Source organism: Hyphococcus sp., assembly GCF_965228385.1.
Taxonomy (GTDB): Bacteria; Pseudomonadota; Alphaproteobacteria; order Caulobacterales; family Parvularculaceae; genus Hyphococcus.
Genome location: NZ_OZ245810.1, coordinates 400,234 through 630,919 on the forward strand (window position 1 = coordinate 400,234; position 230,686 = coordinate 630,919).

At 55.6% G+C, this 230,686-nt stretch carries 194 protein-coding genes, 2 tRNA genes and 4 pseudogenes (2 of these 200 running past the window's edge); 146 read left to right on the forward strand and 54 right to left on the reverse strand.

All coding sequences use genetic code 11. The features are described from left to right. Positions 1 to 103, forward strand: the 3' end of a protein-coding gene (locus ACQK2Q_RS01820) for an amidase (protein WP_425408051.1). The gene continues 1,553 nt to the left of window position 1, outside the view; 103 of the gene's 1,656 nt are visible here — the last part of the coding sequence; the start codon falls outside the window, past its left edge; its stop codon occupies positions 101 to 103. Positions 104 to 114: 11 nt separating this feature from the next. Here the strand turns inward: ACQK2Q_RS01820 and secA are convergent, their stop codons facing one another. Continuing rightward, on the reverse strand, positions 115 to 2,973 hold the full coding sequence (gene secA, locus ACQK2Q_RS01825; protein ID WP_425408052.1) for a preprotein translocase subunit SecA: 2,859 nt from the start codon (positions 2,971 to 2,973) through the stop codon (positions 115 to 117). Between the two features lie 172 nt (positions 2,974 to 3,145). On the opposite strand from secA, the gene ACQK2Q_RS01830 reads away from it, so the two are divergent. From ACQK2Q_RS01830 to ACQK2Q_RS01840, 3 genes are all read left to right on the forward strand, one after another. Beyond that, complete coding sequence (locus ACQK2Q_RS01830) at positions 3,146 to 4,441, forward strand: peptidylprolyl isomerase (protein ID WP_425408053.1); 1,296 nt, start codon at positions 3,146 to 3,148, stop codon at positions 4,439 to 4,441. Between the two features lie 107 nt (positions 4,442 to 4,548). Continuing rightward, the gene (locus ACQK2Q_RS01835) at positions 4,549 to 4,950 is read left to right on the forward strand and encodes a (deoxy)nucleoside triphosphate pyrophosphohydrolase (protein WP_425408054.1); all 402 of its coding nucleotides are present in this window, start codon (positions 4,549 to 4,551) and stop codon (positions 4,948 to 4,950) included. Continuing rightward, positions 4,950 to 5,159: a Flp family type IVb pilin gene (locus ACQK2Q_RS01840; RefSeq protein WP_425408055.1), complete on the forward strand. Its 210-nt coding sequence runs from the start codon at positions 4,950 to 4,952 to the stop codon at positions 5,157 to 5,159. Before ACQK2Q_RS01835 ends, ACQK2Q_RS01840 begins: the two co-directional genes overlap by 1 nt. Here ACQK2Q_RS01840 and ACQK2Q_RS01845 read toward each other — a convergent pair. Then, a complete protein-coding gene (locus ACQK2Q_RS01845; RefSeq protein ID WP_425408056.1) occupies positions 5,156 to 6,013 on the reverse strand; it encodes a class I SAM-dependent methyltransferase in 858 nt (285 codons plus the stop codon). The genes ACQK2Q_RS01840 and ACQK2Q_RS01845 overlap by 4 nt on opposite strands. A 106-nt stretch (positions 6,014 to 6,119) precedes the next feature. Here ACQK2Q_RS01845 and ACQK2Q_RS01850 point away from each other — a divergent pair, with 106 nt between their 5' ends. From ACQK2Q_RS01850 to ACQK2Q_RS01875, 6 genes are all read left to right on the forward strand, one after another. Beyond that, on the forward strand, positions 6,120 to 6,872 hold the full coding sequence (locus ACQK2Q_RS01850; protein WP_425408057.1) for a ComF family protein: 753 nt from the start codon (positions 6,120 to 6,122) through the stop codon (positions 6,870 to 6,872). A gap of 33 nt (positions 6,873 to 6,905) precedes the next feature. Next, the gene (gene grxC / locus ACQK2Q_RS01855; RefSeq protein ID WP_425411105.1) at positions 6,906 to 7,163 is read left to right on the forward strand and encodes a glutaredoxin 3; all 258 of its coding nucleotides are present in this window, start codon (positions 6,906 to 6,908) and stop codon (positions 7,161 to 7,163) included. Continuing rightward, positions 7,156 to 8,010: a carbon-nitrogen hydrolase family protein gene (locus tag ACQK2Q_RS01860; protein WP_425408058.1), complete on the forward strand. Its 855-nt coding sequence runs from the start codon at positions 7,156 to 7,158 to the stop codon at positions 8,008 to 8,010. Before grxC ends, ACQK2Q_RS01860 begins: the two co-directional genes overlap by 8 nt. Continuing rightward, positions 8,010 to 8,477, forward strand: a complete 468-nt coding sequence (locus tag ACQK2Q_RS01865) for a DUF1178 family protein (RefSeq protein WP_425408059.1) — start codon at positions 8,010 to 8,012, stop codon at positions 8,475 to 8,477. Before ACQK2Q_RS01860 ends, ACQK2Q_RS01865 begins: the two co-directional genes overlap by 1 nt. A gap of 59 nt (positions 8,478 to 8,536) precedes the next feature. Further along, positions 8,537 to 10,282, forward strand: coding sequence for a patatin-like phospholipase family protein (locus ACQK2Q_RS01870; RefSeq protein WP_425408060.1), 1,746 nt, complete (start codon positions 8,537 to 8,539; stop codon positions 10,280 to 10,282). 136 nt (positions 10,283 to 10,418) lie between these two features. Next, positions 10,419 to 11,312, forward strand: coding sequence for a tetratricopeptide repeat protein (locus ACQK2Q_RS01875; RefSeq protein ID WP_425408061.1), 894 nt, complete (start codon positions 10,419 to 10,421; stop codon positions 11,310 to 11,312). Between the two features lie 61 nt (positions 11,313 to 11,373). On the opposite strand, the gene ubiG is transcribed toward ACQK2Q_RS01875, so the two are convergent. Continuing rightward, entirely contained in the window at positions 11,374 to 12,159 is a 786-nt protein-coding gene (gene ubiG, locus ACQK2Q_RS01880; protein ID WP_425408062.1) for a bifunctional 2-polyprenyl-6-hydroxyphenol methylase/3-demethylubiquinol 3-O-methyltransferase UbiG, read from the reverse strand. A gap of 112 nt (positions 12,160 to 12,271) precedes the next feature. Here ubiG and ACQK2Q_RS01885 point away from each other — a divergent pair, with 112 nt between their 5' ends. The 8 genes from ACQK2Q_RS01885 to ACQK2Q_RS01920 all read left to right on the forward strand — a co-directional run bounded on the left by ACQK2Q_RS01885 (position 12,272) and on the right by ACQK2Q_RS01920 (position 21,857). Next, positions 12,272 to 13,537 carry an aspartate kinase gene (locus ACQK2Q_RS01885; protein WP_425408063.1) on the forward strand — a complete coding sequence of 422 codons (1,266 nt, stop codon included), beginning with the start codon at positions 12,272 to 12,274 and terminating at the stop codon, positions 13,535 to 13,537. A gap of 9 nt (positions 13,538 to 13,546) precedes the next feature. After that, positions 13,547 to 15,838, forward strand: a complete 2,292-nt coding sequence (ptsP, locus tag ACQK2Q_RS01890) for a phosphoenolpyruvate--protein phosphotransferase (RefSeq protein ID WP_425408064.1) — start codon at positions 13,547 to 13,549, stop codon at positions 15,836 to 15,838. Between the two features lie 158 nt (positions 15,839 to 15,996). After that, on the forward strand, positions 15,997 to 16,782 hold the full coding sequence (locus tag ACQK2Q_RS01895) for a TonB family protein (RefSeq protein ID WP_425408065.1): 786 nt from the start codon (positions 15,997 to 15,999) through the stop codon (positions 16,780 to 16,782). Between the two features lie 145 nt (positions 16,783 to 16,927). Further along, positions 16,928 to 18,058 carry a flavodoxin-dependent (E)-4-hydroxy-3-methylbut-2-enyl-diphosphate synthase gene (gene ispG, locus ACQK2Q_RS01900; RefSeq protein WP_425408066.1) on the forward strand — a complete coding sequence of 377 codons (1,131 nt, stop codon included), beginning with the start codon at positions 16,928 to 16,930 and terminating at the stop codon, positions 18,056 to 18,058. Positions 18,059 to 18,138: 80 nt separating this feature from the next. Further along, positions 18,139 to 19,212, forward strand: a complete 1,074-nt coding sequence (prfA, locus tag ACQK2Q_RS01905; protein WP_425408067.1) for a peptide chain release factor 1 — start codon at positions 18,139 to 18,141, stop codon at positions 19,210 to 19,212. Continuing rightward, positions 19,205 to 20,110, forward strand: coding sequence for a peptide chain release factor N(5)-glutamine methyltransferase (gene prmC, locus ACQK2Q_RS01910; protein WP_425408068.1), 906 nt, complete (start codon positions 19,205 to 19,207; stop codon positions 20,108 to 20,110). The genes prfA and prmC overlap by 8 nt, the downstream gene beginning before the upstream one ends. Before the next feature lie 280 nt (positions 20,111 to 20,390). Further along, on the forward strand, positions 20,391 to 20,963 hold the full coding sequence (locus tag ACQK2Q_RS01915) for a DUF4167 domain-containing protein (RefSeq protein WP_425408069.1): 573 nt from the start codon (positions 20,391 to 20,393) through the stop codon (positions 20,961 to 20,963). 99 nt (positions 20,964 to 21,062) lie between these two features. After that, positions 21,063 to 21,857 carry an SDR family oxidoreductase gene (locus ACQK2Q_RS01920; RefSeq protein WP_425408070.1) on the forward strand — a complete coding sequence of 265 codons (795 nt, stop codon included), beginning with the start codon at positions 21,063 to 21,065 and terminating at the stop codon, positions 21,855 to 21,857. Here ACQK2Q_RS01920 and ACQK2Q_RS01925 read toward each other — a convergent pair. From ACQK2Q_RS01925 to ACQK2Q_RS01935, 3 genes are all read right to left on the reverse strand, one after another. Next, positions 21,854 to 23,671, reverse strand: a complete 1,818-nt coding sequence (locus tag ACQK2Q_RS01925; RefSeq protein WP_425408071.1) for an aminopeptidase P family protein — start codon at positions 23,669 to 23,671, stop codon at positions 21,854 to 21,856. The two genes, ACQK2Q_RS01920 and ACQK2Q_RS01925, sit on opposite strands and share 4 nt — an antisense overlap. An 80-nt stretch (positions 23,672 to 23,751) precedes the next feature. Further along, the gene (locus ACQK2Q_RS01930; RefSeq protein WP_425408072.1) at positions 23,752 to 24,633 is read right to left on the reverse strand and encodes a 50S ribosomal protein L11 methyltransferase; all 882 of its coding nucleotides are present in this window, start codon (positions 24,631 to 24,633) and stop codon (positions 23,752 to 23,754) included. A 56-nt stretch (positions 24,634 to 24,689) separates the two neighbouring features. Then, the gene (locus ACQK2Q_RS01935) at positions 24,690 to 27,029 is read right to left on the reverse strand and encodes a UvrD-helicase domain-containing protein (protein ID WP_425408073.1); all 2,340 of its coding nucleotides are present in this window, start codon (positions 27,027 to 27,029) and stop codon (positions 24,690 to 24,692) included. 125 nt (positions 27,030 to 27,154) lie between these two features. Here ACQK2Q_RS01935 and ACQK2Q_RS01940 point away from each other — a divergent pair, with 125 nt between their 5' ends. Continuing rightward, positions 27,155 to 27,490 (forward strand): YegP family protein, encoded by a 336-nt coding sequence (locus ACQK2Q_RS01940; protein ID WP_425408074.1) that lies wholly within the window; start codon positions 27,155 to 27,157, stop codon positions 27,488 to 27,490. A gap of 70 nt (positions 27,491 to 27,560) precedes the next feature. Here ACQK2Q_RS01940 and ACQK2Q_RS01945 read toward each other — a convergent pair whose 3' ends face one another. Further along, complete coding sequence (locus ACQK2Q_RS01945) at positions 27,561 to 28,460, reverse strand: hypothetical protein (protein ID WP_425408075.1); 900 nt, start codon at positions 28,458 to 28,460, stop codon at positions 27,561 to 27,563. 187 nt (positions 28,461 to 28,647) lie between these two features. Between ACQK2Q_RS01945 and ACQK2Q_RS01950 the strand changes: the two genes are divergently transcribed. Continuing rightward, on the forward strand, positions 28,648 to 30,324 hold the full coding sequence (locus tag ACQK2Q_RS01950; RefSeq protein ID WP_425408076.1) for a M28 family metallopeptidase: 1,677 nt from the start codon (positions 28,648 to 28,650) through the stop codon (positions 30,322 to 30,324). An 83-nt stretch (positions 30,325 to 30,407) separates the two neighbouring features. Here ACQK2Q_RS01950 and ACQK2Q_RS01955 read toward each other — a convergent pair whose 3' ends face one another. Beyond that, a complete protein-coding gene (locus ACQK2Q_RS01955; RefSeq protein WP_425408077.1) occupies positions 30,408 to 31,124 on the reverse strand; it encodes an SIMPL domain-containing protein in 717 nt (238 codons plus the stop codon). A gap of 202 nt (positions 31,125 to 31,326) precedes the next feature. On the opposite strand from ACQK2Q_RS01955, the gene ACQK2Q_RS01960 reads away from it, so the two are divergent. Next, on the forward strand, positions 31,327 to 31,818 hold the full coding sequence (locus tag ACQK2Q_RS01960) for a DUF2165 domain-containing protein (RefSeq protein WP_425408078.1): 492 nt from the start codon (positions 31,327 to 31,329) through the stop codon (positions 31,816 to 31,818). Positions 31,819 to 31,887: 69 nt separating this feature from the next. On the opposite strand, the gene ACQK2Q_RS01965 is transcribed toward ACQK2Q_RS01960, so the two are convergent. After that, positions 31,888 to 31,964 (reverse strand) — tRNA-Ile (locus ACQK2Q_RS01965). A gap of 432 nt (positions 31,965 to 32,396) precedes the next feature. Between ACQK2Q_RS01965 and ACQK2Q_RS01970 the strand changes: the two genes are divergently transcribed. The 18 genes from ACQK2Q_RS01970 to ACQK2Q_RS02055 all read left to right on the forward strand — a co-directional run bounded on the left by ACQK2Q_RS01970 (position 32,397) and on the right by ACQK2Q_RS02055 (position 46,594). Then, positions 32,397 to 34,580, forward strand: coding sequence for a hypothetical protein (locus ACQK2Q_RS01970; protein WP_425408079.1), 2,184 nt, complete (start codon positions 32,397 to 32,399; stop codon positions 34,578 to 34,580). 303 nt (positions 34,581 to 34,883) lie between these two features. Beyond that, a complete protein-coding gene (locus tag ACQK2Q_RS01975; RefSeq protein ID WP_425408080.1) occupies positions 34,884 to 35,615 on the forward strand; it encodes an RHS repeat-associated core domain-containing protein in 732 nt (243 codons plus the stop codon). Positions 35,616 to 35,720: 105 nt separating this feature from the next. Further along, positions 35,721 to 36,308 (forward strand): hypothetical protein, encoded by a 588-nt coding sequence (locus ACQK2Q_RS01980; RefSeq protein ID WP_425408081.1) that lies wholly within the window; start codon positions 35,721 to 35,723, stop codon positions 36,306 to 36,308. A gap of 60 nt (positions 36,309 to 36,368) precedes the next feature. After that, entirely contained in the window at positions 36,369 to 37,058 is a 690-nt protein-coding gene (locus ACQK2Q_RS01985; protein ID WP_425408082.1) for an RHS repeat-associated core domain-containing protein, read from the forward strand. A gap of 4 nt (positions 37,059 to 37,062) precedes the next feature. Continuing rightward, positions 37,063 to 37,290: a hypothetical protein gene (locus ACQK2Q_RS01990; RefSeq protein ID WP_425408083.1), complete on the forward strand. Its 228-nt coding sequence runs from the start codon at positions 37,063 to 37,065 to the stop codon at positions 37,288 to 37,290. A 16-nt stretch (positions 37,291 to 37,306) separates the two neighbouring features. Further along, on the forward strand, positions 37,307 to 37,543 hold the full coding sequence (locus ACQK2Q_RS01995; protein ID WP_425408084.1) for a hypothetical protein: 237 nt from the start codon (positions 37,307 to 37,309) through the stop codon (positions 37,541 to 37,543). Between the two features lie 310 nt (positions 37,544 to 37,853). Then, positions 37,854 to 38,312, forward strand: coding sequence for a hypothetical protein (locus ACQK2Q_RS02000; RefSeq protein WP_425408085.1), 459 nt, complete (start codon positions 37,854 to 37,856; stop codon positions 38,310 to 38,312). Positions 38,313 to 38,557: 245 nt separating this feature from the next. Next, a complete protein-coding gene (locus ACQK2Q_RS02005) occupies positions 38,558 to 39,748 on the forward strand; it encodes a tyrosine-type recombinase/integrase (protein WP_425408086.1) in 1,191 nt (396 codons plus the stop codon). Next, the gene (locus ACQK2Q_RS02010; protein ID WP_425408087.1) at positions 39,745 to 40,233 is read left to right on the forward strand and encodes a hypothetical protein; all 489 of its coding nucleotides are present in this window, start codon (positions 39,745 to 39,747) and stop codon (positions 40,231 to 40,233) included. The genes ACQK2Q_RS02005 and ACQK2Q_RS02010 overlap by 4 nt, the downstream gene beginning before the upstream one ends. Before the next feature lie 87 nt (positions 40,234 to 40,320). Further along, on the forward strand, positions 40,321 to 40,542 hold the full coding sequence (locus ACQK2Q_RS02015; RefSeq protein WP_425408088.1) for a helix-turn-helix transcriptional regulator: 222 nt from the start codon (positions 40,321 to 40,323) through the stop codon (positions 40,540 to 40,542). 112 nt (positions 40,543 to 40,654) lie between these two features. Further along, complete coding sequence (locus ACQK2Q_RS02020; RefSeq protein WP_425408089.1) at positions 40,655 to 40,888, forward strand: hypothetical protein; 234 nt, start codon at positions 40,655 to 40,657, stop codon at positions 40,886 to 40,888. Then, positions 40,885 to 42,084: a DUF3631 domain-containing protein gene (locus ACQK2Q_RS02025; RefSeq protein ID WP_425408090.1), complete on the forward strand. Its 1,200-nt coding sequence runs from the start codon at positions 40,885 to 40,887 to the stop codon at positions 42,082 to 42,084. Before ACQK2Q_RS02020 ends, ACQK2Q_RS02025 begins: the two co-directional genes overlap by 4 nt. 96 nt (positions 42,085 to 42,180) lie before the next feature. After that, a complete protein-coding gene (locus ACQK2Q_RS02030) occupies positions 42,181 to 42,522 on the forward strand; it encodes a hypothetical protein (protein ID WP_425408091.1) in 342 nt (113 codons plus the stop codon). Between the two features lie 103 nt (positions 42,523 to 42,625). Beyond that, on the forward strand, positions 42,626 to 42,898 hold the full coding sequence (locus ACQK2Q_RS02035; protein WP_425408092.1) for a hypothetical protein: 273 nt from the start codon (positions 42,626 to 42,628) through the stop codon (positions 42,896 to 42,898). Positions 42,899 to 43,053: 155 nt separating this feature from the next. Beyond that, complete coding sequence (locus ACQK2Q_RS02040; RefSeq protein ID WP_425408093.1) at positions 43,054 to 44,082, forward strand: phage major capsid protein; 1,029 nt, start codon at positions 43,054 to 43,056, stop codon at positions 44,080 to 44,082. After that, positions 44,079 to 44,363, forward strand: coding sequence for a hypothetical protein (locus ACQK2Q_RS02045; protein WP_425408094.1), 285 nt, complete (start codon positions 44,079 to 44,081; stop codon positions 44,361 to 44,363). The genes ACQK2Q_RS02040 and ACQK2Q_RS02045 overlap by 4 nt, the downstream gene beginning before the upstream one ends. Then, positions 44,360 to 44,587: a hypothetical protein gene (locus ACQK2Q_RS02050; protein ID WP_425408095.1), complete on the forward strand. Its 228-nt coding sequence runs from the start codon at positions 44,360 to 44,362 to the stop codon at positions 44,585 to 44,587. Before ACQK2Q_RS02045 ends, ACQK2Q_RS02050 begins: the two co-directional genes overlap by 4 nt. Before the next feature lie 96 nt (positions 44,588 to 44,683). Then, positions 44,684 to 46,594: a hypothetical protein gene (locus tag ACQK2Q_RS02055; RefSeq protein ID WP_425408096.1), complete on the forward strand. Its 1,911-nt coding sequence runs from the start codon at positions 44,684 to 44,686 to the stop codon at positions 46,592 to 46,594. A 216-nt stretch (positions 46,595 to 46,810) separates the two neighbouring features. Here ACQK2Q_RS02055 and ACQK2Q_RS02060 read toward each other — a convergent pair whose 3' ends face one another. From ACQK2Q_RS02060 to ACQK2Q_RS02080, 5 genes are all read right to left on the reverse strand, one after another. Next, the gene (locus tag ACQK2Q_RS02060; RefSeq protein WP_425408097.1) at positions 46,811 to 47,032 is read right to left on the reverse strand and encodes a hypothetical protein; all 222 of its coding nucleotides are present in this window, start codon (positions 47,030 to 47,032) and stop codon (positions 46,811 to 46,813) included. Then, complete coding sequence (locus ACQK2Q_RS02065; RefSeq protein ID WP_425408098.1) at positions 47,029 to 47,226, reverse strand: hypothetical protein; 198 nt, start codon at positions 47,224 to 47,226, stop codon at positions 47,029 to 47,031. Before ACQK2Q_RS02065 ends, ACQK2Q_RS02060 begins: the two co-directional genes overlap by 4 nt. Beyond that, positions 47,223 to 47,603, reverse strand: coding sequence for a hypothetical protein (locus tag ACQK2Q_RS02070; protein ID WP_425408099.1), 381 nt, complete (start codon positions 47,601 to 47,603; stop codon positions 47,223 to 47,225). Before ACQK2Q_RS02070 ends, ACQK2Q_RS02065 begins: the two co-directional genes overlap by 4 nt. A gap of 95 nt (positions 47,604 to 47,698) precedes the next feature. After that, positions 47,699 to 47,790: transfer RNA gene (locus tag ACQK2Q_RS02075), tRNA-Ser, on the reverse strand. Between the two features lie 168 nt (positions 47,791 to 47,958). Next, on the reverse strand, positions 47,959 to 50,739 hold the full coding sequence (locus tag ACQK2Q_RS02080) for a transglycosylase SLT domain-containing protein (RefSeq protein ID WP_425408100.1): 2,781 nt from the start codon (positions 50,737 to 50,739) through the stop codon (positions 47,959 to 47,961). 182 nt (positions 50,740 to 50,921) lie between these two features. Here ACQK2Q_RS02080 and dapA point away from each other — a divergent pair, with 182 nt between their 5' ends. From dapA to ACQK2Q_RS02095, 3 genes are all read left to right on the forward strand, one after another. After that, a complete protein-coding gene (gene dapA / locus ACQK2Q_RS02085) occupies positions 50,922 to 51,803 on the forward strand; it encodes a 4-hydroxy-tetrahydrodipicolinate synthase (protein ID WP_425408101.1) in 882 nt (293 codons plus the stop codon). Further along, complete coding sequence (gene smpB, locus ACQK2Q_RS02090; RefSeq protein ID WP_425408102.1) at positions 51,803 to 52,279, forward strand: SsrA-binding protein SmpB; 477 nt, start codon at positions 51,803 to 51,805, stop codon at positions 52,277 to 52,279. Before dapA ends, smpB begins: the two co-directional genes overlap by 1 nt. 92 nt (positions 52,280 to 52,371) lie before the next feature. After that, a complete protein-coding gene (locus tag ACQK2Q_RS02095; protein WP_425408103.1) occupies positions 52,372 to 52,848 on the forward strand; it encodes a GNAT family N-acetyltransferase in 477 nt (158 codons plus the stop codon). Positions 52,849 to 52,864: 16 nt separating this feature from the next. On the opposite strand, the gene ACQK2Q_RS02100 is transcribed toward ACQK2Q_RS02095, so the two are convergent. Genes ACQK2Q_RS02100 through ACQK2Q_RS02110 form a run of 3 tightly spaced genes read right to left on the reverse strand, consistent with a single transcriptional unit; the run spans position 52,865 to position 54,694 of the window. Then, a complete protein-coding gene (locus ACQK2Q_RS02100) occupies positions 52,865 to 53,362 on the reverse strand; it encodes a hypothetical protein (protein ID WP_425408104.1) in 498 nt (165 codons plus the stop codon). A gap of 28 nt (positions 53,363 to 53,390) precedes the next feature. Next, positions 53,391 to 54,047, reverse strand: a complete 657-nt coding sequence (locus ACQK2Q_RS02105; protein ID WP_425408105.1) for a uracil-DNA glycosylase — start codon at positions 54,045 to 54,047, stop codon at positions 53,391 to 53,393. Positions 54,048 to 54,061: 14 nt separating this feature from the next. After that, positions 54,062 to 54,694, reverse strand: coding sequence for an NYN domain-containing protein (locus ACQK2Q_RS02110; protein ID WP_425408106.1), 633 nt, complete (start codon positions 54,692 to 54,694; stop codon positions 54,062 to 54,064). 67 nt (positions 54,695 to 54,761) lie between these two features. Between ACQK2Q_RS02110 and folK the strand changes: the two genes are divergently transcribed. The 11 genes from folK to recO all read left to right on the forward strand — a co-directional run bounded on the left by folK (position 54,762) and on the right by recO (position 64,275). Next, entirely contained in the window at positions 54,762 to 55,259 is a 498-nt protein-coding gene (gene folK / locus ACQK2Q_RS02115; protein WP_425408107.1) for a 2-amino-4-hydroxy-6-hydroxymethyldihydropteridine diphosphokinase, read from the forward strand. A 110-nt stretch (positions 55,260 to 55,369) separates the two neighbouring features. Continuing rightward, positions 55,370 to 55,735, forward strand: coding sequence for a DNA-directed RNA polymerase subunit omega (gene rpoZ, locus ACQK2Q_RS02120; protein ID WP_425408108.1), 366 nt, complete (start codon positions 55,370 to 55,372; stop codon positions 55,733 to 55,735). A gap of 73 nt (positions 55,736 to 55,808) precedes the next feature. Beyond that, entirely contained in the window at positions 55,809 to 58,088 is a 2,280-nt protein-coding gene (locus tag ACQK2Q_RS02125; protein ID WP_425408109.1) for a RelA/SpoT family protein, read from the forward strand. Then, positions 58,075 to 58,659: an orotate phosphoribosyltransferase gene (gene pyrE / locus ACQK2Q_RS02130; protein ID WP_425408110.1), complete on the forward strand. Its 585-nt coding sequence runs from the start codon at positions 58,075 to 58,077 to the stop codon at positions 58,657 to 58,659. Before ACQK2Q_RS02125 ends, pyrE begins: the two co-directional genes overlap by 14 nt. 111 nt (positions 58,660 to 58,770) lie before the next feature. Beyond that, on the forward strand, positions 58,771 to 59,532 hold the full coding sequence (locus tag ACQK2Q_RS02135; RefSeq protein WP_425408111.1) for a pyridoxine 5'-phosphate synthase: 762 nt from the start codon (positions 58,771 to 58,773) through the stop codon (positions 59,530 to 59,532). A gap of 169 nt (positions 59,533 to 59,701) precedes the next feature. Further along, positions 59,702 to 60,100 (forward strand): holo-ACP synthase, encoded by a 399-nt coding sequence (acpS, locus tag ACQK2Q_RS02140; RefSeq protein ID WP_425408112.1) that lies wholly within the window; start codon positions 59,702 to 59,704, stop codon positions 60,098 to 60,100. Positions 60,101 to 60,145: 45 nt separating this feature from the next. Next, positions 60,146 to 60,949, forward strand: a complete 804-nt coding sequence (lepB, locus tag ACQK2Q_RS02145) for a signal peptidase I (RefSeq protein ID WP_425408113.1) — start codon at positions 60,146 to 60,148, stop codon at positions 60,947 to 60,949. Further along, positions 60,946 to 61,644, forward strand: coding sequence for a ribonuclease III (rnc, locus tag ACQK2Q_RS02150; RefSeq protein WP_425408114.1), 699 nt, complete (start codon positions 60,946 to 60,948; stop codon positions 61,642 to 61,644). Before lepB ends, rnc begins: the two co-directional genes overlap by 4 nt. A 339-nt stretch (positions 61,645 to 61,983) precedes the next feature. Beyond that, positions 61,984 to 62,916, forward strand: coding sequence for a GTPase Era (gene era / locus ACQK2Q_RS02155; protein ID WP_425408115.1), 933 nt, complete (start codon positions 61,984 to 61,986; stop codon positions 62,914 to 62,916). A 5-nt stretch (positions 62,917 to 62,921) separates the two neighbouring features. Further along, positions 62,922 to 63,398: a hypothetical protein gene (locus ACQK2Q_RS02160; RefSeq protein WP_425408116.1), complete on the forward strand. Its 477-nt coding sequence runs from the start codon at positions 62,922 to 62,924 to the stop codon at positions 63,396 to 63,398. Between the two features lie 151 nt (positions 63,399 to 63,549). After that, positions 63,550 to 64,275, forward strand: coding sequence for a DNA repair protein RecO (gene recO, locus ACQK2Q_RS02165; protein ID WP_425408117.1), 726 nt, complete (start codon positions 63,550 to 63,552; stop codon positions 64,273 to 64,275). A 357-nt stretch (positions 64,276 to 64,632) separates the two neighbouring features. Here the strand turns inward: recO and ACQK2Q_RS02170 are convergent, their stop codons facing one another. Next, on the reverse strand, positions 64,633 to 65,562 hold the full coding sequence (locus tag ACQK2Q_RS02170; RefSeq protein WP_425408118.1) for a hypothetical protein: 930 nt from the start codon (positions 65,560 to 65,562) through the stop codon (positions 64,633 to 64,635). Next, a complete protein-coding gene (locus ACQK2Q_RS02175) occupies positions 65,559 to 66,236 on the reverse strand; it encodes a hypothetical protein (protein WP_425408119.1) in 678 nt (225 codons plus the stop codon). The genes ACQK2Q_RS02170 and ACQK2Q_RS02175 overlap by 4 nt, the downstream gene beginning before the upstream one ends. Before the next feature lie 83 nt (positions 66,237 to 66,319). Between ACQK2Q_RS02175 and parC the strand changes: the two genes are divergently transcribed. After that, positions 66,320 to 68,608: a DNA topoisomerase IV subunit A gene (gene parC / locus ACQK2Q_RS02180; protein WP_425408120.1), complete on the forward strand. Its 2,289-nt coding sequence runs from the start codon at positions 66,320 to 66,322 to the stop codon at positions 68,606 to 68,608. A gap of 198 nt (positions 68,609 to 68,806) precedes the next feature. Here the strand turns inward: parC and ACQK2Q_RS02185 are convergent, their stop codons facing one another. The 5 genes from ACQK2Q_RS02185 to ACQK2Q_RS02205 all read right to left on the reverse strand — a co-directional run bounded on the left by ACQK2Q_RS02185 (position 68,807) and on the right by ACQK2Q_RS02205 (position 74,450). Next, a complete protein-coding gene (locus ACQK2Q_RS02185) occupies positions 68,807 to 69,496 on the reverse strand; it encodes a GntR family transcriptional regulator (RefSeq protein WP_425408121.1) in 690 nt (229 codons plus the stop codon). 103 nt (positions 69,497 to 69,599) lie between these two features. Then, positions 69,600 to 70,907: a spinster family MFS transporter gene (locus ACQK2Q_RS02190; protein WP_425408122.1), complete on the reverse strand. Its 1,308-nt coding sequence runs from the start codon at positions 70,905 to 70,907 to the stop codon at positions 69,600 to 69,602. Continuing rightward, complete coding sequence (locus tag ACQK2Q_RS02195; protein ID WP_425408123.1) at positions 70,904 to 71,980, reverse strand: hypothetical protein; 1,077 nt, start codon at positions 71,978 to 71,980, stop codon at positions 70,904 to 70,906. The genes ACQK2Q_RS02190 and ACQK2Q_RS02195 overlap by 4 nt, the downstream gene beginning before the upstream one ends. A 227-nt stretch (positions 71,981 to 72,207) precedes the next feature. Continuing rightward, on the reverse strand, positions 72,208 to 73,272 hold the full coding sequence (locus ACQK2Q_RS02200) for a serine hydrolase domain-containing protein (protein ID WP_425408124.1): 1,065 nt from the start codon (positions 73,270 to 73,272) through the stop codon (positions 72,208 to 72,210). 44 nt (positions 73,273 to 73,316) lie between these two features. Continuing rightward, on the reverse strand, positions 73,317 to 74,450 hold the full coding sequence (locus tag ACQK2Q_RS02205; protein WP_425408125.1) for a serine hydrolase domain-containing protein: 1,134 nt from the start codon (positions 74,448 to 74,450) through the stop codon (positions 73,317 to 73,319). Positions 74,451 to 74,614: 164 nt separating this feature from the next. Between ACQK2Q_RS02205 and ACQK2Q_RS02210 the strand changes: the two genes are divergently transcribed. Beyond that, positions 74,615 to 76,873 carry a TonB-dependent receptor gene (locus ACQK2Q_RS02210; protein WP_425408126.1) on the forward strand — a complete coding sequence of 753 codons (2,259 nt, stop codon included), beginning with the start codon at positions 74,615 to 74,617 and terminating at the stop codon, positions 76,871 to 76,873. Positions 76,874 to 77,187: 314 nt separating this feature from the next. On the opposite strand, the gene ACQK2Q_RS02215 is transcribed toward ACQK2Q_RS02210, so the two are convergent. Then, the gene (locus tag ACQK2Q_RS02215; RefSeq protein WP_425408127.1) at positions 77,188 to 78,123 is read right to left on the reverse strand and encodes an AraC family transcriptional regulator; all 936 of its coding nucleotides are present in this window, start codon (positions 78,121 to 78,123) and stop codon (positions 77,188 to 77,190) included. Between the two features lie 106 nt (positions 78,124 to 78,229). Here ACQK2Q_RS02215 and ACQK2Q_RS02220 point away from each other — a divergent pair, with 106 nt between their 5' ends. Genes ACQK2Q_RS02220 through ACQK2Q_RS02230 form a run of 3 tightly spaced genes read left to right on the forward strand, consistent with a single transcriptional unit; the run spans position 78,230 to position 81,082 of the window. After that, entirely contained in the window at positions 78,230 to 78,721 is a 492-nt protein-coding gene (locus ACQK2Q_RS02220; RefSeq protein WP_425408128.1) for a DUF1772 domain-containing protein, read from the forward strand. After that, positions 78,718 to 79,791: an MBL fold metallo-hydrolase gene (locus ACQK2Q_RS02225; RefSeq protein WP_425408129.1), complete on the forward strand. Its 1,074-nt coding sequence runs from the start codon at positions 78,718 to 78,720 to the stop codon at positions 79,789 to 79,791. The genes ACQK2Q_RS02220 and ACQK2Q_RS02225 overlap by 4 nt, the downstream gene beginning before the upstream one ends. A gap of 7 nt (positions 79,792 to 79,798) precedes the next feature. Continuing rightward, positions 79,799 to 81,082 carry a serine hydrolase domain-containing protein gene (locus tag ACQK2Q_RS02230; RefSeq protein WP_425408130.1) on the forward strand — a complete coding sequence of 428 codons (1,284 nt, stop codon included), beginning with the start codon at positions 79,799 to 79,801 and terminating at the stop codon, positions 81,080 to 81,082. Positions 81,083 to 81,793: 711 nt separating this feature from the next. Here the strand turns inward: ACQK2Q_RS02230 and ACQK2Q_RS02235 are convergent. The 3 genes from ACQK2Q_RS02235 to ACQK2Q_RS02245 form a co-directional block, all read right to left on the reverse strand. Beyond that, the gene (locus tag ACQK2Q_RS02235) at positions 81,794 to 82,390 is read right to left on the reverse strand and encodes a hypothetical protein (RefSeq protein ID WP_425408131.1); all 597 of its coding nucleotides are present in this window, start codon (positions 82,388 to 82,390) and stop codon (positions 81,794 to 81,796) included. 23 nt (positions 82,391 to 82,413) lie between these two features. Further along, complete coding sequence (locus ACQK2Q_RS02240) at positions 82,414 to 83,727, reverse strand: hypothetical protein (RefSeq protein ID WP_425408132.1); 1,314 nt, start codon at positions 83,725 to 83,727, stop codon at positions 82,414 to 82,416. A gap of 61 nt (positions 83,728 to 83,788) precedes the next feature. Further along, the gene (locus tag ACQK2Q_RS02245; RefSeq protein ID WP_425408133.1) at positions 83,789 to 85,381 is read right to left on the reverse strand and encodes a WD40 repeat domain-containing protein; all 1,593 of its coding nucleotides are present in this window, start codon (positions 85,379 to 85,381) and stop codon (positions 83,789 to 83,791) included. A 181-nt stretch (positions 85,382 to 85,562) separates the two neighbouring features. Between ACQK2Q_RS02245 and ACQK2Q_RS02250 the strand changes: the two genes are divergently transcribed. Genes ACQK2Q_RS02250 through ACQK2Q_RS02265 form a run of 4 tightly spaced genes read left to right on the forward strand, consistent with a single transcriptional unit; the run spans position 85,563 to position 91,222 of the window. Next, positions 85,563 to 88,400, forward strand: coding sequence for a serine hydrolase (locus ACQK2Q_RS02250; protein ID WP_425408134.1), 2,838 nt, complete (start codon positions 85,563 to 85,565; stop codon positions 88,398 to 88,400). A 23-nt stretch (positions 88,401 to 88,423) separates the two neighbouring features. Then, positions 88,424 to 89,923 (forward strand): LamG-like jellyroll fold domain-containing protein, encoded by a 1,500-nt coding sequence (locus tag ACQK2Q_RS02255; protein WP_425408135.1) that lies wholly within the window; start codon positions 88,424 to 88,426, stop codon positions 89,921 to 89,923. A gap of 2 nt (positions 89,924 to 89,925) precedes the next feature. After that, a complete protein-coding gene (locus tag ACQK2Q_RS02260) occupies positions 89,926 to 90,450 on the forward strand; it encodes a hypothetical protein (RefSeq protein WP_425408136.1) in 525 nt (174 codons plus the stop codon). 22 nt (positions 90,451 to 90,472) lie between these two features. After that, positions 90,473 to 91,222 (forward strand): hypothetical protein, encoded by a 750-nt coding sequence (locus ACQK2Q_RS02265; RefSeq protein ID WP_425408137.1) that lies wholly within the window; start codon positions 90,473 to 90,475, stop codon positions 91,220 to 91,222. Positions 91,223 to 91,232: 10 nt separating this feature from the next. Here the strand turns inward: ACQK2Q_RS02265 and ACQK2Q_RS02270 are convergent, their stop codons facing one another. Further along, positions 91,233 to 93,878, reverse strand: coding sequence for a helix-turn-helix transcriptional regulator (locus tag ACQK2Q_RS02270; protein WP_425408138.1), 2,646 nt, complete (start codon positions 93,876 to 93,878; stop codon positions 91,233 to 91,235). A gap of 352 nt (positions 93,879 to 94,230) precedes the next feature. Between ACQK2Q_RS02270 and ACQK2Q_RS02275 the strand changes: the two genes are divergently transcribed. The 26 genes from ACQK2Q_RS02275 (at position 94,231) to ACQK2Q_RS02400 (ending at position 132,133) form a co-directional block, all read left to right on the forward strand. After that, positions 94,231 to 94,569: a hypothetical protein gene (locus ACQK2Q_RS02275; RefSeq protein WP_425408139.1), complete on the forward strand. Its 339-nt coding sequence runs from the start codon at positions 94,231 to 94,233 to the stop codon at positions 94,567 to 94,569. A gap of 627 nt (positions 94,570 to 95,196) precedes the next feature. Beyond that, positions 95,197 to 95,892, forward strand: coding sequence for a type IV toxin-antitoxin system AbiEi family antitoxin domain-containing protein (locus ACQK2Q_RS02280; RefSeq protein WP_425408140.1), 696 nt, complete (start codon positions 95,197 to 95,199; stop codon positions 95,890 to 95,892). Continuing rightward, positions 95,885 to 96,745, forward strand: a complete 861-nt coding sequence (locus ACQK2Q_RS02285) for a nucleotidyl transferase AbiEii/AbiGii toxin family protein (protein WP_425408141.1) — start codon at positions 95,885 to 95,887, stop codon at positions 96,743 to 96,745. Before ACQK2Q_RS02280 ends, ACQK2Q_RS02285 begins: the two co-directional genes overlap by 8 nt. A 165-nt stretch (positions 96,746 to 96,910) precedes the next feature. After that, on the forward strand, positions 96,911 to 98,761 hold the full coding sequence (locus ACQK2Q_RS02290; RefSeq protein ID WP_425408142.1) for a PLP-dependent aminotransferase family protein: 1,851 nt from the start codon (positions 96,911 to 96,913) through the stop codon (positions 98,759 to 98,761). Between the two features lie 132 nt (positions 98,762 to 98,893). After that, the gene (locus tag ACQK2Q_RS02295; RefSeq protein WP_425408143.1) at positions 98,894 to 99,811 is read left to right on the forward strand and encodes a carbon-nitrogen hydrolase family protein; all 918 of its coding nucleotides are present in this window, start codon (positions 98,894 to 98,896) and stop codon (positions 99,809 to 99,811) included. Positions 99,812 to 99,855: 44 nt separating this feature from the next. After that, positions 99,856 to 102,228: a TonB-dependent receptor gene (locus tag ACQK2Q_RS02300; protein ID WP_425408144.1), complete on the forward strand. Its 2,373-nt coding sequence runs from the start codon at positions 99,856 to 99,858 to the stop codon at positions 102,226 to 102,228. 49 nt (positions 102,229 to 102,277) lie between these two features. Further along, complete coding sequence (locus ACQK2Q_RS02305) at positions 102,278 to 103,831, forward strand: tetratricopeptide repeat-containing sulfotransferase family protein (protein WP_425408145.1); 1,554 nt, start codon at positions 102,278 to 102,280, stop codon at positions 103,829 to 103,831. Positions 103,832 to 103,845: 14 nt separating this feature from the next. Further along, entirely contained in the window at positions 103,846 to 106,044 is a 2,199-nt protein-coding gene (locus ACQK2Q_RS02310; protein ID WP_425408146.1) for a hypothetical protein, read from the forward strand. Positions 106,045 to 106,060: 16 nt separating this feature from the next. Next, positions 106,061 to 108,214, forward strand: a complete 2,154-nt coding sequence (locus tag ACQK2Q_RS02315; RefSeq protein ID WP_425408147.1) for a hypothetical protein — start codon at positions 106,061 to 106,063, stop codon at positions 108,212 to 108,214. Continuing rightward, positions 108,201 to 109,385: an MFS transporter gene (locus ACQK2Q_RS02320; protein ID WP_425408148.1), complete on the forward strand. Its 1,185-nt coding sequence runs from the start codon at positions 108,201 to 108,203 to the stop codon at positions 109,383 to 109,385. The genes ACQK2Q_RS02315 and ACQK2Q_RS02320 overlap by 14 nt, the downstream gene beginning before the upstream one ends. Before the next feature lie 87 nt (positions 109,386 to 109,472). Then, the gene (locus tag ACQK2Q_RS02325) at positions 109,473 to 110,933 is read left to right on the forward strand and encodes an NAD-dependent succinate-semialdehyde dehydrogenase (protein ID WP_425408149.1); all 1,461 of its coding nucleotides are present in this window, start codon (positions 109,473 to 109,475) and stop codon (positions 110,931 to 110,933) included. After that, positions 110,930 to 112,243, forward strand: a complete 1,314-nt coding sequence (gabT, locus tag ACQK2Q_RS02330; RefSeq protein ID WP_425408150.1) for a 4-aminobutyrate--2-oxoglutarate transaminase — start codon at positions 110,930 to 110,932, stop codon at positions 112,241 to 112,243. The genes ACQK2Q_RS02325 and gabT overlap by 4 nt, the downstream gene beginning before the upstream one ends. A 990-nt stretch (positions 112,244 to 113,233) precedes the next feature. Then, the gene (locus ACQK2Q_RS02335) at positions 113,234 to 113,929 is read left to right on the forward strand and encodes a GntR family transcriptional regulator (protein WP_425408151.1); all 696 of its coding nucleotides are present in this window, start codon (positions 113,234 to 113,236) and stop codon (positions 113,927 to 113,929) included. Positions 113,930 to 114,150: 221 nt separating this feature from the next. Beyond that, the gene (locus ACQK2Q_RS02340; RefSeq protein WP_425408152.1) at positions 114,151 to 116,511 is read left to right on the forward strand and encodes a TonB-dependent receptor; all 2,361 of its coding nucleotides are present in this window, start codon (positions 114,151 to 114,153) and stop codon (positions 116,509 to 116,511) included. A 157-nt stretch (positions 116,512 to 116,668) separates the two neighbouring features. Continuing rightward, the gene (locus tag ACQK2Q_RS02345) at positions 116,669 to 117,787 is read left to right on the forward strand and encodes a hypothetical protein (protein WP_425408153.1); all 1,119 of its coding nucleotides are present in this window, start codon (positions 116,669 to 116,671) and stop codon (positions 117,785 to 117,787) included. Then, on the forward strand, positions 117,784 to 119,745 hold the full coding sequence (locus tag ACQK2Q_RS02350) for a serine hydrolase domain-containing protein (protein ID WP_425408154.1): 1,962 nt from the start codon (positions 117,784 to 117,786) through the stop codon (positions 119,743 to 119,745). Before ACQK2Q_RS02345 ends, ACQK2Q_RS02350 begins: the two co-directional genes overlap by 4 nt. Before the next feature lie 48 nt (positions 119,746 to 119,793). After that, positions 119,794 to 120,894 carry a DUF1611 domain-containing protein gene (locus tag ACQK2Q_RS02355; protein WP_425408155.1) on the forward strand — a complete coding sequence of 367 codons (1,101 nt, stop codon included), beginning with the start codon at positions 119,794 to 119,796 and terminating at the stop codon, positions 120,892 to 120,894. A 17-nt stretch (positions 120,895 to 120,911) separates the two neighbouring features. After that, positions 120,912 to 121,883: an N-acetyl-D-Glu racemase DgcA gene (gene dgcA / locus ACQK2Q_RS02360; RefSeq protein ID WP_425408156.1), complete on the forward strand. Its 972-nt coding sequence runs from the start codon at positions 120,912 to 120,914 to the stop codon at positions 121,881 to 121,883. Positions 121,884 to 121,912: 29 nt separating this feature from the next. Beyond that, positions 121,913 to 123,466 carry an amidohydrolase family protein gene (locus ACQK2Q_RS02365; RefSeq protein ID WP_425408157.1) on the forward strand — a complete coding sequence of 518 codons (1,554 nt, stop codon included), beginning with the start codon at positions 121,913 to 121,915 and terminating at the stop codon, positions 123,464 to 123,466. A gap of 840 nt (positions 123,467 to 124,306) precedes the next feature. Beyond that, positions 124,307 to 126,319, forward strand: coding sequence for a TonB-dependent siderophore receptor (locus ACQK2Q_RS02370; protein ID WP_425408158.1), 2,013 nt, complete (start codon positions 124,307 to 124,309; stop codon positions 126,317 to 126,319). A gap of 8 nt (positions 126,320 to 126,327) precedes the next feature. Then, positions 126,328 to 127,791, forward strand: a complete 1,464-nt coding sequence (locus ACQK2Q_RS02375) for a sulfotransferase (RefSeq protein WP_425408159.1) — start codon at positions 126,328 to 126,330, stop codon at positions 127,789 to 127,791. Beyond that, on the forward strand, positions 127,788 to 128,096 hold the full coding sequence (locus ACQK2Q_RS02380) for a hypothetical protein (protein ID WP_425408160.1): 309 nt from the start codon (positions 127,788 to 127,790) through the stop codon (positions 128,094 to 128,096). Before ACQK2Q_RS02375 ends, ACQK2Q_RS02380 begins: the two co-directional genes overlap by 4 nt. After that, positions 128,093 to 129,715: a PepSY-associated TM helix domain-containing protein gene (locus ACQK2Q_RS02385; protein WP_425408161.1), complete on the forward strand. Its 1,623-nt coding sequence runs from the start codon at positions 128,093 to 128,095 to the stop codon at positions 129,713 to 129,715. Before ACQK2Q_RS02380 ends, ACQK2Q_RS02385 begins: the two co-directional genes overlap by 4 nt. A 5-nt stretch (positions 129,716 to 129,720) precedes the next feature. After that, positions 129,721 to 130,044, forward strand: coding sequence for a DUF3325 domain-containing protein (locus tag ACQK2Q_RS02390; protein WP_425408162.1), 324 nt, complete (start codon positions 129,721 to 129,723; stop codon positions 130,042 to 130,044). Positions 130,045 to 130,584: 540 nt separating this feature from the next. Continuing rightward, positions 130,585 to 131,280: a type IV toxin-antitoxin system AbiEi family antitoxin domain-containing protein gene (locus ACQK2Q_RS02395; RefSeq protein ID WP_425408163.1), complete on the forward strand. Its 696-nt coding sequence runs from the start codon at positions 130,585 to 130,587 to the stop codon at positions 131,278 to 131,280. Then, positions 131,273 to 132,133: a nucleotidyl transferase AbiEii/AbiGii toxin family protein gene (locus tag ACQK2Q_RS02400; protein ID WP_425408164.1), complete on the forward strand. Its 861-nt coding sequence runs from the start codon at positions 131,273 to 131,275 to the stop codon at positions 132,131 to 132,133. The genes ACQK2Q_RS02395 and ACQK2Q_RS02400 overlap by 8 nt, the downstream gene beginning before the upstream one ends. A 499-nt stretch (positions 132,134 to 132,632) precedes the next feature. Here ACQK2Q_RS02400 and ACQK2Q_RS02405 read toward each other — a convergent pair whose 3' ends face one another. From ACQK2Q_RS02405 to ACQK2Q_RS02415, 3 genes are read right to left on the reverse strand one after another with little or no spacing between them, the layout of a single operon-like run. Continuing rightward, positions 132,633 to 133,103: a response regulator gene (locus tag ACQK2Q_RS02405; protein WP_425408165.1), complete on the reverse strand. Its 471-nt coding sequence runs from the start codon at positions 133,101 to 133,103 to the stop codon at positions 132,633 to 132,635. 18 nt (positions 133,104 to 133,121) lie between these two features. Then, positions 133,122 to 135,680: a PAS domain-containing protein gene (locus ACQK2Q_RS02410; protein ID WP_425408166.1), complete on the reverse strand. Its 2,559-nt coding sequence runs from the start codon at positions 135,678 to 135,680 to the stop codon at positions 133,122 to 133,124. Positions 135,681 to 135,682: 2 nt separating this feature from the next. Beyond that, positions 135,683 to 136,690, reverse strand: a complete 1,008-nt coding sequence (locus ACQK2Q_RS02415) for a DNA-binding response regulator (protein ID WP_425408167.1) — start codon at positions 136,688 to 136,690, stop codon at positions 135,683 to 135,685. Positions 136,691 to 136,810: 120 nt separating this feature from the next. Here ACQK2Q_RS02415 and ACQK2Q_RS02420 point away from each other — a divergent pair, with 120 nt between their 5' ends. The 5 genes and pseudogenes from ACQK2Q_RS02420 (at position 136,811) to ACQK2Q_RS02440 (ending at position 153,724) form a co-directional block, all read left to right on the forward strand. Next, on the forward strand, positions 136,811 to 137,980 hold the full coding sequence (locus ACQK2Q_RS02420; protein WP_425408168.1) for an ATP-binding protein: 1,170 nt from the start codon (positions 136,811 to 136,813) through the stop codon (positions 137,978 to 137,980). 334 nt (positions 137,981 to 138,314) lie between these two features. After that, complete coding sequence (locus ACQK2Q_RS02425) at positions 138,315 to 147,737, forward strand: Ig-like domain-containing protein (RefSeq protein WP_425411106.1); 9,423 nt, start codon at positions 138,315 to 138,317, stop codon at positions 147,735 to 147,737. After that, positions 147,737 to 151,216 (forward strand): TonB-dependent receptor, encoded by a 3,480-nt coding sequence (locus tag ACQK2Q_RS02430; protein ID WP_425408169.1) that lies wholly within the window; start codon positions 147,737 to 147,739, stop codon positions 151,214 to 151,216. The genes ACQK2Q_RS02425 and ACQK2Q_RS02430 overlap by 1 nt, the downstream gene beginning before the upstream one ends. A 445-nt stretch (positions 151,217 to 151,661) precedes the next feature. Further along, a pseudogene (locus tag ACQK2Q_RS02435) lies at positions 151,662 to 152,632 on the forward strand (IS3 family transposase); the annotation flags it as partial. 129 nt (positions 152,633 to 152,761) lie between these two features. Beyond that, positions 152,762 to 153,724, forward strand: a complete 963-nt coding sequence (locus tag ACQK2Q_RS02440; protein ID WP_425408170.1) for an IS1595 family transposase — start codon at positions 152,762 to 152,764, stop codon at positions 153,722 to 153,724. On the opposite strand, the gene ACQK2Q_RS02445 is transcribed toward ACQK2Q_RS02440, so the two are convergent. Then, on the reverse strand, positions 153,681 to 154,148 hold the full coding sequence (locus ACQK2Q_RS02445; RefSeq protein WP_425408171.1) for a hypothetical protein: 468 nt from the start codon (positions 154,146 to 154,148) through the stop codon (positions 153,681 to 153,683). The genes ACQK2Q_RS02440 and ACQK2Q_RS02445 overlap by 44 nt on opposite strands. Before the next feature lie 68 nt (positions 154,149 to 154,216). On the opposite strand from ACQK2Q_RS02445, the pseudogene ACQK2Q_RS02450 reads away from it, so the two are divergent. Then, positions 154,217 to 154,429 (forward strand): annotated as a pseudogene (locus ACQK2Q_RS02450) (integrase core domain-containing protein); the annotation flags it as partial. Positions 154,430 to 154,766: 337 nt separating this feature from the next. Here the strand turns inward: ACQK2Q_RS02450 and ACQK2Q_RS02455 are convergent. Then, on the reverse strand, positions 154,767 to 155,387 hold the full coding sequence (locus ACQK2Q_RS02455) for a TetR/AcrR family transcriptional regulator (RefSeq protein WP_425408172.1): 621 nt from the start codon (positions 155,385 to 155,387) through the stop codon (positions 154,767 to 154,769). 407 nt (positions 155,388 to 155,794) lie between these two features. Between ACQK2Q_RS02455 and ACQK2Q_RS02460 the strand changes: the two genes are divergently transcribed. From ACQK2Q_RS02460 to ACQK2Q_RS02475, 4 genes are all read left to right on the forward strand, one after another. Continuing rightward, positions 155,795 to 158,143 carry a TonB-dependent receptor gene (locus ACQK2Q_RS02460; protein WP_425408173.1) on the forward strand — a complete coding sequence of 783 codons (2,349 nt, stop codon included), beginning with the start codon at positions 155,795 to 155,797 and terminating at the stop codon, positions 158,141 to 158,143. A 120-nt stretch (positions 158,144 to 158,263) separates the two neighbouring features. Further along, positions 158,264 to 159,181 carry a catechol 2,3-dioxygenase gene (locus ACQK2Q_RS02465; protein WP_425408174.1) on the forward strand — a complete coding sequence of 306 codons (918 nt, stop codon included), beginning with the start codon at positions 158,264 to 158,266 and terminating at the stop codon, positions 159,179 to 159,181. A gap of 85 nt (positions 159,182 to 159,266) precedes the next feature. Then, the gene (locus tag ACQK2Q_RS02470) at positions 159,267 to 159,626 is read left to right on the forward strand and encodes a bifunctional 3-phenylpropionate/cinnamic acid dioxygenase ferredoxin subunit (RefSeq protein WP_425408175.1); all 360 of its coding nucleotides are present in this window, start codon (positions 159,267 to 159,269) and stop codon (positions 159,624 to 159,626) included. Between the two features lie 86 nt (positions 159,627 to 159,712). Further along, complete coding sequence (locus ACQK2Q_RS02475; protein ID WP_425408176.1) at positions 159,713 to 160,024, forward strand: 2Fe-2S iron-sulfur cluster-binding protein; 312 nt, start codon at positions 159,713 to 159,715, stop codon at positions 160,022 to 160,024. 12 nt (positions 160,025 to 160,036) lie between these two features. On the opposite strand, the gene ACQK2Q_RS02480 is transcribed toward ACQK2Q_RS02475, so the two are convergent. Next, complete coding sequence (locus ACQK2Q_RS02480; protein WP_425408177.1) at positions 160,037 to 161,668, reverse strand: AMP-binding protein; 1,632 nt, start codon at positions 161,666 to 161,668, stop codon at positions 160,037 to 160,039. A 178-nt stretch (positions 161,669 to 161,846) separates the two neighbouring features. Here ACQK2Q_RS02480 and ACQK2Q_RS02485 point away from each other — a divergent pair, with 178 nt between their 5' ends. The 14 genes from ACQK2Q_RS02485 (at position 161,847) to ACQK2Q_RS02550 (ending at position 174,923) form a co-directional block, all read left to right on the forward strand. Then, positions 161,847 to 163,142, forward strand: a complete 1,296-nt coding sequence (locus ACQK2Q_RS02485) for an aromatic ring-hydroxylating oxygenase subunit alpha (protein ID WP_425408178.1) — start codon at positions 161,847 to 161,849, stop codon at positions 163,140 to 163,142. Between the two features lie 52 nt (positions 163,143 to 163,194). Further along, a complete protein-coding gene (locus ACQK2Q_RS02490; RefSeq protein WP_425411107.1) occupies positions 163,195 to 163,683 on the forward strand; it encodes an aromatic-ring-hydroxylating dioxygenase subunit beta in 489 nt (162 codons plus the stop codon). 26 nt (positions 163,684 to 163,709) lie between these two features. After that, a complete protein-coding gene (locus tag ACQK2Q_RS02495; RefSeq protein ID WP_425408179.1) occupies positions 163,710 to 164,894 on the forward strand; it encodes a thiolase family protein in 1,185 nt (394 codons plus the stop codon). Positions 164,895 to 164,897: 3 nt separating this feature from the next. Then, a complete protein-coding gene (locus tag ACQK2Q_RS02500; protein WP_425408180.1) occupies positions 164,898 to 165,290 on the forward strand; it encodes a Zn-ribbon domain-containing OB-fold protein in 393 nt (130 codons plus the stop codon). Between the two features lie 36 nt (positions 165,291 to 165,326). Beyond that, positions 165,327 to 166,994: a class I adenylate-forming enzyme family protein gene (locus ACQK2Q_RS02505; RefSeq protein ID WP_425408181.1), complete on the forward strand. Its 1,668-nt coding sequence runs from the start codon at positions 165,327 to 165,329 to the stop codon at positions 166,992 to 166,994. A 63-nt stretch (positions 166,995 to 167,057) separates the two neighbouring features. Then, positions 167,058 to 167,525, forward strand: a complete 468-nt coding sequence (locus tag ACQK2Q_RS02510; RefSeq protein WP_425408182.1) for a GlcG/HbpS family heme-binding protein — start codon at positions 167,058 to 167,060, stop codon at positions 167,523 to 167,525. Beyond that, positions 167,500 to 168,987, forward strand: a complete 1,488-nt coding sequence (locus tag ACQK2Q_RS02515) for a 2-hydroxymuconic semialdehyde dehydrogenase (RefSeq protein ID WP_425408183.1) — start codon at positions 167,500 to 167,502, stop codon at positions 168,985 to 168,987. Before ACQK2Q_RS02510 ends, ACQK2Q_RS02515 begins: the two co-directional genes overlap by 26 nt. Before the next feature lie 13 nt (positions 168,988 to 169,000). Further along, complete coding sequence (locus ACQK2Q_RS02520; RefSeq protein ID WP_425408184.1) at positions 169,001 to 169,783, forward strand: 2-keto-4-pentenoate hydratase; 783 nt, start codon at positions 169,001 to 169,003, stop codon at positions 169,781 to 169,783. A 17-nt stretch (positions 169,784 to 169,800) separates the two neighbouring features. Further along, on the forward strand, positions 169,801 to 170,742 hold the full coding sequence (locus ACQK2Q_RS02525) for an acetaldehyde dehydrogenase (acetylating) (protein WP_425408185.1): 942 nt from the start codon (positions 169,801 to 169,803) through the stop codon (positions 170,740 to 170,742). Between the two features lie 5 nt (positions 170,743 to 170,747). Further along, positions 170,748 to 171,791 (forward strand): 4-hydroxy-2-oxovalerate aldolase, encoded by a 1,044-nt coding sequence (gene dmpG / locus ACQK2Q_RS02530; protein WP_425411108.1) that lies wholly within the window; start codon positions 170,748 to 170,750, stop codon positions 171,789 to 171,791. Next, positions 171,792 to 172,562 (forward strand): 2-keto-4-pentenoate hydratase, encoded by a 771-nt coding sequence (locus ACQK2Q_RS02535; protein ID WP_425408186.1) that lies wholly within the window; start codon positions 171,792 to 171,794, stop codon positions 172,560 to 172,562. It abuts the gene before it with no gap. 5 nt (positions 172,563 to 172,567) lie between these two features. Next, entirely contained in the window at positions 172,568 to 172,786 is a 219-nt protein-coding gene (locus ACQK2Q_RS02540; RefSeq protein ID WP_425408187.1) for a tautomerase family protein, read from the forward strand. Positions 172,787 to 172,790: 4 nt separating this feature from the next. After that, positions 172,791 to 173,615 carry an alpha/beta fold hydrolase gene (locus ACQK2Q_RS02545; RefSeq protein WP_425408188.1) on the forward strand — a complete coding sequence of 275 codons (825 nt, stop codon included), beginning with the start codon at positions 172,791 to 172,793 and terminating at the stop codon, positions 173,613 to 173,615. 57 nt (positions 173,616 to 173,672) lie between these two features. Continuing rightward, positions 173,673 to 174,923 carry an NAD(P)/FAD-dependent oxidoreductase gene (locus ACQK2Q_RS02550; RefSeq protein WP_425408189.1) on the forward strand — a complete coding sequence of 417 codons (1,251 nt, stop codon included), beginning with the start codon at positions 173,673 to 173,675 and terminating at the stop codon, positions 174,921 to 174,923. A 103-nt stretch (positions 174,924 to 175,026) separates the two neighbouring features. Here ACQK2Q_RS02550 and ACQK2Q_RS02555 read toward each other — a convergent pair whose 3' ends face one another. The 3 genes from ACQK2Q_RS02555 to ACQK2Q_RS02565 are packed head-to-tail and all read right to left on the reverse strand — an operon-like array spanning position 175,027 to position 179,087. Continuing rightward, a complete protein-coding gene (locus ACQK2Q_RS02555; RefSeq protein WP_425408190.1) occupies positions 175,027 to 176,196 on the reverse strand; it encodes a CaiB/BaiF CoA transferase family protein in 1,170 nt (389 codons plus the stop codon). Positions 176,197 to 176,234: 38 nt separating this feature from the next. Continuing rightward, positions 176,235 to 177,395 (reverse strand): acyl-CoA dehydrogenase family protein, encoded by a 1,161-nt coding sequence (locus tag ACQK2Q_RS02560; RefSeq protein WP_425408191.1) that lies wholly within the window; start codon positions 177,393 to 177,395, stop codon positions 176,235 to 176,237. 57 nt (positions 177,396 to 177,452) lie between these two features. Then, entirely contained in the window at positions 177,453 to 179,087 is a 1,635-nt protein-coding gene (locus ACQK2Q_RS02565; RefSeq protein ID WP_425408192.1) for a class I adenylate-forming enzyme family protein, read from the reverse strand. A gap of 276 nt (positions 179,088 to 179,363) precedes the next feature. On the opposite strand from ACQK2Q_RS02565, the gene ACQK2Q_RS02570 reads away from it, so the two are divergent. From ACQK2Q_RS02570 to ACQK2Q_RS02595, 6 genes are all read left to right on the forward strand, one after another. Further along, positions 179,364 to 181,622, forward strand: a complete 2,259-nt coding sequence (locus tag ACQK2Q_RS02570) for a TonB-dependent receptor (protein ID WP_425408193.1) — start codon at positions 179,364 to 179,366, stop codon at positions 181,620 to 181,622. A gap of 101 nt (positions 181,623 to 181,723) precedes the next feature. Continuing rightward, positions 181,724 to 182,623: an SDR family oxidoreductase gene (locus tag ACQK2Q_RS02575; RefSeq protein WP_425408194.1), complete on the forward strand. Its 900-nt coding sequence runs from the start codon at positions 181,724 to 181,726 to the stop codon at positions 182,621 to 182,623. Between the two features lie 15 nt (positions 182,624 to 182,638). Beyond that, a complete protein-coding gene (locus ACQK2Q_RS02580; protein WP_425408195.1) occupies positions 182,639 to 183,082 on the forward strand; it encodes a MaoC family dehydratase N-terminal domain-containing protein in 444 nt (147 codons plus the stop codon). A gap of 16 nt (positions 183,083 to 183,098) precedes the next feature. Continuing rightward, entirely contained in the window at positions 183,099 to 183,536 is a 438-nt protein-coding gene (locus tag ACQK2Q_RS02585) for a MaoC/PaaZ C-terminal domain-containing protein (protein WP_425408196.1), read from the forward strand. Positions 183,537 to 183,578: 42 nt separating this feature from the next. Continuing rightward, on the forward strand, positions 183,579 to 185,063 hold the full coding sequence (locus ACQK2Q_RS02590; protein WP_425408197.1) for a zinc ribbon domain-containing protein: 1,485 nt from the start codon (positions 183,579 to 183,581) through the stop codon (positions 185,061 to 185,063). Position 185,064: 1 nt separating this feature from the next. Further along, complete coding sequence (locus tag ACQK2Q_RS02595) at positions 185,065 to 186,270, forward strand: acetyl-CoA acetyltransferase (RefSeq protein WP_425408198.1); 1,206 nt, start codon at positions 185,065 to 185,067, stop codon at positions 186,268 to 186,270. An 11-nt stretch (positions 186,271 to 186,281) separates the two neighbouring features. On the opposite strand, the gene ACQK2Q_RS02600 is transcribed toward ACQK2Q_RS02595, so the two are convergent. The 5 genes from ACQK2Q_RS02600 to ACQK2Q_RS02620 form a co-directional block, all read right to left on the reverse strand. Continuing rightward, complete coding sequence (locus ACQK2Q_RS02600; protein ID WP_425408199.1) at positions 186,282 to 187,196, reverse strand: alpha/beta fold hydrolase; 915 nt, start codon at positions 187,194 to 187,196, stop codon at positions 186,282 to 186,284. Positions 187,197 to 187,334: 138 nt separating this feature from the next. Continuing rightward, on the reverse strand, positions 187,335 to 188,903 hold the full coding sequence (locus tag ACQK2Q_RS02605; protein WP_425408200.1) for a class I adenylate-forming enzyme family protein: 1,569 nt from the start codon (positions 188,901 to 188,903) through the stop codon (positions 187,335 to 187,337). 93 nt (positions 188,904 to 188,996) lie between these two features. Next, positions 188,997 to 191,288: a TonB-dependent receptor gene (locus tag ACQK2Q_RS02610; RefSeq protein ID WP_425408201.1), complete on the reverse strand. Its 2,292-nt coding sequence runs from the start codon at positions 191,286 to 191,288 to the stop codon at positions 188,997 to 188,999. Between the two features lie 255 nt (positions 191,289 to 191,543). After that, positions 191,544 to 192,311: an SDR family NAD(P)-dependent oxidoreductase gene (locus tag ACQK2Q_RS02615; RefSeq protein ID WP_425408202.1), complete on the reverse strand. Its 768-nt coding sequence runs from the start codon at positions 192,309 to 192,311 to the stop codon at positions 191,544 to 191,546. Continuing rightward, entirely contained in the window at positions 192,312 to 193,349 is a 1,038-nt protein-coding gene (locus tag ACQK2Q_RS02620) for a LysR family transcriptional regulator (protein ID WP_425408203.1), read from the reverse strand. A 214-nt stretch (positions 193,350 to 193,563) separates the two neighbouring features. On the opposite strand from ACQK2Q_RS02620, the gene ACQK2Q_RS02625 reads away from it, so the two are divergent. The 9 genes and pseudogenes from ACQK2Q_RS02625 (at position 193,564) to ACQK2Q_RS02665 (ending at position 200,568) form a co-directional block, all read left to right on the forward strand. Then, positions 193,564 to 194,823 (forward strand): aromatic ring-hydroxylating oxygenase subunit alpha, encoded by a 1,260-nt coding sequence (locus ACQK2Q_RS02625; protein WP_425408204.1) that lies wholly within the window; start codon positions 193,564 to 193,566, stop codon positions 194,821 to 194,823. Positions 194,824 to 194,884: 61 nt separating this feature from the next. After that, complete coding sequence (locus tag ACQK2Q_RS02630; RefSeq protein ID WP_425408205.1) at positions 194,885 to 195,373, forward strand: aromatic-ring-hydroxylating dioxygenase subunit beta; 489 nt, start codon at positions 194,885 to 194,887, stop codon at positions 195,371 to 195,373. 70 nt (positions 195,374 to 195,443) lie between these two features. After that, positions 195,444 to 196,616: a thiolase family protein gene (locus tag ACQK2Q_RS02635; RefSeq protein WP_425408206.1), complete on the forward strand. Its 1,173-nt coding sequence runs from the start codon at positions 195,444 to 195,446 to the stop codon at positions 196,614 to 196,616. Further along, positions 196,613 to 197,029 (forward strand): Zn-ribbon domain-containing OB-fold protein, encoded by a 417-nt coding sequence (locus tag ACQK2Q_RS02640; RefSeq protein WP_425408207.1) that lies wholly within the window; start codon positions 196,613 to 196,615, stop codon positions 197,027 to 197,029. The genes ACQK2Q_RS02635 and ACQK2Q_RS02640 overlap by 4 nt, the downstream gene beginning before the upstream one ends. A gap of 1 nt (position 197,030) precedes the next feature. Further along, positions 197,031 to 197,951: a catechol 2,3-dioxygenase gene (locus ACQK2Q_RS02645; protein WP_425408208.1), complete on the forward strand. Its 921-nt coding sequence runs from the start codon at positions 197,031 to 197,033 to the stop codon at positions 197,949 to 197,951. 65 nt (positions 197,952 to 198,016) lie between these two features. Then, a complete protein-coding gene (locus tag ACQK2Q_RS02650) occupies positions 198,017 to 198,346 on the forward strand; it encodes a 2Fe-2S iron-sulfur cluster-binding protein (RefSeq protein WP_425408209.1) in 330 nt (109 codons plus the stop codon). 98 nt (positions 198,347 to 198,444) lie between these two features. Next, complete coding sequence (locus ACQK2Q_RS02655; protein ID WP_425408210.1) at positions 198,445 to 198,768, forward strand: non-heme iron oxygenase ferredoxin subunit; 324 nt, start codon at positions 198,445 to 198,447, stop codon at positions 198,766 to 198,768. A gap of 192 nt (positions 198,769 to 198,960) precedes the next feature. Continuing rightward, positions 198,961 to 200,059: pseudogene (locus ACQK2Q_RS02660) on the forward strand (IS3 family transposase). A gap of 221 nt (positions 200,060 to 200,280) precedes the next feature. Continuing rightward, positions 200,281 to 200,568 (forward strand): helix-turn-helix domain-containing protein, encoded by a 288-nt coding sequence (locus ACQK2Q_RS02665; protein WP_425411109.1) that lies wholly within the window; start codon positions 200,281 to 200,283, stop codon positions 200,566 to 200,568. 166 nt (positions 200,569 to 200,734) lie between these two features. Here the strand turns inward: ACQK2Q_RS02665 and ACQK2Q_RS02670 are convergent, their stop codons facing one another. From ACQK2Q_RS02670 to ACQK2Q_RS02680, 3 genes are read right to left on the reverse strand one after another with little or no spacing between them, the layout of a single operon-like run. After that, a complete protein-coding gene (locus tag ACQK2Q_RS02670; RefSeq protein ID WP_425408211.1) occupies positions 200,735 to 201,121 on the reverse strand; it encodes a PaaI family thioesterase in 387 nt (128 codons plus the stop codon). Continuing rightward, positions 201,118 to 201,621, reverse strand: coding sequence for a PaaI family thioesterase (locus ACQK2Q_RS02675; protein ID WP_425408212.1), 504 nt, complete (start codon positions 201,619 to 201,621; stop codon positions 201,118 to 201,120). Before ACQK2Q_RS02675 ends, ACQK2Q_RS02670 begins: the two co-directional genes overlap by 4 nt. Before the next feature lie 2 nt (positions 201,622 to 201,623). Continuing rightward, positions 201,624 to 202,145 carry a MarR family winged helix-turn-helix transcriptional regulator gene (locus ACQK2Q_RS02680; protein ID WP_425408213.1) on the reverse strand — a complete coding sequence of 174 codons (522 nt, stop codon included), beginning with the start codon at positions 202,143 to 202,145 and terminating at the stop codon, positions 201,624 to 201,626. Positions 202,146 to 202,253: 108 nt separating this feature from the next. Between ACQK2Q_RS02680 and ACQK2Q_RS02685 the strand changes: the two genes are divergently transcribed. From ACQK2Q_RS02685 to ACQK2Q_RS02775, 19 genes and pseudogenes are all read left to right on the forward strand, one after another. Then, positions 202,254 to 203,393, forward strand: coding sequence for an efflux RND transporter periplasmic adaptor subunit (locus tag ACQK2Q_RS02685; protein ID WP_274493782.1), 1,140 nt, complete (start codon positions 202,254 to 202,256; stop codon positions 203,391 to 203,393). Next, entirely contained in the window at positions 203,393 to 206,503 is a 3,111-nt protein-coding gene (locus ACQK2Q_RS02690) for an efflux RND transporter permease subunit (RefSeq protein WP_425408214.1), read from the forward strand. Before ACQK2Q_RS02685 ends, ACQK2Q_RS02690 begins: the two co-directional genes overlap by 1 nt. After that, positions 206,496 to 207,803 carry a hypothetical protein gene (locus ACQK2Q_RS02695; RefSeq protein ID WP_425408215.1) on the forward strand — a complete coding sequence of 436 codons (1,308 nt, stop codon included), beginning with the start codon at positions 206,496 to 206,498 and terminating at the stop codon, positions 207,801 to 207,803. Before ACQK2Q_RS02690 ends, ACQK2Q_RS02695 begins: the two co-directional genes overlap by 8 nt. A gap of 19 nt (positions 207,804 to 207,822) precedes the next feature. Next, the gene (locus ACQK2Q_RS02700; protein WP_425408216.1) at positions 207,823 to 209,109 is read left to right on the forward strand and encodes a TolC family outer membrane protein; all 1,287 of its coding nucleotides are present in this window, start codon (positions 207,823 to 207,825) and stop codon (positions 209,107 to 209,109) included. Positions 209,110 to 209,242: 133 nt separating this feature from the next. Continuing rightward, on the forward strand, positions 209,243 to 209,542 hold the full coding sequence (locus ACQK2Q_RS02705; protein WP_425408217.1) for an RNA polymerase sigma factor: 300 nt from the start codon (positions 209,243 to 209,245) through the stop codon (positions 209,540 to 209,542). A gap of 50 nt (positions 209,543 to 209,592) precedes the next feature. Then, entirely contained in the window at positions 209,593 to 209,880 is a 288-nt protein-coding gene (locus ACQK2Q_RS02710; protein WP_425408218.1) for a transposase, read from the forward strand. 417 nt (positions 209,881 to 210,297) lie between these two features. Continuing rightward, positions 210,298 to 210,450: pseudogene (locus ACQK2Q_RS02715) on the forward strand (integrase core domain-containing protein); the annotation flags it as partial. A 292-nt stretch (positions 210,451 to 210,742) separates the two neighbouring features. Next, positions 210,743 to 211,144 carry a hypothetical protein gene (locus tag ACQK2Q_RS02720; RefSeq protein ID WP_425408219.1) on the forward strand — a complete coding sequence of 134 codons (402 nt, stop codon included), beginning with the start codon at positions 210,743 to 210,745 and terminating at the stop codon, positions 211,142 to 211,144. A gap of 247 nt (positions 211,145 to 211,391) precedes the next feature. After that, positions 211,392 to 212,087, forward strand: coding sequence for a type IV toxin-antitoxin system AbiEi family antitoxin domain-containing protein (locus ACQK2Q_RS02725; RefSeq protein WP_425408140.1), 696 nt, complete (start codon positions 211,392 to 211,394; stop codon positions 212,085 to 212,087). Beyond that, positions 212,080 to 212,940: a nucleotidyl transferase AbiEii/AbiGii toxin family protein gene (locus ACQK2Q_RS02730; RefSeq protein ID WP_425408164.1), complete on the forward strand. Its 861-nt coding sequence runs from the start codon at positions 212,080 to 212,082 to the stop codon at positions 212,938 to 212,940. Before ACQK2Q_RS02725 ends, ACQK2Q_RS02730 begins: the two co-directional genes overlap by 8 nt. A 372-nt stretch (positions 212,941 to 213,312) precedes the next feature. After that, on the forward strand, positions 213,313 to 214,497 hold the full coding sequence (locus tag ACQK2Q_RS02735; RefSeq protein ID WP_425408220.1) for a tyrosine-type recombinase/integrase: 1,185 nt from the start codon (positions 213,313 to 213,315) through the stop codon (positions 214,495 to 214,497). Then, entirely contained in the window at positions 214,494 to 215,303 is an 810-nt protein-coding gene (locus ACQK2Q_RS02740) for a hypothetical protein (protein WP_425408221.1), read from the forward strand. The genes ACQK2Q_RS02735 and ACQK2Q_RS02740 overlap by 4 nt, the downstream gene beginning before the upstream one ends. Before the next feature lie 91 nt (positions 215,304 to 215,394). Next, on the forward strand, positions 215,395 to 215,634 hold the full coding sequence (locus ACQK2Q_RS02745; protein ID WP_425408222.1) for a helix-turn-helix transcriptional regulator: 240 nt from the start codon (positions 215,395 to 215,397) through the stop codon (positions 215,632 to 215,634). Between the two features lie 159 nt (positions 215,635 to 215,793). Continuing rightward, positions 215,794 to 216,144 carry a DUF736 family protein gene (locus ACQK2Q_RS02750; protein WP_425408223.1) on the forward strand — a complete coding sequence of 117 codons (351 nt, stop codon included), beginning with the start codon at positions 215,794 to 215,796 and terminating at the stop codon, positions 216,142 to 216,144. A gap of 97 nt (positions 216,145 to 216,241) precedes the next feature. Then, complete coding sequence (locus ACQK2Q_RS02755; RefSeq protein ID WP_425408224.1) at positions 216,242 to 217,336, forward strand: hypothetical protein; 1,095 nt, start codon at positions 216,242 to 216,244, stop codon at positions 217,334 to 217,336. A gap of 163 nt (positions 217,337 to 217,499) precedes the next feature. Then, positions 217,500 to 217,769 carry a hypothetical protein gene (locus tag ACQK2Q_RS02760; RefSeq protein WP_425408225.1) on the forward strand — a complete coding sequence of 90 codons (270 nt, stop codon included), beginning with the start codon at positions 217,500 to 217,502 and terminating at the stop codon, positions 217,767 to 217,769. A 32-nt stretch (positions 217,770 to 217,801) separates the two neighbouring features. Continuing rightward, a complete protein-coding gene (locus ACQK2Q_RS02765; protein ID WP_425408226.1) occupies positions 217,802 to 218,209 on the forward strand; it encodes a very short patch repair endonuclease in 408 nt (135 codons plus the stop codon). 7 nt (positions 218,210 to 218,216) lie between these two features. Next, positions 218,217 to 219,545 carry a DNA cytosine methyltransferase gene (locus ACQK2Q_RS02770; protein WP_425408227.1) on the forward strand — a complete coding sequence of 443 codons (1,329 nt, stop codon included), beginning with the start codon at positions 218,217 to 218,219 and terminating at the stop codon, positions 219,543 to 219,545. A 77-nt stretch (positions 219,546 to 219,622) separates the two neighbouring features. Further along, positions 219,623 to 220,471, forward strand: a complete 849-nt coding sequence (locus ACQK2Q_RS02775; protein ID WP_425408228.1) for a hypothetical protein — start codon at positions 219,623 to 219,625, stop codon at positions 220,469 to 220,471. 14 nt (positions 220,472 to 220,485) lie between these two features. On the opposite strand, the gene ACQK2Q_RS02780 is transcribed toward ACQK2Q_RS02775, so the two are convergent. The 8 genes from ACQK2Q_RS02780 to ACQK2Q_RS02815 form a co-directional block, all read right to left on the reverse strand. After that, complete coding sequence (locus ACQK2Q_RS02780) at positions 220,486 to 223,413, reverse strand: cold shock domain-containing protein (protein ID WP_425408229.1); 2,928 nt, start codon at positions 223,411 to 223,413, stop codon at positions 220,486 to 220,488. Between the two features lie 433 nt (positions 223,414 to 223,846). Beyond that, on the reverse strand, positions 223,847 to 224,524 hold the full coding sequence (locus ACQK2Q_RS02785) for a class I SAM-dependent methyltransferase (protein ID WP_425408230.1): 678 nt from the start codon (positions 224,522 to 224,524) through the stop codon (positions 223,847 to 223,849). Next, positions 224,521 to 226,731, reverse strand: a complete 2,211-nt coding sequence (locus ACQK2Q_RS02790; protein ID WP_425408231.1) for a copper-transporting P-type ATPase — start codon at positions 226,729 to 226,731, stop codon at positions 224,521 to 224,523. Before ACQK2Q_RS02790 ends, ACQK2Q_RS02785 begins: the two co-directional genes overlap by 4 nt. A 2-nt stretch (positions 226,732 to 226,733) precedes the next feature. Continuing rightward, complete coding sequence (locus ACQK2Q_RS02795) at positions 226,734 to 226,895, reverse strand: hypothetical protein (RefSeq protein WP_425408232.1); 162 nt, start codon at positions 226,893 to 226,895, stop codon at positions 226,734 to 226,736. Positions 226,896 to 227,106: 211 nt separating this feature from the next. Further along, the gene (locus tag ACQK2Q_RS02800; protein ID WP_425408233.1) at positions 227,107 to 228,459 is read right to left on the reverse strand and encodes an APC family permease; all 1,353 of its coding nucleotides are present in this window, start codon (positions 228,457 to 228,459) and stop codon (positions 227,107 to 227,109) included. 24 nt (positions 228,460 to 228,483) lie between these two features. Next, positions 228,484 to 229,230, reverse strand: a complete 747-nt coding sequence (locus ACQK2Q_RS02805; RefSeq protein ID WP_425408234.1) for a MauE/DoxX family redox-associated membrane protein — start codon at positions 229,228 to 229,230, stop codon at positions 228,484 to 228,486. 49 nt (positions 229,231 to 229,279) lie between these two features. After that, a complete protein-coding gene (locus tag ACQK2Q_RS02810) occupies positions 229,280 to 229,867 on the reverse strand; it encodes a DUF305 domain-containing protein (RefSeq protein ID WP_425408235.1) in 588 nt (195 codons plus the stop codon). An 88-nt stretch (positions 229,868 to 229,955) separates the two neighbouring features. Further along, positions 229,956 to 230,686, reverse strand: partial view of a DUF2231 domain-containing protein gene (locus tag ACQK2Q_RS02815; protein WP_425408236.1) — the 3' portion only. 328 nt of this gene lie beyond the right edge of the window; 731 of the gene's 1,059 nt are visible here — the last part of the coding sequence; its start codon lies beyond the right edge, outside the window — the gene reads right to left on this strand; it ends in the stop codon at positions 229,956 to 229,958.

Genomic DNA, 230,686 nt, shown 5'->3' on the forward strand with positions numbered 1-230,686 from the left:
TGCCTATGAACAGCGGACGATGCATCGCGCCGATCCGCAATACTTATCCAGCGCCGAGGCGAGGGATGAAATCGGCCCGGCGATGAAGCGGAGAGCCGATTAAACGGGCCGGTTTTAAATTGAACCGTGGCAATGCTTGAATTTTTTACCCGAGCCGCACGGGCACGGTGCGTTGCGCGGAACACGGCCCCAGGTTTCCGGATTATTGGCGTCTACGCCCGCCGTCCTGGCCTGTCCGCGCAAGGTTCCAACGCCTGCTGAAAGGCGTGAGCGCGGATTTTGCCGATCGCGTTCGTTTTCGCCGGTGGACGGGTTCACGTGTGTTTCCGTCATAGGAATTTCGCGGCGCTGCGGCACGGCTTCTTCCGGCTGCCGTATCTGCACATTCATTAAAAGACGCGTCACGTCCCGGCGCAAACCGTCGAGAAGGCCCTCAAAAAGCGCGAAAGATTCAGTTTTGAATTCGTTTACGGGATCGCGCTGGCCGTGGCCGCGCATCCAGATCACTGACCGCAAATGGTCGAGCGTTTGCAGATGTTCGCGCCAGTTCGTGTCGAGCACATTCAGCAATATGGCCTTTTCGATCCGGCGCATCATGTCCGGCCCGATTTCGGCGGCGCGCGCGCCGGCAAGACTGTTTGTTTCTTCGATCAGCTTTTCGGAAATTTCGTTGTCGGCGACGCCTTCGGCCTCAGCCCATTTGTCCACCGGAATTTCCTTACCGAAAATTTCCGTCAGCTCTTTTTTCAGGCCGTCCACATCCCATTGTTCGGCGTAGGATTTCGCCGGGACATGCGCTGCGACGAGATCGTCAACAAGTTGTTCGCGCATATCGGTGATAATGTCGTCGACTGTATCGGACGACATAAACTCGATGCGCTGCTCGAAGATGGCTTTACGCTGATCGTTAATGACATCGTCGAATTTCAGAACGTTTTTGCGCATGTCGAAGTTGCGCTGTTCGACTTTCTTCTGAGCGGTTTCAACGGCTTTGGTAAACCAGGGATGCTCAATTGATTCATCGGGCTGAATGCCGAAGCGCTTCAGCATTTTTTCCATGCCGGCGCCGAAAATACGCATGAGGTCGTCTTCCAGCGACAGGAAAAATTTTGTCGCCCCCGGATCGCCCTGACGCCCCGATCGCCCGCGAAGCTGGTTGTCGATCCGCCGGCTTTCATGGCGTTCCGTCGCCAGCACGAAAAGGCCGCCGGAATCCAGCGCCTTTTGTTTATCTTCGGCGATTTTCGCTTCGATTTCGGCGCGTTTACGCTTGATCGTTTCTTCTTCGTCATCGTCATCCAGCGCCTTCATGAGCTGCATGTCGACGGAGCCGCCAAGCTGAATATCCGTACCGCGGCCAGCCATGTTGGTGGCGATCGTAACGGCGCCCGGCGCGCCAGCCTGGGCGACAATCTCCGCTTCCTGTTCATGGTAGCGCGCGTTCAGAACATTGTGCGGAACCGGCGTTTTTTTGTCGCCGAGCGATGAAAGATACGCCGCTTTTTCTTCCATGTCTTTTTTCAGATCGGCGTCTTTGTCTTTCAACTCATTGGCGCGTTCGCGCAACGTATTGGCGACATTTTTGAAAAATTTCTTGTCGTTTAAAATGTTTGAAAGAATTTCCGATTTCTCGATGGAAACAGTGCCCACCAGCACCGGCTGGCCGCGTTTTTGACATTCGGCGATCTGAACGGCGATGGCTTTATATTTTTCATCCGCCGTCATGTAGAGTTCATCGTCCATATCTTCACGGGCGATCGGTTTGTTTGTCGGAATTTCAAAAACGTTGAGCTTGTAGATATCGGCGAATTCAGCCTCTTCGGTAAGCGCCGTACCGGTCATGCCGGCGAGCTTTTTATAAAGCCGGAAATAATTCTGGAACGTAATGGATGCGAGCGTCTGGTTTTCAGGCTGAATCGAAACTTTTTCTTTTGCTTCGCAGGCCTGATGCAGACCGTCCGACCATCGGCGCCCCTCCATCATGCGGCCGGTAAATTCGTCAATAATCACGACTTTGTCGTTTCGAACAATGTAATCCTTGTCGCGCTGGAAAATCTTATGCGCTTTCAGCGCCTGATTCACATGGTGGACAACTGAAATATTGACGGAGTCGTAAAGACTGTCGCCTTCGAGCAGGCCGGATTCTTTTAACAGCTGCTCAATTTTTTCATTGCCCTCTTCAGTCAGCGTAACCGAGCGCTGCTTTTCATCGATCTCATAATCGTCTTCTTCAAGCTGCGGAATAAGACCGTCGATGGTCATATAAAGTTCAGACTTGTCGTCTGTCGGACCAGAGATAATCAGCGGTGTTCGCGCTTCGTCGATCAGGATCGAATCAACCTCATCGACAATGGCGTAGTGGTGACCGCGCTGCACCATCTGATCCATGGAAGATTTCATATTGTCGCGCAGATAGTCGAAGCCGAATTCGTTGTTCGTGCCGTAAGTGATATCGCAGGCGTATGCGGCGCGGCGCTCCTCGTCGGAGAGCCCGTGGACAATGCAGCCTGTGGTCAGGCCCAGATGCGAATAGACACGGCCCATCCACTCCGAATCGCGGCTGGCGAGATAATCGTTAACGGTGATGACGTGGACGCCGTTGCCCGTCAGCGCGTTCAGATAGACAGCCAGCGTCGCCACAAGGGTTTTCCCCTCGCCAGTCTTCATTTCGGCGATATTGCCGTCATGCAGCACCATGCCGCCGACCATCTGAACGTCGTAATGGCGCTGCCCCAGCGCCCGTTTGGCGCCTTCGCGCACGGTAGCGAAGGCTTCCTCGAGCAGATCGTCCAGGGATTCTCCGTCCTTATAGCGCTGTTTTAACTTTTCAGTTTGCGCAATCAGGCCATCATCGCTCAGCGTGGCGATCTCGTCTTCAAAGGCGTTGATCGCTTCGACGCGGCGGAATAAAGGCTTAAGGCGGCGATCGTTAGAAGATCCGAAGATTTTTTTTGCGATACCGAGTAACGCCATGAGGAGATTTGCCTTCGTGCTGCGATGAAAAGGCCGGCGGCGCCCTCGTCAAGACCAGCGCGGGGCGCGCCATTCATCGGCCGGGTTGGAATTGTGATGCTCCATAAGGGGCGTCGGAGAGATAGTAAGCGCTTAGGGCCCTGTCAACGAAGGGTATTTAAGGCGGAGGACCATGGAAACGCCGGACGGCCAGGAGTTTGACGATCAGTCCCGATCCAGACCCGTTGGAACGGCGGCCCGCGCCGTGGCGTCAGCGATATTGATGGCGCTGCGCGGGATCGGCAAGCTGATCCTCACGATCTGGCGGCTCGCCGCCGCGCTCGATTCCGCGCTTTGGCGTGCGACAAAATTGTTCGCGCGCAGGGTTTTCGGCGGTATCGGCTACGCCTTGCGTCTGGGCGGCGGCGCTTTCAGGGGTTTTGTCCGTTGGCTGCCGACGCGGATGGGGCGGGCTTACAGCTCTCTTATGTGCGCCGCGCTGATTGTCGTTGGCTTATGGATGATCGATCTGTTGCGCGCCGGTCCCTCGTTCGACGGCGCCGATTCGGCGACGTTTCGTCCTCCGGTGGACGAACAGGATCCGATCCTCGCCCGAATCGAAGGGCGATACGTGCACTTGTCGGAAATAGAAGCATCGGCGCGCGCCGGCGGCTTTTTGCGGCCTGATGAGGTTTTAACGCCGCAGACCGCGTTTGAGCGAAATCTCGTTGAATCATACGTTGAGCAACGCCTACTCGCCCGCGCGGCGCTGGAAGACGGGCTGCAGCGCAATCCGAGCGTCGCTAGGCGCGTGAACGCGGCCCGCGACCGGGTGCTAGCTTCCTCCTACATGGATGTGCGCTTGCGCTCAGAAGTGACCCCCGAAGCGGTCGAGCGACTTTATAACCGTCAATCCGACGTCACCAGACTCGGCGATGAAGTGCGCGCGCGTCACATCGTTGTCGAAACCGGCGAGGACGCTCAGGAAATTATGACGTTGCTGGAAGGGGGAGGTGATTTCGCCGCATTGGCGCGAGAGCGCTCAGTTGACCGGGCGACCGCGCCCCTTGGGGGCGAAGTCGGCTGGTTTACGCGCGCCATGATGACGCCGGTGTTTGCGCGCGCGGCGTTCGATACAGAGCCGGGCGAAATCGCCGCCCCGTTCCAGACCGAGTTTGGCTGGCATGTTTTGGAAGTCCTTGATCGCCGCAATACGGACTCTGTACCGTTTTCACAAGTTAGCGCGGCCATTGAAGATTTCCTTCGTATGCGCACGATAGAAGGCTCGTTACGCTCGTTGGAGGAAAAAAGTCAGGTGGTGTATTTTCGCCCCCGGGCCGAAGTGCAAACGACCAGCGAACCCCCTGACTTGCGCGACCCGAACCTGGAAGTTTCCGACGAGCCTGACGAAAACGAGACGGCGCCGGTGCTCATGGATGAAAGCGGGGCGCCGTCCGACGATGAATCGGATCGTGAAACGACACGATAAGCTTCGCTTGCATTGAAGGTTAAGGCTTCATTACACGGTTGCACAAATCTTTAGCGATCCTGTCGGGCTTCTGTTAACACCTGTGCATTAGCAATTAAGGCGAGAATATGGCGGAGCTGTTGCTTGTAGCTGCCTGTGCGTTGATTGACCGTGACGGAAGAGTTCTGATGGCGCGCAGACCTGAGGGAAAACCCATGGCGGGGCTTTGGGAATTTCCAGGCGGGAAACTCGCGGAAGGCGAGACGCCCGAAGCAGCGCTGGTGCGCGAGTTGAAGGAGGAACTCGCAATTGACACCGAGGCATCGTGTCTTGCGCCGTTTGCTTTCGCCTCGCAGGCTTCAGGGGAATTTCATCTTTTGATGCCCTTATTTGTCTGCAGGAAATGGAATGGCGTCCCGAAGCCGCTGGAAGGCCAGGAACTGAAATGGGTGCGGCGGGACGCATTGACGACGATGGAAACGCCTCCGGCTGACCGGCCGCTGGCGGCGCAGTTGAGGGAGCTGTTGTGATGAATGCAAAATCCAGGCTTCAGAACGCACGGCGCAGCGCCGCGGATCGCGTTGCCGATTTCTGGCGTGACGAGAACGGCGCGACGGCGATCGAATATTCCCTCATTGTAGCGCTGATATTCCTGACCATCGTCGCCGCCGTGCGCAGCTATACTGAGACGACCAGCGATATGTACACCGAGATAGAAACAACCATTCGCGAAAACTAGCCGCCGTCTTTCACAGCTTTTTCCAGTGAAAATTTCGCGGAACCCGGCGCCAGCGGTTTTTGCTGACTTTGGTGCGGCGCCCATCCGGTCAGATAGATGATGTCGAACTGTTCCTCGCCGCCGTTTTCGGAAAAAAGCGACATGGCGCGCATCAAAACATCGCGCCGCAAAGGAGCGGTTCGGGATGCGAGCGCTTGGGTCTCGCCCATGCCTTTCAAATCACGCAACAGTTTTACGGGTTCGTCATAACGTACACGAACTTTATCTATATCGACCACCGGAAGCGCAAAGCCTGCGCGGGAAAGCGCCTGGCCAAAATTCTGGACGCCCGCGAACGGTGCTATCCGCGCGCTGACGCCGCCGGTCATTTCCGATTCAGCCTGGAAAAGCGCCCGCTTGAGATTTCCCAGAGTTTCTTCGCCAAAGGCGGCGGCTATAAAAAGTCCGTCAGGTTTGAGCGCCTTCCTTATTTGCGCGAGGGCGCCGACCACATCATTCGCAGCATGGAGCGTCAGTAAGCTGATGAAAAGGTCGAGGCTCTCGTCCCTGAACGGTAAGCGCTCCTCGTCGCCGCCGACTGACAATCCAGCAGCGGGAAGTCTTTCCGGGGCGAGGTCCATATGCGCGATGTCGCCGACGCCGCATTTTGGCGTCAGCAAAGCAGTGATATCGCCTGCGCCGCTGAATACGGCGCGCGGGAAATCCCGCATTACTGTTTCCAGCCGGTCGGCGATATCTTCCATGGCGCGCCGGTGCAAAAAATCAAAATCTGAAAACTGCTTAGCGGCGCGGGCGCGTCTTGCCGCGTATAACCGGCGATCAAACATCTGGGGCGGCGCATTCATACCCGCCATTTAGCCTCCGGCGCGCTTCGGCGCAACGCGCCAAGCTTGTCACTGATTGCATTTGACGGCAGACTGAGCTCGCAAGATAGACCCATCCGCGCGCGGCGAATTTCGAATGATTCAGTATGTGAACTCTCTGGCGTCGCGAATTCTTGATTTCGCCATGCCGCCGCATTGCCCTGTTACGCAGGATGATGTGGAGAGCCGGAACGCCTTGAGCGCATCCGCTTGGAGCGCGATCCATTTTATCGAGGAACCGTATTGCCGTTGCTGCGGCGCTCCGTTTTCTGCCGAATACGGCGAAGGAGTGGAATGTCTCGCTTGTGTCGCCGAGCCGCCTGACTTCAACACTGCGCGCGCCGCGCTGGTTTATAACGACGCCAGTCATAAAATGATCGTGGGTTTTAAACATGCCGATCGCACCGAGCTGGCGCATATGTTCGGCGTCTGGATGGCGGCCGCCGGCCGCAGCATGCTTTCGCGCGATACGATATTAACGCCAGTGCCGCTTCACCCCCGGCGATTGCTGGCGAGACGTTTTAATCAATCGGCGATGCTCGCGCGCAAGGTCGCCGCCGTTACGGGTGCAACGGTTTCAGTCGGCGAATTTGTCCGCAAACGCGCAACGCCGCCGCAAAAGGAATTGTCCCGGGATGGTCGCAAACGCAATGTGGCCGGCGCGTTTGGATTTCGATCTGAGCGGGCGCGGGAACGATTTCGCGGCGCGCATGTTGTTTTGATTGATGACGTTCTCACGACAGGCGCCACGGTTTCCGCCGCAGCAAGGACGCTGGCCCGCGCCGGCGCAAATCGTATCGACGCGCTGGTGCTGGCGCGGGTTGTAAAAGGCGGCGTCGGCGCCATATAGCTGAGCGCGCTAACCTCATGGAAAGCCTTGATGATGCAGAAAGTCACAGTCTATACAAAACCGCTTTGCCCTTACTGTTTCCGGGCGCTCGCTCTTTTTGAAAAGAAAGAAGCGAACGTGAACGAGATTTCTGCTGCGTATGACAAAGAAAAACGAGAAGAGATGCTGGCGAAGTCCAACGGCAAAACGACGTACCCGCAGATATTCATCGGTGAAACGCATGTGGGCGGCTATGACGAACTCGCGGCGCTTGAGCGCGACGGCAAGCTGGACGCGCTGTTGAATGGCTGAAGCTGAAATTTCCCGAGAGGCGTTTCGCGTCGCTTGCGTCCAAATGTGTTCCGGTCTTGATCGTAAAAAAAATACGGCCGACGCGCTGGCGTTGATTGATGATGCTGCGGCGCGCGGCGCCGTTTTTATCGCGACGCCCGAAATGACGAATGTGGTGGATCGCAAAGCCTCCCGTTTGCTCGCCGATTTACCGGATGAATCGGGCTTGTTTGAAGTTCAAGCCTTCGCGGCATCGGCAAAATCCAACGGGGTCTGGCTGCTTGCCGGCTCTTTTGCGGTCAAGGTTGAGCAGAGCAGGGCGGCGAACCGGAGTTTTCTGTTTTCACCCGACGGCGACGTCGTCGCCCGTTATGACAAGATTCATATGTTCGACGTCGATCTTCCCAACGGCGAAAGCTGGAAAGAATCGAAAGTCTATGCGCCAGGAAATGGCGTCGTGGTTGCGCGCACGCCCGTCGCCAATATTGGACTGAGCATCTGTTACGATGTGCGTTTCCCGCATCTTTACCGCGCCATGGCGCAGGCCGGCGCTGACATTTTATGCGTACCGGCGGCGTTCACACGCCAGACGGGCAAAGCGCACTGGAAAACCCTGTTGACCGCGCGCGCGATTGAAAACGGCGCCTTTGTCATAGCGCCGGGACAGGGGGGCGTTCATGAGGACGGCCGGGAAACCTACGGTCACTCGTTGATAATAGGCCCATGGGGCGAAGTTCTGGCGGAATCGGCGAATGATGCGCCTGGCCTCATTTTTGCTGAAATTGACGTCCAGAGAGCAGCGGAAGCGCGTCGTCGCATACCCAATCTTGCTCTTGAACATTCCTGCGAAGTCTCCATTGTAAGCTGATGATTAAATACAGTCTCAAATGTAACCTCGACCACGAATTCGAGGGCTGGTTCCGCGATAGCGCTGATTACGATGTTCAGTCTGATGAGGGACTGATTGAATGTCCCTCTTGCGGGTCGGAAGATGTGCGCAAGGCGGTGATGGCGCCGGCGATTTCCCGCGGCGGCGCAGCTCGCCGCGATCGGCTGGCCGCCATTCATAAAGATATGGCCCAGGCGGTGGAGCGCGCGCGCAATTATGTTGAGACGAACTTTGACTATGTAGGCGATAAATTTCCGGAAGAGGCGCGCAAGATCCACTATGGCGAAACCAAGGAGCGCGGGATTTATGGCGAGGCTACGGGTAAGGACGTCAAGGCGCTGATCGACGAAGGCGTGCAGGTTTCTCCCGTTCCGGGTCCTGCAAAAAAAACCGACAAGGCCGGCAAGCCAAAACCGGCGCCGGCGGAGTCCAAGAAACTGAATTAGTTTTCGCCGGTTCGCTTTCTGGCGTAATATCCGAAACAGCGCTAGGAATGCGGGTTGTTATGGACGCCATCCGCGCGCATCTTCGCAATCTCCCTTTTTTCGCACAACTGGATGCGACGACGCTTGACGCCATTGCGGACGCCAGTATCTGGCAGTCGGTGCCGGGCGGATGGGAGTTATTCGCGCAAGGTGGCGAATCCGACGCGCTTCATATTAACCTTTTCGGGCGTCTCATCGTCGTGCGCGCGGGTGCAGACGGCGAAGACAATGACGAAATTGTCGGCTATATCAGAGGCGGAGAGCCGGTTGGCGAGATGTCGATCCTGTCGGGAGAGGCGCACTCCGCCAGCGTCTTCGCCTTGCGCGACACGGAAATCCTGTCGATTCCGCGCGCCGACGTTGAACGGCTGATTGCTTCGCACGGAGAATTCGCCGCCGCGCTGGCGCGCGTCATGCTTGATCGCGCGCGCCATCCAAAAGCGAGTTTTCAGCAGGCGGCGCCGCGAATCTTTGCGCTCATCGCCACCTCGCCGTCGATTGATCCCGATATGATCGCCAAAAAGCTTGCGGCTCGGATTGGCGCGCACAGGTTGAACGCCGCGTGGCTGCCAGCCGGCGAGGATGCGCCGGAAAGCCGCGCATTCGATTTGACGGAAAACGCACATGACATCGTTCTCTTGTCGGCAAAGGTCGATGGGTCGGCGTGGTACCGTTTTGTACAGCGCCATGCCGACCGGTTCCTGGTGCTGGCGCGGCGCGACGCCCGCCCGCCAAAACCGTTTCCGTTGACGATGGAGGCGGGTGCGCGGGCGCGCAAGTTCCGGCTGGTGGATCTTGTCATGCTGCATGAAGGCGCGCCAAGCGGGGCAACAGCGGAATGGATGGATGTGATCGGCGCATCGCGTGTCTTTAATTGCCGTGGCGACAAGTGTTTTGACCGGCTGGCGCGCATCGTGGCGGGCAAGTCAATTGCGCTGGTCCTGTCCGGCGGCGGCGCACGCGCATATGCGCATATCGGCGCCGTCAAAGCGATGCGAGAGAAAGGCGTTCCTATCGATTTTATTTGCGGCGCATCCATGGGCGCTGTCGTCGCGGCCTGCGTCGCCATCGGATGGTCGCAGGATGAAATGGAAACCCGTATTCGCGAGGCGTTTGTCGAATCCAATCCGCTTGGCGACCATGTTTTACCCGTCGTCGCGCTCACGAAGGGCGCCCGGGTTGAAACGCGATTGAAAAAACATTTCGGCGATGCGCGCATTGAAGATCTGACCACGCCGTATTTCTGCGTGTCTTCAGATATCGTAAACGGCGCCGCGAACGTTCATAAAACGGGCGTTCTGCGAAAAGCGTTGCGCGCTTCCATCGCTCTGCCCGGCATCTTGCCGCCGGTAGTCGAGGAGGAGGCGTTGCTTGTTGACGGCGCCGTCGTCAATAATTTTCCCACCGATCTCATGACAATTCAGCATCGCGGCATGACGATAGGCGTGGATGTCGCGCGCGAGGGCGTCATCGACATTGAAGCGTTTCGCGATCCGCCGGGATTTTTTTCGTGGGTGGCGCGGCACGGGTTCACCGAAGCCCCGCCGATCGTTTCGCTGCTCATGCGCGCGGCGACAGCGCGACGGGAGCGGTTTGAGACATCGCGTCCCGCCGACATCATGATTGCCCCGCCCGTGCCGGGCGTTGAACTGCGCGACTGGAAAGAATTCGAGGAGGCTATTGCAGACGGTTACGCGACCGCCAAAGCCTCGCTGGAAGACAACTGGGAAGACCTGCAGCCGATCGTCGAAGCGGCGTCCGTCTGAACAGTCGATTTATTGTAGCCAGAATTGCGAATTTTCAACTGCGCGCGTGAGTCGCGTTCGTGACGGTTTTAGTATTGGTCTGGATTAATCACGTCCCACGACAGCACATCTGTCGCAGTCAATAATGGAATATGACATGAAGAAAATGTTCTTGATCGCGCTGGCCGGTATGGCGATTGCGCACGCGCCGGCATGGGCGCAAACGCAGGACGAGGCGAACGCAAAATTCGCCGCGCAGGACTGGACCGGCGCCGCAGCTGACTACAAGGCTTTACTGGATGATGATCCCTCAAATGCGCAGAACTGGTATAACCTCGCGCGCGCATTGCATCAGAGCGAGGACGTTGAGGGGGCGAGAGACGCCTATCTAAAAGCGCTGGAGGCCGGCGTTCAGTCGGCGGCTGGCGCGCATTATCATCTGGCCCGCGCCTATATGGCGCTGGGGGATGAAAAAGCGGCGATGGAACAACTGGAAACGCTGGCCGAAGTCGGCGGCGTTCCCGGCCGGTTTGTCGAAAATACGGCGGAGTTCGCCGAACTTGCCGGCGATGACCGTTTCAAAAAAATCGTTATCGCATTGACGCCGTGTACGGATGAAGAATACCGGCATTTCGACTTCTGGCTCGGCGAATGGGATGTGACATCCGCCGGGGCGGCGCAACCGACAGCCTCCAGCAAGATATCGTCGCAGCAAAATGGCTGCGTCATACTGGAAGAATACACTGCAGGCGGCTTTACCGGCATGAGCATCAATTTTTACGACAGCGTAACGGAACGCTGGCATCAGTCGTGGATGTCGAACGCCGGCGCAGCCGTTTATCTTGAAGGCGGCCTTGATGAAGACGGCGCCATGGTTATGTCAGATGAGGGCATGACGACAAATGAAGTGACAGGCAATATCGGCCGTACTACGTGGACGCCCAATAAAGACGGCAGCGTGCGCCAGCTATGGGAGCAATCCACCGACGGCGGCGCGTCATGGAATGTCGTTTTTGACGGAACGTATACGAGGAAGGAAAGTAAGGAATAGGCTCCTGAACGCGTCTGCTGTTGCGCTGGGCTGCGAAAAAAAGCCTCACGTTAAAAACAGTCTATCCCTTCACTGCGGTCAGCATGTAGTTGACGCTTGTGTCATCGCCAATGCGCCAGATATCCATCAGCGGATTATAGCTGACGCCGGCCTCAGCCGTGACGGTCAAACCGGCGTGGGCGAGGGCGGCTTTGGCCTCTTCCGGCTTGACGAATTTACGTGGATCGTGCGTTCCCGCCGGCAGCCATCGCAGAATATATTCTGCGCCGACTTTCGCAAGCGCAAGGGCCTTCAGCGTACGGTTTATTGTCGCCATCACCATCATGCCGCCCGGTTTCACAAGACCGGCTGACGTTTTCAGAAACAGATCGACATCGGCCACATGTTCGACCACTTCAAGATTGAGAACAATATCGAAGAGGGGCTCGTTTTGCGACGCGAGTTGCTCGGCGGTGGCGGCGCGATAATCAATATCGAGGCCCAACGGCGCGGCGTGCGCCATGGCGGTTTTGATGTTGCGTTCTGAGGCGTCTATGGCGACGACATCGGCCCCGAGCCGGCGCATGGGTTCGGCGACCAGTCCGCCGCCGCAGCCAATATCAAGAAGGCGCAGCCCTTTCAGCGGCGCCGCCGCACGGCGGTCCCGGCCGAAATGCGCACAAGCGCCGTCGCGGATATAGGCGAGGCGTATGGGATTGAATTTGTGAAGCGGCTTGAACTTGCCGAACGGGTCCCACCATTCATCGGCGATTGCGGAAAATTTTTCGATTTCAGCAGCGTCGATCGTAGACCCGCCGCCGTTGGTTTTCCCGGCTTCCGGCGCGCTTGTTAACCCATTCTGCGCCATTATTGATTTTTCCTCGCTTGCCTTGGCGTGCGCCGCTTCCTAGAGATGCGGCGACATTCATGCCTCCGGCGGTCGGAGGCAATAGGGCAAGACTTCGCAGGCGTAATTTTCAATGGCCCGCATTGTGATGAAATTCGGCGGCACGTCGGTCGCCAATCTGGACCGGATCCGCGCGGTGTCCGCATTTGTGCGTCGCGAGGTTGACGCGGGTCATGCCGTCGCCGTTGTGGTTTCCGCCATGGCGGGCGAAACCAACAGGCTGGTTTCATTATGCCATGAAGTCGGCGATCCGGTCCCGGCGCTTGATGCTCGCGATGTTGAATATGACGCCGTCGTCGCGTCCGGCGAGCAGGTGACCGCGGGACTGCTGGCGCTGATGATGCAAAACCTCGGTTATCGGGCGCGCTCATGGCACGGCTGGCAGATTCCACTGAAAACGGATAACGCGCATGGCAAGGCGCGCATTCGCGACATCGACGGCGAGGTTATCGGTACGGCGATGGACAATGGGGAAATCGCCATCGTCGCCGGGTTTCAGGGCGTCGGCGATGACGGACGAATTTCAACGCTGGGACGCGGCGGTTCTGATACGTCTGCTGTAGCGCTCGCCGCCGCCGTCGGCGCCGACCGGTGTGATATTTATACAGATGTGGACGGCGTCTACACCACCGACCCGCGTCTGACGAAGCATGCAAGACGCATTTCAAAAATCTCTTTTGAGGAGATGCTCGAAATGGCGTCGCTCGGCGCCAAAGTATTACAGACACGCTCCGTGGAACTGGCCATGGCGTTTAAAGTGCCTGTGCGTGTATTATCGAGTTTCGATCCTCCGGATGCGCCCGGACCCGGAACGCTTATCTGCGACGAGGAAGATATTGTGGAACAGAACATTGTCACCACCGTCACGCCGGATTTCAACGAAGCAAGCGTGACCATTCTGGCCGTGCCGGACGAACCTGGCCGCGCCGCCGCTATTTTCAATGCGCTCGCTGACGGCAACATCAATATCGACATGATCGTACAAAGCGCCTCGCGCGAAGCGGGGTTTGCAAATATTTCATTCACCACAAAAGAGGCGGATCTGGAGCAGGCTGTGGAAGTGCTCCGGAATGAACAGCCAAAAATCGGCTTCAAGGCGCTGCAATCGGACCGCAATGTGGCGAAAGTCTCCGTTATCGGCACAGGTATGAAAAGCCATGCCGGCGTGGCGGCGACCATGTTCCGCACTCTTGCGGAAAAGGGCATCAACATTCAGAATATATCGACGTCCGAAATCAAAATCAGCGTTTTGATCAATGCTGATGCAGCGGAATACGCCGTGCGCGTGTTGCATGAAGCATACGGGCTTGATGCGCCAAAACCAACCGCGCAGAACTGATCGGCTGGCATGAGTATTGAAAACACAAGGCCGCCTCACGGGGGGCACGGCGGACAGGGCATTACCGTTTTGCTGAAGAGCATGCGGGACGCGGTCGCGCAGGAAGGCAGCGCGCAGGATCGCCTTGATCATCTGACGCGCGTGATCGCTATACATGTGGTCGCCGATGTGTGTTCAATCTATTTGCGCCGTCCGGATAATGATCTTGAGCTGTATTCGACCGAAGGCCTGAATCGCGAAGCCGTACACAAAACCCGGCTCAGATGGGGGGAGGGTCTTGTTGGTCTTGTCGCTGAACGGCACAGTCCGCTGGTCACGTCGCAAGCGCCAAAGCATCCCGCCTTCGCGTACCGGCCGGAAACCGGCGAAGATCCGCTGCTCTCATTTCTTGGCGTACCGCTTATCCGTTCGGGCAAAACGCTTGGCGTTCTCGTGGTGCAGAATAAATCCGCCCGCGAATATACTCATGAAGAGATCGAAGCGGTGCAGGCCGTGGCGACGCTGCTCGCAGAAATTTCCGCATCCGGCGAACTGCTCAGTCAGGAAGAAACCGAAGAAGTCGGGGCCATGCTGCAGGGCCCGGAAAAGATTAAAGGGTTCGGCATTGTCGCCGGCATCGCCTCCGGCCGCGCTGTGTTTTTGCAACCGCCTGCGCCCAAGCATAAAGTTTTCGCCGCCGAACCGGCGTCGGAGGCGGCGCGTCTTGAAGACGGTCTGAGTGATCTACGGCGCGCTGTCGATGAAATGCTTGCGACAAATGCGTCGCTTGGCGGCGTATCGCGCGAGGTGCTCGAAACCTACCGCCTGTTCGCCTATGACCGCGGCTGGAAAGATCGCTTGCGGGCTGCAGTTTTTTCCGGTCTTACGGCGGAGTCTGCGGTTGAACAGGTCAAGGCCGAAAACAGGGCGCGTTTGCTGCAATCGCGCGATCCTTATTTGCGCGAACGCCTGCATGATCTGGACGATCTGTCGAACCGGCTTTTGCGCCTCCTTGCAGGAGAAAAGAACGGCGGCAAGCGCGGCCTTTACGAAGAAACCATCCTTTTCGCCCGCACCATGGGTCCGGCGGAATTGCTGGAATATGACCGCAACCGGTTGAAGGGACTGGTGCTCGGCGAAGTATCGGCGACGTCGCATGTGGCGATCGTCGCGCGGGCTTTGAAAATTCCAATGGTGACAGGCGCGCCCGACGCTATGGAGCGTACGGAAGAGGGCGACCAGGCGGTTATCGACGGCGATATCGGTGAAATTCATATTCGTCCGTCTGCAGATATATTTGAAGCCTATCGCACCAAGAAATCACGCTACCATGAACGACAGGCGATTTACGCCAGCGAAAAAAACCTGCCGTCCACTACCAAAGACGGCGTAGAGATCGCCATACAGATGAATGCAGGGCTCGCGCTTGATCTGCCTTATCTGGAAGAGACGGGCGCCGCCGGCGTCGGGCTTTTCAGAACCGAATTGCAGTTTCTCATCGGCTCGCAATTGCCGAGCGTCGCGTCGCAAGAAGCACTCTACCGAGAAGCGCTTGATCTGGCGGACGGCAAACCTGTGATTTTCCGCACTGCTGACATTGGCGGTGATAAAACCGCAGAATATATGGAGCACGGCAATGAAGTGAATCCGGCCATGGGCTGGCGCGGCGTGCGAATGGCTGTCGACAGGCCTGGCATGGTGCGCCCGCAATTACGCGCGTTGCTGTCGGCAGCGGCAGGCCGCGAATTATGGGTGATGTTTCCTTTCGTTACGGTGCCGGCTGAAGTCGACGACATTCGCGCGCTTCTGGACCGTGAAATCGACCGCGCTGAGCGCCGGGGTAAGGAGTTACCGGCTTCGATTAATGTCGGCGCCATGATCGAGACGCCTTCTTCGGCCTGGCGGGCGGGTCTTATTGCGGAAAAAGTCGATTTCCTTTCTGTCGGCGGTAATGATCTGGCGCAATTTTATTTTGCGGCGGATCGCGATTCCGAACGCGTGCAGCGACGGTATGATCCTATGAATCCGGGATTTTTGAGCTTTCTAAAATCAACGGTCGCGCGGGTGCATGATACGGGAACGCCGCTCTCCTATTGCGGCGAGCAGACGACCGATCCGGTGACGGCGGCGGCGCTGATCGGCATTGGCGTGCGTCAATTCTCTGTGCCTGCAGCGTTCGTCGGTCCGTTTCGCCGGCTGGTGCGCTCGATAGATGCAGAAAAGGCGGCCGATTGGTTGAGCGCAAACGAATCATCCGGACTGGCTAGCCTCAGACCTGATTTTACGGCGTTTCTCAGCAAAAGCGGCGCAGTTTTCGAATAAGCGCCCGCGTCATAAAGCGAAGGTTAACGGATTCCTGCTTTATCTGAATATCAGAGCTTGCCGGTTATAGCCGTTACGGGTTTAAATTAATCTCTCCGGTCGGCGTTTTGGTATCGAGGCGGGATGTGGGCGCAAGAGGATCAGCGGAAATTGTAGACATGGCCGATGCGCGCGCGCGCATGGGCGCCGACATCGGCGAAGTCGAACATGTGGGCGTGCACCTGCAGTTAAAGCGCGAGGCTCGCGGCGTTTCGCTGACTGAGGCCGCCGCGCGCATGCATGTCAAAGAAACACACCTTGCGGCGATCGAAGCGGTCGACGCCAAAGCGCTGCCCCCGCGCGCCTATGCGCTTGGTTTTGTCAAAACCTATGCGGAGTTTCTCGAATTGGACCCGCGCGCGATTGTCGAACAATTCAAATTTGACGCCGGCTATGACGCGCCGCAGCCGATTGAAACCCAGAAGTTCCGGGCGGCTGAAGAGGCTGCCGAAGCGGAACCTGGCGATATGACGTTGCCGGTCTTCATCGCCGTTCTGGTGTTTATCATCTGGAGCGCCTGGCAGATCACCACGACGGGAACAGTTACGCCCATCGGCGATGATGCGGCCCGACAGTCGCAAACGCTGGTTTTTTCCGAAGCCGCGCCGACGCCGCCGGCGCCGGCGGGCGAGGTTATTGAGCCGCAACTCGTGGAACGTATCGACCCGATCTATCCGCATAGCTGCACCGCCAACGCCCGCGCCGAAGAAACGGTGACCGTCGCCTTCACGATCAGCGCCAGCGGCCGGGTCGCCGCGGAGCGGGTGTCGAATTCTACAAACGCGTGTTTTGACGATGCGGCGCTCAACGCGCTTCGCCGCTGGCGGTTTGAGCCCCGCACGGTCAATGGCGCGCCGCGGCCAGCCTATGACCAAAGCCGCGCCTTTACGTTTCAGCGGCCCTGAAACAGGGGCTTTCAGCGTCTGTATTACGCCGTAAATTCGCCGTTTGCACCGGCTCTTGCGATACGATAAACCCTAGATAAACCGGCGGGCGGTACGTCCATCCGCCCGCATGAACGTGAGCAACTAAAACCGAGAGTAAAGTCCCATGTCGTTACGTCCGTGGCGCGATATAGAGCGCCGGCAATGCCGGCAGATCATGGTGGGCAATGTGCCTGTGGGCGGCGGCGCACCCATTGCGGTGCAGTCAATGACGAATACGCTCACCTCGGACGCACAGGCCACCATTCGTCAAATCAACGACATTGCAGAGGCGGGAGCTGACATCGTCCGCGTATCGTGTCCGGATAAGGAATCAACGGCCGCGCTCTCTGAAATTGTAAAGAATTCGCCCGTCCCGATCGTTGCGGATATCCACTTTCATTATAAACGCGGCATTGAAGCCGCCGAGGCGGGGGCGGCCTGTTTGCGGATCAATCCCGGCAATATCGGCTCAGAAGAGCGCGTCAAGGAAGTGATCAAGGCGGCCAAGGATCATGGCTGCTCCATGCGTATCGGCGTGAACGGCGGCAGCCTCGAAAAAGACCTTCTTGAAAAATACGGCGAGCCCTGTCCGGAAGCCATGGTCGAGAGCGCGCTGGATCACGCCAAAATTCTTCAGGACAATGACTTTCATGAATTCAAGATCTCTGTGAAAGCGTCGGATGTGTTTCTCACTGTTGCGGCGTATCACGCGCTGGCTGAAGCCATCGACTGTCCGCTGCATCTGGGCGTAACCGAAGCGGGCGGTTTGCGTATCGGCTCTGTAAAATCCGCGATCGGCATGGGCAATCTTTTATGGGCGGGCATCGGCGATACAATCCGCGTGTCGCTTTCCGCCGATCCGGTCGAGGAAATCAAGGCCGGTTTCGATATTCTGAAATCGCTCAATCTGCGTCATCGCGGCGTCAATGTGATTTCGTGCCCGTCCTGCGCGCGCCAGGGCTTCAATGTTATTGAAACCGTGGAAACGCTCGAGCAGCGGCTCGCCCATATAACAACGCCGATGACGCTGTCTGTGATCGGGTGCGTGGTGAACGGACCGGGCGAAGCGCGCGAAACCGATATCGGGTTCACAGGCGGCGGCGCCGGCAAGGAACACGGCATGATCTATCTCGGCGGCGAGGTCGACCATCGCATCGACAATACCGAGCTTGTCGATCATCTTGTCGATCTGGTTGAAAAGCGCGCGGCGGAAATTCAGGCGGAAGAAGCGAGCCAGTCGGTCGCGGCGGAGTAGCGTTGCAACATGTCGGGAACGCGCGAGGGCATGCGCTCCGCGCGTTTTTTCATACGCCGATTTAGAATTGGAACTACGAAGTGATCCCTCAGGAAAAACTCGACGCCCTGGTCGCAAGGTTTGAAAAAGTTGAAAGCGCGATGGCGACGGCGTCGACGTCCGAAGAAATCGTCAAGCTGTCGAAAGAACATGGCGAGCTGAAGGAAATCGTCGAGAAATCGCGTGAGCTGACGGCCATCCGCACGCAGCTTGTCGAGTTAAAGGAGTTATCCGAAGGCGACGACAAGGAAATGGCCGACATGGCCTATGAGGAATTGCAGGAGCTAAAAGCAAAGGCGCCCGAACTTGAGCATGCGCTGCAACTCATGCTGCTGCCGAAAGACAAGGCCGACGATTCTTCTGTTATTCTCGAAGTGCGCGCCGGTACGGGCGGCGACGAAGCGGCGATTTTCGCTGGCGATCTTTTTCGCATGTATCAGCGCTACGCTCAGTTGCAAGGGTGGAAAGTCGAAGTCCTGTCCGCCTCCGAATCGGAGATGAACGGCTACAAGGAAATTCAGGCTAGCGTCAGCGGCGACAGCGTCTTCGCCAAAATGAAATTTGAAGCCGGCGTTCATCGTGTTCAACGCGTGCCGGCTACGGAAACCCAAGGGCGGGTGCACACCTCGGCGGCGACGGTCGCCGTATTGCCGGAACCGGAAGACGTCGATATTGAACTCAACGACGCGGATTTGCGCGTTGATGTTTTCCGCGCGTCAGGACCGGGCGGTCAGTCGGTGAATACGACGGACTCCGCCGTGCGGATCACGCACATCCCTACGGGCGTTGTCGTCATACAGCAGGATGAAAAATCGCAGCATAAAAACCGCGCCAAGGCGATGAAGGTTTTGCGCGCGCGCCTTTACGAAGCGGAGCGCGCCAGAGCCGATGCGGAACGCGCCGCGGCCCGAAAGGGCATGGTCGGTTCGGGCGACCGTTCGGAACGCATCCGCACCTATAATTTTCCGCAAAGCCGGGTGACGGATCATCGCATCGGATTAACCGTGCATAATCTCGATGAGATCATACGCGGGGATGGGCTGGATCCAGTCGTTGAAGAGCTACGCGCGCAGGACCGCGCCGACCGGCTGGCGGCGTTGCAGGAAGATGCCTGACGAAATCCATGCAATCAGCGCGAACGATTTACGCGGCAAATCCGCCAGCGAAGCCTTGCGAATCGGCGCCGGGTTTTTGCACCGCTCGGAAACGCCGTTACTCGACGCGCGCGTGCTTTTGAAACACGCATTGGAAACGGATGAGGCCGGACTGATTGTCCGTGCGCAGGAAAATTTAAGCGGGGAGGCATGCGCGCGATTCGCTGATTTTCTGATACGGCGCAATTACGGCGAGCCTGTCGCCTACATTACGGGCGTCAAGGAATTCTGGAGCCTGCCGTTCCTCGTCACGCCGGATGTCCTGATTCCCCGCAACGATTCGGAATGCCTTATTGAGACGGCTGCGAGCCGGCGCGATCGACGCGAAAAGCTTCGCCTGCTTGATTTGGGAACAGGCTCGGGCTGTCTTCTTTGCGCTTTGTTATCTGAGTTCGAGAATAGCGCCGGCGTGGGCGTTGATCATTCCACAGCGGCTATTTCAGCGGCGCGCCAGAACGCGGAGCGGCTAGGCCTCGCTGACCGCGCTGAATTTCTAAACGGTGACTGGCTGGCGCCAGTGGGGGGTGCTTTTGACGTCATTATCGCCAATCCACCCTATGTGCCGGAGGGGGACCGGACCGGGCTGGCGAGGGATGTCTCGCATTTCGAGCCGTCGTCAGCGCTATTTGCCGGGGAAGACGGGCTCGACGAATTTCGGCGTATTCTGCCAGATATAGGGGAATATCTGGCCGCGGACGGGCTGATTTTGATGGAATGCGGCTTTGATCAGACTGACCGGCTTTCCGGGCTGGCGCATATAGCGGGCTTTTCCGGTTGCGAGACGTTTACCATGCATGATTTGGCCGGACGCCCGCGCGGCGTGGGAATTGACCGGCGAAAATCGCAAAAAAAGGATTGAAATGCGCGCTAAGGCCCTTATCATAGCAAACAAGACGGGGCGAATGGCCATTGAACGCACTTGTTCGGCATGGTCCTGTTCTTAAAATCCGACAACCGTCAGGTTCCGACATCAGCAACAGTCGGCTTTGTGAATACGCAGTGAAGCTGCGCAGTGAACAAGACACCAGAATGAAGATACTGGCGCCGGATGCGCCGCTTGATCCTAAAAATCATGTTTAAAGCGAACAGGCGGCTATTGTCCGTTTTTATTCGCAGGGGAACTTGTAAAAGGTAAAATTATGAAGCGTGGCCGCAATCAACGCCGCCGTCAGGGCGTCAATCCGAACAGAGCGCTTGATTCCAACGGGCCTGATGTCCGTATTCGGGGAACCGCCAATCAGATCTATGACAAATATCAGGCGCTGGCGCGCGACGCCGCATCTTCCGGCGACCGCGTGAAAGCGGAAAGCTACCTTCAGCACGCAGAGCACTATTTCCGCTTGATCCGGGCGGCGGCCGCGCAGCAGGCCAGCCAGCAACAGCAGCCAAATCAACAAGACAGCGACAGTGAACAACCCTCGGTTGGCGGGGATAACCAGTCTGGCGCAGGCGCCGACGACAGAGACAATAAGGGGCGGGACACACGCCGCAGCCGTCCGCCGCGTAAAAGCAACACGGACGCTGCAACGAGCGCCGACGACGCCAAACCAGACGCCGCAAAAGCCGACGACCAGGCTTCGTCAAGCGCAGATGACGATGAGGACAAAAAGCCCAAGCGTCGCCGCGTGACACGAAAAAAAGCCGTTAAAAAAGCCGATAATGACGACGCCGATTCGGATCAGAAAGAACCAGCGCCGGCGGCGGCTGAATAATTTCCCGACGATAAATACACGGGCTACTGCGCAAATTTGTTTACAGGCAATTTCGCGCATTTAATGTCGCTTTCCTCACTATAAAAAGGAGGCGCGCTCATGGCGGATGCGTCGAAAACGCTGTTCAATCTCTCGGGCAAGGTCGCTATCGTCACCGGCGCGTCCCGCGGGATTGGCGAGGCGATTGCAAAAAGGCTCGCACAGCACGGCGCGAATGTCGTCGTCTCCAGCCGCAAGCCGGAAGCGTGCCAGGCTGTCGTCGATGCAATCAACGAGGCGGAAGGGCGCGAGGCTGCGGTCGCTGTCGGCTGCAATATTTCGCACAAGGAAGAATTGCAGCGCCTCGTCGATGAGACGAAAGCGAAATGGGGCGCGCCGAATATACTGGTGTCGAACGCTGCGGTTAATCCTTATTACGGCCCGTCGGCCGGTATGAGCGATGAACAATTCGATAAAATTCTCTCCTGTAACGTCAAGGCGTCCCACTGGCTCTCCCATATGGTGCTGCCGGATATGCAGGCGAAAAAGGACGGGGCAATCATCATCATTTCATCGATTGGCGGATTTGTCGGCTCACCCGCTATCGGCGCGTATAATATCTCCAAAGCCGCCGACTTACAGCTTGCGCGCAACCTCGCTGTGGAATACGGGCCCGACAATATCCGGATCAACTGCATTTGCCCTGGCGTTGTGAAAACCTATTTCGCGGAAGCGCTCTGGAAAGATCCGAAAGTCGAAAAAATGATGACGGAAAAACTGCCGATGCGCCGTTTCGGCGAGCCGGACGACATCGCGGGCGCCGCGGTGTTTCTGGCTTCACCCGCCGCGGGCTGGATGACAGGACAGTCGATCATCTTAGATGGCGGCACAATGATCGGTTTGGGCGGTATTTAGATCGCCCGCGTTGCATTTTCGAACCAGTCCTTCACTTCGTCTGGCAAGAGCGGCGCCAGCGTCTTGCGCACGCGCGCGTGATAGTCGTTCAGCCAGGCGCGTTCGTCATGAGTGAGAATTTCCGGCTTTACGAGATCGAGATTGATGGGCGCCAGCGTAATCGTTTCAAAACTTAGCATTTCACGCTCGCCGCCCGGTACCGGTTCCGGCTTGTTCACGACAATAAGATTCTCGATGCGAATACCGTATTCTCCCGCTTTGTAATAACCCGGTTCGTTCGACAGGATCATGCCGGGCATCAGCGCCTGCGTGTTCGGCGCGGCGGCGATGCGCTGCGGGCCTTCGTGCACGCCGAGGAACGATCCAACGCCGTGACCGGTGCCGTGATCGTAATCAAGCCCCATATCCCAAAGCGGTTTGCGCGCGATGGCGTCAAGCTGATGACCGGTCGTGCCTTTCGGGAATCTGATCGTGGCGAGCGCGATATGGCCTTTCAATACGCGCGTGAATCGATCGCGCATTTCATCGCTTGCATCTCCGATGGGAACGGTGCGGGTAATGTCCGTCGTGCCGTCAGGGTACTGCCCGCCGGAATCCACAAGATACAAACTATTGCGATCAAGTTTGATATTGGACTCGGTCGAAACGCGATAATGACATATAGCGCCGTTGGATCCCGCGCCGGAAATCGTGTCAAAACTCAAATCGCGCAATTCATCGGAACGCGAGCGGATCTCTTCCAGCTTTTTCGCAGCCGTGATTTCATCAATATCGCCGGATTGCGCTTCAGTGGCGAGCCAGTGAAGGAAAGTCGTTACCGCCGCGCCGTCGCGCACATGGGCGCTGCGCGCGCCCTCGATCTCGGTTTCGTTTTTCGTGGCCCGCGGAAGCGCGCACGGGTCCGTCATGTCGATGATTGCTGCGCCGGCGGCTTTCAGATCATCTGCGTATTTCGACGGCGCAAGCGCCGGATCGACCGCGACCTTCGCACCTTGCGCCCCGAGTTTTTCCATGGCCGCGCCGACATCCGTCTCGGCCCTGATATCAACATCATCACCCAGAAATTCAGGCAGTTCGTTCCCGGTCTTTTCAGGCGCGATAAACAATGTGGCTGTGCCGTCCTTGTTAACAAGAGCGCGGCCAAGCGGGAGCGGCGAGCGCGAAACATCGCCGCCGCGAATATTGAATAGCCAGGCGATGGAAGGCGGGGCGGTGATGAGCGCGGTATCGGCGCCCGTTTTCTTCAGTTGATCCGCAATCGCCTGGCGTTTGTCGGCTGAAGATTTACCCGCGAATTTCAGATCATGCGGTTTTGCAGGGGTCAGCGGCGCGCCGGGCTGATCCTTCCACGCCGCATCTATCGGGTTGTCATGCACGGCGACGAGGTTAAAGCCGGCTTTTTGCGAAGCCGCACGCAGTTTTTCAACACCGGCGCTTGTGTGCAGCATCGGGTCATAGCCGATGGATGCGCCCTCGGATGCGTTTTGCGCCAGCCACGCGTCAATTGGCGTCGTTGTGATGTCGACATAGTCAAAATAGTCGCTGTCGGCCTGTTGGCGCACCTGTAGCGTATATCGCCCGTCGGTCAGCATGACCGCGCGTTCTTTCATGACGATGGCGGCGCCTGCAGAGCCGGAAAACCCCGTCGCCCACATTAACCGCTCAGCATAGGCGGGAATATATTCGTTCTGATATTCATCATCATGCGGAATAATAAATCCATCGAGGCCAAGTTTCTCCATTTCTGCGCGCAATAGCGGCAGGTGTTTACCGGCGAAGGAACGGTCCGAGACGGGCTCAAAAGTCTGAAACATGGATAACCCTTTTCAGTCTGAAACATATATTTGCGTTGAATATCGCGCTTTGGGCGCCCGCGCTCAAGGGGCGTGAAACTTTAAGTTTTGACAAAAAGAAGAACAGGCCATGTTGGTTGATCTAGTCGGTTGATCAGGCGGAAACCGGCTTTTTCATAAGCCGCCGTGACATTTTCTTCCTGTTCGCTCATTAATCCCGCCAGCATAATACGACCGTTTTTGGCCACATGCGCGGCCATGTCCGGCGCGAGTTCGGCCAGCGGCCCGGCGAGGATATTGGCGAAGATGAAATCGAACGGCGCGGCGGCGGCGATATCGGCGTGCGCGAACCCGGCGGCGGCGAGAATTTTCACCTTGCCGTCAACATCGTTGAGAGCAGCGTTCTCCAAGGCAATTTCCACCGATTTTTCATCAATATCACTGGCCAGTATATCGCGGCCCCATAGTTTGGCGGCGGCGATAGCGAGAACAGCGGACCCGCAGCCGAGATCGAGAACTGATTTGGGCGCCCAGCCGGCGAAACGGTCGAGCAGGGTGAGGCAGCCCGCCGTCGTCGGGTGATGGCCTGTCCCGAAGGCCTGATTGGCGTCGATGCGAATGGGAATGTCGCCTTCATCGCCCGGCAATTTATCGGCGTCGTGAACGCCGTAAAGCACGAACCGGCCGCACCGCACGACGCCGAGGCCTTGAAGCGAATGGGCGACCCAGTCGATATCGGGAAGTTCTTCAATCGCGGGTTCGCCAATGCCGTCGCCGCCAATCGCTGCGGTAATTGCGTTCACATCAGGCTGATCTTCGAAATAAGCGTCGAGCCGCCATGCGCTCTCGCTATCCTCGCGCGTTGCGTCGTCTTTCGTCAGACTGACGGCGCCCGCCGGCGGCCATAAGGTTTCGGACAGCGCGTCGCCGGCGGCTTCCAGCAGTTCTCGCGGTCCGGTCCATGTGAGTTTAAATACGTTCATATCAGGCTTTTGATTGTTTTAGCGCTTTACGACGGCTTTTGACAAATCCAGCGCCATCACGCCGCCTCGACAAAGGTATCGATCACTTTTTTCGCGCCGGAATGTTCGAAATCGACAGTTAATTTCTGGCCCTCCACGGCGGATATTATTCCGTACCCGAATTTTTGATGAAACACACGCTGGCCTTTTTTGTATTTCGACGCGCCGGGCGCGCTGACCGATACTGTTGCGCTCCGCCCCTCGATCAGAGGCGCCTCGGCGGCGGGCCGGGATTTGGCCGCGCGGGCGCGCCGCCAGCCGGGATTATCGTAATAGGCGTCATCGCGCAGCTTCATGCCTTCGAAACCGGAATGGCTGGCGAGGCTCGCCGCGGCGTTTCCATAAAGCCCCGGCTCGGAGACGACCTCCACGTGCTCTTCCGGCAATTCATCGATAAAGCGCGAGGGCATCGCCGCCTGCCAGCGCCCGTATATCTGCCGGTTGGCGGCGAAGGAGATGCGGCAGCTTTCTTCGGCGCGGGTAACGCCAACATAGGCGAGGCGGCGTTCCTCTTCGAGCGCCGCGGCGCCGTTTTCATCGAGGGACCGCTTCGAAGGGAAGATTTCCTCCTCCCAACCGGGCAAGAACACGACGGGAAACTCAAGTCCTTTTGCGGCGTGCAACGTCATCAGCCAGACCTGTCCGCCGCCGATGTCTTCGCTAAGTTCTGAGACCAGCGCCACATGATCAAGATAGGCTTCCAGCGTGTCGAATTCTGAAACCGCCTGAATAAGCTCTTTCAAATTGTCGAGCTTGCCGGGCGCCTGCGGATTTTTTGAATTCTTCCACATGTCAATATAGCCGGATTCTTCCAGCACCAGTTCGGCGAGATCGGCGGGGGCCATGTCTTTGGCGTCGCGCGACCAGCGGTCGATTGTATCGACAAAATTGACGAGCGAACGCCGCGCCGCTGCGTGCAAGTCGTCGCTTTCAAGCGCAAGCCGCGCCGCCGTCATCAGGGGAACGCCCTGCGCGCGCGCCAGCTTGTGCAATGTCTGCAACGCCTTGTCGCCGAGGCCGCGTTTCGGTTTGTTGACAATGCGGTCAAATGCGAGATCGTCGTCGGCGGAACGGATCAAACGCAAATAGGAAAGCGCGTCGCGTGATTCTTCGCGTTCGTAAAAGCGCGGGCCGCCTACGACCTTATAGGCGAGTCCTAGCATGTTGAATCGCTCTTCGAAGGCGCGCATCTGAAAGGAGGCGCGCACCAGCACCGCCATATCGGAGAGGGAGCGGCCCTTCGATTGCTCGGATTCAATATCGTCGCCGATCAGCCGCGCTTCTTCCTCGCCGTCCCAGACGCCGCGCACTTTCACCTTTTCGCCTTCATCGGCGTCGGTCCACAAGGTCTTGCCGAGACGCTCGGTATTGGCGGCGATCAGACCGGAAGCCGCGCCGAGAATGGACGGGGTCGAGCGGTAATTGCGCTCGAGCCGGATAACTTTTGCACCCGGAAAATCTTTCTCAAAACGCAGGATGTTTTCAACTTCAGCTCCGCGCCAGCCATAGATCGACTGGTCATCATCGCCGACGCAACAGATGTTTTTGTGTTTTTGCGCCAACAGACGCAGCCATAAATATTGAGCGACATTGGTATCCTGGTATTCGTCAACCAGCATATATCGGAAGCGGCGCTGATATTCGTCCAGAATATCCGGATTATTCTGGAAGATCGTCAGATTATGCACCAGAAGATCGCCGAAATCGGCGGCGTTCAGCGTCGTCAGGCGGGCCTGATAGGCTTTATACAGATCAATCGCCTTGCCGTCGGCGAAATGATAGGCCTCGCCGGCGGGAACTTTGTCAGGCGTGAGGCCGCGGTTCTTCCAGCCGTCTATAACAAAGGCGAGACCGCGTCCGGTCCAGCGTTTCGGGTCGAGATTCGCCGCCTCAATTACCTGTTTGGCGAGTCGCGTCTGGTCGTCTGCGTCAAGAATGGTGAAGCTCGATTTCAGTCCCGCCAGCTCGGCGTGGCGGCGCAGAATCTGCGCGCCGATGGAGTGAAACGTGCCGAGCCATTTCATCCCCTCGACGGATTCGCCAACAAGTTTTTCGATGCGCTCCTTCATCTCGCGCGCAGCCTTGTTGGTGAAGGTCACGGCCAAAAGCTGCCATGGCTGGGCGCGGCCCGTATGAAGAAGGTGGGCGAGACGGGTGGTGAGCGCGCGGGTCTTGCCGGTGCCGGCCCCGGCGAGCATCAGGACCGGCCCTTCGGTCGCCAGCACCGCTTCGCGCTGTTCGTCATTAAGGCCGCCGAGATAGGCGGCGGCTTCATCTTCGGCGGCGGGGCGGGCCTTGGTCGCGGCCATCATCGCGCGCTCGGAAATGGAGAGTTTCTGATTGGATTGAGACGCCATGGGACTAGCTTACTAAAATGAGAACGATTCTGGAACATTTACGCTGCCCCGGCTGATTTGCAATCCGGCGGGGAATCGCGACTATGGGTTGGGGCGGCAAGGGAATTTCCAGAGGAGAAAGACGAATGGCAGGCAAATTTGAACTTTACAAGGACAAGGCGGGCGAATTCCGTTTCCGGTTGAAAGCGGGCAATGGCGAGAATATTCTCTCCGGCGAAGGCTACAAAGACAAATCCGGGCTTGAAAACGGGGTCGCCTCGGTCCGCAAAAATGCGGCTGACAAAGCGCGCTTTGAGGTGAAGGAATCAACAAGCGGAAAGCACTATTTCGTCTTGAAGGCGGCGAATCACCAGGTGATCGGCCAGTCGCAGATGTATGATTCAGCCTCGGGCTGCGATGGCGGCATCCAGTCTGTCATGAATAACGCCCCTGATGCGGCCGTTGACGACCAGACGGGCTGACGTTTATTTTTTTCCGGTGACAAAACGCCGCCTGATGAGGCGGCGTTTTTCATAGGTGCGGCTTTAAGGCTTATGAACCCTGGAGTTCGTAATCTTCATCAAGCCAGGCGTCTTCCGTCCAGTCGGCGTCTTCCCAGATTTCATCGTCCAGCTCTTCATCAACGGCGTCGTCAAAAACCCCGTCGGACATGATCAGCGGAGCGCGCGACTCGTCTTCCACAAAATCGGCGAGAACTTCATCGCATCCGTCCTGCACAAAGGCGAGGTCATCAATGAGATAACGCAACGTATCGCGGCGATCGCGCCAGTGACGGCTTCTCATCGAAACTTCGATACGCTTGGCGCGGCCGCCAAGATAATAGGCGCCGGCCATGTGCCGCCAGCGGACTGTATATTTTGTCCATTCAAAGCCGGCGTCGGCGCGCGGCAGGGGAGCCCCGTTTTCATCCCAGGCGTTTATCTTCACACGGAAATTTTCACCTTCGCGCCCGCCCGTCGGATAGATCGCCATGGTGACGACGCAGACGGGCTCGTCAAAGGTGATGACCAGCGGCGCATTCAGATAATTGACATATCCGGCTGCGAACTGGCCGCTGGGCGCCGCCTCATAGGTGCACATTGAATCATAATAGAACCGGCGCTGACCCTCGCATATCTGTCGCGTGACGCCCCGCCCGAAACGCACGCCATATTCGTCCGCATACGCATTGCGAATGACATCGCCATGTTTACCCGGCGGCGCTTCAAACGTTACGACGCGATAAGGCGCGTCGTTCGATGCGACAGCGGCGTCGCCAACCCGGGAAATCACGCCGGTAATGGTGGCGGGATTACTGTCATTATCCGGATCGGGACCGATGCCGTTTTCATGAACATAGCCGCCATAGGGCGAATCATAAGCGTGAACGCCGGCTGTCGCTGTTAAACCGAGCGCCGCGCAAAGCGATAAAATCGCAACCTTGTGTGTCATAATCCCTATTCCCCTGTAGGGTAATAATACTACGCCGCGTCAAAGGTTCCAGACAATTCGGAGGGGCGGAAAAGCGTTGCAATTTCACATCACTACGCTTGTCGCAGCCGATAATAACTTCGCGATTGCGGTTGACCTTGCCTGAAACCGCCCCCCTAATCCTCGCCAAAATCAATGGAGCGCGTGCATGCAGATTTCACCTTTCCGGTTTATTTTCCTCTTCGTTCTGGCTGGCCTCGGGTCTTGCGCGACGCCGGCCCCGGATGAAGGCGCGATCAGCCAATCCGATGCGGTGGCGATGGCGGCGCGCGCGCCGGACACCGCAAGCCGGCTGCGCATGGACGTGGCTTGGCTGGCGGACGATGCGCGCCAGGGCAGGGAAGCCGGTACGCAAGGATATGTTGATGCGGCTGAATATGTCGCCGCCAGGCTGGAAGCCATGGGCGCTGAGCCGGGAGCGGATGGCGAATGGTTTCAGAACGTTCCGCTGCAATCTTCGACGCCGGTGCTCGATGCTGCGTCAGTCACAATCACTTTGCCGGATGGCAAAATTCGCAGGCTGACCAATCTGGACGATTTTCGAATCTTTCCTTCTGCGCGGTCAGAATCATTCAGCATCGAGAATGCAGAAGCGGTATTCGCCGGATTTGGCGTTCATGCGCCTGCGTTCGGCCATGACGACTATGACGACATCGACGTCAACGGAAAAGTCGTCGTTTATTTTTCCGGCGCGCCGGACAGTTTCGACAATGAAAGCCGCGCGCATTTCAATTCAGGCGGCCTTAAAGCCAAGGAAGCGTCAGAACGCGGCGCAATCGGCGTCATTGCGCTCTTTACCGCCGCGACCGAGGAAAGCCGGCCATGGGACCGGTACGTGGCGAACCCGACCCGAACCTCCATGACCTGGCTCTGGCCTGACGGCCGGCCCGAGACCGCCGGCCAGAATATAAAAGGTTCGGCGACCTTGCATCCAGACAAGGCGGCGTTGCTGTTTGAAGGCGCGGAACAATCCTATAAAAAAGTACGCAACGAAGCCGATGCGGAGGGGACAAGTCCCGAAGGCTTTGATCTTGCGGTTCGCGTATCGATGTCCGGCGCCGTGACGACGCAGACAGTTTCAAGCCCTAATGTCATCGGCCTCATTCCCGGCAGCGATCCGGAGCTGAAAGACGAATACGTTATTCTCTCAGGACATCTGGATCATCTCGGCGTCAATGAACGGCTGATTGCGGAAGGCAAGGACGGGATCAATAACGGCGCAATGGATAACGCCACCGGGATCGCGGTCATGCTGGAGGTGGCGCGACGTCTTGTGAGCGGCGAGCCGCCAAAGCGCAGCGTTATCATCGCCGCTGTGACGGCGGAGGAAAAAGGCCTTCTCGGCGCTGATTATTTTGCGCATTTCCCCACTATCGGCGGCGGCGAAATGGTCGCGAACGTCAATCTCGACATGCCGGTAATGCTGCACGAATTTACCGATGTCGTTGCGTTCGGCGCAGAGCGCTCTTCGCTGGGTCCGGTCATGAACGATGCGCTGGCGCAAACCGGCGTTACGCTCGCCCCGGATCCGATACCGCAACTTGGCATCTTTACACGGTCGGACCACTATCGCTTCGTGGAGCAGGGCGTGCCGTCAATTTTTCTGTGGCCGGGTTTCAGCAATGGCGGCGAGGAAAATTTCTGGGCGTTTTATAAAAATCATTATCACCGCCCGAGTGATGACCTGTCGCAACCTATTCGTTATCAGGATCTCGCACGGTTCGCGGACATAAATTACATCATTGCTCGCGCCATCGCCGATGCGGATGAACGGCCCCAATGGAACGAAGGCGATTTCTTCGGCGATCTGTTTGCGGGAGAATGACGCGCCCGACTCACGAAACGCTTCATTAAAAAACGCCGGCCCACAAAAGGCCGGCGTTATAATCGAACGCGAAAATTCAGCGCTTACTGAATTTCGTAGATGAGAGAAACGCTGGCGGTAATTTCCGACTCGCCCGCTTCCATCGGTACCGAACTGTCCGCCGCCATTTCCGCACGAACGGCGTAAGGCCTCGGTTGCGGTTGCGACACATAACCGTCCTGGATCCTGATCAGCTTGCCGAGCTGCACGCCCGCCGCATCGGTCAGGAGTTCCGCTTTGGCTCTGGCGTCCGCCACGGCGTCACGGCGCGCTTCTTCATGAAGCGGATCTGGATCGGAAAATGAAAATGAAACGCCGCCGAGCGAATTGGCGCCCGACTGCACCGCCTGATCGATGACGCCGCCGGCGTTATCGAGATCGCGCAGCCGCACGGTCACGCTGTTCGATGCGACAAAGCCGGTGATCTCCGGATCAGACCGGTTTTCGCCGTAATTGTAACGCGGGTTGATGGACAGACCCGAGGTCTGGATGTCCCGGTCGGCAACGCCCAGATCTTTCAGTTTCTTGATCGTGGCGTTCATATCCGCCGAGTTCTTACGAAGCGCCTCAACGGCGTTCACCGCCTCGCTGCGCACGCCGATTGTGATGACCGCCATGTCCGGCGCGGCGCTGGCGCGGCCCTCGCCGTTTACTGTAATCGTACGCGCCGCCGCTTCGGCGTTTTCGGCGGCGATGGCTTCGGGGGCCGCGCAGCCGGCGAATAGGATCGCCGCAGCGGCTGGTATAAGCAGATGACGCATGAAAGTTACCTCCATTTTGCGCATAGACTAGGAGAGGGCGCCCGGGCGGCGAAATCAAGGCGTCTTATTGAACTCATTGTGTCGCCGGTAACGATTGCAAGAGGCGGTTCTGACGCTGGCGAACAGTGCGTGCCTGCGCCATTGGGTTTGCGTGTGACGGGGAAATGCGGATAACTTGGCTAAAACGAGAGGGGGCGCTCGCATGCTGCGCATAATGAAAATAGTACTGGTCTTAACTGTCGCCATGTGGGGGCTCGTCGGCGCTTTCGGCAATATCACCGATTGGGAAGGGACCAAAGGCGCCATCGCCGCCACCACGTCAATGTCGACATTCGAGGGCGGCGCGGAAAGCTGGCGGGCGACGTCGAACCCGGCGGTGATCATGGCCGGCGCGATATTCATCCTGACGCTGAAAATAATGACCGGGTTATTGTGCCTAGCCGGCGCCTGGCGGATGGCGGCCGCGCGAAAACACGATGCGGCGATGTTTCAGCACGCCAAGAGTTTGGCCCTTACGGGCTGCGCCGTCGCCGTCTTTTTACTCTTCGCCGGCTGGATTGTTATCGCCGAAAGCTGGTTTGAGCTTTGGCGCTCGGACGTCTTGCGCGATGTCGGCCTCGGCTCAGCTTTCCGCTATGGCGGCATGATCGGCGTGATCGGGATTTTCGTCGGAATGCCCGATGAGGTGCGATGAGCGTGCCACGAGCGAGCCAGTAAAAGTTGCAGAACCGGACGGCGTTGCGGCGCTTGACGCAGCTATTGCTGGTGGGCCCGGAGGGACTCGAACCCCCAACCTAGCGGTTATGAGCCGCCAGCTCTAACCAATTGAGCTACAGGCCCTTATCGCAGCGTCGTCCTGCAAAGGGACCGCCCTATTATCAGCAAATTCTGACAGAGCAAACCCTTTGGCGGGCTGTCGTGTCAGGCTGAACAGGCCGGTCTTTATGATTGCGGCATTGGCGAAAAATCATCGAAAAAACGTCTGCCGAAAAGGCCGGTATGCGCCGGCTGGGCAGGCGGCGACAAAACCGCCGCGCCAGAGCCGCGCGTCATGCTTGCTACGGCTTCACCCAAGGGATATGCTGGGAGCAGGCGTTGGGGAGAGACTGCGCCATGATGGAATGCCGACATTCTGAATGGCTGCACTGTTGATGCGGCGAAGTTGCGTTAGGCGGTCATACCGCCGGCGCGCCTTTTTGCGCGTCTGCCGACATTAGCGGAATAAAACCCGTTTCTTTCTGAACGCGCCCATGCTCAGAAGGGAGCTTCGCCATGAACGGTATTATACATAATCGCATGATTACGGCGCTGGCCGCGGCCGCGACGCTGGGCTTCACCGGGCCCGCAAACAGCGTTGATTTTATCGTGGTCTACGACCAGACCGACCCGCAGGGGATAGATCCGTGCACTGCCAATATGGGGTTTCAGGTCTGCCCGAACGGGCAGCCGCAGACCGATCAGATGGTCGACATTATCGAAGCGGCCGCCAATCACTGGGCGGATATTATCGAAGATGATCATACCATTATTATTCTTGCGTCCTGGTATAATCCGGCGTTTGGCAGCAAACCGGAAGCTTCCATCGAGGCGACGGACGCACAGGGGCGGACCACATTGGCGCGCGTCAGGATCGGCCCGACGCTGAAATATTTCTACGATCCGACGCCGAATGACGACACTGAGTTCAACATGCGTCCCGCGCTCTACAGAACGCTGCACCCCAATGAAAGACAGGATGCGTTTTCCGTTGCGCCGGTCATGTCCCTCTGGGACGGCGTGGAAGTTTCCGACGTGGGCGTGTTCGTCGATAATGACGAAGGCTACGACGCCGACCTTTACACCATCGCGTTGCATGAAGTGGGGCATGTGATCGGCCTTTCGCAGGAGCGCGACCAGTGCAATGCGAACGAGCCGTTTTACGTGACAACGCCGGCGCAAACCGGCGTGCAGTTTATTTTTGACGCCTTCAAATTCATCAATAGCGACGATGAGGACGATACGGACTGCAACCACCTTGCGCTTGGCGGCATACAGGCGTGCAAGACAGCGCCCGACCAGGCGACGCTCAGCGACGAGCCGAGCACCGTGCCCGGCCTCACGGTGCAGCAATGCACTGCGCATCAGGCGCTGATGTGGGCCGCAATTTATCCTCAGTCCCGCGCCCGGCCGAGCGCCATCGATATTCTCGCCGTCGCCGCTGCGGAGACCTGGGAGGAAATCGATTTTCCTCGCAAGTTCAGCCAGAGCTCTGGGGTCTGGCAAAACGCGGCGCAATGGTTCGGGCCGCGCGCGCCCGACGGCAATGACGAAGTGTTTCTCGCCAATGCAACGACTACGATTATCGAAGTGAACACCGACCGTAATGCGCGCGCCGCGACCATTTCCGAAGGCAACATACTGGAAGTCAGCGGCGCCAATCTGATCCTGTCCCGCTCGCTTCGCACCGTCGACCCGGAGTCTGAACTCGGCCCGATCGTGGTGACGCCGCCGCCGGGCGATCCCGGCGATGTCGGCAATCCGGTCATACCCGCGACATTGCGGCTGTCCAACAATGGCGGGCTGCAGGCGTTCGAGGTGATCAATCACGGCCGCATCGAAGGGGCGGGGATTGTCGGCGTGACGTCGCTGTTTTCCAATCTGGCGACCCTGCGCGCCAATGGCGGAACCTTGCGGATTGCTACGCCGGAAGGCGGCGGCGTCGTCATCAATCCGCCGGTGGTCGATCTCGACGGGCCCGATCCGTTCGATTATACGGCGCGCCTGATCGCGCGCGACGGCGATTTACAGATCGACGCAATCCTCAACGGGTCTTATCGCGGCCGCATAGAGATCGGCGCTGGCCGGCGCATGAGTTTTTCTGACGGATTTGCGCAGCTGTTTTCGTCTCAGGCCGCCAAGCGTATTGTCATCGAAAATGGGACAATGGCCGGGTCGCTGACCTTGAGCGGCGTCGTTGAACTGGAAGGCATTGCAACGCTGGAAGGACAGTCGAGCCTTGGCACGTTTTCGCGCGTCCTCTACGAGGCGGCCGGTCAGCAGCCTGGCGCCGCAGCGGATTTTCTTTTTGTAGAGGGCGATATCGATCTGAACGGTACGCTGGATTTGTCGCTGGAAGACGGATTTCAGCCGGGGCTCGGTCTGGTGCTGAGCATGGTGCGCGCGACCGGTGAAATCACCGGCGCATTCGCCAATTACGATCTGCCGGACATTTCCGGCAAAGGCATTGCGTGGAATGTCGTGCAGAATGACCAGAATGTTTTGCTGTCGGTGATTTTCGATCCGTCGGAGGTGATGAGCGACGTCAATGGCGACGGCCAGGTCAATATCTTCGATCTTCTGTCGATCTTCTTTGCCGCGGGGCCTTGCCCGCCGGAACCGGCGGCGTGCCCGGCTGACCTGAACGGCGACGGAACCGTAAACCTTACCGACATCGCGTTCTGGCTCGCGGCGAATTAGGAGCGCGGCGTCGATGCATGGGTGGCGACGTTCGCCATTGTGCGGTGAATACGCATTTTTTGACAAGAAGCCTCATCCTGAGGTGCGAGCCCGTCCCACGCGAGAGCATGGGACGGCGAGCCTCGAAGGATGTGAAACAACTTCAGTATTCGCCGCACACCCTTCGGCGAGGCGCTGGATTACGCCGCCGGCGCCAATGACGACAACACCGGCTTTACCGGCCATGTGGAGGACGCGGGTTGATCGGGGCGCGGGGCCCCGATCAACGGTCTCGTCTGGCTGGGTCCCACCCCAGCCAGACACATGCAGGCCCGCTATTTCGACCCGGTCATCGGAAGGTTCTACTCAACTGATCCCATCGGGTATCAGGATCAGCTGAATTTGTATGCGTATGTCGCAAATGATCCGGTGAATTTTGTTGACCCTAATGGTGAGTGCGCTTGGAGTTTGGCCACCGGCGCTACTGATACCGTTGGTCGCTTCTGCGCTGGGTATTATAAATCAGCAAGGGGCTATGGTGCGATTGCTAGATATTTGGGTGGCAGAGCACCATACCATAGCGCAAATCAGTTTGTACGTAATTCTTTTGAAGCTGGGTTAGACTTGCTTAGCCAGAACCCCGGTCTTGCTGGGACTGGTCTGAAATACTTTCTCGATAAAAAATATGAGAAAGGATTGGCGTACAATCTTGGAAACTTTGCGGCGGGAGCGACGGCCGGCTCTGCGGTTGTGACAAAAACTCTGCGTGGTGCCCTCGCTAAGGGCGCAGCAAACACTGGTTTAGCAATAACTGGTGGTGCACTGGATTCTGCGTTTCAAGCTTACGATACCCTTTCGGGTCAAGGAATTGATCCCAACGGGCTAGCGACAGAAACGTTGAGTAATATTGGCGTTGCTGCGCTCGCCGAGGCAGACTTTAGTTACAACGCAGATTCTAATACTTTAACCGCAACCGTTTCGCGCTCTCAACCTAGAAGCAGAATAGTTCGGAAATATTCTGCAGAGATCGAAATTAAGGAGAAAGATAATGAATGAAAGTAAGATGAACTTTATTCAGCGGTTCCTGTTCAATTTCATGATTATTGCTGCAATTTCGGGCATTATTTATGTTTTGTATTTGATTTTTTTGGCGTAAGACCTATGTTTATAACGACCCAGTCAATAATACCGATCCTACTGGACGATGCGGGCAGTAAGCGGCGTCACCGCGTAGGGCGGGTTGAGCTCTGGCGATACCCGCCGATTGTTTTGTCTTTAATCCTCCGCCCCATGAGGTTCTGGCTTTCTTTTTTCGTTCTCCTGATCGGAACCCCCGCCATGGGGTCTTACGATCATTCCGACCAGCCGGTGTCGATGACCGGTTCCGGCGTCAATGCCGCCTACGCCTATGACGGAAACAAAAAGCGCGTGAAATCCGTTGTGAACGGAAAGACGACCTACTTCGTTTACTCCGCCGTCACCGGCGGGCTGATCTTCAAGGATGAAGCGACGGATTTAAAAACGACGGACTACGCCGGGATCGGGCCGGCGCAGGTGCGCATCGAAAATGGGTCCACAGCCATCTACACTTACGGCGATCATCTGGGCTCGCCTGTCGCGGCGACGGATGCGGGCGGCGCCTTCCTCTGGCGGGAGGCGTATCACCCCTTCGGCGAGGCGCTGGACTACGCGGCCGGCGCCAACGACAATAACACCGGCTTTACTGGCCATGTGGAGGACGCGGGTTGATCGGGGCGCGGGGCCCCGATCAACGGTCTCGTCTGGCTGGGTCCCACCCCAGCCAGACACATGCAGGCCCGCTATTACGACCCGGTCATCGGGAGGTTCTATTCAACCGACCCCATCGGCTATCAGGATCAGTTGAACCTTTATGCGTATGTCAATAATGATCCTATCAATAATACCGATCCGACGGGTGAATGTGCAAATCTTTGCACTGGAGCAATAGGTGCGGGATTTGGTGCGCTTATTGGTGGCGGCATTGAATTGGCAAACCAGCTTAGGGACGACCAACCCGGTGTGAAATTTGGCCGGGTTGGCGTTAGTGCAGGGAAAGGCGCGCTCGCAGGAGGAATCATCGGAGCCACAGGCTGTGTTAAATGCGGTGCGGTCGCGGCGGGGCTAGCGGGCGCAGCCGATGGTGCCGTGACGGCTCGCGCGAATGGCGAAAATGTTATCGCCGGCGCTGCTGGGCAGGCCGCTGTTGACGGCGTTTCCACGTTCGCTGGCGGCAAAGCCGGACAGGCAATTGCAAATAAAGTGCTTGGAGCGGCAGCGGAGGCTACAGCTACAGCGGCGGCTGGTGTTGCCACCCAAGCTGGAATTAACGCCGCGACTGACGCTGCTGGTGCGGCATCTGACGCTTTCCAAGCAGGCATTGACGCAGCTGCCCCAGCCGTATCAGAAACAGTCGATCAATTGCAAAATTTGGGAGATAACTTCATACCGACATGTTTTCAAGAGGAAGGCGGGTGCTAATTCGATGACAAAAGAAACCGGGCCAAAACCGACGATGCTGCGAATGATATTTTTTTCCGTTTTAGTATCGACTTTTGTAGCGCTTCTAATGCTGGGGAGCGGTTACTTAGAGTACGGTTGGGAGAAAGTGCTCAATGACATTTGGATCTATATCGGCCTCTTTGTTTTCCTGATCGTGGTGATTACTAGCGCATTGCTTCTATCGGCTCGGTTTGGAAACCGGAAAAAATAGCAGACTCAACGGGCCGATGCTGAAGAAATATCTGATCAACGTCGCCATCGTTTTTGTGGCCATCGGCCTTGTCGGTCTCTTTCAGTTTTTGGCGACGACCGAGGGCGTCAGCGCCGGCGAAGCGGTCGCGAACATGGCGGATCGCGCCGGTATCCTGGCGGCGTTTTGGATCGGGGCTTCATTGATCGGCGGCGCGGCCTTGTTGGTATTCCACTTCCTGGGAAAAGCGCAGAAAAGATCAGAGTCGGAATAACGGCAAGATTAAAGGGCCGGCGCCTGGGTCGGCTTAGGGCGTTGTCTGCACATCGATTTATGCGGCGCCACCCTGTAACCGAGTGGCGCCATTTTGCGTCAGCCCTGCCGGGCCTTCTTCGCCTACAATCGATCCGCCGGATCAAATGTTTTGCTGCGCAAACCGGCGGCGAAGGGCGCCGCCGTGACGCCTCCAATCCTTCCTGCAAAATCCCCCGTGACGGGTGCGAGAATTTGGGTTTGCGCACCGCCCGAAGGGCGTTGCGGATGCGCTGTCGCGCCATAGGGCCGATGGCGTTATCCTCCGTCCCATGAAGTTCTGGCTTTCTCTTTTCGTTCTGCTGATCGGAACCCCCGCCATGGGAAGCCGTTATCTCTACGCCGCCGCCTATCACCCGAACGAACAGGTCTCCACCCTCGATTACGGCAACGGGCATGAACTGGAACAGACCCTCAATGCGCGCGGTCTGGTGCAGCTTGTGCGCCACGGCGGCGGCGGGGCGGGCGATGTTGTGCGGCTCAATTACGCCTATGACGACCGCTACAAGGTCGATGCGATCACCGACCATGTAAATGCGAACGAGAACCGGACCTTCGCCTACGACGGCGCCGGGCGGCTCCTGACCGCCACGGGGCCGTGGGGCGTCTCGGGGACGCAGGCAACGGCGAGCTACAAATACGACGCCCTCAATAACATCCGCAAGCGGACGGTTGGCCCGCGCGTGGTCGATATCGATTACAACGCCGCGAACCGCGTCACCCGATATTGAACTGCGCAAAGCCAAACCGAAAACAGACCGGCGATTCGCCGGTCAGGCGCTGACCTTCGATGCTGATAAAAAATCCGGTTCTTAGTTTTGCACTTGGATGGCGGAGACGAAGGGATTTTTCTAACGCTCCAGTACACTCCAGAGCGCTCCAAAAACCTAGTGATTTCGGGAAAAAACGCAAGTTTTTATTCTAGAACGTTCCAGAAAACTCCACTACCTTCCAGCGACTAACCGTAGGTAGGGCCGTGGGTAGGCAGGTCAAGAGATTATCAGCTTTAGGGCTCAAAAGTCTCGGGGAAGGAGTTCACCCGGACGGTGGCGGATTATACTTCCAACGCAAGGGTGCGGGAAGCAGTTGGCTCTATCGTTTTCAGATCGATGGGCGCGAGCGGTGGATGGGGCTTGGCCGGTTCCCGAAAATATCGCTGCAGAAGGCTCGAAAGCTTGCCGTGGAAGCTCGCCAGCTTAGCGAGGACGGAGTTGACCCTATCGAACAAAGACGCGCCGAGAAGATCGCTGCGCGCCTCCAAAGGGCGGGCACAATCTCATTCAGAGACGCCGCAGACCGCTACATCAAACAGCACGCCCCGACATGGAAAAACAAGGCGCACCGGGCTCAATGGAAAAGCACCATTGAAACCTACGCCAATCCGGTTCTTGGCGACCTTCCGGTCAGCGAGATTCGAATCACGCACGTCCTAGCCGTGCTTGAGCCCCTCTGGCATACGCGCCCGGAAACAGCGGGCCGGTTGCGAGGGCGCATCGAAAAAATCCTTAGCTGGGCTGCTGTGCGCCACGGCCTGCCGCGCAGTGACAATCCGGCGGCATGGAAGGGCAATCTTGACGCCGCATTGCCGCCTTTGTCCCGGGTGCGAAAGGTCAAGCATCAACCGGCGCTCGACTATGCGGAAATTCCCGCCTTTATCGGGGAGCTTCGCGAGAAGGGCGGCGTCACTCCGCTGGCGCTCGAAATGACGGTCCTATGCGCCACCCGCACGATTGAAACCATCGGCGCCCGCTGGCCGGAAATCGACCTGCAGAGCAAAGTCTGGACCGTTCCGGCGTCAAGAATGAAATCAGGGCGCCTGCATCGCGTTCCCCTCACTTCCCGCGCCCTTCAAGTTCTCAAGGCCCTACCCCGCGAAGATGAAAACGACCACGTTTTCATCGGCGGTAAGGCGGGCTCGCATTTGAGCAACATGGCGATGTTGTCGCTCTTAAAGAGCATGAGGCCCGGCGTCACGGTTCACGGGATGCGGGCATCGTTCAAAACATGGGCGCGGCAGGAAACGAATTTCGCACGCGAGGTTTCGGAGGCGTGTCTGGCGCACGTCATCAGTGATGCCACAGAAGCCGCGTATGTGCGTGACGACCTTTTCCAGAAGCGCCGGAAGCTCATGACGGCGTGGGCGAAATATTGCGAGGGCGTGAAATGACGGATTTTTTTGATCTGAGTCACAAGGCCAATATGGCGTTGGAGGGCTCAATTCCCGGCGACGAAGGGCTCCAACATATCCACATCTATGCGGACGCCATGTATGAGGCAAACGCCGAAAAATGGCGCTCTGAAGGTACGGAGGGTGCGGCGCTTGCCTTTTTTTTCGCCTATCTCCGGCAGGCCGCGGATCCAGACGGCGACTCAAAATTCCGAATAAGAATACAGCGGCGCGACACTTCGAAATCCCGCGAAAGGACGCCCAAAGAGCAGCGCGATTGGGAGAGCAAGAATGTGATGACCGCCCTCACGATCGCTAAACTTGTGGAGCGGGACAAACGCAACGGCAAACCCAAGACACAAGACGGCTGGCTCCACCATTTCATTGGCCTTGAAGGCATTACAAGAAGCGATTTTTTCGATGCAAAGAAAACAGAACTTTATAAGCGAATGTTGCCAAAAGTGCTTGCGAGTTTGGACAACTAGCGACTAGGCCAAACCGTAAACCTTTAGACAACCGGAAATATCTGATTAAATTGCAGAGCCATCCAGAACGCACCAGCGAGGATGGCGATGTCGAAGAAAACTCAAAAGCGAATTATCCGTAGGGCCGCTGTTAAAGCAAAAACCGGCATCACCGCCGATTCCACGCTCTATTATCTCATCAAGAATGGAAAATTTCCGCCTCCGATAAAGATCGGAGCGGGTGGCGATAGCGCCCGTAAAGGGTGGCTGGAAGATGAGATTGACGACTGGATTGAAGCCCGCGTTGCCGCCCGCGATGCCGCCGCATGAAAAAGCCCCCTGCGCCTAGGGGGCTTTTCTGCGTTCCACTTCCCAAACTCACGATCAAACGAATTCCAGAAAGCCCATGAAATATAATCCGAACACCCCTCAAAATCAAGTTATGCGCGCCCTTGGCCACTGGCGCCAGCATTCACAGCCGGGCGACGTTGCGCGAGGCTCGCTTCTCGGACGGCCGGTTGCCAAAGCCTATTATGGAGCGGAAACGCCGCAGTTTATTTGCGATGTGTTCACGTCATTCGTCGGCGAAGCCGATTTCGTGCTGGTCAACTGTTATGGCGAGCAATACGCCGCGATGCGCTGTTCGTTCTTTGAAATGATCGGGGGCGCGGCATGAGCAAGCCTGTAACCGATCCGTTTGACGATGACCGCGATTATTTAGCGCCGGAAATTGATTCGCCCGCGCGGCTTTTAGATGACGTTTCATCCTTCATAAGCCGCTTTTGTGCGTTCCCTGATGAGCATTGTCTTGTCGCTGTCACGCTCTGGGCCGCTCACACGCACATGAGCGAACACTTCCACACTACGCCACGGCTGGCGATGTTGTCCCCGGAACCCGGAAGCGGCAAGACGCGGGTTCTGGAGGTTCTGGATTTAACAGTAAGACGGAGCCTCTTTTGTTTGAACGCTTCGCCTGCCGCGATTTTCAGGACGCTTTCAAAGGAGCCTGTCACGATCCTCGCGGATGAATGTGACGCGATTTTTTCTAAGCGAGGAAAGGAAGACTCAAACGAGGAGTTACGGGCGGTATTCAACGCCGGCTACAAGCGCGGCGCGAAGATTCCGCGCTGCGTTGGACCTAAGCATGATGTTGAATATTTCGACGTTTTCGCGCCGGTAGCGCTCGCCGGTCTCGGCGACCTTCCCGATACAATTATGAGCCGCGCCGTCATTATTCGTATGCGCAGGCGGAACCGCTTCGAGAAAGTAGAACCTTTCCGGAACCGGGAACACGGCCCTGAAGGTGAAACGCTTCGCGACGAACTGGAAACCTGGGGGAAGGAAGTTGGCGAACAAGTTGGCGCGTCGTGGCCTGAGTTACCATCCGGTATTGAGGACCGCCCGGCGGAAATATGGGAACCACTTATTGCGGTTGCGGATGCTGCGGGCGGTGACTGGCCAGAGCTTGCGCGCAACGCCTGTCTAGCACTCTCAAAGGTCGCGCTTGACCGCAAGGTTAGTCTCGGCGTCCGCCTCTTAGGAGACATGAGAACCGTCTTCGGCGACGCCATCGCGCTTCATACTAAGACCATTATCGAGCGCCTTTGCAATCCTGAAAAATACGGACTCGCGGCAGATGCGCCGTGGGCGGAACTTCACGGGAAACCGATAACGACGCGCACGCTTGCCGGTATGCTCAAGAAATATGGCGTTGAGTCTAAAAAAGTGAAAGTGGAAGGCGTTTCGCTTCAAGGATACCGGCGAGAACCCCTGCACGACGCATGGGAGCGTTACCTCTCTCCGTCTCCTATGGAAACAGAACCTATGGAACTAACGGAACCGGGTTCCATGGGTTCTGGAGGTTCCGCATGACCGGGGGGAAGGGAGCGCAATATATAAGCGCGAAAACCAAGACCGGCGGCAAAGCAAATTTTCGCGCATCTGCAAATCAGATAATGAGGTTAAGACATGGCAAGAAAACGAACACCACAACAAATTGCATTTGTAACAGGGCGCACAATCACAAACCCCGGACGGTTCAAGGGCCGGTCAAATATAGTTGGTCCGGCGCTGGGGCCGCCTTACGAAAATATGCCTTCAGTAGAAAAAGAAGTCTGGCACGAATTTCGCGAAAACTTCCCATGGTTGCGTCGGAGCGACCGTCAAATGACAAAAATCGCCTGCAATCTTGTGGCGGGCCAGCGTTCGCCCGAGGGCTTGCCGGTTGCAGGGTTGACGATCTTGCGCCGAATTTTGAACAGCTTCGGCGGCAGTCCGACAAGCGAGGTCCGCCGCCGCTTCATGGAATAGCGCCCCATTTTCTCAATCGCAGTACCGTGCGAATGGGTCCCATCCCCGCCGGTAGACTTTCCTTCCCTGAAATCAACTCGGCGATTGCCCCCCGGGGTGTTGCATGACTAATCCATGCCCGCAATGCGGATTTGTTGACGACCCCCTGCAATCGGAAATCGCCCGCATCTGCGACCGTTTTAACGTGCGTCCCAGCGATAGAGTGCGCGAATCTTTAGCTGCTGAAATTGTCGGCAAAAGCCTTGAGACATTGAGAGGCTATCGAAAAGGTTTGCACCCTGACGAAGCGCAAATTTTCTTCCGACGCGACGCCAAGGGCGGCATCTGGTACCACACCGAAGACCTCGCCGCTTTCAACATCGGACTCAAAAAATAGCAGGTTAAATGGGGTTATAGCCGGTTAAATCGTGTGTGCCATGCGATGCAATCCGTCCAATAATTAGCACGTCCTGTGTTGACAAAAAATCGGGTTGCGGGCGGCGGGCGTTTAAATTCATGGCGTTCGCCGCCGGTCCGGAAAGCAAAGCATAAATGATAAGAAAAAACGATAGTAGAGGTTTGGATTTTGCGCGCGCCGTTATTGCACTCGCCGAGGCGAAGGGCGGCATAGATCACGCCATCATGATCGCTGAAGGCACTTATGGTCGCGACGCGAGGCCGACCGCGTTTCTTCAAAAGGCTGCGATAGCTCCAGCATCAACGCAAGTTGACTCTTGGGCTGGTGTTCTGGCCGATGAGGTCACAACTGAATTTATCGAGCTGGTGAATGAGGCCAGCGTTTTCGGTCGCATTGGCCTTCGCAAGGTTCCGTTGAATATCAATTTAGCTAGCCTTTCGGCAGGAGCGACAGCCTATTGGCGAGGAGAGACGACTCCGGCGCCGCTTTCGAAGGGCACGACCACAAGCGACACGCTGCAGCCATTATGCGTTAGCGCACTAGCTGCAGTCTCCAAAGAAATCTTGCGTTTTGGCGCGACGGGCTCTGAATCGTTCATCAGGGCTGAGCTTGTGCGCGTTTGCGCTGCGGCTATCGACGCGGCATTCCTGGACCCAGCGAATGGCGGCTCGGCAAACGTGAAACCGGCAAGCGTTCTAGACGGTGTTTCTGCAATCGGATTTGGAAGCGATTATGATTTTGCAATCAAGGCTTTGATTGACGATTTCGGCGGAGACTTTGAAACGGCCTACTTTGTGGCGCGTCCAAAAACTTTTGTTTCATTGCACGATAGTCTGGTGAGGCCGCTGATTGGCGCGCGCGGCGGCGAGTTGTGCGGTCTTCCCGCCATTGCCTCGCGCAATGTTCCCGATCCTGCAGGCGGCGAACTGCTTATCCTTATCGACGGACAGGCCATCGCAACAGGCGACCAAGGTATTGAGGTTAGCGTCTCAACTGAAACGAGCATTGAAATGGCGGATGACGCCAGCGGCGCGGCGGCTCAAACCTCGCTTTGGCAAGCAGGCTTGGCGGCTATCAAGGTTGATCGCCACGTTAACTGGGCGGCGATGCGCGACAGCGTTTCTTACATGAGCGGCCTCCAACTCCATGACACAAGCGCATGATGGAAAAGTCACAAAAAATCATAAAAGCACAGATCGCGGATAGCATTCGCACGCCGACAGAAAAACAAATCCTGGCGTTGCTGAAGTGTCTCCGCTCATTCGGGCTACAAGAAAACGAGATAGACGAGGCAAGCGATATTTTCGCAAAAGGCATCGCCGAAACGCTGGCCGAAATCACAGAAAAGATTACATCCGAAGGCGTGGGCGGCGATGTATCGCGCGTTGTCGAAGCATTTTCCAAAGCGCTTGATGAGCCTGAGAAAAGCGAGGATGCGCAATGACCGAACAAGAAACCCGCAACTTTGTTTTCAAAAAAATAGCAGAAGCATCCGAACCAATAATTCAACAGCATATTGCCGACTATCAAATGCGCTTACGTGACCACGGCGAAACAGACGCAAAGATTTCAGAACTGGTTCTCGAATATGCCGATGAAACTTTATGCTGGATGCAGCGAGCGGCGAATGAAGTCGCGCGCGAAGTCATGGAGCGAACGCAACGGTAGCGCGGCGCCCGGTCGATGACCAATCAAGCCGCTCGGACATAGAGCCAGAATAGCAAAAGCTCTCAACCCACACGCTCCGCAGGCTGAAGATGAAAAGTGAGTTTCAAAAGTATTGTAAGCAGTTTTGCCGGGTTTTATCGTGAATTTCTCCCGGCAAAAACCCCCGGTCGGCTAGCTGCGGAGCGTGTCTGGCCGGGGGCCTTTTTTCTTGTCGTCGCACTTGCGGCGGCTACCCCTTCAAACGCGCAACAGATCCTCCGAACGCAAACCGTTTCCTTTGACAGTTATACTGCGCTGAAGGCTGTTCCCTTTGCCCGTTTTCAGAACGGCGCCGCCGTTATTATCTCCGGAGACGGTCAGGCGGGCCTGTTCATAAAAGATACGGGCGACTGGTCAACGCTTGTAACCGCCGACACGGCGGAATGCGTTGTTATTCCAAGCCCGCAGGATACGGACGGATCAAGCGGCGGATGGATTCGCGCCGATTATCTTGAGGGGTCGGACATCAACCCGCGCTGGTGCGGCTTTGGCGCGTCCGGAAACACCGCGACGGAAGAAGCCAATGCGCTCAATAACGCGATCATTGTCGCCAGCCAGATGGTGCTGGAGCTTATTGACAAGAAAGCCGGAACCCCTACGGCGCATGTCAAGCTTTCCAAGGGCGATTATACGCTTCGCCCCGGTATCGTTTTCAACCGTCACGGCGTCATTCTGGACCTTGGCGGGGCAACGCTCCGCGCGGAGTCGGGCCAAACCGGCGCGCTGATTACAAACTCGTATGAGCAAGGAACGGTCTGCCAGTCTATTACATCCGATGAATATTGCGAAACCAACGGCGCCATTGTCCGCAACGGTTATCTTGTAGGCGACGCGTCGGCGAACTTCGCTTATGATGCGACGGCGGGTTCCATCGGCATTCTGACGACCCGCAGCGTGCGCGATTCCGGCTGCGAGAATGTTGTCGCCTACCGGTTTGACACCGGCTACTTCTATGACGGGACTTTCGGTTTCCGTCACGTCAACTGCTCCGCCATTTCTTCGGGCTCAACCGATGCGGACGACATGTCGGCGGGCCTCGTTATTCATAACGGTACAGCCTCCTATGTGCAGGGCGGTCGCTATGACTATTCCAATGGCGACGGCAATATCATTGTTGACGGCGATGAAAACGGCGGCACGGCGGCGCTTCAATTTATCGGCATTGTATCACAGGCCGCAAATAAATCCGGCATGGTTATTCGTGACGTGGATCACGTCATTGTTGATGGCGGTGACTTCGAGGGTAACGACCGGGGCGATAACGACGCGCCGGATATACTTATCGACAGAACGATTTCCGGCCGCAACGGTCAGATTACAATTCGCGGAACCAACTTTATCCGGACCTATGCGCATGACGGTGCGCAGGCGCCCGTCATATCCGCCGATCTTGTGGAAAGCCTGAATGTTATCGGTGTGTTTGCGCGGGACCAGGTTGATGCGGATTATACCTATCTCGTGGATTTTGTCGCGGGCTGCGGTAAATACACCATTACCGGCTATTTCCGGGTGAATGAGGGTTCAAGCGGCGTTTCAGACGGTCATGGCTCTTGCGATTATGGCGGGACGATTGACGTATCCTACTATGACGGAACGCAAGGCTATGTGGTTAATCATGACACGCAGGACGTAAATTCTGATCTCGTTGATCCGGGTTTCTTGCGCACGGCGAACTACGGAACGTTGGAAATTGCTTCTGGCGCAATCACCGTCACCGGCTCAATGCACAAGATCGATCCTGAAAGCGAAGCCTCGACAGACGATCTCGACACAATCAACGGCGGAACCGAGGGCGACTGGCTGATTATTCACTCCGCAACATCTTCGCGTGACCCTACAGTGAAGCATGGAACTGGCAACATAAGGCTTCCCGGCGGAACCGACTTCACGATGAACACGTCTTCCGATTGGTGTCTGTTCTATCGTCAAAACACGAATTACATAGGTTCGTGCTTCGATGTGCCATAATGCGCATGGCGGATGAGATTGATAGGGGACAAAAAGGGCTAAGATTGCGAATCTGCACCATGGCGGTGACCGAAAGTCAGATCAAGAGGCAAATTTGCCTCTTGAACCGGAAGACTTAAAAACGCCAGTCAAAACCCGGGACGCTGTCGAGCTTCAAAAGAAAGGCCCCCGGAGGGGCCTCTCTTCGTAACGCGGGGTTAGATATACCCCGCGTTATCAGTTAAGTGACTTTCGCCATGGCTTCGTTTTGAGCGCTTCCTTCATCGCGGCCCGCATTGCCTCCAAGTCTGCATCCCGTTCCTGCCACTCTTTTGCGAGGGTGGTTGCCAGAACGTCAATAACCGCTTCATTTATATTCTCGTCAGGCTCGGCAAGATCGCGCATGTGGTTGGCGATGTCGAAAATAAGGGCCTTATAGTCGTCTACTGAATGTTTCAATTAAGCGTCTCTTTCTTCGAAGCGGCATAAAATTCTTGCAGGTCTTGCGACTCGCCGGATTTAAGGAACTTTATCAATTCAATGAGTTGCCGATACGCTGACAGGTGTCCGCGTTCAAAATGTTCTTTTGCGCCTTTCGAGAACTCATCAATAAGCGCTTGTCTGACGGGATCCGCTTTACGCTGCATACTCATCGCCGCCGCTCCATTTCTGGGCTGATAAGTTCCAGCGACACAAACCGCCGGACAGCCTGCAAAATTGATGCGTCACGCTGGTCTGCATAATCTGTTTCAAACATTTCAAGAAACATATCGAGCGCCGCTCGCGCGTCTTTGGGCGTCATGATTTCTATTTCATTGGCGCGTTTTTCCAGATCGCTGCGTGCATCCCAAATCCGATTACGCATATGGCCATTTTTGTCTTTGTATTTGTCATCTTCCTGGTCGAGTATGGAGCGGACTTCGGCAAGTTGGCCTAACGAGCGCCAAGTCTCATATAGCTCCACCATGTTGCGAGGTTTGCGAACAGTGATTTCGGCGCTGAATTTCAGGTTTTCGTCTAAAATGGTCATGGTTTTTCCCTCAAAAAATGCCCGTAGGTAGGGCCGTGGGTTGCAAACCCCTTCAAGAGAAAACGCCAGCTATTTCAATTGGTTAACTGCTAATCTGGCGGAGACGAAGGGATTCGAACCCTCGAAGCGGGACAAACCGCTTACTCCCTTAGCAGGGGAGCGCCTTCGACCACTCGGCCACGTCTCCGCCGCCGGTAATGCCCGAAGGCGCCCGGCATTGCAAGGCAGGCGTTTCAAGACGGGCATTGCAGGACGGGTGTGGAGAGAAGACAGCGGCGGCGGATCGCCCGCCCGCAAGTCATCACAGTCAGCCGGCGCGCCGCAGGAAGGGGCGCAACCGGTCAGCACGCTATCGTTAACACTCCTCGCCCGATGCGCCGCCCTGAAGTTCGGCGAGCATCACCGCGTTGAGGCCGGAGGCCGTCGCTGAGTCTTCTTCGGCATTGCGTGCAATATAATCGCGATAGGCGAGGCATGTTTCGGCCGCGTCAGCGCCGGTCAATTGCCTTTCAGACGCCCCGCTCATGTCCGGCGCCGTTTCGGCGGGCGCGTTTTCAATCGCCGCTGGCTGCGCCGCGGGCATGCGCTTCAGGATTTCCGCGACCCGTTCTGCGGAAATCCCTTCGGCTTCGATACGCGTGCGCGATACGGCGGGTTGGGCGGCGATTGTTTGCGGACTTGCATCGGCGACGGGCTGTTCCGCTTTCGGCGCCAGCTGAGGGACAGGTTGCTGCGCGGCGGCGGTTGCAGGCTGAGTCACCGCCGCTTCAGGCGCGTTGAGGGTTTTCGCAGCGTTTCTTTCGCCGGATGCTTTTAGCGCTTGCGCTGGCTCTGGGGCGGGCGTCTTTTCAGTGAAAGTGATAGGCGAGGGGTTGATCGCCCTCTCGGCGCCCGGCGCCTCGCCTGGCGTCTGGTCTGCAGGGGCCGTCTGGTCTGCAGGGGTCGGCGCCGGCGCCGCTTGCGAAAGTTCCCGCGCATACGCGCTCGCGCGTTCTTCTGTTCGCGACGGCAGGGCCGGCAGCGGTTGCGCGCCGAAAGTGGCGGCGGCGTTTGCGAGCACGATGGAGGGCGGTTTCAATGTGGCGACGCGGTCGCGCGGGCCGCCGCGCTCAATGTCAGCGTAAAGCCTGCCGGGAATCGGACGGTCGTTGAGCCGCCCGCGATAGACCTGCATATTTTCCAGAACGCGCTGGACATAGTTGCGGGTTTCGGAAAAGGGAATGAGCTCCACCCAGTCGAGCGGGTCCACCTGGGTGGTTCGCGGATCGCCATATTCGCCAATCCAGCGATTGACCCGCGAGGCGCCGGCGTTATAGGCGGCGAGCGTCATGATCAGCGAGCCGTCGAACCGCTCAAGCAGATGCGATAGATGCGCTGAACCGATTGTCATGTTGTAGACCGGATCATCAAGCAGCGCAGAGCGGTTATACGCCAATCCTTCCTTGCGCGCTGTAATTTGCGCCGTAGACGGAATAAGCTGCATGACGCCGCGCGCGCCCGCGCGTGAATAGGCGCGGGGGTTGAACTCGCTTTCCTGGCGCGAAAGACCCAGAATAATTTCCGGCGATACGAAGCGCGACGCCTCGTCCGGTATGAAGACGAGCGGATAGGCGACCTCCGGCGCAAAGGCGCCGCGTTGAATGCCGACCTTGCCGGCGCGCACCGTCAGATGCGGCGCGCCTTCGCCGTCGGTCAGCTTGGCCAGCTCGATATATTCTCCCGGCCGCTCAAGCTGATCGTCCACATGATAGGCGAACACCATGAATTCATAATCGAGATCGAGATCGGTGAGCATTTTCAGCGCGCTGACCGTCGGGCGCGAACTGAAAAGCGCGCGTTCGGCTGCGGTTGATTGCAATGGAGGCGAAAATTTCGCCGATTCGACGCCGCCCAGTTCTTCGGCCGCCAATTGTCCGTAATAGGAATAATAGTGCCGCGCGGCCATGGCGTAGAACTTGTTCGCTTCTTCGCGCTCGCCCTTCGCGGCGACGGCGCGCCCGATCCAGTATTTCGCCCGCGAGACGGAAATCGGCGAATCGACGCCGGAGGCGAGCGCCAGAAAATGCGTCTCAGCGCGCGCCGGCGCATTCAAAAAGCGCAATGCGATCCAGCCGGCGTAAAATTCCGCCTCGGCGAAATCGCCGCCTTCGGTGAGCCGGTTGCCGGCGGCGAGCGAATAGGCGTCTGCAAAGCGTCCGTTTTTCAGCGCCCAGCGCATCAACAGCTGGCGTTCATCCCACCAGCGCGAGCCGTTGCGAATCTTCGCCGGGTCCTCAGGCGCCCGTGCGGCGAGGGCGACGGCGTATTGTTCGTCGCCGCTGCGCCGGTAATAGCGCACCGCCGCATGCAGCATGCCCGAATCAAGCTGCTGGGGCTGGGAGAGGTTTTCATAAAGTCTCGGCGCTGAAGACGCATTCAACAATAGTGCGGCGCGCGCTTCAGCCATGCGCCGGTCCTCGCCGGACAGCTTTGAAAAGACCCGCCGCGCGTTGGTGACTTCGCGGTCCCACAGCATTCTGTCGACGCGGGCTGCGTGATCTTCTTCCCGCAACACGCCGTCGTAGACGGAAAGGATGCGCCGCTCTTCGGCAATTTTGAAATTGTGATTGATCCACGCGTCGCGCACGTGATGTTCGCCGCCCTGTTTGTCGCCGACAGCGAACAGCGCTCGGGCGAGCTGGATTTTGCCTTCGCCGGTCACGGGCTCGCGGGTGTCGAAGAATGCGAGCACCTGATCGGCTGGCGCGCTGCTGGGAATTTTATCTTCAACAAATGCGCTGATGCGGTACTGCATCGGCCAGTCAATATTTGCATCGAGAAAGGCGTCTGCGTCATTGAAGTCGATCTGTGGGTCCTGCGCCATCAGATACATCCACTGGCCGAGGCTCTTCGCAATGGGGTCCGAAATATTCCCGATCAGGGGCTGAATTGTGGAAAACTGTTTCTTTTTGAGCAAATCCGCGAGCACGTGCAGGCGCTCTTTATCGTTGACGCTGATATAAACGGGACCGGGCGCGGGTGGCTTGATGCGCGGCTCCGGCGCAGCCGCAGCCGGTGCGCTCATGCATAGCGAAACCGTGATAAACGCCGCCAGGACCTGTATATGACAGGTTTTAAAAAACTTGGTCCGCAACATGGTCGATAAGGCCCCCGCCTTTAAGCGCCGATTATAGACGCGCTTCATACCCTCAAACTCCCGTCTTAAACGCACAAGATCGCCACACAATAGCCCATTCTTTCGTGCTTCAAAACAGGCGCCGTCTTGCTGAAACGGCGGTTCGCGGTTATCGAGGCGTTAAATTTGAGAAATCCAAGCCCATGAAACAGTTTACCGGGTCGATTACGGCCCTTGTCACCCCGTTTAAAAATACCGCCGTTGACGAAGAAGCGTTCTGCGCGCTGGTGGAGCGCCAGATCGCGGCGGGCACACACGGCCTTGTGCCGGTAGGCACCACTGGCGAATCCGCCACGCTCAGCGATGAAGAGCATGAGCGGGTGGTAAAGCTTTGCGTTGAAACTGCGGCGGGCCGGGTTCCCGTTATCGGCGGCGCCGGGTCGAATGAAACGGCCTATTCCATCTCCATGGCGCAGCGCCTGCAGGAAGCAGGCGTCGACGCCATCCTGTCGGTTACGGGCTATTACAACAGGCCGAGCCAGGCGGGGCTGATCGCGCATTACACCGCGCTGCATGATGCAACCGATATTCCCATCATCGTTTACAATGTGCCGGCGCGTACAGCGGTGAACATCACTATTGATACGATGGCGGCGCTATCGAAATTACCGCGCATAGTCGGCATCAAGGACGCCACGGCGGATCTGGGGCGCGTCGCCCTGCAGCGCCGTTTGTGCGGAAAGGATTTTCTGCAGATTTCCGGCGAGGACATGACCGCCGTTGGCTACAACGCCATGGGCGGGGTCGGATGCATTTCCGTTTCATCGAATATTGCGCCCGATCTGTGCGCGCAGATGCAACAGGCGACGCTCAATGACGACTTCGTCACCGCGCGCGCGCTGCAGGACCGGCTGGCGCCGCTGCACGAAGCGTTATTCACCGATACAAGCCCAGGCCCCGCGAAATACGCCTTGTCGCTGCTTGGTTTGTGTTCGGAAGAAGTGCGCTTACCGCTTGTCACGCCGGGTGAGTTCTCCAGGGGTAAAGTGAAGGCGGCGCTAAAAGAGCTTGGTCTGACAGACTGATGTCCGCAAAAGACAAAAAAGAAGGCCGCAAGATCGTCGCGGAAAACCGGCGCGCGCGCCATGAATATTTTATCGAGGACGTGGTCGAGGCCGGCCTTGTCCTGACCGGCACGGAAGTAAAAGCCCTGCGCGAGGGAAAGGCGAATATCGCGGAAAGCTACGCCTCGCCTGAGGACGACGCGATCTGGCTGATCAATGCGAACATACCGGAATACTCCGCAGGCAATCGAGAAAATCACGAACCCAAGCGCAAACGCAAATTGCTGTTGCACAAGCGGGAGATAGCGCGGCTCGCTCAGGCTGTGGAGCGTAAAGGCTATACGCTGACGCCGCTGAAGCTTTATTTTAACGCCCGAGGACGGGCTAAACTGGAGCTGGGTCTGGGGCAGGGCAAAAAGCTGCACGACAAGCGCGAAACATCGAAAGACCGAGACTGGAGCCGGCAAAAGCAGCGCCTCCTAAAGGATCTGGGCTAAGGTTGGCAAAGTCTGTCATGTGTCGCAATCCAGTCCGCGGCCATCGAGGTGTGAAACAGAAAAATCCGGCGTCTAACAAATGAGACTGCGCGATGGGCGATATTGAATTCGTTCACCTCCACCAAATCGAAGAAGACCGCATCATCGATCTTATGAATGATGAGATGGTGGGCAAACAATTGCCGCTGCTCGGGGGCGGATTTTCGCGCGATCAATGCCGCGCTTTTTTAAAATCAAAGCAACAGTTTTGGGACGAATACGGGTTCGGCCCCTGGGCGTTTATAATCCACGGCGAGTTTGCGGGATGGGGCGGCCTGCAGCCGGAGCAGGGGGAGGCCGACTTCGGCCTGGTGCTTCACCGGAAATTTTGGGGATGGGGACGCAGAATTTTCGTTCAAGTCAAAGAGCAGGCTTTTAACGAGATGAATCTCGGTTCCATAATCATCCTGTTGCCGCCGAGCCGGACGAAATTAAAGGCGGTTACCCGGCTGGGATTTGTGAAAGATGGCCAGCTTGTCGTCGACGGCGCAGCCTTTAATAAATTTCGCCTGACAAACCCTGAACGTTAGACATATGAAGATACGGCTATCCTTCGCCGGCCCCGCTCGCGTCTTCTTCATAATGCGGTACGAAGGCCAGCACCGTCTGGAACGCCGCCGCCGCGCCGGCGCCGCCGGCCACGCATAAAAACAGCACGCTGAACATTACCGGTGCGAAAATCCCGGATATGGAGGCAAGCAACAAGAGAATGCCGAGACCGAGCGCGGCGCGCGCATAAAACCGGACCAGTTTGGAAAACGCATCGCCGCGTCCTGAAAGCTGCGCTGCAAAACGGGGACGGGCGAGCCACACATAGCCCCAGCAGCCAAAGCCTGCGGAGACAATGACCGCCGCAAGAGTGCCGCCGTGAAACAGTCCGGAAATATCGTCGCGCGCCTCGGCGAAACTGACCGCCGCCACCGCCGCGCCGATGACGCCGAAAACCGCCGTCACCAACAATGTCAGACCCGGCTTGTAGGTTTTCGCATCGCGGATTGCGCGTTGTTCATCCTTGTTCGGTAAACCCCAATTTCGCGTGCTCATCTGGGCTCTCCGGCGCTCTGTTTCGTTTTCAGTCCTGATCGATTTCTTTGCGGACAGCCGCGAAAACCGATTCGAACATCTCAGGCGTCAATCTGCGCGTATTCGTATTGTAACGCGAGCAATGATAGCTGTCGAACAGCTTTAAACCGTTCTGGTTCGTATCGTGGGCGGCGCCGTGGGCGAAGGGCGCCTGCTTTTGTTTCAGGCCCAGGACAGCGATCGTGGAATCATGCGCTATGCGTCCGAGGCACAATATCGCCTTCAACTGTTTAAGCGCGGCAATCTGGTTGACAAGAAAGGGGCGGCAGGTTCGGATTTCCGGACCGGTCGGCTTGTTCTGCGGCGGGACGCAGCGAACGGCGTTCGTGACCATCGCCTGCCTCAGCTTGAGGCCGTCTTCGGGATCGGCGTTGAACCTGTCGTTGGAAAAACCGAACTTCGCCATGGTTGAATATAAGAGATCGCCTGCGAAATCGCCCGTAAACGGCCGGCCCGTACGGTTTGCGCCGTGAACCCCGGGCGCCAGGCCAACGATTAACAGTCGCGCTTTTTGATCGCCAAAAGACGGCGCCGGGGCGTTAAAATAATCAGGATATTCGGATTGATTGTCGCGACGATAGGCGGCCAGCCGCGGGCATAGCGGACAGTCCGGCGGCGGATCGGTTTCGAGCGCAGCTTTCGCCAAAACAAAAATAATTCCTAATCGACGTCTTCAAAATCGTCTTCGAATTCATCTTCAAGATCGTCGTCGTAGTCGTCGGCGGGACGGGGCTTGCGCGCCGGCGCGCCGCTGCGTCCGATCGTGTTCTCAAGATCGGCGAGATCAAAAAACGTATCGGCCTGACGGCGCAATTCGTCGGACGCCATGGGCGGCGAGGATTTGACAGTGGACACGACCGTTATACGAACCCCTTTGGCCTGGATCGCTTCGAGCACGCGTCTGAAATCGCCATTGCCGGAGAACAGCACCAGATGATCGAGACGGTCCGCCATCAGCATCATGTCGACGACAAGCTCAACGTCAGTCGATCCCTTAAACCGCTTGCGGCCCTGACTGTCGGTGAATTCGCGCGTGGTCTTCGTGACCATGGTGTAGCCATTGTAGTCGAGCCAGTCGACCAGCGGGCGCAAAGGCGAGTAGTCCTGATCCCGGTCTTCCTGGATCGCTGTATAATAAGACGCGCGAATAAGCTGACAGCTTTCCTGTGATTTTTTCAGCAGGCTCTTGTAATCAATATCAAAACCAAGATTTCTCGCTGCTTTGTAAAGATTAGCGCCGTCAATAAAAAAGGCTGTTTTTTCCTGCTCGCGCAGGCCCAAAAATTTGTTCATAGTCGCCTCAGATTAGCATGCCTTGGAAGTATTTCCGCATTCTGCGCGATAACTAGTCGGGTTAGTAATGATAATAATCGCTGCAGGTTCCAATTTGCCTTTTTGCGGGCTTGATTCGCAACAGATTGTTGCAAAAGCCTTTTCCGCGTTGGGGCAATTCGTCCAGATAGGTGGGGTTTCGTCCTTTTACGAGAGCCCCGCATGGCCGGACCCCGCCGATCCCGCATTTGTGAACGCCGCCGCCATCGTTGAAACCGCCATGGCGCCGGAGCCGCTTTTGGCGGCGCTGCATGCGGTTGAAGCCGGATTTGGCCGGCGGCGGTCTTTGCGCAATGCGCCGCGAACGCTCGATCTGGACCTTGTCGCTTATGGCGCGCAACGCCGAAACGACCCGCAGATGATGCTGCCGCACCCGCGATTTGCGGAACGGGCCTTTGTGCTGGCGCCCCTGTGCGAGATCGCGCCTGACTGGCGCGATCCCGCGAGCGGAGAGACCGCCGCCGCCTTGCTGGATCGGGTTGGGCGCGGCGATGTGCGGCGAATCGCGGAGAATCTCGAAAAATAGCGCTTTTTTGCGCTGCAGCGCTTGTATAGGAGCCGATCGGGCGATAGATGAAGGGGCTCGCTGCGGCGCACCCGCCCGGCGGAACGATTTCTTGCGATCTGGAGAATTGAATGGCCCGCGTCACCGTTGAAGATTGTGTCGATAAAGTTTCGAACCGCTTTGACCTTGTCCTTCTGGCCGCGCATCGCGCGCGGGTGTTGTCTTCCGGCGCGCCTCTGCTTGTCGATCGAGACAATGACAAGAACCCGGTCGTCGCGCTGCGCGAGATCGCCGATGACGAACTGGTTCCCGATGAGGTCGAGGAAGATCTTGTTCAGTCCCTGCAAAAACAGGTGGAGCTGGACGACAGCGACGAATCTGAAACGGCGCCGGAAAAAGCGGATACGCCGGAATTCGATACGCTCACCGAGGACGAATATCTGAAGGCCATCCAGGCCGCCGGCATGACGTCTCCGCAAACCCTGCCGAAAGGCTAACTTATCGGCCAGCGGTTTATGGCTGCCGCTATGACACCGCCACGGCCGCGCAATCTCGGATGGCCGAAAGGATATGGCGGAAGAAAAGGCGGCGGGCGAAGACGGAAACGCTTCCACAACACCGGAAACGAACAAGCCGACTGCGCGCTCGCGCCAGCCCATCGGGTTTATTCGCCAGGTCGAACTTGTCGATCGCGTCAAGGCCTATGATCCGGACGCTGACGAAGACCAGTTGAACCGCGCTTATGTCTACGCCATGAAAGCGCATGGCGGGCAGACGCGCGCCTCGGGAGATCCGTATTTTTCTCACCCGCTTGCGGTCGCGGCCATCCTGACGCAATTGCGCGCCGATCCGGCGACGGTCGTCACCGCCCTGCTGCATGATGTCGTAGAGGACACGGATGCAACCATCGACGATATTCGGCGGATCTTCGGCGATGAAATTGCGAGGCTGGTGGACGGCGTCACCAAGCTTTCCCAGATTGAGCTGAGAAGCGAAGCCAGCAAACAGGCGGAGAATTTCCGCAAGCTTGTAGTCGCCATGGCGGACGATGTGCGCGTGCTGCTCGTCAAGCTCGCCGACCGTCTGCACAACATGCGCACGCTCCACTACATACCAAAGGCCGAAAAGCGTCAGCGCATCGCCCGCGAGACAATGGAAATTTACGCCCCGCTCGCCGGGCGCATCGGCGTGCACCGGATTCGCGAAGAACTGGAGGATATTTCATTCCGCGAGCTTAGCAACGACGTCCATGCAACGATCAGCGAGCGCCTCGCCGATCTGCAAAAGCATTCCGTCGGCAGCGTAGTAGAACTGGCGAACGTCCTGCGCGAACAGCTTACGCGCCATGGACTGAAAGCGCAGATCACGAGCCGCGAAAAACGGCCCTATTCGATCTGGCGGAAAATGACGCAAAAAAATGTGTCGTTCGATGAACTGGCCGACATCTACGCTTTTCGCGTTCTCGTCGACACAGTCGATGACTGCTATGCGGCGCTCGGCGTCATTCACACCAACTGGCGCATGATACCGACAGAATTCGACGATTACATCTCGGCGCCGAAACCGAATAACTATCGTTCGATCCACACCGCTGTGATCGGTCCGCCGTCATCCTCGGGGCAGCGCCAGCGCATCGAAATCCAGATCCGCACCTTCGAAATGCACGAGACGGCGGAGCGCGGCGTCGCTGCGCACTGGCAGTACAAGGACCCCGGCGACGGCGATGGGCGCATGGTCGAGATTGTGGCGCGCGGCCAGTACGACCCGTACGAAACGCCGCGCCGGCTCGTTGAAATGTTTCAGGCCGGCGAAGACCCGGACGAAGCGTTGCGCTACGCCAAGCTGGAGCTGTTTCAGGATCAGGTTTTCTGTTTCACGCCGAAAAGCCGGGTGATCGCGCTGCCGAAAGGATCGACGCCGCTCGATTTTGCTTACGCCGTGCACACTGATGTCGGCGACCAGTGCATCGGCGCGAAGATCAACGGCGTGCAGCGGCCGTTGCGCACGCCGCTCAACACCGGCGACGTGGTCGAGGTGCTGCGTTCGGAAAATGCGCCTGTGCCGGCGGAATGGGAGAGCCTCGCCTATACCGGCAAGGCGCGCAGCGCCATTCGCCGGCGCATCAAGAAAATGCAGTATAATGAGCATCTAGCTCTTGGCCGCTCCATCGCGGAAAGCGTCTTTACCGGCGCGCATCTTGAGTTTTCCCTGAAGGGCGTGCGCGAAGGGCTGAAGCGCCTTGGGAAAAAAACCGTCGAGGATGTGCTGGTCAGCATCGGGCGCGATGATCTGGCGGTGAACGAACTGGTGGAGGCGGTCTATCCCGGCGCGTCGCTGGAGAGCCGGGGGGAAATTCGCGCAGCGTCCTTGCGCGAATTCCGGCCGCGCGCCGCCATTTCCGGATTGACGCCGGGCGTTACGGTCAAGATAGCCAGGTGCTGCGCGCCCCTGCCGGGCGAGCGCATCGTCGGTATTCGCCAGGATAATGGCGGCGTGAAGGTTCATACGATCTATTGCGAAACGCTGGCGCAGGAAGATCCGCCGCAGGACCGCTGGCTCGATCTGAAATGGCGCGAGCGGGAAGAAGACGCGACAGCCTTCGCAAGAATCACAACCACCGTGCGCAACGGCCTTGGCGTTTTGAGTGAAATTGCCGGCGTAATCGCGCGTTACGGGGTTTCCATCGCCAATATTCGCCTGCAAAATCGGTCAGAGGAATTTGTCGATTTTATTCTGGATGTGGAAGTGAAGGACACGCGGCAATTCTCGCAGATGCTGGCGGGCGTGCGCGCATCGCCCAACGTTATCAATGCGGAGAGGACCGGAGGGGAAGACCATGACGAGCTTTGACGCCTTAAAGGAATTCAAGGAAGCCGGCGCCCTGCAGCACGGTCATTTTATCCTGTCATCCGGCCTGCACAGCGACACCTATCTGAACAAGTCCATCGTCTCCATGTATCCGGAACGCGCCGAACGATTATGCCGCGCGCTGGCGGAAATCCTTACCCGGAATGTCGGCGAGATTGACTACGTGATTTCCCCGGCCATGGGCGCGATCATCTACGGCTATGAAACCGCGCGGCATTTGAAAACGCCGTTCATGTTTCTTGAGCGCGTGGACGGCGAATTTCAGTTGCGCCGCGGTTTTTCCATAGAAAAGGGCGCCCGCGTCGTGGTGGTGGAAGACATCGTCTCGACGGGTCTTTCCGCGCGCGAAGCAATCGCGGCTGTCAGAAAGGCGGGCGGCGAAGTGCTTGCGCTCGGCTGCCTTGTTGACCGTTCCGCCGGGGGCGCGCAAGTCGGCGCGCCGATCATGCCGCTGCTGGAAATGAAAGTGGAAGCCTGGGAGCCGGACAATTTGCCTGATCATTTAAAGGATAAGCCGGCGGTCAAACCCGGCAGCCGGGGGTTGAGCCAGTGAGCTTGTTATCTTCACACTTGGCTACGCAGATGTTCCTCATCCTGAGGCGCGCCTTTTTGGGCGAGCCACGAAGGATGAGGAGTGCAGTAAAGTTATGGTAGGCGTCCAAAGATGTCAGTGAAAAAACCCCTGCGCCTCGGCGTTAATATCGATCATGTGGCCACCATCCGGAACGCGCGCGGCGGGCCGCATCCCGATCCGGTGCGCGCGGCGCATCTGGTCGCCAGCGCCGGCGCCGACGGCGTCACCGCGCATTTGCGTGAGGACCGGCGACATATTCGCGACGACGACATGCGCCGCTTGAAAGAGGAAATCGGCCTGCCGCTCAATTTCGAAATGGCGGCGACGGCGGAGATGCTGCAGCTTTGCACGCAGGTGCAGCCTCATGGCTGCTGCATCGTGCCGGAAAACCGCAATGAACGCACAACGGAAGGCGGGCTCAATGTCGCCGGACAACACAACTTCATCGCGCCTTTCGTTCGTGAGCTGACGGACGCCGGCATACGCGCGTCTTTATTCGTTGATCCGGAGCCTGAGCAGATCGAGGCGGCGAAATCCGCCGGCGCGCCGGTGATCGAAATTCATACCGGCGCTTATTACGAGGCGACGCAGAAAACCGAACCGGCGCTTTACAAGGCGGAACTTGAAAAAATTCGCGCCGCAGCGGAAAAAGCGGACAGGCTGGGCCTTGAGGTTCACGCCGGTCACGGCCTTACTTTTCTGAACGTGCAGCCGGTGGCGGCGATCCCCGAGATCGTCGAACTTAACATCGGTCATTTTCTCGTGGGCGAGGCGGTGTTTATGGGGCTGGCTGAATCGGTCAAGGAAATGAAACGTCTGATGCAGGATGCGCGCACCGGCGGGATGTATTAGCAATGATGCTCTATGCCCCTGCGCTTCATTCTGACACGCATATTTTCCTTCGCCCTTCGAGACGACCAGCCAGTTTTCAACTTGGCTGGCCTCCTCAGGATGAAGGAAAATATGCGTCTCGAAGGACGAAGCGTATTTACGCCGTTTGCTTATCGGGTGAGGAGATTTCATGATCATCGGCATCGGCAATGACATCATCGATATCCGCCGGGTGGAAAAGACCCTCGAAAAGCACGGGGAGCGTTTCACCCATCGCTGCTTTACGGAGATCGAGCGGGCCAAATCCGACAAGCGCCGGTTGCGCGCCGCCTCCTACGCCAAGCGATTCGCGGCGAAAGAGGCCTGCGCCAAGGCGCTGGGGACGGGGCTTTCGCGCGGCGTCTTCTGGCGGGACATGGGCGTTGTGAACCTGCCAGGCGGCAAGCCCACCCTCAATCTGACCGGCGGCGCGGCGGCGCGACTGGCTGAAATCACGCCGGACGGCCATGAGGCCGCCATTCACCTGACCATCACCGATGATTTTCCCATGGCCCAGGCCATTGTCATCATCGACGCAACAGCTAAATAGAACCCTCTGACAATTGGGCGGGGCGGGCAAAAAGGTGCATCTGGTATGAGTGAAGCGGATAAGGCGGGCGAAACGGCGGCGAAAACGAAAAAGCCGGCCGATGAGAAAATGACGCCGGCCGAGGAAGCCTGGGACCTCGCCAAGACCGTGTTTATCGCCGTCGCGATTGCGCTGGTGCTGCGCATCGTCATTTTTCAGCCCTTTAACATTCCGTCCGGGTCCATGAAGCCTAACCTGCTGGTGGGCGATTTCCTTGTCGTCTCGAAACCCACCTTCGGCTATTCGACGGCTTCGCTTGTTTATCCGCTCACGCGTTTGCCCATGGAAGGGCGCATTTTGCAGGGCGCGTCGCCCGCGCGCGGCGATGTTGTTGTTTTCAAGAACATCAAGGACGGCAACAAGGACTACATCAAACGCGTCATCGGCATGCCGGGCGACACGGTGCAGATGAAAGAGGGGCGCCTCTACATCAACAACGCAGCGGTGCAGAAAGATTTCATTGAAATCGCCGAAGGCGTCTGCGGGCGCGGCGACGCCCCCATGTACCGCGAAACCCTGGATAACGGCGTTTCCTATCTAGTGCAGGAATGTTCCGGCGATGAGGGCGGGCTGGACAATGTCGGCCCCTATCAGGTGCCGGCCGGCCACTATTTTATGATGGGCGACAATCGCGACCAGTCGCAGGACAGCCGCGTCACCTCGGCGGTGGGCTATATCCCCGAAGACGCGGTCGTCGGCCGTGCGGAGCGGCTGTTTTTCTCCGTGAACGGAGAAGAAACGAAATTCTGGACGGTCTGGAAGTGGCCGTTCGCAATCCGTTACGGCCGCATTCTCGATTCGGTGGAATGACGGAACCTGATTTCGCTGCGCTGGAAAACCGCATCGGTCATGAATTCGCCGACGCCAGCTTGCTGCGCCGCGCGCTCACCCATTCGAGCCTGTCCGGCGGGACGGCGCCCGTACGCGATCTGCAGCGGCTGGAATTTCTGGGCGACCGCGTGCTCGGCCTGTTGACGGCGGAAGAGCTGTGGCGGCGCTATCCCGATTACGCCGAAGGCGATATGGCGCCGCGCCTCAACGCGCTGGTGCGCAAGGAAACCTGCGCCAAAGCCGCGCTGCATTTCGGCGTCGACAAGTACATTTTGATGTCGGAATGGGAAGACAACGCCGGCGGGCGCAAGAAAAAGGCGATCCTCGGCGATGTGATGGAGGCGCTTCTTGGCGCGCTCTATATTGACGGCGGTCTCAATGCGGCGCGCGGGCTTTACGACCAGTTCTGGACGCCGAATCTGGAAGATCTGTCGAAGCTTCACAAAGATCCGAAAACCGCCCTGCAGGAATGGACCCAGCGGAAAAATCTGGGTACGCCGCATTATGAAGTGATTGAAGCGGAAGGCCCGGCGCATGCGCCCGCTTTCACGATTGAGGTGCGGGTCACCGGCAAAAGCCCCGCACAGGGCGAGGGGCGTTCCAAACGCGCCGCGCAGATGCAGGCGGCGCGGGAGTTTCTTGTCCGGGAAAAAGCGTGGGCCGAAGATGATTGACGTGCAAAACGATGAGAGAGCCGTTTCTTCTACCTCGCGGGGAAAACTCGATCGCGGTGATTCTTTTCTCCCTCTCCCTCTTGGGGGAGAGGGCTGGGGTGAAGGGGAATGTAAAAACAAAATTGCAATCTATTTAATAATAGTTCCCATACAGATTATCTATCATTTTTGTCTTCAGCGCGCCCCCCGACTGCGAAGGCGGTCAAACCTTTACGCGTTGGGAGCGGCTGTAGTGGAAATGGTTGAGAATACGCATTGCGCTGTGATTGCCGTCATCGGCGCGCGCCCCGACTGCGAAGGCGGTCAAACCTTTACGCGTTGGGAGCGGCTGTAGTGGAAATGGTTGAGAATACGCATTGCGCTGTGATTGCCGTCATCGGCGCGCCTAACGCCGGCAAGTCAACGCTGGTCAACGCGCTTGTGGGCGCGAAAATTTCCATCGTAACGCAAAAAGTGCAGACAACGCGCGCGCGCGTGCGCGGCATCCTGACGGAAGATCAAACCCAGCTCATATTCATTGATACGCCGGGGATTTTTTCGCCGAGGCGCAGGCTCGACCGCGCCATGGTCGCCGCCGCGTGGGAGGGGATCGCCGGCGCCGATCAGGTGCTGCTGGTCATTGACGCGCCTGCCTATATGGCGGGCGCGCGTGAAAAAGGCGCGGCTGGAAAATCCCGCGCCGACGCGGACCGCATCATCGAAGGTTTGCAGAAAGCAGGCGCCAAGGCCGCGCTGGCGCTCAACAAGATCGACGACATCGCCCGCCCGAAACTCCTCGCGCTGACGCAAGAGCTAAATGAGGCGAACGTTTTCACTGACATATTCATGATCTCGGCCCAGAATGGCGACGGGCTCGGCGATCTGAAAAAATTTCTCATGGAGAAGGCGCCGGCGGGCCCGTGGCTTTATCCGGAAGATCAGCTCTCTGATATTTCCGACCGCCTGATGGCGGCGGAAGTGACGCGCGAGAAACTTTTTCTGCGCCTGCATCAGGAACTGCCCTATGACTCCACGGTGGAAACGGAAAGCTGGAAGGAAACCAAATCCGGCATCCGCATCGATCAGACGATTTATGTGGCGCGCGACAGCCAGAAACCCATCGTCCTCGGCAAGAACGGCCAGACGCTGAAGATTATCGGTCAGGCGGCGCGCGAGGAGCTGGCCGAACTTCTCGGAACGCCGGTTCATCTGTTTCTCCACGTCAAGGTCCGCGAAGGCTGGGACGAGGAAGCCGCGCGCCTGCGCGGGCTGGGTCTGGATGCGGTGGAGTGATGAATATGAAAAAATATTCGATAATGTTGCTGTTATTGATAATTGGCTGCACACACAATGTAAGTCGTGATTATGTCAACGACAGAGGTTGCGATTACTACGGAAAAAGCTTCTGCATAACGGCGCCGCATCTCGATCATGTTTTCATTACGTCGCCTGTAATAGATTTCTTTATGTATAGCTTGCAATCTGACGGGCGTCTGCTTCTTTCTATATATGAGGGCAATCATTCGCAAAAATACGAAACAAAAAACTTTACCGATTTGAAGATTGATGGAATGTCCATAAAAACTCTAATTTTTGACGATGGTGAGACTATCCATACCTACTATATCAACGATGCAATTGCTTTTCCTTCAGAAATTCATATTCAACGACCAAAAAATTTGCCGCTTAGGGTGCAGGAAGAGATAATTCGGGTCGAAGAGTCAATTCGATTTTGTGCGCCGCAGGACTCTTCGATGATTTGCATAAGCGAATAATTGAACTTCACCGATACCGGTATTGTTCTAGACGCGCGCGCTCATGGCGAAATTCATGTGTGAGTGTGTGAGAGAGTCACCGCTCTCCCGCGTGCGGGAGAGGATAAAGATACCGCTTGATCGCCGACGTTATTCAGCCGAAACAGTCTCCATGAACTTCACAGACACCGGCATTGTTCTTGACGCGCGCGCCCATGGGGAGACCCATGCGGTGGTTGATGTGTTTACGGAGCATCACGGGCGCTGGGCGGGGCTGGTCTATGGCGGGCAGGGGCGCCGCCAGCGTCCGCTATTGCAGCCGGGAAATGAAGTCTCGCTGGAATGGAAAGGGCGCGGCGAGGACTCGCTCGGGCATTTTGCGCTGGAGATGGCGCACGCCCGCGCGGGCGAGGCCATGGGCGACCGGCTCTCGCTTGCGGGGCTGTCCGCCGCCTGCGCCGTGGCGCTCGCCACTCTGCCGGAACGCGAAGCGCACGCCCGCGCCTATCAGGCCATGGCGGTCTTGCTCGCCAATCTGGACGATATGGACGTCTGGCCTGCGCTGATGGCGCGCTGGGAGCTGGGCCTTCTCGCAGAACTCGGTTTCGGCCTGACGCTTGACCGCTGCGCGGCCACGGGCGCGCGCGACAATCTCATATATGTCTCGCCGCGTTCCGCCTGCGCCGTCTCCGCCGGGGCCGGTGCGCCGTATAAGGATAAATTGCTGCCGCTGCCGGCGTTCCTGCGCGGCGCTTCTGTCGAAGCTTCGCTCGCGGAAGCCATTGACGCCCTGACCACCACGGGTCACTTTATCGAAACGCGCATATTGCATTTGTCGGACAGGCAACTGCCCGAAGCGCGTCTGCGCGTTGCGGAATTGTTGTCGGCGCGGGTTTGAACGTCGAACGCGGTGGCGCCTCAGGATGAGGTTTTCTGGTCGTCCAATGGCTCGCCGTTCTTACAACGCACAGGCGAACGCGCCTTCGAAAAATACAACCTATCTGATGAAAATCGCAAAAAATCCCAGTGTTGGTGGATAGATATCCACCCCTGGCGCCGGCGGCCGTATGATGGGTGACAAGGTTGGCGCTGAAGAACGCGCAAGGGCGGTCGTCCATCGCATTACGCTATGCGTGCGCCGCGACCAGTAATGAAAGCAGAGCACGGGAATATGCCGGACAGACTTGTACAACTTTTCTCTCCAGCCCAGCAGCGGCGCGGGTTCAACGCGGCTGTCCTGTTGTGCAACATTTCTTCAGGCCGACAGGATCGCGGCGATCTTTTCAACCGTGCGTTCCGAATTGGAAACGCCGTCAACGGGCAGGCGTCCGAAATAGCCCCTGACGCCCGCATGGATCATGCCGGGCATGACATGTTTTTCAATCCGGCCTTCGCGTTTGGCCGCATTCCAGTCGGAATAGGCGGCGAGCTTCCAGCGGTCGGAAAACATCACCGCGCCGATGCGCTGAATATTGTCGCCGTCGCCGACAATGTGATGAAAGCGCCGCACATATCGAAGGCCCGGATCGGAGGCGACAACGCCGCCAAGCCCGATGACGTCAATCGGCGCGCGAAGACGCGCGCGCAAAAATGCGGCGGCGCCGATCGCCACCTGCGCGCCGCCGGAATAGCCGATAATGGCCACCGGCGCGCCCGAACCGCGCACATAACCGTCTTCGATCAGCGCCGCTTCGATCACCCGCGCGGCGCCCTGATTGAAAATCGGGCCGTAGCGATGGTCGGCGGAGACCATCACCTGATAGATATTGCGAAGATTGGTGAGCAGCGAGAGGATCGTCTGCTTTTCTGCAAGCTTCAGTTTCTGCACGCGCCGCCACAGACGGTCGAACGCCCGCGGGCTTTCAAGCAGCGGCTCGCCCTTCGGCGAATAAGGAAACACATTGCTGACGACGGCCGCATCCGGCAAGCTGGCCTTCAGCCTGCGGATGAAGACTTTTTCGCGCGGCATCAAAAACCGCCCCGAAAGGGAGGCGACGCCGGACAGATAGACGATATAGCGCCGTCCTCCGCTATCAGGCTGCGGCGGCGGCGCGGCAGGCTGCTCGATTTCATCTTCGGCCCATCCCGCCCACCAGCTCAAGGTTTCGATGGGCGACAGCGCGGCGGTGAAAAGCAGCGCCATCGCGCCGATCGCGATAACGGTGAACAGAAGCGACGGGATCACGGCTTTTTCTCTCCCGCAATGCGCCGGGCGAGATCGTCGATAATCTGCTGGGGCGAGCGCTCAAGCGGGGAGCCGATGACGGCGTGGCGAAGCCGGCCCAGCGGAACGGCGAGCGCATGACCGAGCCACGACCTGACGCCGTAAGAAACGCCCCAGCCGGCGGCGCCGCAAAACGCCGCTGCGGCGAGCGGCAGACCGAGCCCCGCATAAAGGCCGAATATGGCGAGCGTCATCGCCCACACATCGAGCACATGGCCGAGCGCCAGGCCGAAATAGGGCGCAATGGAAAAAACGCCGAAGAGCCGCGGCGCAAAAGCGAGGGATACCACGCCAATGACGCCGGCGATTTCTCCCGGAGCGAGCACGCCAAGCCGTGTCAGCGGCGCCACGGCGACAGCGCAGGCGGCCCAGGCCAGCGCCGTAATCACATAGGTCAAGCCGGTAAAGGCGAGGCTCGCCAGAAAACGGTAAAGCGGCACGCGATTGACGACGAGAATGACCGACTGGCCGAGCATTTCGGAAACGCCGGCCAGAAACGCGATGATGAGCGCAGCCGTCTGCGCTTCAGCGGACGTGGCCGCGCGCAGGAACACGTCTGTGGAAAACCTGATCGCGCCCCAGACAAGCTCCATCAGGAACAGCGGGAAGGCGAGGATGTCGGCGAGCAGGGTCATCTTGAGACGTGCAATAAACGAAGCCGCGCCTGGGGCAAAGTGAAGGCTGGCGAGGCCCCGCGATTCTGCTAGAGACAGCTCTTATGAAACGTTCGAAAACCAAAACCGCCAAAAAGAAATCTGTAAAGACCGCAGCGCCCGCCAAGCCCGAGGACATTTTCCTCGAGCCGTTCGACGAGGCGCTGTCCCAGCGTTATCTCGCCTATGCGCTCTCGACGATTACCGCGCGCGCGCTGCCGGATGTGCGCGACGGGCTGAAGCCCGTTCACCGGCGCATTCTTTACGCCATGCGCCAGATGAAGCTGGCGCCCAGCGGCGGTTTTAAAAAATCCGCGAAAGTCGTCGGCGAGGTTATGGGTAATTTTCACCCCCATGGCGACCAGGCGATTTATGACGCCATGGTGCGTCTCGTGCAGGATTTTTCCGTGCGCGCGCCGCTGGTCGACGGGCAGGGGAATTTTGGCAATATCGACGGCGATAACGCCGCCGCCATGCGCTACACCGAAAGCCGCCTGACCGCCGCGGCGCAGTTGCTGCTTGACGGCATCGACGAAGACACGGTGGACTTCCGCGAGACCTATGACGGGGAGGGCAAGGAGCCGGTCGTTCTGCCGGCGGCGTTCCCGAATCTGCTGACCAATGGCGCGAGCGGCATCGCGGTCGGTATGGCGACGTCGATCCCGCCGCATAATCCGGCGGAACTGATCGACGCCTGTCTGCATCTTATCAAGGCGCCGAACGCGCGCACCGAAACGCTGTTAAAATATGTCAAAGGCCCCGACTTCCCCACCGGCGGCGTGTGCATTGAAGACGCGGCCTCCATGGAGGAAGCCTACGCGACGGGTCGCGGCGGTTTTCGCTTGCGCGCGCGGTGGGAAACAGAAGATCTCGGACGCGGCAAATATCAGATTGTCGTTACGGAAATTCCCTACCAGGCGCCGAAGTCGCGATTGATCGAAAAGATCGCCGAATTGATGCAAGGCAAGAAACTGCCCGCGCTCGCCGATATCCGCGATGAAAGCGCGGAGGACATTCGCCTGATCCTGGAGCCGAAGACCGGCAACATTGAACCGGCGGCGCTGATGGAGCAGCTGTTCAAGGTTTCCGATCTGGAAACGCGGTTTTCGCTCAACATGAACGTGCTGGGCGCCGACGGCGCCCCCCGCGTCATGGGGCTGCGCGAAGTCCTGCAATCCTATCTCGATCACCGCAAGGAGGTGCTGGTTCGCCGCACGCGCTTCCGTCTCGACAAGATCGCACGACGCCTAGAGATCCTTGACGGTTTTCTCATCGCCTATCTCAATCTCGATGAAGTGATACGCATCATCCGCTTTGAAGACGATCCGAAAGCGGAACTGATGAAAACATTCAAGCTCACCGAGGTGCAGACCGAAGCGATCCTCAACATGCGCCTCAGGTCATTGCGCAAGCTTGAAGAAATGGAAATCAAGACCGAGCACAAAGACCTGAAGGCGGAACAGAAACAACTGAAGGCGCTGTTGAAATCCGACGATGCGCAATGGAAGAAAATCAGCGAGGAGCTGAAAGACGTCCGCAAGGTTTTCGATCCGAAATCGGAGCTGGGGCGGCGGCGTACGGATATCGCCGATGCGCCGGACATTGAGGACATCGATTTCGATGTGCTTGTCGAAAAAGAACCCGTCACCATTGTCATTTCCGAAAAGGGATGGGTGCGGACCATGAAAGGCCATGTGGAGGATTCAAAGTCGGTAAAGTACAAGGAAGGCGACCGGGAAGGCTTTATCGTTCACGCCCAGACCAACGACAAGCTGATGCTGTTCGCCACCAACGGAAAGTTTTACTCTATGGATGCGGGCGGGCTGCCCGGCGGGCGCGGCCATGGCGAACCTATCCGGCTCATGGTGGATATGGGCAATGACGACGCTGTCGTTGCGGCCTTTGTTTTCCAGGGCGGGCGCAAATTTCTGGTGGCGTCATCGTCAGGACACGGATTTATAGCGCCGGAAGACGAGTGTCTTTCCAATACGCGCAAGGGCAAGCAGGTGCTGAATGTGCCGGCCGGCGCCGAAGCGGCCGTTTGCAGGCCGGCGTCAACGGGCAAGGACGACATGATCGCCGCCGTCGGCGACAACAAAAAGTTTTTGGTCTTCCCGGTCTCTGAACTGCCGGAGATGACGCGCGGCAAGGGCGTTGTGATTCAGAAATTTCAAAATGGCGGACTTTCCGACGCCAAGGTCTTTTCAAAAAAGGAAGGGCTGAACTGGATCGACCGGTCAGGCCGTCTGCAGACTATCGACGACTGGAAATCCTATCTGGGAAAACGCGCGCAAGCGGGCCGGATCGCGCCAAAGGGCTTCCCGACCTCGAAGAAGTTCGGCGCCGATAGCTGATTGATGCTGAATAAAAATCGCAAACCCGCATGAATGCGTATCGAACTATATGTCAGCGGATCAGGTCATTTTGAAAGTATATTTACGCCGCGTCTGGAAGCATTCCAGCATGACTGTATTACAGATCTGAAGAGCTAAGATTGTTCAGTTTCCATCGCCCGTGATCGAGCACGAGGAAAGTAGAGAACAGGTTGAGCCCTAGTTGGTAAGCCTTAATCCAATGTCTTGAGCGCTTTTTGCGGCGTCGTTTGCCTCGTCATAAAGGCGAATAGCGACCTGTTCCGCAAGAACGTGGTCTCCTTTGGTTATGGCCTCGCTGATGAGGCGCCAGTTTTGCGCTGCGCGTTCCCGAACGCTTTGTGTTAAAAAGCCAAAGGGGCCGAACATTGTCGGCGCGCCGGCCCTAATATCGCGAATGAGCGCGCGAAGGCGCGGGCTTTTAGAAGCTTCGGATACTATAGTTCCAAGCTTTATTGTTTCCAAAAAAAATTGCTTAGGCGAGATATCTGTGGAAGCGAGCTCTTCCAGATGTTCTATGCCCTTCCGCAGAGCCTCCTTTTCTTTCTTCGTGGCGTAAAGCGCCGCCCGCCGCGCGCTCAAGCCAAACAGAACACCGCTGATTTCGATAGCCTGCAAGGCCTCGTCGTCACTCATGCTGATGACGGAGGCGCCACGGCCTGGCTCGATTCGCAAAAGGCCGCGCGCATCGAGCAATTTAAGCGCTTCGCGTACTGGTCCTCGACTGACGCCGAACCTGTCGGCGACATCTTGCTCTTTAATACGGTCTCCCGGTCGGTACTTCAGGGAGAGGATTGATTCGCTCAGTTTCTGAGCAATGTCGGAGGCCGATATGCGAGACGCCTTTTCTCGCTTTTCGGTGGTCGTCATGTTTGCGACGCCTTTTTTTGAGCGCGATGCGTTGCTCACGTGGATCATCTCCGGCTGGATGTCCGCATAACAGGGTATCTTATCCTGCTTGCGAAAAATCCTTTCATCCTGTTTCTGAATTAGTGGGATTGCTCGTGCCGCTCAAGACGCATCTTGCGGCCAGATAATAAAGAATGCTTGCGGCCGCAAAGCCAATCGTGCTCCAGGCGAGTGCAAATCGGATTGATTCGGCGGCGAGTTTCGGCTCCGCCAGGTCGCTGATAAGTCCGATAAAGGACGGACCAAGACCAAATCCGATCAAGTTGGTGCTGAAGAAAAGGCAGGCGGCTGTAGTCGCCCGCATTCGCAAGGGTGAGAGGGTTTGGATCATGGCGAGGGTCGGTCCCTGCCACGTTGCAGTAAATATGGACAAAGCGCTGGCGAACAGAAGGCTCGTAAGCGTATCTGGAGCCAAGTATACGACAAGGGCCATCGGTACGCCGATCAATACGCTGATCGATGGCACATAAAACTGCCAGCGAATGTCAAATCTCTGGCTGCAATAGTCAGCAAGATAGCCTCCCAACAATATGCCTATGCCGCTGAATACGCCAACAATCAGGCCAAGCCATACACCGACTTCGGCGATACCGAGCCCATGAACGCGGATATAAAACGCCGCCAACCAGTTGAGTGCGCCGAAACTGGAAAACATCCATGCGGTAGCGCCGGCGATTAACAACAATAGCGCTCTGGTTTTTCGAACATGGCGCAGGACGGCGATGAGTGAAGGCGCGGGCGCGCTGTCGGTAAGATTTTCCGAAATCCCGCGCGCTGGTTCACGGACAAAGATTAAAAAAAGAATGGCGATCAGGACGCCAGGCATACCGATAGCCGCAAAAGCCCACCGCCAGCCAAAGTGCTCAGTAATATAACCACCGAGGATGTTTGCGATGAGGATGCCAACCGATCCGCCCACACCGTAAATCGCCATCACGCGTGCGCGTTTATTCTTTGGAAAGTAATCCGCCATCATTGAATTAAGGGCGGGTGTAAAGCCGGCTTCCCCTGACGCAACGCCGATACGGGCAATTAACAGTTGCCAGTACCCTTGAGCTGCACCGCAAAGAGCCGTGCATGTGCTCCAAACGCCGACAGATAAGGCGACGAGATTTCGGCGATTGCCGCGGTCGGCGAGCATCGCCAGCGGAAATCCTAGAGTTGTATAAAAGATTGAAAAAGCAAGGCCGGATAATAAGCCCAGCGCCGTATCTGAAACCCCCAACTCTGCTTTGAGGGGTTCAAGAACGATGCTGAAAATGAACCGGTCGCCAATGTTCACCACATTTGTTGCAAAAACCAGTACGAGGAAGAGCGTCAGATTTGTGCTGCGCGCAGCGTACGCAGTGCTGTGTGAAACATTGGTGCTCACGCTGATTGCGCCTTACAAATTCCGATGTCGCTTATCCGGCTTGCAAGTGTTTTCTGAACTGCAAGGGCTGCTCGGGCCAGAAGCGCTGGCGTCGTAGCCGCAGGCGTGTCGAGCGCCGTGTGATGAAACCTGTTTGCGCCGAAAATGCCGAGAACGGATGAATATCCTGCCGCCAGAATAATGCGTAATTCACCCGCAGCAGTGTTTACGCAGGCCGGGTACGGCTGTTCGAATCCCGGCTCTCCAGCAAAGTCCAATTTACATTGTTCTAACCAGTCTGCGCTTGCAAGAACGTAGCGTTGCGGATCTGCGGAAGGAAGAGGCAACAGACCTTGTTGCGTTTCGTGGTAATCCCGCGACGCGGCGCTGGCCCCAAGATGCAGCCATGCGGCAGTTTCGTGGGGGCGTGGAGCCATGGATTTGAGTATTTCACGCATACCGGCAAAACCTAACTCGTGTCCTGAAGTAAAAATAAACTGAACAGGCAATTTAACACGCGCTTCAGAAAACCAGGCCGCCAACTTAATTGCAATTGCGACACCCGGGCCGCGCTCTCCCGCGCATGGGCCCCATCCTGTGGTTGGTGTTGAGATAACAACGGCGTTAGCGAGTGGCTTTTGAGTGTCGTAATTCGCTGCGCATATATTGGCGCCCTGAATAAGTTGGGCGCCATGACGAACGGTAACGGTTAATGGGTAATGGCGGCAGGCGGCTCGTCGAATCATCGCCGCTTTAGCCGGGCCGATATAGACGATAGGTATGGGCGATTTCGCCGCTGATTCCGGCGCGTTAATTGCGCAGGTCTCCCCCGTCGGTCCATTGGTGATGCAGATCAGCGCTTTGGCGTTCGCGCGTATTGACTGGCTGACAGCTTTTTCTATAGCTGGATGTTCATATTCCGACCAGCGCAAAAAAGGAAGTTCGCATACGGCGATAGATGCGTTTCCTGCAGGCTCAGTAATTCCCAAGAAAAAGGCGTTTCCACTAATTCCGTTTAATCCTGTTCCGGGCGCTCGTAATTGTGCGTCGCACGGAATTCTATGCCGTTCACAATCGATATGCGCCGCTTGCAAAGGCGCAACGCCGGTGTCGAACGACAAGGTTTGCGTTTGATAGCGGTACTCTTTCAGATAGCGTAGCAACCAAGCGTTGGTTGCGTGTTCTGCGTCAGAACCTGTTCTGTGATCGCCGAAACCAGCATATTCGCTAACCACAGCATAGAGCTCATCAGGATCTGCTCTGAATGCCTGTCTTTCAGGCCGGCCGGCGCCTTCAACGTTTGTTGCGCTTGCGTTCGGGGTCACGGATCAGCCCGTATATTATTCACGCATGCAGTCATAAGGTCCGCCAGCGCGCGTTCTTCCGTGAATACGCGGTCAAACCGGTCGTGCATCATGATGATCCCCCAAACGCCTTGTTTCGTATCGATCCAGGGCATTGTGCCGAAAGCGCCTGTGCTATGTGCAAAAGCGCATTCGGTGGTTTCATCTTCTTCGCACCACACGCCAAGTCCGTAGCCAAACGGTTCTAATATGACGGAAGGCACATCAACGCTTACCGCGCCTCCGCGCATATTTGATAGCATTTGATCCAGGCTTGGTTTTGTGAGAATCGGTTGCCCGTTGTTGATGAGCGAGGTCAAGAAGATGCCGAAATCGTCAAGCGTGATAAAAAGCCCCCCGCCAAGTTGCGGTGTTTCAACAGCAACGCCGTTGAATGGATGCCCCCATTGTGCAGATTCTATGCCTAACGGCTCCACAATGTTGCGAATAAAAAGATCATCCCATGTTTCGCCTGTCGCAATTTCTGCGGCGGCGCCAGCAACCTGAAACGATGATCCGCCATAACGGAACTCCGCGCCGGGTTCTGCTAGTAACGCTTCGCCAAGAATGCGCCGCCCAGATGCTTCGACGCCGTCATCGCCGAGAAGCTTGAAAACAATAAAAGGATCGATGCCGGAGGTGTGCGACAGCAATTGCCGCAACGTTATCTTGCGGGCATATGGCGTTTCCGGAAACCACGTTGAAATTGGATCATCAAGATTCAATACGCCATCATCGACAAGCGAAAGAATTGTCGCGGCGGCGAGCCACTTGCCAGCGGAAGCGACGGGGATGCTGTCATCGATATTCCAATCCCCATAAGTCTTGCGAAGCTTGGGACCCGTCTCGTCGCCGGCAAGTAGTGCGAACCCGGTGAGTTCGTGTTGTTGCAGCATCCCTTCCGCCGCCGCATCCAATGCCGCAGAGGCCTCACATTGGTGTACAGAGGATGCGCCGGCCGCGGAAACAAACACCAACCAGCACACGGCCAGCGCAAGCCCCAATCTGCGGCCGAAATGCATATCGTCATTTGTAATTGCCACTTGGAGGTCCACCTTACTCTCAGTGATGCTATCGATGGATAGGGCTAATTGTTTGCATCGATCTGCGCCTCTATTCCAGGAAGAATGAACTGAACGAGAATTTCACCTTTCAGGTAACCTGGCGGTATGCCGTCTGGAACAGCCAGCGCGGGTTCGTCAAGAAGCAAAAATGCGCTGTATTCGCGGGCGACATCATACCATGGATAGGATCCGCCAGCGCCTGCGTGACTGTAAAAATCAAGATTACGCAGCCCGAGATTTGCGCCAAGTCCGTCGTTACGGAATAATCCATAACCATAGCGGCGCAGGTCGTAATATGGAGAATACATGATTGTTGCGCCATCCATCTGGTCTGTGCGCATGGCCGTGAGCGCGGCTTGAGAAATCACAGTTTGCGGCTGGCCAATGCTGTCTGTGCACTGTCCGGTACGCATAACCTCTGCGATCTCGCCGCCCGCGTCGATGTCCATGATAACGCCGCCCGCGATCCAGGGGTTGTCATTTCCAAAATAGCTGAAGTCCGATGCAGCAATGTCGCAAGGGGTGGAAAGGTAATCATCAACGCTTTGATGCCATGATTGGCCCAGCGCATTCTCAAGCGCTAATCCCATCATTTGCATGGCCGATCCTGTATAGCGGAAGTTCTGGCCGGGATTGCTTTTCAAAGCATCCTGGCTGATCTCGTCAACGCATGCGGATAGCGTTGTGGCGTCATCGATAAGACAGGCCTGCGTGTCAGGCGTGTCCGCTTCCATTCCGGAAATATGCGACAGCGTTTGCCTGACAGTTATGTTCTGATATTCGAAATGGTACTGATCAATCACCGGAATATACTGATCAACATAGTTATAGATATTCCAGGAAACGCTTGAGTCTTCATTGGCGGCGAGGGCGACTAGTACCGAAATTGGTTTTGAAACGGAATAAACGGGAATAGCGTCATCCAATTGACTGGCCGTCCAGTCTCCGAAGGCTTTCCTGTACACAACTTGCCCTTTGTGCGTGATAATAAGCCCGCCGCCAGAAGGCTGAGTAGGCGCGCCGCTTCCGAGCGACAGTAAATTGTCAAGCTGGGTCCAGTTGTAAGTGCTCTGGGCCATGGCGCTGTTGGGTATCGAGATGCTGGCGGCAATCATTGTAACGGTCAGGAAATTCGCGCGTTTGGTCGTCATCATCATTCACACCCGTCTTTTGTTTGCGCTCATGCGAAACGCCCTAGCGCTGTGCCGAGAGGCTGTTCGCGCTAGACTTTGCGGGGTGCAGCGTGTTCCCCCGTTAGTATTATTGTTGACAATATATTTAAAAATTGTCAACAATATAACCCGGCGTTAGGGAGGGTTTCATGAATAAGGCGATTTTGCTGGCATCGGCTTGCGCAAACACTATTGCAATGGGGACGGTTGCGAATGCACAGGAGATGCAACTGGCTAATGGGCCGGACGATCAGATCGTTGTCACTGCGCAAAAGCGTGAACAAAGCATTCTCGATGTCAGCCTTACAGTAACGGCGCTAGATGACAAAACCTTGCGTGAATCGCGCGTTCTCGAAATGCGTGATCTCACAAACTATGTTTCCAACGTCGATATCCGCGAACAGGCGCCTGGCATTCTGCCGATCGTGACTATTCGCGGGGTGGGGCTCAATGATTTCAGCAACACGAACAATCCGAGCGCCGGGATTTATATCGATGAAGTTTACATTTCTTCGCTCGGGTTGATGGCGTTCGATTTTTTCGATCTTGAACGCGTCGAAATTCTCAAAGGTCCGCAAGGAACGCTGTATGGCCGCAACTCGACAGCGGGCGCCATTAACTTCATAACCGCCAAGCCCAATTTCGATTACACGTCGGCGATGCTTTCCGCGACATATGGAAATTTCAATACATATGAAATTGAAGGCATGGCGAATTTACCTGTCAGCGACACGCTGGCGATTCGCTTAAGCGGTAAGACGATACAACAGAAGAAGGGATACTATTTCAACAGGACTACCGGCGACGATATCGGCGAACGCAATGTCGCGCTGGGGCGCGCGCAATTACGCTGGACGCCAACTAACGACGCCGACATCAATCTCAAAGTAGAAGGGTTTTCCGTGAACTCCGGCATCGGGCAGGGCGCTTTCTTCGGCGGTCGGGATTTCACGAATTCGCCTTCCTTCCAATGCGAGGCGATTGCGATGGGCATGGTCGATCCGACCTGTACAAGCCCGTTCGGATACAACGACCAGGATGGCGATCCGTTTACCGGCGATTGGTCATCCCGGAATTTTTATGACGCCCGCCAGATTGCGGCGACTTTGCGCGGCGTCTTCCAACTCGGCGGGATAGAACTGACCAGCGTCACCGGCTTTATCGACGCCGACCGGGCCTATTACAACGATCTTGATGCGTCACCCGCGACCGCGCTCGAATTCATACCAAGTACGGATGTTCGCCAGTATTCTCAAGAATTCCGGCTATCCGGATACGTCGGGGAGCATTTCGACTGGCTGCTGGGAACATTTTATTCCCATGACCGAATTGTCGTCGGATCTGAGGGCTTTCAGGATGACTTCTTCCTGACGCAAACCTCAGGGTTCGGCGACCAGAAAACCGATTCCGTCGCCGGATTTGCACATGCGGAATACGGCCTGACCGATACGCTGACCCTGATCGGGGGGCTGCGCTTAAGCTGGGAACAAAAAACATACATTGCGCAGGTCGCAGACGAAAATCCGTTCGGCACAAGCTGTCTTCTAAGCTCTACCTGCACGCCGGGCATGACAGGGCAGGTGGTGCTGGCGTCAACGGATGACGAGATCAATGACACTACTGTCTCATGGAAGGGAGGGCTTGATTGGAAACCCGCGCCAAACACATTGATTTATGGGAGCGTCTCACGCGGCGTAAAATCTGGCGGTTTCTTCTTTGGTTTCGCTACAAACAGCCGCTCGTTCCTGCCGTTTGAACCGGAAAGTCTTATTTCCTATGAGGTCGGTTTCAAACATCAAACGGTCAACAATGCGCTGAGAGTTTCCGCAAGCGGATTTTATTACGACTATTCGGACATTCAGACATTTATTCTCGATGAAATGTCGGCGATTCCGCAGCAGCGTCTCGGTAATGTCGATGAGGCGACCCTGTACGGCGCCGATCTGGAAGCGACCTTGCTGCCGCCGGGGATAGACGGTTTGTCCATCACTGCGGGATTAGGGTTGCTGCATTCAGAACTTGGCGCGTTCACTGCACTTGGCGGGCCAGTGCCAGAAGGTAATGAGTTTCCGAATGCGCCCGACGTCACGTTCAACACCTTGGTTCGCTATGAGCGGCCGATCGGGAATTCACTGCAAGGCAGTGTGCAGTTCGACGGGCGGTATTCAGGCGCCATGTTCAAGGGCGCCCTTAACAGCCCGCTGGTGGCGTCTGAACCATATTCCCTTTGGAACGCGCGCATCGCGCTTGGCGATTTGAACGGACACTGGGAGGCGGCAATCTGGGCGAAGAACCTGTTCGACAAACAGTATAAGGTTCAGGGCGTTAATCTGACAGCTCTGGGTTTTGGATATGAAAACTATAATCCGCCGCGTACTTTCGGCGGAACGATAACGGTTCGATTCTAATTGATGTGCGCATGGCAAGGCGTGAGAACAGGGACAGAATATATTTAAAATATTCACTGAACAAGCTGGCAGCTAAAGTTACCGCCAAAATTACAAAGCCGCTTAGCGCTCCGTTTGAATCATTTCCACCATTGGCTTCAGCTGAATGAATTCGAAATATGTCCGATAACTTTGAACATCAGGCCGAGCTTTAAAAGTATAGCGCCGTGGCATGCCAAATGTTCGTTTTTGGAGAATTGCCGAAGCTGGTGTTTAATTTTAAGGGCAGGAATGTGCGCAGAAGCGGACATAGAAAGAAGCGCCAGCCCCAGGGTCTATCGTGCTCGAGCGCGATATTCATAAGGACTTTCGCCCTTAATCCGTTTGAACGCAGCGCTGAAAGCGAAAGGACTGCTATAGCCGACTTTCTCCGAGACCGTCCCCACCGTTTCATCCGGGCGGCAGAGTAAATCTTCTGCGAGCGCCATTCGCCAATTTTTTAGAAATGTCATTGGCGGTTCGCCTACGATATCATTGAAGCGGCGCGCCAGAGACGCACGCGATGTATTCGTTTTCGAGGCAAGCTTGTCCAGAGTCCATGCATATGCCGGGTCCTTGTAAATTAGCTGTAGAGCCCGCTCTACAATTGGATCGCCTTGAGACTTCCACCAAACGGGGCGATCTGAATCTCTCGTCGCGACCCATGCCTTCAAAACAGCCGTCAACAGAAGATCAAGCAGTCGATCGAGAACTGCAGCTTGCCCCGGTTCATCCCTAATCACTTCGTCGACCAGGATCGGAACCAGCGGCGAGTTCCAATCGTCTTTATTAAGGACCAAAACTGGCGGCAGCGTCTTAGCAAGTTTGTCGCTCACCGTGCTCAAATGTTCATATGCACCGACAATAAAGACGCATTCGCCTGTAGAATCGTTTCCCCACGTTCGCACGCCGTGCGTCATTTCTTCGAGTACGGAATTTCCTTCTAGATCGCAGCATCGCTGTTCGGGATGGATGATAATTTCCGGCTTTGTATCGAGAGCGCTCACGACATTGTAGTGGTCAGGCGCGCGCGTCACGGCAACACCGCCGGGCGTGACATGCAGCGGGCCTCCTTTGTCCGGCACAACCCATAAATCGCCTTTAACCGCAGCGATAAGTGTCGCTGGGGACTCTGCCAATATGCGCAATCCCCAAGGCGGGCTCATGACGCAGCGAAGCGCAAACGCCCCGCGAGCGCGCGTTCCTTCCAGAAGATTGGCAATTGCGTCCATGGGGCGAATTTAGACGATCTCGTATGATTCTGAATAGGCCGGAGATGGCCGAGCAGAAGCCTAAATCATAGGTTTTGGCGAGAAACAGCACCAAACGGATGGTCCTATGTCTGACACAGCCTTAACAGCAGTTCTCTGGTTTTGCGCGGTTGGCAGCGGACTCATGACCGGCGTCTATTTCACATTTTCGGGCGTTATCATGGCCTCATTTGCACGGATTGAAACATCGGCGGGCATTCTCGCGATGCAATCCATCAATGACACGATCCTCCGTTCGACATTCATGCCGCTTTTCTTCGGCACATCCTTCGCCGCTGCCGGCGTCGCAGCAATTGCGTTGGGAGACCTTTCGAGAGCGGACGCCATTTTGATGTTGGGCGCGGGCGCTCTCTATATCGGCGGCATGTTCCTGACCACCATCTTCTTCAATGTGCCGCTGAATAACAAGCTTAAAGACGCGGACTCACATTCAGCTTACGGCGCACAAATCTGGGATTTGTATTTACGCCAATGGACACGCTGGAACCATGTACGAACCGTTGCGTCCGCCGTTTCGAGCGTTCTCTTTTTCATTACAATCCAAGGAGTAATCTCATGAAAGCCATAAAACTCATTTCGTCCTCTTTGTTCTTGGCCGGTTTAACAGCGCTTGCGCTTCAGTCAGCTTACGCTGCGGATGACGACGAACTGTCGCCGCAATTTAAGTCCGGCGACGACGTCAGCCTGACGCCCGGTCACCCCAATCACTTCGCGGCGTTTGCGCCAGAATCGCCGGAAATGCTGGCGCGCATGCCCGAGATCGATCCTGAAACAGGATTGCATGTATCTGAGGTAAAGCCTGGCCTCTTCTATGTAACGGAAGGGGTCTATCAATCTGCGTTCCTTGTCACCGATGAAGGCGTTATTGTCTTCGATGCGCCGCCGAGTTTCGCCCACAAATTGCCCGACTTGATCGCTGAGCATGCGCCCGGTATGACAATCCGCTACCTGGTCTACAGCCATGGACATACCGACCATATTGGCGGCGCTGGCGTCTTCGCAGGGATAAAAGGGCTGGAAGTTGTCGCTCATGAGAAAGTCGCCGAGAGCATCGCGAAAAGCGGACGCCCGGGCTTGCTCAAGCCGACCAGAAAATATGATGAGCAGTATGATGTCTCGCTTGGCGGCCAAATCGTTGAATTCACGCCAGCGTCGTTTCACGCCGAGGATGCGGACACGATCATCTACCTGCCCGATCGCAAATTCGTAATCGCCGTCGACACCATTACGCCGGGTGAAGTGCCGTTCATGAATTTCGGCGCGACGTCCGACGTCGGCGCCTATATGACATTCTTCGATAGGGTCCTCGACTACGACTTTGACCATATTTTGTCGGGACATGTGTCGGTCTTGGGAAACCGCGATGATGTGGTCATGGCGCGCGACTACGCTTTTGATGTGCGGGAGACTGCCGGCCGGAGCATGGCGACTTTTTTTAATCGTTTCAACTCAGTGTTCAAAGCGTTTGAATACAAGAACGCCAACCTCGCCTACCGCACAGCGATTGAATCGGTTCGGCGCGACTGCGCTAAAGAAATAATCGACAGTTGGAGCGGAAAACTGTCCGTAGTGGATGTGTGGGCGGACAGCCACTGCCAGACGGTGATCTTGTACAATATTATGCACTAGCTTCAGGGTGCGTAAGTCAATCCAATTATGCTCGGTGGGGCCAAATGCGAATGTTAAAATCAGTCTTCTCATTTTTGGTTCACTAGCGGCGATCGCCGTCTGGTTCGCCTTCGCCCTCTTCGTCGGGTTTCACGGCTTGTGGATGAAACCGATCGCGCCGCAGGGAGACCACAGCGCCTTTTACGCGGAAGCCGCGCGCATGATTGACGAGACCAATACCGGCAATACCGCGTTCATGCTCTTGGATGACGGCGAAGTTGTCGGAGAACACTATGCGAAGTCCGAACATTACGTGGACGAGAATACGGTTTTTCCAACGGCCTCGTTCAGCAAGTGGATTACCGCGCTCGGGGTCATGACGCTGGTAGAGGACGGGAGGGTCGGACTTGACGATCCTGTCTCTATGCATTTGACGCGGTGGCGTCTCGCGGACGGCCCCAGTGATGAGGAGGGTGTTACTGTCCGACGTCTCCTCTCTCACACCGCTGGCCTGACTGACGGCCTGGGGTTTGGCGATTATGAAGCCGACGAAGTCCTGCCGACGCTTGAGCAAACATTGGCCAACCCTCGCGCATCATCCGGCCGCGACGTCGACATCGTGGTCGGCGCGGCGCCCGGAAAGGAGTTTGCATACTCCGGGGGCGGTTTTCTCATTCTGCAACTCCTGATTGAAGAGGCGTCGGGCCAAGACTACCAGAGCTATATTCAAGAGAAGGTTTTGGATCCGCTTGAGATGTGGAATTCGTCATTCGACTTTATTGGTGATATCGACGGCGCGACTCAATCATTTGATGTGACCGGCAAACCGGCGCCGCAATATAAATACGCCGCCCCCAGCGCGACGGGGTTTGCAAGTTCCGTCGCCGATTTGAGCCGCCTCGTGAAGGCGATTGCGAACGCTGAACCAGTGCTTGGTCTAAGCGCGCAGACTCTGCAATCCATGCGTGAGCCGGAAGCCTTCGTCTATGGCGCCGGTATATGGGGGCTTGGGACAATGCTCTATGCGCCGACACGATCTGGCGACTCGGTGTTCGGCCATGACGGCGCTAATGAACCGGCGATCAATGTGTCGGTGCGCATCAATCCGGAAACAAATGATGCGTATATAATGCTCGTAAACGGACACCCATCGCTGGCATCCGATATCGGTGCTGAGTGGGTGCTTTGGCAGACGGGTAAGCCTGACTTATTATCGACGGATCGAGTTCTGAAAAGCGCCGTTTTGCCTGCAATCCTGGGAAGCGCTTTCATTCTGTTACTGACGCTTCTTTTGTCGAGGCGACGAAACTGATACGTGGCGCCGAAAAACTGAATCACGTTCTGGCGCGCAGACCTCATTTTGTGTGTTTTTCTATAGAGGCATGAGGCCCGCTTGGCCTTTTCCGCTTTGCGCTGCGGCGGCGCTGCGCCCTTCTTCAACGGCTCCATCCTTTGCAGGCGGACAGGGACGCGGAAACTTCGCGATGAGGTTCAATTCGCCGCCCCAGGCCTCTACGTAACGTCGGCGCGAATGTTCTGTTGACCCACTCACTCGGATAGTTCGAAACAAAATATGGGGTCGCGATTCTTGCGCGATAATCCATTGAATATATTGAAAGAAATTAATGGCTCCCCTTCGTGAACGCATATCGAACTTTGTGTCAGGCGCCCAAGGCGGAATTTCTCGCACTTTTACAGGAGGTTAGTTACCGAAGTGATGATTTCGTAATAGCTCATCAGTCCTAGAAATATTGGTGATTTTCGCAGTTTTAATGCTTAGGATCCTGCGCCCGCCCTGGCGCGATAGAACCCCCTTCGAACGCAAAGGGTGACCTTGAGCGTTGAACATTTGCTCGGTTATTTGGATATTTCTAGGACGGCATGCGCTACAGAACTTTGCGGCCGCAGGCACTCTATTCACAGCGGACGATATTTTTACGGAAACTACTCACAAAAAGCTTTTGCTTGGTTATGTGAGCCCATCGAAAGTCTGATGTTTGCGCGCGACCTAAAACGACCGCAATTACCGCGCGCAGGCGAGGTTTACGTCGAATTTTGCGGAGACCACAGCGCGCTGGCCGGATTTTTCGTTCTCAACTGCGCCTTCCACAGACCCTTTCATCCGCCCGCCCATGCCGCGGCCGGTATGTTCGTCGATTGTCAGCGTGCCGTCGCCAATAAACATGTTGGCGACATGGGCGTTGATCGCCGGATCGAAATTCTGCCCGTTCATCCATTCGACCTTGCCAATGGCGAAGGTTCCCGTATCGCCAGGCGCGGGGCTTGAGCGGTCCCCGAAGGAAAAATGAAAATATTCCGGCTGGGTCGCCTTTGATGTGTCGGAAAAGCCAATACCCATTCCTTCGCCCTTTATGCATCCGCCCGTCAGGATCAGATTGGCGCCATCATAGTCATATTGCTTAACGGGATCGCCGGTGAACGAAAACTCAAAGTTGTTGATGTTGTAACCAAGCTTCCGCGAAGAGGATTCGTCCCGGGACGGCTCGGCGGTCTTGTCGCTCGCGTCAGATCCATTTCCGCATGCAGCCATGAAGAGCGCGCTGCAAATCGCGAGGCCGAGGCGGCGGCCCATATTGACCGTTTTGGTATGGCTTTCCATAAGAAATCTCCCTTCTAATGTCTTCACGCATTCGCAACAGCTGCGATCAGATAATCGCGCAGCCACGCCAGCCCCTCTTCGGGCGCGCCGCCGGCGATCGGTTTTTCGATTTTGTCTGTCGAGATCAGCAGTTTCTTACCCGACAATTTCATCGTGCCCGTGGCGCGCAGAATTTCTGTGTCGCGATCTCTGATGGAAATTGTTTCGATGTCGCCCAACGGCGCGACGAAGCTTCGCGAGTTCACCAGAGGATCTTCGTAGCGCAACTCCTGGCGCGTGACGGTAAGCTGACGTGGTTTCGTGCGCTCAAGATACCGAATGCCGTAAACAGCGCCGCCGAACAGGAGAGCGCCAACAAGGGCGCCGAAATGTAGATTGAAGATGCCCAGAAGTAACCAGGCGACCGAGACGGCCCCGAATATCCACAACAGTGCCCTCGGCGTGTGGCCGGCGCGGATTAGCACGCGTAATTCCTGGGACGCCGGATCAGCCGGATCACCGAGCGTCTGCGCATCAAGGGACGCCGGCGGCGGCGTAAACTGCCAGCCGGCGTTAATCTTGCCCTCTTCGGCGAGCTGCTTGACGGATTTGTCCACATCTTCCGCCGCCCGAACGGTTTCCGCGCCGTCGCGCGCATCAATGGCGGGCAAGCCCAATAACGAAGCGAAGCCTTCCCAATGCGCGCGTGGATCGTCCGCACCCGCCTGTTTGCCAAGGCGTGCGGCTTCCGTCTCGATCTTGGCGCGGTCTTCGGGCGTAGCGTCTTTTGCGCTGAAGGCCTTGCGCGCCAGCGCGAAAGTCGCGCCCAAGTCGGCCTTGCCGGTTTCCTGTGCAAAAAGCGGAATTGATTTTTTTGCGCCGCCGGAATGGACGAGTTCGATCACATGCCGGTAACGCGTTCTGACGCGGTCTGACGCTCTGTCTTCATGTATCGCAAAGCGTTTCCAGCGCACGCCTTCATAGGCGTTCAAGGGTTCCACCCATTCCTTTTCGCCGATCGGTGATTTAGAGCGGAACGAAACGCGGTCGCGATCGATACTGATTTTTGCGCCGCTGCTGAACCATCGAAGAAACGCACGTCCGCCATGGAGAAGCGCGAAGGCGCCAATCCCCAATGGCAGCCATTTTCGCAACGGCGCATCGGCGTCACCGAGCATATAATCCGGAAGCATCGCAGTGACGTTTAACGCGAATATCAAGAGCGCGATGGAAAGGCCGAGATTGATGAAGACAGACTTTTTAGAAGATCGCATTTCAAGCGTGATCGGTAATTTTCCCGCATCGCTGGTCTGCGTTATTTTCAACCCGTCATAATGGCCTTTTGCCACGTTTCGCATCCGCTTTCTTCATAAAACTATCGATCGAGGAAATGCCGGCAACCGGTGTTCCGCCGCACGCCTACTTGCCGGCGATTTCCCAGAGTTTCACGGTTAAGCGTTTCTCGCCTTCGCTGGAATTCGTCGACGCCGTAGCAGCGAGGTAACGCCCATTGGGACTGACGCTTACCGCTCGAATTTGTGACGGATACTTACCGTCGCCCTGGGGAAAGGCGGTCATGGACGAAACGGGCTCGTCTCCGCCGGGCATCAAGACATGGATGACATCGTCGAGTCCGGCCTCCACCGACATGCCGCCGCTTTTGACAGCGAATAAGTGCTCATTATCCGGCGCCCAGGCGCCGAAACGAACGCCGGCGAAATCTCCGGCAATATTTTCCGAACCGATGTCCCAGACCTGGCTGCGCAAACCTTCATTATCGCCGCCGGTAACGAACAGATGTTCTCCGTCAGGACTGAAGTGAAGCGCACCCGGTCCAAACGCCTCGCTTGAAAGAGTCGTGAGCTTTTCATTATCCGGATACGTTCTGATTTCGATTTCCGATCCCAACTGGGTATATCCACGGACAAAGGCGATCTGATCGCCGGCTGGGGACCAAGCGAAGCGCGTCGGCTCCACGTCAATAGGCCATTGCTCAAGCGCCTCCGTATTCGCATCGTCTTTGACGACCCGCTGCACGGGCTGAAAGATGATGGCGTGACCTTCGCTTCCCTGATTTACGACAGCAATCACCGGCTCTGAAGGATGGAATTGAACGCTGCGTACATTCACCCGGCCGGCCGCTTCAGCCACCGCCGCATAGGCCGGCTCAAAAAAGAAATAGTCGTCCGAAGGCGGTGTGTTTTCGAGGCTATACGACAACGGCGTGAAGGCTGGGCTGTTGTTCGGGGTTACCGCCTGCCATTGACTGTCGGCGCTGATTGTCACGGCCGCCCCGCCGCCATTGCGCGCCTTCGAGACCCAAAGCGCTTTCAAATCAGGGATTGACAGATAGGTCGTTCCGTCGCCGTCGCCAACAGCGATGAAGTTTCCTTGTGGGTCCCAGCGTATAAAGTCATCGACGGCGCTATTGTGTTCGGTGATCACCGCCTCGGCCACGAGTTCGAGACCGCCAGCATCGCCGCTAAATTTGGTCTTCCATTTTTTGGCCGCCGGACCAGGCTTTTTGGGCGCATCGGCGTCGCCCATATCGGTCGGCATGCGCCCGGTCACGCGCCAGGACGCCGGGTTCGGGTTTCTAACTTTCCAGCCGTCTTCTTCTTTGATGAGGCGAACGCGCCGCCGCAGGCTTTCGCGAATTCCGTCTTCCTCCGATTTGGCCTTAAGAATGAGCGTTATCTGGTCGCCATCCCGTGTTGAGGAAACGAGTTCAAAGTCGCCTTTCGGCATTCTCAGCTGTTCTGCGTTCGGCGGATTGAGAACGCTTTCGCCCATTGTTTCGAGAGTCTCTTCCGGCAATCCTTGGAGCTGTTCTACCTGACGCGACAGCATATAGGGATAGAGGTCCTGAATGCTCTCGGCATTTTCTCGCGCCTCCAGAAACTCACGATAGGTTTGCACCGCTTCATCCGGATTCGCCGCTGCGATAGACGGCCCAAAGGCGATAGACGAGGCTATCATTGCGATGGCGATGCGCGACGTAAGATTCGTCATGGTGTCCCCTTACTGCAAAACAGATAGTTCAGTGTTGACGCTATTGGCGCTGCGTAGAGACCGCAACCGAACGCCATACTCAATTTTCGTCAGAAAATATTTCATTGAAAATTAGGGGCGCGCATTGCTTGAGCGCATCTGCAAGCGATGGCACCGTTGGTGAAAATAAATGGGTACGCTTATGTTTTTTCGAAGGGCTCTGTTTGCGTTTGGCGTATTTTTCGCGTTCGCATTAGCTGTCGATCGATCGTATGCGGAAGACAATTCTTCTGAGTCAGTTTCATTGCCTGCGCCGCGGGTTCATCTGAAATTTGAAGGCGATCTGACAAATTCCGGTACGCAGCCGAGGCTTGCGCCGCGGATGTTCACGAGCGACGGCCGCATTTCGCGGGAAGCGCCGAACTTTGTCGGCGGCCGCGACGGACAGGCGCTGCGTTTCGCTGGCGGTCGGAGCGTCGATATTCCCCTGGACGTATTTCTTGCCGCGTTTCCTAAAACGACCTTCACGGCGTGGGTCTATGTCGAAGAAGAATTTTCGAACGGCGCCGCGCATTTCGCGTCGAATAATTCGTTCCTCAGACTGTATTATTACGCCGGCCAGTTCTGGATGGAGACGCACCGTTCAAACGGCATTCAATTCACGTCGTCAGACGCCGTCCCGCGGGAAGAGTGGGTTTTCGTCGCCGGCGTCTGGGATGCGACCAACGCCACAGCCACGCTCTATCTGAATGGGGAATCCAAGAGCGCCGACTTCAATCCCGTCAATGATTTATCGCCTGACCGCAGTGTCTGGCTCGGCGCCCAGTATGCGAACAAGTCCAGCATTCGAAACGTGCGCATGGATGACGTGCGCCTCTACGACAAAGCGCTGAGCCTTGATCAGCTCGACGCGCTTTACGTTAGTGCTGACCAGCAAGCGCAAAATATCGAGATAGCTGAACGCGATGCGAATGCAAATGAGCGCGAAACCGAAGACGGCCTTGAAGGGCCGCTGAAAAGAACGGAACCGGATGACGAGGCTGTCCTCGGCGACAATCCGCTCTCAGGCGCGGATCCGGCGACGCGCGACCTCGAGGCGCTGGACGGCCTTCTGCAAGAAGAGCTTGAGGAAGCGGTTGAAGAGGCGCGCAATGCGCGTCCGAATTATGACGACGTAGACAAAATCGAATGCGAACCGGCTTCGAGCGCGAGCAACAGATCAAACGCCGTCATTCGAGGACGGTTTCCAAATGAATTTTCAGCTGCAATCCGCAAGATCGGACAATGCGGTCGCGGCCTCGCGGTCGCTACGATCAATGAAAACAAACAGTGGATCGTTGCGATGAGGCCGTCTGCGGGCGGGCGCAACAAGGGGCAGATCGCCCATAGCAAGAATATTCCAGCCGCACTCGCAAAACGGCTTCGTGCAATAGAGGTCCGGGAGGGCGAACTGACGGCCGCCGACATTGCCGAGAACGGGAACTGGCTTATCGCCTCCGATAAAGGTCTTGAGCACGACGGCGTTGCAACAACGACAATCGCCCGGCTGAACGCCGTTGTTCAAAGTGGAAAAACGATAACCGGCTTCGATTTTGCCCCCGGCGAAGCCGATCGCTGGGTGGCGGTCGATTCATCTGGCGGCGTAGACGGTGCCAGACTGCCTGATTCAATGACTGCGGAGATCGAATTTTTTCCCTTGACCCAACGCCGGTTATTCGACGCACGGTTCGGGACCGGCGATCGCTGGATACTGGCGGGATCGGATTTGTGGTTTGCTAGCGGCGGCATGGATCAGGCGGCCCTGCGCCGATTGCGGGAGATACAGACCGCAGGCCGAACGCCGTGGCGGTTCGTTTTTGGTTCGAATTCCGGCGATCATATATTCAAGCCCGTTGGCGCCGGTCGGCGACCTAACGATCCAATCTGGCGATTTGAAACCGCAGTTTCAACGACCGGCATTCGCAGTCGCATGGCGGCAAACAACATAGCCGCCCTGTCCGTTGCGATGATCCGCGATAACAAGGTCGCCTGGGCGCGCGGCTACGGCCTGAAAAATCCGGACGAACCTGAAAGCTACGTTCGTCCGGACACCACTTTTGAAGCGGCGTCATTATCTAAACCCCTGGCGGCGTTTGGGCTCATGCAAATTGCTGATCGCGACTCGATTGATCTCGACGAGGAGGGCGGTCTGGAGGCGCTGGACGCACTGTTCCCGCCGTTGCGCCGGGTAATTTTCCGCGACGCCATACTGCCTCACGGCGGCACCATTGCGCAGGTCATGCAACACTGCGCATCGATCTGTTACGAATATGCGAGCGATTGCGCCAATGACGGCGGCGGCGGCGGGGCGGCGCGCTACGCCGTCGACGCGCCGATGCCAAGCGTGGACGAAATGATCCTCGGACTTGGAGACGCCAAGGCTTCCCACAAGCTCACGCGCACCGGCAATCCGAACGTGGAATCTGAATACTCGAGCGCCAACTACATGCTGGTTCAGGCGCTGTTTGATGTCTATGGCGAAGGCTTTTTACCGCACATGGATCGATTGATGTCCGACCTCGGCATGACGGACAGCACGTTTGCGACGCCTTATCCGGAGCGAAACGACGGCAACTTTGCGCGCGGATGGGACGGCGCCGCTGTGACGCCGATTTACGCGCGTCCTGAAATGGCGGCGGCCAGCCTGATGTCGACGCCAAAAGATTACGCGCAATTTGTAATTGCGCTCAACAAAAACGGCGATGGCCATGTGCCTGCGCCACGCGCCGACCAACTCCTTGGCAAGTCACCGCCGGCAACCAATTCATGCACAAAGCCGGGCGTGATGGGACTTGGCGTCAATTGGGACGCGTCCACTGATTTTTGGGGAACGGAAGCCTTTTTCCATGGCGGCCTCAATGTTGGGTACCGCGCCCGCATGTTCGGCCTACCGCAAAAACAAAGCGGCCTCGTCGTGTTCATGACAGGTACGCTGAACGACGCCAATGCGCTTTATCAAGAAATAAGGCGCTCCATTCGCAGCGCTTATGACGACCTCTAGTTGAGAGAAAAATCTTGGTTCTTATGCTTAGACAACCAAACGCCTTCCAATGTGTATTCGCCGCCTGTTCAGCCATGCTCGCCGGGCTTTGCGCCCCGGCCATGGCGCTGCTGGGCTTCGCGGCGCCGGCTCTCGCCCAGCAGCCCATCGTCCACCTCAAATTCGACGGCTCGCTCGCCAATAGCGGGTCTAACGGCGTTCAGGCCGAAGCGGTTTCGCCGGGCTCGCGCGGGGAAACACCGGCGGCCATCGATTATTCGGAAGGCTGGTTTGGTGAGGCGGCGGCGTTTGACGGCGACGTTGTGCTTCGTATGCCGATACAATTGAACAAGGAGCAGTACGGACAATTCACCTTCACCGGATGGATTTACACCGACGAAGACTGGAACGCCGAAGCGCCAATGATTTCCAACGGGTCACATCTCTGGGTGAACATCTGGGGCCGCCACGTCCAAATGAAATGTTACCGATGCATCATCACCCATACCGGCAAGGCGGTTCCGCCGGAGCGCTGGGTTTTTGTCGCCGCCGTGTGGAATGCTGCCGAGAACGAGGCGGCGCTTTATCTCGATCAGCGCGTCGTTCGCTATGATGAATTGGACTTAAGCGAAGAGCCGGAAGCGAGCGAATATCTTTGGATCGGCGTGCGCGATGGCGCAACCGGATCTCCCAAGGCGAATATGCGGATTGACGATCTGCGTCTTTATGACCAGGCCCTTTCCGCCTCGCAGATCGCTGCGATTCGGCGCGGCGCCGCGCCGGACAGTCCGCTGACGGGACAGCCGCGCAGCGACGGGCCGGTTGTCGCTGATGGTGGTGAAATTACACCTGACATTGGCGGCGCCAGCGATATTGAAAAGGCCAAGCAGGACGGCGCAGCCAGCGCTAAATCTTCGACGCCGCCCGTGGTCGAAACGACCGAACAGCCAGCCGGCGACGGGCAAAGGCGCGTCATCGGATGGCGGATCAACCATGATAATTCTTACACATCCAAATTGGCGGGCCGGTCAGGCGATTTGTCGCGAATCCTTCAAGTATCGACGCCTGGGGCCGGTATACAGCGTCTGGGCTGGCAAACGGATAAGGGAATGGCATGTCGAATGCTGATCGATGACGACAGCAACAGTACGGATTGGGAAAAAGAAGCAGGCACCTGCAAATATGTCATGGGAAGCCGCGTCGCCAATCTCGATGGCGGGTACATGACGGACCTGTACTTTTCTCCTAAAGCAACCCCTACTGACGGTCTGGATAAGCTGATCCTCACCGCGTACCGCATCAATGAGCAGGGACAGCTTGTCGATGAAATCAAGGAGACGACGAAGGACATAGATACGATTGACCTTCCGCTACCGATTCTGCCACCTCTTATCGACCCGGATTACCAGTTCGAGACGTCGTGCATTCGCGACCACGTAGCGACAGGGCTGGTTGCGCATTACAAGCGGCGCGCGACAAATGCAACGACAATAGTCGGGCTGCAACTTATCTGCTCGGCGGTCGTCAAGCTGTATGGAGAGTGATTATGTTTGATCAACGCACAATCGTGTCCACGTCACTTTTATGCACCTGCCTTCTTTTAGTTGGAGCCTGCGGCGGAGAAAACGCTTCTGCTCCAACCGACACAAAAACGGCGGAGAAGTCTGAAACGTCTTCTGCCGCGACGAATATTGATTTCGATAGAGCGACCTTCGCTTTCTTCGAGGACTTGCCCGATGCGAATGATGTATCCGAGGCTGAAATGGGGGATCTCTACTTCAAGCTCCTGACGCGGATCACAACAAAGGTTCGCGCCGTCAACAATGAAAAGGCGGCTGCCGCGACCCGCGAGCTGATCGACTACGCCCATGCGCAAGCGATGCTTCTTGAGGAACGCTCCGAGGCGCTGCCGGAAGGAGACAAGAGCAAGCTGTTTCAGGACAGCTTGTCTCAAATCATGTGGGCGGAACGGCAATACGGTATAGCGTTGCGCCGAATTAGCGACGACGATCCGAAATATATGCGCGACTTCGCCGCCTATGCTGACAAGGACTGGCCGCGATTGCGTTAGCGAAAATGAAATGGCCCCGATTATGAGAAAACTGAACATATATGTCATTGCTGGATTGTTGACGCTCACCGGGTGCGGCGGCGAGCCGGCGCAAGCCGACGTCGACGCCGCAGAAACAAACGAAGAAGAAACAAGAGACGCAGCGACATCTGCCGAGGGCGGTATGAAACTGTGCACGCACCGTTTGATGGAACTCGACAAGCAACTGGCGGAGTCCAATCTCACGGAAGAACAAAAAGCCGCCTTCGATTTGACGCGAGAGTCCGCGTCGGCGATGTGCGCCAGCGGCCAGGAAAACCTGGCTGTCCAGATGATCGATTCCATGTCCGCATCCGTTGCGAAGGCATCCGGGATCGCAGGCGCTGCTAATGAGGACAGAGCCGAAGAAGCCGAGGCGCTGCCGGCGGAGGAAGACTACGCTCTGGGCGAACCTCGCACCGACCTCGAACGGTTCTATGGTCTTTACGCTTTGCCGGATAATCCTGACCGTCAGTTATTCGTCGCGCCGGCCACGAGCCCTAACCCGGACCGTCCTATCCCGAACGGATATCTGATGGTCGGCGCCATGTGGGGCGATGCTGCGAACTGGTATATGAAGTCAGAAGCCGACACACGCTTTGTTCAGCAATGGGTCAGTCCGGGCGGGTCGCCGATAAAAGTCGAGTTTAAAACCGGCGCCAACGGCGCCGCGGAGTTCATGACCTTCACTTCAGATTATATGAATTATCAAGACATGCCTCGGGTAAGCGATTTGCCCGACGACTGGCAGTGATACCTGATCGTTATTTATTATTGTTATTGTCAGGAAGAAGCCACGGCTCGCTTTGTACCAAAACTATTGCGTCCATCCGGTTATCAACATTCAGCTTCTTTAAAATGGACGACATATGATTTTCGACGGTGCGCTTCGATCGAGACATGATTTCCGCGATTTCAGGATTGGAATTTCCGTCCACCAATAGCGACAGAACGATTTGTTCTTTCTGTGTCAGTCCCAGCGGATGATTGCGTGACGCCTGATAGGGGCCGCGGCGCTTCCTCGGCAGTTCATCAGCGAGGCCGTGCTCGCCGGCTTGCGCAAGTATCTTTTCTTCAAGGCTGCGCGCGTCTATCTTGCGGGCAATTTTCAGCGCAGTCGCAAGCAATTCGGGTTTCTTTGCTCGGATGAGTGCAATAGCCTCATCGACCGGCGCGCCAATTTTACGCCAGAGCGCTGCAGACTTTTTAACCTTGCCCGTAAGCTCCAATTGGTATGGCTCTGCGATGTTTTCACAAAAAGCGCTGGGGGTCTCATAGCCGAAACGGTTCGCCCATGCAGCGATTTCGCCGCGATGCCACATATGCATGGCGTCGGCGCCAATGTCGAAAAGCGCATAAAGACTTTCCTCGGCGATCCTTGGAGCATTGTTGAGCCAGGCGAATAGCAGCCGATTGAGTTGAGCTGGAACGATGTGCTGTGGTTCTTCTGTAGCGCTTGCATGATCAAGAACATCCGCCAGATTGGATGCCGCATCTTTGTCGCCCATCAATGTTTTCACCCGGGACAGCACAAGCCGCGCCGGCAACTTCATGAGCAATGTCAGCCGATCAAGCTCAAGAACGCCTTCGCAGATTGTTTTGGCGTCGTGCAATCTTCCTTGCGCACAGCGCAGTTGCGCCTGACGCCCCACGAGATAGTGTGTCCATGAATCGAGATCGTTCTTTGTGTCGAACGCCACGCCTTGCGAAACAATGCGTTCGGCAAGGTCAAATTCTTTGAATTCCACGGCGTATTCGGAAAAGTTGGTGTAGACGCGCGCTGCGTGTTCGTGAAAGCCATGTTCCAGCGCAAGGGAAAGGCTTTCTTCGAGCATAGCGACGCCAGCTGCGTAGCCGCGAAAACAGCGCGCGACCCCGACATTATTGAGCGCATGAATACGAATTTCAGTATCATCAAATTTACTGGCAAGTTTCAGCGCCTTTTCGCCCCATTCAATGGCCTCGGCCATTTCATCATTGAGCATGTAAAGTTGCGATTTCAGGCTGTAGGCCTTCGCCCGCTCAGCGCTGGGCGGTGTGTCTTCAAGAATGCGCACCGCCTCATCGGCGTATCGCGTCGCCTCTGCCGATTCTGCGCGGTACCAATGCAGGCGCGAAAGCCAACGCAGGTTTTCTGCAACGCGAGCGTCTTCGCCAAGCGCGCGCCAGAGGGTTACGGCATGCCTGCGGGCCTCGATGACGTCATCGTCTATACGTAGAGAAAGGCCCGCTTCATAAGCCCATTTCTCATATATCTCCGCTGCCTGTTCAGAGCTTGCCTCGTCAACAAACTGCATTGCTGTGTGCAAATGCGCCGCGGCTTCCTGATGGGCGCCGACGGCGGCGGTTGTTTCCGCCGCCAGGGGCGCATATTTCAGAACCATTTCAGCATTGAGGGCGCCGGCAGCGTGATGCACAAACTGGTCATGGGCGGATGAATACTCGTCGATGCTGACAAGCGCATTCAATACGGTTTCGTGGATTTTACGCTGGCGGGTCGCCGGAACGCGGGCGAGCGTTGCGAGACGCGCAAGCTCATGTCTGAACCGGAGCGATCCTGAGTCGGCTTCGGTTAAAAGTTTTCGCCCCAAAGCGGCCATTGCAAAAAGGTCGCCTTGATCTCCGAAAATTGGTTCCAGTATTGGCTTCGGAATTGCGCCCGGTAAGACGCTTAATACTTCCAAAAACTCTCTTTCCTGCGGCGAAAGCCTCAGCAACCTTGTGTTTACCGCTTCTTTTATTGAAGCAGGGATTGCGCCGCCAGGACTTTCTTCACTGGCGATCAGTTCATTCACGAAAAAGGGATTGCCGCCGGAAATTTCGTGGTACTGCGCACTGTGCTCTTTTATGCCCGCAGCAAGGCACAATTTTCTCACACCTGATTTTGACAGTGGCTTCAAGTCGATTCTAAAGGTAAAGGAAGCCGGAAAACGATCAACGATTTTTCTGACCTTGCCATCATCCTCAAGCTCATCGGGGCGGAAACTCACAATAACCAAAATTGGTATTTCGGAGACTCGCCGGCCAATGAATCGCAAAAAGTCAAGCGTTGCAAAATCCGCCCAGTGGATATCTTCGACGATCAGCACAGCGCCTTTCTCGAAACTGTCGCTTATTTCGGAAAAAAGTTTCGTAGACCGGCCGCCGTTTTGCATCATCGCGCGGATGTCCTCAGTAAAGCGTCCTTCCATATCGCGAAGGGGGCCTAGAGGCCGGGGCGTAAACAGCGCCTCGCATCCGCCCCAGTACACTGCGTGATCGCCGTCAATCCGTTCGCGCATGGCCAGGAGCAGCGACGTTTTCCCGATTCCGGCTTCGCCGCAAATAAGCGCAATCCCGCCACGTCCAGCCACAGCGCGCTCATGAAGCGATAAAATCTTGTGCAAATCTTTTTTGCGCTCGATAAACATATGAAGACGCGGCCCTCTTCAGTCTTTGTTGCAGACTGATTTGCCGATCTCAAGCAACGTGGGCGGCTTTCAATTGAGCAATCGCAAAATTTGAGGGTGATCCGGCGAAATTTGAGTAATCGCATTCTGTCACGACCCGTTTAATATTCACACAGCTTAAAAGCAGCTTCGCGACTGCACCGCCGGGGAGAGGTGCGTCGGGGGAGGTCATGGCATCAGCATTTCGGGCGGGGAAATTTTTTGTCCTCTCCTGAATGCTGATCCGGCCCCGCTTTTTGCTCCCTATGAGCTGCGCAAAGGCCGGATCGCTCCAAAATTTTTGTTGGCGTATGCAAGGATGAAAGGATTGGCAATGTCGAAACGTATTGGGCTCGCCTTGCTTGGCGGTATTCTGTTTTCCGCGACGCAAGCGGGCGCTGAAGGTTTTAAAGTTGTCGGCGGCGCGGAACGGATCAATGCCGGGGGAATCGAGTTCAGCATGAAGGTCAGTGCGATCCCCACGCGAGGCGGCTTCAAGGGGTCGATCCAGTACAGCCGTGAAGCCAATGGCGGCGCTGCTGCATTAACCGTTCACGCCACCGCCGATTGCATGTGGGTGTCGACTAACGGCGAACGCGCCGTTGTCGCTGGTACGGCCCAGATTCGAAAAGGTGCAAGCGATCAAGGTTCCTGGTTCTTTGCTGCAATTTGAGAAGGCGGCGTTGGGTCGGGCGACCGCGTAAGAGCCGGATTTGCTACTCAGCAGGATGCTGAAGTGAAGTGCGAGAATGGTGAGCGTTTGTTCCCGGGAACGGTTCAGGAAGGAAATTTTACGATCTCGGCGCATGAATAGATGCCGACGATTCAGTTGTTTTTCGTTGATAGAGAAGATCATCCAATTTTTTGGTCAGATAGCCAGTTTTTTAGGAATCCGAAACGAATTCCTTTGCAATGACTTCTTTATACTGAGCGCCTAACACCAAGCCGGGTTCAATTTTGAATAACCGGCTCGGCAATTGGCGAATGCGTGAGATCAAGCGATAATTTATGGATTCGTCTTTTTGCTGGTGTCTAGACAATAAAGTGAGCTATCAGGAAAGTTACAAATAGCTCGCCGAAAGCCCAGTTCTTCGGTCCGGCCCCCCCCTGCATCATATCAAAAGTTCGAAATCAAAAATGGGGTCGCGGTTTTTGCGCCATAACCCATTGAATATATTGTGAGAAACTAGTGGCTCCCCTTCGTGAATGGCTATCCCCCTGAGCATTTGGGAAGGCAAGCCAACTTGTAATTAACGAATAATTCTCGTAACTGTCACATTGTGACAGTATTGGGAAATTTATGAGCGGACTGATTTCGCAGATTACGAGCGCCGGATACGCTGATCGTATCCTGAACGATCAGCAAATTGGGCGCATTCTAGGCGGTAGCGATGACCGGCGCTATGGCCAGGTAAAGCGCGCCTTGCAGTCGAGGGCGCTCATTCGCATCAAACGCAGCCTTTATGTACTAGCAGAGCAATACCGCGAGCATCCTCTCCATCCGTTTGCACTCGCTCAGGCGCTGGTCACAGGCAGTTATGTTTCCATGGAAACGGCTCTCGCCTTTCATGGCTGGATTCCAGAAGCCGTTTATACGACCGTTAGTGTGACGCCGGGCCGAAAATCCCAAGTGATCGACCATCCCAACCTTGGCCGTTTCGAATTCAATCCGTTAGCGCTTCACAAATCGGGTTTCCTTGCGGGGGTTCAAAGACATGTCATCAGCGATCAAGCGATGCTCGTAGCGTCACCGCTGCGGGCGCTCATGGATTTGGTCGCCTTTCGGAAACAGGAATGGGAAGGTATTGCGTGGCTTGATACTGGAATGCGGATTAGCAAAGCGCATCTACTTCATACTCGTTTGAAAGACTTCTCGGCTTTAAAAGGCGTTTACAAACACAAAGTCGTCAACGAATTTTTATCCCGGCTCGAACAGGAGGTCCGCGCATTGAAAAAAGCAATGCGTACAAGCGGAAAAGAACATAGTCATGAATGAGATTATTCACGCCCGATTAGCCGGTTACAAACCTGCCAATGATGTGGAAGCTGAGAATGCGACCAAGGAGATCATCCAGGAGATCGCGCTCTATGGGCTCTGGCGTGCAAAGTTTTTTGAACTTGCTGTTTTTCAGGGCGGCACCAGCTTGCGCATTCTGCACAAGCTGCCGCGATTTTCTGAAGACCTGGATTTCATGTTGTTGGCGCCTAATCCGAAATTCGACTGGGCGCCTTTTCTAAAGGTTCTTACGCAGACATTTGAAGAATATGGCCTGCAGCCCGAAGCGATTTCCAAGGAGCAAATGGACAAGCGTATCCGGAACGCGGTCATCAAGGATAACTCGATCGTTAATCAGCTGGATTTGTCATTTGGCAAAAGAGATTCGCGGAAAACCTTGAAGGTCAAACTGGAGGTTGATGTTCACCCGCCCGCGCATTCGAATGATGAATTCACCTATCTTGATTTTCCGGTTGATTTTGAGATTCGACATCAAGATTTGGCATCGAATTTTGCATTGAAACTTCATGCACTGCTGTGTCGGGAGTATTTGAAGGGGCGCGATTGGTACGATTTCTCCTGGTATGTCGCGCAAGGAATCTTTCCGAATTTGCCGCACTTAGAAGCTGCTCTACGTCAATTCGGCCCTTGGGCGGACGATGAAACACTCGCCGTGAATGTAGAATGGCTCCAAAATGAAATGACCAAACGCATTCAGTCAATTGTTTGGGGCGAGGCCAAAAAAGATGTCATTCGTTTCTTACGCCCCGCAGAAGCGGAATCTCTAAAGCTTTGGAGCAGCCGGTTTTTCGAATCCAAGTTGGACAGGCTCGTAAACATGCCCCCGTCGTGAAATGGAAATTTATTCGATCAACTATACGAATGGCCTTGTCATCAGATAAAAGTGGGGCTGCAAAGTTGCACTGGCTTGGCAGCGACAGCGTGGGTAATGCTCAATTTTTCTTTTCGACTAAATGATGTAAACAATAAATCCTGAATCGCATTACCGAGTATCATTTTGAAACGCCCGGTCACAATTAAGTCTATTGCGCCTCTTTTGCGCATCGACGCCTGCAGCAATCTGTCACTGCAAGCGCAATTGCGCACACGCATCATTGAGGCGATCGACAAAGGTGCGCTGGCGCCCGGCTCAAAGCTGTCGTCATCGCGGAAGTTGGCGGCCGAACTCAACGTCGGCCGCAATACCGTATTACTGGCTTACCAAATGCTGATCGCCGAAGGCCATCTGACGGCGCGCGAACGAAGCGGGGTCTTCGTCGCTGAGCGGCATACGTTCAGGAGATCTGAAAGTCCGGGTTTGATTGTGGGGCGAAGAGTGCGGGCGCGCTCCATCGTTCGGGAGAAATTGAAGATCGCCCTGCCGGGAGACAACAACTTTCGCTGTCCGCCGGATTGGCAAAAGTATCGATATCCATTCATGGAAGGACGCTACGATAGATCGCTTTTTCCGGTTTCGGAATGGCGGGAGGCAAGCCGTCTCGCGCTTGCCGTTCATGAGGTCGAAGCGTGGTCTACCGACAATAGCGATGCTGACGACGAAGCGCTGATCGACCAGATCAGAACGAAATTGCTGCCGCGACGCGGCGTTTCCGCCGGACCGGATGAAATTTTAATAACTGCCGGCGAACAGCAGGCGCTTTCGCTGATCGTTGAGCTGTTCGCCGGGCGCGGTTTGCTTGTCGGTCTTGAAGAACCCGGACTCAGGGAAATGCGGGAGCTTGTAAAACTTTCTGGCGCGGAAGCCGATTTCATTCCCGTCGATGACGAAGGTCTTGTCGTAGGTGAAGCGAAGCGCAAATACGACTTGGTCTATACAACGCCGAGCCGCCAGCGCCCGACCGGGGTGACAATGTCCATGGAGCGGCGCCGAGCGTTGATCGACGCAGCCCATGCTCGTGACTTTATTATAGTCGAAGACGATTTTGAGTGTGAGCTGAATTATCTACACGATTCTTTGCCCGCGCTGTATGCGCTCGATAACGGTGCGAGGGTAATTTACGCCGCTTCCTTGTCTAAAGTTCTCGCGCCCGGGGTACGCCTTGGCTTTCTCGTTGCGCCGCCGGACGTTATCGCCGCCGCACGCCAGCTCAGAGATTTGACGACACGTCGCCCATCCCCGAATAATCAGCGGACCGCCGCATTTTTTCTTTCCCTTGGGCACTATGACGCGATGTTGCATCGTCTCTCAAAGGTCTTCGAAGAACGGCTCATCGCCCTGCGCGATGCGCTTAATCACTATCGCCCGTTGTCAATTGCGATTCCGCCGATTGCGGGCGGCACCGCCTATTGGGTCACAGGGCCGAAGGGGCTTGATGCGGATCGGCTTGTAGCGATGGCGCAAGAGCGCGGCATTCTAATTGAACCGGTGAAAGACTTTTTTGCGGAACCGGATCGGCGCAGGAATATGTTCCGGTTGGGCGTGACGAGCATAGCTTCGGAGAATATCCGCGCCGGCATCAAAAACCTTTCCGATCTTATGCGCGCGATCGGCGCCGAAGGGCATGAGTTCGCCGCCGAAAAATCAGGAAATTGGCTGCGTGGCCAGGATTTGATGCGTGCATTATCCGGCGCGACGCTGCTTTATAAGACTGTTTACGGCGATCCATGCACGATCGAACTGTTGCCCGACGGGAAAATGTTGGGCCGGGCCGGTTACGCCGGGGAGGATCGCGATCAGGGCGAGTGGCGAGTCGAGGGGGATCTGTGGCATCGCCGCTGGGAAAAGTGGGCCTATGGCGAAGAGGCGGCGTTTCATGTTTCGATCGATCGAGATGTCTTGCATTGGATGAATCCGCATGGCGACCGCGTTGACAGCGCCCTGATCGCGGAAAGGCCTGACATGGCTTGAACGTCAAAAAAGCTCGATCTGGTACCATGGATTAGCCCAAACTGGCCCTAATAAGACTATGTCAATTCTGTGAAGCTTCCCGCTGAGAGGAAAGGCCCACGGTGATCAGGGCTGACAAGATCGGCGGCGTAGATGACGACTCTAGGGATCGCGGCGATTCAACTTGCAGGCGGCAAGAAGGATAATCTGGCGCTAGTCGAAAATGAAATCCGCGCTGTGGCGAAGCGATTTCCTTGGGTCGAACTGATCACGGTCGGTGAATTGGCGGTTCACGGGGTTGACGCCCAACTTGCAGAAGAACCAAACGGTTCGACTGAGACGCGGCTTGCAATGCTCGCACGCGAGCTCGGTGTCTGGCTTGCGCCTGGATCCCTATATGAGCGGCGCGGCGACGAAATATTCAACGTCGCCCCGGTATTTAATCCCATGGGTGAAACCGTCGCCAAGCACGACAAATTGTTCCCATTTCTTCCTTATGAAAAGAATGTCGCATGCGGACAAGATCACACCGTGTTCGATATTCCGGGCAAGGGCCGGATCGGCGTCGCGATCTGCTACGACATGTGGTTTCCGGAGGCTATTAGAACGCTGTCCGCGATGGGCGCCGAAGCAATTCTGCTGCCGACCATGACAAACACAATGGATCGCGACGTTGAGCTGGCGATTGCAAGGGCGAACGCCGCTGTCAATCAGTGTTATTTCATCGACGTTAATGTTGCGGGTGAACAGGGCAATGGCCGCTCGGTCTTTTTCGGCCCCGGCGGCGAACTGCTCTATGAATGTGGCGACGGACGGGAAGTCGTCGCGCTTGAGATCGATTTCGAACAGGTTCGCAGAGCGCGCGCGCGCGGCTGGCATGGCCTTGGACAAGTCATGAAAAGTTTCCGCGACGCGCCGGTTGAATTTCCGTTTCACGCTGATGCGGAGATGCGAAGAAAGCGCATGGCGGACTTGGGCTCGTTGTCAATGCCTCGCCGTAGCGAAGAAACGCCCGGCGACGAACAGCGGGATGGCGCGGTCAGCACGCGAAAATTACGGGTCATTGAGTAACCGGTCGGCGCGCCGGCCAGTATGAAGGAGAAGAGGGGTCGATCATGAAGAAATCAGGTGAGAAGTATTCACAAAATTTATTGCTCGTTGCGCTCATGGGCGGGACAGCGCTCTCAGGCGTCAGCGTTCCGGCGCTAGCGTTGCAAGGAGAGTCGGCGGAAGAGCGCGATTCAATCGTCGTCACGGCGACGCGCAGAGAGCAAAGCGTCACCGACGTTCCTTATAACATCACGGCGGTCAGCGGCGATGCAATCGATGCTGCAAAAATGTTCGACGAAGCGGAATTGCTTCGCTCCGTGCCAGGCGTTGGCGTCGTCGATCGCGGTGCACGCAATTCCGGGACGCTCAATCAAGTGCGTATCCGCGGGCTAAGCATCGACGGCAACGCGCTTGGCGATTACGCCGTTTCGTCAGTGGCGTCTGTTTCCACTTATGTAAACGAAACGCCGGTCTTTGCGAACTTCCTACTGCGCGATCTTGAGCGGGTCGAGGTGCTGCGTGGTCCGCAAGGCACGCTTTACGGATCGGGCTCGCTTGGCGGCACTATTCGATATATCACGCGCGATCCAGTGATCGGTGAGTTTGAAGGTTATGCGCAAGGATCGCTTTCTCATGTGAAAGGCTCCGACAGTGTTGGTTATTCGCTGGATGGCGTTTTGAACTTTCCTCTTGGCGAAACCGCCGCGTTGCGCGTTGTCGGCAGCTGGGCCGATTATCCGGGCATTACGGATTACGTGAACGTTTATGAACTCGACGCAAACGGCATTCCGGTGGCGCCGAACGGCATACTTGACCCGGCTGCTTCCTACCGTGCTGTCGAGGATGCGGATTTCGTCGAGCAGTGGATGCTGCGCGCCACATTACTGTGGGAGCCCACGGATGCGATCAGCTTCAAGGCCTATCACGCCCGTCAGTCAGACGACGTAGGCGGGCGCCGGCAGCAAACTGTCGGTTTCGACGGGTTCGGCCGCGAATATGAGCCCTATGAAAACGGATCGATCCAGCTTGAACCATCGTCGCGCGATCTTCACGTCTCGGCGCTGGAAGCCAATATCGATCTCGGCTTTGCGACGCTGACCTCGTCGTCCTCGTATTACGACCATGAAGGCGACAGCAACAGCGAAAACACCGGGTTCTACGCGCAAGCCGGTTTTCTCGGTTTCTATTACAATTATCCGCGACCGATGGCGTCGGCAGTGCGCACTTACGAAGACAGCGCTTTCATTCAGGAAGTCCGCCTCGTATCGGAAACTGATGGCCCGCTCGATTTCATTATCGGCGGTTTCTACCGGAACCAGGACCTTGTATCCACGCAAGAGAGCTATCTGCGCGGCTTTAAACAGTGGTGGGATGCGTTCCTCCCGGCGTTCGCGAGTTCCGTGACGGGCGATCAAGATTTCGATTATCGCCGCAATGAAAAGTTTGAGGAAATCGCGGTCTTCGGCGAACTCACATGGCATGTCACCGAAACGCTCGATGTGACGGGCGGATTCCGCTATTTCGACAATAAGTCGGAAAACGACACATTCATCGATTTGCCGCTATATGCGGGACTGTTTACTCCGACCAATGCGTTTTTTGAAACATCGGAAGACGGCGTTCTGTTCAAGGGCAATCTCTCTTGGCGGTTCGCGCCCGACAACCAGTTCTATGCAACTGTTTCGGAAGGATACCGTCGGGGCGGCTCCAACGCGGTTCCGTTGACTGGAACATTCGCGGAAGATCCGGGCTGGCAGATTTACACGGCGGATACGGTGATCAACTACGAAGCGGGCGTAAAAGGAAACGCCGGCGGCTTCACGTATGATTTAAGCCTGTTCTATGTGGACTGGGACGACCCGCAACTTAATACGGCGACCACGAACTGGGGCTTCTTCGCCGTTCAAAATGGCGGCGAGGCGCGGACCATGGGCCTTGAGGCGCAAGTCGATGGCTATTTTGGCGACAGCTTCCATTACGGCTTGGGTTACGCGTATGTCGATGCAGAGCTGACCCAAGATTTCTTCTCACCCGACGGCATCTTGCTTGCAGCCGACGGGGCGACGCTGCCTGGCGCGCCGAAGCACATGGTGAACTGGGCGTTCGATTATACGGCGCAGCTTTCGCCCGAATGGTCGATGTTCGCTCGTGTAGATGGCTTCTACCAGTCTGAAAGCCGGAACGGCGTCGGCGTTTCGCCAACATTCAACGTGCCGCTTGAAGGCTTTAGCATTTGGAACGCAACGCTTACGGCCACGCACGGACCCGTGAGCGCATCTGTTTGGATGAAGAACATTTTCAATGAGGAAGGCGTCACGGGCGTTTTCACTGAAGCATATATGGGAACGGCTCCGGCGGTTGGCTATTTCGGCAACGGAAACAAACAGCTGATATCGCTACCGCGCACGATCGGCGTTTCGGTTGGCGTTTCCTTCTGATCAGAGAAAGGATGTTGCTGCCGCTCATGGCGGCCGCAACAAAATCAACATGGCGGAGGCTATTCATTCAACACAGCATCTGCTGCAAGAAGCTGACCGGCGCCTGAGAGAAAGAAACCCCGTAGAAAGCGCCCGCATCTGCAAAGAAATTATTCATTCTGAACCGCAGAACATTGATGCGCGGCTGATCTTCGCCCGCTCTTGTCAGATGCTGGGCGCGTTCGACGAAATGCTTGAACACGCCGAGGCGGCGCTAAATTCGCAGCCGGAACATCGTCTGGCGGCGCTCATGCGCATCGAAGCTCTCATTGCGACCGGGCGCATCGCCGATGCGAAAGATGTGGTGAACGCCTCGCTGAAAAACGGCGCAAAAGACGACCCTGTCTATCTAGCCCGGCTCGCGGAGATGCAGACACAACTTGGCGATCACATGGCCGCGCTTTCCTCTCTGACAACGGCGGCGTCGATGCGCCCTGCCGACCCCGCGCTATCCTACAATCTCGCAAGCGCGGAGCTTGCCTGTGGCGATATGAACGCCGCTGAAAAGCGTCTCGACAGGTTGGTCGCTCAAACCCGAGACGCAGACGCCGCTTATAACAGGGCGACGTTGCGTACTCAGACGGCGAACCGCAATCATGTGAGCGAGTTGAGGGAGAAGTTACGCCTCAAGACCGAACCGAGAAGCGAGTTTGCATATTGTTATGCGCTCGCAAAGGAACTGGAGGATCTCGGGGAATATGATGAAAGTTTTGCATTTCTGAGCCGGGGCGCTGCGGCGCGCCGCAAGCTGCTGCAATATCGCGTAGAAGCGGACCTGAATGCGCTCGCGCTGATCGAAAATACATTCAATGAAGAATTTTTCAGACAGCGCGCTGACGGATGCGGCGAAGAAGGCTCTGTGTTCATTGTCGGCCTTCCGCGCTCCGGCACAACCCTTGTGGAGCGAATACTAAGCAGCCATCCGGACGTCGAAAGCGTCGGCGAGGTCAACGATTTTGCCATGGCGTTGACCCGGCATTGCGGCGGGGCGTCGGGTAAATCGTCGTTGATCGAACGTTCCGCCAACGCCGACTTCGCAGCGATTGGCCGCCAATATCGTCAGTCGACATCCGAACGAAGCGGCGGCGCGCGTTACATTATCGATAAAACGCCGTTGAACTTTCTGTATGCCGGCCTCATCGCCAAAGCCCTGCCCAAGGCGAAGATCATTCATGTGGAACGCGACAATATGGATGTGGGTTTCGCCATGTACAAAACATTGTTCCGCATGGGGTATCCGTTTTCCTACGACTTGACGGATATCGGACGGTATATGCGCGCAAAGGCAGCGCTCATGAAGCATTGGCGCGAGATGCTCGACGGACGCATTGTTTCGATCTCTTACGAGTCCCTGATTGCGGCTCAGGAAACCGAAAGCCGGCGTTTAGTTGACGCACTCGAGCTCGACTGGAATGATCGTTGTCTTTCCTTCCACGAAAACCAAACGCCGACGGCGACGGCGAGCGCGGCGCAAGTGCGCCGACCCATATATGCGTCGTCAATTGGAAAATGGAGAAAATACGAGAAGCATCTTGGAGAATTGTTGAGAGCCTTTGAAACCTGAAGGAGATCGTTACGATGGACATCAACCGAAAGATCGGCAATTTCAGTAAGTCTGTTTCGAGAGTTGTTTTTCACGGCGCCGTGGCGCTTGTCGCTGCAATCACTGCTACAGGATCCGCATACGCGGCAACGCTGTTCAGTGATAATTTTCAGGATGGAAATTATAGCGGCTGGACAAAGACCGGCGCGGGCGGCGCGCTTGTCACCTATTACGCCGGCAATTACTCCGTAAGGCTCAACAACAAAGCGACGATCACTCGAACCGTCTCTACGGCGGGCTATTCGAACGTCGAGATTTCAGCGCAGTTCGCGGCGAGCTCCCTCGAAGGCTCCGATGCGTGCATCGCCGAAGCCTCGGGGAACGGCTCGGCTTGGGTTGAGATTGTAAAGGTCGTCAACGGTCAGGATGACGGGTACACGCTCTATCCGGGATCGGCGTCAGACTCATCTTTCAACAATAACGCAAGCCTTCAAATTCGCGGCCGCGCCGCCGGTAATAACAATAGCGACTATTGCTGGTTCGATAACGTTGTCGTTACTGGGGATCTTGGCGGCGGCGTACGCACCATATTGAGTTATTCTACGCTCGCCGGGGCGGGCTCATACGTTTCACCGGTGAATTTTTCGGCTTATGCTGAAGAAAGCGACGCCACTTCAGCGACCAACACTTTCTCCGGCGAACTTTCCTTCTCCGGCGGCTCATATAGCGGCGGCTTTTCAGTAGTGCGAGACGATTACTCATATGCGAGCGGAGGCTCGATTGACGAATTGCCCGCTTTCGCATTTGAGTTCGTACAGTCAGGCGACGATTTCATACCGGCGACGCGAGGTTCGATTGCGGGATCGCATCCGAACTGGGAGGTCATTCTGGAGCCGGGGAAGGTCTGGGACGAACCCGGCGACAATGGCTATTCAAGGGTCGCGCTTCCCTTCGCACTTCAGGAAAAGAATGCGAACTGCACGCATAACGGCGTAATTACGTTTCTTTTCAATGACAGCGGGCTTGTCTCCGACGCCGCCTATCAGATCGCCAGCGAAACGTGTCTTTATTTCAAGTTTAACATGTGGGGGTTGATTGACGCCGATTACGATCCCGGAACCGTTTCCGGCGCGTCATCGATCATTTCCGCTTATCAGGCGGAAGAAGCGGGACGGATGGCGACGAAGCCGATCAGCGCTATCGCCACAGATTATCCGGGAACTGACCCGGACGCTTTCGGGTCCTCCTCCGAGGTAACGCCTGCGCACATGTCGGCTTTTGGCTTCATCTACAACAATGTTCACTATGTCGGCGGATGCGGGACTCGATATGGCGATTATCCATATTGCGACGTTCTCGATCTTCCATCCTACTCCACGGCCAAGTCTGTGTTTGGCGGGGTCGGCCTGATGCGGCTTGAAAAGCTTTATCCCGGCGTGATGCAGGACGATATCGCCGACTATGTTCCTGCCTGCGATACGGACGGCGACTGGGACGATGTTTCCCTTGAGGACGCAGCGGATATGGCGACTGGCAATTATTCCTCATCAGGTTACGAAGTCGATGAGGGATCGACTGCGATGACGAACTTTTTCCTTGAGACCACGCATGCAGGAAAAATAAACCGCGCCTGCACGCAGTTTCCACGCAAAGCGACGCCGGGCAGCCTTTGGGTGTATCATACGTCAGATACTTATGTGCTCGGCGCTGCGATGCAGTCCTACTACAAATCTCAAGCCGGAAGCGGCGCGGATATATGGGACGATCTGCTGGGTTCGATCTGGGATAGTTTGGGCGTCAGTCAGACGATGCGCGTAACGCGGCGCACGCTCGATACAACCGCGCAACCCTTTGTCGGCTGGGGACTGATGTATCATCGCGACGATATTGCGAAGATTACGAAATTCCTAAACGTCGACGACGGCGAGATCGGCGGCGTCGCACAACTTAATGCGGCGGAACTCGCCGCTGCGATGCAACAGACGCCATCGGATCGCGGTCTGATCGCCGGGGCATCGACGATCCGCTACAATAACGGCTTTTGGGCGTGGAACGCCCAGAGTTATCTGGGTTGCTCTTCGGCGACGTGGATTCCGTTTATGTCCGGCTTTGGCGGCATAACGGTGGCGCTGATGCCGAATGGCGGAACATATTATTATTTCAGCGATAATGCGGAATTCGCGTGGGGAGAGGCGCTTGCCGAGGCGCATTCCATCAGTTCCGTATGTCCATAAAGAAAGGGGTGACGGCGTGTTGCGGCATTTAGTTGCGTTTGGTTTGTGCGCAGGGCTTGTCTTCGGGCAAGCCTGCGCGCAGACGATTTTTTCCGATGATTTTCAAGACGGCGAGGCCGACGGATGGGCTGGCGATCCGGCGCGCGGGTCCGTGCAGTTGACGGAGTATGCTGGCAACATTTCCATGCGCTTGACGCGGAATGCGTCTGCGGTCGCCCAAGTCAATCTTGCTGGCGTCAAGCAGGTGCAGGTGTCAGCATCTTTCGCGGCCATGGAGCTTGAAGGCGAAGACGCCTGCCTGCTCGAATTCTCCGATGACGGTCAGAATTGGATCGAAATCGGCCGCGTCGCCGACGGACAAGATGACGGGTTGACGCTGCACCGCGTTTCTAAAAACATCGATATCCGCAACGGGGCCGAATTCGGGTATATCGGCGTGCGGATCAAGGCGAATGCAGACAACGACACGTGCTGGGTCGACAATATCGCCGTTGCGAAAGTTATGCGGCGCGCGGAACTGCAACAGTCAATCTCAGCGCAGGCTTTCGCCGCCGGCGCAGCAGCCGACAAACCTTACGCTAGCACAGCCTTTGCGCCGGCAGCCGCCGCGGGTCCGCCCCCGACGGCGCTCCAAGGGGTCTTGAGGTTCGAAGGCGAGGAAGCCGACAACTTCATTTTGCGAAAAGACGATTTCAACTATGCGCCGGAAGGCGAAAGCCTGCGCGTTCTGCCTCCGATTAAAATCCATTTTGCGCAGGCAGGCAATGAAATTGTGCCCGTGCAGCGCGGCCCGCGTGCTGGGGCGCATCCCGACTGGGAATGGATCGTCGAGCCCGGGCGGGCATGGCGAGACGATCAAGGATTTATCCGCGCGAGTTTTCCTTTTTCGCTGCAGGAGCGCAACGCCAACTGCATCCACAACGGCCTTGCGGCGTTCCGGATGAGTGACAGCGGCGCTCTATCTCACCTTGTGTATCAGATTGGCTCCGAAACCTGCACCTATATGCAATTTGATATGTGGGGCGCAGGCGCGGCGTCATTCGAGCGGCGATCTCATCCGGATGCAGACAGCGTAATCGCAGCTTACAAGCAGGAAAAGTCGGCAAGACTGGACACGCGAACCATCCAAGAGTTGCGCGGTTTCAATAGTGGCGGGTTTGGTTCACCGGAAGAAGTCACCCCGTCGGCGATGACGGCTTTCGGCTACGCAACGGATGACACGCATTATGTCGGCGGATGCGATACGCGTTTCGGTCCTTATCCCTACTGCGACGTGCTCGACCTGCCGTCTTATTCGTGGGCGAAATCGATTGTCGCCGGCGTCGCCGCCATGCGTTTGGAAAAAATTTATCCTGGCGCTATGGCGTCGCTGATTTCGGACTATGTCCCAGCCTGTGCTGGATCGATATGGGACGGCGTGACCTTCCATCATGCTTTGAACATGACAACAGGCGTGTTCAATTCAGATGTTTATGACGAAGACGAACAGTCACCGCCGATGCGCCGGTTCTTTCTTGCGGAAACGAATAGCGAGAAGCTCGACATCGCATGCACCGCCTTCACCAAAAACGCTGAACCGGGGGAGACGTTCGTCTACCGTACCGTAGATACGTACATCCTTGGCGCGGCGATGAATGCATTTCTGCGTGAAAAGACCGGCGAGGCGAATGCCGATTTTTATCGCGACCTGTTGGCGCCGATCTGGACGCAGCTTGGTTTAAGCCCAGTCGTGATGAACACGCGAAGAAGCCTGGACGCCGCCGTGCAGCCCTTTACCGGATGGGGTTTGACGCTGCACAGCAACGATATCGTGCTCATCGCCAAGTTTCTCATGGACGGCGGCGTTATCGCCGGGCAGGAATTGCTCGACGCTGCCATGTTACGGCAGTCGCTGCAAAAGGATCCGTCGAACCGAGGCCTCGCCGCCGTCATCCCGTCACAGCGCTATAGAAACGGCTTCTGGGCGTGGAACGCCGGCGAAGCGATCGGTTGCGCGAAGGACGTTTGGATTCCTGTGATGTCCGGTCATGGCGGGCTCTCTGCGGCGCTGCTGCCAAACGATCATGTTTATTATTATGTAAGCGACGGTGGCGAATTCGCGTGGCGGAAAGCGGCGCAGGCGTCAAACGAACTCAAACCATTCTGCGAGGCGCGTAATGACAATATGTGAGGAACACGTTGCGCGCCGAAACTTTCCGACCGCTGCGCCGGATGGTTTTCCGGCCAGCATCATGCTGTCCTTTCTCGCGACGGCGGGCCTTTTCTACGTCAACATCATGGCGGCGATTGTCGACGGTCTGGTCAGCGGACTGGGTATTACTGAAAGCGCGGCAGGCAATATCGGCGCGGCGAATATTTACGGCGCCGCTTTTGGCGCGCTTGCGGCGGTGTTCATCGTCAAACGCGTGTCGTGGCGTCCTCTTTCTATTGCCTGCTTGTTCGGTTTGATCGCAATCGATTTTGGTTCGATCTTTCTTCAGTCCGCGGACATGCTGATCTTGGTCCGACTGGCGCACGGTGTCATCGGCGGTTTGCTGGTGGGCGTTTCCTATGCGGTGATTGCGCGAACGGACAAGGTCGACAGGACTTTTGGTGTGCTCTTGTTCGTGCAGTTCGGTCTCGGCGGATTGGGCGTTATGGTGCTGCCGCGTCTGGTTCCGGTTTATGGTGTCGCGCCGCTGTTCATCGCGCTCGCCTTGTTCAGCGCGGCTGCCCTTGCAATGCTTCCGTTCCTCGATCGCTATGCGCCGCGAGAAAAGCCGGTTTCTTCAACAGGCGGCGTGCTCTGGGCGCCGCTTGCGATGACTCTGCTCGCAATCTTTCTGTTCCAGGCGGCGAATATGGGTCTTTTGGCCTATATCATCCGCCTCGGGATCGATTATGGGCTTGACCGCGATTACGTTTCCACTGCGCTAGGGTTAGCGACTTGGGTCGCGCTCGCCGGGCCTGCCATCGTGATCGGCCTCGGAACAAAATGGGGCCGGTTTCCGATCCTCCTCGCGGGTATGATTTTGACTCTGGGCGGCACGGCGATCTTTCATCTCAGCAGTTCGCCCGCCGCATACATGATCGCCAATTGCGGCACCGGAATCACCTGGGGCTGCGTCATGGCTTACCTGCTCGGCATGGCGGCGCAGTTCGATACGGCGGGACGAACGGCGGCGGCGGCCGGCTTCGTCTCCAAACTCGGGCTTGCGAGCGGACCGTTCGTCGCCGGCAGATTGCTTGGCGCTGATATGGGGTTCTCCGGTTTGATCAATGTGGCTTTGGTAGGGCTCGCCCTGAGCATGGTGGTGATGCTCGCCCCGGCCCGAAGGCTAGACCGAAAAGGCGGGGCTTGAGGTCTGGCGCCATTCGGACCCCGAAACTGGTCCTGTCACTATGTTAGCCGTCAGTGCAAAACCACTGCGAGCAAAGAGTGTTAAGCCATGTCGCGATTAAACCCGGAATTGGTCAAAACAGCCGCCTTTATCGACGGGGCGTGGACGCCCGCAGAAAGCGGCGATGAGTTTGCCGTGTTTAATCCCGCGAATGGCGAGGCGATCGCTCGCGTCGCGGATTGCGGCGAAGGCGACGCCGTTCGTGCGGTGGAGGCTTCAGCCAACGCCTTTCCTTTATGGTCCGCCCGCACGGCTGACGAGCGCGCAGCGATCCTGATGAATTGGCGTGAAGCGATTTTGGCGCGTGAAGAGGATCTGGCGGCTCTATTAACCGCTGAGATGGGCAAGCCGCTCAAGGAAGCGCTCTACGAAATCCGGTATGGCGCAGCATATTTGCAGTGGTTTGCAGAAGAGGCGAAACGTATTTATGGGGACGTCATTCCGAGCGCGAACACGAATGCGCGAACAATCGTATTGAAACAGCCCATCGGCGTATGTGCGGCGATCACCCCGTGGAATTTTCCCAACGCCATGTTGATGCGAAAGGCGGCGCCCGCGCTCGCCGCCGGATGCACGGTCGTCGCCAAGCCGGCTGAGGACACGCCGTTGTCGGCCCTGGCTGTTGCAGCATTGGGCGAGGCCGCCGGTCTGCCTCGCGGCGTATTCAATGTCGTACCGACGCAAAAGCCGGCTGCGGTCGGCGATGTTTTAACGTCTCATCCGCTGGTTCGCAAAATTTCGTTTACCGGGTCGACCGAAACGGGGCGCATGCTGCTTCGTCAGTCCGCTGACACCGTAAAGAAATCCTCCATGGAGTTGGGCGGCAATGCGCCATTTATCGTTTTCGACGACGCTGATATTGACGCAGCCGTCGAGGGCGCTGTGGCGTCAAAATATCGAAATGGCGGTCAGACATGCGTTTGCGCCAATCGCATTTTTGTGCAGCGAGGCGTTTACGACGCCTTTGCAGACAAACTCTGTCGGCGCGCCGCGCGCCTGAATGTCGGCGCAGGAGATGAGGACGGTGTAGACATCGGCCCGCTTGTTAATCAAAGAGCGCTTGAAAAAGTCGAAATGCTTGTGAGTGCTGCCAGAGATGAGGGCGCGCGCATCGCGACCGGCGGTGTCCGGCACGATAATGGCGGTTTGTTTTTTGCGCCTACGGTTCTGACCGGCGTTCGCAATGACATGACGATCGCGCAATCCGAGATCTTCGGTCCGGTCGCGCCGCTGATTGTATTCGACACGGAACTAGAAGTCATTCAGTATGCGAATGACACGATTTACGGCCTTGCCGCCTATATATACACCCACAGTCTTGGCCGCGCATGGCGGATGGGAGAGGCGCTGGAGTTTGGCATGGTTGGCGTAAACGAAGGCGTCATTTCATCGGCCGCTGCGCCGTTCGGCGGTGTGAAACAGTCCGGCATGGGCCGGGAAGGGTCGAAATACGGCATCGAAGATTATCTGGAAATAAAGTATCTTTGCCTGGGAGGGCTCGAACAATGAGCGCAGCGAAAATTAAGACCATGGACGGCCACAGCAACGCCGACTGGCAAATGCGCAAGAACGCCGCCATGGCGCGGGGTGAGGGTAATGTCGCGCCGGTTTTTGTTGATCGCGCGTCAGGCTCGGAACTATGGGACGTTGAAGGAAGACGATATATCGATTTCGGTACCGGGATTGCGGTCTGCAACACAGGGCATCGTCACCCAAAAGTCATGAAGGCTGTTAGCGATCAGTTGGAGCGCTTCAGTCACACTTGCGTTATGGTGACGCCCTATGACAGCGCGGTGATCCTCGCCGAAGCGCTGAACGATCTTGCACCTGGGCCATCCCCGAAGAAAACCATGTTCGTTACAACCGGGGCTGAAGCTGTGGAGAATGCGATCAAGATCGCACGGTCTCACACGGGGCGCCGCGGCGTCATCGCGTTTGATGGCGGTTATCATGGCCGCACGATCATGACACTCGGCCTGACGGGCAAGATTTCGCCGTATAAGAACCGCTTCGGACCGTTCCCGGGCGATATCTGGCGTGCGCCGTTTCCTGCGCTCTATCACGACATAACCGTCGAGGACGCGCTGGGCGCAGTCGACATGCTGTTCAAGACCGATGTCGATCCCGCCGATTGCGCTGCAATGATCGTCGAGCCGGTACAGGGCGAAGGCGGGTTTTATCCGGCGCCTGACGAATTCATGCGCGGCCTTCGCGAACGATGCGACCGTTATGGCATCGTCCTCATCGCCGACGAAATTCAGTCCGGCTTCGCGCGTACTGGAAAGTTTTTTGCGTGCGAACATTCCGGCGTGGAACCGGATTTGATGACGGTGGCGAAAGGATTGGCCGGCGGATTCCCCTTGGCGGCGGTTGTTGGAAAAAAAGAGATCATGGATGCGCCGGCGCCGGGCGGCCTTGGCGGCACTTATGCAGGCTCGCCAGTCGGATGCGCCGCTGCGCTCGCGGTGATCGATGTGATCAGGGAAGAAAACCTGACCGCGCGTGCAGCGCATATCGGCAATGTCTTCAAAGACCGATTGACAGCTTTGCAGAAGGCGCATCCACACACGATCGGCGATATTCGCGCAGACCGCGGCGCAATGATTGCTATTGAGCTGTTGCAGTATGGAGATCGCAGAAAACCAAATGCAGCACTGGCCAAAGCAGTGCTGACGGAATGTTACGCTAAGGGGCTTGTGGTTTTGACCTGCGGCATGGACGGCAACGTATTCCGGTTCCTTCCAGCGCTGACAATATCAAATGATTTACTGGATGAAGGTATCTCGATCTTTGAACAGGCCTTTAAGTCATGCGCTTGATTGAAATTGTTCGAATTTGACTGGGTTGCCGTCATAACTAGCTCTTCACGATAGCTCAAAATCACACCAGCACGCTTCCCAGCCGCCAAAGGCTGAGCTTCGCAAAAGAGACCTGTCAATGGTGGCTCGCATTTTAGATCGAAGGCGAACGCAGTTCCCCAAACAGCGTCATCGGCGTCAAATTGTAGCTCTTTCGTGTCGGCATGTTTCTCGCCCCTCAACGTATCGACGCCCGGGCGGCCCGGCACCTGACTCTATGTGTTGATGACCTCCTCACGCTAGAATTCGAAATAAAAAGTGGGTCGCGATTTTTTGCGTGTTAATCCCTTGAATATGTTGAGCAAAATTGATGGCTCCCCTTCGTGAACACATATCGAACTCTTTGCCGAGCGCCGGAGCCTGAATTTCGGGCGGTTTTGCAAGAAATTGGAGCCTCGGATTGTGGGTCTGGCGGTCTTGGGCAATATTTAGCAGAATCGTGTTCGTGATAACCTCAGCGTGTACTCTAGGCAATTTTTCACGATGATTCGCAGTGGGGGCGGCAAACAACCAATCACAATTTTCTCTCAGCATCGGCTCCGCGAATAATAATTCCCGCCATCCAAGTCATAACGTGCGACCGTACGCTTCGGGTCTCCATCTGCTCGGATCGAAAGACGCTTGTGAGCGCTAGGTGTTCGCCCCCATGTTGGGCGGCCGCTCCACCACCGAGTCTTGATGGACCCCGGCTCGTTTGTGGACGGTCTTTCGTCGCATATCGAACACCGCTTACGCGCAATACCGGCCTTCAACACTCAATGTCAGGACTTGCGCTTTTGACTGCCGTCGCCGTTAAATGGGTTCAGGGGGGAGGGCGAACTTTTAGGAGAAAACCCTTTTTGAAGCCATGCGTTCGAGGGGTGTTTCGTCGAATTGCTCATATTGCCCTTGCCAATTTGGAATACATCGTCAATCGGTAGGATACAGGAAGGAATTTAACGGCATAACAAAATGGCGAAGAAACAAATAAGAAGCGGGCTCAGCCAGGATGCTGCTTACGATATCATCATGGATGCTATCGTGACGCAAACGCTCGCGCCCAGTCAAAAGGTATCAGAAAACATCCTTACCGAGATGTTCGATATTAGTCGAACGACGGCGCGCAATATCATGGAACATTTGACCGCCCAGCAGTTTCTGGTTTCTGTTTCGCCGCGCATAACGCGTGTCGCGTCGCTAACGCTGCTTGACGTCAAGCAAAATTTCGCCATGCGTAAAATGTTGCAGCCAAATATCATGGCGATGGCGGCGCCGATGATCGATCATGACGAATTCGCCGCGTTGAACGAGTCAATCTCGTACGAAACGCCGATCAAAGGTGAGAAGACTGCGCTGCGCATTCTGAAAGCCAATAAAAAGTTCAATGTATATGTTTCAGAAAAGTTGAGATACCCGTTACTCATCCACTGGATTAGCCAGTTGGAGGATACGGCCATGCGGGTTTATTGGTTATATATTAACATGACGGGCTCGTTGCCTTTCACCTGGGATCACCAGCGTGAACTTGTCGAGGCAATCCGTACTGACAAGGCTGAAGAAATTTCCGATCAGACCCTTAAGATCCTCACGTCAAGCGAAGACCGTGTTCTCAAGGCGCTGTTTTCCCACGATCAATTGATGATGCAGGACCTACGCGCGCAAGCATAAACGCGCGCGTTCGAACCACATCGACGGTCGCCGCCTCATTATCATCCTGATAGATCTTAGTGAAACCCAGGTTGAGCGTACTGCTCTGCTGCTTGACACAATTGATGTTCGAGAATTCACAGGACAAGAAAACAGCCTTGATAAATAATAAGGCTGTGATAAAATCTTCTTAGGCTGTGTTGATTCTGCGCCGATCGGCGTTTTCAAGCGGGAGGGTATCCATGCAAAAACTCACAAAATTTCAATTGCTTGCGGGTGTCGCGATCGCTGCGGTAACGCCGCATGCGTACGCACAGGACGAGGTTGGGAACGACGAAAACAACGTGCAAGTTCGCGATGAGATCATCGTGACGTCCCGGTTTAGGGAGGAATCCGTTCAGGATATCGGGGCAGCCGTCACCGGTATCAAGGGCGAAGACATTGCGCGCAATGGCCTCGACAATTTCGATGATATTGCTCGTACCGTCGTCGGCATTAACAATGTCCGTACGCGGCAGAACAGCAATGCGATCTCCATTCGCGGCGTTTCCAACGACCTTGGATTTCTGTTCGCATCCTCGAATGTTTTCAGTTTTTATGTCGATGACATCGCCGTAACCTCGGCGACCAGTCAGCGCGATTTCGGTTCCGCCGACCTCGATCGGGTGGAAATCGTACGCGGACCGCAGCCGACGCTGTTCGGCGAAGGGGCAGTCGGCGGCGTGATCCGGTATTTCACCGCTGATCCTGATCTTGACGGCCCGCTCTTCAGTGGAACGGCGCGCGGGACAATTGAGAATATTCACGAAGGCGGAATTGCTTATCGCGTCGACAACGGAACGAGCGTCGTCCTCGTCCCGGGAAAACTCGCCATTCGCCTGTCGGGATTTTATGTCGACGATGATGGCTTCATCGATAACAGGCTGTCTGGGGAAGAAGACGCGAATGGCTTCGATAGCATTGGCGGGCGCGCCGTGCTGCTCGCGCAGCCGAGTGATAATTTGGAAATCAGATTGTCGGCGTTTCTTGCACGCGATGATTTTGAGCTCGACAACAATATTGAAGTCGGCACAAATCCAAAAGATTTTATCTATGGCCTTGCCGGCTTCGCGGATGGTATGTTTCCGGATTTCATCGGATCCGGAGAGGATGATTTCAATCTCTATTCGGGCCGCATCACTTATGACGCCGGCGCGTTCGAAATCACCTCCATTACCGGATATTACGACCGCACGGCGGTCAGCAACGCTCTCTCCATTGGCAATACGCTGGGACTTGCGCCGTTTTTCCCGACCATCGACACCACCACTTTCGGGGCCGTGACAATAGGCAATGAAACATTCTCGCAGGAACTGCGCATCGTATCCCAATTTGACGGGCCATTGAACGTTACAGCGGGCGCTTATTACCGCGACCGAGACCAGTCCGTGGCGGAAGAGTTGATCATGGACGGGCTGGTGGGCGTTTCGACGCCATCGACGAATCAGCTTCTGCAAACGCTCGACCTCAACGAGTCGAAACAATATTCAGGATTCGCCGAATTGACCTTTGACGTCACGGACCGCTTCCGTGTGATCGGCGGCGCCCGTTATGTTTCCGACACATACACCGCTGACCTGGCGGTCAACGAGGTCGTCAACTTTATTCCCGCCAATGCGCCGTGGGATGAAACAAACCCGATTGACTTTGCGATGCCGGCCGAAGTGCTCGTGCAGGCTGGCGTTCCCGGGCCATATGTATTTAAGCTCCGAAAATTTCTGCCGCATGGAGCGTTCGAATATGACCTAGCGGACAACATGATGCTTTACGCCAATGTCGCGAAAGGCGCGCGAAACGGCGGCACCGGGCAGGCAATTGCGGCGCTGGCGACGGCGGGCGATCCAATGGATCCGGCATTCGCGCAAAACTTCGCGGACCAATTATTCTTCGACGAAGACACTGTCCTCAGCTTCGATGGCGGCGTAAAATCGACATGGTTTGACGGCGATTTTCTTGTTAATCTCGGCTTGTTCTACACGAAATACAAAGATACGCAGATAACCATCGCCGCGCCGGCGAACAATGCAACGAACGGTCCCGATCAACGCCTGTTGGGTCTCGAACTGGAGACCGTGCAGCATTGGTCCGACAGCTGGATGACATTTTTCAACGCGACCTTACTCGACACGGAGTTTGTCGATGACTTTACGGTCGTGCTCGGCGCCGGCACCGACATCGAGGCGGGCGACAACGCCGTCAATGCGCCGAATGTCTCGTTTTCGCTCGGTTATCAATATGAACACCCGATTGGCAATGGCTGGAATCTCACCAACAGGGCGACCTTCCAATATATCGGCGAGCGATTTTCTGACAACCAGAACTTCCCGACAGGAAAACTGAACTCGCTGGAAAATCTCGACATGCGGCTCGGCGTCGAAAACGACAGAATCGCCGTTTCGTTGTTCGCCAAAAACCTGCTCAACGATGTCGAGGCCGTCGCCAAAGGCGTCTCCTCGCTAGGCGCCGTGCGGGATGCAAATGGCGTCGCATTAGATGGGCCGTTGAATTCGTTGTCGATCAACCGGCCGCGTTCTTACGGTGTGAGTCTTACCCTGCGCTACTAACGTAGCCAGAAGCGAGCGCGGCCAATCTCTCTCCCCCGGCGAGCGCTCGCTTCAATCGGCGTGACAGAGTAATGTAGCCCGAAATGTCTGCAACCGTCTCAATCTCCGTTTCGCGATAGTGGCCGTTCAGAAAAATCAAACAGGATCGATAAACAGAATGGGGCGCGAAATTTTTCAGATATATCTCGTGCCGGGATTTGTGTTCCAGTCGGTCATTGTCGGCGGCGGATATGGGACGGGGCGGGAAATCGCGGAATTCTTTCTTGTTCATGGCCCGCTTGGCGGTCTGTTCGGCTTGTTAGTCACCGCGATAGCATGGAGCGTGATTCTCGCCATCGCATTTGAGTTTGCGCGGATGGCCCAAGCGTACAATTACCGTACTTTTTTTCAGGTCTTGCTCGGACCCTTCTGGCGGATTTTCGAATTCTTGTATCTGTTGATCGCCTTACTGGTGCTGGCAGTTCTCGGTTCTGCAGCAGGCGAAATGTGCGCCAACGCTTTTGGAACACCGCCAATTGTCGGAATACTGGTCTTGCTTTCTGCGACCGGCGCACTCGCATATTTGGGCGGCGCCGTGATTGCGCGCGCGCTCACTTACTGGTCCATGCTGCTTTACGGTGTCTACGCCGTATTTGTCTGCTGGGTGTTGGCGGCGTTGGGCGATAATATTGGCGCTGCATTCTCAAGTGCAGAAATCACAGGCGCTTGGCATGCTGACGGTTTGCGCTATGCGGCGTACAACCTGATTGCGTTAGCGGCGGTATTGTTTGTCCTCCCGGTGCTGAAGACGCGCGCACAGGCGCTACGGTCCGGGGCGTTTGCCGGCTTGATCGGCGTCGTTCCCGGTCTATTTGTCTTTATCGCCTTGCTTGCGGAATATCCGGCGATCAATGCTGCGCCTGTTCCGATTATTGTCGTGCTGGGCGCGCTCAATGCGGCATGGTTTTTTGTTGTTTTTCAGATTGTACTATTTGGAACTTTCATCGAAACCGGCGCCGGGATCGTTCATGCGATCAACGAACGAATTGCCGCCGCCCTTGTCGATGCCGGCCGCACGTTTACAAAGACAATGCGTCTCGCCGTTGCGGCGATTATTCTGGGCACCGCAATATTTCTCGCCGACGCGATCGGCATTATCGGTCTTATTGCAAAGGGGTATGGCGCCTTGTCATATGCATTCATTGCGGTCGTGGTCATACCGCTACTGACAATCGGCATGTATCGAATTTTGTCTGCGATACGTAATGAAAACCGAAGGGCGGGAGCAAAGCCATGATTAGAAGAATTCTTCAATTTATCCTTGCCACAGCATCCGGCGGATTATTTTCCGGCCCGGTCATGGGACAGGACGCCTCACCGACGATTCCCGTGGAAACGGGCGCATTATCAACGCCAGCGGCTGCAAGTTATTCCTCGGCCGAATTTGAGGCTTTTGTCGACGGCGCTGTCGCCAACGCCATGCATGAAACGCATACAGTGGGGCTCACGCTTTCCGTCGTGCGGGACGGTGAAACGAAATTGGTGAAGGGATACGGCTACGCCGACCTTGAGTCGAAAACACCTGTAGATCCAGAATTGCATACTTTCCGCATAGGCTCGGTCACGAAGACGCTCACCTACATCCTCGCCATGCAATTGGTCGAAGATGGGCGGCTCGATCTAGACGCGGATGTCAATGATTACCTGACTGCTTTCAAGATTCCCGATACCTTCGACGAACCTGTGCGGGTGCGCGATCTCCTGAGCCACCGGTCCGGGTTTGATATCGTCTTGCGCGATTTATTCATCGAGACAGGCGAACCGCTGCCGTCGCTTGAGCAATGGCTTAAGGACAATATTCCTGCGCGCGTACGCGCGCCGGGCGACGTTTCCAATTATGATAATTACGGCGTCGCGCTGCTGGGATATATCGTGCAGGAAGTTTCCGGCGTTCTTTATGAAGACTATCTGGAACAGGAAATCCTTACGCCCCTGCAAATGAATTCATCGACGGCGCGACAAGTTTTGCCGGAAGATAATCCGCAGGCAATGACCGCAGAGCAGGCCGCAAATGCAGCGACAACCTACTACTGGAAACGCGGGGAACATCATGAGTGGCCGTTCGAGTTGGTGTCGCCGGCGCCGGCGGGATCGATGTCGTCGACAGCGTTGGACATGGAGCGATACATGCGCGCCTGGCTCAATGGAACCGAGCTGGACGGCGCCAGATTGCTGGAGCCGGAAACGGCGCGCGCGATGCGTGAGCGACTTTATCCGGGAAGGCCCGGCGCCGACTTTGCGCACGGATTTCGCAATGGAAAGTTTGCGGGATACGACACGTTCGAACATAGCGGCGCGACCCAAACTTCATTCACAACCATGATCATGATACCCGAACTCGAAATCGGTGTGTTTGCCTCCGTGAACGGCAATAACGGGTCGCAAACGCAGGCGCAGATTGTCGATCGCATTCTCGACGTCATGATTGGCGACGCGCGCAAGGCGCCGCCGGCGACAATCGCGCTCGACAATGCTGAAGCCTTTACGGGAAGTTATTTAACGACCCGGCGATCGCACAAAAACGCGATGAAGATTTTTTCACTCGTCGGCGGCAACGCATCTGTTGCTGCGACGGACGACGGAATGCTGCTGGTTAGCGCGGGCAACGAAGCCGTGAAGTACCGGCGCGTTGGCGAGCGGAGTTTTCAGGAAGTCGATGGCGATGACGTGATTGTCTTCGATCTTGACGACGATGGCGCCGCCCTTCGCTTTCATGTTCCTTATGGTCATGTGGCGGCGGAACGAACGCCTGGCGACAGCAACGCGCAGATTTTCTTTCTCGCGGCCGGACTTGCAGCGTTCCTCTCGCTCACTCAATTGATTTCTGCTTGGAAACGCACCGTCGCGCCGCGTGCCGGCAACGCATGGACGCTCGGTCTCTCGGCGGCGTCTATTGGCGCGTCTTTGTTGGTTTTCGCGGTGCTCTCCTATCTAGGCTTGACTCTCGTCGGGCTTGACAATCTCGGCAACGAAGCCCTGTTCCGGTGGCCTACACCGACGGCCAAAGTTCTGATGATCGGCGTCGCCACACTGGCGGGATTGACAGCAATCCTTATTGCCGGACTTTACCCCGCGGTTGCAAAAGCCGAATTTTCGATCTGGCGAAAAACACACTATGCGTTATTCGTTGCGGCGCTGGTTTATTTCGTCTTGCAACTGAACAACTGGAACCTTCTCGGTTTCAAATACTGGTAGGCAACAGTTACGACCGGAGGACGGGCGACATCTAGGGGCGACAAAACTATGGGACAAGTTGATCATCGCCAAATGGACAGGGCGCAGGACGATACAGCGGCGCATGGCGAATCGCCGCCCGCGGGCGGGTTGTCGCTGCGCGCGCCTTATCTCATCTATTTCGGCGACATTCAGGAGATTGCCTACGCCAAGACCGGCCTGGGCCTGATCCAGTGGCGGCGCGACAAGTGCGTTGGACAGCTCCGCGCGCCGGGATGCGCCATCGACGGCGGCCTCAAGGACATGTCGGTGGACGAGGCTGCGCGCGCCGGCGCCAAATCGCTCATTATCGGCGTCGCTTCAAGCGGCGGTTCGATTCCAGATCACTGGCTGGCGGACCTCGCCTCCGCTGCGCGCGCAGGGTTGGATATCGTATCCGGCATGCATGTCCATCTTGCCAGGTTTCCTGAAATTGCGGCGGCTGCGCGCGCGTCTGGGGCCGCTTTGATCGATGTGCGTCAAGCACCCCCTGATTTGCCAGTCGGGACAGGCATAAAACGGTCCGGCAACAGATTGCTCACGGTTGGCACGGACTGCGCCGTCGGCAAGAAATACACAGCGCTCGCGATAGAAAAAGAAATGCGTCGTCGCGGATGGAACGCCGATTTCCGCGCGACCGGGCAGACCGGCATCATGATCGCCGGCGCCGGAATTCCGATCGATGCCGTCATTTCCGATTTTCTGGCTGGCGCAGCTGAACTGATCTCGCCGGCGGGAGAGACGGATCACTGGGATGTCATTGAAGGACAGGGTGCGCTCGCGCATCCGTCCTATGCCGGCGTAAGCCTCGGTCTTTTGCACGGATCGCAACCGAATGCGCTTGTTCTCTGTCACGATCCCTTGCGACAAACATTCATCGGCACGGAGACTAATCAACCCTATCCGATCCCCTCGCTGAACGAAGCGATGAAAATCAATCTGGCCATGGCGCGCTGCGTCAATGCGGATTGCCGTTTTGTCGGCGTCGCCGTCAACACAAGCTGCATTGCAGCCAGCGAGCGCGAGGGGCTGTTGAAACGAATCGCCGATCAAACGGAATTACCAACGATCGACCCTATCAAAGATGGCGCAGCCGCGATCGTTGATCGCATCGCTGCGGACTTTGCATGATGCGTCGGCGCCTCAGCGTGAGCAAAACCGAATGGCCGTTGCGGGCGCCGTTTCGCATTACGGATTATGTATTCGAATCAATCGAGCCGGTTCTGGTGACAATCGCTGAAGGAGACTTTGCCGGGCGTGGCGAAGGCGTCAGCGTCTATTATTGCGGTGAAACAGCCGATGGATTGGTCGAGCAAATCGAGGCGGCGCGCGAAGAAATCGAACGCGGAATTGACAGGACCGACTTGCAATCACTGATGGTGTCTGGCGGGGCGCGCAACGCCGTCGATTGCGCTCTGTGGGATTTGGAAACAAAACTCACCGGGAAAACAATTTGGGAATTGACCGGCTTGTCTCCAAAACCTTGTCAAACTGTATTTACCATTGGAATCGAAGATTCAGCAGAAGCAATGGCGCGCAAAGCGGCAACCGCGCCCGATTATCCCACGCTGAAAGTAAAGCTCGATGCACATTCCCCAGTTGAGCGTATCGCTGCTATCCGCAATGCGCGCCCGGACGCCTGCGTGATTGTTGATGCCAATCAGGCTTTCACGATTGATCAGTTATCGGACGTTTTGCCGGCGCTCGCCGAGCTTGGCGTCGCCATGGTCGAACAACCCATGCGCCGCGGCGATGATGAGCCGTTGGAAGACTTTGTTTCGCCGATCCCGCTCTGCGCCGATGAAAGTTGCCTACATCGCGGGGAGCTCGCCGCAGCGGCGCAGCGCTACGATATGATCAACATCAAGCTAGACAAGACCGGCGGCCTGACCGAAGCGCTCGCGCTCGCCCGGGAAGCAAGGGCGCTAGGCAAGGGGCTGATGGTTGGCAATATGCTGGGCTCATCGCTATCTATGGCGCCGGCGCTGGTAATTGCGCAGTTTTGCGACTTCGTCGATCTCGACGGACCGCTCAATCAAAAAACCGATTATCCCGGCGGCATACTATATGAAGGGCCTAATCTGTCGCCGCCGTCTCCGGGATTCTGGGGCGGCCTGTAACTCGCGAGGCGAAGAAGGAAATGACTGCCATGAAGTTTCTTGCAGTTTTGTTTGCGGCGGCTGTTTCCGCCTGCGCAAAGGCACCGACTGCACCCTATGATCTTGTCATCTTGAATGGTCGCGTCATCGATCCGGAAACCGGGCTCGATGCCATTCGCAATGTCGGTGTTAACGGCGACTCGGTTGCCGTTGTGACCAAGGACAAAATTGCCGGCGCCACGACGATCAACGCATCCGGAAAAGTGGTTGCGCCAGGGTTTATCGACCTTCACGCACACGGCCAGCGCATCCCGGCTGGACGCATGCAGGCGCTCGACGGCGTGACGACGGCGCTGGAACTCGAAGTTGGCGTCCTGCCGGTTGCAGAATTTTACGAACAGGCCGCCGCCGAAGGCCGGCCGATCCACTATGGCGTAGCGGCGAGTTGGGCCCATGCGCGGATCGCTGAGATCGTGAACGACGAACCGGAAGCTAACGTCGAATGGTTCACCGGCCATTTCGGCAATACCCAGTGGCAAACAAAAATCGCATCGACTGAAGAGCTTGAGGGCATACTGGCGCGCCTGCAATCTGCGCTCGATGACGGTGCCGTCGGCATCGGTTTCGCTCTCGGCTATGCGCCAGGCTCTGGACGCAAGGAATATTATGCCGCCAATGCGCTGGCCGCGAAGAATAATGTGCCGACATACACTCATGCGCGGTTTTTGTCAGTGACCGAACCGGACAGTTCTTTTGAAGGATTTCAGGAGATGGTCGCCGTCGCCGCCAGCACCGGTGCCCATATGCATATCTCGCACCTGAACAGCATCAGCTTGCGGGACATCGATGCGATCGCGCCGATGATCCGCGGCGCGCAGGAGAACGGCGTCACTATCACAGTCGAAGCCTACCCTTACGGCGCTGGCGCAACATCCATCGGCGCCGCCATGTTCCAGGGCCCGGACTGGCAGGCGCGTCTCGGCGGCATTAAGAAATCGGATTTCACTGTGGACGGCGAACCGTTAAGCGATGCGGAATTCGACCGGTTACAGGCCGACGCCCCGTCAACCGGCGTTGTCCTGCATATGCTGCACCCGGATGATCGGTCAGAAGACCAGGCCGCGCTCGACAAGTCGATTTTGTATCCGGGCGGTGCGATCGCTTCAGACGGCGGTTACTGGTCCGACGCCGGCGGACTGATCGCGAATGACATCTGGCCGATGCCCGAGAATGCACAATCCCATCCGCGCGCGGCCGGAACTTTTTCCAAATTCCTGCGCGTTTACGTTCGCGAGCGTGAGGCAATTTCTCTCCTGGATGCGATCGCGAAAACAAGCCTCATTCCAGCGCAAATTCTCGAAAGCGCCGCGCCGCAGATGCGCCAGAAGGGCCGTATTCAGGTTGGCGCTGACGCAGATATTATTGTCTTTGACCTCGCCCGTGTCAGCGACCGGGCGAACTTCGAAAAACCCGCGCAAGCTTCCGTAGGATTCGAGCATGTGATCGTCGGCGGGACGCCGCTGGTTATCGATGGCGTTCTAGACACCACTGTCTTGCCCGGCCGGCCGATCAGAAGGTCGCGAAATCCTACTTCAGAAAGCTGACGAGCTCCTATTTGTGTGAGGTTATACTGCGCGGAATCGCGAACTGGCGTCTGTATCAAGAATGACGCGACAGCTCCGGTACGGTTTTTTGGCGACCTTATTGAGATAGGCATTTTCTGCCTTGGGCGTTCTCCTCTCGAGGCGAGACCGGTCTGCTAGGTGCGCAGCGCGAAATATAGCTGACGATGTTCGAAAGCAAAAATTGGGGCCGCAATCTTCTCGCAATATATTGCGAAAAATGAGTGGCTCCCCTTCGTGAATGCGTATCGAACTTTATGTCAGGCTCCCAAGGCGGAATTTCGGGCGATATTGCAGGAGATTGGTTTTTCAAGCACTGATTCCATTGCTGCCCAGCAGGCCTAGAAATGCTGGTTGAATTCGCCTTCTAAATGCTCAGGTTTCCGCAATCGGGCCGGCGCGGCGGTTCCGGTTTGCACGTAAAAACAGACATCTTGAAATTCAAACTATTGCTGGGTTGTTCCCACCGATTGTTAGGTGACCTTCAGTAAATTGGATGGGCGGGTCGGGCTCAAGACGGATGCGCAATTCGATCTGAGGATGGAGCGTTGGCCGCACAGGCTCATTTGCAAAAGATTCTCAAAGGCGCTTGCAAGGCTTCACCCCTTCCTATACTGAGACTGCGAGTCATTCGCATTAGCAAATAGGCATGGGGATATCATGAGCGGGTACAAATATGGCGTGAGCGCAATTGCGCTCGTAATTTCAATGGGTTCGCTAGCGGCGGCGCAAGAGGGGGATGACGCTTCAAGCGAGCAGGCGCGTTCGGATGACGAGATAATTATTGTCGGTGATCGGTTCCAGAATTCGCTGACAAATCGGTTGCCTATCAATCCGGAAGAGTTGCCGTTCACGCTAGATATCATCGATGCTGATCTGATTTATGAGCGTGCGTTCATCAATCCGTTCGACGTTCTCGAAACTCTACCAAACGTCTTCAGGCGGCAAACGCAACTGCTTCCTTCCAGCGGCGGCTATAATATCCGGGGCCTGAACGCGACTGTGCTCACTAATAACCGCCCCGAAGGCGGTAGCCGTGGCGCCGGTCGTCGTGATGTATCATACATTGAACGCATAGAAGTTGCGAAAGGTCCTGCGTCTATCATCCACGGACCTATAATTCCTGGCGGCGTTATCAATCAGGTGACAAAGTCTCCTGAAGGCGATGACTTTCTCAATCTAGTGATGCGCGGCGGCAGCTATGGCACTTATCGTGTGCAAGCTGATGCAAATATCGCATCGCCTTTTGGTGCTGACGCTTTGGGCTTCAGGATCACAGGCGCGTATGAGGATCAACGAAGCCCGCAGGACCCTGAGTATACGGAAACGATCGCCATCCGGCCAGTCCTGGAAATTGATTTCAGCGACCGGACGCGCGCGCAGGCCTCTATCGCGTACACAAAACGCGAGGGCGTGCCAAGTTCTCGGTTTGCGGTAAACGATGACGGTTCTGTTCCTGATACGATTGATGAAACGACTTATTTTGGCGTTCCGTCGGAACAAGGCGGAGAAGACCTCTATTATGACGCCGAGGTGCAGCACGAGTTTCTGGACGATCTAAAGCTTGTCCTTCGCGGCAGCTATCAGGATGCCGATTTTGACTACCAATCTAGCCAAAACAGCTACAATTATGCGGGCGGCAGGGGCTTTTCATCTGGCGACACAATTGCTTACACCTATTACTCGCGCGGCTTCCGCAATCAAGACGTTGCCTATGGCGATGCGCAGCTTCAGGGTGGTTTTGCGGCGTTTGGCCTCCAGCAGGACTGGGTTATCGGTGGTTCTTATCGATGGGAAAACTTCGAAAATGACTGGGGATTCGGCGGCGTTCTTGGCGCTGTGGATGTAACTGATCTCAGTACGGCCTCTTATCTAACGCCCGACTTCGATTCCATCGTGCTTTCGACCTTTCAAGATCATGAAACGACCCTTTCTTCTGTGTACGGGGAAACGAGCCTCCGTCCATTCGATCGTTTTACTGTCGTTGCTGGCGTGCGGTATGATAATTACGAACGCAAGGACTTTCGGAGGGATACCGTCAGTGAAGCCGAAGATGTAACCTTCCGCGTCGGAGGGACTTACGCACTAACTGACGGTCTCAACGCATATGTAAGCTATGCTGAGAGTTTCATCCCGCAATCTGGCTCGATCATCCGTGCTGGCGAGAGCTACACCGATGTGAATGCGGCAAGCGATCCAATCGATCCGGAGACAGCAACGAATTATGAGATTGGATTAAAAGGAAGTCTGCTTGATGATCGCGTGACGCTGACGGCGGCGGCATTTATGTTGACACGCCAAAACGTCGCCACCGCTGATCCTAATAACCTTCCCGGCAGCCCTTCTTATGTTGTCGCCACTGGGGAACAGGAGCATAATGGATTTGAGTTGGGGGCTGCATTTGCAATTGAGGATGGATTTGATCTAAATCTTTCGTACGGTTACGTTGATGCGGAGGTTACCGAGGTCATAAATCCCGGCAATGGCCAGGATGTCGGGGATACGGTTGCTTTGACGCCAAGTCATACCTTCAGCGCTTACGGAACATATACCGTTCAATCAGGCCGACTAGCTGACTTGCGTATTGGAGCCGGCGTGCGCGGCATTTCGGAACGGCCCGCGCCGCGCCACGGTATCGTCTATGACGGTTACACGCTGGTTGATGCGAATGTGTCCTACCCGTTGAATGAGATGTTCGAGGTGCAGGTTAATGTTCACAACCTACTCGACGAAGAGTATCGCGATACTATCGGCTTTGATAATGGAACGGCTGGTGGGAGCCATCGGTTCGGCAATCCACGTTCGGCTTATGTGACAGTGCGGGCGAATTTTTAAGGCCGCGCATGAGCAGCGAGGGTCAAAGCTATTATGAGGAAGGCGTCAAACTGGAGACATCGGGGGATGTCGCCGGCGCGTTCGAAGCCTTTAGGCGTTCGGCGAAGGCCAATCCTCGCATAGCTGCGCCCTATGTCGGCCTCGCGCGCATCTTGACGCGGAACCGCCAACGCAAGGACGCCATCTCATGTCTGGAGCGCGCGGTTTCGTGTGAGCCAACGAACGTATCTGTCAGAACGATACTGGGCCAGACGCTTGCGGAAGACGGACAGCTTGAGGCCTCGCAAACTGCCTTCGAGGCGGTTCTTAACGTAACGCCTTCCGCACCCGCAGCGCTATTGGGGCTTGGCTCAGTTTACGAAGACCTTGGCGACCGCGCTGCAGCGACGGACGCTTATCGCCAACTTCTGCTTGCGCATCCGGACAACGCGGAAGGTTTAGCCGGATTGTTGACCGTAACAGGAGGTGATGCGTTGAATGATGCTGTTCGTGAAGCGCACGCCCAACTGAAAAAAGCAGACGACCAGGACGCAGCTCTGATCGGCTATGCGCTGGGTAAAGCGCTCGCCCGCGCTGGCGATACGGATGGCGCTTTCGACGCTTTGTCCGCCGCCAATGAGGCGCGCTGTCGCGACGCGGGCCCATTTGACCGTGGCGCTTTTGACCGACGCATTGAACGGCTATGCGAGATTTTCAGCTCGCACTTCTTCGAAGATAGGCGCGGTGGGGGAGAGCAGTCCGACCGCTCGGTTTTTGTGGTCGGACTGCCACGCTCCGGCACGACGCTGACTGAGCAGATTCTTTCAGCCCACGGACAAGTTTACGGCGCTGGCGAGCTTGACTTGCTCACCGATCTGGCGACAGGCCTGCCCGATAGACTGGGACGTGCGAACCCGCCTTGGCCTGACGCCGCAGCGGATTTAACGCCGAGCCATGTGCGCGGTATCGGACGCGATTACCTTGGCCGTATTGCGCAATTGGCGCCTGAAACGGCGTCAAGAGTGATCGACAAGCAGCCGCTCAACTTCTGGAATCTCGGCCTTGTGGCCGCCGCTTTGCCGAATGCGCGTATTGTCCATTGCCGCCGCGACATTCGCGATTGCGGGCTTTCAATTTTTTCCGAAAACTTCACGCCGGATCAGCGTTGGGCAACGGACCTGTCGAACATAGCGCATTACTGGCGCGGCTACCGGCGACTTATGCAGCACTGGCGGGATGTTTCCTCTCTGCGAATTTTGGATATGAATTACGAAGACTTGGTTATTGATCTTGAAGGTCAGTCGCGCCGCTTGCTCGACTTTGTAGACCTTCCTTGGGATCAATCTGTGCTTGATTTTCACACTTCAGACCGAGCAGTGCAGACGCCAAGCCGTTGGCAGGTTCGCCAGCCTTTGTATCAATCGTCACGCGGACGCTGGCGGACTTATGAAGCGCGGCTCGGACCCCTTATCGCAGCGGCGGAGGAAGCATGACGGTCTTCAATGGAATTCTGAGCGCTCTGTCGATGATGTTCCGCGTCATCGCTATTGCTATAGGCGGGATTGTGCTTACAGGAGGCGTCGCAGCGCTATCGGGCATGGCGCTTCAAAAAACTGGCGTTCCCCTCAAAGACGCCATGTTGGCGACAGCGCTCCTTAGTTACGTGTTGTACATCCCAATCGTGATGTGGGGCTTCAGGGATCGCCGGACGCTGCTCCGACCGTTGGCCGTCATCGCCATGGCTGCGTTGACACTGACCGTTGCATCTTATTTTGCACCGGGAGCGCTTGAAGCATGACTGAGAAACCTAATTTCCGTCCTGCGATGAATTGGCTCCACACATGGGCCGGCGTTACGCTCGGCACGCTACTATTTACAATCTGGTGGATGGGAACCTTGTCTGTATTCGACAAGGAAATTGACCGGTGGATGCAACCTGAAACAAGATTTATCACCGCTACTCAGCCACTTGATGCTGACTCAGTTATAGCAAAAGTCAAAGCAAACCACCCCGGCGACGAGCTTGCGTCGTTGCTGATTTATTTGCCGGGGGAGCGAAAACCTTATTTCGAAGTTTATGGAAAGTTCAAAGAAGCCGGTCAATTCAATGACCGACTGCACCCCATAAGCGGCGATTCGCTTGGGAAAAGTACATCACGTGCAGCTTCAGGATTTTTCTATCCAATGCATTACCGCCTGCATATGGGTGGTATTGGCTATCTTGTCGTCGCATTAGGCACGTTGTTCATGATGGTGCTGTTGGTAACAGGTGTTGTTATTCACCGAAAAATTTTCGTCGACTTTTTCACTTTTCGCCCAAAGAAGAAAATAAGGCGGTCGAGTCTCGACCTTCATAACGTCACTGGCGTTGTGTTTTTGCCGTTTCATTTTCTCATTTGTCTTTCGGGATTTGCGATTTTCGCAGGCTGGTATGCTTCGATCCCGTTCGAAGTTGTGCGTGGTTTTTCGGAGTCGAACCGTGTGGTCGAACTATTCTATGCCGCTGACGATTACGCTTATTATCGAAGGGAGTCGGCAGGTGCGCCAGCGAAGATGGCCGACATTGCTCCGTTCGTAGCACGCGCGGAAGAAATCTGGACAGAACGCTATGATCAGAACGCAAAGGCCGATCGTATTGATTTGCACCACATAGGCGATGCAAACGCCTATGTGGAAGTCCGGCGCTTCTTTCCATCGCGGCGCACGGAAGCGCATCGGGACAGTATCAACTTTGACGGGGCGACCGGCGAAATTCTGCTAGATTTTCAGGCCTCGCCCATCCGTAAAACCCGCACATGGCTTGAAGGCTTCCATCAAATCCAGTTCGACCACTGGCCGCTTCGCTGGTTTTATTTCATCGCAGGTCTCGCTGGCTGCATTCTCATCGCCACGGGGTTTTTGTTCTGGACAGCATCCAGAATGAAGAAAGGCGCCGTATCGCAACCTGTAAAAATCCGATTTGTCGAAGCGATGAGCATAGGCTCTGTCACGGGGATAATCGTTGCAACTGGCGCCTTCCTGATCGCCAACAGAGTTCTCCCGGCGGAAGCCTCATGGGCGGGCCTTGCCCGGCCAGAAATTGAAGTGCGGCTGTTTTTTCTTGTCTGGGTGTTGAGCTTCATTCACCCGGTTTTCCGCAGCGGCAAAGCATGGGCCGAACAGTCCTGGGCAATCGCCGCGCTTGGCATTCTGGCCGTCATTCTGAACTGGGTGACAACCAGCGATCACCTGTTCGCGTCAGCGGGGCGCGACTTATGGTCGGTTGCTGGCATGGACCTTGTCTTGCTGGCCAGCGCAGGCGCAGCGGCGTTCGCCGCTATGCGATTGCAACGGCGTACCGATCCTTCGGCGGCGATGCGCCGAAAGCCTGATGCTTCAAACCCTGTTGACGCAGCGAAACCGAGCCCGGCGGAGTGATAGGCATGATCTCTATTCTCTCACTGTTGGCTGCAATAGGCCTTGCGCTTTTGGGATGCGGCTATATTGCCTTGAGCCAATCCAAACATAGCAAGGCTGTATTGAACACGAATGCAAATCCAGCACTCCGCATCTTTACGCGCCTGCTCGGCTGGTCGTTCATCGCCGCCAGTTTCGTCCCCTGCGTGATACGCGACGGATGGGGGTTTGCTGTTCTAACGTGGTCGCTAGTCGTCCCAAGCGCTGCGATGATAATTTCCCTACTGCTGGCCTATAGGCCAGCATGGCTGCGTGCTGTTTATAAAAACGGAACATCATTTTTCACCTAACAAATTATGCGGCAAAAGCTGGCGGCTATTTGACGCGTCTTTTGCCATTCTAAGGCTGGCGGACAATCAGAATGATGGCCTCGCGTTTCGGATCGAAGGCGCACGCCGTCACCGCGGTTGAATCGCAGCTCCTTCATATCGGCGTATTTCGAGCCTTTCAGCGTACCGACGTGGAGACGGCCAGCCGCGCCAGGCGAATCGAATGTTTCGATCACTCGCTGCCCGTTTCTTTTATGTGAGCCAGGAGTTCGTCCTGCATGGCATCACAAACGCCGGGTAAGAAAGTTCGAAACTAAAAAATGGGGTTACAATTTTTGTTCGCTATTCCATTGAATATGTTGCGAAAAATTTGTGGCTTCCCTTCGTGAATGCGTATCGAACTTTATGTCAGGCTCCCAGGGCTGAATTTCGGGCGGTTTTGCAGGAAATAAGGGTGGTTTAGTGAATGGCGATTGCCCTAACCATGCGGGTGTGACTGGCCATCTTGCAATTAACCAATAATTCTCGTAACTGTCATAAAGTGACAGTATTGAGAATTATATGGGTGAGCTGATTTCGCAGATTACGAGCGCCGGATACGCTGATCGAGTTCTAAACGATCAGCAAATTGGGCGCATTCTGGGCGGTAGCGATGATCGGCGCTATGGCCAGGTAAAGCGCGCCTTGCAGTCGAGGGCGCTCATTCGCATCAAACGCAGCCTTTATGTACTAGCAGAGCAATACCGCGAGCATCCTCTCCATCCGTTTGCACTCGCTCAGGCGCTGGTCACAGGCAGTTATGTTTCCATGGAAACGGCTCTCGCCTTTCATGGCTGGATTCCAGAAGCCGTTTATACGACCGTTAGTGTGACGCCGGGCCGAAAATCCCAAGTGATCGACCATCCCAACCTTGGCCGTTTCGAATTCAATCCGTTAGCGCTTCACAAATCGGGTTTCCTTGCGGGGGTTCAAAGACATGTCATCAGCGATCAAGCGATGCTCGTAGCGTCACCGCTGCGGGCGCTCATGGATTTGGTCGCCTTTCGGAAACAGGAATGGGAAGGTATTGCGTGGCTTGATACTGGAATGCGGATTAGCAAAGCGCATCTACTTCATACTCGTTTGAAAGACTTCTCGGCTTTAAAAGGCGTTTACAAACACAAAGTCGTCAACGAATTTTTATCCCGGCTCGAACAGGAGGTCCGCGCATTGAAAAAAGCAATGCGTACAAGCGGAAAAGAACATAGTCATGAATGAGATTATTCACGCCCGATTAGCCGGTTACAAACCTGCCAATGATGTGGAAGCTGAGAATGCGACCAAGGAGATCATCCAGGAGATCGCGCTCTATGGGCTCTGGCGTGCAAAGTTTTTTGAACTTGCTGTTTTTCAGGGCGGCACCAGCTTGCGCATTCTGCACAAGCTGCCGCGATTTTCTGAAGACCTGGATTTCATGTTGTTGGCGCCTAATCCGAAATTCGACTGGGCGCCTTTTCTAAAGGTTCTTACGCAGACATTTGAAGAATATGGCCTGCAGCCCGAAGCGATTTCCAAGGAGCAAATGGACAAGCGTATCCGGAACGCGGTCATCAAGGATAACTCGATCGTTAATCAGCTGGATTTGTCATTTGGCAAAAGAGATTCGCGGAAAACCTTGAAGGTCAAACTGGAGGTTGATGTTCACCCGCCCGCGCATTCGAATGATGAATTCACCTATCTTGATTTTCCGGTTGATTTTGAGATTCGACATCAAGATTTGGCATCGAATTTTGCATTGAAACTTCATGCACTGCTGTGTCGGGAGTATTTGAAGGGGCGCGATTGGTACGATTTCTCCTGGTATGTCGCGCAAGGAATCTTTCCGAATTTGCCGCACTTAGAAGCTGCTCTACGTCAATTCGGCCCTTGGGCGGACGATGAAACACTCGCCGTGAATGTAGAATGGCTCGAAACTGAAATGACCAAACGCATTCAGTCAATTGTTTGGGGCGAGGCCAAAAAAGATGTCATTCGTTTCTTGCGCCCCGCAGAAGCGGAATCTCTAAAGCTTTGGAGCAGCCGGTTTTTCGAATCCAAGTTGGACAAGATTATAAACGCGCTTCCGTCGTGAATCGGATGTGTTCTCGATCGACCATTCAAATGATGGCGAATTTAACCTGGCCAACGGAAAAAGACGGATGCGAAGAAGTTCGAGAATCAAATTGGGGTCGCGGATAAAATTGCCCGTAACATATTGAATTTATTAGCGGTAGATGATGGCTCCCCTTCGTGAATGCATATCGAACTTTGTGCCAGGCGCCAAGAGATGATTTCCGAATGATTCTTGACCATATGCGTGAGCGTAGGGCGACTGTGCGAATTTCAAGTGTGGGCCACTCACAAAATCATTCATTTTCGGATGACCGGCATACTCACGAGTAATTTAGTCGCTGGCGAAGACCCTCAATACGAAAAAAACAGATTTTGACATACTCGTTAACTGCTTACCTGCCAAAAACAGTTAGCGCCATGAACGCACCCAGGAGCAAAATTTTTCGAGCGCCGCCGTCTTTTGGACATGCAATCAGTCGTGAATGCAGTCGAAATTGAACGATACACCATACCGGAGATTAATTCGGCAATTCAACGATGCGCCAATAGCGATCGATCATTGTTAACGCCTCAACTAGAGAGTCCGCAGGCTGGGATTTGGAGATATAACCTGCGACATTGTGTTCATATGCTTTCATTTTGTCCTGCTGGTCCGTCGAAGTGGTCAAGACAAAGACGATGGTGTTGCGTAATGTTGCATCGGCTCTGAGCGCCTTGAGAAATTCAAACCCATCCATTCGCGGCATGTTGAGATCGGAAATAACAATGTAAGGCTTCGGCAAAGGCGCATCCCGGTCTATGCCGCGAAGAATGTCGAGCGCATGCGCGCCATCGTCAGCATAAACGACAGGATTGGTGATTTTGAGTTCTGTGAGCGCGCGCCGGATAGCCATCTTGTCGATCTCGTCGTCTTCAACGAGCAGAAACGTTACGGTGCGATCACCGACCTTTTTGTGCTGTTCAGGCGCGAGTTTATCTGTCATTTGCATGGGCGTGATCTTCGCGTGCTAGCTTGCTATTGATAAAGCGTCTGATTGTGTGGAGCCCGCCGGCCATTGTTTTGGCCACGTGAAAGAAAATGTCGTTCCCCGCATCGTTTCGGGATTTGAAACCACGTGGATGGTTCCCCCTGCATGTTCAATTATTTTTTTGACGATGGCGAGGCCCATTCCGCTGCCTTCGACTTTGTCGCGGCTTTTAAGCGTTTGATACATACCGAATATGCGGCGCTGATATTCGGCGGGAACGCCAGGGCCGTCGTCAGAGACTTCAAACAAGAAATGCGTGTCCCGCTCTTCGTGACGGATTGAAATACATCCTTCATCCCGATCATGGTGCTTTACGGCATTATGAATGAGATTTCGGAATATCTGTTCAAACGGCGGCGCGGCGGTGACAAATTTGGGAAGCCTGGAGTTTTGCGTCAGGGTGAAAGCGGCCGGAGCCACTAGGCTGAACACGTCCTCAACGAGGTTCGCACAGTCGACATTCACAAGCTTTTGCGATTCCTGTCCGGCTTTTGCATAAGCGAGAAGGTCGTCCAGCAACCGCTCCATACGCGTAATCCGGGAACGCATCATTGTCAGATTCGAGCGGGATTCATCGCACAGCGTTTCGCGAAGGTCCTGCTCCAGCCAGCTGGCGATCATATCGACCCCGCGCAGCGGCGCTTTAAGGTCATGAGATGCAATATGGGCGAATTCCTCCAATTGCTGATTGGAACGGCGTAACTCCTCTGATCGCTTTTCGAGCGCTGCTTCGGCTTTCTTGCGGTCGTCAATGTCCATGATCGTGCCAATCATCCTGACCGGATCGCCCTTATCGTCCCATACAGCCTTGCCGGTGCCCAGAAACCATCTGTATCCCTTCGTCTTGTGGCGAAGGCGATATTCAATATGAAAGGGCGTCCGTTGTGCGAAGTGCTCGCCAACCGCTTTTATCGTCCGCTCGACGTCCTCAGGGTGCAATAAGCTTTTGAACGACGACATTGAAGGGTCAATTTCGTCCGGCGAATAACCCAGCAGTTGATATTGTCTTGGAGACCAATATTCGCCGTCTTCGGCAATCGATTTCCAGTCCCAAATGCCGACGCTAGCGCCTTCCGCTGCAAGCGCAAAACGCTCTTCGCTCATACGAACGGCGCGTTCGGCATCCTTTAATGCTGAAACGTCAGTGTGCGTTCCAACCATTCGAAGAGGACGCCCTTCCAAATCCCATTCAATTACTTTGCCTCGGCATAGAACAGTGACTGTCGATCCATCGGCGTGACGATACCGGACTTCCTGTGCGTAAGGGTGTTCACCGCGGGTTTCCACATGGCGGTCGAAATTCTCCAGAGCTAATTTCAAATCGTCTTCGAAGATAATGGATTGCCACTCGTCAGGATGATGGCGTTTTGTGGACGGATCATAGCCGAACATCTCCCAAAAGCGGGGAGACATATATTCGTATTTTTCTTGAAGGCGCCAATCCCAATACCCATCGTAGCTGGTGTCGAGGATAAGGCGCAGACGTTCTTCACTGACGCGCAAAGCTTCTTCAGCGGTTTTCTCTTTGGTGACGTCAACGGAAGCCACAAAAACATACTTCTTTCCAGTTTTCGGGTCAGTGTACGGAACTTTATCGGTCCGGACGGTTTGCCTTTTCCCCTCCGGAGTGACAAATGTTTCAATAATACCGAGTTTGGGATTCCCGCTTCTTATCACTTCAAGATCGTTGTCGTGGTATTTTTCCGCCATTTCAGGAAAAATGTCGTATGTATTGGCGTCAAAAGCGGAGGTCGCATCGAGGCCCATAGCTGCAGCTGCTGCTTTATTGGCCCGGAGTATGATGTTGTTCTCATCCTTAAACCAGATCCGCACGGGTGTATTATCAAGAACTAATGACTGTTCGTCATTGGCGCGTTTCAGCGCTGCTTTCGAACGCATCAAATTCTTGTTCAGTAAATCAAGCTCGCTCAGAACGCGCATGTTCGACCGCGCGAAGATAAAAATTGTCGCCGTCGTGGCAAGCGCAATCATTAAAAGGACCGATAGAAAGACGGTTTCAGTCTGCTTGGGAGTGTAGGGCGATGGGGACGTCCATCCGTATCCGTCAGCGACCGTCAAGACCACGAACCCGCTGGCGGCCGCTGCAAATCCGTATAGGGAGGCGCGTGCGCCAAGAAACAGTCCTGCCGCTATGGGAACAAGCAATAAAAAAGGAGTGGTGTGTGCTGTTAGACCGCCATTCTTGAACGACGCGTACATAACGGCAGCGGTCAATGTAAGGAGGAACAAGCATGCAGCCGACAACACGCGTTTTGTCGATGCGGCTAGAGCAGAGCAGGCAAGAAAAAGTATGCCTGCCGAAATGCCGGCGAACTTGGCCCCGGTCAGGCCGGGCGTTTCAACGAAAGTATGAGCGATGTGAATAAACACCGCACATGCAAAAAAGATTGACCCAACACAGAGGACCCGGATCTGTGAAAGTCGAATAGGGTTCTTTGTCTGCACAGCCGCCGGTGCCACCAGGCCGTCATTTGATGCCTGTTTTCGCTCTTCATGGCTCGCGTATAAAAAGCGCATTCTTATTGCTCCTGCTTTGCAAAGGGGGAGCGCAGGCGGTCAAGAAGCTTTATAAGGTCGGCCTGTTTTGCGTGGTTTGTTTTTGCAAATACTGATTTTAGATGTTTTCGCGCGGTCTCGACCGCAATCCCCATGCTGGCAGCCGCAACTTCCAGGCTGGGATCGTTCGCAAATACGGACGCAAATCGCGCTTCGGTTCGCGTTAAGTTAAAAATCCTGCGCAGATCATCCGGAAGCAGCGGCGCCTCGTCAGCAAGGATAATAACGGCGAAACCGGGATTGGCGAAATCGGTCAGTGGCGTAAAGTGAGCCAGAATAGTTTCGCCGCGTGCGGCGCAAGTTAAGGAAACGAGTTCAGGTCCCGCGATATCGCGATGTTTCAACGTATAACCGAGTTCTCCGTCGAAGCTCGCATTGAGATAAGGCTTTTCATCGTTTCGAACGGCGCCGTTAATTGAAACATACGTGCTGTGTTTTTTGAGAAAACATTCAGCGCCGCTGTTGAGATGAAGAATAAGCCCGTCGCGATCGACGATGAAAAATGGGTGAGCGAGCGTGTCAAACGCTGCTTTCAACGCTCTGCTGCGTTGATAGGAAGCACGCGCGAAGTCAGATTCGGATGAAGAGTCGGCCTGTGCTGTGCGCCTCTGCAGCGCGTCCTTGACGCTCTCGACTAGATCCTCAACAGGGCAGGGTTTTGTGAAGAATCGAAAAACATGCGCTTCATTGAGCGCGCGCATGGCGCTGTCGAGGTCCCCGGCGCCGGTCACCATGATATATTCCGACTGAGGCGCGAAAGAGCGCATCTCTTTTATTAATGAAACGCCGTCGGCGACGCCAAGATCAAGATCGGAAATAACGACGTCGGCGGGGTGCTCCGACATTCGCTGGAGCGCTCTTCTGGGTGAGAGTTCATAAGAAAACCGCCATTGCGGCGCCTTGGCGGCAAAGTTGTGCCGCCAAGCGTTCAAAGTATGAATGTCGTCGTCAATGCAAAGAATTTCTGACATCTCGGCCGCCGCCGTCTCGCATTTTTGTTGCATGCCCCATTTGGGCCATCCCTGTTAAATCTTCCTTAATTCGCTGTTTGAATTATGTTTCATAACTTTTAACCAAGGACAGATTGGACCATGGCGACCACAGCCGCTGCAACGACGCAAAATGAAACGCTTGCAACCTCATCAGGCGAAGTTCGGCTGCTTGTGGTTGAGGACGACGATCTGGATTACAGGGTGATAACGCGCACGTTGCGTGAAGGGTGGCGGGCAAGTTATGGCGTGACGCGTGCGGACACTTTCGAGGCGGCGCTGCAAAGAATTGAAGACGGCGAATTTGACGCGGCCATTGTCGACTATCGTCTTGACGCAAAATCCGGCATTGATTTCATTAGGGCCGCCGGCGGGCGTAATTGCCCATTTCCCATCGTGTTGCTGACAAATCAAGACGCACGGCATGTGGACGGCGAAGCGCTTGACGCCGGCGCCGCTGACTTTCTCAGCAAAAAGGATTTAACTCCGGAAGCGCTTGAGCGCTCAATACGATACGCGCTCAAGTCGCATCAGATATTAAAGGAAAGAGACCAGGAACGGCGCCGGGCCGAGGCGAACGCCGTTCTTAACCGCCGCTTTCTATCAACCATCGGTCACGAGCTTCGCCCGCCTGTGGATGCGATCATTGGGCTTCTGGATTTGCTTGATGGCCAACTGGCCTCAGCTGAACAACGGGAAATTGCTAAAGACGCTCGAAATGCGGCGGCTCACGCCACGGAGTATTTGCGCAACCTTGTTGAATTTGTACGCCTTGATGAAGGGAAAGCGGCATTGTCGCTGCGGGAAGTCGATGCCGAGGAGTTTTTTCGGAATGTAGTCGCTTTTTTCAAGGTGGAGGCGGACCGCCGCGGTCTCTCGCTTTCGCTCGATATTGATAATCTTGCAGCGCGCCGCATTCGTTTCGACGATATGCGCGTCCGGCAGACGCTGATTAATCTACTCGCCAACGCAATGAAGTTTACTGAAGAGGGCGAGGTCGTTGTTAGGGCGCGCACGTCGAGAAGCGAAGCCGCGGAACGGTTGCATGTTTCTGTCTCCGATACGGGGTGCGGCATCGCGACGGAAAAAACTGCCCGGCTGTTTGACGAGAATGCATCGCCGCCGGAGCCCGGCAGAAAATTCGATGGCGGGCTCGGTCTCGGCCTCGCTATTAGCGCGCGTAACGTCGACTTGATGGGCGGCGCCATCGCCGCTGAAAGCGTGCCGGGGAATGGTTCGACGTTCCGCTTTGAAATTCCTCTGGCCGACTAGGTCTCCGTCGCCGCTTCGTATGCTCGCGCCGGTTTGCAAAGAAGACGAGTGTTTGCATTCATGATGCTGGCGGCCCTAGTTAATACTTTCTGAACATTCACCGCCGCCGGAAACAGAGTCCTGCTGGGTTCAGTTTCTGCAGTCCTTTCGTATTTAATTCGTTTACAAATAAATAACCGTATTTTTTAACGTACCTTCAACCCTGCACGCTTATTTCCGCGATGTTTACCCCATTTGGGGTAAGTATCGATGCGTTTGAAATAGGTGGCGGGTTTCGATGTTGTGTTTATTGAAGAGGGTTCTGCGTCCAACTAGGCGCGCGGTTTTGGCCGTCATGTTTTTTAATTGGCTGGCGGCGCCTACGGCTGTGTTTGCCGAAGGACACGCGCAGTTCGGGATTGGGCAGAATCTTCTCGGATTCAACGGCGGCGCCGACAATCTGACCAACGGATCTCTATTCGTCGATATCCAGTCGGCTGGCGAAGTCATCAATGTTTCGGCTTGTGGCGATACGAACGACGACGACATCCGCATTCGGATTTATAACCCATCAGGCGCGCAAGTCGTCAATACGACGCTGATCAACGCTAATGTCGATTGCAACAATGATTTCTTGTCCCCCCTTGCGTTTCCGGTACGTCATACGAGCGCTGCGACTGGCGCGTATCGCGTCACTATAGAGAACCTGAACCCGACCGGGTCACGCCAGGAACTGTCACGCGTCGATGTTACGGTCACGACCAGCGCGTTTGTGCTGCCGGATCCAACCGGTCTTGCCGCCAGCAGTCATGTGGGACGGCTCTATTCCTATGAGTGGACGTTTGACGCGGGCTCTTTTCAACAGGCGGCGGCGACCGACGCGAATTACTACATGCTCACGCCCGGCGGCCGGGCGGGAACGAATTATGTCTGGCAGCTCGACCTCAATCAGTTTGCCGGGTTCGTCTATGAAATTACCGCCAACAGTCTCGGCGTCGATTCTCCGAACGCTGCCGGCGATAATGTTGCAGGATTATCCGTGCCGGAAAGCGGAAACAGCGTCACGCCGCTTTTTCCGATCTATGTGAATTATCCGACGATCGCCAATCCGTCGCCATCCGCCGCGCCGGTGATCTCGAATTTCAGGTTTATTGACGACGCCGGTCAGGACGGCGGCTTTACGCCCGGCGATTCAGTCGGCGTGCAGGATACCGGCGTGTTCGAATTCACGACGGATGTAGACGGCACCTACGCGATCAGCATCGACGTCAATCAGAACAGCGTTTTCGGCGATCCGGGCGACGTACTGCTTCTGGGCGTCACCGCGCCCGGCGCCAATCAGGTAGTGTGGGACGGCCGCGACAACGCAGGCGCCGTATTGCCGGTAGGACAATATCAGGCACAGCTGGATGTACGTCTCGGGGAGTTTCATTTTGTTGCGCGCGACGCTGAAACAAGCGGCGGCCCAAGCGATAATGGATTGACCATCTATGAAGGGACGGGCCCTAGCGGATTGTCGCCGACACTCGTTTACTGGGACGATCTAACATTTTTTTCCGGCGACCCGGATGCGACGGCGACCTCACCTGACGGCGCGCTGTCGGGCACGGCCGCCGGCTATCACACATGGGGTCAATTTTCTTCGACCGGTTCGAACAATTTCGGCGATCAAAAGTACATCGACACTTATGTCTATGGCCTTTCATCTTTGGCGTGGGCGAGCGCCGCGATCATCGACAGCGACGAGCCGATTTCTGATGCGATCGTTTCAATTACGCCGACATCGCAGCCGGGCGACACGCTAACGCTTCAGGTGAATGACGGCGATCGCAATCTCGACGTGGCGCTCGCCGATACGCTGACGGTTTCGGTCGTCAACGACGTGACCGGCGAGCTGGAAACCATCTCGCTCACGGAAACCGGCGCCGACACCGGCGTCTTCACCGGTACGGTTGCGACCACATTCGGCGCTTCCGCCGGGGCCGATAATGACGGAACCTTCAATACGCAAGGCGGCGATACGGTTACGGTCGCCTATACGGACGAATTCAATACAACCGGCAGCCCGATCGACCGCACCGACACAAACTCAGTCTCCGGCGGCGCGACCGGAACTGTCACGATTACGGACCCTTCAAGTCCCGGCGACACGCTGACCATCTCTGTCAATGACGCCGATCTTAACAATGACGGCGTTCTCGCCGAGACAATTATCGTATCGGCGGTCAACGGTGTCACCGGCGAAACCGAAGCCGTAACATTAACCGAGACAGGCCCGAACACGGGCGTCTTTACCGGAACGGTTGCGACGATCTTCGGAACGACCGCTGGTGCAAACAATGACGGAACATTCATTACGCAAAGCGGCGATACGATCACTGTTACGTATAATGACGCATTGACCGCGAGCGGCGGAACGGCGTCGCCGACCGACACTTCTAACGTCATCGGCGGAGTCACCGGAACCGTGTCGATCACCGACCCGTCGACGCCCGGCGATACGCTCGCCATTCAAGTCGATGACGGCGACCTAAACGCAAATTCCGGCGTTGCGGAAACCATCTCGGTTCCGGTCGCCAATGACGCCACCGGCGAAACCGAAACTGTGACGTTGACGGAGACGGGCCCGAACACTGGCATCTTTGCCGGAACGGTTGCGACGACCTTCGGGACGACGGCTGGCGCGGACAACGACGGAACCTTTAACACCCAGGGCGGCGACACGGTCACCGTCACCTATAATGACGCGCTGACCGCAAACGGCGGAAGCGCCAGTCCGACCGATACGTCAAATGTTTCAGGCGGCGCGTCGGGCGTCGTTTCGATCACCGACCCGTCAAGTCCCGGCGACACGCTCACTATTCAGGTAGACGACGCCGACCTCAATACGAATTCGGGCGTCGCGGAGACGGTCTCCGTCGCTGTCGTCAATGACGTCACTGGCGAAGTCGAGAATGTCACGCTCACAGAAACCGGCGCCGACACCGGCGTCTTCACCGGTACGGTAGCGACCACATTTGGCGCTTCCGCCGGGGCCAACAATGACGGAAGCTTCAATACGCAAGCCGGCGATACGCTCACCGTCACCTATGATGACGCGCTGACCGCCTCGGGCGGGGCCGCCAGCCCAACCGATACGTCAAATGTCAATGGCGGCGTCACGGGAACGGTATCGATTACCGATCCATCCAGACCGGGCGAAACGCTGACGATCCAGGTTAACGACGCCGATCTCAATGCGAACGCCGGCGTTGTCGAAACGATCAATGTGGCAACGGTGAACGCCGTCACCGGCGAAGCGGAAACAGTGACGCTTACCGAAACAGGCGCCAATACCGGCGTCTTCACGGGCGCAGTCGCCACGACTTTCGGCGCGTCCGCCGGGACTGACAATGACGGAAGCATTAATGCACAAGCCGGCGACACCATCACCGTCGCCTATGATGATGCGCTGACGGCATCTGGGGGAGCCGCAAGCCCCACCGATACGTCGAATGTCAATGGCGGAACGACGGGAACGGTGTCGATCACCGACCCGTCTGTTCCCGGCGATACACTGACAATCCAGGTGACCGACGCTGATCTCAACAACAATGGGGGCGTCGCCGAGACAATCGCTGTTTCCGTCGTCAATGACGTTACGGGCGAGGTTGAAACCGTCACGCTGACGGAAACAGGGGTCAATACCGGGGTTTTTGCTGGAACGGTGACGACAACCTTTGGGGCGGCGGCTGGCGCCGACAATGACGGAACCTTCAATACACAGTCCGGCGACACCGTCACGGTCACTTATGGCGATGCGCTGACGGCAAACGGCGGCACAGCCAGCCCGACCGACACCTCCAATGTCGGCGGCGGCGCGGACGGAACGATCTCGATCACCGACCCGTCGCAGCCGGGCGACACACTGGTCGTGCAGGTGAATGACGCAGACTTCAACGAAAATCCGGGCGCGGCCGATTCAATGACGGTAAGTGTCGTCAATGACGTAACGGGCGAGACCGAAACGGTTACGCTGACCGAAACCGGCGTGAATACCGGCATTTTTTCTGCGAATGTTTCAACAAGCTTTGGAACGTCCGCCGGGCCGAATGGCGACGGCGCTTTCAATACGCAAGCCGGCGATACGCTGACCGCGAGCTATGACGATTTCACGGGGGCCGGCGAGACTGTTTCGCGATCCGATACCGGCAATGTCACGGGCGGCGTCACCGGGACGGTTTCGATTACGGCGTCGATCAATCCGGGCGATTCGCTGACGATTTCCGTAAACGACGCCGATCTGAATGCGAATCCGGGTGTTGCGGAAACGGTCACGGTCTCTGCGGTCAACGATGTTACCGGCGAGGCGGAAACCGTCACGCTGACGGAAACCGGCCCGAACACCGGCGTGTTCGAAGTCAATGTCTCGACCGTGTTCGGCACATCCGCCGGAACGAACAATGACGGCTCATTCAATGTGCAGAACGGCGATACCGTTACAGCCACATATAGTGATGCGCTTACTGCAGCAGGGGGAACGGCGTCGCCGACAGCGGTCGCCGGCGTCGGCGGCGGGTTCGACGGAACGGTCACAATCACGCCGAGCGGAAATCCCGGCGACACGCTGACAATCCAGGTAACTGACGCCGATCTCAACACGGATGGCGGCGTTGCTGAAACGATCACCGTCACGACGGTCAACGATGTCACCGGCGAGACGGAAATCGTGACGCTCACGGAAACCGGCGTTTCCACCGGCGTATTCGAAGGCGCTGTCGCAACGGCGTTCGGAACGGCGGCGGGAACCGATAATGACGGAATCCTCAATGCACAATCGGGTGACACGGTCACGGTCACTTATAGTGACGCGCTCACCGGCGCCGGCGGCGCGGCGACGCAAACGGACACAAGCAATATCGGAGGCGGGGTCAACGGAACAATTTCGCTGACGCCGGCGCTGAACCCGGGCGACCCGCTTAACATCAGCGTCAACGACAATGATCTCAATACCGACTCCGGCGTCGCCGAAACAATCGCCGTTACGGTCGTAAACGATGTCACGGGCGAATCTGAAACCGTTACGCTTACTGAAACAGGCGTCAATACCGGCGTATTTGAAGCCGATGCGCCGACCGTCTTCGGAAACGGGACGGGTGCGGACAATGACGGAACGTTTACGGTCCAGAACGGTCATACGCTCACCGGTACTTATGACGACGCGCTAACGGCCGCCGGAGGATCGGCGACAAGGACTGATACAGCCAATGTCGGCGGCGGGGCGGATGGAACGGTGACGTCTTCGGCGAATGTCACGCCTGGCGATTCCATTGCGATCGAAGTGCAGGACGCGGACCTTAACGCCGACACAGGCGCTGTAGAAACTATCACGGTGACGGCGGTCAATTCCGTCACCGGCGAAACCGAAACCGTCACGCTCATGGAAACCGGTCCGAACACTGGCGTATTCCAGGCGAACCTGGCGACAACGCTCGGCGGCTCGGCGGGCCCAGACAATAACGGCGTTATCACGATCGAAACCGGCCAGTCGGTTGTCGTTACCTATAACGATGCATTGACGGCGGCGGGCGGAACCGCGTCGACAACCGCGACGACGTCCGTCGACAATATCGCCCCGACGGCGGCTGACGACTCTGCAGCGACGCAGCCGGGCGACGCTGTGTCCGTTCCAGTGCTCGCCAATGATTCCGACCCGGAAGGTCAAAGCCTTACAGTCACAGGCGTCACTCAGGGATCTAACGGGTCGGTTGCGTTCATGGCTGACGGCACGGTCGTTTACACGCCGGACGCCGGCTTTACTGGAACCGATACGTTCACTTATTCGATCAGCGACGGCAATGGCGGGGTAGACACGGCGACCGTTACGGTCGCGGTTGATAATGAAACCCCGACGGCGGTCGCGGATTCGGGCGGCACGACACCCGATACCCCGGTGACAATCGATGTCGCAGCGAACGACACCGACCCGAATGGCGATCCCCTGACCATCGACAGCGTCACACAAGGCGCCAATGGCTCGGTAGTCATTAATCCCGACGGCACAGTAACTTACACGCCGAATGCGGGCTTCGCCGGAACAGACACGTTTACTTATACGATTTGCGACGGCGATGGGAATTGCGATACCGCGACCGTGACTGTCACGGTGAGCGCCGATACGCCGCAAGCTGTTGACGATGTGGCGACGACGCCGTCGGGAACGCCGGCGACGATTGATCCGGCGGATAATGACAATGAACCGAACGGACAAACGTTAACCGTTACGGACGTCACCGAACCCGCCAACGGCGCTGCGGTTCTCAATCCCGACGGCACAGTCACTTATACGCCTGACGAAAATTTCGTCGGTACAGATACTTTCACCTATACAGTCTGCGATCCGGATGGCAATTGCGACACGGCGACGATCACCGTGACATCGACAAACCAGGCTCCGGCTGCAACGGACGACTCTGCATCGACGCAGCCGGAAGAAGCCGTGTCCGTGCCGGTGCTGGCGAACGACTCCGATCCCGAGAGCCAGCCGCTGAGGGTTACGAGCGTCACTCAGGGCGCGAATGGAACCGTGACCTTCATGGCTGACGGCACGGTCGTTTACACCTCAAACGCCGGCTTCACCGGCGCCGACGCTTTTACTTATACAATAGACGACGGCAATGGCGGAACCGCGACAGCGAACGTCACCGTGACGGTCGACAATGAAACGCCGACAGCTGTTGCGGATTCCGCCGGCACGCTGCCCGACACGCAGACTACTGTCGATGTTCTGGCGAACGACACCGACCCGAACGGCGATCCACTGACTGTCACTGGCGTCGCGCAACCGGCGAACGGAACAGTCGTTGTCAACCCCGACGACACGGTGACCTATACGCCGCACGCCGGTTTTAGCGGCGCGGACAATTTCACCTATACCGCCTGCGATAGCGACGGGAATTGCGATACGGCGACAGTGACCGTCACGGTCAGCGCCGAAGCGCCGCAGGCGGTTGACGATGTTGCGTCGGTTCTCTCCGGCACGCCGTCGACCATTGACCCGCTGGCGAATGACAATGATCCGAACGGCGATCCGCTGACCGTCGCCGACATCGCCGATCCGGCGAACGGAACGGTTGTGATCAATCCGGATGGCGCAATCACCTACACGCCTGAAGCGGGTTTTGTCGGAACGGACACGTTCACTTATACGGTCTGCGACGATGACGGCAATTGCGATACGGCATCGATCACAGTCACGGTCGGCAATCAGCCGCCAAGCGCGCAAGACGACAGCGCCGCGACACAGCCTGGGAACGCTGTTTCCATCCCGGCGCTCGCCAATGACTCCGATCCCGAAAACCGTCCACTGACGATTTCTAGCGTGACCCAAGGGGCGAACGGAACAGTAGCGTTCAATCCTGACGGTACGGTCATCTATACGCCGAACGCCGGCTTCACGGGAACGGATACGTTCACTTATACGGTCGATGACGGCGAGGGCGCCGCCTCTACGGCGACCATAACGGTTGTGGTCGACGAAGAGACGCCGACCGCAAACGCCGACAGCGCGACAACGACGCCGGGCGAGCCGACGGTCATCGATATTCTCGGCAATGACATAGATCCCAATGGCGATGATCTGACAGTCGCCGATATTGTGCAGCCGGCGAACGGAGCCATTGCGCCAAATCCCGACGGTACGGTGACCTATTCGCCCAACGCCGGCTTTGAGGGAGCTGATACGTTCGCTTACACGGTGTGCGACGTTGACGGTAATTGCGATACGGCGACAGTTTCGGTCTCGGTCGATCCCAACGCGCCGCAAGCAAATGATGACAATATCAAGGGCGCGCCCGATACGCCGGTGACTTTCGATCCGCTCGCCAATGATACCGATCCCAACGGCGATCCGCTTACGCTCGCCAGCGTGTCGACGCCAGCGAACGGCGCGGTCGTTGTTAATCCGGACGGCACGCTGACATACACTCCGGATTCGGGTTTCGACAGCGTCGATACGTTTACTTACACCGTCTGCGATTCAACCGGTGCCTGCGACACGGGCGTGATTTCGGTCGATATGCGCGGCGCGGCGTCGATCGAAGGCATCGTTTTCTTTGACGATAATCAGGACGATGTCCACCAGTCGAATGAGTTGCTGCTGGCGGGCTACGGCGTCGAGATTCTTCTGGATGGCGAAGTTGTCGCCGCCACTAGCACCGACGAAAATGGCTTCTATCGTATCGACGGGCTTGAGCCGACTGACGGTTATGTCGTCGTGTTTCGAAATCCCGATACTGGCGTTGTCGTCGGCGCCGTGCAGGGCGTGGCGCTTTCCGCCGGCGAGACAATGGTTGACCTCAGCCTGCCCGTCGATCCGTCGGGCGTCATTTATAATGCAGAGACTCGTGAACCGCTTGCCGACGTCACTGTTGTCATAACAGACGCCAGCGGAACGCCGCTGCCGAATGTTTGCCTGATCGATACAAGCCAGCAAAATCAGGTGACCGCCGATGACGGTTTCTACCGTTTCGACCTTGTGCCGGGCGCTGATCCTGCGTGCCCGGCTGGCGAAACCGAATATCGCCTTTCGGTTACGCTGTCCGGCGGCCTTCCCGGTCTCTTTGGACAATTTGCACCGCAGACCGGTCCGCTTGACGCAACGACGTGTCCGATCGATGCGAATACCAACCCGCCTTGCGAAGTCTCGGCGTCGAATAGCCCGCCAACCATCGGCGAGCCTCCTGTATTCTTCATCGATTTCGCTATCGCCGGAGGCGACCCCGATGTGATCAACAATCATATCCCGATTGATTTGGCCGCGAGCCAGCAGCCGCTGACGGCGTTCAAGACAGCGACGGTAGCGAATGCTTCGGTCGGTTCGCTTGTTCCGTATACGGTGACGATCCGTAATGACGGCGCCGCACCGGTCAATGACGTGGATATCGTCGACCTGACGCCCGCCGGCTTCAAATATGTGGAAGGCTCTGCGCGCCTGAACGGCCAGCCGGTTGAGCCGGTTCGCGACGGCCTGGAGTTAACTTGGGCGGATATTGACGTGCCGGCCAACGGTACGGCGACAGTGACTCTTGTTCTGATTGTCGGCGCCGGCGTTGATTTCGGTAATTTCGTCAATCGCGGCTTTGCTGAAAGCGATGGCGGCGCGCCGCTTTCCAATATCGCTGAAGCAACAGTTCGGATCGTGCCGGACGCCGTCTTCGATTGCTCCGAAGTCATCGGTAAAGTTTTCGACGACAGGGACGGCGACGGCTATCAGGATCAGGGCGAGCCGGGGCTTGCAGGCGTTCGCGTTGCGACCGTCAATGGTCTTCTCATTACGACTGACAACCATGGCCGCTATCACATCGCCTGCGCGGCGACGCCTAAGGCCGGAATTGGTTCGAACTTCATCTTAAAGCTCGATCCGCGCACGCTTCCAGCCGGATACCGCATTACGACGGAAAACCCGCGGGTCATCCGTCTCACCCGCGGCAAGATGTCGAAACTGAATTTCGGCGCATCGCTGTCACGTGTGGTCCGCGTCAACCTGACAGACGGAGCGTTCGCTGCCGGAACGGACGAATTGGCGCCGGCCTGGGCAGGCAAGATTGAAGATCTTGTCGCCGCTCTTGAAGCGCAACCTTCCGTCCTTCGGCTCACCTATGTCGGCGCCGAAGAGGGCGAGCCGCGCCTGAAGGCCGTCGCCAGGCTCATCAAACAACACTGGAAGGAGGAGCGAGGGCGCTACGACCTCGATATCGAAACCAGAATTGTCTCGGCTTCGAACGGGGGAGAAGAATAATGTTGCGTTCTTTCATCTATAGTCCGTTTCCCGCCCTAGCGCTCGCCGCAACAACTCTAATGCCGATTGACCAACCGCTCGCCATGATGGTTGGGGGTGATTCAGCGGCGCCTTTCGAAATTATAGTCGAAGAAGCGGGCGATGCTGACGGCGTGCAGGCGCTAGCAGATCAGACGCTTGCCGGCGCAGATATCCGCATGGCGTTTGACGGTCTCGACGTCACGCCACGCCTCAACGCTGGCCTAGTCGGCGGCGGCGATGCGGCCGTGCGAGACGGAACTGTCGAATTCGATACTTATTGGAACTACGACGCCTTTATCGATCGCGCCGAAATCCGCCTGTTCCACTTAGAGGAATCGGCGCGGAGCGAACCGTTTGCGACGTTGCAAGTAAACGGAACCGGCCGGGCGGATTTCACGCCGTTCGATGCTAACAAAACCGGCTTCTTCTACGTGCTGCGCGTTTACGACGCTGAAGGCCGTTTTGATGAAACTGAACCGAAAGCGGTTCGATTTGTTGATCGTCTGTCCGATGAAAACAAAAACGCCGAAGACAGTCTCGGCATTTACGGCGCCGACGCAACCGCCTCGCGCAACATTAAAATCTCCGGCGGTTCGGTCACGGTGTCCGGCAAGGGCCTCAATCTATCTGATGGCGCGACGGTGCGCGTGCTCGGCGCCGAGGCGCCGGTCGATGCGCAAGGCGACTTTGTCGTTCAGCAAATCGTACCGTTCGGCAAGCGCGATATTAATGTCGAGATTGACGATGGGTCCGAAATCGTGCGCATCACCCGCGAAATCGACATTCCAAAAAATGACTTCTTCATCGTCGCCCTCGGCGACCTTACGATCGGTCACCGCGACGACAATGGCGGTGAAGTCCTGGCCGCCGATGATGAAGATTTCGACGAGACCTTCGTGACCGGCCGCGGCACCTTCTATCTGAAAGGCAAGGTGAAGGGAAAATACCTGATCACCGCGACCCTCGATACGACCGAGGACGACGTCGACAATCTTTTTTCGAATCTCAACGACAAAGACCCGGAAGCATTTTTGCGGCGGCTAGACCCCGACCGGTTCTATCCTGTCTACGGCGATGATTCTTCGTTGCAGGAAGACGCGCCGACGCAAGGCCGGTTCTATGTTCGTGTGGAGCGCGGCGACGATCATGTGGTCTGGGGCAATTTTACGACGAACATCGTCTCAACGGAGTTCGCCCAGCTTGACCGCGCGCTTTATGGCGGCAAGGTTGAATATAACGCTGACGAATTGACGAGCTTCGGCGATCGCAAGACGCGCCTTATCGGCTTTGCCGCCGACCCCGGCACAATCCCCGCGCGAGAGGAGTTCCGCGGCACCGGCGGCTCGGTTTACTTTCTTGAGCGTCAGGACCTGACAATCGGGTCCGAGCGTTTGCGCATCGAAGTCCGCGACAAGGACTCAGGGCTCGTTCTCGAAACCCGAGACCTGAAGCCTCAGGAAGACTACGACATCGATTATATTCAAGGCCGCGTGCTGTTGGCGCGCCCGCTGTCGTCAACGCGTCTCGATGGTCAAACCGTGCGTGATGAAGGCCTTTCGGGCAACGACGTGTTCCTGGTCGCGCGCTATGAATTTACGCCGGGCCTTGACGACATTGGTGGCTTCTCGACCGGCGGCCGCGCCGAACAATGGATCGGCGACCATGTCAAACTCGGCATTACCGGCCAGCAGGAAGAAACCGGAGACGCGGACCAGAGCCTTATCGCCGGTGACATCACATTCCGCATGACGGAAGCGACTTACCTGAAAGCGGAAGTCGCGCACACGAAAGGCTTCGCATTCAATGAGCGAAACTCTATTGACGGCGGCTTTACTTTCGATCCGTTGACGCCGGACTTCACGAATTCCGACGGCGCCATAGCTTATCGCATCGAAGGCGTCTCGAAGATCAGCGATATCGACATCCTCGGCCTCAACGGCAAGCTCGCCGCCTACTACGAAAACATCGAAGGCGGTTTTTCCGGCATTGGCCGCCTGACGCCGGCGGATAAGGAAGCCTTCGGCGGCCAGGCGAGCCTGATCTTGCGCGAAGGAACGACGCTCGGGCTCAAATATGACGAAGCGAATATCGACGGCGGCGTCAATGATCGTTCTATCGTTATCGATCTGGATCACAAACTCGATGACAACTGGATGGCGAGCCTCGGTTACAGGCACGACGGACGCTCAGGCGCGCCGACGGGCAGCGACGGCGAGCGCAACGATGTCGGCCTCGAGATTCGTTACGCCGAGGAAGACAAGTGGCAGGTCTACGCCTTCGGCCAGACGACGGTCGCATCAGTTGGCGACCGGCCGGAGCGTAATCGCGGCGGCGCCGGCGCCGAGATTCAACTCACCGAAAAAATCCGCATCGGCGGCGAAGTTTCCGGGGGCGACGGCGGTTTCGGCGCGCTCGCGGAAGTCACCCATTCCCGTGAGGACGGTTCGGAGTTTTATCTGAACTACGCCCTTGATACGGACCGCACTGACACCGGCTCGGAAACATCCGACATATTCACGCAAACGCAGAACGCGCTTACGCTCGGCGGTCGTCAACGATACAGCGACACGGTTTCCGTCTTCGGCGAAGAACGCGCGACTTTCGGAGATAGCCGCAGCCTGACTCACGCCTATGGGGTCGACCTCACCCCGGGCGAGTACTGGAATATCGGCGCATCGTTTGAATTCGGCACGATCGAGGAGGAAGAGGCGGGCGCGCTCGAACGCCGCGCCGTCACCGGATCGGTCGGTTTCGCCAATGATGCGTTTAACTTCGCTTCATTATTCGAATGGCGCGTTGACGAACGCCTTGGCGAGCGCCGGCGTACATATCTCATGCGCAACAATTTCGGGCTTCAGCTCTCCGAAGCCTGGCGCGCTCTCGGCAAACTCAACTTTGCGGAAAGCAATGCGTCAAGCGGCGATTTCTTCGATGGCGATTTCTTTGAAGGCCAGCTAGCCGGCGCCTATCGTCCGGTTCTCAACGACCGTTTGAACGCGCTCTTCCGCTACACCTATTTCCGCGACCTGCCCCCGTCACAGCAAATCTCCGGGTCAGGACAAACCGGCCTGCCGGCGCAGCGCAGCCATATTCTCAATGTGGATGCGACTTATGATCTGGCTCCATGGCTCTCGCTTGGCGGCAAATACGGCTATCGTTTCGGCCAGGTTAGCCTGTCGCGTCGGGAAGAAGAATTTGTCAGCTCGTCCGCGCATCTCGGCATTATTCGCGCCGACCTGCATATCGTGAGCCGATGGGACGCGTTGATTGAAGGGCGCATCCTGAATGTCGTCGAGGCGCAAGATTCGCGCGCCGGGCTTCTCGTTGCCGTGTATCGGCATATCGGCGACCACGCCAAAATCGGCGTCGGATACAACTTCACCGACTTTTCCGATGACCTCACCGATCTGTCATTTGATGAGAACGGGGTCTTTGTGAACATCATCGGCAAGTACTGATATCGACTCTTGAACGCTCCCCCCGTAAAGAGTCGGTAGGCGCCGGCGCAATCAGAATGAATTGCGCCGGCGCCTTTTTATGTAAAATACAGTGCGATGAGTTGCGCGGTTGTGGCTTGAGATAGATATTCACACTGCTCGCGCCCCAATTTCGCCATAATTTAGCCACGCCGTCGCCCATCGAAATTAACAAACGTCTTTAGCAGGGGGTAGCTGATGGAGGGGCGCATACATGGCGCGATGGACTTTTCGTGCGCGAGTTTTGACACTCAGCGTATTGAGCACGCCGTTGATTGCGGTCGGATTTGCCGACACGCTTCACAGGACACTAACGCATCCGGAATCAAAGTTTTTCAGTGAAACCGGGATCTTTGAGAATTGACCCGACCCCTTTGAACGCAGCCGCCTGAAAGTAGTAAAATGGCTGCATCAAAGGAGAAGAGCGATGTCGGGAAAGCGATATTCACCCGAGGAAATCATATCGAAGTTGCGTGAGGCGGAAGTGTTCCTCGCGGAGGGCGTCAAGGTCGGGGAAGTGATCCGCCGGCTGGGCGTCAACAAGATCACATATTACCGGTGGCGCCAGGAGTATGGCGGGATGAAAGTTGAACAGGCCAAGCGTCTGAAAGACCTTGAGAAGGAGAATGCGCGGCTGAAGCGGCTTCTTGCGGACGCCGAACTCGACAAGGCGATCTTGAAAGAAGCTGCGGAGGGAAACTGGTAGGGCCCTCGCGCAAGCGCGAGTTCATATACCATGCCTGCTGCCGGCTCGGCGTCTCGGAACGCCGGGCCTGCCGTTTGTTGAAGCAGCACCGGTCCTCGCAGTGGCGCAAGCCGAAGCGCGCTGATGATGAGGATGCGCTGACCTTCGCCATCATTGAGCTGGCGACGCGGTACGGGCGCTACGGCTACAAGCGGATTGCGGCGCTTCTGAAGGCCGACGGCTGGCATGTGAACCACAAACGCGTTGCAAGGATCTGGCGGCGCGAGGGCCTGAAAGTGCCGATGAAACAGCCGAAACGCGGGCGCTTATGGCTCAATGACGGCTCGTGCGTCCGATTGCGGCCACAGCATCGCAATCACGTCTGGGCTTACGACTTCGTCCAGGATCAGACACGGGACGGCAAAAGACTGCGCATGCTCACCGTCATCGATGAATACACCCGCGAATGCCTCGCCATCAGGGTTGCGCGGCGTCTCAACAGTCAGGACGTCCTTGATGTCCTCGGCGACCTCATGGCCGCACGCGGCGTTCCCGATCACATCCGCTCGGACAATGGCAGCGAGTTCCGGGCAAAGGCGCTGCGCAAATGGCTCGGTAATATCGGCGTGAAGACGCTCTACATCGAACCCGGTAGCCCATGGGAGAACGGCTACAACGAATCCTTCAATGGCCGGCTGCGGGACGAATGCCTCCGGCCTTAGGCAGCAAGCGCACCAGATCGTCCGTAAGCGGTTGATTTTGATTCCTGATTTCGGATTGCCGATTTCGCTTGCGGTTCTGCGGATAAGAACATATCATGAACGCGCAAATTGAAGTGAGCGATGGCGCAGCATTATCTCTTGTCTGCGGCCGCGCGAACGCTGTCGCTGCGGGCGATTTACGCCGGCGGCGAGCAAAGAGCGTATCGGCGGTTCTGCAAATTACGCTGGGCGGAGACGGGCGGCTCGCCGGTCTGTCCGCGATGCGGCTGCCTTGAGTTTTACGACCTCAAGACTCGCCGGCGTTTCAAATGCGCCGCCTGCCATCATCAGTTTAGCGCCACATCCGGTACGATCTTCGCCTCGCACAAACTTTCGTTTGTCGATCTTCTCGGCGCCATCTGCCTGTTCGTGAATGCATCGAAAGGAATGTCGGCGGTGCAGCTGAGCCGCGATCTCGACGTTCAGTACAAGACGGCGTTTGTCCTGATGCACAAACTTCGCGAAGCGATGGCCCGGGAGACGGCCGAAGCCCGCCTTGTAGGAGATGTCGAGATCGACGGCGCCTATTTTGGCGGCCATGTGCGTCCGGCGAACCTCCGCAAGGATCGCGTCGATCGACGGCTTCTCAAGAACCGAAGCGGCAAACGCCGGGTCGTCGTGGTTCTGCGCCAGCGCGGCGGACGCACGCTGACGCGGGCGTTCCTGCGTGAGGCGGAAGGTATTGATTTTGCGAAGGAACGCGTTGAGCCGGGATCGTCCTTGTCGGCGGACGAGCTTCCGCATTGGGATCTGCTCGCCGATTGCTTCGACGTCCATCGCGTCAATCATTCCGACGCCTATAGCGAGGGCGGCGTTCACACCAATCTCGCTGAAAGCTACTTCTCGCGCCTCCGGCGGATGATCCGCGGTCAGCATCATGCGGTGAGCGGTAAATATCTCGGCGCCTATGCCGGGCACGCCGCCTGGCTCGAAGATCATAGCAATGAAAGTAATGGGACGATGGCCGATCGCTTGATCCTTGGCGCGCTCGCCGCTCCGGTCAGCCGGACCTGGGCGGGCTATTGGCAACGACGCGCAGCGTGACGGCGTCGCCCGCCGTCCAGACGCACATGCCTTTGCGTTTCTCGACCATTCGGACAAGCCGACGCCGGGCGGCGTGGCGAAGCGCCTGAACGACCTTGAAGACGACAGAGTTTCGAAGCGTCCCGTCAGAGGCGTCCAGCTTCCGCTCGACCATGACGCGTTCAGCGAGTTCCCGCGTCGTCAACTCGCCGTCGATCTCAAGATGGCGCACGCAAATGTCGGCGATCTCGCCTTTCTTGAAGAAGCCATGGCTGACCATGTAGCGAGCGCGCTGGTGTTCAGGATCGGTAAACAGCCGGATCGACGCATTGATGTGCGCCAGGTCGTGCTTGGCCTGCGCAATTTGCGCCTGATACGCCGCAATACGCCCGTTAATCTCGGCGCGCTTGTCTTTCAAAGACTGGATAATCATCGGTTCCGTCATGCCGACGATCATCCGATAACAACAGCCTGCGAACAAACCCAAACTTGGTGCGCTTGCTGCCTAAGGCCGAATGCCTCAAGGTCGAGCTTTTCAACAATCTGATGGAGGCGAAGATCATCATCGAAATGTGGCGCAGGCATTACAACACCGTGCGCCCGCATTCATCACTGGGCTACAGACCGCCAGCCACGCTCACCATTCTCCCGGCCGATCTGGCTTCCGCGACTGGATGGCTCCAGCCAGTACAGCCTTCCGTCGAAAGCAATCTCATGGTTACATAGAAACTGGCTGCGTGATCGGGGTCTCGTCAGGCCTCGTCAGTGCGCTATTAACCGCCAGCCCCAGAAACGATCCGTCCTCCGCGATTTGGAAGCTCCAGCCGGATCGGCCTTCCGTCGGAGCATCTTTATCTGTTACATAGAACCCGGCTGCGCACTCAGGAGCGGGTCAGAAACAGGGTCACGATAAAAGGCCACCGTCCGTATTAGGTGTGGTGCGCTTTCCATGTCAGATGACAATGTAGGGACCGACGAATTTTAAAGAAATTCACCGGTTGCATTGCCGTTAAGCCCGGCGCTTCGTCAGTGTTTATTGCGATTTCCGAGTGTGCTTTAGTCTTTATTCCTTCATTCGTTGATCAACGAAGTCGGCGACATTCATATTCAACGCGACCGCGCAAAACTGATCTGAAGCCTTTTCCAAGTGTTGTTTTGAAGTTTGTTTATGCCAGACGGGCGACCAGTTGAGGGCGGCGATCAGGGCGCGTCTACAAAATTCTGGGTCGCTTTTGAGGCGCTGGTGTTTTTTCAGATTTGTCAATTCGCCTATCCAGATATTTCGATATCGCTCATTGACTGCTCGCAAACGGTTTCGCGCTTTTTGAGACAAGGAACCCCATTCACGAAAAGAAACGTTATGCGCGTCTCCCGGAGGTCCGTTAAGCGCAAGTAAATGTGACAGGACTAAACCATGGAAACGCGAGAGCGGCCCGGTTAATTTTGACAGTTGCTTTTCAACGATGGATAGACCGCTGGTCATTCCGTGTTCGATTACCGCCTCAAGGAGCTGTTCCTTGCTATCAAAATGATAGAAAATGCTGCCCGAGGTTATCCCGATTTCCTCGGCAATATTTCGAACGGTTGTACGCTGAAAGCCCAGCTTGTTGAATAGTTTTGCCGACGCGTTGATCAGCTCGTCTCGGCGCGCAGCGGCGTTTTCCGTTTTCTTGGGCCGGGCCATCTCGTTATCCTTAAAGTTCAAAGACTTATCTTAAGAACCAGGTGGTTTATACTGATTTCTTTCCCTCGCCGATTATTTTGACGAATTCGAATGCGTTCATTCGCCTTTGCTTCTTGGCCCTACCTGCTTTCATTCGGTGGCCCGCATTTCGGTAGGCACTGCGTGCTTTGCGACCGAATTTCAGGCCATTTCAGCGCCATTTGTTGACGGGCGATACGCTATTCAAGACAATTTTCCTGTTTGCGCAGAACTGTGAGTGATGAGTCCTCACGCTGTAAGCCATGCGAATCATTGTTGACAAAACGTCGCGATCCAATTAAGCAAGCGCTTGATAAAAAATCAATCAAGCGCTTGCTTAATAGCGCAAGCAATTTGCGATGTACACAAACGCGAGCCGGGAGGGTAAAATGAATTCCGTAAATCCTAAATCTTTCAATGTGTTGCGTAGTCTGCTGCTTGCGGCAGCGTCGCAAGCGATTCTTGCTCCTATGGGCGCGTTCGCGCAAGATACAGAGGCTGCGGCGCCTGAGGTGGCGGGCGAACGCCGGTCTCTCGACACCATTGTCGTCACCGCGCAAAAACGGGAAGAAACAGCCCAGTCCGTTCCGATCTCCATTTCCGCATTTTCTGGCGAATCACTGGAGCAGGGGCAGCTGACCACGCTGACAGACCTTGCCCAAGTGACGCCCGGTCTTGCTTTCAATACTTTCCAGCCAGGTCAGCCGGAAATCTCCATTCGTGGCGTTGGAACGAAAGAGGACGGCGCCGGGGCTTCCGATTCAACGCTGGTTATGGTTGACGGCGTCTATGTTGCAGCCCGGTCGGCCTCAAATGTCGATATATTTGATCTGGAGCGCGTTGAGGTATTGCGCGGGCCTCAAGGCACGCTGTTCGGCAAAAACTCGATCGGCGGCGTCATCAACTATATTACCCGCAAACCCGACGATGAATTCCGCGTGCGCGTACGTCAAACAGTCGGAAAATATGACCAGTTCGATACTGCGGCCATGGTTAATGTGCCGTTGACCGACAATTTGTTTACAAAGCTGTCGTTCAGCCGCCGAGCATTTGAAGGTTATGACCGCTGGATCGGCCCGGGCCAGGGCGATGAAATTGGCGGTAACAACCTTTTTGCCTGGCGCGCACAGGCGCTATGGGAAGCCGCCGATGATTTGAGCGTTCTCGTGTCACTAGACGGCGCCGACGAAGAGCTTGGCAATATTAATCGTCAACCGGTCGGCTCAGCTGGCCCGCTTCATGATTGCGGATGCGCGTCGGATCCCATTGCCGTTGACATTGCGCTTGGTGGTGCAGACTCGGTGCGCACCTATCTTGGCGAAGAGGATAATGGCGGCGAGCGCAATGTTTTCGGCGCAATGATTGAAATCAATAAGGATTTCTCATTTTCGACGCTGACCGCAATGGGCGCGTATCGGGAGTCCGAATATTATTTCTCCCACGACGACACGGGGTTACCGCCATCGCCGGTGGTAGATTTGACTGGATCTAATGGCAATCCGAACGATCTACTGTTGGGCGATCCAAGCATAGGATTCACATTCGACAACAGCGATATTGTCTGGGAGGATTCACAGCAATTCACAGGAGAGATTCGCCTTTCTTCTAACTCGAGCGGCCCGCTAAAATGGGTGGTCGGCGCGTTCGGAAGCATAGAAGAAATTGACAGAACAGAAGGTATTTTGTTTACGGCGCTTGCAGATGCATCGCTTGACCCGAACTATGCGGCGGCGACGATGTTATTTGAAGGGCGCGCAATTGCCGCTTTTGCGCAAGCGACCTATGATCTGTCGGACCGTCTAAGCCTGACAGCCGGCGGGCGTTTTTCCTATGAAGAAAAAGAGATTATCGCTTTCAACGAAATTCCCCAGTCGCCTAGCTTGCAACTTGTGCTGTCCGCATTCCCGCCGGCAATGGGTGAGGACGACTGGGATAATTTCTCATGGAAGGCCGCGATCGATTACGAAGTCGTTGATGATGTGCTAATCTACGGCACGGTCGCCACTGGCTTCAAAAGCGGCGGCTTCACCGGAACAGCAACAACGGCTGCTGGTGCGACAACACCGTTTATGCCGGAGGAGGCGACGAACTACGAAATCGGGATGAAGGGAGACTTCGTTGACAGCCGGCTTCGCGTCAACCTTTCCGGCTTTTACGTTGATTACAAGGACCTTCAGGTTACACGCTTCTTCCAGCCGCCGACATCCGGTGCAGGCGAGTTTATCACCGAAAACGCCGCCGACGCCGAAATTATGGGTTTCGAAGGCGAGTTCACTGCGTTGTTAACCGATAATATTGAGGTCGGAGGTTTCTACTCCTACCTTGACGCCACGTTTGAGAACTTTTTCGGCACGCCCGATATTTCGGGAAGCGGCGACTTTACGGGCAACATGCTGCGTCAGGCGCCAAGACATTCTGGCGGTGGTCATGTTCAATATATCCATGAATTTGCAGACGGCCACGGCAGCCTGACAGCGAATGTCAACGTCAAATATCAGAGCGTGTCGTTCACGAATGTGGACAATAATCCGCTTGACGTCATTCCCGAGCACACGGTTGGCGATGCGTGGCTCGCTTGGAATTCGGACAATGACAAGTGGATGGTTCAGGCCTGGGTCAGGAACTTCACCGATGAGGTCTATCGCACTCACGTCTTCACGCAGCGAGGCAACCGGATTGCATTTGGCACCTTTGCACCGCCGCGCACCTACGGATTGACGTTGCAGTTCAGCTACTAGGCCAAGGCCCAGTTGTACAGGCGGCGCACATTCAGATGCGCCGCCTCATCATGGCGCAGGAGTTCGTCGAGTGAGTGATCCGACGTTGGAGAGCGCGTGTCGAACAAAGGAGGGTACGAAATGCTTTCACCAGTCTTAAGGCCCGGCTTTATACAGCTTCGCGTGCTCGATATTGACGAAGCGATTGTTCACTACCGTGACAACATGGGCCTCGATTTCGTTTCTCGGGATGACGGGCGGGTTTATTTCAAGGCTTATGATGAATTCGATCGTCACAGCGTTGTGCTTCGTGAGGCGGACAATGTCGGGGTTGACGTGATGGGTTTTAAAATGGCGTCACAGGAAGCCGTAGAGGAGCTCAGACGAAACCTCGATGAGCGAGGCGTTGCGCATGAGACGGTCGAGCCTGAAGAGCAGCCGGGCGTTGGCGAACGGCTGCGTGTGCATATGCCGACAGGTCATCTGTTTGATTTTTACGCCACCATGGCGCTCTCCGACAATGGGCCTATGACAGACAATCCAGAACTATGGCGCGACGAGCCCAAAGGCATGCGTATTATCAGGTTTGATCATTGCGCTCTGCTTGGTGACGAAATCGAGGCCGCCGCAGAAATTCTGATCGAATGTCTCGGCTTTAGCGTTACTGAACGCGTTGTTGATCCGGCCGGCGAGAATATCGCTATATTTCTATCATGCTCAAACAAGGCCCATGACGTTGCGTTCCTGAAAGCGCCGGTGAAGGGAAAGCTCCATCATGCGTCATTCCTGTTGGAGTCCTGGGCCGACATCGGCCACGCGGCCGACTTGATGGCGCGGCGCAATATCAAGATAGATATCGGGCCGACCAGGCACGGTATTACGCGGGGGCAAACCATCTACTTCTTTGACCCTTCCGGCAATCGGAATGAAACATTTTCGGGCGGCTATCATTTCTATCCCGACAATCCAACGCGTGTTTGGACGACGGATAAATTTGGCAAGGGTCTTTTTTACTATGAACAGGAAGTCGTCGAGAGTTTTGTCGGCGTTTACACGTAGAGCAGAATTATCCGTTATGTGGCGGCCGTCCGCCGTGGCCGCATTATGGCTCCGAACCTGAACGCAGGATGAAGTAGGCATTTCTATGTATGTGAGAGTTTGCAATAGCACTGAGCTTTCCGAAGGTGAAGTCATCCGTTTCGTGCCCGACGGTGAGGAGGAGGGGATCGCAGTCTGTCTCTCTGACGGAGAATTTTTTGCGATCGGAGACAAGTGTTCGCACGGCAATTGGAGTTTGTCGGAGGGGTTTCTCGAAAACTGCCATCTCGAATGCGTCTTGCACGGATCGGCGTTCGACTTGCGGACCGGTTGGCCGGACAAGCTACCCGCGACGAAACCGGTCAAAATTTATGACGTCAAAATAGAAGGTGGAGATGTGCTCGTCGACGTCTCTTCCGGTCGAATAACGCAACCGGACGATGAAAACATTGCCGCCCAACGTTAGTGTATATTCAGAATGTTGCTTTGACGCGAGGCAACGAAGTCCGAACCCGCGGGCCCGCGGGTTCGGTCGCAAGCCTGTGATCTGACGTGGGCGCCTTTCGAATATCTATTCCGGAAGCGGGATGTATTTCGACTTGCGAACCGGATGAGACCGTTCTCGCGGCGATGGGGCGACACGGGTTGAAGAAAATCCCGTCGGGGTGTCATGGCGGCGGCTGCGGTGTATGCAAGATAAGAATTTTATCTGGATGCTATCGTGTTGGAAAGGTGAATCGCGACGTGATCTCGCCCAAAGAAATAGAGGACGGTTTTGCCTTGGCGTGCAAGACTATTGCCGAAGAGGATCTGGAGATTGCGGTTGTCGGGCGCATGCGAAAATTCTATCGCGAGCGACTTTAGATATTTTCGAGCTCAGACCGCGTCGCTTTGGGCGAGGGCGCGCAACTCAAACTTTTGAATTTTGCCCGTCGATGTTTTTGGCAACTCCTGAAAACTCACGCGGGTGGGGCATTTGAAATGGGCGAGCCGTTCCCGGCAGAAGGCAATGATTTCCTCTTCAGTCGCCTCTTTACCGGGCGCGGTTTCGATAAATGCGTATGGGGTTTCGCCCCATTTTTTATGGGGCGCAGCGACGACGGCGGCGGCCGAAACGGCGGGATGATTGTACAGCACGCCTTCAACTTCGATGCTTGAAATATTCTCGCCGCCGGAGATGATAATATCTTTGGACCGGTCCCGAATTTCAAGATAGCCATCGGGATGGCAGACCGCGAGATCGCCGCTGTGAAAATACCCGCCTGCCAGCGCCTTGTCGGTGGCTTTAGGGTTTTTGAAGTACTCCGACATGACCAGGTTTCCGCGGAACATCACTTCGCCGAGCGTTTCTCCGTCCCGCGGCGCCGGCTGCATGGTTTCCGGATTCATCACAACCATTTCTTCGACCACCGGATAGCCGACTCCTTGACGGGCCTTCATTTCCGCTTGCTGGTCAATCGGCAGATTATTCCATTCCGGTCGCCAGGCGCTAACGGCGCAGGGGCCATAAACCTCCGTAAGGCCATAGGTGTGGGTGATGTCGAATCCGATTTCCTGCGCCTTTTTAAGCAAAGCTGCAGGCGGCGCCGCGCCCGCGGTCATCACGGCGACGCTGAGCTTCTCGCTCGATTCCTCAGTCGCAGCTGCTGCATCGACAAGCATTCGGACAACGATAGGGGCGCCGCACAAATGCGTAACCTGATGCTCCTTGACCAAGCGAAGAAGCATCTCCGCTTCCACGCCGCGCACGCACACATTGACGCCGCCTTGCAGCGCGATTGTCCAAGGGAAACACCAGCCATTGCAGTGAAATAGCGGCAAGGACCACAAGTAAACCGGAAAATGCGGCATCTGCCATGACAGGGCGTTGCCTATCGAATTCAAATATGCGCCGCGATGATGCAACACCACACCCTTTGGATCGCCGGTCGTGCCCGAAGTGTAGTTGAGCGCAATCGGATCGCGTTCATCCAGTTCAAACGGTGTAAGCGTTTCATCGGAGCCTGATTTCAGAAAGTCCTCATAGGTCTGACTGGCGTAGGACTGCGGCTCGCCAAATGTTGGATCATCAATGTCAATGACGAGCATTTCACGCCCGGCCCGGTCTATCGCTTCAGCGGCAAGAGTGCGGTAGCGTCTGTCGACAAGGAATATTTTTGTTTCGGCGTGATTGAGAATGAATGCTATGGCTTCGGCGTCGAGGCGGGTGTTAATAGCGTTAATGACCCCGCCCGCCATTGGAATGCCGAAACATGCTTCAATTGACGCGGGGATATTGTCGGCGATGATTGAGACTGTTTCCTTACGGTTCAATCCGGCGTCGCGCAACGCGCTCGCCAGTTGCAGGCACCGGGCGGAGGTCTCGGCCCATGTGCGCCGTTGGGCGCCGTAAACTACGGCCGGCAGGTCGGCGTAGACTGCCGCCGTTCGGGTCAGAAAGCTGATCGGGGTTAGGGCGGCGAAATTGGCGGCGGCCGGAAATTTGGCCCCTTTGTCTCGATCGATCATTGTCCGGATTTCCTGCGTTAAGTTTCTCAAGCGTCCTGTTGAAAGATGGTTCAACGAACAAAAGCTTATTGACAATAGTCTGTCATCTATTCTAAATTAATCAAGCGCTCAGTTAAAGATTTGACACCCTCGGATCGAGCCAACCAGTTTTCCGACGCTGAATCAGGAAGCGAAAAGCATGATGAAACAAACAGATAATTCAAAATTCCCGCGGTATGACAAATTGATAACCGACGCACGGGTTCACTCATCGCTCTATACGAATGAGAAAGTTTTTGAAGACGAATTAAACAAGATTTTTCGGATGGGTTGGGTATTTGTCTGTCACGATTCTGAAATTCCGAACGCCGGCGATTTTGTCAGACGTAATGTCGGCCGGGAGCCGGTGTTCGCCATCCGGTCGCGTGATGGCGAAATTTCCGTCATCGTGAATCGTTGCGCGCATCGCGGCAACATTATCTGCCAGGAAGAAAAAGGTAACAGGAAAGCGCTCGTATGTCAGTATCACGGCTGGGCGTATGACACCAAAGGCGCTCTTGTCGATGTCCCGTACCCCGGAGGATTCAAAGGGGATTTTTCCTGTCATGGGCTGGAGCGGCTTCCGCTTGTTGATAGTTACCAAGGCTTTGTTTTCGCGTCATTCAATGAGAATGCACCGCCCTTGCTGGATCATCTGGGGCGCGCGACAGAATTGATAGACCGGGCTGTTGAAATGTCGCCTGTCGGACGAATTCGACTTTCGGGCGGATGGGTTCATCACCAGCTGAACTGCAATTGGAAGATGCTGCCGGAGAACGACACCGACGGCTATCATGTCAACTTCGTGCATCCGTCATTTGCGCAAGCGATTCGCTCCAATTATGACGAAGCGGTGCTTGACGACGAGGAGAGCCTGAAGTCACTGTCGAAAGACTGGGGTAACGGTCACACGGAGTTGTTTTTCTCGCCGTCATATAAGAGACCGTTGGAATGGTTCGGTTGCGCGGAAGATCGCCACCCGGCTTACACAAAGGCGTTGCTGGCCGCGTATGGCGAGGAAAAGGGCGGCCGCATTTTGAGGGATGGGCCGCCTCATGCGGTCATTTTTCCAAATCTGTTTCTTGGCGAAATGAATATCGTACGTTTCGAGCCGGTCGCGCCGGGGGTTTGTCTTCATGTTCATACTCCGATGTATCTCGAAGGGGTTGAAGATGACGTCAACAAACGAATTTTGCGCCAATCGGAGGGCGCTCTTGGGCCGACTGCTTTTTTGCTCGCCGATGATTGCGTCATCGCCGAGCGCGCGCAGAATGCTCTTCAAGGCAAGGGGCGCTGGCTTGATCTCAGTCGCGGCGCTGAGCGGGAAGTTGTGGCTGATGACGGCGTGATTTCCAGCCATCTTACCGACGAGACTCCAAACCGAGGTTTCTGGCGTCACTATCGAAGCGTTATGTATCCGGGCGCGCCGACATCCGGCGTAAGCGCTGTCGCATAGCTGAAAAATACTCAGAAATCGGATTTGAAATTGCAAGAAACGTGGCGTGGATATGATTTCCGTTGAAGATCGACTTGAAGTTGAAGCTTTTCTATTCAAGGAGGCGCGGCTGGCCGATGAGTCGCGCTATTCGGAATGGGAGGCGCTTGTCGATGACGATATGCACTATTGGGTTCCCCTGCAGGAGTCTCAGGAGCCGGATTCTGATCAGGTTTCCATATTAAACGACAATCGCACGCGCCTGGCTACGCGCATCCGTCAATTGAACACTGGCGTGCGTCATGCGCAATTGCCCCCGTCGCGCATGCGCCGCTCGATTTCAAATATCGAGATAGAAAAAACTGGAGCTGACGAGTATGCCATCGGGTCAAATGTCGTTCTCTATGAGTTCCGCCGGCAGGCGGCAAAAGAACTCGAAGTCTGGCCTGCGCGTGTTGAGTACAAGCTCAGACGGAAAGATGGCGAACTGAAGATGTTCAGCAAACATATCTTTTTACTGAATTCAGAAGGTTCCGTCCGCGGATTGTCTTTTATCATATGAGCACGCGAAAGGTTCAATGATTAAACATGAATGTGGTCAGGAAACGTTCTGCGACAGCGGCTGTCATTGGGCTCGGTGAAAGTACGTTTTCGCGGAAACCGGATAGGACGGCGCGCGCGCATGCGGTTGAAGCTTGTCTTGGCGCAGTCTCAGACGCTAGTCTCAATATCGCTGAGATTGACGGCTTGTTGCTGAACAGGAGCCCGATCGAACCCAGTAGTGCGCTGCCGCTGCACCTGAAACGGGATATCGGTCTTGGCGACCTTTCGCTGTTGGCGTCGATCGAGGCCGAAGGCAGTTCCGCCATACAGATGATCCAGTATGCCGCGCTGGCGATTGACGCTGGAATGGTAGAAAAAGTTCTATGCGTCTTCGCTGATGCTCCAGTAGGAGCGACCGGAGGGGGGGGCGCCTATTCGATCTCCATGAATTTGATTGGGCTTGACGGCTGGGATGAGCGCCATGGGTTGATTGGCGCCACAGGGGGCTTTGCGCTGTCGGCGCAGCGTTACTTTCATGTGTATGGGGCCGACAGCAACGCGCTTTTCGAGGCGGCGGCGGCGGATCGGGAATGGGCGGCGCTCAATCCCAAGGCGTTTTTACGCAAACCGCTCGATAAGGATGAATACTTCGCCTCGCGCTGGATAGTGGAGCCTTTACGTTTGTTCGATTGCGCATATCCGGTAAATGGCGCTGTCGCTGTTATTGTTTCAAGCGCAGATAGCGCTGCAGACAGGCCAAATCCGCCTGTATACGTGCATGGTTTTGGGCAGGGCCATTCCGGCGCCCGAAATTTCTCGGGCGACGAGCCTGAAATTCAAACTGGAGCCGAGATTGCCGGTCGCAATCTGTTCGGAGGGCTTGGTACCACTCCAGGAGCTTGCGACTTTTGCGAATTTTATAATCCTTTCAGCATCACGACGATACTTGCGCTTGAAGGATATGGCTTCTGCAAACCTGGCGAGGGCGCGGACTTCATTGCGGGCGGCGCAACACGGCCGGGAGGCGCATTGCCGGCAAATACAGGCGGCGGCCATCTGTCATCCTATTACCTTCAGGGCATGACGCCGGTCCATGAGGCGATTGTGCAGACCCGCAGGTGCGGCGGCGAGCGCCAAGCGCCCTCAACAAATCTTGGTCTCGTGACGGGATTCGGCGGGCGAATGGAGTATCATTCCGCCATGGCTGTCAGTCCGCATAGGGATATTTAATCAATGGGAAGTCGACTAAACGATAATCCGATCGAAGACGTCAACCCTGTCGTAAGCGAAATTCTGCGGCGGGCGGAAGCCGGCGAATTGTCCTGTTTGTCCTGCGCTGCTGGATGCGGCGCGACCGATTATGCCGCGCGCATTTGTCCGTTATGCGGCAAGCAGGTTGAATTGCGTCCGGTATCCGGGCGCGGGCGAATCCATTCCTATTCTGTTTTTCACGCGCCGTTCAATTCGAAATTGCCGGCTCCCTACACGGTGCTTCTTGTGGAGTTAGATGAAGGCCCCCGGTTGGCGGCGGTATTCGATGGGGAAGGCGGGCCGCCACCAAAAGTCGGCGATGCGGTCGTGTTCTCCGGGGCCGACGATGGGTTCGTTCGGTTCTCGTTAATATGAAAAGAAAAAGGGTCGCAATAGACTCGGGAGGAACTGGTGAAACAACATGTGGTAAGCAATCCGCCAGGCGGAAGCCGATTTGCGGAGAACGTGCGTGCGTATCGTAGCGATCTGGAAAGTCTGCCGCGAGATCTCGTGAGGCGCACTGGGTTAAACAATCCAAATAAAGTCGCTTATGTCTGTGGCGTTCGGTCTGCGAGCTGGGGTGAAATGCATGCGAACTCCGATCGGCTCGGTGCCGCTCTCTTGGCGAAGGGGATTTCGGTCGGCGACGCCGTCGGGATCGTGGCGCCGGAATGTATTGAAGTGTACGTGCATTTCTTTGCTTGTATGAAGGTCGGCGCCATACGCGTTGGCGTAAATCGTCGATTTGCTGACGCGGAACTGCGGCACGTCTTGGTCGATTCCGGTATGAAATGTCTCTTCGTGCATGCGTCATGCGGCGAAATATTGAAAAATGTTCGGGATGACTTGAAATCTCTGAATATCCTGACTGTCGGGTTCGGCGGCGAACACGATTTCGATGTAGATCTTGAAGCTGTTCTCGGTGAGGTCGACGTCGCTCCGGAGTTGCCATCTCTTTCGGGCCATGACCCGATAATGTACAGTTATACGTCGGGTACGACGGGTTCGCCGAAAGGGGCTGTGTTAACGCACGGGGCAGTTACGTCGACAATTCTTCATGCGTTGGCGGAGTTCGGTTTCGTGCGCGACGACCGCTTTTTCTTGCCGACTGGAAACGCCTGGGTCGCGGTCGTACTCGCGTTTCTTGGTCTCGGCAACGGCATGACTCATATCATTGCAGATGGCGATTACGATCGTTCGACTTTCTTCGATATCGTCAAAGACCAGAAAGTGACAGCGTTTCTGCTCGCGCCCACGATGTTGACCTGGGCGCTTGAGGATAACCGGAAAACGCCATTTGATCTCTCTTCGGTGCGCCTCATCATTTACGGATCTTCGCCGGCGGCGCCCACGCTAATCAAACGGGTGCACGAAACATTCGCCAAAGACATGATCAATGTTTATGCGCTAACAGAGACAACATGGGGCGGCGTGACGTTTTTGTCGCCGGAGGATCACCGCCGCGCATTGACGGATAAACCCGAACTATTGACGTCAGTCGGCCGGGTCGCTTCGCATTTTGAGATTTCAATCCGTGACGAAGACGGCGAGCCCGTCGAGACTGGCGAGCCCGGCGAGATCTGGCTGCGCGGACCGACGATTATGGCGCATTATTTGAACCTTCCGGAACAGACCGAAGAGGTCCTGCGCGACGGATGGTTGCGCACTAATGATGTCGGCTGTCTCGATGAGGATGGTTATGTTTACCTCCTTGACCGCCAAAAATTCATGATTGTTTCAGGCGGGGTCAATATCTATCCCGCCGCCGTTGAGGCTATCCTTGTCAAGCATCCGGGCCTCGCAGACATTTGTGTGGTCGGCGTTCCTCATCCAGAATGGGGAGAAGCGGTGGTCGCTGTCGTCCGCAAAAATGAGGGTCATGAAAACCTTACTGGCGGCGACTTGATCGAATTTTGTCGCGACAAGCTGAACCGACCGTCAACTCCGAAGCATTTTGTCTTTGTGGAAGATGATTTTCCCCGGACTACGAACTTCAAGGTGCGCAAAAAAGAAGTGCAGGCTTTTGTTACGAGCGATGAAGGCGGTCTACCCTGGGACTGCAGTGAAGGCGCCGGGTGATCGAACAAATGTTATTCAGTATGGAAACTCTGGTTGGTTGTTATGACAGCGCGTAACGGGATCATGAAAACGCGTTGCGATATTGATTTTCGCGCTGCGCATGTCTGCGTTGAGGCGGCTGTGTCACATGGGTTGCGGATTGGCGCGCCGCTTGCGGCGGCGGTGGTTGACGGATCGGCGCGGCTGACGGCGTTTCTTCGTTCCGGGGGCGCGTTCGTCCGGTCGACGGAAATAGCGGTGAACAAAGCGGAGACGGCGGCGGGATTCCGGATGGAAACGGGCGCGCTCTATGGGATGGTAAAGGACAATGCGGCCGTTCTTGAGGGCTTGCGGTCGCTTCCGGGCGCGGCGCTTTTCGGGGGCGGCGTTCCGATCATGTTTGCGGATGAAGTGATCGGCGCGATCGGGGTTTCGGGCGGTTCTGAAGATCAGGATATTGAATGCGCAAGAGCCGGCATTGCGGCGATCGAAGCGCTTTTGGCCGGCGAATCGCAGGCATTCGGAAATGAACGAGGCCTGGCTGATGACTGAGCGTCAGGAATTTTTGCATTTTATAGACGGGGCCTATGGGCCAAGCGCGTCCGGGAAGACGTTTCCGGTTGTGGCTCCGGCGACCGGCGAAATTTACGCCGCGGCGCATGAGGGCGGCGAAGCGGAAGTGAACGCCGCGGTGTCGGCGGCGCGGTCTGCGTTAAACGGCGCATGGGGCGCGTTGAGCATTGCGGACCGTACGGATCTGGTCATTTCGGTTGCGGATGAAATTAACGCGCGGTTTGACGACTTTCTGGAAGCGGAAATCATCGACACCGGCAAGCCGAAGTCACTTGCTTCGCATATCGATATTCCGCGCGGCGCGGCGAATTTCAAAATGTTCGCTGACACGATCCGGACGATTTCGGGGGAAGCGTTTGAGACAGCGACGCCCGACGGCGCGGGCGCGATCAATTATTCCGTACGCAAGCCGCGTGGCGTGATTGCAGTCATTTGTCCGTGGAATTTTCCGCTTTTGCTGATGACGTGGAAGGTCGGGCCGGCGCTGGCTTGCGGCAATACGGTTGTTGTCAAACCGTCGGAGGAAACGCCCGCGACGGCGACGCTGCTCGGCGAGGTGATGAACAAGGTGGGCGTGCCAAAGGGCGTCTATAATGTCGTTCACGGCTACGGACCGGGATCGGCGGGCGAATTCCTGACGTCTCATCCCGGCGTCGACGGCATTACCTTCACCGGAGAGACGCGCACCGGCGAGGCGATTATGAAAGCTGCGGGAACAGGCGTGCGTCCGGTATCGCTGGAGCTTGGCGGCAAGAACTCGGCGATTGTGTTTGCGGATGCTAATCTCGACAGGGCGATCGAAGGGACCATGCGCTCGGTCTTCGCCAATTGCGGTCAGGTTTGTCTTGGTACGGAGCGTGTTTATGTCGAACGACCTGTTTTCGACGAGTTCGCTGCGCGCCTTAAGACGGGCGCGGAAGCTCTCAAAGTCGGCGGCCCTATTGAAGAGGGGGTGAGCCTCGGACCGCTGATCAGCGCCGAGCATCTGGACAAAGTGTTATCTTACTACGAATTGGCGGAACAGGAAGGGGCGCAAGTGCTGACCGGCGGCGGTCGCCTTGCGCTCGGCTGTGCGACGAAAAACGGTTTTTTTGTCGAGCCGACGATCTGGACGGGTCTGACTGATGAGTCTCGTGTGATGCGAGAAGAAATATTCGGACCGTGTTGTGCGTTGGCGCCATTCGATGATGAAGAGGAAGTTATCGCGCGGGCGAATAACACATATTATGGCCTTGCGGCGTCGGTCTGGACCGATAATCTCTCGAGAGCGCATCGTGTTGCGCGCCGGCTAGAGGTGGGCGTTTGCTGGTTGAACAGCTGGTTCCTGCGGGATTTGCGGACAGCATTCGGCGGCGCCAAGGCCTCCGGGGTTGGTCGCGAGGGCGGCGTGCATTCGCTTGAATTCTACACTGAGCTTGAAAATATCTGCGTGAAATTGTGAACGGGCGGGTGGCATGACGGACAGCATACGGACTGCGGCGGATCGGCTTTGGCGCGCAGCTGAGTCCAAGGAGCCATGCGCGCCGGTGCGCGATTTGATCGGCGAGCTTGAGATCGGCGAGGCCTACCAGGTTCAGGAGATCAACACGGCGCGTCGCCTTGAGGCGGGGCGCCGGCTTGTCGGGCGTAAGACAGGACTGACGGCGAAGGCGGTGCAAGCCCAGCTTGGCGTTGAACAGCCCGATTACGGGATGCTGTTTGACGACATGGACATGCCGCTTGGGTCGGAGATTTCAGTGTCTGCGGTAATGCAGCCGAAAGTTGAGGCCGAAATTGCCTTCATCATGGGCGATGATCTGAATGCCGATACGCTGACATCGGCGGATATTTTGGCGTCGGTGGATTATGCGGTCGCAGCGATTGAGGTTGTCGGCAGTCGGGTGAAGGACTGGGACATTCGCATTCACGACACCATTGCGGACAACGCCTCGAGCGGGGTGTTTGTGCTGGGTGATGCGCCGCGGCGTCTTTCCGAGATCAATTTGCGGCTGTGCGGGATGGTGATGGAGCGGCGGGGCGAGCCGGTTTCGGTCGGGGCGGGCGTGGCGTGCCTGGGCAGTCCGGTGACAGCGTGTCTGTGGCTGGCAAAGGTGATGGCGCGTGAGGGCCGGCCGCTTGTCAACGGCGATATTGTGCTGACTGGAGCCTTGGGGCCTATGGCCGGTGTGGAAGCAGGCGATGCGGTGACAGCGCGGATCAACGGGCTTGGTTCGGTGACGGCGTTTTTTACGGACTGACAGGAAGGGCGAGTTGAATGGCAGGTAAAGTGAAATGTGCGATTGTCGGGTCCGGCAATATCGGCGCCGATCTGATGATCAAGGTGATGCGGGCGTCGGATGTCCTGGAGATGGGGGCGATGGTCGGCATCGATCCGGATTCGGACGGACTGGCGCGGGCGAGGAAGCTGGGCGTTGCGGCGACCCATGAGGGCATGGACGGCCTCGTCAAGATGCCGGTGTGGAAGGACATCGAGGTTGTGTTCGACGCGACGTCGGCGAAGGCGCATGAATACCATAACGAACTTTGCAAGCGCGACGGCAAGCGGATGGTGGATCTCACGCCGGCGGCGATCGGCCCATACTGCATTCCCGTCGTGAACGCCGGGGAGCATCTCGACAAACAGAATGTCAATATGGTGACGTGCGGCGGTCAGGCGACGATCCCGATTGTGCATGCGGTGCGGCGGGTGTCGCAAAGCGTTCCCTATGCGGAGATTGTAGCGTCTGTGTCTTCGAAGTCGGCAGGACCAGGCACGCGGGCGAATATCGATGAGTTCACCGAGACGACGGCGAAGGGCGTTGAGGTGCTGGGCGGCGCCGAGCACGGCAAGGCGATCATCATTCTCAATCCGGCCGAGCCGCCCCTGATCATGCGCGACACGGTTTACGCCTTTTCAGTGGGCGGCAAGGAAGCGGAGATCGAGAAGTCGGTCGAAGATATGGTCGCCGCGGTCCAGGAATATGTGCCGGGTTATCGTCTCAAGCAAAAAGTGCAATTCGAGCGTTTCGGCGGCAACCGTAAGCTGAAGATCCCGGAACTTGGCGAATATGAAGGCGTTAAGGTGACGGTGTTCCTGGAAGTGGAGGGGGCGGCCCATTACCTGCCGGCTTATGCGGGCAATCTGGACATCATGACCTCGGCGGGCCTGACAATCGGCGAGCGCATGGTGAAGCATCTGGCGGAGGCGGCGGCGTGAGCGGGCTGATCAAGGATCCGACGAAGGAAAAAATCTATGTGCAGGATGTAACCCTGCGCGACGGCATGCATGCGATCCGCCACCTTTACGGCATCGATCATGTGGCAAAAATTGCAAAGGCGCTGGACGAGGCCGGGGTAGATGCGATCGAGATCGCCCATGGCGACGGGATTCGCGGGTCGAGCTTCAATTACGGGTTCGGCGCTCATACGGACTGGGAATGGATCGAGGCTGTCGCCGACGCAGTCGACCGTGCCGTGGTGACGACGCTGATCCTACCGGGCATCTGCACGATCACCGATCTGAAGCGGGCCTATGAGCTTGGCGTGCGTTCGGTGCGGGTGGCGACCCATTGCACGGAGGCCGACGTCGCCCGCCAGCATATCGGCGCGGCGCGTGATCTTGGCATGGACACCATCGGCTTTTTGATGATGAGCCATATGGTCGAGCCGGAAAAGCTCGCCGATCAGGCGCTTTTAATGGAAAGCTACGGCGCGCAATGCGTTTATGTGACTGATTCCGGCGGCGCGCTCGACATGGATGGATACGCGGCGCGGTTCGACGCCTACAATCAGGTGCTGAAAGATGAAACCGAGCGGGGCGTGCACGCCCACCATAATCTCTCGCTCGGCGTCGCCAACTCAATCGTCGCGGTGCAGAAGGGCGCCCGGCGGGTTGACGCCTCGCTGGCGGGCATGGGCGCGGGCGCGGGCAATGCGCCGCTGGAAGTCTTTGTTGCGGCGGCTGAACGCAAGGGCTGGAACACCGGTTGCGACGTCTTCAAGCTGATGGATGCGGCCGAAGATCTGGTGCGCCCATTGCAGGACCGTCCGGTGCGGGTCGACCGGGAGACCCTGATGCTCGGTTATGCGGGCGTTTATTCGAGCTTCCTGCGTCATTCGGAAAAAGCGGCGGAAGAATACGGCGTCGACGTGCGCGACATCCTTGTCGAGCTGGGGCGTCGCGGCATGGTCGGCGGCCAGGAGGACATGATCGTCGATGTCGCGCTTGATATCCTGAAAGAGCGCGAGCAGGCGGGAGCGGCGTAGATGGCCGGTCTTGAGGAACTGGCCGTGATTGTCGACGAGGCGCAGCGCGCGGCGCGCGCGATCCCGCAATTGACCAAAGACCATCCAGACCTGTCGGTGTCGGACGCTTATGCGATCCAGGCCCTGTCGGTGGCGCGGCGGATCGCGCGCGGCGAGAAGCGCATCGGCGTCAAGATGGGTCTGACCAGCCGCGCGAAGATGATCCAGGTCGGCGTCGAGGAAGCGGCCTGGGGACGGTTGACCGACGCGATGCTGCTGGAGGAGGGCGGCGTCCTGAAAAAATCCGCTTTCGTGCATCCGCGGCTTGAGCCGGAAATCGTCTTCCTCCTGAAGAAACGGCTATCGGGCAAGGTGTCCGCGTTGGAGGCGATGGCGGCGGTTGAGGCGGTCGCGCCGGCGATGGAGGTGATCGACAGCCGTTACGAGAACTTCAAGTTCGCACTGCCGGACGTTGTCGCCGACAATACTTCTTCGTCGGGGCTCGTGATCGGCGCCTGGCGATCGCCGGAAATCGACGTCTCCAATCTCGGCATGGTGCTGTCCGTGAACGGACGGCCGAAAGAGATCGGTTCGTCTGCGGCTATCCTCGGCCACCCATTGCGCTCTCTTGTGGCGGCCGCACGTATGAGCGCGGAATGGGGCGAGGCGCTGGAGCCCGGCCATATCGTCATGGCCGGAGGGGCGACGGCGGCGCATCCCGCCAGCGTCGGAGAGACGATCAGCCTTGAGGTGCAAAATCTCGGCGGCGGCTCGATCAATGTGGAGGCGTAAGGTCTGTGCCGATTATTGAAGTCACCATGCTGGAAGGACGCACGGCGGAAAAGAAAGCGGCATTAATCCGTGAGCTGACCGATGCGGCTGTGCGCGCGATTGATGCGCCGATCCAGTCCGTGCGCGTCATTATCAGGGAAGTGCCGCCCGAACACTTTGCCGCCGCGGGCGTTTCGAAAGCGGAAGAACGCGCAAAACTAGCAAGCGGCGATGCAAAAGGATAGAAAAATGAGTCACAATCCCGAAATCGGCAAGTCCATCGACGCTGGCGGCGTTAAGACCAACTATCATGATCTGGGCGAGGGGCGCCCAGTGATCCTGATTCACGGCTCGGGGCCTGGCGTGACGGCCTGGGCGAACTGGCGGCTCAACCTGCCGGTGCTGTCGGAGCGCGTGCGTGCAATTGCGCCGGACATGCTGGGCTTCGGCTACACAGAGCGGCCGGCGGACGGCGTTTACAATCTTGAGCGTTGGCGCGGGCATCTGATGGATCTTGCCGACGCCCTCGGCCTTCAGGAATTTGATATTATCGGCAACTCTTTCGGCGGCGCGCTCGCGCTCTCCATGGCGGTTCATCATCCGGACCGCGTCCGGCGCATGGTGTTGATGGGAGCGGCCGGCCTTGAATTCGAGCTGACCGAAGCGCTCGACAAAGTGTGGGGTTATGAACCGTCGGTAGAGGCGATGCGTGCGATGCTTGACATCTTCGCCTATGACAACTCGCTCGTCTCAGACGAGCTTGCCGAAATGCGCTACCGGGCGAGCATCCAGCCGGGCTTTCACGAGGCCTTCAGCGCCATGTTCCCGGCGCCGCGCCAACAGCACATCACCGCGCTTTCAACGCCGGAAAAAGAAATTGCGAAGATCGCCTGCCCAACGCTAATCCTGCACGGGCGTGAAGACCGTGTTCTGCCCATGAGCAACAGCCTGCGGCTGTTCGATCTCATCAGGACGTCCGAAGTTCATCTGTTCGGCAAATGCGGCCATTGGACCCAGATCGAGCACAAGGACCGGTTCAATCTCCTGGTCTCTGACTTCCTTGCGCGGGAGTGACGACGGATTGACTGATCGTGCGTCTCTTCCTCCACTAGCTGATGGAATCCGGATATCGTGACTGACACAACAATCAACATCGACGTACTGATAGCGGGCGCCGGCCATGCCGGGGCGCAGGCTGCGTTGATGCTGCGCAAGCTTGGATATGCCGGCGCGGTCGCGCTGGCGGGGGCGGAGGCTGATCCTCCCTATGAGCGTCCGCCCCTATCCAAGGCCTATCTGGCTGACGAGGAGCCTTTCGAGCGCATGATGATGCGCCCGAAGGAAGCATGGGCCGAGCTGAATATCGATCTGCTTCCCGGGCGCAAGATCGTCTCGGTCGATCCTGCGGCACATGAAGCGCGCTGCGAGGATGGCGAGAGGATTACTTACGGCAAGATGATCTGGGCGGCGGGCGGCACGCCGCGGCGGCTGCCGGCGCCGGGCGGCGACTTTGCCGGGATCCATGTCATCCGTACGCGTGCGGATGTGGATGCTATCCGCGCCGGGCTCGACAGCGCCGGGAACATTGTCATCATCGGCGGCGGGTATATCGGTCTTGAAGCGGCGTCGGTGCTGGTCGGCATGGGCAAACGCGTCGTCGTCCTCGAAGCCCAGGAGCGGCTGCTGGCGCGGGTGGCGGGACCGGCGCTGTCGGCTTTTTACGAGAAGGAGCATCGCAGGCGGGGCGTCGACATCCGGCTCGGCGCAAAAATCGAAGCGATCATTGAGAAGGGCGGCCGCCCTGCGGGGGTGCGCCTTGCCGGCGGCGCCGACCTGCCGGCGGACCTTGTGATCGTCGGGATCGGCATCGCCCCGGAGGTCGAGCCGCTGATCGCGGCGGGCGCCGAAGAGGCGCTCGGCGGCGTGAAGGTCGATCAATTTTGCCGCACCAGCCTGCCGGACATCTACGCCGCCGGCGATTGCGCCGCGCACGCGAACCGCTACGCCGGCGGCGCGGTCATCCGCCTTGAATCGGTGCAGAACGCGCATGATCAGGCGGCTGTGGCCGCTGCGTCGATCGCAGGGGCTGCGAAACCCTACGACGCCGTTCCCTGGTTCTGGTCCGATCAGTACGACCTCAAACTGCAGACCGCCGGGCTTTCGAACGGCCATGACAGGGCGGTCCTGCGCGGCGATCCGGACAGCCGTTCCTTCTCTGTGGTCTATCTGAAAGACGGACATGTCATTGCCCTCGACTGCGTCAACGCCACCCGCGACTATGCGCAAGGCCGGCGCCTCGTCGCCGCCGGCGGCGCGTGCGACCACGAAACCATCGCAGACCCAGGCGCGCCCCTATTCAAACCGGCCGCTAGAAAAGGGTAACCAAAGAGGCCGATTAATAGGAAAAGGCGCCGCCATAATCGCCGATTACAGTTTGTATAGAGAATAATCGTTAAAGCTTAAAAACGTTAAATGGTGCGCTTCGCTACGATTGGACAGCCGCGCCTGTTTCTATCAGCTTCTCGATTTCTTCATCTGGAACGCCCCAATCCGACAGAGCAGAACGCGTGTCAGCGCCGAGAATGCGTGGTTCGTGATGGATCGCGCCCGGCGTTCGCGAAAACCGCGGCGCCGGCGAAGGCTGAACACCAAATTTGGTGTGCGCAAACGTGCCGCGATGCGCATTGTGCGGCGCATCGGGCGCTTCGGCGAGTGTGTGCACAGCCATAACACAAGCCTCGGCGCCGTCAAACGCGCGTACCCAATCCGCACGTGTTCTGGCAGCAAAAATCGCGTCTAAACGTTCGATCATCTTTGGCCATTTGGCGGGGTTATGCTGTGACGCGAACAAGGGATCATCAGTAAGTCCGAGAACGCCGATGAAGTTAGAATAAAATTTCGGTTCGATAGCGCCAACACAAATGAATTTGTCGTCGTTTGTCTTGTAAACACGATAAAATGGAGCGCCGCCGTCAACGAGATTGGCCTCACGCTGATCGCGCCACAGGCCGGCGTTAAACAACGAATATGTGAGCGCCATGTTCATTGCTGTACCGTCGATCATAGCCGCATCGACGACCTGTCCTTTTCCAGAGTGATTCGCTTCAAAGAGCGCACAGACGAGGCCGAAGGCGAGCAGCATGCCCCCGCCTGCAAAATCGCCGACCAGATTTAACGGAGGAAAGGGTCGTTCCGCAGGCCCTGTCGCGTGCAAGGCGCCCGTCAGCGCAATGTAATTGATATCGTGCCCGGCTGTTTGAGCGAGCGGCCCATCCTGTCCCCAGCCGGTTATCCGGCCATAAACGAGCGCTTCATTCGCGGCTAAACATTGCGCCGGCCCAAGGCCGAGCCGCTCCATTACCCCGGGACGGAACCCTTCAATCAGCCCGTCGGCCTGCTGGCACAAATCGAGGATGACATCGACGGCCGCCGGATTTTTGAGATCAAGCGCAATAGAACGCCGGTTCCGGTTCAATATATTCTTGTCGTAGTCCAGTGGTGGGGATTCGTCATTTTCCTGCGTGCGGTCGATCCGAATGACTTCGGCGCCCATATCGGCGAGCATCATTGCGCAGAAAGGCCCGGGCGCAAGACTTGCAATCTCAATTATTCGGACGCCTTTCAAAGGCCCGGATGCGAAAGTTTCATCATCCACGGGAAATCCCTCTCATCAATCAGGCCGTTACAGTGAATTCAGCCAAGGAACGGTTGATAGTTGTCGGAAAATATATCCCGCCCGATTATGAGTTTCATGATTTCCGAGCTTCCAGCAAGAATTCTGTTTATGCGTGCGTCAGTAAAACGCCGACAGATTTCAAACTCACGCATATATCCGGCGCCGCCATGCAACTGAACACCCTCGTCAACGACCCGCCATTCAAGTTCGCTGGTCACCAGTTTCAGCGCTGCAGCCTCGGGCGGTGATAAATCGCCAGCATTGTGTTTTGCAACGCAATGGTCGAGATAGCATTGAACAGCTTGAAGTTGAGCATGTAATTCGGCAAGCTTGAACTGAGTATTTTGCAAGTCGGCGATGCGTTTGCCGAATGCTTTGCGGTCCATCACATAACTTCTTGTCAGGTCAAACGCCCTGTGCGCATTGCACATATAGCTCACAGATCCGATAAGGCGCTCCTCGACGAGGCCCTGCATGAGATATTGAAATCCTTCTGTCGGATCACTCAAAACATTTTCCTTCGGCACTTTCACGTTGTCAAAAAAAAGTTCGGCGGTGTCTTGAGCAACGAGCCCCATTTTTTCGAGGTTCCGCCCGCGTCGAAAGCCTTCCATGTCGCGCTCCACGCAGAGTAGCGCCATGGAGTGACGATTGTCAGTGTCGCCTGATTTTGCCGCCACTATGACCAGATCGGCATTGATCCCGTTCGAGATATAGATCTTAGATCCATTAAGGAGGAAATGATCGCCCTTGTCCTCAACGGTGGTGCGCATCCCCGACAAATCGCTTCCGGCGTCCGGTTCCGTCATCGCGATGGCCAGAATAGATTCGCCGGAAACACACTTCGGCAGGAAGCGCTCTTGTTGCTCTGATGAGCCAAACCGCTTCAGATAGGGCCCGACCATCCGGCTGTGCAGCGTCGGAAACCATTCGCCGCAATCTGCGCGCGTCACTTCTTCCATAATGATTTGTTCATAGCGGAAATCGGAATCGCCGATGCCGCCAAAGTCCTCATCGGCCCAGATCAGAAGGAAACCGTTTTTGCCGGCTTTGCGATAAATTTCACGATCGACGATGCCGTCGTTCCTATATGATTCCATATTCGGCGCCACTTCCCGCTCGAGAAAGCGACGGAAAGAAGCGCGAAATGACGATTGCTCATCGGTGAAGTTACGCATGACGTTAGCCTTAAGTTTAGGGTTTCTGCAGGGATGATGCGCTTTTCGGTGCTTGGGCTATTTGCCGTAATCGTCGTCCGGCCCGATCGGCGTCAGCCGTTCGCGCAATTTTGGTTTGACGACCTTGTCGAGGGTGGCGCGTGGAAAATCGTCCACGAAAATGACTTCCCGAACGACCTTGAAATCCGCAAGATCTCGCTTGCATGCGGCAATAATTCCATCACGAATTTCATCCCTGTCGCCAGCTTTCGGGATCGCAAAAACAACGGGCACTTCATCGAGCATGTAATGCTTGCGGCCGACAACCGCGCATTCTTCAATGAGTCCTGTTTTCATAATGACAGTTTCGATTTCCGACGATGCGACGTTCTCCGCACCGACTTTCAGCATATCCTTGTCGCGTCCGAGAAAGTAGAGATATCCGTGATGGTCGATGGAAATCATGTCGCCGGTTTTCAGCCAGCCTTCCGCATCAACGGCGTCACGGGTGGCTTCTGGATCGTTAAAATACTCTTTGAACAAAGAGACGCCGGGAACGCCTCGCACAAAAAGCGTTCCCTGTTCGCCGGGTTTCACCGGATTGCCATTTTCGTCGCGCACTTCGATATCGTAGCAAGGTGCGGACCGGCCAATTGAACCTTCGGGTGGGGGCTGATGAAAGTTTGAAATAATCCCCTGTGTAATTGTTTCCGTCATGCCCCAAGCGCAAACCACATCGATGCCAAACTTCTGACAAAGCGGCGTTGAATATCCGCCGATCATCCAAAAGCGATACTCATGATTTTTTGGCGCCTCGCGCTGCATTAGCGGGTAAACGAGGAATGGGATTACAAATGTCCAGGTGCATTTGTTCCGGATCGATACGTCCCAAAAACGCGAAACAGAAAGGCGCGGTTGCAAGACGATTGTGCCGCCAACCCACAAAGTTGTCATCGTGGAATAAGAAACGGCATTGATGTGGAATAAGGGAGAGAAGACGAGGGCGGTATCTTCACTTGAAACGAGAAAATTCCGTGCATTCATTTGCGCTCCCCAGATAAAATTGCCGTGGGTGAGAAGCACTGGCTTTGGCCGAGACGTTGTACCTGACGTGAATTGAATGAGAAAATCCGCGCTGGCGTCCGGCCCACGTTTCGGTGGCGCCGGCCGAGGTGAAAGACAGGTATCGAACGAGATGTAATCAGACGCATCAAATCCGGGCGCAGCAGCGCCGGAATCATCCTCAGTAACGATTATGAAATTCAGGCTGGGCGCTGATTCAGCGATCAGCGATGCAAATGCAGGCTGAGTGATTGCGGCTGTTATGCCGGCTGCATCGACATAATATTCAATATCGCGCGCAACGGATCGGGTGTTTGTTGTGACCACGACAGCGCCAATGCGCGCGCAAGCGAAAACAGCTATCAGAAATTCCGGACAGTTTTCCATATGGAGCAGCAACCTGTCGCCCGCGGCGACGCCTCGCTCTAGAAGCGCCGCTGCGAATCGATCAGCACTCTCGTGCATCTCGGCGTAGGTCCAGCGTTTTGGATCGCCTTCAAACGGCTCCCACACCAGAAAAACTTTCTCCGGCGTTCGCTCCGCCCAACGGTCCAGCATCCAGGCGACATCCTGACCGCGAACCATCAGCCGCTGTGATTCCGCGATTGCGTCGAGTGTTCGTTTCGAGCTGGTCGACGTGCGGTTAAGCATCTTATGAATTCTCCCGAGGCAATTTATCGTTGTCATTTTGTGCGTGGTTTCTAGGATCCGATTAGTAATTGCTCGCTGATAAATTGGATATACGAAAACCTGATATCATCTATTGATATTGGCGTGTTGCCGCAGGCTGCATATGCGCGTGATTATCAACTGATGCCGCCTGAGAATTATTACTTTTATTGTGCGGCGCAATAATGCTCAATTCTGCACCATGAAAATTTGGCACGGTGTTAGGGCTATAAATAAAGACGATCAGGAGGGATATTCATGTCTTGGCACAATGGGGCGGCTGCGTTTCTAGCGTCGGTTTCGGTTTCGACAATTGCATTCGCGTCGACAGCGCATGCGCAACGGGCTTCAGACGCGTTGACGGACGAAATAATTGTAACGGCGACTAAGCAGATCGGCGGCGTCGCCGAACAGGACGCGCCGATTGCAATCTCTGTCTATGGGGAAGAACAGCTTGAAGCATTGCGGGTGAGCGATCTTGAAACGCTTAGTTACAGTCAGCCGAATGTGTCGCTTGAAGATGTCGGTTCCATACAAGGCACGGCGAATTTCTCGATCCGCGGGCTGGGCATAAACAGTTCAATTCCTTCGATTGATCCTACGGTAGGCGTTTTTGTCGACGGGATTTATCTCGGCACGACCGCCGGTTTGCTCTTCGATACATTCGACATGGAGGCGATTGAGGTATTGCGGGGCCCGCAAGGAGTTCTTTTCGGTCGCAATGTTACGGGCGGCGCGGTGTTAATCCGGACAAAACGCCCGACGGATGAGTTTGAGGCAAGCGCACAGGGCGCGTGGGAAACCGGTTTGAACCAGGTGTACCAGGCGTCTGTATCGGGGCCGGTCGTTCCTGGGGTTCTGAAAGCGAAAATTGCCGCCTACTACAAAAATGATGAAGGCTTTTGGACAAACGAGCTTGATGGATCAAAGCTGGGCGAAGTGGAAACAATTGTTGTACGTCCGGTCGTCGAATTCACACCGAGCGAGAATGCTGAGATTATCGTACGCTATGAACATGGAGAATCCGAAGGCCACGGAACAATCGCGCAAAACAGGGCCCTGTTCGAACGGGGCACCGACCGCGTAACGACGGACGCGCCAGGGTTCATGGACCATGAATGGGACCAGGTGAGTGCGGAAGCCAATATCGGCGTCCCGTTCGGCGATGGCGTAATCACGAATATCTTTGGCTGGCGTCAATATAGTTCAGCATCGCAAAGTGATTTCGACGCCACGACCTTGAACTTGTTGCTTTTCGGGGAGATCACCGAGCAAGAGCAGTTTAGCAACGAACTTCGATACTCAGGCCGGTTCTTTGATCGTGTCAATTTCACGCTAGGGGGGTTCTGGTTCGATCAGGAGTTGAATTATCAGGAAACGCGCTTTTTGTTCCAGGATCCCAGCCTCGCGCCGGCACAGGCGATAGGGGCTGTGCCCGGACCTCTTTCCTTTTACGGAGGCGGCATCCAGAACCATCAAGTGCTCGGCGTTTTTGGACAAGCAGCGATTGATTTGACTGACGCCCTGACGCTCGACCTTGGTTTGCGCTGGAGCCGCGAGGAAAAGGATGTGCAACTGGCTACGATCGTGCCGGGGCCTGCTTCTCCGGATTTGCGGAGCATCCCCGCTGGGGCCTGTAATATCCATGCAGATGATTGCTTCTTCAATTTAAACGCCGATCCCACATTCGATCCGGAGGAAGATTGGAGTAACCTGTCTCCTAAGATTGGCTTGCGGTATTCCATTGCAGATAATGCGCGGCTTTATGGCCACTGGAGCCGCGGCTTCCGTTCCGGCGGATACAATCTGCGCAACACTGTGCCGACGGCGTCGCCCGGTCCGTTCGCTGAAGAGCAAGTCGATAGTTTCGAGCTCGGATTCAAATCGGAGCCCTTGCCCGGGGCGATATTCAATGCTGCGATCTTTCACACCAGCATTTCGGATATGCAACGTGAGGTCTTGTTGTCAGACCCGATTTTGGGGACGATCCAGATCATCACCAACACTGCGGACGCGAAAATATTCGGGGTTGAGTTTGAAACGCAGTATTCACCGGTGGAAGGGCTGGTCCTGAATGCTTCGGTCGGCCACCTTGACGCAGAGTATACTGACATTCTCTTTGATATAAGCGGCGACGGGGTAGTGAATCAGATGGATCTGGCGCTTGCGCTTCCGCGCGTTCCAAAACTGACTTACAATGTCGGGTTCGTTTATGACCATGATATCGGCAATGCGGGATTTTTGACTGCGCGCGCTAATTTCAATCATCGCGATAGTCAGGCGTTTACAGATAATAATCGCGGAATCCTGAGCGGCGGTGATATGTTGGATGCGTCCTTGTCTTTCACGACAAACGGCGGCGGGCTGCGTTTCTCCATATATGGCGACAACCTGCTCGACGAGATTACGGAGGGTTCGGACTCGCAAACGCCGTTCCCGCCAGGTTCGACGAATGGCAGCCACTCGCCGTTGAATAAGGGCCGCGTGCTCGGGGCTTTGGTTAAAGTGGCTTTGTAGCCGTTCGCAATAGCGGCAAAAAACCAATCGCCAGGGCCTACGCCGCGAACCCGCTTCACGGCGTAGGCAGGCGGAAACGAATTGTTAGGAGATAAAATTTCGTGTCTTTTGAAGGCAAAGTCGCACTGATTACTGGCGCCGGCAACGGGCTTGGCAAATCACACGCACTGATGTTCGCCGGGCTTGGCGCGCGCGTCGTGGTCAATGATTATGGTACAACCGTCCAAGGTGCAGGCGCTGACAAATCGTCGGCCGAGGCGGTGGTTGACGAAATAACGGGCAAGGGCGGCGAAGCCGTCGCGAATACCGACTCTGTTGAATCGGGTGCGCGCCTTGTCGAAACCGCGATGGATGCCTTTGGTCGCCTCGACATCGTGGTTAACAACGCCGGATTTCTGCGCGATATTTCGTTTCATAAAATGCGGGAGACCGACTGGTTTGACATCATCAATGTGCATTTGAACAGCGCATTCAAGGTCAATCGGGCGGCATGGCCGTATATGCGCGAGCAGAATTTCGGGCGCATCGTCAATACCGCATCCGCGGCCGGCATTTACGGGAATTTTGGGCAGGTCAATTACAGTTCGGCAAAGCTGGCGCTTCACGGCATGACGCAAGCTCTCGCGATCGAAGGCCAAAAACGCAACATTTTCGTCAATACGATAGCGCCGGCCGCCGCTTCCCGGCTCACTGATACCGTCATCAGCCGGGAGCAGACTGCAGCATTGCGTCCGGAGTTGGTTAGCCCTCTGGTCGGTTATCTTTGCAGTGCCGAATGCACGCAAACCAGCGGGCTCTTCGAGGCGGGCGCAGGCTGGTTTGGAAAGCTGCGTTGGGAACGGAGCCGCGGCGTCGCTCTAAATGGCGACATTACACCTGAAGATATCGCTAATAATATCGAAGCGATTTCCGATTTTTCTGATGCGACGCATCCGCGGAGTATCGCCGAGGCGTTTGCACCATTCGGCGAAGCCATGGGCGCTGCCGTCTCTGAACGATAACGACGGCGCATTAGTATGATAGATCGCTCATTCATCGGCTTCGAAATGGAGCCATTCGACGCTACCCTTGAAAAGGGACAGATGGAGTTGTTCGCCAAAGCGCTAGGTGAGAAAAACTCGATCTACTGCGACGAGGCAGTCGCCCGTACTGAGGGGTACGCGTCCATTGTTGCGCTGCCGACTTACTTAATTCGCCTTGGCACGCGGGACGATCTGACATACGGCCTTTTTGACAAACTCGGCATTGATTTGGCGAAATTGTTGCATGGTGAGCAGGAATTCATCCTGGAACGCCCTTTGTGTGCAGGAGAGAGCTTGCGAGGCGTAAAGAAGATTATCGATATTTTTGATAAAAAAGACGGCGCGCTTGAATTCGTCGTTACTGAAATTCAGTATCATGACGAAAAAGGCCGGTTTGCGGGCACTGATCGGTGCACGTTCGTCATTCGGAATCGCTGATTTAGGGTGCGAAAACATGAATAATCAGACGCGCAAACTCGGATCACTGCAGGTCGGCGATACGCTGCCAACGCTTCAAACGGGTTCGATCTCGCGCCACACTATTGCCCTGTATGCAGCCGGTTCGTCGGATCTAAATCCGATTCATACCGATATCGATTTCGCAAAAAACAAGGCGGGACTGTCCGACGTCATCGTGCACGGAATGTTCGTCATGGGATATCTTGCGAAAATCGGAACCGAGAATGCGCCGGCGGGCGCCATCCGCCGGATTAAAACCCAGTTCCGGGCCATGACGAATGTGGGTGACAATCTTCATTGCACCGGTAAGGTTACAGACAAAAAAACTCATGACGGCGCGGCGATCTTGACTTGGGCGCTTGCCGCGACGCGCCAGAGTGACGGCGTGGTGGTGGCGACTGGCGAAATTGATATTGCTGTTGGCGCCGCATAGCAGGCAGCGCACGCGAAACGTATCGGAGTATTGACGACGATTATGGCTAGAGGTGACGAAACAACCGGAATCACCGCCTTCGGGACCTATATTCCGTCAATGCGCTTGCATCGAAAAGCAATGGCGAGTGAAGTCGGATGGATTAATCCAGCCTTGAACGGATACAGACACGGCGTCCGCGCGATCTGTGATTTTGATGAAGACGTGATTACGATGGCGGTAGAGGCTGCGCGTCGTTGCAAGGACTTGCAGGCGCTAGGCGAGATATTCGCCATTGTCGCCGCTTCGACGACGTTTCCGTTTGCCGACCGGTTAAATGCTTCCGTTGTCGCAGCCGCCGCTGGTTTGCCTAACTGCGTTCAGGCCGTTGATATCGCCAATACGCAGCGCGCCGGCGTGTCTGCATTTCGTGTAGCAGAACGCCTGAGCGCGGCTGACGGCGCGCCGCGCCCGGTTTTGTGCGTTGCCGCAGACCGTCGCCGCGGACGGCCGGGCAGCTTGGTGGAGATGACAAGCGGCGACGCATCGGCGGCATTCTTATTTGGATGTGAAAACGTCATCGCGCGTATCGTTGCGCACAGGGTTTCTACTGTCGACTTCGTCGATCACTATCGCCGCGCCAACGAGGCGTATGAGTATGGCTGGGAGGAGCGGTGGGTTCGGGACGAAGGATACCGGAAAATCGCACCGCCGGTCCTCACTTGCGCAATGGAAGCGGCCGGTGTTTCGTCTGCGGAAATCGACCATTTCATTTTTCCGTCAACAATCCGCGGCATCGCAGCCGGACTGGCGAAATCAATCGATATTCGCGATGACGCGGTGCGCGACGACTTTCAGGATGTCATCGGCGAAGCTGGCGCTGCCCATTCTCTTCTCATGCTTGCCGATACGCTTTGCGCTGCTGGCCCAGGCGAAAAAATTCTTATGGCGGGCTTTGGCCAGGGGTGCGAGGCGATCGTGCTGGAAACGACGTCGCTGATCAAATCGATTAGCGATCGACAAGGTGTTCGCGCGCTGGCCGAGAGCGATCAGCACGAGTTGCCATTCATCCGGTACTTGTCCTTCAACGGACAGTTGGAACCGGACTTCGGACCGCGGGCGGAAACTGACCGAAAAACCGCGCTCAGCGCCGCCTATCGTCATGCGGATAGAGTTGCGCGGCTGATCGCCGGAAAGTGCGAAAAATGTGGAACGGTTCAATTTCCGAAAGCTAAAATTTGCGTCAATCCGAACTGTGGTCATGAAGGCAATCAATCTGACCACGCATTGGCGCAGGAGGCGGCGGTCATAAAAACTGTCACGACAGACTGGCTAGGGTTTTCGCGTAATCCGCCGAACCGATACGGCATGGTGGAATTCGCCAGCGGCGCGCGCATGATCATGAACTTCACGAGCGCGCCGGACGAACTGCCAGTAGGCAGTGAAGTCAGTATGGTTTACCGCATCCAGGAATTCGATCCCTATCGGAAATTTCATCGCTATAGCTGGAAGGCGAAGTCCGCCGATGGCCGCATAATGGAGACTTAAAGTGACTAGCGGAATTCGCGACAAGGTCGCCATCATTGGCATGGGGTGCAGCAAGTTTGGCGAGCGCTTTGATTGCGACGCGCAAGACCTCATGCTCGAAGCCTTCAGTGAGGCCAGAGCGGATGCCGGCATCGAAACCAGCGAAATTGACGCGGCCTGGTTGGGCCATGCGATGCCTGATCTCGGCATGGGGCCGACGGCGACGCCGGCATCAGTCGCCTTGCGGTTGCAGAATATTCCGGTGACAAGGGTGGAGAACGCCTGCGCCACTGGAACGGAGGCGTTACGCGGCGCTGTTTATGCCGTGGCGTCCGGCGCTGCGCGCATTGCGTTGGCAATTGGCGTTGAAAAACTGAAGGACACCGGGTTCGGCGGTTTGCCTGAGTTCGATTTTGGACCGCGCGCGAGCCTGTTTGCCCCGTCTATGAGCGCGCCCGGCGGTTTTGCGCAGCTTGCCGCCGCCTATGGCGCCAAGCATAAGGTGAACGCTCCCGACCTGAAACGCGCTATGGCTCACGTCTCATGGAAAAGCCACGAGAACGGGGCCGTCAATCCGAAAGCGCATCTGCGTCGGCGCGTGGAGATGGATACGATTATGAAGGCGCCGATGATCGCCGCGCCGCTTGGACTTTTTGATTGCTGCGGCGTCAGTGATGGCGCGGCTTGTGCGATTGTCACCACGCCGGAAGTGGCGGCTGGTATTGGAAAAAAACATGAATCCGTGAGGGTCAAGGCGTTGCAATTGGCCGTGTCGAATGGTGTTGAGGCCTCGCATTCCTCTTGGGACGGCGCCGGCATAATTACAACGCGCAGCGCCGCTAAACGCGCCTATGCCGAAGCGGGTGTTGAAAATCCGCGCGAAGCACTCAGTCTCATCGAGGTGCACGACTGTTTTTCTATTACGGAGTTGGTCACCATGGAAGACCTTTTCCTTTCGGAAGAGGGCTCCGCGGTCGTCGATGTGCTCGACGGTTTTTATGACCGTGACGGGGGTGTTCCTTGCCAGATTGATGGTGGACTAAAGTGTTTCGGTCATCCGATCGGCGCGTCCGGGTTGCGGATGGCGTATGAAGTGTATACCCAATTGCTCGGCAGGGCAGGAGAGCGGCAAATTAGAAATCCGACGCTTGGTTTAACACATAATCTCGGCGGCTTTCCGCATGAAAGCGTAAGCGGCATCGGAATTTTCGGTTTACCGGGCGCTTGAACCTGGATGGGCTAATTATCCAATGGGGTGCGGTGAAGTTCCGGACTTACCAGATAATTAAGCGCCGCTTCGACGAACATATCGTTCTGATCACCGGTAACCATGTGCTTCGCACCCGTTATCTCCGTAAAATGAATATGGGGCGCGATATCACGGAAATGCGCCGCAGCCTCCTGAGTGACCAGTTCGCTGTTTCCGGCGCGCATGAAGTGAACAGGAATTATCAGATTTTTTGCCGCTTCAGTTAATTCCCGTTCAAATTCGTCAGGCTCCAGGTAAAGGGTTTCGACAAAAGCCGGGTCCCAGTGCCATCGCCACCGCCCGTCTTCACCCAGTCGCAAATTCTTCCGCAGACCGCCGGACCCTCCAGACGACCGGTTATCGGCACCCGGCCGCGGAAAGTGTTTTGAAAGGAATGCAGCTGCCTCGCTTACATTTGCAAATCCGTTTTTTGCAGTGTCGAGCATGAAATTTCGTATCGAGCCGAACCCGTGTTCGCTGATCTTTGGGGCGACATCAACCAGCGTGAGAGACGCAAAACCGTCCTGACGGACTCTGCCCGCCGCCACGAGCGCTGCAACGCCGCCAAGCGATGCGCCGATGAAATGTGGTTTGGTCCCGGTTTGGCTTTCCACCCAATCGCTGAGAACAAGCGCGTCCCGGGCGTAATCGTGATAAGAATAGGTCCCGTCTGGCGCGCGGTCGCTGTCTCCGTGTCCACGCAGATCCGCGCAGAGAACAAAAAACCCCTTCCTAGCGAAAGCGAGCGCGGCGCCAGACCATGCGTGGCGGGTCTGGCCGCCGCCCGGCGAAAATATGATTGCGCCGTTTACCGCCCGTCCGAATCGGCTGGCGACGAGCGTGCACCCGTCAAAGGAGGTGATGGCGATTTTTTCCGTCTCGCCGCCTTGCTGGTATGGCGTCATAGACGCTTGATCCGCGGGATACGAAACACGCGCGCAGTGCGCGTTCTATTTGATTTTTCGACTCTCGAATGCGATTCGGCGGACAATACGCCTAGTATACCGGAAAAGTATTCCGCGACATTTCGTATTGATTCAAAATTACTCATTCCACGGAAGCTTTACGTTTTCAGAGATGTATAATTTAAGATCGCGTTTCTGCAACTTGCCGGTAATTGTCCTTGGTAGCTCATTCATGAATGTAAAATGTTTCGGGCATTCTTGTTTGCTGAGATTTTCGAAACAATGGGCGTTCAATTTTGCGATACATTCCTCTTCGTCTAATTGCACCCCCTTATTCAATACTACTCCGGCGACGACGGCCTCGCCCCAGCGCGGGTGGGGAACACCAACAACGGAAGATTCGGAAACAATTTCGTTTTCTGCGAGCACCGCTTCAACCTGTGCCGGAAATACGTTTACGCCGCCTGTGTTGATGAGAAAATTTCGTCGGTCAAGAAGATAGACAAAACCGTTCTCATCAACGCGACCGATATCATTCGTCTTCAGCCAGCCATTGGAGCTCAACACATCCGCCGTTTCCTCCGGCTGATTGAGGTAACCGCTCATAATCGTATCGCCTTTGAGGTAGATAACGCCGGCTTCGCCGGCCGGAACCTCCTCGCCGTCATCATTGCATATTTTATGATCGATAAAGGCCGCAAAACGACCAGACGCGCGTAAAATGTTATCCTCTCCTGCGAGGGCCCGTCGATGGTCGTCTGGCTGGAGAAAACAGGCCCAGGCGACGCACTCTGTCATTCCGTAAAGCTGCACGAGCTTCACACCAAGCATATCGACGGTACGCCTGATCAATGCAGGCGCCGCCGGCGCCGATCCATAAGCAATTGTTTCGAGAGACGGGAGGGCGAGATCGTATTCCTTGAGATGATCCAGCACCGCTGGGATCATAGCGGGAACGAGCAGCGCGACTGTTGCTTTATGTTTGTTGATGTCGTCAACGCAACTTTGAACGTCGAATACGTCCGTAGGGATAATTGTTCCGGACCCGGATGCAAGGCCGAACAATCCGCCGACAACGGCGACCCATGCGGACTGAGCAGGCATGTAATATCGGTCATTTGCAGATATGCCATAATAGTGCGGCGCGTAGGTAATTTCAGTAAGGATCGCCTTGTGAGACAATATGACAGCCTTGGGATGCGCCGTGGCGCCGGAAGTGTAAGTATGCAAGAGAGGCGCGGCCTCGTCGAAATCGGTCGCGACAAGTTCCGGCGCCTTTTCAAGCAGAAGTTCATAATCCCCGTCAAAGGCGTGATCTACACCCAAGCCGATGATATCAATAGACAATGCCTTCAATTCATCGTTGTGAGACTCAATCAACGGCCAACACTTGTCCTGCACTACGCACACGGTAACGCTGCTGTTTTTCAGAACATGAAGCATTTCACGCGAACTATATCGCCAGTTCACGCCCACTCGGATCGCGCCGATGATCATGCAGGCGAAGAAATGCTCGTAAATCTCGATGCATTCCTTGGCCAGAATGGCCACACGGTCTCCCGGCTGAACGCCCCGCGCCTGAAGGGCGCCAGCGAGAGCGAGAGACCGGCGATAAATCTCTGACCAAGTAATTGTCCGCTCGCCCTGGTGAAAGGCGATCTTGTCTGGGTAATGTTCTGCGCAGCGGCGTAGATTATCTCGAAGCATTCGCACTTCCGTCGTTGGGTGGCGGCCGCCGCCCGGGAGTGGTGCATGAGCGGCGGCGCATGAAAATCAACCTAGGAAATAGGCGCTACTGAACTAGAATGAGACCAACAATTCGCCGCCGATTACGCGCCCCTTGTTTAAGCCTGCATACGTGCCTTGTTGACCCGGCGGAAACCCAAGCGGATTTTCAGAACCTTCGGTCACATCGTTAAGTAGATTTTTGCCGTAAATGGAAAACCGGACATTGTTGTTGTTCGGCGAAAAGCTGAGAGAAGCATTCAAAATGTCGCCCGGGTTCAGCACACCAACATTGTTATCGGAATAAAAAGATGTATCGCGATGACTATAGTTCAGGCGCGCCGTTGCATTGCCAATGTTGCTCACGGGAAGGTCCATGATTGCGCCTACCCCATAAGTCCACTTCGGCGCGCGAGGTAAATTAAGATTAAGGTCGATATCGTCGACTGATCCGTCCTGTGTGATGTCGAACAGCACTTCAGTGTAGTTTGCGTCCGTGTGACCGGCAAACCCGGTAAGAACAATATTATCTGTAACGAAGAACTGCCCATCGACCTCGAATCCACGAACGCGGGCATCTGCGGTGTTTGCAATGATCTGGATCAGACCGCTAACGGGATCAGGAAAAATAACTTCCCGTTGCATGTCTTTGATGGAGTTCCAATAGACGGCGGCATTCAGGGTGGCGCGGCCCGAGAGGGTTTGCGCTTTCAAGCCTACTTCGAATGCGTCAATTGTTTCCTGATCGAACGGGCCGGGCAGGGCGACAGGCGAGGTGTTCCGCAAATTATACCCGCCGGATCGATTGCCGCGCGACCAGTGAAAATAGGTTTGCGCCTTCTCGTCAAAATTCCACTGGAAGCCAATCTTCGGGCTCAACGCTGAGAAGTCTTCTTCGGGATCGAAATTTGGATCGGCGTTGACGTTGAATACGCAATCGTTATCGGGGAGGTTACATGCGCCCGGTGGAATGTCGAAGTCATTCGGCGACGGCGGCCCCGGTACGATCGTGGCAATATTGACGCTCTTTTCTTCATAAGAATATCGAAGCCCCAAGAGAAGAGACAAGGTAGGGGTCAAAGCAATATCAACATGGCTAAATACGCCATAAGTTTGATGATCTTGGATGCCGCCGCCGTAAAACGAAAGCGGTTCCGGAACCGTTCCCAAGGCTTGTCCTGGCGCTAGTATCGGGTCCTGAAAAAGAAACCGGACCTCTTCGTAAAGTACGTCCTGACTAAAATAGTAAAGCCCAAGTGTCAGTTCGACGATGTCGCTGAATGTTCCAGCGTATCGGAGTTCGTTACTGATCTGGTCTTGTTCGGTGTATTCGCCAAATTTGAAATAATCGATTGCGGTGCTGTCTGGGTCGAATATCGAGCGAGAGTTGAATTTGCGCCACCCGAAAATATTGGTGATCGTACCCTCGCCAAATGCGACATCGAGGTTGGCTTCCGCAGTTACCATATCCCATTCTTGGTTCAGGAAACCCGGGTTGCCGATCTCGAGATCGAAGGTATCGCGATCATATAGCGCACGATTTTGCCCGACGCCATGGCCGTCCTCTGTTTCGCCATGTTCATAGCGAACGTAAAGATCAAAATTTTCTCCGAGCGTCAGTTCTACAGAAGGCCGGATCGAAAATGACTGACCCGGATTGAATTTTTCTCCTGTGGCGAGGTTGGTGAACCACCCCTCGTCGTCGTTGAACATGCCGGAAATCTTCGCATTCAGTACGCCTGGTATTACCGGACCGGAAATGGCTGCTTGATAGACTTGGTTCAACCCCGACTCCCATTGGCCTTTCGCCTTGAATTCAAATTCGTCTGAAGGACGCTTCGATTTAATCAACACCGCGCCACCCGTGACGTTGCGACCGAACAGAACGCCCTGAGGCCCGCGGAGGATTTCGATGCCTTCGAGGTCGAAAGTATCGAACGTCGCGCCTGTCGTAATGCCTAGATAAACGCCATCGACAAATACGCCGACGGCAGGATCGATTGAAGGAATCGAGCTATTTACGCCAAGACCGCGAATAGAAAAGTTTAAGGCGCCGCCAACGGAATTAATGTTATCTAGTGATACATTCGGTTGGCTGTAACTGATATCTGATATGTCCTTGACGAAATATGCATCTAGCTGGACCTCGCCATAAGCAGTCACCGCAAGCGGCACACTTTGTACGTCTTCGGCCTCAGATTTTTTGGTCGCGGTAACAACAATCGTATCTCGAAGCGCATCCGTGGCTTGTGCTTGCGCTGGCGAGAGGCCGAACCCTAGGCTATAAACCAATATTGAGACAGCAATATAAAGCCCCAAACGCTGACAACGCAGATTAATATCAGAACCCGCCGGTGAGTTTGCCATCCATATCCTCCCAAAGTACATTCAAGACGCCTTTTGATTTTGTGTATTTGCGCCGTTAATAATATTGGTGCGGATTAAAAATGATTCACAAGATCTGAATTCGCATAACTGATATCTGGAAGGCTAATACCGGATTTCGGATATTCCACCGAGCTGAGAAGCGTTGCCAGCGCGCAAGGAAGATATTCGCCTGGATTGGAAATCTTAGCTGCAGTGCCGCAATACATTTAATAGCTTAGATTACAAACGGAACTGCTAGACTGACGCACCGCCGTCAATAATAATATTTTGGCCAGTTAAAAAAGAGGAGTTCGGACCGGCGAGGAACACAACCATCGGCGCAATGTCTTCCGGTAATCCGAGGCGTCCGACAAAGGTTTCACTTTCAAAAGCGGCCTTAAGTTTCGGGTTGGCGATCGTGGACTTCGAAAAATCGGTCTCGATCACGCCAGGCGAAATTGCATTGACTCTGATATTGCTCGGGCCCAATTCACGAGCGTAGTTGCGCGCTAGCTGAAGCATGGCCGCTTTAGAAACGGAATAAGCACCAATGTTATCATAAGCGCGAAGCCCGCCAATCGATGCGATGTAGATGATCGAGCCCCCACCGATATTTTTCATATGAGGAGTCGAGAAACGAGTGAGCCAATGGGCTGAAAGAATATTATTATTTAGCATAGTTTCGAAATCCGAATCTGGAGCGTCACGCAACGATCCGAAATAGGGTGAGGAAGCGGCATTGCAGACGACACTATCAATGCGCCCGAAAGATTCAGCGGCTGTGTTTACGACCTCCTCCAGCGCCTGCTTGTCAGCAATATCGACGGCGAAGGGAACGGCAACTGCACGGCCTTCCGTCTCATTTATCCGGTTTGCGGCGACCGTGCACGCCTCGGCGCGCCGGGAAGAAATCATGACATTGTAGCCCGCGGTCGCTAACTGTGATGCAATTGCATTCCCGATTCCGCGAGACGAACCGGTAACGATTGCCGCGCGGCCGGTCTTTTCTATGAATGACGACATTCAGGTCCTTTTCTCCTTTTCGCCGCTTGCGGTTTCCACTGATGCGCGGCTTTTACCACGCTTTTTGGAGGCTCCCATAAACTTTTCAACGCTTTCCTCCCAGTGAATATCCTGAACCACGGAATATATTTGTTCCCGCAGCCACCGATGGGCGGGGTCCTTGTGGAAGCGTTCATGCCACAACATTTTGACGTCGATCGCCGGCAACGCGATGGGGTGTTCGTGACCACAAATGCCCGTTGGGCCATCTTTCAGAGCGAGGCCGAATGCTCGCGGCACAGTGGCCAGCAAATCGGTGCCGGAGACAATATGAGGAATCGACATGAAATTAGGAACTCTCACTTTTATTTTCCGGTCAATGCCGAGCGCTTCGAAATTTTGTTCTAGTAGATAAAAATGACCAGTGCCGCGCGCTTCAGCGACAACGTGATCGGCATTCCTGAACGCCTCCATCGAAACACCCTTGGACATCTCTGGATGGCCCTTTCGCCCGAGACATATGTAGTCGGTCGAAAATAACTTGCGCTGAAAAAAGCCCACATCCAAATAGGGCATATATGCAATGGCTAGATCAGCGAGGCCGCTTTTCAGCGCATCTGGCGTTTCATGAGTCGGAAGGTTGATCGCCCGGAAGGAAATTGTCGGGCTGAAACGTGAGAAAGCACGAATTATCGATGGGAGTATTGTGGTCTCGCCAATGTCTGTCATAATAATTGTGAATGTACGATTGTCAGCGTGAGGGTCAAACTCCCGGACGTCTTTGAGGCCTCGCTCGATCGTATCGAGCGCGTCCCGCACATAGGGATATAGATTTTCCGAAAATGCCGTTGGCGCCACGCCGTGACTTTCGCGCACAAAGAGCGGATCATTCAGAGCTTCACGAAGCTTGCTGATTTGCCCGCTCGTTGACGGTTGAGTCATGCCGAGTTCTTCTGCGGCTCGCGAAACGCTACCCAAGCGTATCACAGCATCGAATACTCGCAACAAATTCAGGTCTAATCCCCTGATATTTGTTTCGTCGATATCATTTATCCGCATCAGGCTTGTTTACTTTCACCGGCTTGGGAATAGATTCTGTTCATGCGGCATGTAACAGTTAGTGGTTTCAATTGGCGCATATTAAAAGGAATTCGCGGTGCTCAAATTAGAGACAGATAGACTCATATGCAAGAGTAATGGGTATGCGCAATAAATTTAGAGCTACGGCATTCCATCAATATGACATCGTAAGAACAGAAGGGGCGTCGCAATAATGATTCAGAACGCGATTGACTATTCAACCATCGTGAACGACGGAATCGTAAACAGCCGCGTTTACAAGGACGAAAAGATTTTCGAAGACGAGATCAAGAAGATCTTTCATAATGGGTGGAGTTTTGTTGCGCACGAATCGGAAGTGCCAAAACCCGGAGATTATGTCCGCCGCAGTATCGGTAGAGAGCCTTATCTCGTAATCCGAAATCGCGATGGCGAAGTCAATGTCATCTCCAACAAATGCACCCACCGCGGCACACTTTTGTGCCAGGAAGAGAAGGGCAATGTGCGCGGCGCGATTACGTGCTGGTATCACGGTTGGGTGTTCGGCTTGGAAGGCGACTTGAAGTCTGTTCCCTACGGAGTTGGTTCGAAAGGTCTCGATCACAAATGCCTGCCGAAGGCGACTGTTGGGAACTACAAGGGGTTTCTCTTCGCTACTTTAAACCCGAATGCGATCGATTTTATGGAGTATCTGGGCGATGGGGCGACCCTGATTGACCGCGCGGTGGAAGCTTCTCCTATAGGCAAAATTCGTCTGGATGCCGGCTGGGCCAAGTTTTTATATAAGACAAATTGGAAACTTCAATGTGAGAACAATATCGATGGTTATCATGTAAACTATGTTCATGCGTCTCTCGCACGCTCTATCGAGTCTCGTTATAACGAAGCGGTTCTGGCGGGAGAAGACGAGCTCAAGACGACGGCCGTCGATTGGGGCAATGGGCATTCGGAACTATTCCTTGCGGCAGGGTTTTCGAGCGATCTCGAGTGGCTCGGCTACAGCGACAAAAAACCCATGAAGCCCTTCGCCAAAGCGTATTGCGATCAGTTGCGTGAGGCTTATGGCGACAATCGGGCGTCGCGAATAATTCACGATGGGCCTCCGCACGCGTTGATCTTCCCAAATTTGTTTCTGGCCGAAACCAACATCGTCTATTATGAAATTGATCAGGTTGGCGAAACTGTGCAACGGCACACACCGATGCTCCTTGAGGGCGTTTCCGACGAACTGAACACGCGCATAATTCGGCTTTGCGAGGCTGCGCTCGGTCCGTCGTCGTTCTTTCTTCCGGATGACGGCGTTATAACGGAGCGTCAGGATTCAGCTTTCGAAGGGTTGCCCATGGAAATTGACCTTCGCCGTGGAATGGGCCGTGAAAACAGGAACGGCATGGGCGTGATGGAGTCGCACGTGACCGACGAAGTGACCAATCGCGCATTCTGGAACAGATACAAGGAGGTAATGGCTGCATGAACAAATCTGGCCATGCCACGATCACAATTTGATTATAATAGTTTGGATACAAGGATTGGTTATGGTTTCCGATGAGGAATATCGCAGCGCTTGCGACTTACTATACCGCGAGGCGCGATTTGCAGACAATGCTCAGTACGATGAATGGGAGAGCTTGCTGACGGATGACATGGAGTACTGGGTGCCGATCAATCGCGATGATCCCGATCCGGAAACCCAGTTATCTCTTCTGTATGATAACCGTTCGCGCGTCTCGACGAGAATTCGAATGTTAAAAACGGGCGTGCGCCATGCGCAAGTGCCCCCGTCGCCGATGACTCGGCTGATTTCTAATGTTGAAGTTGAATCTCTAAACGAGACTGAATACAAAGTTTGCTCTGCATTCGTGCTTGGCGAGTTACAGATTCAATCGACCAAGGACCTGCATTGGTGGATTGGACGGACGGAGCATATTTTCCGCCGCGTCGACGGAAACCTTAAGATATCACGTAAGCGTGTTGATCTAATCAACTCTCAAGAGGCGGTGCCTTCTTTGGCTTTCCTGATTTGATCAGCACTGCTTCGATTTCCAGCGTTTTACTGCGTAAATGGACCATTGGAGCGATATGACGTCAAAGCGAGTGAAGAAGCCAATTGCAAAAATCTGCGGTTTGGGTTTTGGTGAACTTTCGCGCGAATTTTTGAAGTCATCAAAACAATTAGCGTGCGAAGCTATCATCGCTGCTGTGTCTGACGCTGCCCTTCAAAAGAGCGATATAGATGGTGTTTTGATCAACCGGAGCGATACCAATCCGTCTGAAGAACTGCCGTTGCGGATCTTCGATGATCTTGGCTTTCGCAATCTGACCTTTGGCAATGTCCTTGCGTCGCAGGCCGCGTGCGGCGTGCAGATGATCCAGTATGCAGCGATGGCAATCGCGCATGGGATGGCGAAGAACGTTGTTTGTGTTTTTGCCGATACGCCTATATTGCCGAAGCGTAGAGGCGGCGATTCTTATGCTATCGATCTAGCGCTGACCAATGTTTCTGGCTGGGAGCGGCAATACGGGCTCTATGGCGCAGTTGGCGCTTATGGTCTTGCGATGCAGCGATATATGGAACAGTTTGGCGCGCGGGCTGAAACGTTTGGAGAAGTGGCCCTCGCGGCGCGTCAGTGGGCACAGCGAAGTTCGATCGCATTTCTGACCAAACCGATGTCGATGGAAGACTATCTTTGTTCTAAGATGATCGCCGATCCGCTCCGTATGTTCGATTGTGCGTTCCCTGTGAACGGCGCCGGTGCGGTCATTGTTTCCGCCCAGGACGGCGGTGGCGGCGAACCAAATGGCGCCGCCTATATCTGGGGGATGGGGCAGGGACACCGAGGCTATCTCGCCTATGCTGATTACGAAAATGAGATCGATACGCCGGCCTCGATCGCTGGTAAAAAAGCATATCAAATGGCGGGGATATCTGCTCGCGATATCGATCATGCGCAAATTTATGATGCATTTACTGTCACTACGCTACTTGGCCTTGAAGGATATGGATTTTGCGGTCGTGGCGAAGGCAAGGATTTCGTTGTGGACGGCGCTTTGTCGCCAGGCGGGCGCTTGCCTGTCAATACCGGCGGCGGCCAGCTTTCCGGCTACTATCTCCAAGGTATGACGCAAGTGTCGGAAGGATATCTTCAGGCTGCCGGCCGTGCTGGCGACCGCCAGGTTGAAAAGAATGGTTGGTCCCTGGTCACCGCGCAGGGGGGGCGTATGGATTATCATGCCTGTCTGATTTTAAGCCCGGAGAAAGTTCGTTGACGGAAGAAAAAAAAACTTTTCGCGATGAAACAGACTCCGCCTTTTGGGAGGGGATAACTCGAGGCGAGTTACTGCTACAAAAATGCAACGGATGCGGCGCCATTCCGGGCCCCGGCGCATCGTTCTGCCCCGAGTGCTGGTCGGGAGATTTGACGGCAATAAAGGCAACTGGGCGGGGGCGAGTGCACAGTTTTGTCGTATATCACCGTGCATTCAGCGAGAACGAAACGCCACCATACAACGTGGCGTTGATTGCGCTTGAGGAAGGCGCGCGCATCGTGAGCACGGTAGAGAACGGCAATAATGTGAAGGTGGGCGATCTTGTTAAAGCCACATGGTCCAGTTTGCGATCGCCGCGCGCAGTCCTTAGCTTTACCGTTGTCAACGATGAAGGCCGGAAAAGGGAGAAATAAAATGGCCGTGACAGGTGTTTTAAGACCAGGATTTGTTCAGATACGAGTAATGAATCTTGATGAAGGAATTGTTCATTATCGTGATAATTTGGGATTGGATCTTGTAAGTCAGGGTGGTGATTTTGCCTTTTTAAGCGCTTATGACGAATTTGATCGCCATTCGCTCGTTCTTCGTCAAGCCGAAGAGCCGGGCCTCGATGTTCTTGGGTTCAAGGTGATCGATGATCAGGCGCTTTCTGGTTTTGAAAAACGCCTTAAGGACGCAGGGGTCAAGACAGAGGGAATTCCCGTCGGCGATCATCCCGGAGTTGGCCGGCGCATTCGCTTCTCAGTTCCCACCGGCCAAGTATTTGATCTTTATTCGGATATGGAATTGTCTGACAGTGGTCCCATGACAAAAAATCCGGATATCTGGCGCAACGAACCGCGTGGCATGCGCATTTCCCGTTTTGACCATTGTGCTGTCCTCGGAGTCGACATCGCTGCATCTGCAGAAATATTCGAGAGTGCGCTAGATTTTGTCGTTACCGAGCGGGCAATCGATCCGGAAGGTAACCCTGTCGCAATATTTTTGACTTGCTCAAACAAGGCGCATGATATCGCGTTTCTTGCAGGGCCAGCCGACGCAAAACTCCACCACGCATCGTTTCTGGTCGACTCATGGAATGATGTAGGGCATGCTTGTGATTTGATTGCACAGCGAAATATTTCACTTGATATTGGACCGACCCGTCACGGAATTACGCGCGGGCAAACCGTTTATTTTTTCGACCCTTCAGGAAATCGAAATGAGTGCTTTGCTGGAGGCTATCAACATTATCCGGATAATCCGGTTCGGGAATGGACGGTTGATCAGATGGGGAAGGCTATATTCTACTATGAAAAGGAAGTTCACGATCGGTTCACATCGGTGATGACGTGACGTCAATAGAATCGCCCAGCTTCTGTTTTGAACTATAATTCACGCAGTTTGAAGAGTTGTAACTGATGATCAGTAATCATGCCACTGACGTAGAGTGTTGCGAGTCGTTTCAAATTATAGTGGAGAATTCGGCGCCGATTAGTTGTTCTGTTGGCGCAAACGTGCTGGAAGCATTGGAGCGCGCCGGTCACAAGGGGATCCCTGTCGGCTGCCGGCGGGGTGGGTGCGGGATTTGCAGGGTGAAAATTATTGCGGGTGACGTTTTGCGCAAAAGGATGAGCCGGGCAAAAGTTTCTTTTGCTGAAGAGAAGCAAAACTATGCTCTCGCCTGCTGCATCTATCCTCGTTCCGACTTGACTGTAAAACCTGCGCCGCGCCCGTTAGATGATCAATAATTGGGCCTGAAGGTGGATTAATCAGGGGTGCGCGTTTCGTGTAAACCCAAAACATCTTTGAAATTTCAGAAAGTTCAGCCTGACCGAAGGGACAATAAATGGAAATGGAAGCAATGTTGCGTTTATGTGCGGCGTCAGATGTCGTAGAGGGGGTTCCAATCTCAGTAGAAATTGATGGCTTGCCGCCTTTCGCGGTATATCGCATTGAGGATGAAATTTTTGTCACCGACCGTACTTGTACACACGGGGATGCGGATCTCACCGAAGGGTTTCAGGAAGGTGATGTGATTGAATGCCCGTTTCATGGGGGGGCGTTTTCAATTAAAACTGGAGAGGTCGTGAATTTGCCATGCGCCGTTCCTCTAAAAATTTATCCGGCGCAAATCATCAATGGATTTGTTTGTATTGAAGCGAAATCGTAATCACCAGATCCTGATATAACTCCCGGAATTTGAAATTTCGCCCAGTCGAAAATGAAACAAGAATAACAGCTAGAAATGTTTTACGAAATTCAAAACGAGCCGTCACACGTTATGACCTGCTGCCCGAAAACTGGACCATTTTGCGCTGGAATTTTCCAATTATGATGCTCTTTGGAGCGGAAGGAAAATTCGATGAAGAGATCCAAGTTCACGGATGCGCAGATAGCCTTTGTGTTGCGACAGGCTGAGGAAGGAACACCCATTTCGGAGGTCTGCCGAAAGGCCGGTATCGCCGAGGCGACTTTCTACAACTGGCGCAAGAAATATGGCGGGCTGTTGCCGTCCGAAATGAAGCGACTGAAGCAACTCGAAGAAGAAAACGGCAAGCTGAAGAAGATCGTGGCGGATCTGTCGCTTGGCAAAGCCATGCTCCAGGACGTCATACGCCGAAAGCTTTAAGGCCTGCTCGTCGTCGGGAGCTGGTCTCCGAAATGACCGCTGTATGGAAGGTAAGTGAACGCCGAGCCTGTCGCGTCATGAAAGCGCCGCGTTCCACCCAACAATACAAACCCCGGCGCGACGAGCAGGCCGATCTCAAGAAACGGATCAAAGAAATTGCTGAAACGCGTGTGCGCTACGGTTATCGGCGCATTCACGTGCTGCTGCGCCGTGAAGGATGGGGGATAAACGCCAAGCGCGTTTATCGACTTTATCATGAAATGGGCCTGCAATTGCGCAATAAGACACCGAAGCGGCGCGTGAAGGCCAAGCTTCGAGATGATCGAAAAGACGCGACGGACGTTAATGAAACCTGGCGATGGATTTTGTCCACGATCAGCTTGTAACAGGGCGCAAGCTGCGCGTGCTTGCTGTGGTCGATACGTTCTCTCGGTTCTCTCCGGTCATCGATCCGCGCTTCAGCTATCGGGGTGAAGATGTTGTGCGAACGCTGGAGCAGGCCTGCAAGCTTTTTGGTTATCCAAAAGCGATCCGTGTCGATCAAGGTTCCGAGTTCATCTCTCGCGACCTCGATCTGTGGGCGTATCAAAACGATGTCGTACTTGACTTCTCACGCCCCGGAAAGCCAACCGACAATGCATTCATCGAGTCGTTCAACGGCAAGTTCAGAGTGGAGTGCTTAAACGCGCATTGGTTTTTATGCCTTGACGATGCGCGCCGGAAGATGGAGGAATGGCGAAGAGACTACAATGAAGTACGTCCGCACAGCGCAATCGGGTACAAACCGCCGATCTCGCTGATTAGTCCCACGGCGGATCAAAATCCACCGTGACATTGAAACCCGGAAATCCTCCAGCCGGGTGGCCCAACATCGGGTAGCGGTTCACTGTCGTGTTTGAAAGCGACATCACCGCGATTGCTCTAGAACGGGGCTTGATGGACCAGCCGGTCTGCACAAGCGATATCGTGCTGAACAGGGTTTTGCTAAAACATCTTGAGGATGACGCGGCAAGTCAGCGAGCTGACATCGTTACTGAAGCCCGCAAATGCATTATGCGCCGGTTAAGATCCGGAGACTGCACAATAGAAGGCGTCGCCCAGGGCCTCTCACTTACGCCACGCACATTTCAGCGCCGTCTGAGCAGGTATAATTATAGTTTCCGGAAGCTTCTTGATGGCGTGCGTGTAGAACTCGCGCAGACCATGTTACGGAATTCAAGCGCCAGTATGAGTGAAATCTCCGCATCCCTCGCTTATGCTGAACTGTCGGTATTATCCCGATCCTTCAAACGCAATACCGGGCTCTCGCCGAGCGTTTGGAGGGTATCAGCATGCGGATAAAATAACTTCAATCGCATAACCGCGCCTTTTGCCTTGTGCGCTGGACCGGTTGGTGGGAGTGAAAGCGAGCGACAAGTTGGGTTAAACAATTAGTAAGGTTAGAAAAAACCTCCCGATTTTCATCGGGAGGCAAGTGAAGCGCTAAAAACAGGGAGGATTTTTCGCGCTATCTCGAAATGACAAAGCTGCAGGCGGCTTTCGCGACCGGCGTTTCGGCAGCGTCTTGCCAGGCGACGCAATCGATGAAAACGAGCCGCCGGCCGGTTTTCACGATGCGCGCTTTGGCGAAAAGCGGTGACAGTGCGACGGACTTCAGATAATCGACATTGATATTGATCGCCTCACCGTCCGCGTCGGGACTGAGAGAGCGGCGCAACTCATGAAGTCCCGCAAGTTCCAGAAATGTGGAAACGATCCCGCCGTGAAGCGCTTTGATCAGCGGGTTGCCGATATGAGCGTCGTTTGGCGTAATTGAATAAAGGGCGTCGTCGCCGTTTTCCTCGACGTCAAACCGCAGCCAGCTACCGAGAGGCGAATCCAGAAGTTGCGTCATGACCGTGGTGTCTCGCCAAGACCAGTGAAATCGGGCCCGCCACTGGCGATCATGAAAGCGCCTGTTGCGCTCGCAAGCGGCCTTCCGTCGTAATCGAATATCTCTCCGCGCGTTCTGGCGATATTGCCGCTGACGGCGTGACATTCTGCGCTGCAAATGACTTTAGCGCCAATCTCTATTGGGCTAAGATACTCAGTCTTCAAATTGATTGTGGCGATGGCTTTGGGCTTCTGAATTCTGGCGAAAACGGCAAAGCCGAAAACCGTATCAAGGATGATAGTGTAAGCGCCTGGATGCGCACTGCCGTCATCATCCTTGTATGAGAAAAAATCCGGAACCGTCGCAAAGACGCAGACCTCGTCTTCGGCGACCTTGTTCGCTTCCATCTGTAATGTCGCGAATAATTGATGGGTCTCAGAGAAGAAAGACCTCATCACTTCCGCCCACGGCGGCATATCGTCGGTATTCTTCAGCGATGTTTCATGCTGCTGGAAATTCATCGCTATGCATTTTTCTTTGCGGCTTTGCGTTGAACGCGATGCAAGTCGTCAACGCCGCTGAAAGCGCGCCCAACCGGTTCGGAACCGAGGTCGATCAGGTTGGATTTTGCAATCGTCAGCGCCTCGATGAATTCTTCAACGCGCTTGGCGGGAAGTCCCTTGAAGGCGTCTTTATATAGATTGTCCGCCGCAGCCCGCAGGTCCTCAATCAAAGGCAGAAGCTTGTCTGTAAGATGGACGAGGTTTGCCCGACGGTCGCCCGGCGCGGGCGCTCGGCGAACCCATCCGCTTTCCTCAAGGCGGTCTATCAGCCGGCCAAGCGGCGCCGGCTCCATGTCAAGTTCGTCCGCGAGGGCGCGCTGTGTTCGCCCGTCATTTCGGTAGAGATGCGCAAGCACGAACCATTGCGCGCGGGTGAGGCCTATGTGTTTGACCCGGCGGTCAAATTCGCGCCGTAAGAGGCGCGCCACATCGTTAACCAGGTAACCTGGATTGAGGTCTATCCGATTGTGTCGCCCGTTCATCTCCTGCGATCCTTTAGGCGCCAGTTGTGCTTGCCACGTTTAATATATACTAAGTTATTAAATGTTAGTATAGCAAGAATGTCAGTCAGCCAAGCGTAGGGCCCGACAATGCGTGCGTATCTTCGATTCCAGTCTGGTTGGAATATCGGCGCGGCGGCGCTCATCGCCGCATTCCTAACGGTTTCCGGTTGCGGTTCCGGCGGCGGGGAACCCGCTGAGTCGGCGCAAAGTTCGTCAACGGCAAATCCGGCGCTTGCCAAGTCCGTAAAAATCGTCAAGCCGAAATCTGCGACGATGCGTGAAACGGTCGTCGCGACAGGATCGATCGGTTCGAAACAGACCAGCAATATCGGTCCCCTTGTCGAGGGTGTTGTCGAAACGATCTTTGTCAATGTGGGCGAGCGGGTCGCAAAAGGCGATCCGCTCTTTCAGACGCGGCAGTCGCGTTATGAAAGAGAAGTCGATGAAGCGCAGGCGAATCTGGCGCTTGCGAAAGCGAACCTGCGCAACGCCCGTCAAGCTTTCGACAGGGTTCGAAAGCTAAAAGAAGAAGGCTATTCTTCTCAATCACGCCTCGACGACGCCAGGACGGCGTTGGATGTCGCTGCGGCGGAAGCGGAAAAACGCGAAGCCGAGCTTAAAACCGCACGCAAGGACCTTGAGGACACCACTGTCAGGGCGCCCTACGACGGCGTCATCACGCGGCGCTTCAACGATGAAGGCGTATATCTGTCGAATGTCTTCCGCGGAGGCGTTGAAAGCTCGGTTCTGCAAATTCAGGAAAACCACATTGTCGTCGCGGTCGTTTATGCACCCGAACAATATTTGAGTTCGCTGAAGCTTGAACAAAAAGCGTTCGTCTACGTTGAGTCGCAACCGGAGCCGCGGGAATCATACGTTTTAGTATTGAATGATATGCTCGATGTCGGTGCCCGTACGGTTGAGTTGCGCCTGCCGATCGACAACTCGGATTACGCGCTGAAGTCAGGCCAGTTCGCCCGCGCTGAAATATTCACCGATGAAAAGCCGGTATTGTCAGTCCCGGCAAAAGCGGTTTTTCAGGACCAGTCGGGCGCTTATGTTCTGGTTTCGCTGGATGGCCGCGCTGAAATGCGGCGCGTCGTCGCGAAGGAGCGTCCCGACGGAACATTCGCCGTGCTCGAGGGCCTCGACGCGGACGATGACGTCATCGTCCCGAACGGCGAGCCCGTCGCCGCCGGCGATCCCGTTGCGCCCGAGTCCGTGTGATGTGGCTCGTCGATCTATCCATCAAGCGCCCGGTTCTCGCCGTGATGATGATCGGCGCATTGGTCGTGCTCGGCTGGATTTCGATGGGCCGGCTTGGCGTTGATCTCTTTCCGGATGTCGAGTTTCCGTATGTCGCGGTGACGACCACGCTTGAGGGCGCGAGTCCCGACACGATGGAAACGGAAGTTTCCGACGTGATCGAGGAAAGCGTCAATACGATTTCCGGGATCAAGCAACTGCGTTCGACAAGTGCGGATGGCCTCTCGCAGGTTTTTATCGAGTTCGAACTCGAAGAAAATGTCGATGTGAAGGCGCAGGACGTGCGCGATAAGGTCAATATCGCTCGCCGCGACTTGCCCGAAGACATCGATCCGCCGGTCATTGAGAAAGTCGATCCTGACGCCGCGCCGATCATGTCCATCATGATCGCCGCAGACGCGTCAATCGGCGAAATCACGACCTATGCGGATGAAGTCGTCAAGGAAGCGGTGCAGCGCCTGCCGGGCGTCGGGTCCGTCACGATCGTCGGCGGTCGTCTCCGCGAAATCCGCATCTGGCTGAACGCAGACAAGATGCGCGCATTTGGCGTGACGGCCGACGACGTTGTCCGTGCGGTCAGATCTGAGCACGCAGAAGTGCCCGGCGGGCGCCTTGAGATCGGCGGCGGCGCGCGCGAATTCGGGGCCAAGACGGTGTCGGAGGCTAAGACTCCGCAGGAGTTCGCCGATCTCGTGGTCGCTTATCGCGAGAGCGGCGCGCCTACTCGGATCGGCGATGTGGCGCGGGTCGAGGACGGGCTGGAGGACGAACGCAGCTATGCGCAATTCAATGGAAGGCCCGGCGTTTCGCTAGAAGTTCGCCGCCAGTCGGGCCGCAATACGCTCGAAGTCGCCGAAGCCGTACATACTGAGGTGGAGCGACTGCAGGCAGTCGCGCCCGACGGATATGAGCTCGTCGTCGCTCGCGACGTGAGCCGGTTCATTGAATCGTCGGTTGAGGATGTCACCCACGAACTCGAGATTGCGATCGTTCTCGTCGTCATCGTCACCTTTTTCTTTCTCTTAAGCTGGCGCGCCACGCTGATGGTCGCCATCGCCATTCCGACATCCCTGATCTCGGCGTTTTTTGCGTTTGAGGTCTTCGATTTCACCATCAACATGCTGACATTGCTGGCGCTGACGGTGACCATAGGCTTGCTTGTCGATGACGCCATCGTCGTCGTTGAGAGCGTGCAACGCGATATTGACGCCGGGATCGAGCCGGAAAAGGCGGCGCGGCAGGGAACTGCGCGCGTTGCGCTCGCGGTGCTCGCCGGCACCTTTGCAACGCTCGCCGTCTTCGTGCCGATCGCTTTCATGGAAGGCATAGTCGGGCGATTTTTCCTTCAATACGGCCTTGCGATCGTCTTCGCCGTCTCTGTGTCCTTGCTCGTAGCGCTGACATTGACGCCCATGCTGGCGTCGCGCTTCCTGAAACCGGAATCGCATCCGGCTTTTCTGCGTCCGATCGAAAATTTTCATCGGCGCCTGGACCGCGTATACAGCGCCATCGTCGGCGTCGTCGTTCGCTGGCGATATCTCGCGCTGGCCGCTGCGATCGGTTCGCTCTTCGTCGGCGGTTTTTTCGCGTCGCGCGTGCCGAGCGGGTTCACGTCAAAAGCTGATCGCAGCGAATTTCTGGGGGCGATCGAATTGCCGCTTGGATCGGGAATCGCGGAATCGAAAAAAGCGATTGCAGCGACGAATGAAGCGTTGCGCGGCGTTGAGCATGTGAAGAACATTTTTCTCACCGCCGGGGCGGGTAGCCAGGGAAAAGCGAATGTCATCGACCTTTATGCGTCGATCACGCCTAAGCAGGAGCGGCGGATCGGTCAATTTAAGGTCATGGACGAGGCGCGCAACGCCCTGCGCGAGGCTGTACCCGAGGCGAGCGAAATCACCGTGGCCGAAGTGCCGTGGATTTCCGGCGGCGGGGTTTCCACCGGCGATATCGAACTCGTCATTCGCGGCGACTCGATCCCCGAAATCGACGCCTATGTCAAAACGATCATGGCGAGAATGCGAGAAACGAATCTTTACTCAGACTTGCGTTCGAGTTTCGAAGAGGGCCGGCCGGAACTGCTGATCGATTTTAATCGCACGCGCGCGGGCGATCTCGGCGTTTCCGCGCGCGCCCTGGCCACGACGGCGCGCACGGTGATCGGCGGCGTTGACGCCGGTACTTATGAAGAAGGCGGCAGGCGTTATGACGTGCGCGTACGCCTTGAGGAGTCCCAGCGGCAGGATCGGGACCAGTTGCAGCTCATCCAGATAAGAAGCGAGTCTGGTCAGTTGATCGATCTCGCCAGTGTTGCGACCATGCGCTTCGCCAGCGGGCCGTCGCAAATCGACCGTCTGGACCGGGCGCGCAAAATCTCGATCCTCGCCAACACCGCCTCAAACGTTGCGCTTGGGACGGCAACGGATGCGCTTGAGATGATCATCGCGGAATACCCGCCGCCTGCGACCATGCAGATTAGCTATGAGGGATCTGTGCGGCGGATGAATGAGTCGATTTCAGCGATCATTTTCGCCTTCGGATTGGCGATGGTCGCGCTCTATATCGTACTCGCTAGTCAGTTTAACTCCTTTGTGCAGCCGGTCGTCATCATGCTGACGGCGCCGCTGTCGTTCTCCGGCGCTTTCGCCATGCTTTATTTTGGCGGGCAGGAGATGTCGCTGTTTGCACAGATCGGCCTTATCGCGCTGATGGGCATCGTCATGAAAAACGGCATTCTGCTCGTCGATCGCGCAAACCAGCTACGCGAGGAAGGCGCGCCGGCGCGCGAGGCGATCCTCAAGGCCTGCCCGGAGCGATTGCGGCCGGTGCTGATGACAGCGTTCGCCGCCATATTCGGCATGATCCCCGTTGCGCTTTCAAGTTCCGACGGCGCCGAATGGAGGAATTCGCTCGGCTATCTGATTATTGGCGGGCTCTCATCGTCGACAATTCTCACGCTGCTCGTCGTGCCGGCCGCCTATATGGTTCCGGGCGACGTCAAGCAACTTATTTCGCAGGTAGTTACTAAGTTCTATCGCAGACGAGAGGCGCGGGAACATGCAAATGTTTAAAGTGAGTGGTTGCGCGTCGATGGTAAGAGCGGCGGTGTTTGCCTTGCTCGGGATTCTGGTTTCGGCGTGCGCGACGGATCAACACTATTGGGCGCCTCCGCTTGCCGCCGTCCGCATTCAGGAAAGTCGAAGTGCTAATTGCGTCGATAACGAAATCTTGCTCGCGGGCCGCGATGCGTTGGCTGTCGTTGAGCAGACCAGACGCGATCCAGATAACGCAATCGAAAAAATTTTTGCAGAAATGACTGTCTCAGCCGTGATTGGCGAGATTGCTTATTGCGATTCCATGGAAGGCGAGGAGGAAGAGAAAATCCAGGCTGCGCTAAGCGGTTTCGGCGCGCTTTCCTATAATGCCGCTTATCTTCGTCCCCGATTTTCATCGTTAACTACGTTTCCGAGCGTTTATCTTCTTTCAAAGCCCAGTTCTCATCGCATTATAGTGTATTTTCCCGGGGTAGATGTGGCGGCGGGGCCTGCTGACCTTCTGCAAAGCCTGAAAGCTGGCGCCGCCGAAGATCAGCCGGTCGCAGGACAACCATATATTCCTCGCGGGCACGACGGTTTTCGCGAAGGTATCGCAAACTTGATAAACGACGGTTTTTTCTTACAGGCAAAATCGCTTACGGAGCTTGAGGAAGAATGCAGTCAATCAGCCAAATCGGATAGGGCTCCGGACCGGAAGACGGTTTCGCTCGCCGGCTTTATCTGCACATATGATGTTGCCGATCCAACACGATCTGATCCGATTGAACTCGTTGTCGCCGGACATAGTCTTGGCGCGGGCGTTGCGCAAAGCGCGCTTGGCGCATTCAACGGCATGACGTGGATCCGAGAGCCTGCAGGCGGCTGGGCTGTCGCGGGGCCGGAACGCAATTGGCCGTTTCGTGTTAGAGCCGCCTATCTTTATTCGCCGCCCCTTGCACTTTATCCACGGGATGAAGGCTGCAATCGGGTCAGTGGCGGCGCCGTCAATCCTATAGATGTCTACACGGTTCACGGATTAACTGATCTTACGTACTCAATCATCAAGGAAGGCGATCCTGTACCCAATCTTTGGCACCCAAGAGGACCGTCTATAAATTGTGTTGAAGGCAATCATTTTGGCAAGATGGTGTCTATTCCTCGAGGCGAGGAACCTGATATTGCAGCGCGGACACCAGTTGCAATCAAATGGGACAATCCATTTCCTCATCGCCTGCAGTCCTATCGCAAAGCCCTCGCAAACGCCTTTCGCCGAACGCAGGATGATCGCCCTGGTGCGAAAGATGAAAAGGTCCCCGAGCCAATGGGCGGGTATTGATATGATATCTGCAATACGAATGTTCACATCTGTCTCTTTGTCGATACTTTTGTTGATAGTGAACGGCGTTGCGAGTGCCGAAACCCTGGAGGAGGCCCTGTCGCTGGCCTTCGCCGCGAATCCGGAAATCGCTGCAGAACGCGCGCAGCTTAACGCAACGCGTGAAGGCGTCGCCCAGGCGCGCGCACGCGGCCTTCCGCAGATAACGGCTGGCGCCGGTTATGAGGAGGTCGATAATACCCAGTCAATCAGCAGCGAAGTTTTCGGCGCCGGGGCGGGGGATCGCAATTTCGATCTGACTACGGCGACCGCGCAAGTGCAGGGCGAGCAGCAAATCTTTGCGGGATTGCGCAACGTCAACGCCATCCGGCAAGCGAAGGCGCGCGCGAAAGCCGGCGGCGCTCAGCTTTCCCTTGTCGAGCAGGACGTACTTAACCGTGCGGCGGCGGCATATTTCGACGTCGTACGCGACATGGTCGTTTACAGGGCAACAGAAAACAACGTTCAGGTTTTAATTAAGCAATTCGAAGAGATCGCGTTTCGTTTTGAAATCGGCGAAGTCACAAAAACAGATGTTGCGCAAAGCGAAGCGCGCCTTGCGCAGGCGCGTGCCCGGATGACCAACGCGCAGGCGCTGCTCGCAATCAGCCGCGCTGCATTTGCGGAAATCATCGGGCAAATGCCCGGGAGTCTTGAGGAGGCGCCGGGCATGCCTGATACGCCGACCACGCTCGATGAGGCAAAGGCGATTGCGCGGGAGCTCTCGCCTGTCATTGCGCAGGCGCAAATGCGGGAAGAAGCGTCACGCCGCGGCGTCGCTCTCGCAAAAGGCGCGTTTTCGCCGACAGTGTCCCTGCGGGCGGAATATCAATATGCCGAGGAGCCGTCGTCATTCATCGAGCAGGATGAACGTTTCGCTTATGGCGTCCGCGTGACCGCGCCGATCTTTCTTGGCGGCCTTCGCCTTTCGCGCGTGCGGGAGGCGCGCGCAATCAATAGTGCAGACCGCCGCCGCATCACCGTGGCCGAACGGCAGGTCGATGCGCGCGTGACGATTAGCTGGCAGCGACTTGCAGCCGCCCGCGCGAACATTGTGTCATCGCAAACGCAAGTGCGGGCCAACGCGCTGGCCCTCGACGGCGTACGGCGCGAGGCCGAGGTCGGCGTGCGCACGACGTTGGACGTGCTCGATGCAGAGCAAGAATATCTTGACGCGCAAGTGGCGTTGGCGAATGCCGAGCGCGATGCGCGGGCTACGACTTATGAGCTACTAGCATCAATCGGTGCGATTCACCTTCAAGAATAAGGAGGCGCTTCATTGCGCACGAAACTGGCTATTTTGACATTTAACAGTTCGCATTATGCGCTTTATGGGCAAGAGTCGGCCAGTCAGGCGAAGTTTGACTGCGAATACTCATTACTTTTTGCGAATCAATAATATGTCGAAAGGAAAAGCATTTGTCCGATCGGTCATCAGGTATGAGAAAGAACTGCGTGCTTACTTCCTGCGACTCATGAGCTCGCGGGCTGACGCCGAGGACTTGACACAGGAAGTTATTCTTCGAGCGCTCTGTGCAGCGGAGCGTCAGGAAATTGAACAACCCAGAGCGTTTCTTTATGGGGTGGCCAGGAATGTCTTGCGAAGCGAAGTTACAAAAAAATCACAGTCAATCATTCATTATATAGAGGATTTAGGCGCTTCGGAGGACTTCAGTACTGAATTTGTCCTTCCCCCTTAAAGTTGAGCCATGTGATATGCTGATCACTAAGTCTGTTGGGGAATGGATTGATGGCCCGGAAACGGTTTTCAGACGAAGATGTATTGAATCTGCTGCGTCAATTTGAGGTTGAACTCTCGAGCGGCAGTGATGTTGCAAGTGCCTGTCGCAAAGTCGGGATCAGCGACGCAACCTATTATACTTGGCGCAAGAAGTATGGCGGCATGGGAAAGTCCCAGCTCCGTGAGATGAAAGATCTCGAGAAGGAAAACAGTCGCCTCAAGAAGATCGTCGCTGATCTCGAACTCGATAAGTTGATCCTGAAAGAAACGCTTGATTATCTAAAGCCCAAGGCCTGACCGCCGCCGATCTCCGTCAGGCCGTCATTCGGGTCCGCCAAAAATTGGATACGTCCGAGCGGCGAACCTGCAGAACGGTCGGCGTTGCGTGCCGCGACTTCATGGGTTCAAGAGCACACCCGCCATGTTCTGAGGGAGTCCACATGGAAGCTCACGCTTCCTGAGTTTCCGCGCGATAGGCCTTCTCTGGAAATCCCTCTGTACCCCGTGCAATCAATTGCATTCGTTCAATATTACGATTCATCGGGCACGCTTCAGACTTGGGCGGCGTCTAACTATGTAGCGGCGATCGATTGCGATACGCCCATGCTCGCGCCGATACCCAATAAGATTTGGCCGCTTACTGCTTGCGGTGACCGGGGTTCATTGAGTGGTCCGGCTTCACTGGCGTGAACGTCGCGTAGCGCACCAGATCATTGGCGCAGGCATTACAACTCGGTGCGCCCTCATTCATCGCTAGGCTACAGACCGCCAGCCCCGCTCGCCATTCTCCCGGCCGACCTGGCCTCCACTATTGGATGGCTCCGGCCAGTTGGGCCTTCCATCGACAGCGATCTCACGGTAACATAAATGGTGGCTGCGCTATCGGGGTTTCGTCAATAGGCCCGCAACGAATGCGTGGAAGGACTGGTCGCCGACACCGAAAAATTCAGAACTCGGTACCGTGACGGAACGCAATGCGGCGTAGCAATCTAAAGTAGGACTAAATAGATTGATAACCGGCGTTTGCGCTCCGCATGAGTACTCGTTGGAATATCTTACCCCAATTTATTCGTCCCGCTTCAGGACTACCTATAGAGTTTACCATAGGCTCTGTAAGAACGAAGCGTGGCAATAGGCGCAGCGCGCGGCGCAGGCGGCGATGCATTACGCTAAAGTCACGAAGGCGGCGAACGAAACGCAAGCCGACTGTATGCGAATGATTGTGCGCGCTGAAATGCGCATGGCCGACGAGATCGATAAGGGGCAGGCGGACGGCGCGTTAGCGAAACAGCGTCAGCGGTCAAATGTCCGTGGTGCGGACGTTTCGGAAATGGATGAAATCGGCGTTTCCCGTCAGCGCGTCGCTGAATGGCGCGAGGTTCGAGATGCGGGCGCTGAAAACGTTGAGCGGGTTATCCGCAGGGCCGTCGATTACACGGCCGCCAAAGTCGGCGCATTTTTTTGGACCGATTCAGTATTCCTAATCACCACGCCGCATTTCAGGAGCGCTATTTCGCGGGCCGACTTTGAGCAAGTTGGTAGCGCAGTGCTAGCGTGGTGAAATTCACGCGATAATGCGAGGCAAGTTCGTTTGAAATTTCTGCGTGATTTCAAAGCGTTAATGGCTCCCTTCGTGAATGCGTATCGAACTTTATGTCAGGCTCCCAGGGCTGAATTTCGGGCGGTTTTGCAGGAAATAAGGGTGGTTTAGTGAATGGCTATCCCCCTGAGCATTTGGGAAGGCAAGCCAACTTGTAATTAACGAATAATTCTCGTAACTGTCACATTGTGACAGTATTGGGAAATTTATGAGCGGACTGATTTCGCAGATTACGAGCGCCGGATACGCTGATCGTATCCTGAACGATCAGCAAATTGGGCGCATTCTAGGCGGTAGCGATGACCGGCGCTATGGCCAGGTAAAGCGCGCCTTGCAGTCGAGGGCGCTCATTCGCATCAAACGCAGCCTTTATGTACTAGCAGAGCAATACCGCGAGCATCCTCTCCATCCGTTTGCACTCGCTCAGGCGCTGGTCACAGGCAGTTATGTTTCCATGGAAACGGCTCTCGCCTTTCATGGCTGGATTCCAGAAGCCGTTTATACGACCGTTAGTGTGACGCCGGGCCGAAAATCCCAAGTGATCGACCATCCCAACCTTGGCCGTTTCGAATTCAATCCGTTAGCGCTTCACAAATCGGGTTTCCTTGCGGGGGTTCAAAGACATGTCATCAGCGATCAAGCGATGCTCGTAGCGTCACCGCTGCGGGCGCTCATGGATTTGGTCGCCTTTCGGAAACAGGAATGGGAAGGTATTGCGTGGCTTGATACTGGAATGCGGATTAGCAAAGCGCATCTACTTCATACTCGTTTGAAAGACTTCTCGGCTTTAAAAGGCGTTTACAAACACAAAGTCGTCAACGAATTTTTATCCCGGCTCGAACAGGAGGTCCGCGCATTGAAAAAAGCAATGCGTACAAGCGGAAAAGAACATAGTCATGAATGAGATTATTCACGCCCGATTAGCCGGTTACAAACCTGCCAATGATGTGGAAGCTGAGAATGCGACCAAGGAGATCATCCAGGAGATCGCGCTCTATGGGCTCTGGCGTGCAAAGTTTTTTGAACTTGCTGTTTTTCAGGGCGGCACCAGCTTGCGCATTCTGCACAAGCTGCCGCGATTTTCTGAAGACCTGGATTTCATGTTGTTGGCGCCTAATCCGAAATTCGACTGGGCGCCTTTTCTAAAGGTTCTTACGCAGACATTTGAAGAATATGGCCTGCAGCCCGAAGCGATTTCCAAGGAGCAAATGGACAAGCGTATCCGGAACGCGGTCATCAAGGATAACTCGATCGTTAATCAGCTGGATTTGTCATTTGGCAAAAGAGATTCGCGGAAAACCTTGAAGGTCAAACTGGAGGTTGATGTTCACCCGCCCGCGCATTCGAATGATGAATTCACCTATCTTGATTTTCCGGTTGATTTTGAGATTCGACATCAAGATTTGGCATCGAATTTTGCATTGAAACTTCATGCACTGCTGTGTCGGGAGTATTTGAAGGGGCGCGATTGGTACGATTTCTCCTGGTATGTCGCGCAAGGAATCTTTCCGAATTTGCCGCACTTAGAAGCTGCTCTACGTCAATTCGGCCCTTGGGCGGACGATGAAACACTCGCCGTGAATGTAGAATGGCTCGAAACTGAAATGACCAAACGCATTCAGTCAATTGTTTGGGGCGAGGCCAAAAAAGATGTCATTCGTTTCTTGCGCCCCGCAGAAGCGGAATCTCTAAAGCTTTGGAGCAGCCGGTTTTTCGAATCCAAGTTGGACAAGATTATAAACGCGCTTCCGTCGTGAATCGGATGTGTTCTCGATCGACCATTCAAATGATGGCGAATTTAACCTGGCCAACGGAAAAAGACGGATGCGAAGAAGTTCGAGAATCAAATTGGGGTCGCGGATAAAATTGCCCGTAACATATTGAATTTATTAGCGGTAGATGATGGCTCCCCGAACTGGACTCGAACCAGTGACCCGCTGATTAACAGAAAAAATTTTGGGTCAACTCTGTAGAGCGCTGATCAACGCTACGCTACTCTAAGACGTTGTTTAATTTGACAATATCTCAGTAATGATGTTCGCTGACATGCGCAGATATGCGCTGTGATTCACGCAAATCTGCTTCCAATTTGCTTCCAAATTTTGGGGCCTGTTTCGGAGACATTGGCGATGAAGCTCACGAAAGTCCGGGTCGATGCCATTAAGGCGGCAGAAGCCGAAAGGCTCGTCTGGGATAGCGAGCTTAGAGGCTTTGGTTTGAGAATATCGCCTAAAGGACGGAAGACATTCTTCGTGCAATATCGTTCAGGCGGACGGACCCGCCGGGCTAAAATCGGCGTCATGGGGCAGGTGACCCCTGATCAAGCACGACTCAAAGCTCGCGAATTATTGGGCGAGGTTGCGACCGGGAATGATCCGGCGGAAGCAAGGCGCAAGAGGAGACTTACCCCGACAGTTTCGCAGTTGTGTGACCGATTTCATGAGGAACATGTATCGGCACGCCTAAAGCCTGCCACTGCGCGTGGGTATCAATCCATTATCCGCTCTGGGATCAAACCGGCATTAGGCGCAATGAAGGTAAGCGATGTCATCCGAGATGATATAATCTCATTGCATCGCAAATATCGAATGCGGCCATATCAGGGAAATCGCATTCTGAGTGTTTTATCGAAACTGTTCAATCTCGCGGAGTTATGGGGCTACCGAGCGGAAGGTTCTAATCCATGCAGGCTGGTTCAAAAATACAAAGAGCAGCGGAAAGAACGATTCTTATCCAACGAAGAACTATCGCGTCTCTCAAAAGTCTTAAATGAGGTTGAGGCGAGCGGCGAAGAATCTCCTTTCGTTGCAGCGGTCTTTCGAATGTTAATACTGACAGGCTGCCGCTGTTCCGAAATTCAATATCTAAAGTGGGATTATGTGACTCCAACACATCTTGAGTTGCCGGATACAAAGACGGGGAAACGGTCAATTCCATTGCCGATGGCTGCAAAGTCCCTACTCGACTCATTACCGCGTTCCCCGGACAACTCTTACGTTTTTCAAGGTGCAATTGAAGGCGAAGCTATTGCCTACCTTAGAAAACCTTGGCGGCGTATTCGTAAGAAAGCTGAATTGGAAGATGTGCGAATTCACGACCTCAGACACACTTATGCATCGAAAGCTATCGAAGGAGGAATGTCACTTGTCATGGTCGGACAGCTCTTAGGCCACACGCAATACCAAACAACCTTGCGATATGCACATTTAGCAGATGCACCGGCCCGACGGGCCGCTGACGAAGTTGCTTCGGCTTTGGACGCGATTATGGTGGCAAATTCTCAAAGGGGAAGCCGTTTGCGAGTAGTAAAATGATGACGCTTTTGGAAGCTGCTCGTCACGATCCGCCGCTATTTAAGCTTCGTTACGAGGAGTCGTTTATCATTCATTTGCAGCAAGCATATTTTCCTGATGTACCAAAAGAAATCGAGAACTTTAATAACACTCTGTGGAACGCATTGGAGAGTGCCGCAGAAAACTACTTTAGAACCGCTGAACAAGGAATTCTCCAACCCGACGTGAAAGCAGCCAAACAAGTACTCGAAAAACTGGAGCCAGTAATAAGAGACTTAGATGACGGAAAAAATTTTCAATCCGTGACAATGGGCTTTTCATTCCTATTAGATAGGATAGACGTGTCGGGTCTAAACGACACACAAAAGGAAATGTTGAAAAATGTGCGTAATCTAATTTTCGACGGGAGAAATTTTAAAGCACTGCTGACTTCTATTTCTCATGTGGGGGAGGCCGCAAAGAAAATTAAACCGCCGACACCATTCAGAAAGAGTGACAATAACGCGCTAAAAGTCTGGTCAGTGTGCACGGGAATATTTTGGACGGAGAGCGCTCTTAAGAAAATTACTGTAACAAAAGAAAATGTCACGGGCGGGGTGATAATTACGTCTGAATTCGGACGATTTGCCGAAGAATGCCTTTCGCAAATTGGTGTAGAGGCTCGCTATTCGTTGCGGACACCCATCGAGTATGCCCGGAATCATCTAATTGAAGATAATGAATTTCAGCGCTTGATAGCCATCAAAGAGTATGAAGCCCTAGCTAAACACCTGGCTAATCGAAAAGACAGAATTCCTATAGCGATGGTCCAGAAGTCTGTCCTTTAATTTGCTCGTGAATGCGGGCCACCGATGACAAGATGTGTTTCTAGCGTTGCTCAAAGGCAATGCGAGGTCACCTTGCAAAGGACTCACTTCAATGACTCAACTTCTTACTGAATCCGAAGCTGCCGACGTCCTCGGAGTTTCGCCGCGTACGCTGTCCAATTGGAGGTGTCGCGGCGGCGGACCTGACTACGTGAAAATGGGCTCCAAGGCGATCCGCTATCGTCTCGATGACCTTAATGAGTTTATCGATGATCGTAGGCAGAATAATACGTCGCAAGACTACATCGAAGAAGATTTCGATGATGAGGATTTTGACGACGAGGATGAGTGAGTTTTTCTCGACGAAACTCACCCTGTCGTCGAGCTTTTGTGGGTATCTTCCATAAAAGAACGGAGAGATGCGTCAACATCTCTCCGTTCATACCCACAAAATTCTTGGGTGCCTGCGCGGAGCGCAGTGAAATCAATCTTGTAACAATGGAGAGCTTACATGACCCTCAAGAATGTTGGCAAGTCGGAAAACGACTCTGCCGAAGATATACAGGGCACGCTGACTAGCTTGGCGTTTGCCTATCCCATCCGAGTGGCGCGTGATAACGACGAACTCGATAGCTCTTACCCAACTCATAAGATATACCTTCGTCCGCAAGGACGAGAGTATGTCTGTGTTGGCTCGGGCTGGGAAAAAACAATCAAGCACGGACCTAATGCCGGTAAGACGATGATCTCTTGCCGGATTGAAGACCCAAGCTTCGAAAAACCGCTAGATTTTGCGCTGTTTGAAGACGAGCCGGGCGAATGGACCGTCCGTTGGTCGCGCGCGCGGCAAGACAACGAATAAGAGTCGGAGGGGGGTCCATGTACCACCCCCCTCTGCACTTACTTTACGCGCTATGACAGGTCTCCCTATCATTCATTCAGGATTCGATACACTGGAATTGTCGTATCGTACCGCATTGCCGGGCGGATTCCTGACCGCGCTCGGAGAAGCCCAAGCCTCAGCCAAATCAGAAAATCGCGCAACGCTGATTAGGTTCAACGGGTTTGAATTATTTATCGAGCCGTCAGGCGGGCAGGGTGGATATGCTTTTCGCGCTCACACCGGACCATTTGGCTTAATCTGGAAGTTTAGAGAAGCAACGACGAAAAGTCCGTGGTCTGTTCATGTCAAATTTCGCGCACACGGCCTAGCCATCAAAGGGCCGCTAAAAATGAAAGAGGAAGCCGATGGTTTCCTTCTAACAATAGGATGTAAATTTGAAAGCATAGATGTACGCGTTTCACGTGCAGATTATGCCGTAGATATGCTCTTAGGTGACTTTCATCTTAATACTGGTAATTTCGTTTTCCATTCTCGCTCTAAAGTTTCGGAGTATATTGAACGGATACGCATTGGTGATGAATACACCTATGCGAGGATTGGGCGCTTGCCGGGTAAGCAATTATGCGTATATGACAAGTCGGGAGCGGTTTCGGAAAAGAATGACTCACTATGGAAACAATTTTATTTTGATTTTGCGCGTCAAAGACTTGGATTGGTAGTTAATGAGTTTTCTGAGTTAAAAATCTGGCGTTTCGAGTTGCGCGCGGGAAAGCAGTTTCTCGATAAGCAAATTAAACCTCGCACTTGGGATTCCTTCGCTAAAGAAGTCAGTCCAATTTATCAGCGCCTTGCACAAAGCTTCAAACTCAAATTACCCCAGCGCGACGATAATCGCACGCGTTGGCCGCTTGATCCCATTTGGATAGAGGTCGTTTCTGAAGTTAGTAAACTGACTTTCAATCAGAAAACTACTGGAGTTTCCGATGCGTTGCTACGTAAGTTGCGGCAGGAATATTCAGACGGCTTGGATAAACAATTGGTCGGCTTGTTACTTTCATCTGCAGCATGCGAAGGCATAGATTCTCAAGATTTCTCTCGGTTTGCACGGGATCGTATTTCGCTTCTGACTGAAGACTATTCGAAGTCGGCCGCATTTAGGGAGAGATATGTAAAGCGCCGCGCCGAGTTTGCGGCGCAATATAAAATATAGGGATGCTTACGGTAGGGCGCTGGCTCGTTTAAAAAGCGCCTGTGTCGTCACCTACAGTTCTCAACACAGGGGTAAACACAGACAACAACACAGGGGCCGACACAGATATAAACACAGGGCGCTACACAGGCTCGTACCAACGCTAACCCGGCGGATAACTATCATGCGCGACATATTCGAAGATCACGAACTCACGACAAAGTTCTTCAACCTGACTGATAACGCTACGGAACAAGATCGATGCTATGTTTATCGAATTGATAATGGAAAGCCGCTTCGTCCCGCGCTCATCAAGTGCGTTCCATATCCGGAGCTATTGGACGATCTGCGTGATGAATATGGAGGCGGCGATTTTCAGGTAATGATCCGGCGTGGAGAAACGATGATATTGTCTGGTAAGCTTTGCATTGCCGAACCGTTAAGAAAAATTTGAACAAGGGAAGACCGACGCTAGGTGCAATAGAAATGGTTGACCACGTGGACAAGAAAAAGCGAAGCCAAATTATGGCTTCGGTAAAGCAAAAGAATACCTCTGCCGAACTGCGTCTTCGCCGACGATTACATAAGCACGGGTATCGTTATCGCCTGCACCGCAAAGATTTGCCCGGCCGACCGAATATCGTCTTTCCGTCTCGACGAAAGGTGATTCTTGTCCATGGCTGTTTTTGGCATGGTCACAGCTGTAAATGGGGAAAGTTGCCTAAGAGTCGACTCGATTATTGGCAAAAAAAAATTGCTGGTAATCGTGATCGAGATATGAGAACAATTCAAGAACTTAAGTCGCTAGGCTGGACGGTTATGGTGGTCTGGCAATGTGAACTAAAGGATTGGGATTTGCTGTGGCCGAGAATCTTAGCATTCCTCGGGGAGTGAGGGATTCATGGTGAGAAAGGCTAGTCGTCCAAAGGTTCTTGACCTTTTTGCCGGTGCCGGTGGGCTGAGTCTTGGCTTTGAACAGGCTGGATTTGATGTGAGTGCTGCAGTGGAGCTCGATCCGGTCCATGCCGCCGTCCATAAGTTCAATTTTCCTGAGTGCGAAATTTTTCCGGTTTCGATTTCCGAATTGTCGGGCTCAGAAATTTTGAAAAGAATGGGATTGGCTAAAGGGGAAATCGATGTGGTGTGTGGGGGCGCGCCATGTCAGGGGTTTTCTCTAATTGGCCAAAGGGCTCTCGACGATCCTAGAAACTCGCTTGTGAAAGAGTTTGTGAGAATAGTTGACGAATTAAAACCGAGTTACTTCTTATTTGAGAACGTAAAGGGGCTAACGGTCGGCAAGCATAAGAAGTTTTTAGATGAGATAATTGGGGCTTTTGAGCAGATTGGATACACCGTCCAAATGCCTTGGCGCGTTCTGAATGCTGTTGAGTTCGGAGTGCCACAAGATCGTCAAAGGCTCATACTTATTGGAGCTTTAAAAGGAAAGAAATTGCCGGCTTATCCAAAGCCGATCACGCGAGCGGCTGGTTCAACTGGAAAAGAACTGCCGGAAGGTCCTACATGCTATGACGCGCTTGCGGACCTGCCCGACGCCGAATCTTTTGCAGCTTTATGCAACGTGGATGAGGTTCAAACAAGGCAATGGGGGAAGCCGTCTTCTTATGCGCGTCGGCTTCGTTGTTTAGAGAACGATAGTTGGGCGTTTGGTCATCCGCGTGAATGGAATCCCACGACCCTAACATCGAGTTCTCGCACCGATCATACGGAAATTTCTCGCCGCCGATTTGTAGAGACCGAGCCGGGCTCGGTTGAGCCTGTTTCTCGGTTTTTTAAGCTAGCAAAATCCGGGGTGAGCAATACACTACGTGCAGGAACCGACTCAGCGCGCGGGGCGTTCACGAGTCCTAGGCCGATACATTATCGATTTGCGCGTTGCGTTACTGTGCGTGAAATGGCCCGTCTCCACAGTTTTCCAGACTGGTTTCGATTCCATGAAACCAAATGGCATGGGGCTAGGCAAATAGGAAATTCCGTCCCCCCGTTTCTGGCGCGCGCTGTAGCATCGGAAATTGCGGCGGCGATGGGTTACAAACCCCGTACTTCTGAGAGAAGTGTTGCGCTAGGGGATACCGCTTTGTTGAGAATGAGCGTAGCCGAAGCCGCTACTTTCTGGGGGGTCGATAATCCCATCGGGCAGCGAAATAAGAAAAGTGGGGCAAAAAAGCGTAAACAGGCAGATATTGAAGCCGAAAGACTAGCCGTTTTGTGAAGCTTCAACTTCGTTGTTCGTCCGCATTGAGGCAATTATTCGACTCAGGGCATACGGCTCCTTAGGGAGTGCGGTTTGTGACCGAAAAGAACCTTGTTTTTGAGAAGATATTTTTTGAACGCTGGGATAAGTCCGATAAGCGGCTAACCGAAGCTATGGTCGAATTGGAGGTTGTCTCGAAAGCTATAAGAGCTTTACGAGCTGACGGCAAAATATCGCTTTCAGATAAAAACCCTGCAAACTTTATAAAAGATTATCTCCGTTCTCCAAGGCGTAACGAGAATTGGCCAGAGAGTATAAGAAAAGCGGGCTATACTGCACGTCAGCGTACTGGCGCCGGTCAATGTTTTGAGTTTGTCGCTTTGCCGAAAGGGGAGGAGCCGTTTCCAGACGATTTTTTGCCGACAGGCGAAGAATTGGAGCATGTCGCTCAAACCTTGAGTTTGCCGATAGCGACAAGAGAAATTTTGCGCGTAGATGAACCGTCTCTTGCGCAACTTGCAGTGAAGTTATTTCTTGTGGAGCAGCTATTTGCTACGTCGCCAACGGCTGTGCAGTGGGGCTTGCAGGAAGTTGAACATCTGCAAAATAATGTAAAGCTTAGATACACTGATATCGACGCAGTATATCAGGCCATCATGCACACGAGCCAGGGGTTGGAAGTGGGTGCGATAACGGTTGAGGTGAAAATTGGCGACCCAATAATATCCGAGCAAATTGAGCAGCAAGCGCTTGCAGTGCTATCTGACGAGGCTTTTCAATTTTGTATCCCAACTATCTTAAAACGATTTTCCAAGGGAGAGATCATAGCGCTGCATTTAGGTGTAATAAGGCGATCCGATATTACAGAGGATGGAAAGATCGTTCTAGGTGAGCGCGTACATTCATTGAAGTTCAGGTTTCAGCCGGAGCTTCCTAAAATATGATAATTTTTGCTCGGTTATTGGGGCCACTCTAAAATCCGCCTAACCTGATCCCCTTTGCCGTCTTTGTCGGCACCTATCTCTGCTTTAATCTTCCTCCCTGTTACTAGCTTTTCTTTTTCGGCTGCAGTGAAAAGCGAATAGTGGAAGAAGGCATCACGTTCTGAGTCTTCTATAGAGACAAATCCATACCCCCTTTCTGGGAAAAGGCGCGTGATTTGACATGCCGCTACTTCGATATTTTGGGGGTCGGTTTCAATTTCGTGCACAACAGCAACACTAATTCCTTTCGATGTCTTCTCGATGTCGCATAAGATGTCGTCGCCATCCGCCACTTCCGTTAAGCCGATAGCGTTCAGTTTTTCTGCGTGTAAGAAAATGCCCCCGTCTATTCCATCTACAAATACAAATCCATAGCCTTTTTCTTTGTCGAACCAGTCCACTGTCGCCACAACGCCATGGGCATCTATGGTTAGTGCGTCGCCATCTTTTTTCTCATTCGAGCCTGATGTTGTTTCCGTGTTACTGTTAAATCGTCCCAATTGCTTCCTAATTGCTCTCTGATTTTCAAAATGCTCGACACTATCTGGAATAATAAGCAATGCTTTGTCTTCGGCGAGTATTTCATTGATGAATAATTTTCTCATCTCGTTCGCGCGTTCGAGATACGGTCCCCTTGCGAACACCAGCCCTCTTATTCTCGCGGCCATATCTGCATTTTCTAGAGCAGTAATTAACGCCATCTGCTCGATAAATATTTCATTCCCTAAAGCCAGTTGCAGATGCATCCACCCGCTGAACGAGATTGCCAAGCGCTGTCCATGACTCAGGTCTCGTATTGATTGGTCGTAAGGCTCAATTAAATTGGCTTCGATAAGCGCGAGAAGGGTTTTTTCACAAGCAACCTCCGCGCATCCCATTGCTTCAAAATAATCAATTACAGATTGGGCCGTTTCGTGTTTTTGTTCTATATTTTTTCCGTGTTTTTGAACGGTGTCTAATAGCGATAAAATACTTAAAGCCAAAAGCGGAGAGTGGACAAATTCGGAGCTTCGTTGAAAAAGCGGATAAACTTCGTGCTGGTCGCCCTGCTTGTAAAAATTGTAGTCGCCCTTCAACAGAGCATTCATGAATTTTGCATAGTTTGGCGCAATTGCGGTCCCGCTAATGTATGAGCTGATAAGATCTTCGATGTTAAATACAGATGAGGTAATAACTCGCTGCGAAAGTTGCAGAGTGCGCCTCATGTTATAATTGGCAAGGCGTCCAACTGTGGAGGCGGCGTAGTCATGATCAACAAATACGTTCTCGATTACCCCAGCAAATTTCTCAAGATTCGCAATCGAAACTTTGATGCCTTTTTGCGTGAAGTAGTTTCTTTTTTCCGCCTCACCAATTTCAGGTGCTAGCTTTTTTTTCAAAAAGTCTATCCGTTTACGGAACACTTCTCTAGGCGGCGGGGTTGGCAAAAAGAATGACTTGGATTGGTAAATTCCATATATATCTGTCTTTGAGAACGCCCACGCAGATTTATCTGTGACCGGAAAAAGCAGCATGCAGTGTTTTGCGTTTCGTCTAATTGATTGTGCGAATTGAAATATTGCTTTTTTGAATTCTGGCAAAAATTCATCCGTGTTATCTATAATAAAGATTGGGAGCTTCTTTCGATTGCTCACAATATCGGCGATTAAACGTCTGAGATAACCTTCACGGTCCTTTTCTACCAGCCCGTGGAGATATTCCCCAAATTTCTCCTGAAACTCCCTCTTGTTTCGTTTGTATAATTCAGCACCCGTGCCCTTGCTTTGGCGTATGTAGTCTGAATGATACAGTGCTCTAAGCTGTTCCCATGAAGGGGCACCATCCTCGTATAAAAGAGCTTCTATTTTTTCGATTAACTGTTCCGTAAGCCACTTTAAAACGGTGTCGTCTCTCCCGCTTGAATCGAGGCAATTTACACGCACAACTATGCATTGGTTACGTATTGAAGGCGAAAGCGTTTTTTTGAAAAACCGTTCTAGGAAGGTCGATTTACCAGCTCCCGTAGGGCCAACTATAAAGACTGTTGTGTCACTCTCAACTTCAACGCTGGACTCGATAAGAATAGCTAGTTCTTGATCAATCTCTTTTTCTCTAGGCGATATGTTTCCGAGGACGTTCGCTGTCATCTTCTCGAGAGAAAAATCCGCAATACGACTTTCGCGCGTTTCTACAAAACACTCTACTAGCAAATCTTCGTCATTGGTGCCTGTTAGGCGATCAAAAAAACTTGCGAAAACTTTTTCGAGATCGAAGGCAAGCTCGGACTTTTTTACTAACTTTACGTCAGCTTCGGTAATTGGGGCGGTTAGGCTGCGAGCGATTGCCACTCTGCGATTATGGATTTGATCAAAGATTATATTGTAGAGCTTCTTTTGGACTTGGCTTTTTGCAAGCAAATCATAAAAAAGGGAAAAATCTGCGAGCAAGGATTCTAGGCTAGGAAAGACTACGGCTTCTTTCTGTTTATAGTTTTCTCTGGGAACAAAAGTCTTGAAGAAAATCCATGAGATGCCATCAGTTAGGACTGCGCAGGATAATCCATTTGGAGCGGCGTATTGTGCTGCTTGTTCGATTCCACTGGCCGCATCGGTAAGGCTAGGACCCGAAAGTTTGAGGTATTTGGCTTTAGCTTTTTCAGTGGTTTTTATTTTAAATCCTCCGACCCGTTTAGCTTCAATCATTATCGAGGGATTATCGTTGTCCGATAGAATGTAATCTGAGTAGCCGTTATCGTGCCGTGTTTCTGCGGAAATATCTGAAAAATTCCAGCCGAGACTCTCGGTAATGATGCGCGTTATGATTTGAATCTTGCTATCTTCTTCAGTTCTTATTTTAGCGATGTTGCCTGAAGCATCATCGACAATTTTTTTTGCCGCCTCGTATGCGGCATCCAAGTTTAGCAATGTCAGCTCTCCCGAGTGATGTTTTTAAAAGTATACATCTCAAGCAGATTCGGCTGCTAAGTTGGTTTTACGAATAACGAGGGATTGGGTGAATGCTTTTTATGCCGAGCAAAGCATCCGCTGAGTGCTTCCAAATTGCTTCCAAAAAAATTCTGTGAGGCAGCCTTCCGAAACGGGCCGCCTATAATAGATTGTAATTATTTGGAAAAATGGCTCCCCTTCGTGAATGCATATCGAACTTCATGTCAGGCGCCGAAGGCAGAATTTAGGGCGCTCTTACAAGAGATGGGTTCTCCAAGCTAACTAAAAAAATTCAATTAAATCAATGTTTTGCATCACGCTTCGCATGGTTGGAAGAGCGAGGAATAGTTGATTGCGTGGCTCGAGCGCGATCATGGATGACAATTAGAAATCGTGGATGACCGGTTCCTCGTCACGGGCGTGGGCAGGCGAAATAAATCGAAATTGTGCCGGTGGCGGTCGCGAACGTCTCGATCTCTTCAACGGAGAGAAATCCGGTGTTTTCCAGTAATTTCGGGATTATTCCCTCGGCGTTCGGTTGGGTGTCTTCAACGCCGTCGAGCGCCTGGACCGTGCCGCGGAATAGCATTCGCTGAAACCCTTTTTGCAGCCCATAATCGGCGATGAAGAGAGAACCGCCCGGTGCAAGGGCTTTTGCGGCTTGAGTAATAATCCGCCGCTTTTCGGCGAGCGGAACCTGATGGAGCACAAGGCTCGATACGATCTTGTTCGGAGCCTCGCTGAAATATTCATCGCCTGCGGAGAAATATCCTTCGTGGAACCGAATGTTACCCTCTAGCCCAACGAGCTTTTGGCGTGCTTGCCGGACAGCGTCTGCGTCGGGATCGACGCCAACATATCGGATTTGAGGGCACGCGGTGAGCAGCGCGACAGCGAGACTGCCCGTGCCGGAACCGATATCGAGAATGCGGTCGCCGGGCGATGGGGCCATTGCTTTAACCAGCGCCGGGCGCCACGTCTTTTCCCGCGTCATCGCCGCAATGGCGAGATCGTAAAGCGGCGTCAGTACGCGATGGCCAAGCGGTGGCGTGTGCGCATCAGTTCGGCCGTCTCTCGTCGCGCTGCTCACAGCTTTAGTCCTCGTAATCGCAATGCGTTGCCGATGACCGACACGGACGAAAAACTCATCGCCGCCGCCGCGATCATCGGACTTAAGAGCAATCCAAAAACCGGGTACAGAACGCCGGCCGCCACCGGCACGCCGAGCGTATTATAGATAAAGGCGAAAAACAGATTCTGACGAATGTTTCGCATGGTCGCCTGACTGAGGCGACGGGCGCGGGCGACGCCGCGCAGATCGCCTTTGACGAGCGTCACGCCAGCGCTTTCCATGGCGACGTCGGTTCCGGTTCCCATGGCGATGCCGACATCGGCCTGGGCGAGGGCGGGGGCGTCGTTTATGCCGTCGCCGGCCATGGCGACTTTTGCTCCAGACTCCTGTAATTCGCGTACGATACGGTTTTTGTCTTCGGGCGAAACATCCGCATGGATTTCGTCGATGCCGATCCTGGCGCCGACGGCTTCCGCCGTTGCGCGGCTGTCGCCGGTCAGCATGACGACTTTAACGCCAGCGGCGTGAAGCGCTTTGATGGCGTCCGGTGTCGTTTCCTTTACGGGGTCAGCGACGCCGATGAGGCCAGCAGGATTTCCATCGACAGCGACAAACATGACTGTCTGAGCTTCGCGCCGATGCTTTTCAGCGGCTGCAGCGATGTTGTCCTCGAAGGCGCCGACGCGTTTCATCATCTTCGCGTTTCCCAGCGCCACCTTGCGGCCATCGATTTCAGCTTCGACGCCTTCGCCGGTGACCGAAGCAAATCCGGTCGCTTTCTTCGCCTCGGCCCCGCGTTCCTCAGCGCCCTCGACGATCGCTGCCGCCAGCGGGTGCTCACTGCCTTTTTCAACAGAGGCGGCGAGCGTCAGGAGTTCAAGTTCGTTTAATGGCGCCTGCGGCGCGACCAGCACAAGCTTCGGGCGCCCCTCTGTCAGCGTGCCGGTTTTGTCAACGACGATCGTGTCGACTTTCTCGAATGTCTCCAGCGCTTCGGCATTCTTGATAAGGATGCCATTCTGCGCGCCCTTGCCGGTTCCAACCATGATCGACATCGGCGTTGCGAGTCCCAGCGCGCATGGACACGCAATGATCAGTACTGCAACGGCGTTGACGATGGCGAACGCCATAGCAGGCTCGGGACCGAAGAGCCCCCAGACAATAAACGTGATGATAGCGATGACGACGACCGCCGGGACGAACCATGCGGAAACCGTGTCGGCGAGTCGCTGGATCGGCGCGCGGCTGCGCTGAGCTTCCGACACCATCTTGACGATCTGCGACAGCATCGTGTCTTCGCCCACGCGCGTCGCCTTCATGATGAAGCCGCCGGTTCCGTTGACGGTGCCTCCGGTGACCTCGTCGCCGACATTCTTTTCAACCGGAATAGGCTCGCCAGTGACCATCGATTCATCGATTGAACTTTTGCCCTCGGTGATTTCGCCATCGACCGGAACCTTCTCGCCCGGACGCACGCGCAGGCGATCGCCTTCGTGCAATTGGTCGATAGAAACCTCTTCCTCCGAGCCGTCATTGTTGATGCGATGCGCAGTCGGCGGCGCCAGCTCCAGAAGCGCGCGAATTGCGCCGGAAGTCTGGCTACGGGCGCGCAATTCCAATACCTGACCGAGTAAAACGAGTGTGGTGATAACGGCGGCCGCCTCGTAATAGACGGCGACTTGTCCATGCATGCCGCGGAAAGCGTCCGGGAAAACGCCGGGCGCGACAGTTGCAACGACGCTGAACAGGTACGCGACGCCAACGCCGAGGGCGATCAGCGTGAACATATTCAAATTCATGGTGCGGATGGACTGGGTGCCGCGCAGGAAAAACGGCCAGCCTCCCCAGAGAACCACGGGCGTCGCCAGCGTGAATTGCAGCCATTGCGGCCAGGCGCCGGGCAGCAATCCCTCAAATGGCTTACCGGGAATGAGGTCGCCCATCGCATAGATGAAGAGGGGGATGCTGAGAGCCGCGCCGACCCAGAAGCGCCGGGTCATGGAATCGAGTTCTGACGTATCTTCTTCTGTATCGAGAGAAATGCTCTCCGGCTCCAGCGCCATGCCGCAGATCGGGCAGCCGGTGTTCGACGTCTCGCGCACCTGCGGGTGCATCGGGCAGGTCCAGACCGTACCCGTGTACCCTTTAGGTATGTTATCGTATTTTCCAGGCGCAGTTTCGGCCGCCCCGGACGTCTTGCAACACTGGTGATCGTGTTTATCCATAATCAGTTCACGGCCTTCTTGTTGAAAAAGTTGAAGAGCGGCACAAAGACGATCGCTGTGTACCAGCCATAGGCGTAGGCCCAGATGACGCCAATCAGGAACGCCGGAAATGAAAGCCAGTGAAAACCCGGCATCATCATCTCCCAGGCGTTATGCATATGCATGGCGGGCGGCGTGACAAGTCCCCATGCGATGCACAGGGCGAATGTGATGACGAAAAAATGGACAGAGCGTGTCCGACGGGAACGATGCGCATGATGTGCCTCCGTTGTTCGCCGGCAGCGCCGCTGAATGGAAGGCGCTGTCGAATTCCAGCCGTCGCCAAAGGCGTCCCGGCTGATGATGAGAGATACATAATACCCCTATAGGGTATAGTCAAGCGTCATGTCGGTGTTGCGTCGCCATGACGCCGCCTTCGCCCCTGAGTCCGCGCAAGTAGAACTTTTCGAACGCAAAAATGACGATGATCGCGGCAATACCGATGAATACGATCAAGGGGTCGGCCGCCGATTTAATCGCCAGGAATGCACCGAGCGCGACCGCATCCAGCGCAATTGCGCTGAGGAGAATCCACCCCGTTGCCCCGACGTCGTGCCGGAGATGCCGATAGACGCCCCAGTGAATGGCGATGTCCATAACGAGATAGAAGATGGCGCCCAGCGAGGCTATGCGGCTCAAATCGAAAAATACGGCGAGGAAAGCGGCGAGTACGACCGTATAGACAAGCGTGTGCTTCTGAATGCGCCCCGGCATGCCGAAATGGCTGTGCGGGATCAGGTTCATTTCCGTCAGCATGGCGAGCATGCGTGAGACGGCAAAGACGCTGGCCAGCAATCCGGACGCCGTCGCAATGATGGCGATTGCCACCGTAAAAACGACGCCATATCGCCCGAGCGCCGGACGCGCCGCCTCGGCGAGGGCGTAGTCCTTGGCGGCGACCAATTCTTCAATTGTCAACGACGAACCGACGGCGAAAGCGACCGCCATATAAACAGCGAGGCATATGCCGAGAGAACGCATAATCGCCCGGCCGACATTGCGTTCAGGGTTTTTGACTTCGTCGCCGCTGTTCGTGATCGTGGTGAAACCCTTGTACGCCAATATGGCGAGCGCGACGCCGGCAAGAAATCCGGTGAACGAATAACCGGCAGCATTTGGAGCCGTCGCCGCTTCGAATGAAAAGCCGGACGCCCACAAAGCGGCCGCCGCGAATGCGAGGATGCCGCCGACTTTCAAGACCGCCGTGATCTTCGAAACAGCGCCGATATATTTGTTCCCGGCGAGGTTGATAAGAAATGCAGCCGCAATCAAACCGACGGCTAGTGCGGGAACGAGCCATTGATTTTCGCCGGCATCGAAAAGTTGCAGCGTATAGGTTCCAAACGTCCGGGCGACGAGGCTTTCGTTGATGACCATCGAAAACGCCATCAGCAGCGCGCAGGCGCCGGTGACCGCCGATTGCCCGTAGGCTTTGTGCAAGATCATCGCGATCCCGCCCGCCGACGGATATTTGTTCGACATCTTGATGTAGCTGTAGGCGCTGAACGCGCTGATGATGGCGGCGATCAGAAACGCGGCCGGAAACCATGGGCCCGCATATTCAGCAACTTGGCCGGTGAGAGCGAAGATGCCGGCGCCGATCATGACGCCTGTTCCCATCGCGACGGTTCCCCAGAGAGAAAGGCTGCCTTGTGAATATCGGCTTTTTCTGTTGTCGTTTTGGTTCACGCTGCCCCTCGCATCGTTCAAAGCCTATTTTACAAGCATCCAGACGCCCATCGCCATCATGACGAGGTTTTCGGTCAGCGACACGAATCCGAGCGGGACGTTTGAATTGCCGCCGACGCAAGCGCATTTGAGTTCGCGCTTGTCGATATAAACCGCCGTGAAAACGCTGGCGGCGCCGACCGTCCCTATAAACAACGCAATCGGCGCGCCGACCACGCCGAAAATCCCGCCGGCGATCATCAAAATTCCCGCCGCCGCTTCGCCAAGCGCGTAGAGATAACCATAGGGAACCCATTGGCGCGCGAGCAGGTCGTAATTTAGAAACATAGTCGAAAAACTTTCGACGTCTTTCAGTTTCTGGATCGCCAGCACCGTCATCGAAAAGGCGGCGAACCATTCAATGGTCCGAATATTAAAAATGGTTCCGAAAACGAACCAGCTGACCGCCAGCGCCATCAAGGTGCAGACCGCGAATATGACGATGACCGGCGTGTAGGTCTTGTCGTCGGCGTCCTTGTCGTAACCGGTGAAGCGATCGCGGAGATCATCATAGCCGCCGATCCTCTCGCCATTGATAAAGGTCTGCGGCGTCGTCTCGACATTGTGCTTTTCCTGAAACGCGTCGGTTTCCTCGCGCGTTTTCAAGTGATGGTCGTTGACCTCGAACCCTTTGCGCTCAAGCAGCCACTTTGATTTGAGGCCGTAAGGACACAGATGGTCCGGCATGACCATACGATAGAGATCAGCTTGCTTCTTCGTTTTGTCGAGCATAATCAAACCTTCTTCGCGCATTGATGCGATTGAGAGTGTTCAGGAATATTTATTCGGCGACGGAGTCGCCGGAAGCCTCCTTCGGATTAAGCTCGCCTACAAATTCAGGAACCGGACGGGCGCTTGCCTGTGCTTCACTGATTGCCGGACCGTTTTCAACGATATCTTTAATCAGCCAGTCCATTTCCTTGATCTCGCGCCGTTGCGCCTTGATGATTTCATCTGCGAGTTCGCGCACGCGCACATCCTCGATCTTGGCCCGCTCGCTGGTGAGAACGGCGATTGAATGATGAGGTATCATCGCGCGCATGTAGGAACTGTCGTCGACCGTCGTCTGGCTTCGAACAAGCCATAAGGCGGCCGCGAACACCGCCACGCTGCCGGCATAGATCGCTATGTTGATCTTCGTGTTTTTGTACATGCCGAGCATGAAACTCAGCATGATGACCGCCATGGAGGCGCCCATAAGGAAGGTCATATAGAAGCGCGTCTCGCTCCAACGCAAGTGTTCAAAAGCGTAGCTGTTCAAGTACATGAACAGGAACATGACGACCATCGCCGTCGCAATCATTGCGCCGAAACGCCAATAGGCGCCGCTGTTGTCTTTAGTTTGCGTTGTTTGTGGTGATTTTGTCATTTGATACACTCCTTTATATGTTGGCATACCTCCTGGGTGTATAGGCGTTGAACACGCCAACGACGCGCCCGTTCCAGGCGCGAGCTGATCAGTGTTCGTGATCGCCGGTGATTGGCGCCGAAGACCAGTGAATGTGCACAATACGCCAGCGATCATCGTCGCGGCGCAGCACCATGGTTTCCATCATCCGAGAATGCACGTTCTCGCCACGGAAGGTTCCATGGACCTGCGATTCCGAAATAACGGTCGCAAGGTTTTCTTCGGCGATGACGTCGCGCTTTTTGACGGTAAACTCGACCGCCGCCGTAAATTCCATGTCGGCTGGCATGTGATGGCCGGCATAGTCGTCGACAGAGCGTTCCGCGCCGCCGCCTTCGGCAATGATCACATCAGGTGCAAGCAGGGCTCGGATCGCGGCTTCGTTTTTGGTTCTCAACGCAACTCCATACGCATCGACTACCGCTTCCGGCGACGCCGGATAGTTTTCAGCGTCAAATGCCGCGGCGCTTTCCTCACTCGAAGGAACTGTGGACAGGGCCCCAGCAGCATCTTCGCCATGCTCATGTGCTTCGCCGGATTCGTGATCGTCCGCCGTCCCATGATCATGACCGTCGTCATGATCTCCCGACGATTCTGCTGTTGCTTCATCGCCATGGCCCTGGCCTGGGGCGTGTTCATGGTCATGGCCCTCGCCGGTGACGGTCGGCATGCTTTTCACGCCCAGGCCATAACCGTAAACGATTTTTCCGCCCCACCATGCGGTGACAGACAGCGACAACGCGGCGGCGGCAAGAAAAGTCAAAAATATCGCAGACGCTG

Bases quoted from the DNA above. Each gene is read 5' to 3' on its own strand.
- ACQK2Q_RS02480 (WP_425408177.1), bottom strand. From the start codon at position 161,668: ATGATCGATCGAGACAAAGGGGCCAAATTTCCGGCCGCCGCCAATTTC.
- ACQK2Q_RS02125 (WP_425408109.1), top strand. From the start codon at position 55,809: ATGGCGGAAGAAAAGGCGGCGGGCGAAGACGGAAACGCTTCCACAACA.
- ACQK2Q_RS02495 (WP_425408179.1), top strand. From the start codon at position 163,710: ATGAATGTGGTCAGGAAACGTTCTGCGACAGCGGCTGTCATTGGGCTC.
- ACQK2Q_RS02455 (WP_425408172.1), bottom strand. From the start codon at position 155,387: ATGGCCCGGCCCAAGAAAACGGAAAACGCCGCTGCGCGCCGAGACGAG.
- ACQK2Q_RS02515 (WP_425408183.1), top strand. From the start codon at position 167,500: ATGAACGAGGCCTGGCTGATGACTGAGCGTCAGGAATTTTTGCATTTT.
- ACQK2Q_RS02740 (WP_425408221.1), top strand. From the start codon at position 214,494: ATGATGACGCTTTTGGAAGCTGCTCGTCACGATCCGCCGCTATTTAAG.
- ACQK2Q_RS02280 (WP_425408140.1), top strand. From the start codon at position 95,197: ATGAGCGGACTGATTTCGCAGATTACGAGCGCCGGATACGCTGATCGT.
- ACQK2Q_RS02375 (WP_425408159.1), top strand. From the start codon at position 126,328: ATGAGCAGCGAGGGTCAAAGCTATTATGAGGAAGGCGTCAAACTGGAG.
- ACQK2Q_RS02320 (WP_425408148.1), top strand. From the start codon at position 108,201: ATGACAATATGTGAGGAACACGTTGCGCGCCGAAACTTTCCGACCGCT.
- ACQK2Q_RS01845 (WP_425408056.1), bottom strand. From the start codon at position 6,013: ATGGCGGGTATGAATGCGCCGCCCCAGATGTTTGATCGCCGGTTATAC.
- ACQK2Q_RS01885 (WP_425408063.1), top strand. From the start codon at position 12,272: ATGGCCCGCATTGTGATGAAATTCGGCGGCACGTCGGTCGCCAATCTG.
- ACQK2Q_RS01950 (WP_425408076.1), top strand. From the start codon at position 28,648: ATGCAGATTTCACCTTTCCGGTTTATTTTCCTCTTCGTTCTGGCTGGC.
- ACQK2Q_RS02070 (WP_425408099.1), bottom strand. From the start codon at position 47,603: ATGACCATTTTAGACGAAAACCTGAAATTCAGCGCCGAAATCACTGTT.
- ACQK2Q_RS02040 (WP_425408093.1), top strand. From the start codon at position 43,054: ATGATAAGAAAAAACGATAGTAGAGGTTTGGATTTTGCGCGCGCCGTT.
- ACQK2Q_RS02110 (WP_425408106.1), bottom strand. From the start codon at position 54,694: ATGAACAAATTTTTGGGCCTGCGCGAGCAGGAAAAAACAGCCTTTTTT.
- ACQK2Q_RS02690 (WP_425408214.1), top strand. From the start codon at position 203,393: ATGTGGCTCGTCGATCTATCCATCAAGCGCCCGGTTCTCGCCGTGATG.
- ACQK2Q_RS02490 (WP_425411107.1), top strand. From the start codon at position 163,195: ATGATTTCCGTTGAAGATCGACTTGAAGTTGAAGCTTTTCTATTCAAG.
- ACQK2Q_RS02570 (WP_425408193.1), top strand. From the start codon at position 179,364: ATGTCTTGGCACAATGGGGCGGCTGCGTTTCTAGCGTCGGTTTCGGTT.
- ACQK2Q_RS02445 (WP_425408171.1), bottom strand. From the start codon at position 154,148: ATGACGGAACCGATGATTATCCAGTCTTTGAAAGACAAGCGCGCCGAG.
- folK (WP_425408107.1), top strand. From the start codon at position 54,762: ATGATAATAATCGCTGCAGGTTCCAATTTGCCTTTTTGCGGGCTTGAT.
- ACQK2Q_RS01915 (WP_425408069.1), top strand. From the start codon at position 20,391: ATGAAGCGTGGCCGCAATCAACGCCGCCGTCAGGGCGTCAATCCGAAC.
- ACQK2Q_RS02410 (WP_425408166.1), bottom strand. From the start codon at position 135,680: ATGCGCTTTTTATACGCGAGCCATGAAGAGCGAAAACAGGCATCAAAT.
- recO (WP_425408117.1), top strand. From the start codon at position 63,550: ATGAACTTCACAGACACCGGCATTGTTCTTGACGCGCGCGCCCATGGG.
- ACQK2Q_RS02100 (WP_425408104.1), bottom strand. From the start codon at position 53,362: ATGAGCACGCGAAATTGGGGTTTACCGAACAAGGATGAACAACGCGCA.
- ACQK2Q_RS01870 (WP_425408060.1), top strand. From the start codon at position 8,537: ATGGACGCCATCCGCGCGCATCTTCGCAATCTCCCTTTTTTCGCACAA.
- ACQK2Q_RS02460 (WP_425408173.1), top strand. From the start codon at position 155,795: ATGAATTCCGTAAATCCTAAATCTTTCAATGTGTTGCGTAGTCTGCTG.
- ACQK2Q_RS02390 (WP_425408162.1), top strand. From the start codon at position 129,721: ATGATCTCTATTCTCTCACTGTTGGCTGCAATAGGCCTTGCGCTTTTG.
- ACQK2Q_RS01925 (WP_425408071.1), bottom strand. From the start codon at position 23,671: ATGTTTCAGACTTTTGAGCCCGTCTCGGACCGTTCCTTCGCCGGTAAA.
- ACQK2Q_RS02665 (WP_425411109.1), top strand. From the start codon at position 200,281: ATGCGCCGGTTAAGATCCGGAGACTGCACAATAGAAGGCGTCGCCCAG.
- ACQK2Q_RS02285 (WP_425408141.1), top strand. From the start codon at position 95,885: ATGAATGAGATTATTCACGCCCGATTAGCCGGTTACAAACCTGCCAAT.
- acpS (WP_425408112.1), top strand. From the start codon at position 59,702: ATGATCATCGGCATCGGCAATGACATCATCGATATCCGCCGGGTGGAA.
- ACQK2Q_RS02355 (WP_425408155.1), top strand. From the start codon at position 119,794: ATGGGACAAGTTGATCATCGCCAAATGGACAGGGCGCAGGACGATACA.
- ACQK2Q_RS02265 (WP_425408137.1), top strand. From the start codon at position 90,473: ATGAGAAAACTGAACATATATGTCATTGCTGGATTGTTGACGCTCACC.
- pyrE (WP_425408110.1), top strand. From the start codon at position 58,075: ATGACGAGCTTTGACGCCTTAAAGGAATTCAAGGAAGCCGGCGCCCTG.
- ACQK2Q_RS02210 (WP_425408126.1), top strand. From the start codon at position 74,615: ATGAATAAGGCGATTTTGCTGGCATCGGCTTGCGCAAACACTATTGCA.
- dapA (WP_425408101.1), top strand. From the start codon at position 50,922: ATGAAACAGTTTACCGGGTCGATTACGGCCCTTGTCACCCCGTTTAAA.
- ACQK2Q_RS02225 (WP_425408129.1), top strand. From the start codon at position 78,718: ATGAAAGCCATAAAACTCATTTCGTCCTCTTTGTTCTTGGCCGGTTTA.
- ACQK2Q_RS02805 (WP_425408234.1), bottom strand. From the start codon at position 229,230: ATGCTCGACAAAACGAAGAAGCAAGCTGATCTCTATCGTATGGTCATG.
- ACQK2Q_RS01830 (WP_425408053.1), top strand. From the start codon at position 3,146: ATGGAAACGCCGGACGGCCAGGAGTTTGACGATCAGTCCCGATCCAGA.
- ACQK2Q_RS02685 (WP_274493782.1), top strand. From the start codon at position 202,254: ATGCGTGCGTATCTTCGATTCCAGTCTGGTTGGAATATCGGCGCGGCG.
- ACQK2Q_RS02430 (WP_425408169.1), top strand. From the start codon at position 147,737: ATGTTGCGTTCTTTCATCTATAGTCCGTTTCCCGCCCTAGCGCTCGCC.
- ACQK2Q_RS02725 (WP_425408140.1), top strand. From the start codon at position 211,392: ATGAGCGGACTGATTTCGCAGATTACGAGCGCCGGATACGCTGATCGT.
- ACQK2Q_RS02415 (WP_425408167.1), bottom strand. From the start codon at position 136,690: ATGTCAGAAATTCTTTGCATTGACGACGACATTCATACTTTGAACGCT.
- ACQK2Q_RS02440 (WP_425408170.1), top strand. From the start codon at position 152,762: ATGGCGCAGCATTATCTCTTGTCTGCGGCCGCGCGAACGCTGTCGCTG.
- ACQK2Q_RS02425 (WP_425411106.1), top strand. From the start codon at position 138,315: ATGTTTTTTAATTGGCTGGCGGCGCCTACGGCTGTGTTTGCCGAAGGA.
- ACQK2Q_RS01860 (WP_425408058.1), top strand. From the start codon at position 7,156: ATGGCTGAAGCTGAAATTTCCCGAGAGGCGTTTCGCGTCGCTTGCGTC.
- ACQK2Q_RS02735 (WP_425408220.1), top strand. From the start codon at position 213,313: ATGAAGCTCACGAAAGTCCGGGTCGATGCCATTAAGGCGGCAGAAGCC.
- ACQK2Q_RS02345 (WP_425408153.1), top strand. From the start codon at position 116,669: ATGGGGCGCGAAATTTTTCAGATATATCTCGTGCCGGGATTTGTGTTC.
- ACQK2Q_RS01850 (WP_425408057.1), top strand. From the start codon at position 6,120: ATGATTCAGTATGTGAACTCTCTGGCGTCGCGAATTCTTGATTTCGCC.
- ACQK2Q_RS02520 (WP_425408184.1), top strand. From the start codon at position 169,001: ATGACGGACAGCATACGGACTGCGGCGGATCGGCTTTGGCGCGCAGCT.
- ACQK2Q_RS02300 (WP_425408144.1), top strand. From the start codon at position 99,856: ATGAAGAAATCAGGTGAGAAGTATTCACAAAATTTATTGCTCGTTGCG.
- ACQK2Q_RS02545 (WP_425408188.1), top strand. From the start codon at position 172,791: ATGAGTCACAATCCCGAAATCGGCAAGTCCATCGACGCTGGCGGCGTT.
- ACQK2Q_RS02650 (WP_425408209.1), top strand. From the start codon at position 198,017: ATGATCAGTAATCATGCCACTGACGTAGAGTGTTGCGAGTCGTTTCAA.
- ACQK2Q_RS02385 (WP_425408161.1), top strand. From the start codon at position 128,093: ATGACTGAGAAACCTAATTTCCGTCCTGCGATGAATTGGCTCCACACA.
- ACQK2Q_RS02065 (WP_425408098.1), bottom strand. From the start codon at position 47,226: ATGAGTATGCAGCGTAAAGCGGATCCCGTCAGACAAGCGCTTATTGAT.
- ACQK2Q_RS02420 (WP_425408168.1), top strand. From the start codon at position 136,811: ATGGCGACCACAGCCGCTGCAACGACGCAAAATGAAACGCTTGCAACC.
- ACQK2Q_RS02030 (WP_425408091.1), top strand. From the start codon at position 42,181: ATGGCAAGAAAACGAACACCACAACAAATTGCATTTGTAACAGGGCGC.
- era (WP_425408115.1), top strand. From the start codon at position 61,984: ATGGTTGAGAATACGCATTGCGCTGTGATTGCCGTCATCGGCGCGCCT.
- ACQK2Q_RS02675 (WP_425408212.1), bottom strand. From the start codon at position 201,621: ATGAATTTCCAGCAGCATGAAACATCGCTGAAGAATACCGACGATATG.
- ACQK2Q_RS02215 (WP_425408127.1), bottom strand. From the start codon at position 78,123: ATGGACGCAATTGCCAATCTTCTGGAAGGAACGCGCGCTCGCGGGGCG.
- ACQK2Q_RS02610 (WP_425408201.1), bottom strand. From the start codon at position 191,288: ATGGCAAACTCACCGGCGGGTTCTGATATTAATCTGCGTTGTCAGCGT.
- ACQK2Q_RS02500 (WP_425408180.1), top strand. From the start codon at position 164,898: ATGGGAAGTCGACTAAACGATAATCCGATCGAAGACGTCAACCCTGTC.
- ACQK2Q_RS02750 (WP_425408223.1), top strand. From the start codon at position 215,794: ATGACCCTCAAGAATGTTGGCAAGTCGGAAAACGACTCTGCCGAAGAT.
- ACQK2Q_RS01985 (WP_425408082.1), top strand. From the start codon at position 36,369: ATGCAGGCCCGCTATTACGACCCGGTCATCGGGAGGTTCTATTCAACC.
- ACQK2Q_RS01975 (WP_425408080.1), top strand. From the start codon at position 34,884: ATGCAGGCCCGCTATTTCGACCCGGTCATCGGAAGGTTCTACTCAACT.
- ACQK2Q_RS02365 (WP_425408157.1), top strand. From the start codon at position 121,913: ATGAAGTTTCTTGCAGTTTTGTTTGCGGCGGCTGTTTCCGCCTGCGCA.
- ACQK2Q_RS02585 (WP_425408196.1), top strand. From the start codon at position 183,099: ATGAATAATCAGACGCGCAAACTCGGATCACTGCAGGTCGGCGATACG.
- ACQK2Q_RS01930 (WP_425408072.1), bottom strand. From the start codon at position 24,633: ATGAACGTATTTAAACTCACATGGACCGGACCGCGAGAACTGCTGGAA.
- ACQK2Q_RS02010 (WP_425408087.1), top strand. From the start codon at position 39,745: ATGACGGATTTTTTTGATCTGAGTCACAAGGCCAATATGGCGTTGGAG.
- ACQK2Q_RS02015 (WP_425408088.1), top strand. From the start codon at position 40,321: ATGTCGAAGAAAACTCAAAAGCGAATTATCCGTAGGGCCGCTGTTAAA.
- ACQK2Q_RS02535 (WP_425408186.1), top strand. From the start codon at position 171,792: ATGGCCGGTCTTGAGGAACTGGCCGTGATTGTCGACGAGGCGCAGCGC.
- ACQK2Q_RS02705 (WP_425408217.1), top strand. From the start codon at position 209,243: ATGTCGAAAGGAAAAGCATTTGTCCGATCGGTCATCAGGTATGAGAAA.
- ACQK2Q_RS02035 (WP_425408092.1), top strand. From the start codon at position 42,626: ATGACTAATCCATGCCCGCAATGCGGATTTGTTGACGACCCCCTGCAA.
- ACQK2Q_RS01935 (WP_425408073.1), bottom strand. From the start codon at position 27,029: ATGGCGTCTCAATCCAATCAGAAACTCTCCATTTCCGAGCGCGCGATG.
- ACQK2Q_RS02600 (WP_425408199.1), bottom strand. From the start codon at position 187,196: ATGACGCCATACCAGCAAGGCGGCGAGACGGAAAAAATCGCCATCACC.
- ACQK2Q_RS02525 (WP_425408185.1), top strand. From the start codon at position 169,801: ATGGCAGGTAAAGTGAAATGTGCGATTGTCGGGTCCGGCAATATCGGC.
- ACQK2Q_RS02135 (WP_425408111.1), top strand. From the start codon at position 58,771: ATGTCAGTGAAAAAACCCCTGCGCCTCGGCGTTAATATCGATCATGTG.
- ACQK2Q_RS02710 (WP_425408218.1), top strand. From the start codon at position 209,593: ATGGCCCGGAAACGGTTTTCAGACGAAGATGTATTGAATCTGCTGCGT.
- ACQK2Q_RS02250 (WP_425408134.1), top strand. From the start codon at position 85,563: ATGTTTTTTCGAAGGGCTCTGTTTGCGTTTGGCGTATTTTTCGCGTTC.
- ACQK2Q_RS01840 (WP_425408055.1), top strand. From the start codon at position 4,950: ATGAATGCAAAATCCAGGCTTCAGAACGCACGGCGCAGCGCCGCGGAT.
- ubiG (WP_425408062.1), bottom strand. From the start codon at position 12,159: ATGGCGCAGAATGGGTTAACAAGCGCGCCGGAAGCCGGGAAAACCAAC.
- ACQK2Q_RS02670 (WP_425408211.1), bottom strand. From the start codon at position 201,121: ATGACGCAACTTCTGGATTCGCCTCTCGGTAGCTGGCTGCGGTTTGAC.
- grxC (WP_425411105.1), top strand. From the start codon at position 6,906: ATGCAGAAAGTCACAGTCTATACAAAACCGCTTTGCCCTTACTGTTTC.
- ACQK2Q_RS02655 (WP_425408210.1), top strand. From the start codon at position 198,445: ATGGAAATGGAAGCAATGTTGCGTTTATGTGCGGCGTCAGATGTCGTA.
- ACQK2Q_RS02205 (WP_425408125.1), bottom strand. From the start codon at position 74,450: ATGATGATGACGACCAAACGCGCGAATTTCCTGACCGTTACAATGATT.
- ACQK2Q_RS02235 (WP_425408131.1), bottom strand. From the start codon at position 82,390: ATGGAAAGCCATACCAAAACGGTCAATATGGGCCGCCGCCTCGGCCTC.
- ACQK2Q_RS02720 (WP_425408219.1), top strand. From the start codon at position 210,743: ATGCATTACGCTAAAGTCACGAAGGCGGCGAACGAAACGCAAGCCGAC.
- ACQK2Q_RS02695 (WP_425408215.1), top strand. From the start codon at position 206,496: ATGTTTAAAGTGAGTGGTTGCGCGTCGATGGTAAGAGCGGCGGTGTTT.
- ACQK2Q_RS02590 (WP_425408197.1), top strand. From the start codon at position 183,579: ATGGCTAGAGGTGACGAAACAACCGGAATCACCGCCTTCGGGACCTAT.
- ACQK2Q_RS02405 (WP_425408165.1), bottom strand. From the start codon at position 133,103: ATGCAAATGACAGATAAACTCGCGCCTGAACAGCACAAAAAGGTCGGT.
- ACQK2Q_RS01970 (WP_425408079.1), top strand. From the start codon at position 32,397: ATGAACGGTATTATACATAATCGCATGATTACGGCGCTGGCCGCGGCC.
- ACQK2Q_RS01990 (WP_425408083.1), top strand. From the start codon at position 37,063: ATGACAAAAGAAACCGGGCCAAAACCGACGATGCTGCGAATGATATTT.
- ACQK2Q_RS02810 (WP_425408235.1), bottom strand. From the start codon at position 229,867: ATGACAAAATCACCACAAACAACGCAAACTAAAGACAACAGCGGCGCC.
- ACQK2Q_RS02295 (WP_425408143.1), top strand. From the start codon at position 98,894: ATGACGACTCTAGGGATCGCGGCGATTCAACTTGCAGGCGGCAAGAAG.
- ACQK2Q_RS02380 (WP_425408160.1), top strand. From the start codon at position 127,788: ATGACGGTCTTCAATGGAATTCTGAGCGCTCTGTCGATGATGTTCCGC.
- ACQK2Q_RS02050 (WP_425408095.1), top strand. From the start codon at position 44,360: ATGACCGAACAAGAAACCCGCAACTTTGTTTTCAAAAAAATAGCAGAA.
- ACQK2Q_RS02245 (WP_425408133.1), bottom strand. From the start codon at position 85,381: ATGACGAATCTTACGTCGCGCATCGCCATCGCAATGATAGCCTCGTCT.
- ACQK2Q_RS02020 (WP_425408089.1), top strand. From the start codon at position 40,655: ATGCGCGCCCTTGGCCACTGGCGCCAGCATTCACAGCCGGGCGACGTT.
- ACQK2Q_RS02260 (WP_425408136.1), top strand. From the start codon at position 89,926: ATGTTTGATCAACGCACAATCGTGTCCACGTCACTTTTATGCACCTGC.
- ACQK2Q_RS02340 (WP_425408152.1), top strand. From the start codon at position 114,151: ATGCAAAAACTCACAAAATTTCAATTGCTTGCGGGTGTCGCGATCGCT.
- parC (WP_425408120.1), top strand. From the start codon at position 66,320: ATGAAACGTTCGAAAACCAAAACCGCCAAAAAGAAATCTGTAAAGACC.
- ACQK2Q_RS02270 (WP_425408138.1), bottom strand. From the start codon at position 93,878: ATGTTTATCGAGCGCAAAAAAGATTTGCACAAGATTTTATCGCTTCAT.
- ACQK2Q_RS02175 (WP_425408119.1), bottom strand. From the start codon at position 66,236: ATGACCCTGCTCGCCGACATCCTCGCCTTCCCGCTGTTCCTGATGGAG.
- ACQK2Q_RS02185 (WP_425408121.1), bottom strand. From the start codon at position 69,496: ATGACGACCACCGAAAAGCGAGAAAAGGCGTCTCGCATATCGGCCTCC.
- ACQK2Q_RS02470 (WP_425408175.1), top strand. From the start codon at position 159,267: ATGTATGTGAGAGTTTGCAATAGCACTGAGCTTTCCGAAGGTGAAGTC.
- ACQK2Q_RS02795 (WP_425408232.1), bottom strand. From the start codon at position 226,895: ATGCATATGCATAACGCCTGGGAGATGATGATGCCGGGTTTTCACTGG.
- ptsP (WP_425408064.1), top strand. From the start codon at position 13,547: ATGAGTATTGAAAACACAAGGCCGCCTCACGGGGGGCACGGCGGACAG.
- ACQK2Q_RS01920 (WP_425408070.1), top strand. From the start codon at position 21,063: ATGGCGGATGCGTCGAAAACGCTGTTCAATCTCTCGGGCAAGGTCGCT.
- rpoZ (WP_425408108.1), top strand. From the start codon at position 55,370: ATGGCCCGCGTCACCGTTGAAGATTGTGTCGATAAAGTTTCGAACCGC.
- ACQK2Q_RS02745 (WP_425408222.1), top strand. From the start codon at position 215,395: ATGACTCAACTTCTTACTGAATCCGAAGCTGCCGACGTCCTCGGAGTT.
- ACQK2Q_RS01895 (WP_425408065.1), top strand. From the start codon at position 15,997: ATGGCCGATGCGCGCGCGCGCATGGGCGCCGACATCGGCGAAGTCGAA.
- ACQK2Q_RS02160 (WP_425408116.1), top strand. From the start codon at position 62,922: ATGAAAAAATATTCGATAATGTTGCTGTTATTGATAATTGGCTGCACA.
- rnc (WP_425408114.1), top strand. From the start codon at position 60,946: ATGACGGAACCTGATTTCGCTGCGCTGGAAAACCGCATCGGTCATGAA.
- ACQK2Q_RS01875 (WP_425408061.1), top strand. From the start codon at position 10,419: ATGAAGAAAATGTTCTTGATCGCGCTGGCCGGTATGGCGATTGCGCAC.
- gabT (WP_425408150.1), top strand. From the start codon at position 110,930: ATGAGCGCAGCGAAAATTAAGACCATGGACGGCCACAGCAACGCCGAC.
- ACQK2Q_RS02765 (WP_425408226.1), top strand. From the start codon at position 217,802: ATGGTTGACCACGTGGACAAGAAAAAGCGAAGCCAAATTATGGCTTCG.
- secA (WP_425408052.1), bottom strand. From the start codon at position 2,973: ATGGCGTTACTCGGTATCGCAAAAAAAATCTTCGGATCTTCTAACGAT.
- ACQK2Q_RS02240 (WP_425408132.1), bottom strand. From the start codon at position 83,727: ATGCGAAACGTGGCAAAAGGCCATTATGACGGGTTGAAAATAACGCAG.
- ACQK2Q_RS02305 (WP_425408145.1), top strand. From the start codon at position 102,278: ATGGCGGAGGCTATTCATTCAACACAGCATCTGCTGCAAGAAGCTGAC.
- ACQK2Q_RS02310 (WP_425408146.1), top strand. From the start codon at position 103,846: ATGGACATCAACCGAAAGATCGGCAATTTCAGTAAGTCTGTTTCGAGA.
- ACQK2Q_RS02625 (WP_425408204.1), top strand. From the start codon at position 193,564: ATGATTCAGAACGCGATTGACTATTCAACCATCGTGAACGACGGAATC.
- ACQK2Q_RS01835 (WP_425408054.1), top strand. From the start codon at position 4,549: ATGGCGGAGCTGTTGCTTGTAGCTGCCTGTGCGTTGATTGACCGTGAC.
- ACQK2Q_RS02615 (WP_425408202.1), bottom strand. From the start codon at position 192,311: ATGTCGTCATTCATAGAAAAGACCGGCCGCGCGGCAATCGTTACCGGT.
- ACQK2Q_RS01955 (WP_425408077.1), bottom strand. From the start codon at position 31,124: ATGCGTCATCTGCTTATACCAGCCGCTGCGGCGATCCTATTCGCCGGC.
- lepB (WP_425408113.1), top strand. From the start codon at position 60,146: ATGAGTGAAGCGGATAAGGCGGGCGAAACGGCGGCGAAAACGAAAAAG.
- ACQK2Q_RS02080 (WP_425408100.1), bottom strand. From the start codon at position 50,739: ATGTTGCGGACCAAGTTTTTTAAAACCTGTCATATACAGGTCCTGGCG.
- ACQK2Q_RS02400 (WP_425408164.1), top strand. From the start codon at position 131,273: ATGAATGAGATTATTCACGCCCGATTAGCCGGTTACAAACCTGCCAAT.
- ACQK2Q_RS02680 (WP_425408213.1), bottom strand. From the start codon at position 202,145: ATGAACGGGCGACACAATCGGATAGACCTCAATCCAGGTTACCTGGTT.
- ACQK2Q_RS02605 (WP_425408200.1), bottom strand. From the start codon at position 188,903: ATGCTTCGAGATAATCTACGCCGCTGCGCAGAACATTACCCAGACAAG.
- ACQK2Q_RS02465 (WP_425408174.1), top strand. From the start codon at position 158,264: ATGCTTTCACCAGTCTTAAGGCCCGGCTTTATACAGCTTCGCGTGCTC.
- ACQK2Q_RS02095 (WP_425408103.1), top strand. From the start codon at position 52,372: ATGGGCGATATTGAATTCGTTCACCTCCACCAAATCGAAGAAGACCGC.
- ACQK2Q_RS02275 (WP_425408139.1), top strand. From the start codon at position 94,231: ATGTCGAAACGTATTGGGCTCGCCTTGCTTGGCGGTATTCTGTTTTCC.
- ACQK2Q_RS02325 (WP_425408149.1), top strand. From the start codon at position 109,473: ATGTCGCGATTAAACCCGGAATTGGTCAAAACAGCCGCCTTTATCGAC.
- ACQK2Q_RS01945 (WP_425408075.1), bottom strand. From the start codon at position 28,460: ATGACACACAAGGTTGCGATTTTATCGCTTTGCGCGGCGCTCGGTTTA.
- ACQK2Q_RS02510 (WP_425408182.1), top strand. From the start codon at position 167,058: ATGAAAACGCGTTGCGATATTGATTTTCGCGCTGCGCATGTCTGCGTT.
- prmC (WP_425408068.1), top strand. From the start codon at position 19,205: ATGCCTGACGAAATCCATGCAATCAGCGCGAACGATTTACGCGGCAAA.
- ACQK2Q_RS02255 (WP_425408135.1), top strand. From the start codon at position 88,424: ATGCTTAGACAACCAAACGCCTTCCAATGTGTATTCGCCGCCTGTTCA.
- ACQK2Q_RS02620 (WP_425408203.1), bottom strand. From the start codon at position 193,349: ATGCGGATAAATGATATCGACGAAACAAATATCAGGGGATTAGACCTG.
- ACQK2Q_RS02485 (WP_425408178.1), top strand. From the start codon at position 161,847: ATGATGAAACAAACAGATAATTCAAAATTCCCGCGGTATGACAAATTG.
- ACQK2Q_RS02560 (WP_425408191.1), bottom strand. From the start codon at position 177,395: ATGCGTAACTTCACCGATGAGCAATCGTCATTTCGCGCTTCTTTCCGT.
- ACQK2Q_RS01940 (WP_425408074.1), top strand. From the start codon at position 27,155: ATGGCAGGCAAATTTGAACTTTACAAGGACAAGGCGGGCGAATTCCGT.
- ACQK2Q_RS01995 (WP_425408084.1), top strand. From the start codon at position 37,307: ATGCTGAAGAAATATCTGATCAACGTCGCCATCGTTTTTGTGGCCATC.
- ACQK2Q_RS01865 (WP_425408059.1), top strand. From the start codon at position 8,010: ATGATTAAATACAGTCTCAAATGTAACCTCGACCACGAATTCGAGGGC.
- ACQK2Q_RS02025 (WP_425408090.1), top strand. From the start codon at position 40,885: ATGAGCAAGCCTGTAACCGATCCGTTTGACGATGACCGCGATTATTTA.
- ACQK2Q_RS02770 (WP_425408227.1), top strand. From the start codon at position 218,217: ATGGTGAGAAAGGCTAGTCGTCCAAAGGTTCTTGACCTTTTTGCCGGT.
- ACQK2Q_RS01960 (WP_425408078.1), top strand. From the start codon at position 31,327: ATGCTGCGCATAATGAAAATAGTACTGGTCTTAACTGTCGCCATGTGG.
- ACQK2Q_RS02335 (WP_425408151.1), top strand. From the start codon at position 113,234: ATGGCGAAGAAACAAATAAGAAGCGGGCTCAGCCAGGATGCTGCTTAC.
- ACQK2Q_RS02760 (WP_425408225.1), top strand. From the start codon at position 217,500: ATGCGCGACATATTCGAAGATCACGAACTCACGACAAAGTTCTTCAAC.
- smpB (WP_425408102.1), top strand. From the start codon at position 51,803: ATGTCCGCAAAAGACAAAAAAGAAGGCCGCAAGATCGTCGCGGAAAAC.
- ACQK2Q_RS02565 (WP_425408192.1), bottom strand. From the start codon at position 179,087: ATGCTTAACCGCACGTCGACCAGCTCGAAACGAACACTCGACGCAATC.
- ACQK2Q_RS01980 (WP_425408081.1), top strand. From the start codon at position 35,721: ATGTTTATAACGACCCAGTCAATAATACCGATCCTACTGGACGATGCG.
- ACQK2Q_RS02000 (WP_425408085.1), top strand. From the start codon at position 37,854: ATGAAGTTCTGGCTTTCTCTTTTCGTTCTGCTGATCGGAACCCCCGCC.
- ACQK2Q_RS02220 (WP_425408128.1), top strand. From the start codon at position 78,230: ATGTCTGACACAGCCTTAACAGCAGTTCTCTGGTTTTGCGCGGTTGGC.
- ACQK2Q_RS02790 (WP_425408231.1), bottom strand. From the start codon at position 226,731: ATGGATAAACACGATCACCAGTGTTGCAAGACGTCCGGGGCGGCCGAA.
- ACQK2Q_RS02350 (WP_425408154.1), top strand. From the start codon at position 117,784: ATGATTAGAAGAATTCTTCAATTTATCCTTGCCACAGCATCCGGCGGA.
- ACQK2Q_RS02730 (WP_425408164.1), top strand. From the start codon at position 212,080: ATGAATGAGATTATTCACGCCCGATTAGCCGGTTACAAACCTGCCAAT.
- ACQK2Q_RS02580 (WP_425408195.1), top strand. From the start codon at position 182,639: ATGATAGATCGCTCATTCATCGGCTTCGAAATGGAGCCATTCGACGCT.
- ACQK2Q_RS02045 (WP_425408094.1), top strand. From the start codon at position 44,079: ATGATGGAAAAGTCACAAAAAATCATAAAAGCACAGATCGCGGATAGC.
- ACQK2Q_RS02700 (WP_425408216.1), top strand. From the start codon at position 207,823: ATGTTCACATCTGTCTCTTTGTCGATACTTTTGTTGATAGTGAACGGC.
- ACQK2Q_RS02630 (WP_425408205.1), top strand. From the start codon at position 194,885: ATGGTTTCCGATGAGGAATATCGCAGCGCTTGCGACTTACTATACCGC.
- ACQK2Q_RS02645 (WP_425408208.1), top strand. From the start codon at position 197,031: ATGGCCGTGACAGGTGTTTTAAGACCAGGATTTGTTCAGATACGAGTA.
- ispG (WP_425408066.1), top strand. From the start codon at position 16,928: ATGTCGTTACGTCCGTGGCGCGATATAGAGCGCCGGCAATGCCGGCAG.
- ACQK2Q_RS02395 (WP_425408163.1), top strand. From the start codon at position 130,585: ATGGGTGAGCTGATTTCGCAGATTACGAGCGCCGGATACGCTGATCGA.